This is a genomic window from Spiroplasma endosymbiont of Dromius quadrimaculatus, from assembly GCF_964031155.1.
GTDB lineage: Bacteria > Bacillota_I > Bacilli_A > Mycoplasmatales > Nriv7 > Nriv7.
The window spans coordinates 519,043-749,728 of the sequence record NZ_OZ035010.1 but is presented as its reverse complement, the minus strand read 5'-3'; the positions used below and the strand labels follow the sequence as shown (position 1 = coordinate 749,728).

The 230,686-nt window shown below is 26.8% G+C and carries 232 protein-coding genes, 1 tRNA gene, 2 other RNA genes, 4 pseudogenes and 2 riboswitches (2 of these 241 running past the window's edge); of the genes and pseudogenes, 148 read left to right on the top strand and 91 right to left on the bottom strand.

The features are described 5' to 3' along the window. Both AAHM88_RS04205 and rpoC read left to right on the top strand, forming a co-directional pair. Positions 1-2,989: pseudogene (locus AAHM88_RS04205) on the top strand (DNA-directed RNA polymerase subunit beta); its annotated part reaches 707 nt to the left of the window's first position; the annotation flags it as partial. Positions 2,990-3,021: 32 nt separating this feature from the next. Next, a complete protein-coding gene (gene rpoC, locus AAHM88_RS04200) occupies positions 3,022-6,786 on the top strand; it encodes a DNA-directed RNA polymerase subunit beta' (RefSeq protein ID WP_342262303.1) in 3,765 nt (1,254 codons plus the stop codon). 72 nt (positions 6,787-6,858) lie between these two features. Here the strand turns inward: rpoC and AAHM88_RS04195 are convergent, their stop codons facing one another. Further along, on the bottom strand, positions 6,859-7,509 hold the full coding sequence (locus AAHM88_RS04195; RefSeq protein WP_342262302.1) for a nitroreductase family protein: 651 nt from the start codon (positions 7,507-7,509) through the stop codon (positions 6,859-6,861). 202 nt (positions 7,510-7,711) lie between these two features. On the opposite strand from AAHM88_RS04195, the gene rpiB reads away from it, so the two are divergent. The 15 genes and pseudogenes from rpiB to AAHM88_RS04120 all read left to right on the top strand — a co-directional run bounded on the left by rpiB (position 7,712) and on the right by AAHM88_RS04120 (position 18,723). Beyond that, positions 7,712-8,164 carry a ribose 5-phosphate isomerase B gene (rpiB, locus tag AAHM88_RS04190; RefSeq protein WP_342262301.1) on the top strand — a complete coding sequence of 151 codons (453 nt, stop codon included), beginning with the start codon at positions 7,712-7,714 and terminating at the stop codon, positions 8,162-8,164. Then, positions 8,157-9,506 (top strand): serine hydroxymethyltransferase, encoded by a 1,350-nt coding sequence (gene glyA / locus AAHM88_RS04185; RefSeq protein ID WP_342262300.1) that lies wholly within the window; start codon positions 8,157-8,159, stop codon positions 9,504-9,506. Before rpiB ends, glyA begins: the two co-directional genes overlap by 8 nt. Before the next feature lie 61 nt (positions 9,507-9,567). Then, positions 9,568-10,095, top strand: coding sequence for a hypothetical protein (locus AAHM88_RS04180; protein ID WP_342262299.1), 528 nt, complete (start codon positions 9,568-9,570; stop codon positions 10,093-10,095). A gap of 147 nt (positions 10,096-10,242) precedes the next feature. Then, positions 10,243-10,972, top strand: a pseudogene (locus AAHM88_RS04175) (class I SAM-dependent methyltransferase). 77 nt (positions 10,973-11,049) lie between these two features. After that, the gene (gene upp / locus AAHM88_RS04170; protein WP_342262298.1) at positions 11,050-11,676 is read left to right on the top strand and encodes a uracil phosphoribosyltransferase; all 627 of its coding nucleotides are present in this window, start codon (positions 11,050-11,052) and stop codon (positions 11,674-11,676) included. Between the two features lie 9 nt (positions 11,677-11,685). Beyond that, positions 11,686-12,099 (top strand): MG406 family protein, encoded by a 414-nt coding sequence (locus AAHM88_RS04165; protein ID WP_342262297.1) that lies wholly within the window; start codon positions 11,686-11,688, stop codon positions 12,097-12,099. 1 nt (position 12,100) lies between these two features. Further along, the gene (locus tag AAHM88_RS04160; protein WP_342262296.1) at positions 12,101-12,835 is read left to right on the top strand and encodes a F0F1 ATP synthase subunit A; all 735 of its coding nucleotides are present in this window, start codon (positions 12,101-12,103) and stop codon (positions 12,833-12,835) included. Positions 12,836-12,891: 56 nt separating this feature from the next. Beyond that, the gene (gene atpE, locus AAHM88_RS04155) at positions 12,892-13,176 is read left to right on the top strand and encodes an ATP synthase F0 subunit C (RefSeq protein WP_342262295.1); all 285 of its coding nucleotides are present in this window, start codon (positions 12,892-12,894) and stop codon (positions 13,174-13,176) included. Positions 13,177-13,189: 13 nt separating this feature from the next. Further along, a complete protein-coding gene (gene atpF / locus AAHM88_RS04150; RefSeq protein ID WP_342262294.1) occupies positions 13,190-13,726 on the top strand; it encodes a F0F1 ATP synthase subunit B in 537 nt (178 codons plus the stop codon). A gap of 11 nt (positions 13,727-13,737) precedes the next feature. After that, the gene (locus AAHM88_RS04145; RefSeq protein ID WP_342262293.1) at positions 13,738-14,262 is read left to right on the top strand and encodes a F0F1 ATP synthase subunit delta; all 525 of its coding nucleotides are present in this window, start codon (positions 13,738-13,740) and stop codon (positions 14,260-14,262) included. A gap of 14 nt (positions 14,263-14,276) precedes the next feature. Further along, positions 14,277-15,887, top strand: coding sequence for a F0F1 ATP synthase subunit alpha (atpA, locus tag AAHM88_RS04140; RefSeq protein WP_342262292.1), 1,611 nt, complete (start codon positions 14,277-14,279; stop codon positions 15,885-15,887). A 5-nt stretch (positions 15,888-15,892) separates the two neighbouring features. Next, positions 15,893-16,729: an ATP synthase F1 subunit gamma gene (gene atpG, locus AAHM88_RS04135; protein WP_342262291.1), complete on the top strand. Its 837-nt coding sequence runs from the start codon at positions 15,893-15,895 to the stop codon at positions 16,727-16,729. Positions 16,730-16,743: 14 nt separating this feature from the next. Continuing rightward, positions 16,744-18,162 (top strand): F0F1 ATP synthase subunit beta, encoded by a 1,419-nt coding sequence (atpD, locus tag AAHM88_RS04130; RefSeq protein WP_342262290.1) that lies wholly within the window; start codon positions 16,744-16,746, stop codon positions 18,160-18,162. Between the two features lie 4 nt (positions 18,163-18,166). After that, positions 18,167-18,484, top strand: coding sequence for an ATP synthase F1 subunit epsilon (gene atpC, locus AAHM88_RS04125; protein WP_342262289.1), 318 nt, complete (start codon positions 18,167-18,169; stop codon positions 18,482-18,484). Between the two features lie 17 nt (positions 18,485-18,501). Then, positions 18,502-18,723, top strand: coding sequence for a hypothetical protein (locus tag AAHM88_RS04120; protein ID WP_342262288.1), 222 nt, complete (start codon positions 18,502-18,504; stop codon positions 18,721-18,723). A gap of 56 nt (positions 18,724-18,779) precedes the next feature. On the opposite strand, the gene hpt is transcribed toward AAHM88_RS04120, so the two are convergent. Both hpt and AAHM88_RS04110 read right to left on the bottom strand, forming a co-directional pair. After that, complete coding sequence (hpt, locus tag AAHM88_RS04115) at positions 18,780-19,343, bottom strand: hypoxanthine phosphoribosyltransferase (protein WP_342262287.1); 564 nt, start codon at positions 19,341-19,343, stop codon at positions 18,780-18,782. 67 nt (positions 19,344-19,410) lie between these two features. Next, positions 19,411-20,010, bottom strand: a complete 600-nt coding sequence (locus AAHM88_RS04110) for a YigZ family protein (RefSeq protein WP_342262286.1) — start codon at positions 20,008-20,010, stop codon at positions 19,411-19,413. Positions 20,011-20,100: 90 nt separating this feature from the next. On the opposite strand from AAHM88_RS04110, the gene AAHM88_RS04105 reads away from it, so the two are divergent. From AAHM88_RS04105 to uvrB, 4 genes are all read left to right on the top strand, one after another. After that, on the top strand, positions 20,101-21,069 hold the full coding sequence (locus tag AAHM88_RS04105; protein ID WP_342262285.1) for a phosphotransacetylase: 969 nt from the start codon (positions 20,101-20,103) through the stop codon (positions 21,067-21,069). Between the two features lie 7 nt (positions 21,070-21,076). Beyond that, the gene (locus AAHM88_RS04100) at positions 21,077-22,315 is read left to right on the top strand and encodes an acetate kinase (protein ID WP_342262284.1); all 1,239 of its coding nucleotides are present in this window, start codon (positions 21,077-21,079) and stop codon (positions 22,313-22,315) included. A 128-nt stretch (positions 22,316-22,443) separates the two neighbouring features. After that, positions 22,444-24,840, top strand: a complete 2,397-nt coding sequence (gene secA, locus AAHM88_RS04095) for a preprotein translocase subunit SecA (protein WP_342262283.1) — start codon at positions 22,444-22,446, stop codon at positions 24,838-24,840. Between the two features lie 11 nt (positions 24,841-24,851). After that, on the top strand, positions 24,852-26,816 hold the full coding sequence (gene uvrB, locus AAHM88_RS04090) for an excinuclease ABC subunit UvrB (RefSeq protein ID WP_342262282.1): 1,965 nt from the start codon (positions 24,852-24,854) through the stop codon (positions 26,814-26,816). A gap of 2 nt (positions 26,817-26,818) precedes the next feature. Here the strand turns inward: uvrB and coaE are convergent, their stop codons facing one another. Then, positions 26,819-27,406: a dephospho-CoA kinase gene (gene coaE / locus AAHM88_RS04085; RefSeq protein WP_342262281.1), complete on the bottom strand. Its 588-nt coding sequence runs from the start codon at positions 27,404-27,406 to the stop codon at positions 26,819-26,821. Between the two features lie 120 nt (positions 27,407-27,526). Then, a riboswitch (TPP riboswitch) is annotated at positions 27,527-27,616 on the top strand. A gap of 38 nt (positions 27,617-27,654) precedes the next feature. Here coaE and AAHM88_RS04080 point away from each other — a divergent pair. From AAHM88_RS04080 to AAHM88_RS03950, 27 genes are all read left to right on the top strand, one after another. Further along, on the top strand, positions 27,655-28,548 hold the full coding sequence (locus AAHM88_RS04080; RefSeq protein ID WP_342262280.1) for an energy-coupled thiamine transporter ThiT: 894 nt from the start codon (positions 27,655-27,657) through the stop codon (positions 28,546-28,548). A 31-nt stretch (positions 28,549-28,579) separates the two neighbouring features. Continuing rightward, complete coding sequence (uvrA, locus tag AAHM88_RS04075) at positions 28,580-31,450, top strand: excinuclease ABC subunit UvrA (RefSeq protein ID WP_342262279.1); 2,871 nt, start codon at positions 28,580-28,582, stop codon at positions 31,448-31,450. A 10-nt stretch (positions 31,451-31,460) separates the two neighbouring features. Next, entirely contained in the window at positions 31,461-33,860 is a 2,400-nt protein-coding gene (locus tag AAHM88_RS04070) for a hypothetical protein (protein WP_342262278.1), read from the top strand. A gap of 204 nt (positions 33,861-34,064) precedes the next feature. Further along, positions 34,065-34,997: an HPr(Ser) kinase/phosphatase gene (gene hprK / locus AAHM88_RS04065; protein WP_342262277.1), complete on the top strand. Its 933-nt coding sequence runs from the start codon at positions 34,065-34,067 to the stop codon at positions 34,995-34,997. A gap of 27 nt (positions 34,998-35,024) precedes the next feature. Continuing rightward, a complete protein-coding gene (locus tag AAHM88_RS04060; RefSeq protein ID WP_342262276.1) occupies positions 35,025-36,248 on the top strand; it encodes a prolipoprotein diacylglyceryl transferase in 1,224 nt (407 codons plus the stop codon). Beyond that, positions 36,232-37,176, top strand: a complete 945-nt coding sequence (trxB, locus tag AAHM88_RS04055) for a thioredoxin-disulfide reductase (protein WP_342262275.1) — start codon at positions 36,232-36,234, stop codon at positions 37,174-37,176. The genes AAHM88_RS04060 and trxB overlap by 17 nt, the downstream gene beginning before the upstream one ends. 30 nt (positions 37,177-37,206) lie before the next feature. Further along, positions 37,207-38,157 carry a DNA-binding protein WhiA gene (gene whiA / locus AAHM88_RS04050; protein ID WP_342262274.1) on the top strand — a complete coding sequence of 317 codons (951 nt, stop codon included), beginning with the start codon at positions 37,207-37,209 and terminating at the stop codon, positions 38,155-38,157. Positions 38,158-38,301: 144 nt separating this feature from the next. Further along, positions 38,302-39,696, top strand: coding sequence for an MATE family efflux transporter (locus AAHM88_RS04045; RefSeq protein ID WP_342262273.1), 1,395 nt, complete (start codon positions 38,302-38,304; stop codon positions 39,694-39,696). A gap of 47 nt (positions 39,697-39,743) precedes the next feature. Further along, entirely contained in the window at positions 39,744-39,977 is a 234-nt protein-coding gene (locus AAHM88_RS04040) for a helix-turn-helix transcriptional regulator (protein WP_342262272.1), read from the top strand. A 126-nt stretch (positions 39,978-40,103) separates the two neighbouring features. Then, positions 40,104-41,087, top strand: a complete 984-nt coding sequence (locus AAHM88_RS04035; RefSeq protein WP_342262271.1) for a hypothetical protein — start codon at positions 40,104-40,106, stop codon at positions 41,085-41,087. Between the two features lie 97 nt (positions 41,088-41,184). Continuing rightward, positions 41,185-41,439: a preprotein translocase subunit SecG gene (gene secG / locus AAHM88_RS04030; protein ID WP_342262270.1), complete on the top strand. Its 255-nt coding sequence runs from the start codon at positions 41,185-41,187 to the stop codon at positions 41,437-41,439. 60 nt (positions 41,440-41,499) lie between these two features. Further along, positions 41,500-43,647 (top strand): ribonuclease R, encoded by a 2,148-nt coding sequence (gene rnr, locus AAHM88_RS04025; protein WP_342262269.1) that lies wholly within the window; start codon positions 41,500-41,502, stop codon positions 43,645-43,647. Then, positions 43,638-44,075: an SsrA-binding protein SmpB gene (gene smpB / locus AAHM88_RS04020; RefSeq protein WP_342262268.1), complete on the top strand. Its 438-nt coding sequence runs from the start codon at positions 43,638-43,640 to the stop codon at positions 44,073-44,075. The genes rnr and smpB overlap by 10 nt, the downstream gene beginning before the upstream one ends. A gap of 20 nt (positions 44,076-44,095) precedes the next feature. Beyond that, positions 44,096-44,506: a transfer-messenger RNA gene (gene ssrA / locus AAHM88_RS04015) on the top strand. A gap of 590 nt (positions 44,507-45,096) precedes the next feature. Then, positions 45,097-45,423 carry a hypothetical protein gene (locus tag AAHM88_RS04010; protein ID WP_338967555.1) on the top strand — a complete coding sequence of 109 codons (327 nt, stop codon included), beginning with the start codon at positions 45,097-45,099 and terminating at the stop codon, positions 45,421-45,423. Between the two features lie 2 nt (positions 45,424-45,425). Then, entirely contained in the window at positions 45,426-45,647 is a 222-nt protein-coding gene (locus tag AAHM88_RS04005) for a hypothetical protein (RefSeq protein ID WP_342224501.1), read from the top strand. Beyond that, positions 45,647-45,808 carry a hypothetical protein gene (locus AAHM88_RS04000; RefSeq protein ID WP_339023857.1) on the top strand — a complete coding sequence of 54 codons (162 nt, stop codon included), beginning with the start codon at positions 45,647-45,649 and terminating at the stop codon, positions 45,806-45,808. The genes AAHM88_RS04005 and AAHM88_RS04000 overlap by 1 nt, the downstream gene beginning before the upstream one ends. A gap of 3 nt (positions 45,809-45,811) precedes the next feature. Beyond that, positions 45,812-46,042, top strand: a complete 231-nt coding sequence (locus AAHM88_RS03995; protein ID WP_338966797.1) for a hypothetical protein — start codon at positions 45,812-45,814, stop codon at positions 46,040-46,042. An 11-nt stretch (positions 46,043-46,053) separates the two neighbouring features. Continuing rightward, entirely contained in the window at positions 46,054-46,188 is a 135-nt protein-coding gene (locus tag AAHM88_RS03990) for a hypothetical protein (RefSeq protein WP_338966796.1), read from the top strand. Positions 46,189-46,207: 19 nt separating this feature from the next. Beyond that, entirely contained in the window at positions 46,208-46,450 is a 243-nt protein-coding gene (locus tag AAHM88_RS03985; protein WP_338967559.1) for a hypothetical protein, read from the top strand. Positions 46,451-46,474: 24 nt separating this feature from the next. Further along, positions 46,475-47,458 (top strand): hypothetical protein, encoded by a 984-nt coding sequence (locus AAHM88_RS03980; protein ID WP_342262267.1) that lies wholly within the window; start codon positions 46,475-46,477, stop codon positions 47,456-47,458. 6 nt (positions 47,459-47,464) lie between these two features. Then, a complete protein-coding gene (locus AAHM88_RS03975) occupies positions 47,465-47,749 on the top strand; it encodes a hypothetical protein (RefSeq protein ID WP_342223871.1) in 285 nt (94 codons plus the stop codon). Between the two features lie 2 nt (positions 47,750-47,751). Further along, positions 47,752-48,000 carry a hypothetical protein gene (locus AAHM88_RS03970; RefSeq protein ID WP_338968164.1) on the top strand — a complete coding sequence of 83 codons (249 nt, stop codon included), beginning with the start codon at positions 47,752-47,754 and terminating at the stop codon, positions 47,998-48,000. 22 nt (positions 48,001-48,022) lie between these two features. Further along, positions 48,023-48,415, top strand: a complete 393-nt coding sequence (locus tag AAHM88_RS03965; protein WP_342262266.1) for a hypothetical protein — start codon at positions 48,023-48,025, stop codon at positions 48,413-48,415. Between the two features lie 43 nt (positions 48,416-48,458). Continuing rightward, a complete protein-coding gene (locus tag AAHM88_RS03960; protein ID WP_342262265.1) occupies positions 48,459-48,665 on the top strand; it encodes a hypothetical protein in 207 nt (68 codons plus the stop codon). 15 nt (positions 48,666-48,680) lie between these two features. After that, positions 48,681-50,843, top strand: coding sequence for a hypothetical protein (locus AAHM88_RS03955; protein ID WP_342262264.1), 2,163 nt, complete (start codon positions 48,681-48,683; stop codon positions 50,841-50,843). Between the two features lie 46 nt (positions 50,844-50,889). Further along, positions 50,890-51,357 carry a hypothetical protein gene (locus AAHM88_RS03950; RefSeq protein WP_342262263.1) on the top strand — a complete coding sequence of 156 codons (468 nt, stop codon included), beginning with the start codon at positions 50,890-50,892 and terminating at the stop codon, positions 51,355-51,357. 49 nt (positions 51,358-51,406) lie between these two features. On the opposite strand, the gene AAHM88_RS03945 is transcribed toward AAHM88_RS03950, so the two are convergent. Beyond that, positions 51,407-53,935, bottom strand: coding sequence for a hypothetical protein (locus AAHM88_RS03945; protein WP_342262262.1), 2,529 nt, complete (start codon positions 53,933-53,935; stop codon positions 51,407-51,409). Positions 53,936-54,129: 194 nt separating this feature from the next. On the opposite strand from AAHM88_RS03945, the gene AAHM88_RS03940 reads away from it, so the two are divergent. From AAHM88_RS03940 to AAHM88_RS03880, 13 genes are all read left to right on the top strand, one after another. Next, positions 54,130-55,518 (top strand): Mbov_0401 family ICE element transposase-like protein, encoded by a 1,389-nt coding sequence (locus AAHM88_RS03940; RefSeq protein ID WP_342262261.1) that lies wholly within the window; start codon positions 54,130-54,132, stop codon positions 55,516-55,518. 259 nt (positions 55,519-55,777) lie between these two features. Then, positions 55,778-57,208, top strand: coding sequence for a magnesium transporter (mgtE, locus tag AAHM88_RS03935; protein ID WP_342262260.1), 1,431 nt, complete (start codon positions 55,778-55,780; stop codon positions 57,206-57,208). A 16-nt stretch (positions 57,209-57,224) separates the two neighbouring features. After that, positions 57,225-57,869, top strand: a complete 645-nt coding sequence (gene trmB, locus AAHM88_RS03930; protein WP_342262259.1) for a tRNA (guanosine(46)-N7)-methyltransferase TrmB — start codon at positions 57,225-57,227, stop codon at positions 57,867-57,869. A 67-nt stretch (positions 57,870-57,936) separates the two neighbouring features. Next, a complete protein-coding gene (locus tag AAHM88_RS03925) occupies positions 57,937-59,319 on the top strand; it encodes a biotin/lipoyl-containing protein (RefSeq protein WP_342262258.1) in 1,383 nt (460 codons plus the stop codon). Between the two features lie 33 nt (positions 59,320-59,352). Continuing rightward, entirely contained in the window at positions 59,353-60,012 is a 660-nt protein-coding gene (locus AAHM88_RS03920; protein ID WP_342262257.1) for a 2-oxo acid dehydrogenase subunit E2, read from the top strand. 525 nt (positions 60,013-60,537) lie between these two features. Then, positions 60,538-60,858: a hypothetical protein gene (locus AAHM88_RS03915; protein ID WP_342262256.1), complete on the top strand. Its 321-nt coding sequence runs from the start codon at positions 60,538-60,540 to the stop codon at positions 60,856-60,858. Between the two features lie 234 nt (positions 60,859-61,092). Then, positions 61,093-61,614, top strand: coding sequence for a hypothetical protein (locus AAHM88_RS03910; protein WP_342262255.1), 522 nt, complete (start codon positions 61,093-61,095; stop codon positions 61,612-61,614). 274 nt (positions 61,615-61,888) lie between these two features. After that, positions 61,889-61,964 (top strand) — tRNA-His (locus AAHM88_RS03905). A 328-nt stretch (positions 61,965-62,292) separates the two neighbouring features. After that, positions 62,293-62,598, top strand: coding sequence for a hypothetical protein (locus tag AAHM88_RS03900; protein WP_342262254.1), 306 nt, complete (start codon positions 62,293-62,295; stop codon positions 62,596-62,598). Between the two features lie 35 nt (positions 62,599-62,633). Continuing rightward, on the top strand, positions 62,634-62,975 hold the full coding sequence (locus AAHM88_RS03895) for an Mbov_0395 family pilin-like conjugal transfer protein (RefSeq protein WP_342262253.1): 342 nt from the start codon (positions 62,634-62,636) through the stop codon (positions 62,973-62,975). A gap of 356 nt (positions 62,976-63,331) precedes the next feature. After that, positions 63,332-64,483: an Mbov_0396 family ICE element transmembrane protein gene (locus tag AAHM88_RS03890; protein WP_342262252.1), complete on the top strand. Its 1,152-nt coding sequence runs from the start codon at positions 63,332-63,334 to the stop codon at positions 64,481-64,483. A gap of 14 nt (positions 64,484-64,497) precedes the next feature. Then, complete coding sequence (locus AAHM88_RS03885; RefSeq protein ID WP_342262251.1) at positions 64,498-64,929, top strand: hypothetical protein; 432 nt, start codon at positions 64,498-64,500, stop codon at positions 64,927-64,929. A gap of 217 nt (positions 64,930-65,146) precedes the next feature. Then, entirely contained in the window at positions 65,147-65,500 is a 354-nt protein-coding gene (locus tag AAHM88_RS03880; RefSeq protein WP_342262250.1) for a hypothetical protein, read from the top strand. 279 nt (positions 65,501-65,779) lie between these two features. Here AAHM88_RS03880 and AAHM88_RS03875 read toward each other — a convergent pair whose 3' ends face one another. Continuing rightward, the gene (locus AAHM88_RS03875; protein ID WP_342262249.1) at positions 65,780-67,168 is read right to left on the bottom strand and encodes an Mbov_0401 family ICE element transposase-like protein; all 1,389 of its coding nucleotides are present in this window, start codon (positions 67,166-67,168) and stop codon (positions 65,780-65,782) included. A 252-nt stretch (positions 67,169-67,420) separates the two neighbouring features. Between AAHM88_RS03875 and AAHM88_RS03870 the strand changes: the two genes are divergently transcribed. From AAHM88_RS03870 to AAHM88_RS03860, 3 genes are read left to right on the top strand one after another with little or no spacing between them, the layout of a single operon-like run. Further along, entirely contained in the window at positions 67,421-69,724 is a 2,304-nt protein-coding gene (locus tag AAHM88_RS03870) for a hypothetical protein (protein WP_342262248.1), read from the top strand. 12 nt (positions 69,725-69,736) lie between these two features. Further along, on the top strand, positions 69,737-69,904 hold the full coding sequence (locus AAHM88_RS03865; protein ID WP_342262247.1) for a hypothetical protein: 168 nt from the start codon (positions 69,737-69,739) through the stop codon (positions 69,902-69,904). Positions 69,905-69,922: 18 nt separating this feature from the next. Further along, on the top strand, positions 69,923-70,714 hold the full coding sequence (locus AAHM88_RS03860; RefSeq protein WP_342263325.1) for a ribosome-inactivating family protein: 792 nt from the start codon (positions 69,923-69,925) through the stop codon (positions 70,712-70,714). Positions 70,715-71,049: 335 nt separating this feature from the next. Here the strand turns inward: AAHM88_RS03860 and AAHM88_RS03855 are convergent, their stop codons facing one another. Genes AAHM88_RS03855 through AAHM88_RS03795 form a run of 13 tightly spaced genes read right to left on the bottom strand, consistent with a single transcriptional unit; the run spans position 71,050 to position 77,535 of the window. After that, entirely contained in the window at positions 71,050-71,496 is a 447-nt protein-coding gene (locus tag AAHM88_RS03855) for a hypothetical protein (protein WP_342262246.1), read from the bottom strand. 50 nt (positions 71,497-71,546) lie between these two features. Further along, positions 71,547-73,643: a hypothetical protein gene (locus AAHM88_RS03850; protein WP_342262245.1), complete on the bottom strand. Its 2,097-nt coding sequence runs from the start codon at positions 73,641-73,643 to the stop codon at positions 71,547-71,549. Between the two features lie 15 nt (positions 73,644-73,658). Continuing rightward, positions 73,659-73,865, bottom strand: a complete 207-nt coding sequence (locus tag AAHM88_RS03845; RefSeq protein ID WP_342262244.1) for a hypothetical protein — start codon at positions 73,863-73,865, stop codon at positions 73,659-73,661. Positions 73,866-73,908: 43 nt separating this feature from the next. Next, a complete protein-coding gene (locus AAHM88_RS03840; protein ID WP_342262243.1) occupies positions 73,909-74,529 on the bottom strand; it encodes a hypothetical protein in 621 nt (206 codons plus the stop codon). Between the two features lie 3 nt (positions 74,530-74,532). Beyond that, positions 74,533-74,781 (bottom strand): hypothetical protein, encoded by a 249-nt coding sequence (locus tag AAHM88_RS03835; RefSeq protein WP_215826579.1) that lies wholly within the window; start codon positions 74,779-74,781, stop codon positions 74,533-74,535. Between the two features lie 2 nt (positions 74,782-74,783). Beyond that, complete coding sequence (locus AAHM88_RS03830) at positions 74,784-75,167, bottom strand: hypothetical protein (RefSeq protein WP_342262242.1); 384 nt, start codon at positions 75,165-75,167, stop codon at positions 74,784-74,786. A 3-nt stretch (positions 75,168-75,170) separates the two neighbouring features. After that, the gene (locus AAHM88_RS03825; protein ID WP_342262241.1) at positions 75,171-76,157 is read right to left on the bottom strand and encodes a hypothetical protein; all 987 of its coding nucleotides are present in this window, start codon (positions 76,155-76,157) and stop codon (positions 75,171-75,173) included. A 24-nt stretch (positions 76,158-76,181) separates the two neighbouring features. Continuing rightward, positions 76,182-76,424 (bottom strand): hypothetical protein, encoded by a 243-nt coding sequence (locus AAHM88_RS03820; RefSeq protein ID WP_342262240.1) that lies wholly within the window; start codon positions 76,422-76,424, stop codon positions 76,182-76,184. Between the two features lie 19 nt (positions 76,425-76,443). Continuing rightward, positions 76,444-76,578 (bottom strand): hypothetical protein, encoded by a 135-nt coding sequence (locus AAHM88_RS03815; protein ID WP_338968593.1) that lies wholly within the window; start codon positions 76,576-76,578, stop codon positions 76,444-76,446. Between the two features lie 11 nt (positions 76,579-76,589). Beyond that, positions 76,590-76,820, bottom strand: coding sequence for a hypothetical protein (locus tag AAHM88_RS03810; RefSeq protein ID WP_339024456.1), 231 nt, complete (start codon positions 76,818-76,820; stop codon positions 76,590-76,592). Between the two features lie 3 nt (positions 76,821-76,823). Continuing rightward, positions 76,824-76,985 (bottom strand): hypothetical protein, encoded by a 162-nt coding sequence (locus AAHM88_RS03805; RefSeq protein ID WP_339024447.1) that lies wholly within the window; start codon positions 76,983-76,985, stop codon positions 76,824-76,826. Beyond that, the gene (locus AAHM88_RS03800; RefSeq protein ID WP_342262239.1) at positions 76,985-77,206 is read right to left on the bottom strand and encodes a hypothetical protein; all 222 of its coding nucleotides are present in this window, start codon (positions 77,204-77,206) and stop codon (positions 76,985-76,987) included. The genes AAHM88_RS03805 and AAHM88_RS03800 overlap by 1 nt, the downstream gene beginning before the upstream one ends. A 2-nt stretch (positions 77,207-77,208) precedes the next feature. Beyond that, complete coding sequence (locus AAHM88_RS03795) at positions 77,209-77,535, bottom strand: hypothetical protein (RefSeq protein WP_342262238.1); 327 nt, start codon at positions 77,533-77,535, stop codon at positions 77,209-77,211. 587 nt (positions 77,536-78,122) lie between these two features. On the opposite strand from AAHM88_RS03795, the gene AAHM88_RS03790 reads away from it, so the two are divergent. The 17 genes and pseudogenes from AAHM88_RS03790 to AAHM88_RS03715 all read left to right on the top strand — a co-directional run bounded on the left by AAHM88_RS03790 (position 78,123) and on the right by AAHM88_RS03715 (position 101,182). Next, the gene (locus AAHM88_RS03790; protein WP_342263317.1) at positions 78,123-78,338 is read left to right on the top strand and encodes a hypothetical protein; all 216 of its coding nucleotides are present in this window, start codon (positions 78,123-78,125) and stop codon (positions 78,336-78,338) included. A 25-nt stretch (positions 78,339-78,363) separates the two neighbouring features. Further along, a complete protein-coding gene (locus tag AAHM88_RS03785; RefSeq protein WP_342263316.1) occupies positions 78,364-78,600 on the top strand; it encodes a hypothetical protein in 237 nt (78 codons plus the stop codon). A gap of 128 nt (positions 78,601-78,728) precedes the next feature. Continuing rightward, a complete protein-coding gene (locus tag AAHM88_RS03780) occupies positions 78,729-80,300 on the top strand; it encodes a P-loop NTPase fold protein (RefSeq protein WP_342263315.1) in 1,572 nt (523 codons plus the stop codon). 117 nt (positions 80,301-80,417) lie between these two features. After that, entirely contained in the window at positions 80,418-82,928 is a 2,511-nt protein-coding gene (locus tag AAHM88_RS03775) for a P-loop NTPase fold protein (RefSeq protein ID WP_342263314.1), read from the top strand. Between the two features lie 112 nt (positions 82,929-83,040). After that, entirely contained in the window at positions 83,041-85,716 is a 2,676-nt protein-coding gene (locus tag AAHM88_RS03770; protein ID WP_342263313.1) for an Mbov_0397 family ICE element conjugal transfer ATPase, read from the top strand. 72 nt (positions 85,717-85,788) lie between these two features. Next, positions 85,789-87,810 carry a PTS transporter subunit EIIC gene (locus tag AAHM88_RS03765; RefSeq protein ID WP_342263312.1) on the top strand — a complete coding sequence of 674 codons (2,022 nt, stop codon included), beginning with the start codon at positions 85,789-85,791 and terminating at the stop codon, positions 87,808-87,810. A 76-nt stretch (positions 87,811-87,886) separates the two neighbouring features. Further along, on the top strand, positions 87,887-90,457 hold the full coding sequence (locus AAHM88_RS03760; protein ID WP_342263311.1) for a hypothetical protein: 2,571 nt from the start codon (positions 87,887-87,889) through the stop codon (positions 90,455-90,457). 204 nt (positions 90,458-90,661) lie between these two features. Then, on the top strand, positions 90,662-91,987 hold the full coding sequence (locus AAHM88_RS03755) for an Mbov_0401 family ICE element transposase-like protein (protein WP_342263310.1): 1,326 nt from the start codon (positions 90,662-90,664) through the stop codon (positions 91,985-91,987). Positions 91,988-92,292: 305 nt separating this feature from the next. Next, positions 92,293-92,826, top strand: coding sequence for a DUF402 domain-containing protein (locus AAHM88_RS03750; RefSeq protein ID WP_342263309.1), 534 nt, complete (start codon positions 92,293-92,295; stop codon positions 92,824-92,826). 158 nt (positions 92,827-92,984) lie between these two features. Beyond that, positions 92,985-93,341, top strand: coding sequence for a helix-turn-helix transcriptional regulator (locus AAHM88_RS03745; protein ID WP_342263308.1), 357 nt, complete (start codon positions 92,985-92,987; stop codon positions 93,339-93,341). A 127-nt stretch (positions 93,342-93,468) separates the two neighbouring features. Then, positions 93,469-94,755 carry a hypothetical protein gene (locus tag AAHM88_RS03740; protein ID WP_342263307.1) on the top strand — a complete coding sequence of 429 codons (1,287 nt, stop codon included), beginning with the start codon at positions 93,469-93,471 and terminating at the stop codon, positions 94,753-94,755. Between the two features lie 18 nt (positions 94,756-94,773). Further along, positions 94,774-95,109: pseudogene (locus AAHM88_RS07460) on the top strand (ATP-binding cassette domain-containing protein); the annotation flags it as partial. A gap of 309 nt (positions 95,110-95,418) precedes the next feature. Beyond that, positions 95,419-96,915, top strand: a complete 1,497-nt coding sequence (locus tag AAHM88_RS03735; protein ID WP_346350427.1) for an ABC transporter ATP-binding protein — start codon at positions 95,419-95,421, stop codon at positions 96,913-96,915. Then, complete coding sequence (locus tag AAHM88_RS03730; protein ID WP_342263305.1) at positions 96,908-98,593, top strand: ABC transporter permease subunit; 1,686 nt, start codon at positions 96,908-96,910, stop codon at positions 98,591-98,593. The genes AAHM88_RS03735 and AAHM88_RS03730 overlap by 8 nt, the downstream gene beginning before the upstream one ends. After that, positions 98,586-99,518, top strand: coding sequence for an ABC transporter permease (locus AAHM88_RS03725; protein WP_338966758.1), 933 nt, complete (start codon positions 98,586-98,588; stop codon positions 99,516-99,518). The genes AAHM88_RS03730 and AAHM88_RS03725 overlap by 8 nt, the downstream gene beginning before the upstream one ends. 72 nt (positions 99,519-99,590) lie before the next feature. After that, a complete protein-coding gene (gene deoD, locus AAHM88_RS03720) occupies positions 99,591-100,316 on the top strand; it encodes a purine-nucleoside phosphorylase (RefSeq protein WP_342263304.1) in 726 nt (241 codons plus the stop codon). A gap of 41 nt (positions 100,317-100,357) precedes the next feature. Next, positions 100,358-101,182 carry a hypothetical protein gene (locus AAHM88_RS03715; protein WP_342263303.1) on the top strand — a complete coding sequence of 275 codons (825 nt, stop codon included), beginning with the start codon at positions 100,358-100,360 and terminating at the stop codon, positions 101,180-101,182. 36 nt (positions 101,183-101,218) lie between these two features. Here the strand turns inward: AAHM88_RS03715 and tsaD are convergent, their stop codons facing one another. Both tsaD and AAHM88_RS03705 read right to left on the bottom strand, forming a co-directional pair. Beyond that, a complete protein-coding gene (gene tsaD, locus AAHM88_RS03710) occupies positions 101,219-102,187 on the bottom strand; it encodes a tRNA (adenosine(37)-N6)-threonylcarbamoyltransferase complex transferase subunit TsaD (RefSeq protein ID WP_342263302.1) in 969 nt (322 codons plus the stop codon). Positions 102,188-102,198: 11 nt separating this feature from the next. Continuing rightward, positions 102,199-102,762 (bottom strand): hypothetical protein, encoded by a 564-nt coding sequence (locus AAHM88_RS03705; RefSeq protein ID WP_342263301.1) that lies wholly within the window; start codon positions 102,760-102,762, stop codon positions 102,199-102,201. A gap of 291 nt (positions 102,763-103,053) precedes the next feature. Between AAHM88_RS03705 and AAHM88_RS03700 the strand changes: the two genes are divergently transcribed. The 12 genes from AAHM88_RS03700 (at position 103,054) to AAHM88_RS03645 (ending at position 110,212) form a co-directional block, all read left to right on the top strand. Beyond that, a complete protein-coding gene (locus AAHM88_RS03700; protein ID WP_342263300.1) occupies positions 103,054-103,377 on the top strand; it encodes a hypothetical protein in 324 nt (107 codons plus the stop codon). 57 nt (positions 103,378-103,434) lie between these two features. Further along, positions 103,435-103,776 (top strand): hypothetical protein, encoded by a 342-nt coding sequence (locus tag AAHM88_RS03695; protein ID WP_342262689.1) that lies wholly within the window; start codon positions 103,435-103,437, stop codon positions 103,774-103,776. Positions 103,777-103,789: 13 nt separating this feature from the next. Continuing rightward, positions 103,790-104,002, top strand: a complete 213-nt coding sequence (locus tag AAHM88_RS03690) for a hypothetical protein (RefSeq protein WP_215825617.1) — start codon at positions 103,790-103,792, stop codon at positions 104,000-104,002. A gap of 164 nt (positions 104,003-104,166) precedes the next feature. Next, positions 104,167-104,400, top strand: coding sequence for a hypothetical protein (locus AAHM88_RS03685; protein WP_342262699.1), 234 nt, complete (start codon positions 104,167-104,169; stop codon positions 104,398-104,400). A gap of 15 nt (positions 104,401-104,415) precedes the next feature. Continuing rightward, complete coding sequence (locus tag AAHM88_RS03680) at positions 104,416-104,649, top strand: hypothetical protein (RefSeq protein ID WP_342224170.1); 234 nt, start codon at positions 104,416-104,418, stop codon at positions 104,647-104,649. Positions 104,650-104,680: 31 nt separating this feature from the next. Further along, positions 104,681-105,670, top strand: a complete 990-nt coding sequence (locus AAHM88_RS03675) for a hypothetical protein (protein WP_342263299.1) — start codon at positions 104,681-104,683, stop codon at positions 105,668-105,670. Positions 105,671-105,683: 13 nt separating this feature from the next. Beyond that, positions 105,684-106,010, top strand: a complete 327-nt coding sequence (locus tag AAHM88_RS03670) for a hypothetical protein (RefSeq protein WP_342263298.1) — start codon at positions 105,684-105,686, stop codon at positions 106,008-106,010. A 9-nt stretch (positions 106,011-106,019) separates the two neighbouring features. Further along, positions 106,020-106,265, top strand: coding sequence for a hypothetical protein (locus AAHM88_RS03665; protein WP_338967003.1), 246 nt, complete (start codon positions 106,020-106,022; stop codon positions 106,263-106,265). A 3-nt stretch (positions 106,266-106,268) separates the two neighbouring features. Next, positions 106,269-106,652, top strand: a complete 384-nt coding sequence (locus tag AAHM88_RS03660) for a hypothetical protein (RefSeq protein WP_342262703.1) — start codon at positions 106,269-106,271, stop codon at positions 106,650-106,652. A gap of 87 nt (positions 106,653-106,739) precedes the next feature. Further along, on the top strand, positions 106,740-108,548 hold the full coding sequence (locus tag AAHM88_RS03655; protein WP_342263297.1) for a hypothetical protein: 1,809 nt from the start codon (positions 106,740-106,742) through the stop codon (positions 108,546-108,548). Positions 108,549-108,601: 53 nt separating this feature from the next. Continuing rightward, positions 108,602-109,063 (top strand): hypothetical protein, encoded by a 462-nt coding sequence (locus AAHM88_RS03650; RefSeq protein ID WP_342263296.1) that lies wholly within the window; start codon positions 108,602-108,604, stop codon positions 109,061-109,063. 69 nt (positions 109,064-109,132) lie between these two features. Further along, complete coding sequence (locus AAHM88_RS03645) at positions 109,133-110,212, top strand: integrase core domain-containing protein (protein ID WP_342262706.1); 1,080 nt, start codon at positions 109,133-109,135, stop codon at positions 110,210-110,212. 26 nt (positions 110,213-110,238) lie between these two features. Here AAHM88_RS03645 and AAHM88_RS03640 read toward each other — a convergent pair whose 3' ends face one another. Both AAHM88_RS03640 and AAHM88_RS03635 read right to left on the bottom strand, forming a co-directional pair. Beyond that, a complete protein-coding gene (locus tag AAHM88_RS03640) occupies positions 110,239-110,646 on the bottom strand; it encodes a hypothetical protein (protein WP_342263295.1) in 408 nt (135 codons plus the stop codon). 397 nt (positions 110,647-111,043) lie between these two features. Beyond that, the gene (locus AAHM88_RS03635) at positions 111,044-111,322 is read right to left on the bottom strand and encodes a DeoR family transcriptional regulator (protein WP_342263294.1); all 279 of its coding nucleotides are present in this window, start codon (positions 111,320-111,322) and stop codon (positions 111,044-111,046) included. A 193-nt stretch (positions 111,323-111,515) separates the two neighbouring features. Between AAHM88_RS03635 and asnS the strand changes: the two genes are divergently transcribed. Continuing rightward, positions 111,516-112,871, top strand: coding sequence for an asparagine--tRNA ligase (gene asnS / locus AAHM88_RS03630; RefSeq protein ID WP_342263293.1), 1,356 nt, complete (start codon positions 111,516-111,518; stop codon positions 112,869-112,871). Between the two features lie 32 nt (positions 112,872-112,903). On the opposite strand, the gene AAHM88_RS03625 is transcribed toward asnS, so the two are convergent. Further along, entirely contained in the window at positions 112,904-113,977 is a 1,074-nt protein-coding gene (locus tag AAHM88_RS03625) for an alpha/beta hydrolase (RefSeq protein ID WP_342263292.1), read from the bottom strand. 122 nt (positions 113,978-114,099) lie between these two features. Here AAHM88_RS03625 and AAHM88_RS03620 point away from each other — a divergent pair, with 122 nt between their 5' ends. The 13 genes from AAHM88_RS03620 to AAHM88_RS03560 all read left to right on the top strand — a co-directional run bounded on the left by AAHM88_RS03620 (position 114,100) and on the right by AAHM88_RS03560 (position 127,038). Further along, the gene (locus AAHM88_RS03620; RefSeq protein ID WP_342263291.1) at positions 114,100-115,047 is read left to right on the top strand and encodes a glycosyltransferase family 2 protein; all 948 of its coding nucleotides are present in this window, start codon (positions 114,100-114,102) and stop codon (positions 115,045-115,047) included. Next, entirely contained in the window at positions 115,047-115,796 is a 750-nt protein-coding gene (locus tag AAHM88_RS03615; protein ID WP_342263290.1) for an RDD family protein, read from the top strand. The genes AAHM88_RS03620 and AAHM88_RS03615 overlap by 1 nt, the downstream gene beginning before the upstream one ends. A 12-nt stretch (positions 115,797-115,808) precedes the next feature. After that, complete coding sequence (locus AAHM88_RS03610) at positions 115,809-117,950, top strand: ATP-dependent helicase (RefSeq protein ID WP_342263289.1); 2,142 nt, start codon at positions 115,809-115,811, stop codon at positions 117,948-117,950. Positions 117,951-118,042: 92 nt separating this feature from the next. Beyond that, complete coding sequence (locus AAHM88_RS03605) at positions 118,043-118,306, top strand: HPr family phosphocarrier protein (RefSeq protein ID WP_338968560.1); 264 nt, start codon at positions 118,043-118,045, stop codon at positions 118,304-118,306. Between the two features lie 129 nt (positions 118,307-118,435). Continuing rightward, complete coding sequence (ptsP, locus tag AAHM88_RS03600; RefSeq protein ID WP_342263288.1) at positions 118,436-120,160, top strand: phosphoenolpyruvate--protein phosphotransferase; 1,725 nt, start codon at positions 118,436-118,438, stop codon at positions 120,158-120,160. Then, entirely contained in the window at positions 120,160-120,414 is a 255-nt protein-coding gene (locus AAHM88_RS03595) for a hypothetical protein (RefSeq protein ID WP_342263287.1), read from the top strand. Before ptsP ends, AAHM88_RS03595 begins: the two co-directional genes overlap by 1 nt. A gap of 27 nt (positions 120,415-120,441) precedes the next feature. Then, on the top strand, positions 120,442-122,889 hold the full coding sequence (leuS, locus tag AAHM88_RS03590; protein WP_342263286.1) for a leucine--tRNA ligase: 2,448 nt from the start codon (positions 120,442-120,444) through the stop codon (positions 122,887-122,889). Beyond that, positions 122,882-123,586 carry an NTP transferase domain-containing protein gene (locus AAHM88_RS03585; protein WP_338967483.1) on the top strand — a complete coding sequence of 235 codons (705 nt, stop codon included), beginning with the start codon at positions 122,882-122,884 and terminating at the stop codon, positions 123,584-123,586. The genes leuS and AAHM88_RS03585 overlap by 8 nt, the downstream gene beginning before the upstream one ends. A 265-nt stretch (positions 123,587-123,851) precedes the next feature. Further along, positions 123,852-124,784 (top strand): PTS transporter subunit EIIC, encoded by a 933-nt coding sequence (locus AAHM88_RS03580; protein ID WP_342263285.1) that lies wholly within the window; start codon positions 123,852-123,854, stop codon positions 124,782-124,784. After that, complete coding sequence (locus AAHM88_RS03575) at positions 124,727-125,401, top strand: PTS transporter subunit EIIC (RefSeq protein WP_342263284.1); 675 nt, start codon at positions 124,727-124,729, stop codon at positions 125,399-125,401. The genes AAHM88_RS03580 and AAHM88_RS03575 overlap by 58 nt, the downstream gene beginning before the upstream one ends. Then, entirely contained in the window at positions 125,343-125,744 is a 402-nt protein-coding gene (locus AAHM88_RS03570) for a PTS glucose/sucrose transporter subunit IIB (RefSeq protein ID WP_342263324.1), read from the top strand. Before AAHM88_RS03575 ends, AAHM88_RS03570 begins: the two co-directional genes overlap by 59 nt. Before the next feature lie 131 nt (positions 125,745-125,875). Further along, complete coding sequence (locus tag AAHM88_RS03565; protein ID WP_342263283.1) at positions 125,876-126,445, top strand: hypothetical protein; 570 nt, start codon at positions 125,876-125,878, stop codon at positions 126,443-126,445. A gap of 107 nt (positions 126,446-126,552) precedes the next feature. Beyond that, complete coding sequence (locus AAHM88_RS03560; protein WP_338967416.1) at positions 126,553-127,038, top strand: PTS glucose transporter subunit IIA; 486 nt, start codon at positions 126,553-126,555, stop codon at positions 127,036-127,038. A gap of 56 nt (positions 127,039-127,094) precedes the next feature. Here AAHM88_RS03560 and AAHM88_RS03555 read toward each other — a convergent pair whose 3' ends face one another. Then, complete coding sequence (locus AAHM88_RS03555) at positions 127,095-127,718, bottom strand: superoxide dismutase (RefSeq protein ID WP_342263282.1); 624 nt, start codon at positions 127,716-127,718, stop codon at positions 127,095-127,097. 98 nt (positions 127,719-127,816) lie between these two features. On the opposite strand from AAHM88_RS03555, the gene AAHM88_RS03550 reads away from it, so the two are divergent. The 9 genes from AAHM88_RS03550 (at position 127,817) to gatB (ending at position 138,571) form a co-directional block, all read left to right on the top strand. After that, positions 127,817-128,809, top strand: a complete 993-nt coding sequence (locus AAHM88_RS03550; RefSeq protein ID WP_342263281.1) for a CPBP family glutamic-type intramembrane protease — start codon at positions 127,817-127,819, stop codon at positions 128,807-128,809. Between the two features lies 1 nt (position 128,810). Beyond that, positions 128,811-129,725 (top strand): RluA family pseudouridine synthase, encoded by a 915-nt coding sequence (locus AAHM88_RS03545; RefSeq protein ID WP_342263280.1) that lies wholly within the window; start codon positions 128,811-128,813, stop codon positions 129,723-129,725. Positions 129,726-129,764: 39 nt separating this feature from the next. Next, positions 129,765-131,642 (top strand): hypothetical protein, encoded by a 1,878-nt coding sequence (locus tag AAHM88_RS03540; protein WP_342263279.1) that lies wholly within the window; start codon positions 129,765-129,767, stop codon positions 131,640-131,642. A gap of 15 nt (positions 131,643-131,657) precedes the next feature. Continuing rightward, positions 131,658-132,812 carry an EamA family transporter gene (locus AAHM88_RS03535; RefSeq protein WP_342263278.1) on the top strand — a complete coding sequence of 385 codons (1,155 nt, stop codon included), beginning with the start codon at positions 131,658-131,660 and terminating at the stop codon, positions 132,810-132,812. A 94-nt stretch (positions 132,813-132,906) separates the two neighbouring features. Then, on the top strand, positions 132,907-133,215 hold the full coding sequence (locus tag AAHM88_RS03530; protein WP_342263277.1) for a hypothetical protein: 309 nt from the start codon (positions 132,907-132,909) through the stop codon (positions 133,213-133,215). 140 nt (positions 133,216-133,355) lie between these two features. Then, complete coding sequence (gene ligA, locus AAHM88_RS03525) at positions 133,356-135,362, top strand: NAD-dependent DNA ligase LigA (RefSeq protein ID WP_342263276.1); 2,007 nt, start codon at positions 133,356-133,358, stop codon at positions 135,360-135,362. Positions 135,363-135,368: 6 nt separating this feature from the next. Then, entirely contained in the window at positions 135,369-135,662 is a 294-nt protein-coding gene (locus AAHM88_RS03520; RefSeq protein WP_338967449.1) for an Asp-tRNA(Asn)/Glu-tRNA(Gln) amidotransferase subunit GatC, read from the top strand. Beyond that, positions 135,662-137,128 carry an amidase family protein gene (locus AAHM88_RS03515; protein WP_342263275.1) on the top strand — a complete coding sequence of 489 codons (1,467 nt, stop codon included), beginning with the start codon at positions 135,662-135,664 and terminating at the stop codon, positions 137,126-137,128. Before AAHM88_RS03520 ends, AAHM88_RS03515 begins: the two co-directional genes overlap by 1 nt. Next, the gene (gene gatB / locus AAHM88_RS03510; protein ID WP_425289538.1) at positions 137,129-138,571 is read left to right on the top strand and encodes an Asp-tRNA(Asn)/Glu-tRNA(Gln) amidotransferase subunit GatB; all 1,443 of its coding nucleotides are present in this window, start codon (positions 137,129-137,131) and stop codon (positions 138,569-138,571) included. A 37-nt stretch (positions 138,572-138,608) separates the two neighbouring features. Here the strand turns inward: gatB and AAHM88_RS03505 are convergent, their stop codons facing one another. Next, positions 138,609-139,298 carry a TrkA family potassium uptake protein gene (locus AAHM88_RS03505; RefSeq protein ID WP_342263273.1) on the bottom strand — a complete coding sequence of 230 codons (690 nt, stop codon included), beginning with the start codon at positions 139,296-139,298 and terminating at the stop codon, positions 138,609-138,611. A gap of 125 nt (positions 139,299-139,423) precedes the next feature. Between AAHM88_RS03505 and AAHM88_RS03500 the strand changes: the two genes are divergently transcribed. From AAHM88_RS03500 to AAHM88_RS03445, 12 genes are all read left to right on the top strand, one after another. Then, the gene (locus AAHM88_RS03500) at positions 139,424-141,175 is read left to right on the top strand and encodes a TrkH family potassium uptake protein (RefSeq protein WP_342189985.1); all 1,752 of its coding nucleotides are present in this window, start codon (positions 139,424-139,426) and stop codon (positions 141,173-141,175) included. 11 nt (positions 141,176-141,186) lie between these two features. Next, the gene (locus AAHM88_RS03495; protein WP_342263272.1) at positions 141,187-142,092 is read left to right on the top strand and encodes a bifunctional 5,10-methylenetetrahydrofolate dehydrogenase/5,10-methenyltetrahydrofolate cyclohydrolase; all 906 of its coding nucleotides are present in this window, start codon (positions 141,187-141,189) and stop codon (positions 142,090-142,092) included. 6 nt (positions 142,093-142,098) lie between these two features. After that, on the top strand, positions 142,099-142,788 hold the full coding sequence (locus AAHM88_RS03490) for a hypothetical protein (RefSeq protein ID WP_342263271.1): 690 nt from the start codon (positions 142,099-142,101) through the stop codon (positions 142,786-142,788). Positions 142,789-143,361: 573 nt separating this feature from the next. After that, entirely contained in the window at positions 143,362-143,688 is a 327-nt protein-coding gene (locus AAHM88_RS03485; protein ID WP_342263270.1) for a hypothetical protein, read from the top strand. A gap of 2 nt (positions 143,689-143,690) precedes the next feature. After that, positions 143,691-143,912 carry a hypothetical protein gene (locus tag AAHM88_RS03480; protein WP_342262239.1) on the top strand — a complete coding sequence of 74 codons (222 nt, stop codon included), beginning with the start codon at positions 143,691-143,693 and terminating at the stop codon, positions 143,910-143,912. Beyond that, the gene (locus AAHM88_RS03475) at positions 143,912-144,073 is read left to right on the top strand and encodes a hypothetical protein (RefSeq protein ID WP_338982040.1); all 162 of its coding nucleotides are present in this window, start codon (positions 143,912-143,914) and stop codon (positions 144,071-144,073) included. The genes AAHM88_RS03480 and AAHM88_RS03475 overlap by 1 nt, the downstream gene beginning before the upstream one ends. A 3-nt stretch (positions 144,074-144,076) precedes the next feature. Then, positions 144,077-144,307 (top strand): hypothetical protein, encoded by a 231-nt coding sequence (locus tag AAHM88_RS03470; RefSeq protein WP_342263269.1) that lies wholly within the window; start codon positions 144,077-144,079, stop codon positions 144,305-144,307. A gap of 11 nt (positions 144,308-144,318) precedes the next feature. Continuing rightward, positions 144,319-144,453, top strand: coding sequence for a hypothetical protein (locus AAHM88_RS03465; protein ID WP_338968593.1), 135 nt, complete (start codon positions 144,319-144,321; stop codon positions 144,451-144,453). A gap of 19 nt (positions 144,454-144,472) precedes the next feature. Further along, positions 144,473-144,634 carry a hypothetical protein gene (locus AAHM88_RS03460; protein WP_342263268.1) on the top strand — a complete coding sequence of 54 codons (162 nt, stop codon included), beginning with the start codon at positions 144,473-144,475 and terminating at the stop codon, positions 144,632-144,634. Between the two features lie 105 nt (positions 144,635-144,739). Next, positions 144,740-145,081, top strand: coding sequence for a hypothetical protein (locus tag AAHM88_RS03455; protein ID WP_342263267.1), 342 nt, complete (start codon positions 144,740-144,742; stop codon positions 145,079-145,081). Positions 145,082-145,107: 26 nt separating this feature from the next. Next, complete coding sequence (locus AAHM88_RS03450) at positions 145,108-145,416, top strand: hypothetical protein (protein WP_342263266.1); 309 nt, start codon at positions 145,108-145,110, stop codon at positions 145,414-145,416. Continuing rightward, the gene (locus tag AAHM88_RS03445) at positions 145,343-145,702 is read left to right on the top strand and encodes a hypothetical protein (RefSeq protein WP_342263265.1); all 360 of its coding nucleotides are present in this window, start codon (positions 145,343-145,345) and stop codon (positions 145,700-145,702) included. Before AAHM88_RS03450 ends, AAHM88_RS03445 begins: the two co-directional genes overlap by 74 nt. A gap of 385 nt (positions 145,703-146,087) precedes the next feature. Here the strand turns inward: AAHM88_RS03445 and AAHM88_RS03440 are convergent, their stop codons facing one another. From AAHM88_RS03440 to AAHM88_RS03380, 13 genes and pseudogenes are all read right to left on the bottom strand, one after another. Beyond that, positions 146,088-147,011, bottom strand: a complete 924-nt coding sequence (locus AAHM88_RS03440; protein ID WP_342263264.1) for an Mbov_0401 family ICE element transposase-like protein — start codon at positions 147,009-147,011, stop codon at positions 146,088-146,090. Then, on the bottom strand, positions 146,983-147,510 hold the full coding sequence (locus AAHM88_RS03435; protein ID WP_342263263.1) for a UPF0236 family transposase-like protein: 528 nt from the start codon (positions 147,508-147,510) through the stop codon (positions 146,983-146,985). Before AAHM88_RS03435 ends, AAHM88_RS03440 begins: the two co-directional genes overlap by 29 nt. A 370-nt stretch (positions 147,511-147,880) precedes the next feature. Further along, positions 147,881-149,670 (bottom strand): annotated as a pseudogene (locus AAHM88_RS03430) (VirD4-like conjugal transfer protein, CD1115 family). A gap of 273 nt (positions 149,671-149,943) precedes the next feature. Then, the gene (locus tag AAHM88_RS03425; protein WP_342263262.1) at positions 149,944-150,762 is read right to left on the bottom strand and encodes an Mbov_0401 family ICE element transposase-like protein; all 819 of its coding nucleotides are present in this window, start codon (positions 150,760-150,762) and stop codon (positions 149,944-149,946) included. A gap of 32 nt (positions 150,763-150,794) precedes the next feature. Continuing rightward, positions 150,795-151,328: a hypothetical protein gene (locus tag AAHM88_RS03420; RefSeq protein ID WP_342263011.1), complete on the bottom strand. Its 534-nt coding sequence runs from the start codon at positions 151,326-151,328 to the stop codon at positions 150,795-150,797. A 358-nt stretch (positions 151,329-151,686) separates the two neighbouring features. Then, positions 151,687-153,765, bottom strand: a complete 2,079-nt coding sequence (locus tag AAHM88_RS03415) for a VirD4-like conjugal transfer protein, CD1115 family (protein ID WP_342262812.1) — start codon at positions 153,763-153,765, stop codon at positions 151,687-151,689. A 4-nt stretch (positions 153,766-153,769) separates the two neighbouring features. Next, positions 153,770-154,951 (bottom strand): plasmid recombination protein, encoded by a 1,182-nt coding sequence (locus tag AAHM88_RS03410; RefSeq protein ID WP_342262813.1) that lies wholly within the window; start codon positions 154,949-154,951, stop codon positions 153,770-153,772. A 129-nt stretch (positions 154,952-155,080) separates the two neighbouring features. After that, positions 155,081-155,470 carry a hypothetical protein gene (locus AAHM88_RS03405; protein ID WP_342263012.1) on the bottom strand — a complete coding sequence of 130 codons (390 nt, stop codon included), beginning with the start codon at positions 155,468-155,470 and terminating at the stop codon, positions 155,081-155,083. Between the two features lie 17 nt (positions 155,471-155,487). After that, positions 155,488-155,991, bottom strand: a complete 504-nt coding sequence (locus AAHM88_RS03400) for an ECF transporter S component (protein ID WP_342262815.1) — start codon at positions 155,989-155,991, stop codon at positions 155,488-155,490. A gap of 3 nt (positions 155,992-155,994) precedes the next feature. After that, positions 155,995-156,732, bottom strand: a complete 738-nt coding sequence (locus AAHM88_RS03395) for a DNA-methyltransferase (RefSeq protein WP_342262816.1) — start codon at positions 156,730-156,732, stop codon at positions 155,995-155,997. Positions 156,733-156,879: 147 nt separating this feature from the next. Then, positions 156,880-158,130 carry a VirB4 family type IV secretion system protein gene (locus tag AAHM88_RS03390; protein WP_342263261.1) on the bottom strand — a complete coding sequence of 417 codons (1,251 nt, stop codon included), beginning with the start codon at positions 158,128-158,130 and terminating at the stop codon, positions 156,880-156,882. A gap of 31 nt (positions 158,131-158,161) precedes the next feature. Continuing rightward, a complete protein-coding gene (locus AAHM88_RS03385; RefSeq protein ID WP_342263260.1) occupies positions 158,162-159,541 on the bottom strand; it encodes a hypothetical protein in 1,380 nt (459 codons plus the stop codon). A gap of 179 nt (positions 159,542-159,720) precedes the next feature. Continuing rightward, on the bottom strand, positions 159,721-160,254 hold the full coding sequence (locus tag AAHM88_RS03380) for a hypothetical protein (protein ID WP_342263259.1): 534 nt from the start codon (positions 160,252-160,254) through the stop codon (positions 159,721-159,723). A 526-nt stretch (positions 160,255-160,780) separates the two neighbouring features. On the opposite strand from AAHM88_RS03380, the gene AAHM88_RS03375 reads away from it, so the two are divergent. Genes AAHM88_RS03375 through AAHM88_RS03315 form a run of 13 tightly spaced genes read left to right on the top strand, consistent with a single transcriptional unit; the run spans position 160,781 to position 167,051 of the window. After that, positions 160,781-161,107 carry a hypothetical protein gene (locus AAHM88_RS03375; protein WP_338967555.1) on the top strand — a complete coding sequence of 109 codons (327 nt, stop codon included), beginning with the start codon at positions 160,781-160,783 and terminating at the stop codon, positions 161,105-161,107. A 2-nt stretch (positions 161,108-161,109) separates the two neighbouring features. Then, a complete protein-coding gene (locus tag AAHM88_RS03370; protein ID WP_342224501.1) occupies positions 161,110-161,331 on the top strand; it encodes a hypothetical protein in 222 nt (73 codons plus the stop codon). Further along, a complete protein-coding gene (locus tag AAHM88_RS03365) occupies positions 161,331-161,492 on the top strand; it encodes a hypothetical protein (protein WP_339023857.1) in 162 nt (53 codons plus the stop codon). Before AAHM88_RS03370 ends, AAHM88_RS03365 begins: the two co-directional genes overlap by 1 nt. 3 nt (positions 161,493-161,495) lie before the next feature. Further along, positions 161,496-161,726, top strand: a complete 231-nt coding sequence (locus AAHM88_RS03360) for a hypothetical protein (protein WP_338966797.1) — start codon at positions 161,496-161,498, stop codon at positions 161,724-161,726. Between the two features lie 11 nt (positions 161,727-161,737). Continuing rightward, positions 161,738-161,872, top strand: coding sequence for a hypothetical protein (locus AAHM88_RS03355; RefSeq protein WP_338966796.1), 135 nt, complete (start codon positions 161,738-161,740; stop codon positions 161,870-161,872). 19 nt (positions 161,873-161,891) lie between these two features. After that, positions 161,892-162,134, top strand: a complete 243-nt coding sequence (locus AAHM88_RS03350; protein ID WP_338967559.1) for a hypothetical protein — start codon at positions 161,892-161,894, stop codon at positions 162,132-162,134. A gap of 24 nt (positions 162,135-162,158) precedes the next feature. Beyond that, positions 162,159-163,142: a hypothetical protein gene (locus tag AAHM88_RS03345; protein WP_342262267.1), complete on the top strand. Its 984-nt coding sequence runs from the start codon at positions 162,159-162,161 to the stop codon at positions 163,140-163,142. 6 nt (positions 163,143-163,148) lie between these two features. Then, positions 163,149-163,433, top strand: coding sequence for a hypothetical protein (locus tag AAHM88_RS03340; RefSeq protein ID WP_342223871.1), 285 nt, complete (start codon positions 163,149-163,151; stop codon positions 163,431-163,433). Between the two features lie 2 nt (positions 163,434-163,435). Continuing rightward, positions 163,436-163,684, top strand: a complete 249-nt coding sequence (locus AAHM88_RS03335) for a hypothetical protein (protein WP_338968164.1) — start codon at positions 163,436-163,438, stop codon at positions 163,682-163,684. A gap of 22 nt (positions 163,685-163,706) precedes the next feature. Further along, complete coding sequence (locus AAHM88_RS03330) at positions 163,707-164,099, top strand: hypothetical protein (protein WP_342262266.1); 393 nt, start codon at positions 163,707-163,709, stop codon at positions 164,097-164,099. 43 nt (positions 164,100-164,142) lie between these two features. After that, positions 164,143-164,349: a hypothetical protein gene (locus tag AAHM88_RS03325; protein WP_342262265.1), complete on the top strand. Its 207-nt coding sequence runs from the start codon at positions 164,143-164,145 to the stop codon at positions 164,347-164,349. A gap of 15 nt (positions 164,350-164,364) precedes the next feature. After that, positions 164,365-166,527, top strand: a complete 2,163-nt coding sequence (locus AAHM88_RS03320; protein WP_342262264.1) for a hypothetical protein — start codon at positions 164,365-164,367, stop codon at positions 166,525-166,527. Positions 166,528-166,583: 56 nt separating this feature from the next. Beyond that, positions 166,584-167,051 carry a hypothetical protein gene (locus AAHM88_RS03315; protein ID WP_342262263.1) on the top strand — a complete coding sequence of 156 codons (468 nt, stop codon included), beginning with the start codon at positions 166,584-166,586 and terminating at the stop codon, positions 167,049-167,051. Between the two features lie 49 nt (positions 167,052-167,100). On the opposite strand, the gene AAHM88_RS03310 is transcribed toward AAHM88_RS03315, so the two are convergent. After that, positions 167,101-169,872 (bottom strand): hypothetical protein, encoded by a 2,772-nt coding sequence (locus tag AAHM88_RS03310; protein ID WP_342263258.1) that lies wholly within the window; start codon positions 169,870-169,872, stop codon positions 167,101-167,103. A 194-nt stretch (positions 169,873-170,066) separates the two neighbouring features. On the opposite strand from AAHM88_RS03310, the gene AAHM88_RS03305 reads away from it, so the two are divergent. Next, a complete protein-coding gene (locus tag AAHM88_RS03305; protein WP_342262261.1) occupies positions 170,067-171,455 on the top strand; it encodes an Mbov_0401 family ICE element transposase-like protein in 1,389 nt (462 codons plus the stop codon). Positions 171,456-172,086: 631 nt separating this feature from the next. Here AAHM88_RS03305 and AAHM88_RS03300 read toward each other — a convergent pair. From AAHM88_RS03300 to AAHM88_RS03190, 23 genes are all read right to left on the bottom strand, one after another. Further along, positions 172,087-173,166: a lipoprotein gene (locus tag AAHM88_RS03300; protein ID WP_342263257.1), complete on the bottom strand. Its 1,080-nt coding sequence runs from the start codon at positions 173,164-173,166 to the stop codon at positions 172,087-172,089. Positions 173,167-173,591: 425 nt separating this feature from the next. Then, positions 173,592-174,440: a hypothetical protein gene (locus AAHM88_RS03295; protein WP_342262821.1), complete on the bottom strand. Its 849-nt coding sequence runs from the start codon at positions 174,438-174,440 to the stop codon at positions 173,592-173,594. Positions 174,441-175,140: 700 nt separating this feature from the next. Next, positions 175,141-176,337 carry an Mbov_0396 family ICE element transmembrane protein gene (locus AAHM88_RS03290; protein ID WP_342263256.1) on the bottom strand — a complete coding sequence of 399 codons (1,197 nt, stop codon included), beginning with the start codon at positions 176,335-176,337 and terminating at the stop codon, positions 175,141-175,143. Between the two features lie 42 nt (positions 176,338-176,379). After that, positions 176,380-176,670: an Mbov_0395 family pilin-like conjugal transfer protein gene (locus tag AAHM88_RS03285; protein ID WP_342262459.1), complete on the bottom strand. Its 291-nt coding sequence runs from the start codon at positions 176,668-176,670 to the stop codon at positions 176,380-176,382. 17 nt (positions 176,671-176,687) lie between these two features. Continuing rightward, a complete protein-coding gene (locus AAHM88_RS03280; protein ID WP_342262824.1) occupies positions 176,688-176,825 on the bottom strand; it encodes a hypothetical protein in 138 nt (45 codons plus the stop codon). 168 nt (positions 176,826-176,993) lie between these two features. Further along, complete coding sequence (gene dcm, locus AAHM88_RS03275; protein WP_342263255.1) at positions 176,994-178,256, bottom strand: DNA (cytosine-5-)-methyltransferase; 1,263 nt, start codon at positions 178,254-178,256, stop codon at positions 176,994-176,996. Between the two features lie 3 nt (positions 178,257-178,259). After that, positions 178,260-178,784: a hypothetical protein gene (locus AAHM88_RS03270; RefSeq protein ID WP_342262826.1), complete on the bottom strand. Its 525-nt coding sequence runs from the start codon at positions 178,782-178,784 to the stop codon at positions 178,260-178,262. Positions 178,785-178,805: 21 nt separating this feature from the next. Then, on the bottom strand, positions 178,806-179,339 hold the full coding sequence (locus tag AAHM88_RS03265; RefSeq protein WP_342262827.1) for a hypothetical protein: 534 nt from the start codon (positions 179,337-179,339) through the stop codon (positions 178,806-178,808). A gap of 26 nt (positions 179,340-179,365) precedes the next feature. Next, positions 179,366-179,794 carry a hypothetical protein gene (locus AAHM88_RS03260; RefSeq protein ID WP_342262828.1) on the bottom strand — a complete coding sequence of 143 codons (429 nt, stop codon included), beginning with the start codon at positions 179,792-179,794 and terminating at the stop codon, positions 179,366-179,368. Positions 179,795-180,053: 259 nt separating this feature from the next. Further along, on the bottom strand, positions 180,054-180,206 hold the full coding sequence (locus AAHM88_RS03255; protein WP_342262484.1) for a hypothetical protein: 153 nt from the start codon (positions 180,204-180,206) through the stop codon (positions 180,054-180,056). Between the two features lie 307 nt (positions 180,207-180,513). Beyond that, the gene (locus tag AAHM88_RS03250) at positions 180,514-180,816 is read right to left on the bottom strand and encodes a replication/maintenance protein RepL (RefSeq protein WP_342262483.1); all 303 of its coding nucleotides are present in this window, start codon (positions 180,814-180,816) and stop codon (positions 180,514-180,516) included. Between the two features lie 314 nt (positions 180,817-181,130). After that, positions 181,131-181,436 (bottom strand): replication/maintenance protein RepL, encoded by a 306-nt coding sequence (locus AAHM88_RS03245; RefSeq protein ID WP_342263254.1) that lies wholly within the window; start codon positions 181,434-181,436, stop codon positions 181,131-181,133. A 787-nt stretch (positions 181,437-182,223) separates the two neighbouring features. After that, complete coding sequence (locus tag AAHM88_RS03240; protein ID WP_342263253.1) at positions 182,224-184,449, bottom strand: RelA/SpoT family protein; 2,226 nt, start codon at positions 184,447-184,449, stop codon at positions 182,224-182,226. Between the two features lie 19 nt (positions 184,450-184,468). After that, positions 184,469-184,981 (bottom strand): adenine phosphoribosyltransferase, encoded by a 513-nt coding sequence (locus AAHM88_RS03235; RefSeq protein WP_342263252.1) that lies wholly within the window; start codon positions 184,979-184,981, stop codon positions 184,469-184,471. A gap of 25 nt (positions 184,982-185,006) precedes the next feature. Then, positions 185,007-187,838: a protein translocase subunit SecDF gene (gene secDF / locus AAHM88_RS03230; protein WP_342263251.1), complete on the bottom strand. Its 2,832-nt coding sequence runs from the start codon at positions 187,836-187,838 to the stop codon at positions 185,007-185,009. 12 nt (positions 187,839-187,850) lie between these two features. After that, the gene (locus AAHM88_RS03225; RefSeq protein WP_338968116.1) at positions 187,851-188,126 is read right to left on the bottom strand and encodes a hypothetical protein; all 276 of its coding nucleotides are present in this window, start codon (positions 188,124-188,126) and stop codon (positions 187,851-187,853) included. A gap of 124 nt (positions 188,127-188,250) precedes the next feature. Continuing rightward, entirely contained in the window at positions 188,251-188,985 is a 735-nt protein-coding gene (locus AAHM88_RS03220; protein ID WP_342263250.1) for a YebC/PmpR family DNA-binding transcriptional regulator, read from the bottom strand. A 68-nt stretch (positions 188,986-189,053) separates the two neighbouring features. After that, entirely contained in the window at positions 189,054-190,430 is a 1,377-nt protein-coding gene (lpdA, locus tag AAHM88_RS03215; RefSeq protein WP_342263249.1) for a dihydrolipoyl dehydrogenase, read from the bottom strand. Positions 190,431-190,441: 11 nt separating this feature from the next. Further along, a complete protein-coding gene (locus AAHM88_RS03210; RefSeq protein ID WP_342263248.1) occupies positions 190,442-191,701 on the bottom strand; it encodes a dihydrolipoamide acetyltransferase family protein in 1,260 nt (419 codons plus the stop codon). Between the two features lie 19 nt (positions 191,702-191,720). Then, entirely contained in the window at positions 191,721-192,722 is a 1,002-nt protein-coding gene (locus tag AAHM88_RS03205; protein WP_342263247.1) for an alpha-ketoacid dehydrogenase subunit beta, read from the bottom strand. Further along, entirely contained in the window at positions 192,722-193,810 is a 1,089-nt protein-coding gene (locus tag AAHM88_RS03200; RefSeq protein ID WP_338968126.1) for a thiamine pyrophosphate-dependent enzyme, read from the bottom strand. The genes AAHM88_RS03205 and AAHM88_RS03200 overlap by 1 nt, the downstream gene beginning before the upstream one ends. A gap of 16 nt (positions 193,811-193,826) precedes the next feature. Beyond that, complete coding sequence (locus AAHM88_RS03195) at positions 193,827-194,813, bottom strand: lipoate--protein ligase (protein WP_342263246.1); 987 nt, start codon at positions 194,811-194,813, stop codon at positions 193,827-193,829. A gap of 15 nt (positions 194,814-194,828) precedes the next feature. Next, positions 194,829-196,241 carry an FAD-dependent oxidoreductase gene (locus AAHM88_RS03190; protein WP_342263245.1) on the bottom strand — a complete coding sequence of 471 codons (1,413 nt, stop codon included), beginning with the start codon at positions 196,239-196,241 and terminating at the stop codon, positions 194,829-194,831. A 393-nt stretch (positions 196,242-196,634) separates the two neighbouring features. Here AAHM88_RS03190 and AAHM88_RS03185 point away from each other — a divergent pair, with 393 nt between their 5' ends. Further along, positions 196,635-197,168 carry a hypothetical protein gene (locus tag AAHM88_RS03185; RefSeq protein ID WP_342263244.1) on the top strand — a complete coding sequence of 178 codons (534 nt, stop codon included), beginning with the start codon at positions 196,635-196,637 and terminating at the stop codon, positions 197,166-197,168. 5 nt (positions 197,169-197,173) lie between these two features. On the opposite strand, the gene argS is transcribed toward AAHM88_RS03185, so the two are convergent. The 7 genes from argS to AAHM88_RS03150 all read right to left on the bottom strand — a co-directional run bounded on the left by argS (position 197,174) and on the right by AAHM88_RS03150 (position 205,013). After that, complete coding sequence (argS, locus tag AAHM88_RS03180; RefSeq protein WP_342263243.1) at positions 197,174-198,841, bottom strand: arginine--tRNA ligase; 1,668 nt, start codon at positions 198,839-198,841, stop codon at positions 197,174-197,176. 80 nt (positions 198,842-198,921) lie between these two features. After that, positions 198,922-200,733: a translation elongation factor 4 gene (lepA, locus tag AAHM88_RS03175; RefSeq protein ID WP_342263242.1), complete on the bottom strand. Its 1,812-nt coding sequence runs from the start codon at positions 200,731-200,733 to the stop codon at positions 198,922-198,924. Continuing rightward, complete coding sequence (locus AAHM88_RS03170) at positions 200,720-201,313, bottom strand: hypothetical protein (RefSeq protein ID WP_338968141.1); 594 nt, start codon at positions 201,311-201,313, stop codon at positions 200,720-200,722. The genes lepA and AAHM88_RS03170 overlap by 14 nt, the downstream gene beginning before the upstream one ends. A 20-nt stretch (positions 201,314-201,333) precedes the next feature. Then, positions 201,334-202,272: a methionyl-tRNA formyltransferase gene (gene fmt / locus AAHM88_RS03165; protein ID WP_342263241.1), complete on the bottom strand. Its 939-nt coding sequence runs from the start codon at positions 202,270-202,272 to the stop codon at positions 201,334-201,336. Beyond that, positions 202,266-204,056 (bottom strand): DUF2779 domain-containing protein, encoded by a 1,791-nt coding sequence (locus AAHM88_RS03160; protein ID WP_342263240.1) that lies wholly within the window; start codon positions 204,054-204,056, stop codon positions 202,266-202,268. Before AAHM88_RS03160 ends, fmt begins: the two co-directional genes overlap by 7 nt. A 37-nt stretch (positions 204,057-204,093) precedes the next feature. Further along, on the bottom strand, positions 204,094-204,729 hold the full coding sequence (locus tag AAHM88_RS03155; RefSeq protein WP_342263239.1) for a hypothetical protein: 636 nt from the start codon (positions 204,727-204,729) through the stop codon (positions 204,094-204,096). Continuing rightward, positions 204,729-205,013, bottom strand: coding sequence for a hypothetical protein (locus AAHM88_RS03150; RefSeq protein ID WP_342263238.1), 285 nt, complete (start codon positions 205,011-205,013; stop codon positions 204,729-204,731). The genes AAHM88_RS03155 and AAHM88_RS03150 overlap by 1 nt, the downstream gene beginning before the upstream one ends. A 146-nt stretch (positions 205,014-205,159) precedes the next feature. Here AAHM88_RS03150 and rpsT point away from each other — a divergent pair, with 146 nt between their 5' ends. Further along, positions 205,160-205,453 carry a 30S ribosomal protein S20 gene (rpsT, locus tag AAHM88_RS03145; protein ID WP_342263237.1) on the top strand — a complete coding sequence of 98 codons (294 nt, stop codon included), beginning with the start codon at positions 205,160-205,162 and terminating at the stop codon, positions 205,451-205,453. A 73-nt stretch (positions 205,454-205,526) separates the two neighbouring features. On the opposite strand, the gene AAHM88_RS03140 is transcribed toward rpsT, so the two are convergent. The 8 genes from AAHM88_RS03140 to yihA form a co-directional block, all read right to left on the bottom strand. Next, positions 205,527-206,870 carry a hypothetical protein gene (locus AAHM88_RS03140; RefSeq protein WP_342263236.1) on the bottom strand — a complete coding sequence of 448 codons (1,344 nt, stop codon included), beginning with the start codon at positions 206,868-206,870 and terminating at the stop codon, positions 205,527-205,529. A 16-nt stretch (positions 206,871-206,886) separates the two neighbouring features. Continuing rightward, entirely contained in the window at positions 206,887-207,834 is a 948-nt protein-coding gene (gene holA, locus AAHM88_RS03135; protein ID WP_338968181.1) for a DNA polymerase III subunit delta, read from the bottom strand. 28 nt (positions 207,835-207,862) lie between these two features. Then, entirely contained in the window at positions 207,863-208,465 is a 603-nt protein-coding gene (locus AAHM88_RS03130; protein ID WP_342263235.1) for a hypothetical protein, read from the bottom strand. Positions 208,466-208,518: 53 nt separating this feature from the next. Continuing rightward, positions 208,519-209,955 (bottom strand): ComEC/Rec2 family competence protein, encoded by a 1,437-nt coding sequence (locus AAHM88_RS03125; RefSeq protein WP_342263234.1) that lies wholly within the window; start codon positions 209,953-209,955, stop codon positions 208,519-208,521. After that, a complete protein-coding gene (locus AAHM88_RS03120; protein WP_342263233.1) occupies positions 209,946-210,515 on the bottom strand; it encodes a hypothetical protein in 570 nt (189 codons plus the stop codon). Before AAHM88_RS03120 ends, AAHM88_RS03125 begins: the two co-directional genes overlap by 10 nt. A 63-nt stretch (positions 210,516-210,578) precedes the next feature. Beyond that, positions 210,579-213,197 (bottom strand): valine--tRNA ligase, encoded by a 2,619-nt coding sequence (locus AAHM88_RS03115; RefSeq protein ID WP_346350431.1) that lies wholly within the window; start codon positions 213,195-213,197, stop codon positions 210,579-210,581. Positions 213,198-213,265: 68 nt separating this feature from the next. Next, positions 213,266-215,365, bottom strand: a complete 2,100-nt coding sequence (locus AAHM88_RS03110) for a cation-translocating P-type ATPase (protein ID WP_342263231.1) — start codon at positions 215,363-215,365, stop codon at positions 213,266-213,268. Between the two features lie 69 nt (positions 215,366-215,434). After that, the gene (yihA, locus tag AAHM88_RS03105; protein ID WP_342263230.1) at positions 215,435-216,019 is read right to left on the bottom strand and encodes a ribosome biogenesis GTP-binding protein YihA/YsxC; all 585 of its coding nucleotides are present in this window, start codon (positions 216,017-216,019) and stop codon (positions 215,435-215,437) included. Between the two features lie 105 nt (positions 216,020-216,124). Next, positions 216,125-216,313: riboswitch (cobalamin riboswitch) on the top strand. A 122-nt stretch (positions 216,314-216,435) separates the two neighbouring features. On the opposite strand from yihA, the gene AAHM88_RS03100 reads away from it, so the two are divergent. The 4 genes from AAHM88_RS03100 to AAHM88_RS03085 all read left to right on the top strand — a co-directional run bounded on the left by AAHM88_RS03100 (position 216,436) and on the right by AAHM88_RS03085 (position 218,667). Further along, complete coding sequence (locus AAHM88_RS03100; RefSeq protein WP_342263229.1) at positions 216,436-216,660, top strand: hypothetical protein; 225 nt, start codon at positions 216,436-216,438, stop codon at positions 216,658-216,660. 82 nt (positions 216,661-216,742) lie between these two features. Then, a complete protein-coding gene (locus AAHM88_RS03095) occupies positions 216,743-217,144 on the top strand; it encodes a hypothetical protein (RefSeq protein ID WP_342263228.1) in 402 nt (133 codons plus the stop codon). Beyond that, positions 217,144-217,707, top strand: a complete 564-nt coding sequence (locus tag AAHM88_RS03090; RefSeq protein ID WP_342263227.1) for a hypothetical protein — start codon at positions 217,144-217,146, stop codon at positions 217,705-217,707. Before AAHM88_RS03095 ends, AAHM88_RS03090 begins: the two co-directional genes overlap by 1 nt. A gap of 24 nt (positions 217,708-217,731) precedes the next feature. Continuing rightward, positions 217,732-218,667 (top strand): hypothetical protein, encoded by a 936-nt coding sequence (locus AAHM88_RS03085; RefSeq protein ID WP_342263226.1) that lies wholly within the window; start codon positions 217,732-217,734, stop codon positions 218,665-218,667. Between the two features lie 63 nt (positions 218,668-218,730). On the opposite strand, the gene ffh is transcribed toward AAHM88_RS03085, so the two are convergent. The 13 genes from ffh to AAHM88_RS03020 form a co-directional block, all read right to left on the bottom strand. Further along, positions 218,731-220,071: a signal recognition particle protein gene (gene ffh / locus AAHM88_RS03080; RefSeq protein ID WP_338968504.1), complete on the bottom strand. Its 1,341-nt coding sequence runs from the start codon at positions 220,069-220,071 to the stop codon at positions 218,731-218,733. Between the two features lie 119 nt (positions 220,072-220,190). Then, entirely contained in the window at positions 220,191-222,023 is a 1,833-nt protein-coding gene (locus tag AAHM88_RS03075; protein ID WP_342263225.1) for a hypothetical protein, read from the bottom strand. A gap of 216 nt (positions 222,024-222,239) precedes the next feature. Continuing rightward, entirely contained in the window at positions 222,240-223,775 is a 1,536-nt protein-coding gene (gene rny / locus AAHM88_RS03070) for a ribonuclease Y (protein WP_342263224.1), read from the bottom strand. A 234-nt stretch (positions 223,776-224,009) separates the two neighbouring features. Continuing rightward, a complete protein-coding gene (gene recA, locus AAHM88_RS03065; protein ID WP_342263223.1) occupies positions 224,010-225,002 on the bottom strand; it encodes a recombinase RecA in 993 nt (330 codons plus the stop codon). Positions 225,003-225,053: 51 nt separating this feature from the next. Further along, positions 225,054-225,509 (bottom strand): CinA family protein, encoded by a 456-nt coding sequence (locus AAHM88_RS03060; RefSeq protein ID WP_342189417.1) that lies wholly within the window; start codon positions 225,507-225,509, stop codon positions 225,054-225,056. Positions 225,510-225,532: 23 nt separating this feature from the next. Further along, positions 225,533-226,150 carry a CDP-diacylglycerol--glycerol-3-phosphate 3-phosphatidyltransferase gene (pgsA, locus tag AAHM88_RS03055; protein WP_342263222.1) on the bottom strand — a complete coding sequence of 206 codons (618 nt, stop codon included), beginning with the start codon at positions 226,148-226,150 and terminating at the stop codon, positions 225,533-225,535. A 56-nt stretch (positions 226,151-226,206) separates the two neighbouring features. Beyond that, an RNA gene (gene rnpB / locus AAHM88_RS03050) (RNase P RNA component class B) lies at positions 226,207-226,606 on the bottom strand. A gap of 21 nt (positions 226,607-226,627) precedes the next feature. Then, complete coding sequence (locus AAHM88_RS03045) at positions 226,628-226,960, bottom strand: DivIVA domain-containing protein (protein WP_338968539.1); 333 nt, start codon at positions 226,958-226,960, stop codon at positions 226,628-226,630. A gap of 4 nt (positions 226,961-226,964) precedes the next feature. Then, positions 226,965-227,531 (bottom strand): hypothetical protein, encoded by a 567-nt coding sequence (locus tag AAHM88_RS03040; RefSeq protein ID WP_342263221.1) that lies wholly within the window; start codon positions 227,529-227,531, stop codon positions 226,965-226,967. Between the two features lie 5 nt (positions 227,532-227,536). Beyond that, positions 227,537-228,535, bottom strand: coding sequence for an NAD(P)H-dependent glycerol-3-phosphate dehydrogenase (locus AAHM88_RS03035; protein WP_342263220.1), 999 nt, complete (start codon positions 228,533-228,535; stop codon positions 227,537-227,539). A gap of 21 nt (positions 228,536-228,556) precedes the next feature. Then, positions 228,557-229,876, bottom strand: coding sequence for a ribosome biogenesis GTPase Der (der, locus tag AAHM88_RS03030; protein ID WP_342263219.1), 1,320 nt, complete (start codon positions 229,874-229,876; stop codon positions 228,557-228,559). A gap of 11 nt (positions 229,877-229,887) precedes the next feature. Then, positions 229,888-230,580 (bottom strand): (d)CMP kinase, encoded by a 693-nt coding sequence (gene cmk, locus AAHM88_RS03025; protein WP_342263218.1) that lies wholly within the window; start codon positions 230,578-230,580, stop codon positions 229,888-229,890. A gap of 43 nt (positions 230,581-230,623) precedes the next feature. After that, positions 230,624-230,686, bottom strand: the end of a protein-coding gene (locus AAHM88_RS03020; protein WP_342263217.1) for a hypothetical protein. 651 nt of this gene lie beyond the right edge of the window; the window shows 63 of its 714 coding nt (coding positions 652-714); the start codon falls outside the window, past its right edge — the gene reads right to left on this strand; its stop codon occupies positions 230,624-230,626.

The following is a 230,686-nucleotide window of genomic DNA, read 5'->3' as shown; positions in this document are numbered from 1 at the left end:
GACATGATTAGAGTTTGAAAGTCATATTAAAAAGGTTAAAACTAAACAAAATAATTTATATAAACATATTTTTCAAGTAAAAATTGATAAGTCACGAAAAACTAATGCTACTGTTTTGTTTACAGCATTAGGTTTAAAAAAAGATGATTTATTAGCATTGTATAATGATGATCAGTTATTATTTGACACTTATGAAAGTGATTATATTAGTGGTTTAGAAAAAGACAGTTGAGAATTTGCAGTTCAAGAAATTTATAAAAAAATTCGATCAGGGGAAACAGCAACTGTTGATGGTGCTAGTAAGTTTCTTTTTGGATTATTATTTGATAAAAGAAAATATGATTTAACTAAAGCTGGCCGATTTAAATTGATTCAAAAGCTATCAATTGTTGAACGGTTATTAAATCGGATTTTGGCTGAAGATATTAAAGATGTTAAAGGTAATGTTGTTTTTAAAAAGGGATATTTAATTACTAAAAAAGATTTAGAAATGTTGCATACAATTTTAAATGCTGGAGCAATGTTGCAAGAAATTAATTTTCATCCGGATATTAAAAGTCATAATAAAATTCAAAGAGTTTTAGTTTATGCTAATAATGAAATGATTAATCCTGATGATAGTATTGCAATTTTAGGTGTTGATCCAAGTAATAAAATAGAACATATTACGATTCCAGATATTATTGCTTCTTTTTCATATTTATTAAATATTACTAAAGGTTTGGGAAATATTGATGATATTGATCATTTAGGTAATCGTCGTGTGCGAACAGTTGGTGAGTTATTACAAAATCAATTTCGGATTGGGATGGCAAGAATTGAAAAAAATGTTAAAGAAAAGATGTCAACTGCTGATAGTTCTGTTATTAAGCCATCAAATATTATTAATAATAAACCGTTAACAGCCGTTATTGGTGAGTTTTTTAACTTATCACAGTTATCACAGTTTATGGATCAAACTAATCCGTTATCAGAATTAACTAATAAAAGAAGAATTACTGCTTTAGGTCCGGGGGGATTATCTCGTGAACGAGCTGGTTTAGAAGTTCGTGATGTGCATTACTCGCATTATGGCAGAATTTGTCCGATTGAAACTCCTGAAGGACCAAATATTGGTTTAATTAATAATTTATCAACTTATGCTCATATTAATAAATATGGTTTTATTGAAACGCCATATCGGAAAGTAAATAATGGTATTGTATCTGAAATTAATCATTATTTAACGGCAGATCAAGAAAAAAATTATGTTATTAGTCAAGCAAATATTGCAATTGATGATCAAGGAAAGATTATTGAAAAGCAAGTTGCTGCTCGTTTTAGTGGTGAAAATATTATTGCTACTAGCAATGAAGTTGATTATATTGATGTTTCACCACGACAAATTGTTTCCATTGCGACATCTTGTATTCCTTTTTTAGAAAATGATGATGCTAACCGTGCTTTGATGGGTGCTAATATGCAACGCCAAGCAATCCCTTTAATTAAAGCACAATCACCGTTAGTAGGTACGGGTGTGGAGCATGCTGCTGCTAGAGATTCAGGATTAGCAATTATTTCTTTAGATGATGGAATTGTTGATTATGTTGATAGTAAAAAAATTACTGTTAAACATAAAGACCGAGTTAAAGTGTATGAATTAAATAGTTTTGATCGTAGTAATAGTGGTACGGCTTTAATTCATTCACCATTGATAAAACCAGGTGATACTGTTAGCAAAGGTCAAATTTTAGCTGATGGTGCTTCAATGGAAAAAGGTGAATTAGCGTTAGGTCAAAATGTTATGGTGGCATTTACAACTTGAAATGGTTATAACTATGAAGATGCGATTATTATTAGTGAACGCTTAGTATATGATGATGTTTTTACATCAATTCATATTGAAGAATATACTATTGAACGTCGCCAAACAAAACAAGGTGAAGAAGAAATAACTCGTGAAATTCCCAATATTCCAGATAGTATGCGTCGTTATTTAGATGTTGATGGGATTGTAATGGTTGGTGCGGAAGTTAAAGAAGGCGACATTCTTGTTGGGAAAGTAACTCCTAAAGGACAAACCCAATTGTCAGCAGAAGATAAATTATTGCAAGCTATTTTTGGTGAAAAATCTCGTAATGTTAAAGATAATTCTTTAATTGTTCCGAATGGCGGTGCGGGAATTATTCAAGCTGTGAAAAGATTTTCTCGTAAAGATGGACATGATTTACCAGTTTCGGTATTAGAAATTGTTAAAATCTATGTTGTTCAAAAACGAAAAATTCAAGAAGGTGATAAAATGGCGGGAAGACACGGTAATAAGGGTGTTATTTCTAAAGTTTTACCGATTGAAGATATGCCTCATCTTGTTGATGGTACGCCAGTAGATATTATGTTAAACCCTTTAGGAGTTCCTTCGCGAATGAATATTGGTCAAGTACTAGAATTACATTTGGGAATGGCTGCTAAAAAGTTAGGGTTAAAAGTAGCTACCCCAGTTTTTGAAGGCGTAAGTAATGAAGAATTAATTGCCATTATGACAGAAGCCAAGATGGATAATTTTGGAAAAGAAACTTTAATTGATGGTCAAACAGGTGAAACATTTGGTAATAAAATATCTGTTGGTGTAATGTATATGTTAAAACTATCACATATGGTGGAAGATAAAATTCATGCTCGTAATGTTGGGCCATATTCTTTAATCACTCAACAACCATTAGGTGGAAAAGCACAAAATGGTGGCCAAAGATTTGGGGAAATGGAAGTATGAGCTTTGGAAGCTTATGGGGCTGCTCATACTTTAAGAGAAATATTAACAATTAAATCTGATGATATTATTGGAAGAACGAAGTTATATACTAAAATTGCTAAAGGTGAAAAATTGCCATTGTCAGGAATTCCTGAGTCATTTAATGTTTTAATTAAAGAATTACAAGGTTTATCAATCAATGTTGTTTTAAAAACTAAAGATGGTAAAGAACATAAGATGTTAAATTATGAAGAAGATGAAGAAAGTAAATTCTAGAGAGGAAGAAATGATAAATGTTTAATGATCACAAAAACTTTAAAGAAATTAAAATTAGTTTAGCTTCTCCAGAAGATATTCGTTCTTGGTCGTATGGTGAAGTAACAAAACCAGAAACTATTAATTATAAATCATTAAAACCAGAAAAAGATGGTCTTTTTGATCAACGAATTTTTGGGCCGATTAAAAACTATGAATGTGAATGTGGAAAATATAAAAAAGAAAATAATCGTGGTAAAATCTGTGAACGCTGTGGGGTGCAATTAACAGAATCAATTGTTAGAAGAAAAAGAATGGGACATATTGAATTAGAAGATCCTGTATCACACATTTGAATGTTAAAGGCATCACCTTCCCAGATTGCTTTGGCATTAAATATGCGTACTAAGGATTTAGAGGAAGTGATTTATTTTGTTTCTTATATTGTTTTAGATGCTGGTGATGCTAAAAATTTAAGGAATAAAATGGTTTTAGATTTAGGTAATGCTAAAACTTCACAAGAAACTCGTGAACGATTAATTAAAACTTTAGAAAATATTAAAAAAGATTTAACTGTGGAATCAATTGCTTTTGAAAGAGCACAAGGAATGATTGAAGATTTAAAAACTACTAATATTCCTTTTTCAATGGATGAATGTGCTCAATTTATTAATAAATATACTAATGCTAAATTTGGTATTGGCGCTGAGGCAATTGAACATTTACTTAAAAATTTAGATTTAAAAGAAGAAATTAAGAAAATTAAAAGAAAAATTCAAGGTAAAAAATCGCAAACGGATAAATTAAAATTAATGCGTTCTTTGAAAACTTTAAATGATTTTTTGCGTTCAGGAAATAAGCCTGAGTGAATGATTTTACATGCTATTCCGGTGTTACCACCAGATATTAGACCAATTATTCAATTAGATGGGGGCAGATTTACAGCATCAGAATTGAATGATTTATATCGTAAGATTATTATTAGAAATGAACGATTAAAACGCGTTAAACAAATGGGAGCTCCTTCAATTATTATTAATAATGAAAAAAGGATGTTACAAGAAGCCGTTGATGCCTTAATTGATAATGATCGTAAAGCGCGTCCTGTAACCGGAAGAGATAAGCGACCGTTAAAATCATTAACAGCAATTTTAAAAGGAAAACAAGGGCGTTTTCGTCAAAACTTGTTAGGAAAACGAGTTGATTATTCTGGAAGAAGTGTTATTGCTGTTGGTCCAGAATTAAAAATGTATCAGTGTGGTTTACCACGCGATATGGCAATTGTTCTTTTTAAACCATTTATTATTGCTGAATTATTAAGAGATGCTAAAGAAAGTAATAGTAATTTAACTTATAAGATGGCAGAAAAGATGATTGATCAACGCGATGAACGCGTATGAGATTTTTTAGAAGTAGTTATTAAAGAGCGTCCAGTATTATTAAATCGGGCACCAACACTGCATCGTTTAGGAATTCAAGCTTTTGAACCGAAGTTAGTAAAAGGGAAAGCAATTCGTTTGCATCCATTAGTAACACCAGCATTTAATGCTGATTTTGATGGTGACCAAATGGCAGTTCATGTGCCGATAACAGCAGAAGCTGTTGCTGAAGCGCGATATTTAATGTTAGGTTCAAAAAATATTTTAGGACCGAAAGATGGAAAACCAATTGTAACGCCAACTCAGGATATGGTTTTAGGAAATTACTATTTAACTTTTGAAAGTAAAGGTAAAATTGGTGAAGGAAATATTTATCGGAATTTTGATGATGCTGTTTTAGCTTATGATAATAAACAACTACATTTACATGCGATAATTGCTATTCCGGTTAATGCTATGGATGATAAGATTAAGGTTAATGATAGTAAAAATAAGGTATTAATAACAACGGTTGGAAAATTAATTTTTAATAAAATTTTTCCTGTTGATTTTCCTTATTTTAATGAACCAACAGCAGAAAATCTTGATTATTTAGATGATCGTCATATTATTTTAATTACTGAAGATATCCGAAAATTTATTGCATCACGAGAAGCAATTTCTCCATTTAAGAAAAGTAGTTTATCAAATATTATTACTAAGTTTTTTAAGAAATATGGAACGCAAAAAACTGCTGAAATGTTGGATAATATGAAAAATTTAGGATTTAAATTTTCAACAATTTCTGGTATTACGATTTCGGCACAAGATATGAAAGCATATGAAGGTAAAAAAGAATACTTTATTGAAGCTGATAAATATATTGCTGAAGTTCAAGAATTTTATCGTTTAGGAATGATAACTGAACGCGAAAAACATAAATTAATTGTTGAAAAATGATCGGATGTTAAAGATTTAATTCAAAAGAAATTAGAAATAGTGTTAAAGCAAGATATTAATAATCCGATTACGATTATGACTGATTCGGGTGCGCGGAGTAATCTTTCTAACTTTACACAGTTAGTAGGGATGCGAGGATTAATGAATAATCCTAAGGGAGAAGTTATTGAATTGCCGATTCGTTCTTCTTTTATACAAGGAATAACGGTTCTTGAGTTCTATATAACTACGCATGGGGCGAGAAAAGGAATGGCTGATATGGCTTTAAAAACAGCTGATTCTGGTTATTTAACAAGAAGATTAGTAGATGTTGCTCAAGAAATTATTATTGTGATAGAAGATTGTCAAACAGAAAAAGGATTCTTAATTAAAGATATTGTTGATACTAAAAATTATATTATTATTGTGCCCTTACAAGATCGTGCTTTTGGACGATTTACAAAGTCAGCGATAATTAATAAAAATGGTAAGGAAATTGTTCCTGCTAATACTTTAATTACTGAAGATATTAATAATAAAATTGCCAAAAATAATATTATGGAATTTGAAATTCGTTCCGTTTTAACTTGTGATGCTTCTAAAGGAGTATGTAAAAAATGTTATGGACTTAATTTAGCAACGGGTGCAATTGTTGATATTGGTGAAACTGTTGGGATTGTCGCAGCCCAATCAATTGGTGAACCAGGGACACAATTAACAATGCGTACTTTCCATACAGGTGGTGTTGCTGGTGGTTTAGATATTACTCAGGGGTTACCAAGAATTAAAGAATTATTAGATAATACAATTCCTAAGGGAGCAGTTGCCATTATTTCTGAAATTGATGGTACCGTTCAAGAAATAAATGAAGAAAATGGTATTAATATTATTACTGTTGTATCTGAACATAATGAAAGAAAATATAAAACTCCTTATAACTCCAATATTCGTGTTAAAGTTGGTTCGCTAGTTAAAGCTGGTCAAAAATTAACTGAAGGAGCAATTAATGTTAAACATTTATTAGAAATTGCTGGGATTAAAGAAGTTCAAGAATATATTTTAAAAGAAGTTCAAAAAGTGTATCGTTTGCAAGGAATTCAAATTTCTGATAAATATATTGAAATTATTATTAAACAAATGTTAAATAAAATTCAAATTATTGATGGTGGCGATAGTGACTTATTAGTTGGGGAAACAGTTACGATTAAAGAATTTAAAGATATTGTTGGTAAGTTATTATCAGAAGATCGTCGTCCGCCTTATGGATTTCCAATTATGTTTGGTATTAAAAAAGCACCATTGGAATCTAATTCTTTCTTATCGGCAGCATCATTTCAAGATACTACACGCGTATTAACAAAAGCAATTATTAAAGGTAAAATTGATACTTTAGAAGGATTAAAAGAAAATGTTATTTTAGGTAATTTAATTCCTGCGGGAACAGGATTATTAGATTCCGAAGATATCATTGCTAGAGGAAAAATTGCTTATGAAGAGGAATATTAAAATTTAAATTATTAGATATTTTTTAAATATTAAAAGAAACGCCATTATTGTAAAGATAATGGCGTTTTTGTTTTATTCAATTTTAGTAACTAATTGTTCGTAAGTTAAGGATTGTGGTTTTATTGGTAATTCTTTATTTTTAGGTAAATATCCAGCAGCGAGAACAACGGCAACATTGTATTCGTTGGGAGCGATATATTTATTTGTTTCTAAATAATTAATGATGTCAGCACCATCAAACCCTTCCATTGGACTAGTACCAATGCCTTTAGCAAAAGCACAAAGAATAATGTTTTCTAATAAAATATATGCTTGTCGTTTAGCTCATTCTTCTGGGTCATTAATATATTTTTTTAAATAATTTATTAAGTTATTTTGTAATTGTTCAAATTTTTCATCAGAATTCTGATAACGCGTTTGATATCTTAAACGAAGAAAGGCACTATTTTTTGTAAAGGCATTTTTTTTATTAGTTAAAATTAAAAATAGATGTGAAGCGTTAAGGACTTGTTTTTGTTTTCATATTAAAGGATGTAATTCTTGTTTTACTTTGTTATTACTAACAACAATAAGATGTCATGGTTCTGATCCAAATGCTGATGGTGAATGACGGGCTACTTCTAAGATTTCATTAATATCTTGTTCATTAATTTTTTGGGAATCATATTCTCGTCAAGAATGACGTGCTAAGAGAATTTCTTTTAGGATATCAAATTTATTCATAAGTTTACCTACTTTCTTGTAGTTATAATTATAAAACATTTTTTTAGGAAGAGATAAATAAAATTAAAAATTTAACTAATAATAAAATTAATGAAGGGGTTGTTACTTTTAAAATAAATTAATATTTGTTCAAAATAATTAATTTCTTTCTTTCATACTATATAATTAAATAAAAGGATATTGGAAGGAGGGAATTATAAATATGAAAGATAAAATTGCTATTGGATGTGATCACGCTGGATATGTATTAAAAACTGCTCTTATTGAATATTTAAAAAATAATGAATATGAGGTTATTGATTTAGGAACTAATAGTGAAAAAGAACAAGTGGATTATCCTGATTATGCCAAATTGGTTGGTAAAGAAGTAGGAAATGGTAATGCTAAGTATGGAATTTTAATTTGTGGTACAGGTATTGGAATAAGTATTAGTGCTAATCGCATGCCGAAAATTAGAGCGGCATTATGTTATGAAACAAAGTTAGCGGCCTTAGCTCGCGAACATAATGATGCTAATATTTTAGTTTTAGGAGGAAGAATTATTGCGCCTCAAAAAGCGATTTGAATTTTAGAAGAATTTTTAAATACTAAATTTTCAAACCGTCATCAACAACGAGTTGAAAAAATTGAATTAGGAGATATTAAAGATGTTTAAAGATGATACGCAAATAAATGATGTTAGTTTAGAAGAAAAGGATATTGATTCATTAATAACTGATATTGATTCAGAAATACAAAATATTAATCGTAAAACAAATGATATTGATCCCGAACTAAAAGCAGTTGTTAAAGAAGAACTTATTAGACAACAACGCCATGTGGAATTAATTGCTTCGGAAAATTATGTTTCGCTTCCTGTATTAAGATTAGCAGGTTCAATATTAACTAATAAATATGCTGAAGGATATCCGGGAAGAAGATATTATGGTGGTTGTGAATTTGTTGATAAAAGTGAAAATTTAGCGATTGAAAGATTAAAGGCTTTATTTAATGCTGAGCATGCTAATGTACAACCGCATTCTGGTAGTCAAGCTAATGCTGCTGCATATCAAGCGATTTTAAAGCCGAATGATATTGTTTTGGCAATGAGTTTAGATGCAGGGGGTCATTTAACCCATGGACATAAATTGAATTTCTCAGGAATTGTTTATCAATTTCATGGTTATGGTGTTGATGAAAAGACTCAACAATTAGATTATGAAGCAATTAGACAACAAGCATTAGAACTTAAACCAAAATTAATTGTTGCGGGAGCTAGTGCATATTCAAGAACGATTGATTTTACTAAGTTTCGTGAAATTGCTGATGAAGTTGGAGCATTATTAATGGTTGATATGGCTCATATTGCTGGTTTAATTGCTGCTGGATTACATCCAAATCCTGTAGTAGTAGCAGATATTGTAACAACAACAACACATAAAACATTACGCGGTCCAAGAAGCGGTGCAATTTTATGTAAAAAAGAATTAGCAAAAGCGATTGATCGGGCAGTATTCCCAGGTCAACAAGGAGGCCCTTTAGAACATATTATTGCTGCTAAAGCACAAGCATTTTATGAAGCGGCAACACCAGAATTTAAAGCATATCAACAGCAAATTATGGCTAATTGTAAAGTTTTAGAAAATATTTTTAGAAAACATGATGTTAAATTGATTAGTGGTGGTACTGATAATCATTTAATGATTATTGATGTTAAAACATCATTTAATCGTACGGGGCAGGAATGTGAAAATATTTTGCATCAAATTGATGTTATTTGTAATAAAAATATGATTCCATTTGATAAAGAAAAACCAATGACTACTAGTGGCATTCGGATTGGAACAGCAGCGATGACCACTAGAGGCTGAAAAGAAAAGGAATTTGAACAATTAGCAAATATAATTATTAGTGTTCTTAAAGAAAATGGTAATACTGAAGAGAATGTTGCTAAGCATAAACACCAAATTGGTATTTTATTAAAAGATTTTCCAATATATGAAAATTACCAATTATAAGTTTAATTTATAATATTTAGTAATTTAAGAGGTGGTATGTATTTTTAGGGAATTTTTACTATTGTATTCAACAACTCTGTTAAGTGTTTCTAGTGTTGCTAGCATTACGATGTTAAACCAATCTTTGCAAGCAATTAATACTGATTTTAGTTGACGAGTTACTAATCGGAGTAAAAGTAATAATGGCTATTTACAAATTGAAGAAAGTTTTGTATTGCAAAATTGGCATAATTATGCACAATCACTACTTGAATTTAGTAATGATTACCCGCTAATTTCGTTTGGTAAAAGTTCATATATTAAGTTATGAACTTTTAATAATCAAAAAACTGTTCCGGCAATAGATTTACAGTGGCCAACTTCATTATGAGTTAAAACAACAAAAAATGAACCTAATAAAGTACATAATGAATATATTGGTTCTTATGATGACATTAGTAAATCAAAACAGTCCGTTGATTTATCATTTTGAGCGTGAGAAGAAGATTATATTTTAGGAATAAGTGTTAAAATTACTTGTGCTTCTTTTCATAATACGAGTTTTTTAGGATATTCAATATTTTTAAATGGATTAAGATTTTCGGTTTAATTTTAAAAAACCTAAAGTAAATTACTTTAGGTTTTTTAATTTGAAGATTTTTTTGTTATTGGAAAAAAATGATTGAGTGCTAAAATAAGTTTATATAATTATTAATGATATAATATATTGAAAAATTGACTTAGGAGTAGAAAAGTAATGAAACAAAATAAATATGATGATCCAATTTTTTTTTGATAAATATAAAAAAATGGCAAGAAGTGTTGATGGTTTGAAAGCAGCTGGGGAGTGACATATATTTCAAAAGTTGTTACCGAATTTAAATAATAAACGAGTTTTAGATTTAGGATGTGGGTTTGGTTGACATTGTCAATATGCTGTTGAGCAAGGGGCATCATCAGTAGTAGGAATTGATATCTCAGAAAAAATGCTAAATGTAGCAAGAGAAATGACGGCAATTGAAATTCAATATTTGCAAATGCCAATTGAGGATATTAGTTTTCTTGCAAATTCATTTGATGTTGTTATTAGTTCGTTAACATTTCATTATATTGCGTCTTTTAGTAATATTTGTGCTAAGGTTTATGAATGTTTAGCAAATGGTGGTGCTTTTGTTTTTTCTGTTGAGCATCCGATATTTACTGCTAATTCCAATCAACAATGATGTGTTGATAATAACGCTAAGCGGTTACATTGACCAATTGATAATTATTTTGATGAGGATATCCGAAAAACCAATTTCTTGGAAGTAGAAGTTTTGAAATATCATCGGACACTTACTACTTATATTAATACTTTAATTGAATGTGGTTTTAAAATAATAAGTGTTATTGAACCACAGCCTAATGATGAATTATTAAAAACTGTTCCTTTAATGCAAGATGAATTGCGAAGGCCAATGATGTTAATAATTTCTGTTAGTAAGTAATTTTTTTGCAATCATTATTATTTTTTATTACTAAAAATATAAGAAAGTAGTATAATTCTTAATAGGAGTGAAACAATATGGCACTATTTATTATTAAACATCCTTTAATTGATGATAAGTTAACAAGGTTACGAAAAAAAGATACCAATAGTAAGATTTTTAAAGAAAATGTTAATGAAATTACGCGGTTAATGGCTTATGAAGTTTTTCAGGATTTGAAGTTACAAGAAATTTCAATTGAAACACCAATGGTGGCCACTACTGGTAAAAAAGTTGCTCAAGATATTATTCTTGTTCCGGTTTTAAGGGCGGGTTTAGGAATGGTTGATGGAATCTTAGGATTGGTTCCTAATGCTAAAATTGGTCATATTGGTATTTATCGTGATGAAAAGTCTCTGCAACCTAAGAAGTATTTAGAAAAAAAACCTAATAATGTGAAAAATAGTTATACAGTAATTTTAGATCCAATGTTAGCAACTGGTGGCACGGCAATAGCTGCAATTGATATTGTTAAACAATGGAAAGTATCACATAATATTAAGTTTATTTGTTTATTAGCTGCCCCAGAAGGAATTGCAAAACTGGAAAAAGCCCATCCTGATATTAATATTTATACAGCAGCAGTTGATGAGAAGCTTAATGAAAATGGTTATATTGTTCCGGGTCTTGGTGATGCAGGAGATCGCTATTTTGATACACAGTAGATAGTTATAATGAAAAATATTAATTGGAAATATGAAAAACAAATAATGATTGTTTTTGGGTTGTTAATTTTTATTGGACTATTAGTAACAACAATTTTTACTATAATTAATTATTTGTCTTGAAATTTGATTATTGGTTTTGTTACAACAAGTATTTTTAGTTTATTAAATTATTTGTTATTAATTTTTTTAACTTCGTATACGATCCAAAGCGGTCAATCAATTAATAAATTAGGAATAAAGCTACTTTTTTTATTGCGAGTATTATTATATTTAATTCCTGTTTTGATTATTATGCTATTTAATGAATATTTTAATATTTTTAGTAGTATTTTTGGTTTAATACTTGCTTTTCTTGCAACTTTAATTGTTAATATGTATAATGTTTTGATAGAAAAGAGGAACTTGAAGGATGAATCTTAAGATGTATGCAAGTTTTGAATTATGAGATCCGTGAAAACTTGTTCCGCAAATAACAACGATTATTTTAACAACTTTAATAATTACTATGATTACTTTAATATACTTTTTTAAAGTAAAAAAACTTGATCCTAAAGATGAACCACTAGGATTAGTATTAATTGTGGAACTTTGTGTTAAAAGTGTTGAAAATTTAGTTATTAGTATTTTAGGACCAAGTTTTAAATGATTAACATTATATTTTTTATATTTGTTGTCATATATTATTGTTGGTAATTTGTTATCAATTGTTGGGTTTGAATCGCAGATGACATCATATACAACAACATTTGCGATGGGATTAGTAACATTTGTGGGGATTTATATTTTTGGCATTAAATTTCAAAGATTAGCTTTTTTTAAACGATATTTAAATCCATTAGAATTGTTAACGCAATTTGTGCCATTAGTTTCCATTTCATTTCGACTTTTTGGAAATATTTTAGGTGGCAGTATTATTATGGCGTTGTTGTATCAATTTAGTGATTTAATTTCCCGACAAGTCCCAATTATTGGTCAAGTGAATTTTTTAGCAGGATTTTTAGCACCATTTTTTCATTTTTACTTTGATATCTTTTTTGGTATTATTCAAGCGGTTATTTTTTCAATTTTAACATTAGTTTATTGAAAATTAGAAATTGGTGATGAAAAACCCGTTAGTAAAGAAGGTGCTATTAATACGCGTGAAGCTGATGGATAATTGTTTCATTTAGTTCACAAAATATTTAATATAATATCTAGAAGGAGGATAAATAGATGATGAGTGTGGAAATAATAAATAGTATTAATACTGTTGGAGCAATTTTGGCTAGTGGTGATGCTTCATGAGGCAAATTTATTGGAGCAGGGATTGCTGTTTTAGGTTGTTTTGGTGCGGGGATTGGTCAAGGTTATGCTGCAGGTAAAGCTGCTGAGGCGGTAGGAAGAAATCCAGAAGCTAATGGTAAGATTAGAACAATGTTAATTATTGGTTGTGCCATTGCAGAAACTGGTGCTATTTATAGTCTTGTTATTGCTTTAATTTTAATATTTGTTACGTAAGGAATAAGATTAGATGTTGTTAAGTAATTTAGCAATTTTTTATAAAATTGAACAAGAAAATATTATTAATCAATTATTTCCTAATGTGTGGGTATTCATTGCTCATATTTTAGCAACTGTTGTTTTATTAGTTGTTTTAGGTTTTTTTCTTTATAAACCTTTTAAACAATTAATGCGAAAACGAAGAAGTATTATTAAAGATTTAATTGATGATGCGATTAGGAAACAAACACAAGCAACAAAGTATGAAACAGAAGCTAATTCGTTATTAAAGGATTCTAAAATGCAATCACAACAAATTATTGATGATGCTAAAGTGGAAGCTTTAACGCAAAGACAAGAAATTATTAATCAAGCGAGCATTGAGGCGAAGTTAATAGATGAACAGTCGCAAAGAGATATTTTAAAAGAGCGGATTAAAGCGGAAGAAAACATTCGTCAAGAGATTATTGATGTTGCTTTTAATATGGCACAAAATATTTTGGAAAAAGAGATTGATCGTGAACAAAATGAAGTTTTGATTGATGATTTTATTAAACAATTAGATTAGGAGTTAGTTTAATGATTCAAAATTGAGCATTAGCACTACTAAAGCTAGGACAGGAAGAAAAACAACTTGACATTATGTTAAGGCAATCAATTCATTTAATTAAATTATTTTTTGAATATCCACGAATTATTGATATTTTGTCAACACATAATTTAGAAAAACAAAAACAAAAAAAGATTATTGATAAAATTTTTAAAGATAAAGCTAATGATATTTTTGTTAATTTTTTTAAATTACTAATTGATCGCAATAATTTTCGGCAAGTAAGATTAATTCTTAAAGTGTTTCGTAATCTGTGCAATGAAAGAGCAAATGTTTTTTATGGGATTGTTTTTTCAACGATAAAATTGCAAGAAGAAGTTATTGATAAAATTGAGAAGAAAATTGGAAAAATTTTACAACAAAAAGTGGAATTAATTAATAAAATTGATCTTAGTTTAATTGCGGGTATAAAAGTAAAAGTTCAAGATCAAATTTTTGATGGTTCAATAAAAGGACGATTATTAGCAATGAAACGAAATATTGAAAATAAGTAAGGCAGGTGATATTGATGTCATTTAAGGTAAATGAAATTGCTGATGTAATTAAAAGTCAAATTAAACATTATGGTAAAAAGATGGAATTAAGTGAAGAAGGGAGTGTTATTAGCGTCGGTGATGGAATTGCTGTGCTTCATGGTTTAGATAAAGCGATGCTCGGTGAATTATTACTTTTTGATAATGATGTTTATGGAATGGTTTTAAACTTAGAAGAAGATGCTGTCGGTGTTGTTTTAATGGGTGATGATACTTATATTAAGGAAGGCGATGCTGTTAAACGCACGAAACAAGTTGTTGAAACTGTTGTTGGTGATGAGTTACTAGGAAGAGTTGTTAATGCCTTAGGACAACCGATTGATGGTAAAGGAGCGATTAAAAGTAAAAAGAAACGCCCTGTTGAAAGAATTGCTCCGGGGGTTATGACGCGACAATCAGTTGATGAATCATTACAAACAGGTATTTTAGCAATTGATGCGATGATTCCTATTGGTAAAGGACAACGAGAATTAATTATTGGTGACCGCCAAACTGGTAAAACCGCCATTGCGATTGATACGATTTTGAATCAAAAAGGGAAAGATGTTAATTGTGTTTATGTTGCCATTGGTCAAAAATCTTCTACTGTTGCCCAAATTGTAGAACGATTAAAGCAAACGGGAGCAATGAGTTATACGACAATTGTTGCTGCTGGGGCCAGTGAATTAGCACCATTACAATATTTAGCACCGTATACGGGTGTTACTATTGCTGAGGAGTGAATGGAACAAGGGAAAGATGTTTTAATTGTTTATGATGATTTAAGTAAGCATGCGGTTGCATATCGGACAATGGCCTTGTTGTTACGAAGACCACCAGGACGAGAAGCATATCCGGGTGATGTTTTTTACTTGCATTCACGATTATTAGAACGAGCAGCAAGATTAAATAAAGATAATGGTAATGGTTCAATTACAGCGTTACCAATTATTGAAACGCAAGCTGGTGATATTTCCGCTTATATTCCGACAAATGTTATTTCTATTACGGATGGTCAAATTTTTTTAACTAGTCAATTATTTAATGCAGGGATTCGTCCCGCTGTTGACCTTGGACTTTCGGTTTCGCGAGTTGGTAGTGCTGCGCAAATTAAGGCCATTAAGCAGGTTGCGGGAACATTAAAGTTAGAATTAGCACAATATAATGAATTACAAGCTTTTGCCCAATTTGGTTCGGACTTAGATGAGATGACAAAAAGAGTTTTAGAACATGGACAACGAGCAATTGATATTTTAAAACAAACACAATATAGTCCATTATCACAAACTAATCAAGCAATTTTGTTATTAGCAATTAATTTACGAAGAATTCAATGGGTTCCTTTGGATAAGATTTTATTGTTTAAAGAAAATATTATTAATTATTTTAAAAATAATAAAGAAGCTCATAAGATATATCAAGAATTAAAAAAGGTTAAAGCCTTTTCTAAAGAGTTAAAAAGTAAAGTTGATACGGAAATTATTAAAGTAGTTTATCATTTAGTTAGTAAAATTGATAAATATGAAATTACTAGTTTTGGGACAAAAGAGCAATGAGAATTGTTATTGATTCAAGGTAAAATTAAAGTTAAAAAAGGTCGTCATTAATAGTTATGCCACAAGATTTTCGGATTAAAAATCGTATTCAAACAATTAATACGATTGGTAAAATTTCTCGTGCTTTACAATTAGTATCAACAGCAAAATTGAAAAAAGCTAGTAAAAGAATTCAAGAGATTAGACCTTATAGTGAAGAAATGTATGATGTTTTTCATCATATTATTAGCAATACTAATGATTCTATGTATTTACAAAAAGATGCTGATTCCCATTTTCGAACAGTATGAATTATTATTAATTCTAATATTGGTCTTTGTGCTGGTTATAACTATAATATTCATAAATTAGTCATCCAAGAAATTAAAAAAAGTGATTTATTAATTGTAATTGGTGTGAAAGGGATTAGTTATTATCAAAATCGTGGTTATAATGTCATTAGTAGTTATTCTAATTTAGATTTAAATTTTGAATATCATCAAGCACAAGAAATTGGCTTTCAAGTTTTAAGTATGTTTAATAATAAAGAAATTGAACGGATTAAATTAGTTTATACAAAATTTATTAATAATATTTTGTTTCAACCAACGACATTGCAATTGTTACCGATTGCTAAAATTAATACTCAGCAAAATTCATTGTTTGAGTTTGAACCGGATGCCCAAACGGTATTAGAAACAACAATTTTATTATATTTAAATACTATTATTTATAGTGCCATTAGTGAATCGCAAGTATCGGAACAAGCATCAAGAAGGTTAGCAATGGAAAATGCTACTAATAATGCTAATGAGTTGAAAGATAATTTAACATTGCAATATAATCGTTCTCGTCAAGCTAAAATAACGCAAGAGATTGCGGAAATTATTGCTGCGGCTGATAGTACAAATTAGGAAAGGAGACAATTATGAAAAAAGTTGAAAAACAAAAGCATAATGAAGGTAAAGTTATTCAAATTTTAGGACCAGTTATTGATATTCGTTTTTCGCATAACAATTTACCTAATTTGTATAATGCTGTGGAAATTGATAATAATGGTGAAAAGTTAGTTGTTGAAGTAATGCAAGCATTAGGCGATGATATTGTGAGAACAATTTCAATGGGACCAACAGAAGGATTAACTAGAGGTTTAAAAGCGGTGGATACTGGAAAAGCAATTATGGTTCCCGTAGGAAAAGAAACTTTAGGAAGAATTTTTAATGTTTTAGGTGAACCGTTAGATGGCTCAATAATTCCCAAAGGAACCCGAAGAATGCCGATTCATCGTATTGCTCCGAGTTATGAAGAACAAAGCACAACAGCAGAAATTTTAGAGACGGGAATAAAAGTGATTGATTTGTTAGTTCCATATGCTCGTGGTGGTAAGATTGGTCTTTTTGGTGGAGCTGGTGTTGGTAAAACGGTTTTGGTGCAAGAATTAATTAATAACATTGCTAAAGAACATGGTGGAATTTCTGTTTTTGCTGGTGTTGGTGAACGAACTCGTGAAGGGAATGATTTATATTATGAAATGATTGAAGCTAATGTTATTAATAAAACGGCATTAGTTTTTGGGCAAATGAATGAACCTCCGGGCGCAAGAATGCGAGTGGCATTAACAGGATTAACAATGGCTGAGTATTTTCGTGATGAGCAAAATCAAGATGTGTTATTGTTTATTGATAATATTTTTCGTTTTACGCAGGCTGGAAGTGAAGTTTCGGCTTTATTAGGAAGAATGCCTTCAGCAGTAGGCTATCAACCAACTTTAGCAACAGAAATGGGAGCTTTACAAGAAAGAATTACTTCAACAAAAAAAGGTTCAATTACATCGGTACAAGCAATTTATGTTCCCGCTGATGATTTAACCGATCCGGCGCCAGCAACTACTTTTAGTCATTTAGATGCTAGAACGGTATTAGATCGTAGTATTGCGGCTTTAGGGATTTATCCAGCGATTGACCCTTTAAGTTCTTCTTCGCGATTATTAGATCCAGAAGTTGTTGGACAAGAACATTATCAAGTTGCTAGAAAAGTGCAACAAATTTTACAAAGATTTAAAGAATTACAAGATATTATTGCAATTTTGGGAATGGAAGAATTATCAGATGAAGATAAATTGCTTGTTAATCGTGCTAGAAAGATTCGGAATTTTTTATCCCAGTCATTTTCGGTTGCTGAAAAATTTACGGGAATGAAAGGTAGTTATGTTCCAATAGCAAAAACGATTCAAGGTTTTAAAGAAATATTAGCTGGTAAACACGATAAATTACCAGAACAAGCGTTTTTGTTTGTTGGTAGCATTGAAGAGGCGATTGCTAAGGCTAAAGAATTAGCAGAGGGTTAAAATAATGGCGATAAAACTAAAAATTATAACACCATTAGGAATTTTCTTTGATGATGATGTTGAAATTGTAACTGTTAAAACTACTGAAGGTTATATTGGAATTTTAGAACAACATATTCCTATTGTTGCTAATTTAGAAATAGCACAAATGTTTGTTAAACAACATAAAAAAACTTATAAGTTACTTATTTCTTCGGGAATATTATATTCAACAAAGAAAGAAGTTAAAATTTTAACTGATTATATTGAATATGATGATAAAGCGAAAGATCATTTATTACAGTTAGCAAAAGATCGGCATACTAAGATGACTAATTTTTAGCAGAAGGGAGTTTATTTGTGGATACGGCGTTATCAATTCATTTAATTAAAATTGCGATTTATTTAATTACTTTTTTGTTTTCTAGTTTGGGAACTAGTGCTGTATTATGAAATAGCATTTTGAATCCTAAAAAACCTCGTGAGGCGTTGCTATTTTATTTTCTTGTTACTTTGGCGTTAACATATTTGGTAGGTAGTTTGTTTATTGCTTTTTTAGGGATTGAATTGTGAATAAAGTAATAATTTAATTAAAATACCTAACATTGTATAATGTTAGGTATTTTTGTTTAGAAAAATTATTGTTTTTCTAGGAGGGCTATTTTTTCCATATCAGCAATGGCAACATAAGGTAAGTTACGGAGTTTTTCTTGATAATCAAGACCATAACCAATAAGAAATTCTTGGGGGGCTTTAAAACCGGTTCAATCAGCGTTAAGTTCTACCTTTCTTCCTTTAGTTTTGTCTAGTAATGTTACCATTTTTACGGTTTTAGCTCCTTTTAGAAATAAATATTCTTTGATGGTTAGTAAACTGGCACCACTTTCAATGATATCTTCAATAATTAAAATATCACGATTAGTAATATCTTGGTTAATGTCCATAATAATTTGTGGTGTGCTACTAGCTTCGGTTCCACCGTGGAAAGAAGCAATCGCCATAAAATCAATTTCACATTCAATTGTTAAGTGACTAATAAATTCAGCTAAAAAGGGAATACATCCTTTAAGAATTCCTAAAAGAATAATTGTTGAGTCGTTAGCTTGATAGTATTTACTAATTTCTAATGCTAACGCTTTAGTTCGTTCAATTATTTGTTGATGGGTAAATAAAATTTCTTTAACCGCAGGATGTTTTTCCATTAATAAGCTCCTTATTTTTTAGGTATGCTAATATTTTACCGTTTTTTTGTTTATTTTAGTAGTTTTTTTAATCATTTTTTAATTTTCTTTTTTGAATAATTGTTTGTTTAACAAATTTTGTATTGTTAGGTAATAGGTGCTGTCAAGTATTTTTATTACTAGTAAAAGTAATCATAATTAGTTCACTATATAATTGTTTAATAATATTGCCTTGATGTTCTTTAATAATTTTATTAATTAGTTTTTGGTGTTTGTATGGGAAAGAAATTGTATATTCATAAATTATTTCTAGGGTATATAGTTTAAGGTTTAAAAATAAATTTTGTAATCCAAATTTATAGGCGTGAATTAATCGTGATTTTCCTAAAAGGATTTTTCCAAAATAGCGAATGTTTAAAACAACGATATTGGTAATATTTTGTTTTTGTAAATAAGTAAGCATTGCAAATCCTGCGGTTCTGATCGGTTCTTTATCGTCATCATATTTTTGGATTTCATTATTATTGGTAATATAGCAATAACAATTGTGTGTCGCTTTAGGGTCTAAATATTGATTAATGAATTGTTGAGCGTCTTTTTCGGTGGTAACATATTTAATAAGACAAATAAAACGCGAATTTTTAATTGTATATTCAATTTTGTGAAGGGCATCATCAATAACTTTCATTGTTTTTCACCGTTATTTCGTTTTAATTTTTATTTTGTTTAGTGTTATGATAGCATTAATAGTGGAAAATACATATAGAGGAGATTAGAGATGTTACAAGAATTATTAGAAAAAGCGAAAATCGAATTACAATCATTGGATAATAAACGCCGGTTAATTTTTCCTGAGGGTACCAATTCAAAAATTCAAGAAGTAGCACTCAAATTAAAAAGTGATAATTATATTGAACCAATTTTATGTTTTGAAAATAAGATAGATATTCCTAAAAGTTTGTTAGGAGCAGGTATTAAAACGATTGCGATTGATGATAGTTTAAGTGATGAATTAGCCCAACAGTTGTTTACAATGCGTAAAAATAAAATTACTTTAGAAAAAGCTCACGAATTAGTTCAAGAAACTAACTATTTTGCAACAATGCAATTAAAGAATAATAATGCTGATTGTTTGTTAGGGGGGATTGAGTATGCAACAAAAAATATTTTAGTCCCTGCATTACAAATTATTAAAACAACAAAAGATGTAACCATTGCATCAAGTGCTAATTTACTAGTTAAAGATAATCAACGGTATGTATTTACTGATATTTCTTTAAATATTGACCCAACTACTGAACAATTAGTAAGTATTACAAAATCAGCAATTAATTTAGCTCATAAATTGGGCATAACATCGCCACAAGTAGCAATGTTATCTTTTTCTACTGCTAATAGTGCTACTAGTGATTCGGTTATTAAAGTTCAAGAAGCGACAAAGATATTACAAAAAGAAAATTTAGATGCTTTAATTGAGGGTGAGATGCAGTTTGATAGTGCTTTGTTAGAAGAAGTACGAATGAAAAAAATGCCTTATTCAAAGATGAAAGGTAGTGCGGATATTTTTGTATTTCCTAATTTAGATGCTGGTAATATTGGTTATAAAATTGCTGAACGATTAGGGCAATATCATGCTGTTGGACCAATGATTTTAGGTTTAAATCAAGTTGTTAGTGATTTATCACGCGGGTCAACAGTGGAAGATATTTATTTGACAGCGATTTTAACAGCTTGAAGATCAATTTAAAATATTAATGAAAGGAAATAAAATGATGCTATCTAATTTAAAGAAAAAAATTTTAGTTATTAATGCTGGTTCAAGTTCAATTAAGTTTCAGTTATATGAAATAATAACAAATAAAGAATTTAATCCAATTTGTAAGGGATTAGCAGAAAGAATTTTTGTTGATGGTAAAACGACGATTAAATATAATAATAATGAATTTGTTAGCGATACCCCGTTATCAAATCATAATGTGGCCGCAGAAGTTATTTTAGAACTTTTAAAATCACAAAATGTGATTCAAAATTTTAATGAAATTATTGCTGTGGGGCATCGCATTGTTCATGGCGGTGAAAAAATCAAAGAAAGTGCCCTTGTTAATGATGACATTACAAAGATAATTGCCGAAAATATTAAGTTGGCACCGTTACATAATCCTGCGGGGTTAAGTGCTTTAAAAGCATTTCAAGCGGTTGCTAACTGTCCGCATATTGCTGTTTTTGATACAACATTTCATACCACAATGCCAAAAATAAACTATATTTATCCCGTACCATATAATTGATATACTGATTATAATGTTAGAAGATATGGATTTCATGGTATTAGTTATCATTATATTATTAATAAACTAAGTTTGATTATTAATAAACCTGTTAGTAATATTAATGCGATTGTTTGTCATTTAGGAAATGGTGCTAGTGTTTGTGCAATTAAAAATGGGAAATCATATAATACATCAATGGGATTTACACCCTTAGCAGGATTAATGATGGGTTCTCGTAGTGGTGATATTGATCCAGCGATTCATCAATATATTGCTGAACAATTAAATTTAGATATTGTTGGTGTTGTTAATAAACTAAATAATGAATCTGGTTTATTGGGAGTTAGTCAAATTTCTTCTGATACGAGAGAAGTTAGTCAGGCTGCTAAGGATGGTAATAGTCAAGCACAATTTACCTTGGAATTATATGCTAAAAGAGTTGTTGATTATATTACTCAGTATCAAAATGATTTGGATAATAAGGTTGATGCGATTGTTTTTACGGCTGGTGTTGGTGAAAATAGTGCTTTAATTCGCGAAATGATTATTAAAAATATTAAAACTATGGCGTTAGATTATAATCGTGGTAAGAATAACCAATCATATGATGATTATTTACAAATATCTAATGATTTGAGTTCGGTGGCGATTTATGCGATTCGAACTAATGAGGAATTAATGATTTGTGAAGAGACATATCGGTTATTAAATAATATTAATTAAATTAACATATTTTATAAAAAAACTGAAATTAATCAGTTTTTTTGTTTATTAAAGATTTTATTAGTATTTTAAAGTATGATAAAATTAATAATGTTATAGGCGAGAAATTAGAAACTGGAGCGATATATATGAAGTTTTTTAATAAATATAAAAGTGTTTTAAAAAGGATTAGAGCTGATGTTCAAGAAATTTTAAATCTAGATTTAGAAATGCAAGAATTATCTGCTGATAGTTTAAAAAATAAAACTAATGAATTTAAAAAGCGATTGGAAGCGGGTGCCACTATAGATGATATTTTAATTGAAGCTTTTGCTGTGGCGCGTGAAGCAACGAGAAGAGTTTCGGGATTACATGCTTTTGCTGTTCAGTTAGAAGGTGGTATTGTTTTACATAATGGTGATGTTGCGGAAATGCGAACTGGGGAAGGAAAAACTTTAACAGCGATTATGCCAATGTATTTGAATGCTTTACTTGGTAAGGGCGTTCATATTGTTACTGTTAATGAATATTTAGCACAGCGTGATGCTGAAATTAATGGAGCGGTGTTAGGATTTTTGGGTTTAACAGTTGGTGTTAATTTAAGAGATTTAAGTAATGACCAAAAGCGAAAAGCTTATTTGTGTGATGTTACATATACTACTAACTCGGAATTAGGATTTGATTATTTAAGAGATAATATGGTGCATACTTATGGTGAAAAAGTCCAACGCGGGTTGAATTTTGCAATTGTTGATGAGGCGGATTCAGTTTTAATTGATGAATCAAGAACACCGTTAATTATTTCTGGTGGTTCTAAAAGTCGTGAACCTTTATATGAAAATGCTGACCGGTTTGCTAAAAGTTTGGATAAAAAGGCAGATATTAAAATTGATTTAGAAACTAAGCAGGTGGCTTTGACAATATCTGGTGTTAAAAAGGCAGAAAAACATTTTGGTGTTAAAAACTTGTTTAGTTTGGAGCAATCAGAATTATTCCATCATATTTTAAATGCTTTAAAAGCTGTTCATGTTTTTACGAATGGGATTGAATATGTTGCTCAAAATGATGAAATAATTTTAGTTGATCAATTTACGGGGCGGTTAATGCCAGGAAGAGCTTATAGTGATGGTTTACAACAAGCATTACAAGCTAAAGAAGCAGTTACTATTGAACATGAAACAACAACGCTGGCAACGATTACTTATCAAAATTTCTTTCGCTTATATAATAAATTGAGTGGGATGACAGGAACAGCAAAAACGGAAGAAGAAGAGTTTATTAAGATTTATAATATGCGAGTAATGGAAATTCCTACTAATCTTCCGATTGTGAGAAAAGATGATACGGATTTAGTTTTTGCATCACAAAGTTCTAAATATAAGGCTTTACTTAAAGAAGTTAAAGAACGACATACCAAAGGACAACCAATATTAATTGGAACAGCATCAATTACAACATCTGAGGAAGTATCAAATATTTTAAAAGAAGCTAAAATAGCTCATAATGTTTTGAATGCGCGAAATCATGTTCAAGAAGCCGAAATTATTGCTGGTGCGGGACAAATTGGGGCTGTTACAATTGCTACCAATATGGCTGGAAGAGGTACTGATATTAAATTAGGTGATGGTGTTATTGCCTTAGGTGGTTTGGCTGTTTTAGGTACGGAACGAAATGAAGCGAGAAGAATTGATAATCAGTTACGAGGTAGATCGGGGCGTCAAGGAGATCCGGGTTATTCACGATTTTATCTTTCAGTAGAGGATGAATTAATGCTTCGTTTTGGTAGTAAAAAATTACAAGGATTATTTAGTCGTTTAGGCGATGACCATATTCAATCAAAATTGTTATCACGAAGTATTACTAATGCTCAGAAAAAAGTTGAAGGATTAAACTTTGATACTAGAAAGAATTTGTTGGATTATGATAATATTTTAGCTCAGCAAAGAGAAGTAATGTATGAACAACGCGATGCAATTTTACAAACTAAGGTTTATGCTCCATTAGTTGAAAGAATGATTTTTACTGTTAGTGGTGATTTATTGGATATTTTTACAAAAGAGATTAATAAAGAAATTATGATTGATTTTGTTAGTTTAGTAAAAAGTTTAGAAACAAAGTTAATTAATAGTAATCATGAATTAGATGCTAAAGAATTACGATCAATGACACGGCATGATGCTGTTTTAGCAATTGGTCGGGTAATTTTTAATCACTATGAGAAAACTATTGAAAATATTCCAGAAGCGATGTTATGAAAAATTGAAAATCAAATTATTTTACAAGCTTTTGATCATCATTGGACAGAACATATTGATGGTTCTAGTAAATTAAGAACAGGAATTTATTTACGAAGCTATGGACAGTCAAATCCATTACATGCATATATTGATGAATCAGCTCAATTATTTAATCGGATGCGAATTAATATTGCTCATCAAGTAGTTATTAGTTTGTGTAGTTTAGAAATTGGTTCTGATATTGACGATGGTATATCCGATGAGGTAATGGAGGCTATTGAGAGGACAAAGGCAAAGCAAGGTGGTTAGGAAAAATTTTTATGTTTAAATTAGTTGCTGATTTTAAGCCAGCAGGTGATCAACCAAAAGCAATTGCGAGTTTAATCCAAGGAATAAAAGAAAATCAACAATTTCAAGTATTATTAGGAGCAACGGGTACGGGAAAAACTTATACGATTGCTAATGTTATTGCTAAAATTAATAAACCAACTTTAATTTTGTCACATAATAAAACCTTGGCAATGCAATTATATGGTGAATTAAAAGGCATGTTTCCTGAAAATCGGGTAGAATATTTTGTTTCTAACTTTGATTTTTATCAACCAGAAGCATATATGCCAAAAACAGATACATATATTGATAAGACAGCAAAATCTAATAGTGATATTGAAATGATGCGGTTAAGTGCGATGAATGCTTTAGTTACTAGAAAGGATGTTATTGTTGTAGCATCAGTTGCTGCGATTTATGGTGCACAAGACCCTAACGAATATAAAAAATCTTTTTTTGAAATTCGTAATGGTCAAAAAGTTGAAAGAAAAGCATTATTATATTTTCTTGTTAATTCTGGTTACACTCGTAATGATTTAGAAATTCGTCCGGGAATGTTTACGGCAAAAGGTGATGTTATTAAATTAGCACCGGGTTGAACGGATGAATTTTATTTACGCATTGATTTATTTGATGATGATATTAATGAAATTGCTAAGATTGATGTTTTAACTGGTAAAGTAATTGAAAGATATCAATCTTTTACAATTTTTCCTGCTCAGGACTATATTACTTCTAAAGAAAGATTAGCAAAGGCAATTACTAGAATTGAAGCAGAATTAATAAAATATTTAGAAGTTTTAAAGGCTAATAATCAATTATTAGAGTATCAAAGGATTGAACAAAGAACTAATCATGATTTAGAAGCATTGCAAGAGTTTGGTATTTGTAGTGGTATTGAAAACTATTCACGACATTTAGATTTAAGAGATAAAGATGTGCCACCATATACTTTAATTGATTATTTTGGTGATGATTTTGTAACTATTATTGATGAATCCCATATTTCTTTACCACAAGTTAGAGGAATGTTTAATACTGATCGGAGTAGAAAACAAACATTAGTTAATTATGGTTTTCGCTTACCGAGTGCCTTAGATAATCGGCCATTAAATTTTACAGAATTTATGAATAAATTAAAAACGGTGATATATACATCAGCAACTCCGGGTGATTTTGAATTAAATCAAGTTAATTATCAAGTGACGGAACAAATTATTCGGCCGACAGGTTTAGTGGATCCAACGATTGTTGTTAAACCAACGATGAATCAGATTGATGATATTATTGAAAATATTTTAATGCGAAAAGAAAATTGTGAAAGAGTATTAATTACTACTTTAACAATTCGACAAGCCGAAGATTTAACTAGTTATTTGCAGGAACGAAATATTAAAGTAGCATACTTACATAGTGAATTAAAAACTCTGGATCGTTCAAAGATTTTATTAGAACTAAGAAAAGGGGTTTATGATGCTGTGGTGGGAATTAATTTATTACGCGAAGGATTAGATATTCCTGAGGTGTCGTTAATTTGTATTTTAGAGGCTAATAAGCAAGGATTTTTACGCGATGCGCGGTCATTAATTCAAACTATTGGTCGGGCAGCAAGAAATGTTAATGGTAATGTTATTATGTATGCTGATACAATATCGGATGCGATGCAAAAGGCGATGGCTGAAACGCTACGCCGAAGAAATGTGCAAATTGCTTATAATAAAGAACATAATATTATTCCTCAAACAATAAAGAAAAAGATTGATGATTCGTTATTTGCTAATAAATTATTGCAAGAATTTAATATTGTTAATAAAAGAAAGTCTAAAGATTATGTCGCAACAAAAACGCAAATCATTAATGATTTGCGAAAGGAAATGTTAGTGGCAGCAAAAGATTTACAGTTTGAACGAGCAGCACAGTTACGAGATTTAATTTTGGAATTGGAAACCGAATAAGATTAAATATTTCATTGTTCTTTTTCAAAGATTTCATCAATTTGACGATAAAGTTCTTTTGTGGAGTCATTATTGATGATTTGATAATCAATAACATCTTTATAAGTTTCGTAATCATCTTGTTGTTGACTAATCTTCATAATTTCTTCAACAGTGAGGTTATCGCGTTCAATAATTCGTTTAACACGGGTTTCTCAATCGCTATTAACAAAAATAATTTTATTAACGAGTTTGTTTCATTTGGCTTGTAAGATGACTGCGGCTTCAACAATAATTAGGGTTTTATCATTATGATTTTTAATTTGTTGTTGAAGACTTTTTTTTAGTAATGGTCACATAATGTTATTAAGTTTTAGGCGTTCTTTGGGGTCATTAAAAATGATTGCTCAGAGTTTTTTAGTGTCTAATTCATTATCAGTAAACGCAACACTTCCAAAGCGTTTTTTGATAGTTTTTATTACTTTGGGAAGGGTTCTTATTTCTTGACTTAGAATGTCCATATCAATACAATAGGCACCTTTTTTTTGCAAATATTTACTAACAATACTTTTTCCACTACCGATTTTTCCTGTGATGGCAATAATTAGCATTTTGTTCTCCTTAGTTTAATTTTTAACTTTACAATTTACATTATAATTGATTTTATGGAAATATAATAGTACTTTATATTTTATCGTAAATTCACTATAATATATATGGATATATCAATTGATATAAGACAGAGGTGGCATTTTGCCTGAGAGATACTCTTGGAACTTGAACTAGGTAATACTAGCGGAAGAAGTCTTGTATATTTCAAAATATATTAGATTTCTTGCTATCATTAAGGAGGCTAAAAATGGTGCAAGAAGTAAATAAGACTAATCAAATTTATCGTTGAATTTTAATGTTAATTAATGGAATTTTTTGTTTCTTAATTGTTGGAGTAATAATTTTGATAACAATAAGTTCGGAAGAAAAATTTTTAAGGATTTTTTCTTCTAATGTTAGGAATACACAATTAATTAATAATAAAATTGTCTTATTTATTAAAATTGCAGTTATTGTGATTTTATTATTATTTTTAGTTGCTAGTTTAATATTAATTTGGTTATTAAGTTGGCAAAAAATAATAAAATCTAATGTTGATTTTAAAGTGATTAAAAAACAATGCTTTAAAATTTATCATTGAAAAACATTTGATTTAGTATTAATCGCTTTTTTTGTTAGTTTATCATTAATTTTAGATTATCTAATGATATTTTTTCCTAAATTACCAATGGGGGGCAGTATTGGTTTAAAATATTGACCCGTATTTTTAATTGCTTTCGTTGTTAGTTTTTGACACGGAATTGTAACCGGTGGTATTAGTGCTTTAATTTCATTAATTATTATTCCCCAAGGAGCAATTATTAATCCTTGACAATATTTACTAGATTATTTTATTCCTATGATTATGCCTTCTTTAATAGGAATAGTGAATATTAATTTTAAAAAGCGGTTTAATGCTAACATTAAAATTTCCTTTATAATAACAGTTATTTGTATTATTATATATATGTGCAATGTATTATCGGGGGTATTATATTTTGGTAATTATGCGTGAGATGGTTTTAGTGTTTGAGGTTATGCATTAATATATAATTTAATTTATGTTTTTATTTTTGTGTATCCTTTAATGATATTATCATTGCCATTATTATTTAGAGTATTAATGCCGTGAAAAGAAAAATATAATGATCAAATTAATTAGCAAATGCTAATTAAATATTGGAGGTGATTTGATGGATGATGCAACAAAATATATTATTGTTAAAGGAGCTAGAGAACATAATTTAAAAAATGTTGATTTAACAATTCCTAAAAATAAATTAATTGTTTTTACTGGCGTTTCTGGTAGTGGAAAGTCATCATTAGCCTTTAATACGATTTATGCTGAAGGACAAAGAAGATATATGGAGTCATTGTCGGCGTATGCCCGACAATTTTTAGGTAATAGTGAAAAACCTGATGTTGATTCTATTGAAGGATTATCACCAGCAATTTCTATTGATCAAAAAACTACTAGTAATAATCCTCGTAGTACTGTGGGAACGGTGACGGAAATATATGATTATTTACGATTATTATATGCTCGTGTGGGACTACCATATTGTATTAATGGTCATGGTTTAATTAAAGCAATGACAATTAAGGAAATGATTAAACGATTAAAACAAGTAACAACGGAAGAACGCATTGAAATTTTGTCGCCAGTAGTTATTGATAAAAAGGGGACGCATTATGAGTTGTTTTTAACTTTGCGACATGAAGGATTTTTACGGGTTAAGGTTAATGACCACACTTATTCGTTAGATGATGATATTCAATTAGATAAAAATAAACGGCATAATATTGATATTGTTGTTGATCGCATTAAATTAAGTGATGATGATAATGTTTGATCTAATATTCATGATAGTTTAGAAAAATCATTAAAATATAGTAAAGGATTAGCAAAAGTTATTCTTGTTAATAGTAAAGAACAATTATTATTTTCGCAAAATCATGCGTGTAATCAGTGTAGTTTTACAATTCCGGAGTTAGAACCCCGTTTATTTTCTTTTAATGCGCCAATGGGAGCTTGTTCTGAATGTAAAGGTATTGGGATTCGCTTGGAAGTTGATGAAGATTTATTATTTCCTAATCGTAATCTTTCAATTAATCAAGGTGGGATTGAATTTTATAAAAATTTTATTGGTGGTGATACTTTAGAATGACAGAAATTAAAAATTATTTGTAAAGAATATGGTATTGACTTAGATCAACCGATTAAAAATCTTAGTGATGAACAAATTAATTATTTAATGTATGGTAGTGATGAACAATTAAATTATACTTTAGTATCTAATAGTAATAATACTTATAAAAGTTATGACTATATTGAAGGGGTTGCTAGTATTATTGAACGACGCTTTGTTGAAACTGTTAATGAAATGCGTCGTGAATATTATCGGAAATTTATGAGTGATAAAACTTGTTGGTCTTGTAAAGGGGCACGATTAAATCTTAAAGCATTATGTGTTAAAGTAGGAACGATAAATATTAATGAATTTACTAATTTAGATATTGATGAAAGTTTAGATTATATTCTTAGTTTGAAACTATCAGAACAACAACAAGAAATTGCTAAGTTAGTTATTAATGAATTAGTTAATCGTTTAAGTTTTTTAAATGATGTTGGTTTAAGATATTTAAATTTATCAAGAGCAGCTCAATCATTATCTGGTGGCGAAGCGCAACGAATTCGTTTAGCAACGCAAATTGGTTCAAAATTGACAGGAGTATTATATGTATTAGATGAACCTTCAATTGGTTTACATCAAAAAGATAATGACCGCTTAATTAAGACTTTAAAATCGTTACGAGATTTAGGAAATACCGTTATTGTTGTTGAACATGATGAAGATATGATGTATCAAGCTGATTGCCTTGTTGATATTGGACCTAAAGCTGGTAAGTTTGGTGGTGAAATTATTGCTGTGGGAACAATGGCTGATATTATCGCTAATGAAAGGTCAATTACAGGGAGATATTTATCACATCAAGAAACGATTACAATTCCAAGAAAGCGCCGAAGTGGCAATGGTAAGAAAATTACTATTATTGGAGCAAGAGAAAATAATTTAAAAAATATTGATGTTACTATTCCTTTAGGAAAACTTATTGTTGTTACAGGGGTTTCTGGCAGTGGAAAATCAACTTTAGTAAATGAAGTGTTATATAAAAATCTGTTACGAAATTTAGGACAAAAGGTTAATCGTCCGGGTAAACATCAAAATATTAAGGGAATGGATAATATTGATAAAGTTGTTAATATTTCGCAAGAACCGATTGGAAGGACACCGCATAGTAATCCAGCAACTTATACTTCAGTTTTTGATGATATTCGTGATTTATTTGCTGCGGCGCCATTAGCTAAAACTCAAGGTTATCTTAAAGGAAGGTTTTCTTTTAATGTTCGTGGTGGCAGATGTGAACGCTGTCAGGGAGCAGGAATTATTAAAATTGCGATGCATTTTTTACCAGATGTTTTTGTTACTTGTGAAATATGTGAAGGAATGCGGTATAATGATGAAACTTTACAAGTTAAATATAAAGGGAAAAATATTTATGATGTTTTAAATATGTCAGTTATTGAAGCGCAAGTGTTTTTTGCAAATATTCCAAAAATTAATGTTAAATTGCAAACCTTACTTGATGTTGGTATGGGATATATTAAGTTAGGACAACCAACAACTCAATTATCTGGTGGGGAAGCGCAAAGAGTTAAATTAGCGACTTACTTACAAAAAAGAGCAACTGGAAAAACACTATTTATTTTAGATGAACCAACAACGGGATTACATATTGATGATGTTAAAAGATTATTATCAGTTCTTAGTCGTATTGTTAATAATGGTGACACCGTTCTTGTTATTGAACATAATTTAGATGTTATTAAGTTAGGTGATTACATTATTGACTTAGGACCTAATGGTGGGAAGTATGGTGGGGAAGTAATTGTTACAGGAACACCAGAGCAAGTAATTAATAGTAATAAAAATTCATATACGGCTGAATATTTAAGAAAAGTTTATCAAATTAATGATAATATTAAATTAAATATAAAGTAGGTGACTATTAATGAAAATTCGTTTGAAAATAGCAATAATCATTTGTTTAACAATATCACCAATTGTAGTTATTGTTGCTTGTAATAGTGCTAGTAATGAAACTGGTGATGTTGCTGAAGCAACTAAAGCATTGGAAAATGTTGTTTTAAATGAGATTGATTTGGGGTTAGTTAAAGAAAATCAAGATATTAAAGAACAAGTCATTGATAATTTATTAATTGATAATGTCATTGAAGCTCCGCTTGATAAAGTAACTGATTTACGAATTATTTTAGATACTGATAAAATAATTAGTGATGATGTTTTTGTTGTTGAGAAAGATATTGAATTTAAAGAATTTTTTGTGCTTTTAATTGGTAAAACTATTGGAACAAAGCCACAACAAATTACTGTTAGTCGGAAAGTAAAATTTGTGTTTGAAATTGAAAATCCAGAGTTATTAGCAGCACAAAAAGCACTTAATGAGGTTTCATTAAAGGAGATTAGGATTTCGGAGTTAGTTATTCGTGGAAGTAATATTACGACTTTAATTGCATCAAAAGTTCAAGAATTAATTGCTTCAATTCAAAGTCCTGATTTTACAGATTTATCATTTGCTTTAAAAGATAAAGTCATTCCGGCGCCTAATGCTGGTTTACTTATTAATATTGGTGTTAGGTTAATTGCCAAAGCAAAAGATTCTGAACAAAGCCGAGTTAGAAGTGAGAAAACGGTAATGGTTAATTTTACTAATATTAAAACCCAAGCTGAGGATGATGCTGAGAAAATAATGGCAGCAAGAACGGCATTAGATAATATTGTGTTAAAAGAAATCGTTTTTAGTGAAAGTTTTATTATTGGGAAAAATATTACGGTGACATTAGCTAGGTTACAAGAAACAATTGCTGGTATGGTAAGTAGTGATTTTGCTAATTTAAAAATTGCTTTTAAAAGCGGGGGTTCAAGTTTTATTTATCAAGTTGCTGATTTGACGACGACCTCATTTATGATGGATGTTATTATTAGTGCTAATGCTAAAGATAGTAAGAAAACATTAGTAAGTAATCCTACTAAGAAAGTAAAAGTTAAATTTACACCGATACAACATCCTGCGCAAGTTGAAATTGATAATTTAGTTTTAGAAGCAATTACTGTTGCTGATTTAGTAATTCGTGGTGATGATATTAAGGCACTCATTAATGCTAAGTTGTTAGCGATGAGTACGACAATTAAAGGGAAAGAATTTAAACAATTACAAATAATATTAAAAGATAGTACACTTATTGTTCCTAGTAGTGGTAATAGTTTAAGTGTTAAAGTTATTCTGACAGCCAAAGCAAATTTAGATAATACAACAATTACTAATGATAAAAAAGCAGTAACCGTTAATTTTGCTGATATTAAAACAAGAGATGAAGATAATAAAGAAAAGATTAAACAAGCCCAAAATGCTTTAGATAGTCTATTATTAAAAGATATTAATGTTTCGGGTACTTTCTATATTGGTCAAGAAATAAAAATTAGTGGTACTAAATTGCAAGAAGCAATTGCGGGATTGACAAATATTAATTTTACTAATTTGACAATTGCTTTTAAAAATACTGATAGTTATCAAGTAGTAGATTTAACAACTAAGTTTTTCAATTTGGATGTTGTTCTTACTGCTAAGGCAAAAGATACTAATGTAACGGTTGTTACCAATACAACACAAAAAGTGAAAGTTAATTTTACAGCGATTGTTAATCCTGAACAAGCAAAAATTGATGCCGCGCAAAAGGCGTTAGATAAATTATTATTAAAAGACTTTTCATTGCAAACAAAAATTTTGACAGATGCTAATGTGATGAAGTTGATTAGTTTAGAGTTAAAAAGTGCTATTAGTGGTTTAGAAAGTAATGATTTTACTAATTTAACTATTGAATTGAAAGATAAGACAAAAATATTATCATATGCAGAAGCAAAAGAAAAATATGAAGCAGAGGGAACGAGTGTTCCTGTTGATGTAATTGTTAAGGCTCATGCTAAGGATAAAAATAAAATGGAAGTAACAAATGATAAATATACTGTTAAAGTTGATTTGGCGATTTTTATTGCACAAGAGGAACTTAATATTTCGTATCTTAAATTGGCTTTACAAATTTTAAATTTAAAAGCAATTACTTTAGCAGGTACTGTTGTTCGTGGTGAAGATGTTACTTTAAAAATTAAAGAAATTTTAAATGATGCGATTAAAGATGTTTATGATCCAGCGACTTCAAAAGTTATTGCTAATTTACAAATTGCTTTGAAAGATGCGACGATTGTTTTAAAAATTCCTTTGACTGGTAATAGTATGGAAATTGATGTAATTATTAGTGCTACTAATAAAAATGGTTCGGTTAATCGTGTGCCGATTGATGATAAAGTTATTGTTAATTTTACTGTTAAATAACTCAAAATTTTTATTTAACTTGTAATAAATGTTGTTAACGAATTTAATTTATAAAATATAAAATATGAATGCATCTTAAAGTGATGCATTTTTTAATTTAGGAGAATTTGATGTCGTAGTTATTTGGGTGTGTTCTTTATCAATTTTGTGATATTATATTTAATAGAAAACATTAAATTATATGAAATGATAGGTGATGTTATTATGAATAAAAAAGTATTAACTTTACGAGAAGTTGTGGAAAAATTTAATTTATCATTATTGTCTGGTGATGAACAAGTGCTGGAACGAGAAATTGAAATTGGGGGCATTAATCGTGCAGGATTAGAATTAGCAGGTTTTATTTCTGATGAAACTAGTCGTAAACATCGGATTGTTTTATTAGGTGGTAAAGAGAATGAATACATTAATAAGTTACCAGCATCAGAGCGCAAGGCTCGTTATGAGAAACTTATTAATCAAGATGTTCCAGCGATTTTTACTAGTATTCGTTTTAATGAGCCGGTATTAGTAGAATATGTTAAAGAAATAAATTTTCCTGTTATTGAGGCTAATTATTCTTCTAATGATTTTTATAATATTATTGTTAGTTATATTGATAATCGTTTAGCACCAATGGAAATGGTTCATGCATCGTTAATTAATATTTATGGTTTGGGAGTTTTAATTAAAGGTGATAGTGGAATTGGAAAATCAGAAAATACTTTAGAATTAGTTAAAAAAGGACATTTGTTTGTCGGCGATGATGCGATTGTTTTGCAAAGATATGTTAATAAAGTTATTGGTCGTAGTGATGAAAAGTTAAAGCATCATATTGAAATTAGAGGCATTGGGATTTTAAATTTAACGAAGATGTATGGTTCAAGAACAACTTTGGAAGTTACTGATATTGATATTATTGTTAATTTAAAATTGGCTGATAGTAAGTATTTTGCTAATTTAAATCGTGTGCAAACAGAAATTGATAGAGAAGAAATTTTTGGTATTAAAATTCCAGCGATTACGATTCCTGTAATTTTAGGAAGAAATATTTCGGAATTAATTGAAGCAGCTGTTATTAATATTAAGTTGCATAATGAAGGTATAAATAGTTCTGAGTTATTTATTAACCGAATTGATAGTGAACTTAAAACATAAGAGAAAGGTTTAAGTGTAAAAGTAAAAATGATGAATATATATTCAAATTGAGTACCTAATGAAATTCCAGGGACTAATGGTATTTTAAGATTTTATCCGCTTTTTATTCTTTTAGGAATAATTGTTTCGATTTTAACTTCTTGGATTAAATTAAAACGCCGCGAGATTCCAACTGAACCATTTGAATGAAGTATTTTTTTAACTGTTCCGAGTGCAATTTTTGGTTCTTCAATTATTGGGAAAATTAATAGCCCTATTATTGATCAGTATGGGTTTTGAGGTTATTTTATGATTTGAGAACCGGGATTAGCAGTTCATGGTGGTGTTATTGCTGGTGTTATTGTTGGTTATTTTTGATTTCGGCATTATTCTAAAAAATATGAAATATCGTTATGAATATTTGCTGATGCCATTATTCCAAATATTTTATTAGGGCAAGTTATTGGTCGTTGAGGTAATTTTTTTAATCATGAACTTTTAGGACAGATAACGACTTCATTAGATTGATTACCTGATTGATTATTAGAAAATTTAAGAAAAGCTAATGCGGATGGTAGTCCAGCTGAAGGAATTGGGATTGTTCGTCACCCTTTGTTTTTGTATGAATCATTAATTAATTTATTTTCTTGGGTACTAATTACTTTTGTTATTCCTAAAATTGGTATGTGAAATAGTGTTAAACCTTGAAAGAAATATCCTAAAAAATTTATTCCGCTTTGAGAAAAAGATGTGGAATTATTGGAAAGTGAAAAAAATTGGGCAACACCGTTTAAAAAAATTTATTATCGTCGTCTTTGAAAGTTAAATTGTTGAAATCAAGCTTATTTTGAACAAACTCCGAGTAAAACAAAAAAGTTAACGGTAGTAAGAAAATATCCAGAACCGCATTTAAAAGCTAATAATCCATTTTTTAGACTTATGGAACGATGATTTAAAAATCAATGAATAAGAATTAAACAATTATGAACTCAAGATGCTAAACCTTTAGAAAAAAATGCTAATCCGGATAAATATTGAATGACGCGAGTTGGTGTTCAAACTGGAAGTTATGTAGTTATGTATAGTATGGTGCGAATTATTTTGGAAATGTTTCGTGATGAAAGTGATATTTTATTTCCTTATGATTATGTGGGTACTTATATATTTTTAGGGCTAGGTGTTATTACTGGAATTATTTTGATAATTTTTGCACAAGTTATTAGCGTTCGTAAATGAAGACAAATTAGGTGATTATATGAAAAACAATATTAATACTGATTATGATTTAATTATTATTGGTGCGGGTCCGGGCGGATTTACTAGTGCGATTTATGCATGTCGGGCAGAGTTGAAAGTACTTCTTATTAATGAAGGTCCTCCCGGAGGGAAAATGGTAAAAACTTATGATATTGAAAATTATCCGGGTTTTGATAAAATATTAGGACCTGACTTGTCATTAGCAATGGATGGGCAAGTTAGAAAATTAGGCGCTGAATATGAAGCTGCTAAGGTAAAAAATATTGAAATTGCAACTGACGGTAATAATAAGATTATTACTGGTGAAAATGGTAAAATATGGCTTACTAAAGCGGTTATTATTGCTACGGGAACAGTTGAAAATGAGTTATTGGTGGATGGTGCTAAGAGATTATATGGTCACGGAGTTTCTTACTGTGCGGTTTGTGATGGGGCATTTTTTCGTAATAAGGATATTGTTGTTGTTGGCGGGGGTGATTCTGCTATTGAAGAAGCGGTATATTTAACTAAGTTTGCTAGAAAGTTATATTTAGTGCATCGCCGAAATGAATTTCGGGCTTCGAAAGGAGCATTAACAATTGCTCAAAATAATAATAAAATTGAATGATTGTTAAATTATGTTGTTAAAGAAGTTATTGGTAAAAATTCTCTTGAACAAGTTGTTATTGAACATACTGTGACAAAAGAGCAGCAAGTAATTGATGCTAGTGCAATTTTTCCTTATATTGGTTCAACACCGATTTCTAATTTTGTTAAAGACTTGAAAATTTGTGATGAAAATGGTTATATTATTACTAATGAAATAATGCATACTAGTGTTTTGGGAATATTTGCGATTGGTGATGTTCGTCAGACAGTTTTAAGACAAATTGCTACTGCTGTTGGTGATGGTGCGATTGCTGCTCAAGAAGCAATAAAATATTTAGATCAATTGAAATTGTAATTGATGCTTAATTAATTAGCAGTTTTATGAATGGAGTGATTAATAGTGATGTCTTTTTCTAAAATTGTTAAGCAAGAAATTATGAAAAAGGAATTTAGTCATCCAGCAAAGCAAGCTATTTTATTGGGATTAATAAAATCGTTAGCGATATTTAATAGTAAGCAATTAATTTTTGAATGTTCTAATAAAACTGTTGCTATTTTTGTTAAAAAATTAATTGCTGAAGTTTATAATTATTATCCAGAAATTTTGACAATGGGAATTAAAACTATTGTATATAAGTTAGATATTTCACATATTGTTTCTTTAATCATTAATGATAAAGATATTAGTTATGATATTAAACGAAATGAATTAGTTGTTAATTTTGAAAGATTAACTAGTGAAATATCAAAAAGAGCATTTATTGCGGGAGCATTTATTGCTACTGGTAGTGTTAATTCGCCAAGGATTAGTAATTATCATTTAGAAATTCAAGGAATTGATATTTTGTTTATTCGGAAGTTACAATTACTAATAAATAGTTTTGGTTTTAAATTTAAACGCATTTATCGTCGTAAAAAACCTTTAATTTATTTAAAAAAATCAACTGAAATTGCTGATTTTTTGAAATTAATTGATGCAAGTCTTTCACTATTATTGTTTGAAAATGAACGCATTTCACGCGATATGTATAATAGTATTAATCGTTTAACAAATATTGAGATTTCTAATCAGCAAAAAACTAATAAAGCGGCTATTCAACAAATTAAGATGATTAATTTTTTAAAAGCGAATGATTATTTTTTAAAGTTATCGTTAAAAACTCAACAAATTGCTAATTTACGGTTAGATAATCCTGAAGCTTCGTTGAATGAGCTTTGCGATTTATATGAAAATATTTATCACGATATGATTTCTAAATCAGGAATAAATCATATGATGCGCGGAATTAAAAATAGTTATTTATTGCTTAAAAGTATTGCTTCTGATGACAATTAAATATTTTATAAAATGTTTTGTATTAATATATATAAATTTGTGATATAAAGAAATTGTTATTAATTTAGTAGTAAAATTTGTTTTGCTATTAATTTTTTATATTTTAAGTGTTAATTAAGAAAATATTGTAATTGGGTGGAACTAATGAAATTAAAAATTAATTGAAAACAATATTGAGATTGAGAATTTAATAAAAAAGTTTTACGGATGATGTTACCTTTGATTTTGCAAAGTTTGATTGTTGCTTTTATTAATGTTTTAGATACAATTTTTATTTCAATTTTTAATCCTGAACAATTAACTGGTTTAGGTTTAACGAATGATATGTTTATTTTATTAATTTATAGTTTTTGAGCGATTTCGGGTGCTGGGGGTATTTATACAACACAATATTTAGGGAAAAAGAATTATGCTAAAGTTGCGGAAACCACAAGAATAAAATTAATTTTAGCACTTATTTTGGCAGTAGTTTATTTTACCTTAATATCAACATTAAGAACATCATTAATTAATATTATTGTAAATTTAGATAATCATTTGCCGGAAGATAAGAAAAGTTTGATTTCTCAATCTGCAAATGATTATTTGCAGATTATTAATTATACAACTTGGTTTTTAGGTATTTCGTTAGTTTTTTATAATACAATGTATGAGTGTGGTGATGCTTGAACGCCGTTGTATATTAACTTTTTGCCTTTAACAATTAATGCGATTTTAAATCCGATTTTTATTAAGCTTTTTGGTTGAAGTGTTGTTGGTGCTGCGTGGTCAACATTTATTGCTCGGGTTTGTGAATTTATTGTTGTCATTGCTTTTATAGTTTGAAAGAAGCCAGTTTATTATCCAGGATGAAAAATTTGAAAAACAACATTAGATTTGTGAAAAAAAATTATGAAAAACTTTGTGTTTATTTTTATGGCGAATGCCTTGTTTGCGCTTTTATCGTTTGTACAAAAGATGATTATTTTAAAAGAAGGATTTTTAGATAATTCTTATCAAGCGGCAATTTTAACATTTAGCATTATTGGCGTGTTTTATTCATTTTTTAATGGTTATTATGTGGCTGTTCCATATTTTGTTGGTCGGGAGTTAGGAGCTAATCATATTGCTAAAGCAAAAGTTAATTTTTATAAAATTTTAGGTTTTGGTTTAATTTTAAATGCGACAATTGCTTTATTAATCATATTTAGTTCGCCATTTATTCTTAATTTCTTTACGGGAAATCCAGCAGTTATTTATGTTGCTAAGTGGTATTTAGCTTTTCAAGGGATAGCGTTCTTTTTCTTGTCAACATCAATTATTTTCTTTAATATTTTAAGGATCGGTGGTAAAAATTTGTTATCAAGTTTAATTGATATTCTTTGCACTTGGGTTTTTATTGTGGGGTTAACTTGATTTGCATTTACAATTTTTAAACCTAATAAATTATGAAGTGTTTTCTGAGAATTGAGTAATGGTGACAATAATTGTATTTTTAATTGTTTCTTTAGCTGAAATTATTCAATTTTCAATATTAATTATTACTGTGCGAAAAGTTAATTGAGCTAATAATTTAGTAAAACAATAAAATAAAGGGATGTTTAAAAATGATTAAGGATGTTATGAATGTTAAAATTAAGTTTGGTCAACAAATTAGACAATTACGAATAAATTTGCATTTGTCACAAGAAGAATTAGCATACGAATGTGATTTAAATAAAAATTATGTTTCTGATATTGAACGCGGTGAAAGAAACATTTCTTTACAAAGTATTGCTAAACTTGCTAAGGGTTTAAAAGTGTCGTTATCGGAATTATTTGATTTTGACTATCAAATTTAAATACTACGATATTTTTAAATAGGGGGTGGAATTATTTCACAGTGATTATTTGGTTGAACAAAACCAGAATATTTATGGGTATTTTTTGTTATTTTTGCGAGTATTAATTTTTTTGCTTCTAGACGGATGATTAAATATTTGTCAGCATTAAAAATGCGAACAAAAATGTCAACGGCGGTTGTGGGAGCATTATTATTATCAATTATAACTTCATTGCCAGAACTTGTATCAGCGATAACAGCCGGTGCTTTGGGGAGTCCTGAAGTTAGTATGGGTGATGTTATGGGGGCAAATTTATTTTCAGGAGCAATGTTAGCTGTTGCTGATATTATTTTTATTCGTTATTTATTTTTTAAAAAAATAAATAACTCTAATCGCTTTATTATTTATTTAATGATCGGAATTAATATAATTTTAGTATTAGCTTTAATGCCAATTAAAGCATTTGATTTTATGCGATTAACAATTCCTTATATCAATGTTTCTTGACCATTTTTAGTTTTATTATTAGTTTATGGGGGATTTTTAATAATGATGTTTAAAGGATTTCATGATGAGGAAAAAGAACCTAAAACTAATAAAGATGTTGGTTTAAAAAAATTATCATTAAAGATGATTATAATTTTTTTCGTTATTTCGGTTATTGGTTTAGTTCTTTCTTCAATAATATTAGTTGCGGTTATTGATAACTTTGATAATGTTTATGGGATTAAAAAAGAATCGGCAGGAGCGATTTTTTTAGGAATGACAACAGCCTTACCAGAAGTAGTATCACTATTTTCTTTAGCAAGGATTGGTTATGGTAATGTTGCCATTGCTGGAATTGTTGGTAGCCATCTTTTTAATTCAATTATTTACTTTGTTGCTGATATTATTAATCATCCTGTCGGAAGTTTAGAATATTTAGCAAATGGTAATATGATGAATTTAATGCCATTATTTGTTATTGCGATTTTGCTATTGTTAACAATTATTATTTTTACTGTTAAAACAATTCCGCGTTGAAGTAGTAGTAAAATTTTTACAGTAATAACTTCTGGAGTAATTATAATATTTTATGGTTTTAATATTATTTTTCAAATTTTACAAAGTCAATATCATTTTTTCTAATTTAAGTTGTAAAATAATTGTCATAAAACATATATGATAGATTATGATATAATTTACAAGGTAATTATTAAAATTTATAAAAGTAGAGGTTTAATATATGAGTAAACAAAATATTTTATTAATCTTTGAGATTATTCTTTTAATTATTGGTTTTGCAATGATTGTTATTGGACTATTACAGCCAAAGAAAACGCAAGCAGGGTTAGGAGCATTAAGTGGTGGTAATCAAGAGCTTTTTGCACAAACTAAAGAGCGAGGACTTTCACGAACTTTATCATTTATGATGTTAGGTTGTGGATCTTGTTTATTTGTTCTTTCAATGATTATTAGAATTTTAGAAAATTCTTTATAATTTTTATTTAAACTATTAGTTCTTGAAAGTTCTAATAGTTTAATGACTGATGGAGAGTATATGAAGCAAAAAATTTTAAATATTTTAAAAAATGAAAAGCGAACCCTTTCAAAGTTAGAAATTAGTAATTATCTTGAAATTACTAATAAAGAACAATATGAATTAATGGTGTTGGAACTTAAGGAATTAATAATTAATGATGTTTTAAAAGTTAATAGTAATAATGAATATTCCTTAAATTTACAAAATCAATTACTTACTGGTATTATTCAACTGCATTCTAAGGGTTTTGGTTTTATTAAAACTAAAGATAATCAAGAGTATTTTGTTAAATCACAAGACTTAAATGGTTGTTTAGATATGGATGAGGTTTTATTTGCTACTAAAAATATTAAGCAAAATGATGCCCGACATTTTGAGGCTCGAGTAATTGAAGTATTAAAAAGGCCTTTAACGACGGTTGTCGCTACTGTTTGTTTTAATGAAGCAAATAAAACAAAATTTTTAAAAATTAATAATATTAAATTGCAACATTTAGTCCTTGTAGTTACTAATTTAAATATGGCAATTATTGATACAATTGTTATTGCTAAAATAGTGTCTGTTAGTAAAAATCAATTGGTATCATTGGAAATTCAGGATATTATTGGTAATATTAATACCCCGGGAATTGATGTCATCGCTGTTGTTCACGAGTTTTTTGTTAAGACAAAATTTGATGATGCGACATTAAATGAAGTAAAAAAAATCTCGCCATTGGTAATGGCTGAAGAATTAATTGGTCGGAGAGATTTACAAAATAATTTATTTATTACTATTGATGGTAGTGATGCTAAAGATTTAGATGATGCTATTAGTGTTGTTAAGTTGGATAATGGAAATTATAAATTATTTGTTGCGATTGCTGATGTGGCACATTATGTTGCTGAGAATAGTGCTTTAGATAAAGAAGCTTTTATTCGTGGGACTTCTGTTTATTTAGTTGATCGTGTTATTGCGATGTTACCACCACAATTATCAAATGGTATTTGTTCTTTAAATGAAAATGAGATGCGGTTAACGATAGTTTGTGAAATGGAAATTAATGCTGTTGGTGAAACTATTAGTAATGAAATATATCCAGCAGTTATTAAAACTAAGCGAAGAATGTCGTATGATGAAGTAAATTTAGCTTTTAGTAATCAAAATCCAGATTTTATTAAAACTCATCCTGAAATTTATCAAATGCTTTTAATTGCTCGTGATTTACATCATATTTTAAGAAAATATAAAGAGCAAGCTGGAGTTATTGATTTTAATTTAAATGAAGCTAAATTAATTATTAATCAAAATGGCAAAATTAGTGATATTACTTTGAGAAATCGGGCAACAGCAGAAATGTTAATTGAGGATTTTATGATTCGTGCTAATGAAACTGTTGCTAGCACTATTTATTGAATGAATTTGCCATTTATTTATCGCATTCATGATAAACCAAAAATTAAAAAATTAAGAGAAGTGTATAATGTATTAAAAATAATGGGTTATAACATTAAGGGTAAAGTTGAGAATGTTTATGCTAAAGATTTACAATTAACTTTGGAAAATATTAAAGATAAACCTTGATTTCAAGTTGTTGCTACTTTGTTTTTACGAAGTATGGAAAAAGCGCGTTATGATATTAATAATATTGGGCATTTTGGTTTAGCAAGTGACTATTATACTCATTTTACATCACCAATTCGTCGTTATCCAGATTTAATTGTTCATCGGATGTTAAGAAAATATCTTTTTGAAAAACAAATTAATAATGTTATTGTTGATAAGTATACAGCGATTTTACAAAATCAAGCCGAACAGTCTAGTATTTCTGAGTTGAAAGCATTAGAATGTGAAAGAGCAGTAGAACAAATGAAAAAAGCTGAGTATATGGAAACACAAATTGGAAAAAGATTTTCGGGAATTGTTAGTTCAGTTACTAATTTTGGGATTTTTGTAGAATTAGAAAATACTATTGAAGGATTGGTTCGTGTTAGTGATATGCGAAATGATTATTATAACTATAATGAGAAAACAATGCGTTTAGTTGGTGAAAGAACAAGAAAAGAATATTATCTTGGACAAATTGTTAATATTGAGGTTAAGCACGCTAGTAAGTTAGAAAGAAAAATTGATTTTATCCTTAAAGATTCTAAAAATGGTAATGGTAGAGTTAAACAATGAAAATAATTGCTTCAAATCGTAAAGCACGATTTAATTATGAATTAATAGATAGTTATGAAGCTGGAATTGCATTGCAAGGTTCTGAGGTTAAATCTTTAAGGGAATCTAATGTATCTTTACAAGAAAGTTATGTTTTGATTAGAAATCAAGAAGCACTAATTTTAAATTTACATATTAGTACTTATGCTTATGCATCAAGTGCTAAACCGGATCCTAATCGTTCAAGAAAGTTATTATTGCACAAAAAACAGATTTTAAAGTTGGAAGCGAAAATGAAATTGCAAAATTTACAATTAGTTCCTACTAAAATATATTTTAATAGTAAGGGTTTAGTTAAAATTGAAATTGCGTTAGCAAAAGCTAAAAAACTTTATGATAAAAGAGAGACTATTAAAAAACGCGATGTGGAACGAAAAATTCAAAAGATTTCATAAATTTGATATAATATACTTATGGGGGTGCACTGGATTCGACAGAAATAACAAACAATTAACTGCAGTGGTGTGGTAAACCTTATCTACTTCGAGGTGTTATAACCGGAAATAAAAAAGAACATCAAGCTATTCCAACATATATGTTAAATCATAACTTTGTTGGGGCAACATTAGTTGCTTAATTCAACCTTTTAAAGGATATAAATAGCACATTATTTTAGCCTAAGTTTATCTAGGCTAGTTTAATGTTGATACTTGATAAACTAGATATTGTGATGTTAATAAGCAATGTTGAAATTCTATTAACTAGTTAGAGATATTACTTGTTTATTCATATTTTTCTTTAATGAACTTTTCTTGAATAAAATAAACTGTAGATGTTAATTGGGACTTATTTTTGGACGTGGGTTCAATTCCCACCATCTCCACCATAAATGTAAATATAAAATAAAAAGTAAACAATAAGTTTACTTTTTATTTTATTGTTAAATAACAAAAGACTTTTATTGTTAGGACGCATAAAGTTTTGTTAGGTAGGAAAAGATTTGAATAAGTATTAAGACAGTCAGTAATGATTGTCTTTTTATTTTATAAGGTGTTAAAAATTTGTTCTTTGAAAATTAAATACAAGTGAGTTAATAATGTTGGTATGTATTAAAGCACGATAAATTGTGGGTGGTCGCCATAACCAAAAGAAGTTTACCAGTTAATAGATAACATCCTATTAGCTATAGCAATTTGTTTCGTTTTGCAATAAAAAAATGAATGGGTGGATTTCCTAAAAATATACACGCTATTAAATTAGTTCCAAGGGTAGGATGCGGATGTTAAAGTGTAGAAATTTCTATATAGGGGTATGCTAAGTTTAAAATTATTAAAATCTTTATCTAATTAAAAAACAAAATTAAATAACAAAGCTTGTTAAACACTTAAATCTGCGATATATAAGTGTTTAAAAAACTAAGTTAACTAACTTAGTTAATATAACTTAGTTTATAACAAATAAGAAAGGTAATTTACTATGAAAAACATTGAAAACATTTTCTTAAATACTAAAAAATATCTTTTAAAAGAAACACAAAACGCAATGCTTATTAAAGCACCAAAAATTCCGTGATTTAATGAACAAATCGGTATTTGGTTTCCAAAGCGATTTGTTTATAAAGGAAAATACGAAAATTCAATTTGCATTGGAATAATAAAAGATAGTAAATATCAAGTAATTTCAATTAATCAACAAGAGCAAGAAACCAAGTTAATTAAAGGCCAAGAATTATTAGGCTTCTTCATTGCCGAAAAAGAAAACAATAAAAAAGATATAAATTATAACTATTTTAAAGGAGTTTAAAAATGAATATTGCGATTGGATTAATATTTATTATCACTTGCATAATGCTATTGGCGTATTTTGCTTATAAAATTTATGCCAAAATAAAAATGCGAATTAAATTTAAAAATGCCATTAAAAATAATACTGGTAATTTCACAAAAGACGAAAAAGTATTTATTGCTCGCTTTGAAGAATGAGTTAAAGCTCCTAATTCAAAAGAAAATAATGAGAATAAAAAATAATGTTTTGAAAAATTATTATGGAATTTTTAGAACTGTTTGTTCCGATAGAAAAAATGCCTGCACAAGTTGCATTTATTGCCGGATTAATTATTATCATTACTTTTCTTTTCGCATTAATTTCAATTATGTATTTACCAATAAAAATGATTTTTGGGAGATAAAAAATGACAGTAAATTTAAAAGAATTTAATTGAGAACAAATTAAACAAACTTTCTGAGATTTGTTTATCCAAATTACAAATATTCCGGCTCATATTAGTGGTGGTAAAGAAATTGATTTAACCCAAGAAACACTTTGACTTTTAATGGCAAACATTGCTTTTTGATTCTTAACAGCGATTATGGTGTGATTTATTCTAATGCTACTTTGAAAAACCATATCAGTATTTAGATAGAAACAAAAGTAATGTCAAGAAGTTACATTGTAATGCATTCACAAAGAAATTCAAAATTAATTAGTAAAAAATACAGTCGTGTTAAGGTTAATCGTGGTTTTAATAAATTTAAGAAAAACTTTGAATATAAATGATGAATGTTTTAAAAAGAAAGGGGGTGATTATATGATTGGAACTTTCTTAACAGAAGCACCAGCAGTAACAAAGATAACAGCTAGTGACGCGATGACTAAATTATGAAATGCGATTATAACAGCGTTTACTAAAATGTGGGAAATTATTGCTGTTAATATGCCACAAGTCGGTAATTTCTTTGCTGACTACTGAATATTCATTTTTCCATTTATTTTGGCAATATTCTTTATTTGCTTTAAAATGTTTGAAAAATTACTTGGAGCTGTACGCTAACAAAAAAATAAAGTGAGGTGCAAGATGAAATTTTGCAAATGAATAATAGAAAAAAATAACCATTTTATTGAATTGAATCGCACCTCATTTTTAATTTTATGACATTGAGGAGCAATTTGATATATTTACAACGGTTATTTTAAAAACATTGTAAGTTATTTATTTTTAGCAGGTTGTATTTTAATTTTTATTTTTAAAATCAGTAATTTAACACAAATTAACAAAGTTATTAATTTCTTAAAAAATTCACCATTAAATATTGTTATTGGTTCATTAGGAACTGGAAAAACCGCCTTTCTAGTATACGCATCAAAATTATTAAAAAAGAAGAAATATCATATCGCATCAACATTTCCATTACTAGAAACCCAAAAATTAAGTTTAGGACATATGGGATTATTAAATTTTGATTATCCGGTATTGCCAGACAAAACCTTACTTTTATGAGATGAAACCAACTTATTTTTAGAAGGAACTGATTGAGAAAAAAATAATACCAAAAACGAAGAAACCGGTATTCAAGAATATTTCGCTCTGGCACGCCATTTCGGTCATATTGTGCTAGCTAGCGGTCAAAGAGATAAACATATTTGAGTTAAAGTTCGTGATATTGCCAATAATGTGATTGTGGGCATTCGTAAAAAACCCGTTAATATTTTTCGCCCCTACTTAAAAGTCATCTATGGCACCTTTACTAGTATTGAAGAATATGAACGCTGACGAAACACTTTAATTGATGCTAAAAATAGTAAAAAGGGTCGTCGCATTAAATACCGTGATATTCCTGAACTTGATATTTATTTTTTTAAACTAAAAATTCCTCTACCAATATTAAACACTTACAATTCTTTTTACCTAGCGTTTTTAAGAGATTACTTAAATTCAAAAGTAAATCCTGACTATGAAGATAAATACTATAATGACACAGCAATTGATTTAGAAGACTTAGAATACTTAAAAATGGATAAATTCAGCAAATTTTTAAGAAAAATGAAAGAAAAGGAATAATAAAAAATGGAAAATCTCGCAAAAATGGCCGACTTTCTCGCTCAAATGCTTTATAAAGTTTTTGACTTAATTTGAAGTTTAGAAGTGCCGGGAACGAATATTCAACTGATATTTCCTTTATTCTTAACACTGGCTGTAGAATTTCTTATGGCAATTATTCTTGGATTTGGTAGTCAACAAGTTAATTTAGAAAAACAACGCCAATATGCGGTTAAAAATAAAGGGCGTTTAAGTGCGTGAGGAAAAACTAAAAAACAAATAAAACCAATAAAAACAAAACAAGGTAACTAACAATGTTTAAACTAATTATTATTTTTATCTTAATAACTGTGCTTGGACTATTGGCTGGTAGTCATTTTGAAACTTTAACAAACTATATTAGCGAAGGCCTTGCCAATTTTAAAAAGTTTATTACTAGCAATTTAACAATTTTAGAATTATTTAAACCAATGGCACGAACATTTTCGCAACACCCAATCTTTACCATTCTTGGTGTTACTTGTGTACTGATTGCTTTATTTATTGTGATTAAAGGACGATAAAAAACATGAAAGGAGAATTAAAATGAAAAAACTTTTAGGAAAATTACTTAAAAAAGATAATTCAAAAGAAAAAACACCATTAAGATTAAAAATTAAAAATTCTTTTAAAAAGCAGTGGTTAAAAGTATCATTAAGTATCATTTTCATCTTTATAAGCTTATTAATTTGTGCATTAACAGCAATCGATACTAAATGAATAACCGGAACAAGTAACGAATTTAATGATTTTATGAATAAACAGATGGTTGATTTTTTTGGTAAGTTCAATACTAGTATTATGCTAGCAGGAATATTTGTTTTTTGATGAGGCGGAGCAATATATTTTGCAATTAAATTTGAAAAATTAGTCCGCTTTATTATTCAAAAAATTAAAGCAAAAAGAGCCTTGAAAAATGAAATGAAAAAAACTAATTAATTCTTTAAAAAAATATTGATGGAGAATTTTGCCTTACATTTTTATGATTATTATCTTTTTCATTCCATTTTTAAAATTGGAAATTAATGATTTGAAATTATTATATGAAAAATTTGAAGCATTAATTTCACTTATGATATTAGGATATTTAGATATATGCATTACAATAGCGGTAATTATAAATTGTAGCATTGAGTGACTTATTAAAAAAATTAAAGAAAAAAGAACAATGAAAAATAAAATATTTTAAAAAGGAGTGATAAAAATGTTTATGAAAATATTTACCGTATTAATTATTAGTTTCAATAACATTTTTACCATTCCCCAAAACATTAACAATGATGAAATAACAACACAATCACTAATTAGAAATAAAAAAGAAAGTAATAAAGTTTATAATTTTGAAATCAAAAACTTAGAAAAAGTAGAGTTTTGAATTTCAAATACAAAAATTGTGCGAGCCCAAATATATAAAAAAGATAATAGCAGTTTAAATGAAAAATTACCAGAATTAAAAAATTTAAACAACTTTACTTTTCTATTTACACAAAAATTTCAAAATAATCAGAGTAAACAAAAAGAAATTAGACAATTAATAACTACACACGGAACAAAAATAGAAAATGAAGATGATAAATGAGTAATTAACAAAAAAATAACAATTAAAGCACAAGGCACAGATTTAAATGTTTGAACCAATAATAATCTTACAAAAGATTACTTTTTAGAAAATATCAATGAATTTAAAATTGAAATTGAAAAAAATAGTACTGATATTGACTTGCCAACAACAACTATTAAATTTGATGGCAACCATAACTATAATGATGTTATCGAGAATCTTGATTATTTAATGATTCATCGCGGTGATTTTGACAAATTCAATTATTCTTATCTTTATTGAACACCAGTATTTAATTTCATTGATACCTTAGAAAAAGGTTATTACAAAGAATTTACGATTAAAAATCATGGTTTTAAAAACGAAAGCTATTTTTATCACAAGAATTCAACTACTTTATCAAACTCAGAAATAATCGACCCGACAAATGCAACCAAAATCGAAATTATAAAAAAAATTAAAAAAAGACTTAATGAAAAAATTAACAATCTTGCTGGCGTAAATAATGCAATTGAGGGCATCGACTATAATACTGAAATTAAAGATAATGACAACAATTACTTAGATGATAGGACTACTTTTGATTTAACAACAGACAATGTCGCTGACAGAACATTTACCGTTAAATTCACTGCAATTGAAACGAGTACACAATTGCAAGGAACAAATACGCTTAAAGTGGTCATTGCGAAACAAGAGGATACTAACGATAATTTCCTTAAAATTAAGGCATTTAACAAAACCCTAATTGCTGGAAATAACTATTTACAATTATTACACGGTGAAAATAAAATATGAAAATATGACACCAAAAGGGCTAACGATTATTACCTAATTAAGTACCTTTTTGGAACCTTAAATTACCTTAATGTTAAATTTAGTTTTCTACGCTATGACCCTGATTTACGAAATGACATTTACCTTTATTTTAAAAACAACATTCCTAGTATTAATAACAGCGATTATAAAAATATTTTTGATGAAATCTATGAAATTCTTGGTAACTTCTTTGCCAGTTTATTTTATGCTACTTTTGATATGGATGAAAAAACTCATACCGAAATTGATTTTAAGGGTGTAGATAATTACAACAAAGATTACTTTATTCAAATTGGTTTCTTTTATCGTTCGTTAATTACCTTTTATCCCAAAAAATATTTAATTAATGTTATTGGTAATTCGGAATTATTACTAAGAAGTTATTTTTTTACTTTTGATAAAAAAACGCACCAAGAAAAATTTAATGCTATTAACAACACCAATAGCATTTATCAAATTGATTTTAATGTCCTTAAATCTTATGATAATAAACTGATTACCTTGCCAACCAGCAAGACTGCTAACAGTATCAATTACCTCAATACCGACATTGATATTCGCTATGGCATTAATATTTTTACCTTAACTTTTCCTTTATACCATAAAACAAATACCTTTAATTATAATTTTAAAATTTATGACTTTAATGTATTAAATTCCACAGCCTTTATTCCCGATGGTTCCACCAACTCAGAATGAGACGACTTAATTCCGCCAACAAATTGTAAATATTCAGGGCGGTGGATACCCACATTTAACGATATTGGTTGTGCCATTCAGAATTCTGGCATCAAAATGTTAAACTGAATGCTGACCGCTTCACAAGTCATTACCATTTTACGACCATTAGCAATCATTGCGAAAGCAACAGTTAATTTTTCAACTGCTATTTTCCCAGTTTTTAAAACGGTACCTGCGTTTTACTATACCTTTCAGTTTTTAATTGGTTTTGCCATTTTTCTAATGATTTTACGAATTTTTGTATAATATATATATATATATTGAAAAATAAAATAATAAAGGAGTTAAAATAATGAAAATTTTAAACATAATAACTCTTTCAGGACTAACGGCATTGCCGATAGTTAGTTGTTCCAAAAAAGCGAATGAATCAGTAGAACAAAAAAATAAAGTTTATGATTTTAAAATCATAAACTTAGAAAAAGTAGAGTTTTGAATTTCAAATACAAAAATTGTACGAGTCCAAATATATAAAAAAGATAATAGCAGTTTAAATAAAAAATTACCAGAATTAAAAAATTTAAACAACTTTACTTTCCTATTTACACAAAAATTTCAAAATAATCAGAGTAAACAAGAAGAAATTAGACAATTAATAACTACACACGGAACAAAAATAGAGAATGAAGATGATAAATGAGTAATTAACAAAAAAATAACAATTAAAGCACAAGGTACAGAGTTAAATGTTTGAACCAATAATAATCTTACAAAAGATTACTTTTTAGAAAATATAAATGAATTTAAGTTAATTACTTAGAGACACAGTTAATTGTACAGTCCCTGTCCCAATTAAAGTTATTGCATATTTAAAGCTCATAATTTTTTATTTTATTTTTTTCAATATCAAAAGTAATACCAAATGTATCTGTTGAAAAAATTAAAGAATTACTTGATTGAAAATAATCATTTATTTCTATAAAATGACAAATTAAAAAAGAAATTAAAGTATTTCTATCTTGTTCATTATATTTTTCAAAAAGACTATAATCACTTATTGGAAATTTATTTATATCACTTACAATATTAATGATTGTTTCAATGTGTGGTTTAATTTCTTTTTCTCAAATTTCTTTGTTAAAACTAATTTTTAATTGATCAGGTTGTAAAAACTTGTATCATTTTTCAATACTGTTATTTTGTGCATTATTTATTAAAATATAATCAAAAAAATAACTATAATAAAAATCTGTCGATAAAAATGCTTTCAATCCACCACCTAGTTGTTTATCAATCGTTACATATTTAGTATTATCTAATTTAAAATAGTCATCTACAGTTTTATAATTATATACGACACCTCCAATTGTCATATTTCTATCTTGTTCATTATATTTTTCAAAAAGACTATAATCACTTATTGGAAATTTATTTATATCACTTACAATATTAATGATTGTTTCAATGTGTGGTTTAATTTCTTTTTCTCAAATTTCTTTTTTAAAAATAATTTTTAATTGATCAGGTTGTAAAAACCTGTATCGTTTTTCAATACTATTATTTAAATTATTATCATCGTCATCATCATTGTCATGTAATTTATATATTTGATTACTTTTTATTTTTTTTATATTATTAAAAGTTACATTGATATTTCCAAAATAATTATTATTTTGACTCGTAATTGTTGCTGAATTTGTAGTTACTCTTGTAACTACTAAATCATTAACTGTTAATCCAGAATTTGGATTTGCTCTTATTACTTCTGTAATAATTGTTTGAAATGAATTATTTGGTATATCACCCAAATCAGTATTAGTAATAACGGATGATAAATGTACAGTAAGTGAATCAAAAACAACATCAATTGTTCCAAAATAATTATTATTTTGACTCGTAATTGTTGCTGAATTTGTAGTTACTCTTGTAACTACTAAATCATTAACTGTTAATCCAGAATTTGGATTTGCTCTTATTACTTCTGTAATAATTGTTTGAAATGAATTATTTGGTATATCACCCAAATCAGTATTAGTAATAACGGATGATAAATGTACAGTAAGTGAATCAAAAACAACATCAATTGTTCCAAAATAATTATTATTTTGACTCGTAATTGTTGCTGAATTTGTAGTTACTCTTGTAACTACTAAATCATTAACTGTTAATCCAGAATTTGGATTTGCTCTTATTACTTCTGTAATAATTGTTTGAAATGAATTATTTGGTATATCACCCAAATCAGTATTAGTAATAACGGATGATAAATGTACAGTAAGTGAATCAAAAACAACATCAATTGTTCCAAAATAATTATTATTTTGACTCGTAATTGTTGCTGAATTTGTAGTTACTCTTGTAACTACTAAATCATTAACTGTTAATCCAGAATTTGGATTTGCTCTTATTACTTCTGTAATAATTGTTTGAAATGAATTATTTGGTATATCACCCAAATCAGTATTAGTAATAACGGATGATAAATCAATTTTTGTAATAGTAAAAGTTATTGTTATCGTATATTCGTAATCAAAATTTCCAGTACTATGAAAATCGTGTAATGAAGAACTGCTGTTAGTTGATTGATTAAATAAAATTTCAGCTGAATTTCTTGTAATATTTCTAACTTCTAGTCTTATATTTCTACCACGATAATTTAAATTGTTTATTTCATGTAATCTTTTAATAATGTTATCTTTTGAATTTGTTTCTAAATGACCTAAGTTAGTATTAGTAATAAATGTTCTTAAACTTAAATATCTGGGCATAAAAATTACATTTACTGAAAGTAAATAATTAATATTTGAACTTTCTATTAATGCCGACCCAGTTGTTATATTTGTAACTATTAAATCATCAACTGTTAATAAATGATCTAAATCATTTCTTTCTATAAATTGTCTTGCGATTGTTTCGGGTCTATTATTTAAAATATTATTTAAATTTAAAATAGCATTTTCATTTATTATACCTAAATTTCCATTAAGATTAACTATATCAGAATCAAAATTAATAGTAAAAGTTAAAGTTCTTGGAAATGGTGCAAATTCTCAATTTCTAAAATGAACAATAGCTAAGTTGGTTGTAATCTTTTCAAATTCAATATTTTCTAAAAAATCTTGTCTTGATAAAATTGGATGATTAATTTCACTTAATCTTTTTATAACACTGTTTATATTAACTTTTTTTATTTTACCAATATTAATTGTTGTAATTATATTTTTTAATGACGGCGGGGTTTGTCTTTTGTTTCTTTTTAAATTATTGGTTTGTAAAAAGTTGTTTTCAGTATTATTTTTTAATATTTTCTCTATTTTAGTTGAGACATTACTAAGAATACCTGGTATTCCACTACTTGCCATTGTTATTGTACTTAATAAACTAAGTAATTTTTTCATTTATTAAATCCTTTTTATGAATTTTTACTAATTAATAAAATTTACAACATCTTTTCCTTTCTCCAAATCTTAGTCTTGAATCTCCTTACTTTGGAATTTCATTATATATCAACAAACAAAAATTTCTACTTTTTAGATCATAAACTAACGAAATTTAACTTTGTTAAAATTACTAGTAAGAAAGGTAATTTATTATGTTAGAAATTAATAATAATGTAAAAACCTTAGAAAATAAGCATTGATTAAACTTATTTACAACCCACAAAAATATGTACACCAATAAATGCGAACAATTAGCTAATGAATATGAAAAATTAGATGAATACTTATATAAATATCATTTTCGCTTAAAACAAGGTTATAAAGTAGTTCATTTTGCTGTAAGAACAATTATTACAATTTTTGGTGATGTTACTTTTAAACGACGCCGATATAAATATTGAAATCAAAAATCAGGGAAATTTGAATATGTATGTTTGTTGGATAAAGAAATTGGTTTATTGCCCAAACAACGCATTTATTTTGATGTCCAATTTAAAGTTTTAAGTCTTCTGGGTGATGGCAAACGCTATCGCGATGTTTTAGATGCTCTAAATCATTGTTATATTTCAAAAGGTAGTATTTCAAATATTTTAAATAAATACGATATTGCTGAATATTTTCAACTAGCAGAAAAAGAAACTAAAAATAGAATTGATGTTAAAAATAAGGATTTATATATTCAACTAGATGAGACATTTTTAGCGACATTAGATAAGAAAGTTAAACAAGACCAAAGAATTCGTTTAGTTACTTTTCATACCGGACATAAAGAAAAAAATTACAAAAATGCTCGTAGAGAATTGGAAAACAAACGAGGTCATTTTCTAATGTTAAAAGTTGGTAAACGAATAAATACGATGGATTATCGTGATTTATTAATTAAAGAATTACAAAAACATTATGTAAATATTAATTATGACAGAATAATTGTTTGTGGCGATGGTGATACTTGAATTAGAGAAATTGCCAATAGTTTTGGCAATGTTAGATATATTTTAGACGGTTATCACGCTATTAAAAAATTAAAACAAACCGCATTTAATATTATTTTTGAAAATCGCAAAGTAGCATTAAATAGTTGAATTAAATTATATAAAGATGGAAATCATCAAGAATTAATCAAAAACATTCGTAATGTTGTTAAAAATGAATTAAATAAAGATATTAAAACAAGTTTAAGAAAAGCGAGTAATTATTTCAGTAATAATAAGCATGGTATTCATAATCAAAATTTAGAATGAAATATTGGTTGTAGCATTGAAAGTGATGTATCACATTTAATAAAACAACAATTAGGATATGGAGCAAAAATATATAATCATAAGAATTTAAATAACCTATTACATTTAAGAATGGCAAATTTAAACAAATTAAATGTATTACATTATATTAATGAAAATATTAATTCAGAAATAGAAATCAGAAAAGAAATATATAAAACTTCATTATGAAATAAATATAATAAGAAAAATGCTGATAGTTGAATTAATAAAGGTAGTATTGTATATACGAATAAATATAGAAAACATAAATTTAGATAATTAGTGAAAATTTAATAATAATTAATAATTTTTTAATTTTTTATTGTGTAAAAATTCAATAATATGATAAAATCATAACGAATAAAATGACAATAACAAGAAAGGCAGGGTTAGTTTAGTAATTAAATAATATAATTAGCTGATTGTTTTACTTCTTCAAAGCAATACCTAAGAAAACTAAACGCGACCTTATTGTTAAACAAGATATAATTAATATTACATAAATAGTAAAATAACATTGTTGTGAGGTAAAATGCTAGTGTCTATTAATAATAAGTCGTTATTGCAAATAAATATTAGCAATTTGCAAAAATTAGTTAATATTAATGATAAGAAAAGCTTAGAAAAAATTTTAAAAAATTTGCATAGTGCTGATTTAGCTGATGTAATTAATAAAATGGAAAATCTTAGTGAAGTTTTATATTTAGTACGGTTGTTAGATTCAAAAATAGCTAGTGAAGTTTTTATTAATCTTGATACGGAAATAAAAATAATGTTATTAAATGAGTTAAATAATACGGAAATAACGCAAATTGTTAATCAATTATATGCTGATGATATTGTTGAATTATTAGAACAAATACCTGAAGAAGTTGTTAAAAAGCTTATTATCAATGCATCGCGTGATAAAAGAAAAGAAATTAATATCTTATTAAATTATGAAGAAAATAGTGCTGGTTCAATTATGTCAGTTGATTTTGTGCAGTTGCTTCAACATGAGAAAGTTGGTCAAGCATTGGAAAAAGTGAAACAACTGGGTGAAAGAGCAGAAAATAGTGATAAGTATTATGTTACTGATAGTAAGAATAAGTTATTAGGAGTTATTAGTTTAAGAAATTTAGTTTTTGCTAATAGCAAAGAAGAAGTTAATAGTGTAATGGAAACTAATGTTGTTAGTGTTGATGCTCATAGTGATCAAGAATTAGTTGCTAATATTGTTCAAAAATATGATTTAAATGAAGTTGCTGTTGTTAATAAGCAAAATGTGTTAATTGGAATTATTACTGTTGATGATATTTTAGATGTTATGGAAGAAGAAGCAACAGAAGATATTGAAAAGTTAGCTGCGATTAAACCAACTGAGATGTTATATTTAAAAACTCCAGTTTGAAGAATTGTTCGTTCGCGAATATTTTGGTTGTTATTTTTATTAGTGTCAGCTACTTTTTCGGAATTAGTTATTGATGCTTTTTTACCTTTATTTGGTGCTAATAAAAATAGTAGTGATTTATCTAATAAGTTTTTAACTTTATTAGTACCGTTATTACCAATTATTGCTGATACGGGAGGAAATTCTGGAAGTCAAGCATCAACGACTATTGTGCGTGCATTATCATTAGGTGATGTTACAGTTAAAGATTATGGGCAAGTTGTTTGGAAAGAGTTAAGAATATCTTTTTTTGTTGGTTTAATTTTAATTTGCTTTAATTTTATTAGAATGATTATTATTAATCTTATTAAATATGATGGTGTTTTACATTGAGATCAGTGAGCTTCAATGATTACAATTTCATTATCTTTATGAATCGTTATTATTATTTCTAAAGTAGCGGGAGGAATTTTACCAATTATTGCAAAATTATTAAGAATGGATCCAGCTGTTATGGCTGCTCCTTTGGTAACAACGATTATTGACTGTGTATCAACAACAATCTTTTTTTCTATCGCTTTACTATTTTTTGTTACTTAATAGATAGGAGAATAATATGAGATTACGAAATAATCCGCAAGCAAAAATATTTTTAAAAAATAATTATCAAATTGTTATTCAAGAGCCCCAAACTTATCAAGGCAATTGAGCATCAAAAATTTTTAATAATACTCAACCTTGTCATTTAGAAATTGGATGTGGTAAAGGAGATTTTATTATTGCTATGGCACATAAATATCCAATGATAAATTTTATTGCCATTGAAAAATCGGAAGTAGTATTAATGGTAGCAGTAAAGAAAGTGGTAGCATTAGAAAAAATTCCTAATAACTTAAAATTTGTTCAAATTGATGCTAATAATATTTTAAATATATTTGCTATTAATGAAATTACTGAAATATATCTTAATTTTTCTGATCCGTGACCAAAGAAAAAACATTATAAAAGAAGGTTAACGCATCCTAAATTTTTATTAGCATATAAAAATATTCTTGTTAATGCTGGTAAAATTTTAATTCGTACTGATAATGCGATATTGTTTGACTTTACTATTAATAGTTTGAGGAGTGATTCTCATTGAAAATTATTAGTTCAAGAGCAAGATAGTTTATCTAGTATGTTTTTAACAGAGTATGAGAAGAAATTTATTAAACAAAATAAAGTAATATATTATTTAAAAGTAGTAAAAAATTCGTTTTAATAAAATTATTTGATATAATAAATAATAATAAATGTTAAAATAAGATAAAAGTTAAGAGGTGGCTTTAATGATTAAAATTAAGTTAAATGATTTACCAAGTAAATATGGTACTATTAAGCAAATTTTAGTTGAACAAGGAAGTCATGTTAAAGCCTTTCAAAATATTTTGCTTGTTGACTGTGAAGGTCAAGAGATTCCCGTTAGTACTTTATTTGATGGTAATATTGAAAAATTATTTGTTGCTGAGGGTGATAGTGTTAAACGCGGTGATGTTGTTGTTAAAATGAAGATTATGTTGAAAGAAATTGTCTCTGAAAAATCAGTAAAACCAATAAAATCGTCATCAAAAAAGCTATTTTCTAATTGAGAAGAACTAGAAAAACAAGAAGAACAAGAAGAACAAGAGAAAGAATTAAAATTTAATTTATCAGAAAATCAATCACCTTTAGAAAAGGGTTTTACAGCAGAATTTGAAAAAAAAGTTATTAATCAAAAATTATCGCCAACGCCAACGCCAAAACCTAAATCGCCAAATCAAGTAATTGAAAAAAACAAAAGTATTATTAATTCTAATAGTGTTATTAGTGATATGCAAGAAAAAAATGAATCTAGTATTTCTAAATTTCGTCAAAGAATTTTAAATAAATTAAATGATATTCAAGAAAAAACTCCATTGCCTGAAAATAATTTAAGTTCAAAAACAACTTCAGAAGAGTTAATAAAGAAAAATGAAAAACCGTTATCATTTCGGGAAATAATTATGAAGCGAATGAATAATTTGCAAGAACAAGTTGTTACAGTTAAAGAAAGTAAAACGCAATCAAGTGATGTAAATGCTTCTTTTGTTGATAATGCTCGGAATACTATTTATAAAAAAATTGATTTAATTCAAAAAGGTAAAATTAATAATGATAGTAATATTGAAGAAATTAATAAAATAATTTCTGAAGAAGTAGATGATAAACTAGAAACTAAGGAAACTATTAAAAGTCAATATCAACCATTAGGATATCAAGAAAAGAATACTGAGCAAGACAAAGTTGCTGTTTCTCAGTCAGAAGTAAATTTAAAAGAATTAATTGATGAAGTAACTGATGAAAATATAAATACTCAACAAAGTAATCAACAAAGTAATCAACAAAGTAATCAAGGAATAAATAATATGTTGGAAAATTCAGGTCATCAATATATACCTAGTTATTTTCAGCAACCAGTATTTATTCCACCAAAATATGTTCCAATTATTAATCCACAATTAATGGCTTCTTATCATAGTGATATGCAACAATCTTTTAATTCATTATCTCAAGAACAGTTAGAAAAGATTGCTAAACAAAATTTAATTATCCCATTAGAAAATAATTTAAAGAATGAAAATTTAATTAATGATAATGGTATGGTGTTAACATTGAAATTAATCATTCTGCTGAACAAAAGAGTGGTCATTTAGAAACTAGAAAAATGCTTTCAAAAGCAAGAAATAGTGCTGTGGAAGCGGTTGATATTAAGTAATAAATATGTTCCGCATTTAACATTAAATTGTGAAGTTGATATGAATAATGTCATTGCTCTTTGTGAAAGGATGTCTTTGCATAGTAACAATAGTAAGACACGGTTGAATTCAATGGTATTTATAATTAAAGCAATATCTTTAAGTTTAGAAGAATATCCAAAACTTAATGCTAGTTATGATGCTGATACTAATGAATTAGTTATTAAGAGATATCATAATATTGCTATTGCTCGACAATATGCTGATGGTTTACAAACTCCAGTTATTAGATTAGTTGATAAGTTATCAATAGCACAGTTAGCAACTGATATAGAGCAATCTGATCAAAGGATTCGGGCAAGGAAAACAAATGACCTTGAATTTGTTGGTAGTACCATTACTATTACTAATTTTGGAATGGTTGGCGCAAATTCAGGTATTTCACCAATTTTTTATCCTAATGTTGCGGTTATGGGGATTGGTAAGATTTTAAGAAAACCTGTTGTTTATGGTCAAAGTGTGACTATTAGACATATGATGAATATAACATTAACAGTTGATCAACGAGCTATTGATATTTATGATGCGGGACAATTTTTAGAAACTTTAAAAAATAATTTAGAAAAACCATATATTTTATCACTAAGTTAATCTTAGCGATTTTTTTACGGACGCATAAAGTTTTGTTAGGTGGGAAAAGATTTGAATAAGTATTAAGACAGTCAGCAATGATTGTCTTTTTATTTTATAAGATGTTAAAAATTTGTTCTTTGAAAATTAAATACAAGTGAATTAATAATGTTGGTATGTATTAAAGCACGATAAATTGTGGGTGGTCGCCATAACCAAAAGAAGTTTACCAGTTAATAGATAACATCCTATTAGCTATAGCAATTTGTTTCGTTTTGCAATAAAAAAATGAATGGGTGGATTTCCTAAAAATATACACGCTATTAAATTAGTTCCAAGGGTAGGATGCGGATATTAAAGTGTAGAAATTTCTATATAGGGATATATTAAGTTTAAAATTATTAAAATCTTTATCTAATTAAAAAAACAAAATTTACTAACAAAGCTTGTTAAACACTTAAATCTGCGATATATAAGTGTTTAAAAAACTAAGTTAACTAACTTAGTTAATATAACTTAGTTTATTCATAAGAAAGGTAATTTATTATGAAAAACATTGAAAACATTTTCTTAAATACTAAAAAATATCTTTTAAAAGAAACACAAAACGCAATTCTTATTAAAGCACCAGAAATTCCGTGATTTAATGGACAAATCGGTATTTGGTTTCCAAAGCGATTTGTTTATAAAGGAAAATACGAAAATTCAATTTGCATTGGAATAATAAAAGATAGTAAATATCAAGTAATTTCAATTAATCAAAAAGAAAAAGAAACCAAATTAATTAAGGGACAAGAATTATTAGGTTTTTTCATTGCCGAAAAAGCAAACAACAAAAAAGATATAAATTATAACGGTCGCATTTAGTTTTCTTAGGTATTTTTTAAAAAAGAAAAAATAATCATTTACTATAAATTATTTCAATATTCAAATTAAGTATATATATCCTATGTACGATTTTTGTTGTAAAAAATTATTTTAATATTGTTTTTGTAAGCATTTTACTTAGGTTTTATAACCTTTTATTAAGATTATGTTTGTTAATATTAAATATTTTGTTTTATTACTTATTTTTTAAATAAAAAGGTAATCAATTTTTAGTTGCTTTTCTTTCAAAATTATTTAAACCTTTTCCTACTTAACAAAACTTTATGCGTCCAATTAAGTTGAATTAAATTATATAAGGATGGAAATCATCAAGAATTAATCAAAACCATTCGTAATATTGCTAAAAATGAATTAAATAAAGATATTACAACAAATTTAAGAAAGGCGAGTAATTATTTCAGTAATAATAAGCATGGCATTCATCATCAAAATTTAGAATGAAATATCGGTTGTAGCATTGAAAGTGATGTGTCACATTTAGTAAAACAACAATTAGGATATGGAGCAAAAATATATAATCATAAGAATTTAAATAACTTATTACATTTAAGAATGGCAAATTTAAACAAATTAAATGTATTACATTACATTAATGAAAATATTAATTCAGAAATAGAAATCAGAAAAGAAATATATAAAAATTCATTATGAAATAAATATAATAATAAAAATGATGATAGTTGAATTAATTATAAAGGTAATACTGTAACAAATAAATATAATAAATTTAAGTAAGTAAAAATATTAGTTAAAATTTAATAAAATTAATAGGACGCATAAAGTTTTGTTGTGTAAAAATTCAATAATATGATAAAATAAAAAAGAATAAAAATGACAATAACAAGAAAGGCAGGGTTAGTTTAGTAATTAAATAATATAATTAGCTGATTGTTTTACTTCTTCAAAGCAATACCTAAGAAAACTAAACGCGACCTTTTTTTACGAATAAGTTTACATTCTTTTAAAATAGTTATATAATTTTATCGGTTAATAAAAACCATTATATATGGCGACTGTGGCGTAATGGTTATCGCATTGGTTTGTGGAACCAACATTCGTGGGTTCAATTCCCATCAGTCGCCCCATTTTTATTTAAATTAAAATATTCTCATAAATGTACTTTCCTTTATAGGTCGTATAAAGTTTTCAGGGGTCTAGATATAATCTAGATCTCTTTTTTTCTTTAACTAAAAATATGTTTCTAAAAGTATCTTTCATTAGAAATTCTTAATGAAATTTAATTAAATAGCAGTCTTGTTATTAGAAAGGAGCATAGCTAATAGAGGAGGATGTATAAAGTAAATTTATAAAATAATGCATTAAATAACAGTTAGTTTTAAGACTATTTTTAGAAATATAATATTTTAAGAATAGGCTTGCAATAAATTTTTTCTTATGAAAGAGGAATAAAATATGAGTTTAAAAGAGAGAATTAAAATAATATTAAATACTAAACAAAATAAACTAATTCAAATTCCTCGTGTTGGTCAAACTTGCCAATATAGTGTTTTGGTTGAAGAGAGTGACCCTGTACGAAGAAAAATGAATTGAAAATCACAATTCAATATGAAAACTTGTAATAAGAAAATTTACATTAATAAGATTAAATCTAAAGATCAACAAATATTTTTAGAAGGTGGTTGTGTTCATAATCATTTAGTTATTAGAAAAATTTTGAAAGAATATAAATATTGGAATGTGATTAATATTAAAAATTAAAAAGTAAAAAATTTGAAAGAAAAAGAGGAGCAAGTATGGGTGATAAAGTTAGTGAATTTATCACTAAACAATCGCAACAAGTTTTTAATATTTTATATACATTGTTAGGTATTACAGCAATAATCGCTGCTATAATTTGTGGTATTATGATTGCTTGGGCTAAAGATAAACCAGAGAAACGACGTACTTGATTAAAAGGTCTGTTATGAGTGTTTATTGGTGTAGTTGTGGCATATGCTTCTGTTGGTTTAATTAATGTAATTATTGAATTTAGTAAAAATAATGAGGATTTTAAACCAAAAACTCAAGTTATGGATTTAGTATTCACTAGATGGAAATATATTCTTTGAAATAGCCATTTAATATATTATGGATAGTATTTCTGTTTTAACATTAATTGTATCAATTAACTGTTATATGATAATGTTTTCTCTGTATAAATTAATAAAAAATAAAAATCATAATAAAAAAAATAAAAAACTATATTATCAAAATCAGTGATTTTGAATTTGTATTACTTCGTTTCTTTCTTTTACTGTTTCCTTAATATGAATAGTTGTTATCATTATTAATTTTAAAAAGTAGTTTTAAGATTGAATATAAATAATTATCAATTTGAAAGGAGAGAAAAATAATTAATATATCAGAATTACTAAAACCAATTACTGGTGCCTTTAAAGAAGTAACTAAGTTTCTTCTGGAAAATATCGGTGAATCAATAAATAAAGCTTTAATGTATCTTATTTATATTGTCTTTGTTCAATGACCTAAAGTTATTATGGGAGCTTTAGAAAAATTAGTAATGAGTTTTGTTGATCAAAGTTTATTGGATCATGTTTTTTCTGTTGGTGTAGCAAAAGAAAATGCTAGTTTTAAAATGGCACCGCTATTATTATTTTTTGCTATTGTTGCTGGTGTTGTTATTATTGTTTCATTAATTAGTAACTTTATTACTGCTCAATTATCTGTTGAACCAATTACAATGAAACAAAAAGTAGTTGATAGTATTAAAAATTCAGCAAAAGCAGCAGCGGTAATTGTAGCGATTCCGATTTTATTTTTTATCTTTAAATTTATTGTTGATATGTTTCAAGAAATATTAAATTTTGGTTTTAAAAATATTCAAGAGGATAGTTTATATCAAAACACAATGATAAATATAATTCATGATATGGGATGAATCAAAAATAAGATAACTGGTGAACCAGGGATTTTGGATGTTGGTGGTAATTATAATGTTATTTTGCCAATTGTTGGTTTTGTTGGTTTTGTTGGTTTTGCTGTTTGTATGGGAAAATTAGGTTTATTATTAATTACTCGTGTTTTTAGACTAGTTTTTCTTTATATGTTAGCACCATTTGCTGCTTCTAAAATGACAACTGATGGTGGTAGAACTTTTCATCTTTGAAAAGAAGAAGTAATTAATAATTTTATTCTTGTTTTAGGAATGTTTTTAGCAATAACAATTACAAGGTCAGGAATATTTCTTTTAATTGATTTTGTTGATGGTGGCAAGATGAAGTTTGGTGATGAAGAGGGTATTTATATTGCTAAGGCGGTAATTAAATTAATTATTATTATTGCGGGATTATCATTTATGTTATCATCACAAAAGTTAATTAATATTATTACTAAGGGAACAAAATCAAGTGATATTGGTAGTGTCATAAAAAATTTCCGTAATAAAGTAAAAGTTTTACGAAACGATGTTGTTGGTGATACGATGTTTAAAAAAGCTATGTTTGTTGTCAAAGCTAGTAATCCTGCTAATCATCCGAAAATGGCCATTGATATTGCTATGAAGTTAGAAAAAAAACGGAAACTAGAAAAAAATAAGAAATTACAAATAAATAAAAATATTAAAAAAATGAATAAAAAATTATAAGGAGGAAAAATAGGATGCTATCTCAGGAATTTTTAGGAAGCAAAGTAAAGCTAATAAAGAAACCGGCGTTTGTTAAAGTTATTGTTGCTAAACAATCAGGAAATTTACAAACTAGTTACGGATCTAATTTACAATATCAAGTAAATGATTTAATTATTAGTGATGTAACAGGAGAAATATGACCAGTTTCTCGTACTGTTTATGACAAGACATATATTGATGGTAGTAACTTTGATATTATTGGTTGCAAATTCATCCATAATTTAGCAAATGAAATTGAAGAGTTAAAAATTGATCAATTAATTGCAAAGCAACTATTTTTAGCAATGAAAGCTAATTGTAAAATGGAGTATCCTAATGGTTGCTTAATTGGTATAAAAAAGTTTATTATTAGTGATGCTATTGTTGCTAGTGAAGATGGGACTGTTATTACCAAAGAGGGCTAAGTAATATTTAAAAAAGGTGATTTTATTGTAACTGGTATTGAGGGTGAGCAATGACCAGTTAAAAGAGAAAAAATTGAACGGGAATACATTTATGATAATGATAGTTATCAAGCCTATTGAAAAATTAATTAATAGTTATTTAAGAATGCCGTAAACTAACAATTTAACGAAAAAATTAACAAATTAAAATTTAATAATTAAGAGAAAATGAGGATATATGATGACTAATGAGCAACAGAGAATTCTTGAAGAAGATAAAATTAGATTAGAAGAAGATACAATCCGATTAGAAGAAGATAAACGAAGATTACAAGAATATGAACGAAAAATTCAAGAAGATGAGTTACGAAGTAAAGAATATCAATGATGACAAGAAGTTTCTAATCGTTGAGTTAGAGAGGATCAACGCCGAAATCAAGAAATTGCAAGAATTCAAGAAGAAAATATTAGAAGAGAAATTGAAAATAAGCGCCGTTGAGAAGAAGACCAATGAAGAAAGTCTGCTTTTGAAGCGATAAAAGCATCAGCGATTGAAGAAACTGATAATTCTGAATCAATTTATGAAAATTAGGTTAGTGGATGATAGTTCTGGATTTAGTAGTGATTATGGAGTCAATGGTGAATTATAAACTAAAGCAATTGAAATTAGTTATTAAATAATGAAGCAAGGTCGCGTTTAGTTTTCTTAGGTATTGCTTTGAAGAAGTAAAACAATCAGCTAATTATATTATTTAATTACTAAACTAACCATACCTTTCTTGTTGTTGTCATTTTTATTCGTTTTCATTTTATCACATTATTGAATTTTTACACAATAAAAAATTATTAATTTTATTAAATTAACACTAACTTATCTAAATTTATGTTTTCTATATTTATTTGTATATACAATACTACCCTTATTAATTCAACTATCATCATTTTTATCATTATATTTATTTCATAATGAATTTTTATATATTTCTTTTCTGATTTCTATTTCTGAATTAATATTTTCATTAATGTAATGTAATACATTTAATTTGTTTAAATTTGCCATTCTTAAATGTAATAGGTTATTTAAATTCTTATGATTATATATTTTTGCTCCATATCCTAATTGTTGTTTTATTAAATGTGATACATCACTTTCAATGCTACAACCGATATTTCACTCCAAATTTTGATTATGAATACCGTGCTTATTGTTTTTGAAATAATTACTCGCCTTTCTTAAATTTGTTTTAATAACTTTATTTAATTCATTATTAGCAATATCACGAATGTTTTTCACTAATTTTTGATGATTTCCATTTTTATATAATTCAATTCAAATATTTAGTGTTACTTTACGATTTTCAAAAACAATATTAAATGCAGTTTGTTTTAATTTTTTAATAGTGTGATAACCATCTAAAATATATCTAACATTACCAAAACTATTAGCAATTTCTCTAATTCAAGTATCACCATCGCCACAAACAATTATTTTGTTATAATTAATATTTACATAATATTTTTGTAATTCCTTAATTAATAAATCACGATAATCCATCGTATTTATTCGTTTGCCAACTTTTAACATTAGAAAATGACCTCGTTTGTTTTTTAATTCTCTACGAGCATTTTTATAATTTTTTTCTTTATGTCCGGTATGAAAAGTAACTAAACGAATTCTTTGGTCTTGTTTAACTTTCTTATCTAATGTCGCTAAAAATGTCTCATCTAGTTGAATATATAAATCCTTATTTTTAACATCAATTCTAGTTTTAGTTTCTTTTTCTGCTAGTTGAAAATATTCAACAATATCATATTTATTTAAAATATTCGAAATACTAGCTTTTGAAATATAACAATGATTTAGAGCATCTAAAACATCACGATAGCGTTTGCCATCACCCAGAAGACTTAAAACTTTAAATTGGACATCAAAATAAATGCGTTGTTTAGGCAATAAACCAATTTCTTTATCTAATAAACATACATATTCAAATTTACCTGATTTTTGATTTCAATATTTATATCGGCGTCGCTTAAAAACAACTTCACCAAAAATTGTAATAATTGTTCTTGTTGCAAAATGAACTACTTTATAACCTTGTTTTAACCGATAATGATATTTATATAAGTATTCATCTAATTTTTCATATTCATTAGCTAATTGTTCACATTTGTTAGTGTACATATTTTTATGGGTTGCGAATAAACTGAATCAATGCTTGTTTTCTAAGGTTTTTACATTATTATTAATTTCTAACATAAAAATTCACCTTTCTTGGTAGAGTAATTTTAATAAAGTTAAATTTAGTTAACTTATTTTTCTTTTTTAAGGATAAATGATTTTCTAGAATTAGTATTCAATATTCTGAAAAAATGATAGAAATTCTTATTTGATGATATATAATCAAATTCCAAAGTGAAAAAATTGTAGACTAATATTTGGGGAAAGGATGTTAATTATTTAGTAAATTTTATTAATTTAGTAAAAATTTAAGAAGAGGATTTGATTAATATGAAAAAATTACTCGCTATGTTGACAACAATTACAAGCTTATCAAGCATAACACCAATAGTCTTGGCAAATGCTCCAGTGAAAATACAAGAAAATAAAAATTTAGTAACATCAATACGTACTAAAAGACAAGTATTATTAACAAATTATTACTCTAAACAAAAAATTACTGGGATAAGTGATATTGAATCATATTATGGTAGTACAACCGATAAAGAGGGCAATTTTTATTTTGCAACAAGAAATGGGTTTTATGTAATAAAAAGTGGTACAATAATCGCTGAAAAAGTTGTGGGTATAAATGATAGTACCATCGGTGGATTAATTATGGCTGATAAAAATAATAATGTTTATTTTGGAACAACACAGGGGGTATATAAATTAAAACCAGGGATGATAATACCAGTAAAAATCGATGGAATTAATAATGGAATGGTAGGAATTATTGATAGTAATGATAATGTTTATTTTGGGACAAATAATGGTAGCGGTGCTTATGTTTTAAAATATGGTGAAAGTAGAGCAAAACAAATATACGGGATGTCTAATAAAACATTTTTTACCGTTAATAACGATAAAGAAAATAATACTTATTTTGGAACAAGCGATGGAGCCTATATTTTGAAACCTAATCATACTACTGCCACAAAAATAGTTGGAGTATATGGCCATGTTTATTATTTTGTAGTTGATTCAAAAAATAATGTTTTTATTGGAACACAGAATGGTTTGTATATAAAAAATGGTGAAATGAGTGCTATAGCATTTGAGGGAATGTCACATAATATTCGTTCTGTTTTAATTGATGATAATGATAATTTTTATTTTGGGACAAATAATGGTTTTTACTTGCTAAAATGTGGTGAAACAAAATTTAAAAAAATTAATGGTGTAACTGGAGAAGTTCACTCGATTGTTTTGGGTCACAAAAATGTTTATTTTGGAACTAGTAGCGGTGCTTATGTGTTAAAGAACAATGAGTTGTCAGCAACCAAAATTAATGAAATAGGCAATAAAATTATTGGAGTTAATAGAATTATTTTTGATAAAAATAATTCTAATATGTATTTTTTAACTTATAACGATGGTATTTTTAAAATTAAAAATAAATATCAATTAAATGATGTTATTAAAATAAATAATTTAAAAATTGATAATAATTCTGATAAATCTATTTTAAATGAATTTAATTATTTAAATCCTAGTTTAGATATTTCACAATTAGAAATTAAAGAAAAAGATAACATATCAGCAACAATTAAAACTAAAGAAAATAGTGATAAATACTTTGGCGAAAAGAAAATATATTATTCAATAAATAATCAAACAAATAGAATAATTAATTTGGATGAATTAATTAAAAAAGGTATATTTTTGGGTTTTAGAGATAAAAATAAAGAAAATATTGTAAAAGAAATTAAAAATATTAATATAAATAATTTAATATATTCAAATGTAACAGTAACAAAAAATATTGAACCAATAATTAATAAAACTAATGAAAATATTTGTTCTGGTAAGACAATTTTAAAAAATGATTTACCAACAGAACAAAAATTAAGAACATCAAATTGTAAATATACAATTCAAGAAATAAAAAGTTTACAAATTACAATAGGTTTAAGTAAAACAACTGGATCACAAACAAATTCAGAAGTTAGTTCTGGTTTTGCTAATTCTAATAGTTCAACTAGTAGTTCACAAGTTGGACACAGTAAAATTGATTCATCCTCAAAGTCATGAGAAGCATCAGGTAATGCTGGTTTTAGTTTATTTGGTTTTAGTATAGGTGGTTCTGGTGGCGGAGGTGGTGGAACATCTTCTACAAGTGAAACAAGTTCATTGACATCATATAGCTCTACTCAAGATATTACTAAATCAATTCATAATTCTTTTTCAAATTCAATTTCATTATCAAATAGTTTTGACTTGGGAAATAGTCAAGAAATGCAAAATATAAAAATTTTTGAATTAGAATTACCTTTCCAAGAAATTAATGTTGAAGGTAATCAAACTATTGAAGTTAGTACTTTTTTAGATAAAGTATTAGCACAAATTATATTAAATTTAAAACAAAATATTAATGGTGAGATTAATGCAGAAATAATAAATGAAAATAACGAAAAAACTATATTTGAAATTTCAATTAAGGAAATTATGCAAAAATTAAAACAATATAATCTTTTGCCACAAGAAATTATTATAAATAACGACAACAATATAACTTTTAATGGAGAAGCTAATTTGTCTTATCAAGGTTCTACTATTGGAAAAACTAAATTAACAGAAATTGAAACATTTTAAAAGGAAGGAAGGATGTATATTATAAAAAAACTATTAAGAATACTTGGTTCAATAACATTCTTAAGTACTGTACCAATACCAATTATGGCTGTAAAAATAATATCTTTAAAAAATCAAAATAAGCAAACTGATTTAGATGTTAATTTAAATAATGATAAAAATTCAAAAAAAATCATCTAAGGAAGAGTTAAAAAACCAATTTCTAATATAACTAGAAGATCAAGCAGTTTAAAAAAAGTATTTGCTAAAATTAAAAAATCTAGTAATTTTTCTTCTAAAAATAGAACACACCCGGCTTCAAAATATGGAACTTATATAAACTTTTTAAGAGAAAGCACAAATTATTTTGAAATTACTAAAAATGTTGAAAAATTAGAAGGAGTTATTAATACAAATTACCCAAACAAAAAAGTATTTAAATTAAAAAATGGTATTGATAAACATAAAATTATTCCATTAAGTAATGAAAATCATGAAATTGAATTAGTTTTTGATACAAGTAATTTATATTTAGAGGGAATTATTAATATTGATAAAAATCATAATAAAACATATTGATATTTTTCTGATTCAAAAATAAAAAATTTAGATAATAACATTACTTCAGAATCTCTTCATTTTTCAGGAAATTATAGCAGTTTAGTAGGTGAAGATACAATAGAAATTAGTAGAAAAAATATTAATAACTCTATTAGTAATTTAAGTAATATCACCAAAGAAAATAGGCATACTATTAAAAATGATTTAGTACGAACTGTTTTTATAACATCAGAATCAATGCGGTTTTTTTCTGTTAGAGATAGTATTAAGAAAATTTTAATTGATGATAATAAAAAAGTTATTTGACAAGATCATAAAAATACTCTTAACGATTGGGGTAAATATAGCAAAAAATATTATGAAATGATAGAAACAGGAATTACTCCAGAAAACGAAGAAGAAAAAATAATTAATATTGCCGTTTTAGCTCCAAAAGATTACGAAAAATAAGAGACGGGTCAAAAGAATAATCAAAAAATGAAAAAGTTATTATTAATTTTAGGTCTAATTGGGGCAAAGGCAAAAGTATAATCAGTTTAATTTCTCGTGAAAAATAAGCAAACTATTCAAACCAGTAATTTCAATTAATTACCGGTTTTTATTTTGTCAAAATAGAAAAAATGAAAAAGTTGTTTAGTTGTTCAAAGGTGTTTTTATCGTAAAAAGCCATCTTTCTTTGGGTAGTTTACAGTTTTTAAAATATTGAACGATGCCAATTCAAAATTGGGGTAGTGTGATTTCACATTTAATGATAAAATTTGAGAACAGAGCAGAGTGAATTTAAGTTAATTACTTAGAGACACAGTTAATTGTACAGTCCCTTTAAAATTATGTTGAAAATTAAATTCTAATCAATTATAAAAATTCCGTGTTTTAATTATTTTACCTTTGATATTTGTTACTTTTAAGTCACCGTTTCTTCCAAGATTATCAGTTTTTAATGTGCTTATTCCTTCTTCATCTAAATAAATATAACTATTTTTCATAGCTAATGTATTTTTAAAATCAATTGGTAATTTATTTAATCCGCTTTCATTTTTATCAAATTCACTTAAGGCTATACTAAAATTTTGTCTAAATCCGTCTCACATTCAATTAATTTTTGCTTTTAATAAAGTAAATTCGTATGTTTCATTCTCAACTTGTAATATTGTTTTGTTTTCCTTTTTAGAACATCCACCTATTGACAATGTTGTTAGCCCCAAAAGAGCTATTGTATTTAAAAATTTCATAAATTTAACTCCTTTATTTTATTTTTTCAATATATATATATATATATATATTATACAAAAATTCTTAAAATCATTAGAAAGATGGCGAAACCGATTAAAAATTGAAAGGTATGGTAAAAAGCTGGTACCGTTTTAAAAACCGGAAAAATGGCGGTTGAAAAGTTAACTGTTGCTTTTGCAATAATTGCTAACGGGCGTAAAATTGTAATGATTTGTGACGCCGTCAGCATTCAGTTTAGCATTTTAATACCAGCATTTTGAATGGCACAACCAATATCATTAAATGTTGGTATTCATCGTCCAGAATATTTGCAATTTGCCGGCGGAATTAAGTCATCTCATTCTGAGTTGGTTGAACCGTCAGGAATAAAGACTGTGGAATTTAAGACATTAAAGTCATAAATTTTAAAATTGTAATTAGAGATATTGCCTTTGTGATAAAGTGGAAAAGTTAAGGTAAAAATATTAATACCATAACGAATATCAATGTCGGTGTTAAGATAATTAATACTATTAGCAGTTTTGGTGGTTGGTAAGGCAATGAGTTTATTATCATAGGATTTAAGGACATTAAAATCAATTTGATAAATGCTATTGGTATTATTGTTAATAGCATTGTAATTCTCTTGGTGCATTTTTTTGTCAAAAGTAAAAAAATAACTTCTTAGTAATAATTCCGAATTACCAGTAACATTGATTAAATATTTTTTAGGATAAAAGGTAATTAATGAGCGATAAAAAAAACCGATTTGAATAAAATAATCCTTCTTATAGTTTTCTACACTTTTAAAATCAATTTCGGTATAAGTTTTCTCGTCCATATCAAAAGTAGCATAAAATAAACTAGCAAAGAAATTTCCAAGAATTTCGTAAATTTCATCAAAAGTATTTTTATAATTATTACTGTTAATACTAGGAATGTTGTTTTTAAAATAAAGGTAAATGTCATTTTTTAATTCAGGGTCGTATCTCAAAAAACTAAATTTAACATTAAGATAATTTAAGGTACCAAAAAGATACTTAATTAGATAATAATCGTTAGCATTTGCAGTGTTATATTTTCAGATCTCGGTTTCATCGTGTAGCAATTGTAAATAGTTATTTCCAGCAATTAGGGTTTTATTAAATGCCTTAATTTTAAGGATATTATCGTTGGTATCCTCTTGTTTTGGAATGACAATTTTAATTGTATTTGTTCCTTGCAATTGTGTACTTGTTTCAGTTGCAATGACTTTAATGATAAATGTTCTGTCAGCGATATTGTTTGTTGTTAAATCAAAAGTAGCTCTATCATCTAAGTAATTGTTGTCATTGTCTTTAATTTCTGTATTATAGTCAATGCCTTCAATTGCATTATTTACGCCAGCAAGATTGTTAATTTTTTCATTAAGTATTTTTTTAATTATTTTGATAACTTCAATTTTGGTTGCATTTGTCGGATCAATTATTTCTGAGTTTGGTAAAATAGTTGAATTTTTGTGATAAAAATAGCTTTCATTTTTAAAACCATGATTTTTAATCGTAAATTCTTTGTAATAATCTTTTTCTAAGGTGTCAATAAAATTAAAAACTGGTGTTCAATAAAGATAAGAGTAATTGAATTTGTCAAAATCACCACGATGAACCATTAAATAATCAAGGTTATCAATAACATCACTGTATTTATGGTTACCGTCAAAATTAGTGGTTGTTGTAGGTAATTCAATATCGGTAGTTTTTTTATGTTGAAAATTAAATTCTAATCAATTATAAAAATTCCGTGTTTTAATTATTTTACCTTTGATATTTGTTACTTTTAAGTCACCGTTTCTTCCAAGATTATCAGTTTTTAATGTGCTTATTCCTTCTTCATCTAAATAAATATAACTATTTTTCATAGCTAATGTATTTTTAAAATCAATTGGTAATTTATTTAATCCGCTTTCATTTTTATCAAATTCACTTAAGGCTATACTAAAATTTTGTCTAAATCCGTCTCACATTCAATTAATTCTTGCTTTTGATAAAGTAAATTCGTATGTTTCATTACTTTGTCTTTTATTTCTAATTAGTGGTTGTGATGTTGCTTTGTCATTGTTAATGTTTTGGGGAATAGTAAAAATGTTATTGAAACTAATAATTAACACGGTAAATATTTTCATAAACATTTTTATCACTCCTTTTTAAAATATTTTATTTTTCATTGTTCTTTTTTCTTTAATTTTTTTAATAAGTCACTCAATACCACAATTTATAATTACCGCTATTGTAATGCATATATCTAAATATCCTAGTATCATAAGTGAAATTAATGCTTCAAATTTTTCATATAATAATTTCAAATCATTAATTTCCAATTTTAAAAATGGAATGAAAAAGATAATAATCATAAAAATGTAAGGTAAAATTCTCCATCAATATTTTTTTAAAGAATTAATTAGTTTGTTTGATTTCATTTTTCAAGACTCTTTTTGCTTTAATTTTCTGAATAATAAAGCGGATTAATTTTTCAAATTTAATTGCAAAATATATTGCTCCGCCTCATCAAAAAACAAATATTCCTGCTAACATAATACTACTATTGAACTTGCCAAAGAAATCAACCATTTCTTTATTCATAAAATCATTAAATTCGCCACTTGTTCCGGTTATTCATTTAGTATCGAATGCTGTTAATGCACAAATTAATAAGCTTATAAAGATGAAAATGATACTTAATACTATTTTTAATCACTGTTTTTTAAAAGAATTTTTAATTCTTAATTTTAATGGCATTTTTTCTTTTGAATTATCTTTTTTAAATAATTTTCCTAAAAGTTTTTTCATTTTTATTCTCCTTTTGTGTTTAAAAATTTTTAATTTTTGGTTTTCAATTATTAAGTCTAATTTTTGATTAATATGAATAGTATTTCACTTTTCTAGTTCTAAGATTTCTTTATTTTTTTCCATTATTATGTATTTAAGAGTATTAACACTATTTTCTAATATGACATTAGCAATTTTTAATTTGTCATTCTCTATTTCTAATTCTTGTTTTTTAGTTCATTTTTCCATTTTTTACCTACCTTTAATTACAATAAATAAGGCAATAAGTACACAAGTAACACCAAGAATGGTAAAAATTGGGTGTTGCGAAAATGTTCGTGCCATTGGTTTAAATAGTTCTAAAATTGTTAAATTGCTAGTAATAAACTTTTGGAAATTGGCAAGTCCTTCGCTAATATAGTTTGTTAAAGTTTCAAAATGACTACCAGCCAGAAGTCCAAGAACAGTTATTAAGATAAAAATAATAATTAGTTTGAACATATTTATTTACTCTTTTGATTTCACGATTTGAAATTTTTATTTTGTCTAACTGTGGTAATTTGACCGCTTTTTTTGTGGTGAAAATTACCGACTTGTTTCTCTTGTTTGTTAATTCTAGCGGATATATCTTGTTGGTGTTTTTTAACTTTTCCTCAGGCACTTAAACGGCCACTATTTTTAACGGCATATCGGCGTTCTTGTTCTAAATTAACTTGTTGACTACCAAAACCGAGAATAATTGCCATAAGAAATTCTACTGCAAGCATTAAGAATAAAGGAAATATTAGTTGAATTTTTGTTCCTGGTACTTCAAGACTTCAAATTAAATCAAAAACTTTATAAAGCATTTGGGCGAGAAAGTCGGCCATTTTTGCAAGATTTTCCATTTTTTATTGTTCCTTTTCTTTCATTTTTCTTAAAAAGTTGCTAAATTTATCCATTTTTAAGTATTCTAAGTCTTCTAAATCAATTGCCGTATCAGTATAGTATTTGTCTTCATAATCAGGATTTACTTTTGAATTTAAGTAATCTCTTAAAAATGCTAGATAAAAAGAATTGTAAGTGTTAAGTATTGGTAAAGGAATTTTTAGTTTAAAAAAATAAATATCAAGTTCAGGAATATCACGGTATTTAATGCGACGACCCTTTTTACTATTTTTAGCATCAATTAAGGTGTTTCGTCAGCGTTCATATTCTTCAATACTAGTAAAAGTACCATAGATGACTTTTAAGTAGGGACGAAAAATATTAACGGGTTTTTTGCGAATTCCCACAATCACATTATTGGCAATATCACGAACTTTAACTCAAATATGTTTATCTCTTTGACCGCTAGCGAGAACAATATGACCAAAATGCCGTGCTAAGGCGAAATATTCTTGGATACCGGTTTCTTCGTTTTTGGTATTATTTTTTTCTCAATCAGTTCCTTCTAAGAATAAATTGGTTTCATCTCACAAAAGTAAGGTTTTATCTGGTAATACCGGATAATCAAAGTCTAATAATCCCATATGTCCTAAACTTAATTTTTGGGTTTCTAGTAATGGAAAGGTTGAGGCGATGTGATATTTCTTCTTTTTTAGTAATTTTGATGCGTATACTAGAAAAGCAGTTTTGCCAGTCCCTAATGAACCAATCACAATATTTAATGGTGAGTTTTTTAAGAAATTAATAACTTTGTTAATTTGTGTTAAATTATCGATTTTAAAAAGGAAAATTAAAATGCAACCTGCTAAAAATAAATAGCTCACAATGTTTTTAAAATAACCGTTGTAAATATATCAAATTGCTCCTCAATGTCATAAAATTAAAAATGAGGTGCGATTCAATTCAATAAAATGGTTATTTTTTTCTATTATTCATTTGCAAAATTTCATCTTGCACCTCACTTTATTTTTTTGTTAGCGTACCGCTCCAAGTAATTTTTCAAACATTTTAAAGCAAATAAAGAATATTGCCAAAATAAATGGGAAAATGAAGATTCAGTAGTCAGCAAAGAAGTTACCGACTTGTGGCATATTAACAGCAATAATTTCTCACATTTTAGTAAACGCTGTTATAATTGCGTTTCACAATTTAGTCATCGCGTCACTAGCTGTTATCTTTGTTACTGCTGGTGCATCAACTAAGAAAGTTCCAAACATATAATCACCCCCTTTCTTTTTAAAACATTCATCATTTATATTCAAAGTTTTTCTTAAATTTGTTAAAACCACGATTAACCTTAACACGATTGTATTTTTTCCTAATTAATTTTGAATTTCTTTGGGAATGCATCACAATGTAACTTCTTGACATTAATTTTGCCTCTATCTAAATACTGATATGGTTTTTCAAAGTAACATTAGAATAAATCACACCATAATCGCTGTTAGAAGTCAAAAAGCAATGTTTGCTATTAAAAGTCAAAGTGGTGCTTCGGTTAATTTAATTTCTTTACTACCAGTAATGTGGGCCGGAATAGTTGTAATTTGAATAAATAAATCTCAGAAAGTTTGTTTAATTTGTTCTCAATTAAATTCTTTTAAGTTTATTGTCATTTTTTATCTCCCAAAAATCATTTTTATTGGTAAATACATAATTGAAATTAATGCGAAAAGAAAAGTAATAATAATAATTAATCCGGCAATAAACGCAACCTGTGCAGGCATTTTTTCTATCGGAATAAACAGTTTTAAGAATTCCATAATAATTTCTCAAAACATTATTTTTTATTCTCATTATTTTCTTTTGAATTAGGAGCTTTAACTCATTCTTCAAAGCGGGCAATAAACACTTTTTCATCTTTTGTAAAATTACCAGTATTATTTTTAATGGCATTTTTATATTTAATTCTAATTTTTATTTTGGCATAAATTTTATAAGCAAAATATGCTAATAGCATTATGCAAATGATAATAAATATTATTCCAATCGCAATATTCATTTTTAAACTCCTTTAAAATAGTTATAATTTATATCTTTTTTGTTGTTTTCTTTTTCTGCAATGAAGAAACCTAATAATTCTTGTCCATTAATTAATTTGGTTTCATTTTCTTTTTGATTAATTGAAATTATTTGATATTTACTATCTTTTATTATTCCGATGCAAATAGAATTTTCATATTTTCCTTTATAAACAAATCGCTTTGGAAATCAAATGCCGATTTGTTTATTAAATCACGGTATTTTTGGTGCTTTAATAAACATTGCGTTTTGTGTTTCTTTTAAGAGATATTTTTTAGTATTTAAGAAAATGTTTTCAATGTTTTTCATAATAAATTACCTTTCTTATAAATAAACTAAGTTATATTAACTAAGTTAGTTAACTTAGTTTTTTAAACACTTATATATCGTAGATTTAAGTGTTTAACAAGCTTTGTTATTAAATTTTGTTTTTTTAATTAGATAAAGATTTTAATAATTTTAAACTTAGCATACCCCTATATAGAAATTTCTACACTTTAATGTCCGCATCCTACCCTTGGAACTAATTTAATAGCGTGTATATTTTTAGGAAATCCACCCATTCATTTTTTTATTGCAAAACGAAACAAATTGCTATAGCTAATAGGATGTTATCTATTAACTGGTAAACTTCTTTTGGTTATGGCGACCACCCACAATTTATCGTGCTTTAATACATACCAACATTATTAACTCACTTGTATTTAATTTTCAAAGAACAAATTTTTAACACCTTATAAAATAAAAAGACAATCATTGCTGACTGTCTTAATACTTATTCAAATATTTTCCCACCTAACAAAACTTTATGCGTCCATGAAGCAAAACTGACTAAATATTAAATTAATTTTGGAATATTTGCTTATTATTTAGAAAATAGAAAAAGGAGATATAAAATGTCAAAAACTATTTTTATTGTTATTGGAATATTCATTTTATTATCAATATTTGGTACTTTTTTTGTTAATTGATTGTGAATAAAATTACGAAAATTAAAAAGTACTAACAATGAAAATTATTTGAAATTAAAAAAATGTTGATTTGCATTAGTAGTATTACAAATTTCATTTATAGTAATACTAGCAATAGTAACAATTTTAAAAACGCAGTAATAAAGTTAGAAAAGGAGGTAACGATATGACAACAAGTTTATTTGTAATATTTGCTACATATAGTACCTTAATAGTAGTATTTACATTTTTAATGTTTGCATATGGTGCGAAAAAAGGAAAAATAAAAAAATTATTAATAACTGATGACAGTTTAATTGGAAAATATGAACGATATAAAATAGTATTTGTGTCTAGTTTAATATTAGTAGTAGTTTTTAGTTCCATATTAGTGCCATTAATTGTTTTAAATCTTCGTAATTAAGATTAATAGTTAAGTATTTTATTAAGTTAATACTGAATTAGAAATGATTTTATTTGTACTAATTTTTAAGTTTTATTAGTAAAAATATTAAGATAATGAGATTGAGAGGAATTTTTTAAAATATGGATGTGAATATAAATAATAATATTTCTTTTATAGAAAAGAGAGAAAACTCAGAATATTATCAAAAAAGTCAATATAAAGTATTTTTAAGAAAATATATTAGTGATTCAAAATATGATGGATCAGTTTTAGGAGTTTTTTCACCAATGGGAACCGGCAAAACTTCTTTACTAAAATCTGTTCAAGAAAGTTTTATTGAAGATAAAGTTAATCAACCTTATTTTATTAATGTGAATGTTTGAAATATTATTGAAGATGAGGATAATAAGCAATTTTCTTTAAGGAAAAAAATTATTAAAGAAATGCATCGCTTAACTTTTAATAATTTTAAAGAAAAAATTAATTATGGCAGAAGAATAGATTATAGTATTAATAATGAACCTAGTGATGTTCATAAAAAACATTTTTTTAAAAAAAGAACTTGAATGGTTTTTGGAACATTAGCAATTTTAATAAGTTTTGCGATATTATTTATTTTAAATTTACATTATAAATGGTTACTTGTTTCTGATAGTTCATTTCTTCCTGTTGCTTGGATTTTTGCTTCAGTATTTCCATTTATGTGAAGTCAATATTTTTCTGGAAAAATAACAACTAAAAAATCTGATCAAGATTTATTAACATCAAATTATGATTATGAAGAACATTTAGAAGCCTTATTAAATAGAATGAATAAAATAACTTTATTAAATAAGATTAAAATGTTTTTTTTAAATAAAACTAAAATAGATAAAAAAATTGTTTTTATTTTTGATGGTTTAGATCAAATTACATCTAATGAAATTTATGAAGTTTTAAGAACAATTCGGATATTTTTAAATAAAAATAATGTTAAATATCTAATATTATTAGATGAGCAAAAAATGTTATCGGGTTTTAAAAACTTTATTTTAGAAAAAAAGCAATCAGATGATCAATTAATAAAATGTGTTAAAGAATATTTTCAATATTTTTTAAGATTAAGACCTATTAATAAGATAGATTTGAGTAATGCTTTTAATGAATATTATAAAAATAATATTCATTTAGTAGCGTTAACGAACCAGCACTGGAATGAAATATTACAAATTCAAAGTGAAGAAGAAAACATTAGGTTTAAGAATTTTGAATTTAAGAAAGCATTAATTAAGAAATTTTGTTTGTGAAACGATAACTTTGTTTATTCTGATGTTATTGATTTTTTAAATACATTCATTATGAATGTTAATGATGAAATAGAATATTTAAATAATTATGAAGATTTAATTGCTTTATTACTTTTAACTGTTTTTAAAAATAGTTTTGCAAATATCTATTTAGAAATATGTAAATATAAATCTTTAAATTTTAAAAATATTTTTTTAAAAATAAAACAAAATTATGATAACTCTATAAATGGTCAAAATTTAATAACTAATAAAGTGGAATTTGAAACTTTTCTCATTTATTTTGAAGAATATTTTAATAATCAAAAGTGTATGGAACAATTAACAAAAATAATATTTGGTAATAATAGTTTTCCAATAGTTAGTGAAAATTTATTGTCTTTAAAACAACAAAAAGCTAAAAATTTACTAATTGACTCAGGAAATCTATAATATAATGAGCGTTCAAATATATAAATTAAAATCTTGCTGAGCTTATAATTATAAAATAATTATAAAACGAAAAAAAAATAAAAATTACATAAAATTAGAAAGTAACAAATAAGAAATATGAATAAAAATAATAATAGTACTTCGCTACTACTAGGCGATAGCAGTAAGAAAAAACCCAAAATATTAAATGATTGCGATTTGCCTCATTTTATAAAGAGTAAAGAGAATGCTAAGGAATTTAATAAAATTAAAGATAAAATTTATTTAGAAGAATTTATTTTTTTAAAGCAATATATTGATAATAATGAATATGATAGTTCAGTTTTAGGAATTTTTGGCAAATGAGGAATTGGTAAAAGTTCTTTAGTAAAATTAGTACAGAATAATGAAGAAAAAAAGATTACTAGTAGTGATATTCAAAATAGAAAAAGTTTATTTATTTGGATTAATGTCTGAAATCTTAGTGATAAAAGTGATAATAAACAAATATCTTTGAAAAAGAAAGTTATTAAAGAAATGCATAACTTTCTTTTTGAAAAGGCTAATGAAAGATTGGCACATGGTAAGAGAATTGATTTTACATCTGATGATATTGAGTATAAACAGAAGAAGCGTCTTAAAAATGTAAGAATAGGTTTATTCTTGTTTACTGTTTTCTGAGCTTTTATCTTAGTTACAATGCTATCATTAATTCTTGTTTTTAAAGAATATAGTATTGTTTCCGGACTAGGATTATTTACAATTGCTTTTACTTCAATTTGAGGGCAATATTATAATGAACAAAGAAGTGCTAAAATAATGAAGATGAGTGTTTTAGATACAAATTATGATTATGAAAATCATATGTTGTTGCTATTACAAAAATTAGAAAAAAGTGACAAAGTTAAAAGAATAATTTTTGTTTTTCATGGTTTAGATCAATTAATATCTAGTGAGCTTTATGATGTATTAAACTCTATTAGAGTATTTTTAAATAAGAAAAATATCAAATATATTATTCTAATTGACGAAAGAAAGTTGTTATCTAGTGTTGGCGATGCAATAGAAAATAATAAGATTAGTAGTGATAATTCGGCAAGTTATATTAGTGAATACTTCAATTATACATTGCGATTACGACCGTTAACTTCTGTACAATTAAATATTGCTTTTGATGAATATTATGAAAAAATTGCTGATTTTGTTAGTGAAAAATGACAAACTGTATTAGGAAGATCTAAAAATATTCTTGTTAGTAATGAAACTAAAAAACGAGTAATCAAAGATTTTATATTATGAAAAAATGATTTGTCTTTTCGCGAAATAGTAAAAGGATTAAATATCTTTATTGCAAATTTTAGAACGCGGCGAAATTCTTTAACATATTATGAGCAATTAATACGAATTTTAATTATTAGTTGTATTGAATATAATTTTTCAGATATTTTTATTGAATTAGTTAAAGACCGTGATAGCTTTATTCGTACAAAAATATTACAATTAGTAAAAAATAAATCTGAATATGCAATTTTAAAATTAATTGATGATATTGAAAAGAATGCTAGTAGTAATGATACTAATTGAATTATTGAAAGTTATAATGTTAGTTCAGATATTAAAAGTAGTAGTAAAACAGAAATTAAAACTGAAAATAAAATTGAGAATAAAATTGAGGATAATACTGCTAATAGTGCTAATGTTAAAAAAACTGCAACAAGAATAGAAACGATAACAGAAGTTATGGCTCAGGCTAAAAATAAAATTGAAGAAGATAATGATATGCAAAAGAAATTGATAATTAATCAGTTTAAACTTTCACAAATTAAAATTGGTGTTTTTAATAATGTTCAGTTTATTAAGTTTTTATTTCATATTAAAAAATATCTTGTTATTACTAAAAAAGCATATTTTCATTGTCAAAATGAAGACTCTAAAACTCTTGAATTTGTAAAAGATGTTATAAACTATAAAGAACCTAATAGTTCAATTACACCATTAGAATTATTAACTAAAATTAAAACTTATTGTCAAACAAATAAAATTGTTTATTTAAAAGAATCATTCTCTGAACGGTTAATAACTAATTGAATGGGAAAAATCTTAAATGATTATTCAATTAATGATTCAATTATTCCAGCAAGTGATTTAGAGTTTATTTTAAAAAATTTAGGATTAAATTTTTTATCTCAAGAACATAAAGTTAAACTTATTGACTGAGCAATATTTTTTGTTAAAAATGATAATTATGATGAATATCGGAAAGTTTTAATTTTAACAATGGAGAAATTACAAACGCTTAATGATAGTAGTAACTTGATTATTGAAAAAGATGAAAAAGAAAAAATTCGTGCTTTATTCTTTCTTATTAATAATGATCCTAAAAAATATCATAATCTTAAAAGATTTCGTAATTTTTTAGAAACTTTAATTATAACTACTATAAAACACTTAGATACTGATAAAGGTGTGGAAAATAATCCATTAGAATTTAGTAAAAATCCTTGTTTATCAACTAGTAGTATTGATAGTGGCATATATACAGTACCTACTAGTCCTGTGGAGTTTACCAATAGTGAAACAGAAGAACAACAGCAAAGTAAATTTATTTTTTCAACTGGTAGCAAAACAGACACAAATACAAAACTTTAGATGAATGATATAAAGATTTATTAACAAAAAGTATTAATAAATTAATACTTTTAAAGTTAGCAATTCACTACAACTCCTTATTAATGCAGTGCAGTTTAGAAAGGAGAAGATAATGAATTTAGTTTTAAAAAATTTAAAACGAATTAAATTAGTAATTTATAAATGAGTAACTTTAATTGATTTCGTAGTATTATTATTTTATTGTAGTTTTATTACTTTGGTTTACTATACAATGAATTCGTTACCATTGTGAGTAAAGATTATTGTTATTATTATTTTAGGAATTTTCGGTTTATTGCTAGTACTTGAAGTTAAATATCGGCGTAAGGGTTATCAATTTTTATGACTAATTTTTAAATATTGGTTTTCTAATAAATCCTATAATAGTAAAGGAAAAAATAATCCTAAATTATTAGTTCCGTATCAAAAAATTAAGGGGCGGTATGTAACTGTTTCTAATAGTTTTAAAAGAGATAAAAAAGTTGTAAATCAAGTAGTTTTAGGGATTAAACTTGAAGGTTTTAATATTTCTTTATTAGAGGACCACATCCAATCAAAACATATGGAGGCATTTGCTAATGCTTTAAGAACATTAGAAAAAGATTGTTCATTGGTTAAGTTAGAAAAATCACTTAATTTAAAAAATCAACAAGTAGCACTTTTAAATTATGGCGAGAATGTTAAACAATTATATGAAAAAAAATTAATGACTTTTAAGGCATATAATGCTCGGGTACAACAGTTAGCAGATTATTATCAAACTAATAATTTATTAGAAACATTGCCAGAATTAAGTGAATCTAACTGATATTTACTTATTTATGGTTATGATGATGAGAATTTGATTAATCAAGCAAAATTGTTTATTAATCAAATTAATATTGCCAATATTAATTGTGAAATTCTTACTGGTATTGAATCAACTAAAGTACTTTATAACATTTACTATCCACAAGTGGATTTAGATGTTGCTAATATTAAAGAACATCAACAAATTTTATCAAAATTATTTGCTTATCATAAAGCAAAGTTTAATCGTAATAATTTACAAGTTAATGATAATGTCTTTTTGCATATTCATAATATTTTTGAATATCCTTTAGTAGTTAGTAATCGCTGGTTAGAACAGTTATCAATGTTAAAGAATAGTACTATTGTTTTAAATATTAATCGTATTGGTAAGTATAAACAAAAGAAACAATTAGAAAAGGCCCGAAATATTTTAGAAACTAATTTATTAGGAACTAGTAAGCAAATTTCCCAAAAAGAAATTTTAATTAATATTGATCAAATTAATAATTTGATGGATGCTGTTGCTAGTGGTGTGGAAGAGTTAATTGATACTAATCTATTAATTATGACTTATGGCAATAGTTATGAGCAATTAATTTCTGTTGACTATAATTTGCGAGACTTGTGTAAAGTTTTAGATTTTAAACTTGATAGTTTAATATATCAGCAGTTTGATGGTTTAGGAGCAATTGTTTTAAAACAACAAGACCCATTATTTAAAACTAATGGTGTGGAAATGCCAATATCAACATTAGGAGCATCATATCCTTTTGTAACTAATAATTTGAATGATAGTACGGGATTGTTTTTAGGAACAGGGGGATATGATAATCCCATATTTTTTGACCAATCAGTTCGTGATAAAAAACGGAAAAATTCTAATCAGTTAATTATTGGGACAAGTGGTAGTGGAAAATCATTTTTAGCTAAAAAAGAATTAAATTGACAAATTTCAACTGGTAAAAAAGTTATTATTATTGATCCCGAACGCGAATATCAACAATTAGCTAAATATCATGATGGTGTATGAATTGATGTTGGAAAATCAACAAAGGGAAAAATTAATCCCCTGCAAATATTTAATAATCTTGAAGATGATAATGAAGATCCCTTAACAGCTCACTTGCAATTTTTAGAAGAATTTTTAGAGTTAGCTTGTGGAGGTTTAAATCGTAATGAAAAAGTTCAATTAATGAAACTTATTTTTCAATTATATGAGAATGCTTCTATTACAAGAAGAACTGATTTTAATAGTTTAAAAGCAAATATGTTTCCAATAATGAATGACTTATATAATTTAGCACAAAAAGAATATGAGAAAACGCAACAATTAATATTTAAGGATTTATCATTAATCTTATCTCGTTTTGCAACAGGAGGAATTGATGCTAAATTATGGAATGGTTATTCAACGATTGAACATAATAATAATTTTTTACTAGTATTTGATTTGTATACTTTAACAGAAACTGGTAACAAACGGATTATTAATGCCCAAATATTTTTAATTTTAAAATATATTGAGTCACAAGTGCGAAAAAATAAAAACTGAAATGAAGCGCATCCTAATGAAAGTCCGCGATGAATTTCAGTTACTGTTGATGAAGCTCATTTGCTAATTGATAAAAAATATCCTAGTGCTTTATACTTTATGTTTTCAATGATAAAGCGAATTCGTAAATATAATGGCATGATGAATATTATTACGCAAAATATTAATGATTTTGTTGGTGATGATGAAATTAAAAGAGAAACTACAGCTATTATCAATGGGGTTCAATATTTAAAATGTTTGCAGTTATCACCGCATGATTTAACAGCATTAGAACAATTGTATAGTTCGTATGGTGGGATTTCTGAAATTGAGAAAAATAGTATTTCTCGTTTTAATGTTGGTGAATTATTGTTTTCTTTAGGTGGACATCACCGTATGGAATTAACAATTAATGTCTCAGAAGTAGAAAAGGAGGCGATTGTTGGTATTAAGAAATCTTAATAATTTATTAAAAGGAAAGGAATTTTGTATGCAAAAATATAATAAAAAATTAAATAATGGTGGTCAGAAAAAATGTTTATCAAGTTAAAGACAGGTTGAGAAGTAATTAAAAATTCTTTAAACAAAACTTCTAAATGTTTTCTTTTACCAGTAGCACTTTTACCAGTAGCAGGATTGCTTCGGGCTCTGGGAGCCATTATTTCTAATGCGGGTGGTAACTTAGAAGTTAGTAATATTTTTGATGGTTTGGGTAAAGTAGTATTTGATAATTTGTCACTTTTATTTGCTTTTTCAGTAGCGATTATTTTTACTAAAAGAAAAAATAAAGTTGAAACATCAATAACAGTCTTTATTGCTTATTTTACTTTTATTGTCTTACAAGGATTAATTATTAAAGAAACTAATAGTAAACAACATGCTCTTTGATTTCATGATATTTTGGATGCTGGTTTAGTAGTTTCCAATTTAGGATTTAAGCAATTAAATACAAGTATTATTTCTGGTCTTATTATTGGTGCCATTGTTGCTGTTATTCACAATAAATTAGGTGAAATCGAGATAAGTAGTAAATTTAAATTATTTAATGAAACTCGTTTAGTAAATGTAATAATTATTCCGCTAATCATCTTATTATCGTTAGGATTTCTATTATTATGACCGTATGTTTATAAAGGATTAATGGCATTAGGTAATGGCATTGGTAATGCTCCTTCTGGATTGGATTCTTTTAGTTATGGTTTTGTCGAAAAAGCAACAATGCCATTTGGATTCCATAATTTACTTAATGCTTTATTTTTTTGAACACCAGTTGGGGGTACTTTAAGTCCTGAATCAGTAATTACTTATACTTTTAAAGATCAACAATTTACGGGAACTTTAAAAGAATATTTTATAGCAACTGGTGGTAATATGGATTTTTTTAATACTATTTTTAAAGGTATTGAAACAATAACTGGTGACAGTAATATTGCAATAGCGCTCCGAAAATTAAACCTTGCTGAGAATATAACAAATAAGTATATTAATAATGAAATTTTGAGTTCTCATTTGAAGGCTACATTTACCATTTCGGGAGAAACATTTACGGGAACTTTAAAAGAATATTTTAAAAAGACTGCAAATATGGGACTTTTTAATAGTGTTTTTAAAGATGGTGAATCTGTTTTTGGAGATCAAAATATTTGATTAGCAATTCAAAAATTAAAATTACCGTTTAATGTTTTTAGTAATTTGGGAATTAATGCTGGAAAATATATGTTTGGTAGATTTCCCATTATGATGTTTTGTTTACCAGCTATTGCTGGTGCAATTATCTTAGCAACTAAAAGAGGTAATCGTTTAGGGAGTTTTTATAAGTTTGGCATTCCAGCAATCATCGCAGCGACTACTGGTGTAACCGAAGCGATTGAGTTACCAATTTTCTTTGCTGCTCCAGGATTATATTTTATTATTTATGTACCACTAACAGCTCTTGTTTGATTGGCAACTAACCTTTTAGGTGCTAATTTAGGTTCAACCTTTTCAGGTGGTTTTGTTGACTTTTTAATGTATGGTATTATTCCTGATGCCTTTGGAATGGGTACAAAATCTTGAGTTGCAGTAGCTGTTGGTCTTCCTTTTGGAGCAATATTTTTTGGATTATTTTATATTGGTATTAAAAGAAAATATGTAAATATTGTTGCAAAATCAGAAGATGAATTACAATTAGAAAAAAATCGTAATTTATGTAGTAAAGTACTTGAGAATCTTGGTGGTTATGAAAATATTAATAAAATTGATAATTATCAGTTAATCGCGAAGATTGTTCTTAAAGATAATAATTTATATAATTTTAAAAAAATGGAAAAAGTAGGTGAATTTGAATTAAAGGATAATTCATATTGAATTAGATTTTATGATTTAAAACCACAACACTTGAAAAATTATTATGAAATAATTGCGAAAACAGAAACTTCATCGGATAGTAGTGAGGTGGGGTTAAGTGTACCATCATATGACAGTATATCACTAAGCAGTGAAGAAGAAACACAACCAACAGTGAATGGCTCTCAAAAACCTTTACTAGAAGTTGAAGTTGAGGAAACAGAATTCTAAATAAATTAGTAATGATATTTAATAAGGGTGCTTGAAAATAGTACCCTTATATATTTTTATAAAAGGAGAGATAACTTTGAATAAATTTTTGCTTGGGGTTATTTTATATCAAAATTTAATGTCCCCATTAAGTGGCAATACTATGTTTGAAACTGATAAGTTAGATTCGTTAATAGTTGAGCATAATTATAGTCCAACTGGGTGACATCGGGGATTATCAGCAAACTTTATGCCAATTATTAATCGTTATAATTTTATTAATAAAGCTGAATTAATGTTTTCTGCTCAAATAAGTGATAGTTATGGTTGATGAAATCATAAATTTGAGTTAGAGAAATATTTAGTTGATGATATTAATAAAGCAATTAACTATTCTAACAGTAATCGGCCAGTAACTGTTTATTTTGGTGTTGATACTGAGTTTTATTTTTTTGCTAATAAATTTTATTTTTATATTTCAATAAACAATAAAAAGCAACATTTTTGACCTAATTGAGGAACTTGATATAAATGAAATAAACTAGGAGGCGTAGAATTAAAAATAAAATTTAGTGTTAGTAATGAATTAGAAAAGCATTGGAATCAGGTTTCTAATGCACTACATAATAAGCCATTAAAAACTATTATTACTCCTGATCCATTATCTGGTAATAATGAAAGTAATCAAAAACGAACTTTGCAATATATTGAGCAAGAAATTGGTAAAGATAAATATAAAAAACTAGTAACATCTAGATTTAATGAAAAATATGTGGAATTAATTTTTCAGGATTCATTAGATGGTTATACTGTTAATAAAAAAATTAATTTTTATTTTGAATATAAATTATGAAATAGTTATGAACAATTAGAAGCTAACATTAAAAATGTTAATAATATCTTAGAAATTAGCACTACTAATTATTCGTTAAAAGCAAATGAACAAAAAATCGTAACAGCAATTAATAATTTGTATCAAAATAAAGTCATCCCATCAAATTTAACTAAATCGTTTAATTTTATTCCTTCTAATTCAAGTAGTACCAATGATACTGTTGATGTTTATTTTGAATTACGGTTATTAAATAAATTTTGCTTTTCAAATTCAGAGTGTTATGCTGAAAAGTATAGGTCTAAAAAGACATTTCAAATTAAATACAAATTAGATGCAGATTATTATCAAAAAAATATGCAAGACCGGTTATCACTTGAATCGACAAGTAAACCAATAGACTATTGGGTTGGCAACACAAAGTATAAGGTTTATGGGGACGATGTGTATATAAAATTTCTTGCTAATGAACAAGAAACAGAAGCCTTGTATGTGAATGGTAATGCAGTTGGGGTTAGTGATAGAATATTTAATTATGTCCTAAAAGATGGTCGTCTTGACCCGAAAAATAATGATGATAATCCTGATAAAACATTAAAATTAAATTTTGATAATTTTACAAATAATAATGAAATTAAAGAAGAATTAAATATTTATAAGGTAGAGATATCTAAAGGTGGTCTTAAAGATGCTAAGGGTAACTTACAAAATGTTACATATACGGAAAATATTATGATTGTTAAGAAAGCCCCTAAATTAAATATGGATTTATGAGCTAAAAAAGATGAGCAAAATCCTAATGAAATGCAAGGAATAGTTATTTATGAACCAGCAATTGATGATAATTTTTCTTTGGAACAAAAGTGATTAAAAGATAATGAGTTCAAATTATTGCAAGGTGTTAATGGATTATCGGGTAGCTTAATGGCGATTGAACCGCCAACTGTTAATAAAGAAGATGACTTTATTGATACTGAGCAAACTACATGAGAATTTATGACAAAAGATTTTAATGAAAAACAAAAGGATAAATTTAAATTAAATTTTAAATCTGATAAAAATGGTTTGCTTATAAATGAAAATGAAAGAGAATATTTTTCTGATAAAGGTATTTTTCGGTTTAAAGTTCCTAATAAATTAGGAGCAATTGCTACTTATTATCATCTTAATTTGGGAATTTCTAGAGATGCTAACTTTATAACTGATGAGCATCGAAATATTCTTAGTAATATTAAAGATAATCTTTATTATTTTTGAGACAGTAAATTAGGCAGTGCCTTAATTAATTATTTAAGAGGACCGAGTTGATATTTTAATGAAACAACAAACCAAAAAATTTCTTGAGACCAATATAAGTCTTTAACAACTACTGAACAAAAACTATATGTTAAAGAGCGAATTAAAGATGGATATTATTACACTGCTGAACAATTATTAAATATGCCTTTAGATGTGGTACATTTTAATATTTCACGAATGATTCGTGATTTACAATATGATATTGGTGGTGTATTAGAAAAAGAGTTAAAAGAAACAAACGGCGGTAAAGATGAATTAGATAAAGAAGATAAAAGAAATAAGTGTGAAAAAGATGCGACAAAGTGTATTGCTGACCCTAAGGATGATAATGATAAAGTTATTAAACCACGCCCCGATTTAGATCAGGACAATAAAATTAAAGAATGAGATAAAGAAATTAAAAATATTGTTGTTCAAAATGAAACTGCTAATAAGAGATTTTTAAGCATTATTTTAGCAACAACATTAACTATTGGATTAACTATTTTATCATTAGGAACAATTATTTATTTTCGTAAACGAAAGAAAATAATATAATTATTTTCAGTTAAAAAAAGAAATTTATAAAATTAAATGAGATTTAAAAAATCGTCAAATTTTTGCTTAATAATATTAAAAATATTGTATAATTAGCAATATATAAAGCTTAAAAATTTGGTTTTTAATGGTATTAATTTATTATCTGTATAAAGTTATGAACTAGAATATTACATTGGTGGTTACACAAGAGGAATTGCATCCGTGATTAAATTAGTAAGTAGAAATAAAAACAATAATTTTTTGGATTCAAAAGTATTTAATCAATATAATTTTTTTGAAAACTATGAGCAAAGTCTTAACAAAGCGGTTATTCAAAATTTAAAACAAGAGATTGAGTCTAGAGATTATTATATAATGAAATCAGAGTGAAGAAAAATTAATGGTTATATTGTAAAAGATATTCAACAAAGAACTATTATAACTATATATGGTGCTGTTACATATTATCGCCGAAGATATAGTTATTTTGATAAGGAAAAAAATAAACAGTGTTATACATTTTTAGTTGATCGCGAGTTTCAAGTTGAAAGAAAACAAAGAATTTCTTTGCATTTAAAATTAAAAATTTTAGAAGAAATATCTAGTGGCTCTCGGCAAGTTGATATTTTGAAATTATATCGTGTTTCTGGAATATCACAAATGACAATTTCTAATGTTATCCGACAATTTAATTTTGCTAATTTATTAAATTGTAAAAATAAATCTTATGAAAAGATTAAAGTAGATAAATATTTATATGCTTGAATTGATGAAACATTTATTAAATTAAGAAATAATGGTCGTAAATTAACTAAGTATCGGTTTCGTTTAGTTACTTTTCATACGGGAAAGCGATTAACTAATTTAACAAGTACTAGAAATGAACTTATTAATAAAAGAGCATTTTGTCTTATTGTTCCTGAAAAAGAAGAAATTAATACCGAAACATTTGCTAAGCAAGTTTATAATATGGCTGATATGTTTTATGAAAATATTAAGCAAGCAAAAATTATTATTGGTGGTGATGGCGCTAAATGAATTGAAGATATTTCTAAGAGTTTAGACAATAGTGAATATGTTTTAGATTTATTTCATGGTACGAGACAATTGTATTGAAATTTAAAAAAGAAGCAGAATGTCTTATATAGTAGTATCTATAATCATGCAGCAAATTTATTACGAAAAGGTAGTTATTTGGAATTAATAAATTTTTTAAAAGTTAGTTCAACTTTTATGAGAACACAAGAACAAAAGCAAAAATTAAAAGCTCTGGTAAAATATTTTAAAATAAAAAAACAAGGTATTATTAATCAAGGAGCAAGTTGAAATGTTGGGGTTAATGCTGAAGGGCAAGTATCGCACATTATTAAATGATTATTAAGTTATGGTGCTAAATCTTTTAATGTTAAAACTTTTTCTAATATGCTTAATTCGCATCTGGCAAAAATAAATAATATTGATATTATGCAAACATTACGAAATAAGAAAGAATATGAATTAGTTCAAAAATATCAATATTTACGCTATAGTAACTGAATTTCTAATTAATTAATTAATCATTATTTTAGTTATTGTTAGAAAATTAATTTTAATTATGAATTATAAGTTGTGAAAATATTTTCACTTTATCGAAAAATAAAACATTTTAGTTTGAAAAAAATATTTTTATGTTATAATTAAACCAGTTAAGAAATAAGATAGAATATATTGTATTAGTATTTATAACCCCTAAAAATTTTAATCGTATTGAGTTTAATCTCATTAATGACCTTGTATTAATTAGGTTATTTTTTATGTTATAATTACTTTGTACTTTTGTATTAATTATAAGAACGACTTTGGAGGTGTAATAGATGAAAAACACACTTATAAAAGGTCAAAAAGTTTTAATTCATGCTTATAAACATAATGGTGAAATATATCGTTCTTGGGATCACGCTATTGTTTTAGAAGAAACTAAAAATTATTTAATTTTAGTAAATGAAGCCGTTATTGTTACTGAGGTTAATGGGCGTAAGTGGAAAACTCATGAACCAGCTATTTGGTTTTTTTCTAAGAACCGATGATATAATATTATTTCAATGTTAAAAGATAATGGGATTCATTATTATTGTAATATTGCTAGTCCTTTTACTTATGATGGTAAGGCAATAAAGTTTATTGATTATGATATTGATATTAAAGTATTTCCTGATGGATATACAAAAATATTAGATTTAAAAGAGTTTAGTCGTAACAGGATAAATTGAAATTATCCTGAAAATTTGCAAAATATTATTTGGAGTGAAATTGAAAGATTAAAAATCCAAATTAAAGATAAAGATGATTTATTTCATGAAAAAACAGTATTAAATCATTGAAACAATTATCAAATTAATTTTAAATAATTATTAAACTTAATTTTTTGTAGCAGCTAATAATCTAGCTGTTTTTTTTTGATTTTTAAAATATGTCAAGGGTATATGCAATAAAAGAATAGATTTTCATATTTAGAAAGTTATGACATTATAATGTTGCTTAAAAGAAGGGAGATAATAATAAATTAATGGAAACTTTAATTAAAAAAATGCGTTTAAGAAATGGTTTAACACAAACCCAATTGGCAAAAATGGTTGGGGTAAAACAGCCAACTATTAGTAGACTAGAGGCTGATGCTAGTCATATATCATGAGGCCTTATTTCTAAAGTTTTAATATATTTTAGTATTAAAAATGATGAAATTACTAGTCATTTAAAAATTAGTGAGGGTGATAATATGGAGTCATTTGTTAAATTAATTTATCGCAATCCTAAATTAAGAACAATGATTAATTATGATCCAGTAAAAACTGCTAATGATTTAATTAAAATTGTTAATCGGGTTGATAGTTATGATTTAACTAATTTTATTTGAAATAATTAATAAGTTTTTTATTATTAAGTTGAATTAATTTTCAATAATTTAAATAAATCTTGCTAAATTTTTATAAAGAAAGTAAAATGAAAAAAGGAGTTTAAGATAAGAAATATAGAAATGAGAGGAAAAACAAGTGATAAATAATTTAGGAAGGATTAAAGGACTGCGTTGATTATTGACAATGGTTTTGCCAGTTGTCTTTATTACTAGTTGTAGTAGTCGTTATAGTATGTCATCCTTTAAAATGATTGCTAATAATCCTTTAAAGGCTCAAGATGGTGGTTTTAATCAAGCGGCTTGAGAAGAAGGAATGTTAAAAGTAGATTCTAATTTAAATGAAGCATTAGATGTCTTATACCCTGATACACAAGATGATCCTAATATGATTACACCTGCAATTACAAAAACTATTGATGATGGTTATTTAGCTGTCGTGCTTCCGGGGTTTACATATGTTAAAACTGTTCTTCAACCTAATTTTTTTGATGTATACAATAACACATATTTTCTAACGGTTGATCTTACTGTTTATGAAATGATTAAATCATTAAATACTAAAGCGGTTGATAAATATTATGAAATTTCAGTTGATGAATCAAAACCAGGGTTTGCGGCGGCAATTGATGTAGCGGGACAAATTTTACAGCGGTTTAAAGTTGATAAAGATAATATGGGATTACCCGTTATTAAAAATGGTGATAACATTACTGTGAAAATGACTGGTATTGGAGGATTAAATATTCCCGCGATTAAAAACTATATGATTGGTTTTAATAAAGGTTTACGATGGTTTAGTGATAATATTTTGGCTAATGATATTGATGCTAAGGGTGACAAGTTACGATTTGAGTGATTTGCCGGAACTTTTAATGGTGGTTTTGGAACAAATGATGCTATTAAGGCTGCCCAAACTAATACTAATAATGCTATTAACAATAATGTTGGTGTTATTTTTAATATTTCTGTTCCTGAAGGAAATACAATTTTAAAACAAATAGCAGCGGCTAATGCTAATACTTGATTTGTTGGTGTTGATGTTGACCAAGCGAATGATAAGAATTTGGTAGGATATAAACATTTAATTAAGTCATCAGCTTTAAAAGATGTGTCTTTTGCTGTTAAAACTGTATTGGATGCGATTAATTATCGTATTAAAAATAATAATGCTATTGATGATAAAAATGAGTATTCCACTCCGGGAACTAAATCATTTATTTGAGAAGAAACTAAGCAGGTTTCTTTAGTACCAATGAATGGTAAAGATTTTGACAATTTTTATGGTGAAAGAGTTGGTAATGATAAATTAGTTGCTTTAAAAAAAGCATTGGCCATTAGTGTTGAAGATTTAAGGAAATGTAATGGAACAAATATGCTAGGAGATATTGCTAATGAAAGTGTTTGTGAAGAAACAAAGTGATAAGGTAGGATATATTAAATGATGCATAGTGAAATAAAGAACAAAAAAGCTGTGGAATTAATTAAAGTTTCAAAGATTTATTCTAATGGTATTGTTGCTAACAAAAATATCAATTTAGATCTTAAATATGGTGAAATTCATGCGATTTTAGGTGAAAATGGTGCTGGTAAGTCTACTTTGATGAAAACACTTTTTGGGTTGCATCAACCAACTTCTGGAGTTATTAAAATTGATGGTGAAGTGATGCAAATTACTTCCCCTAATATTGCTACTGATTTAGGTATTGGGATGGTACATCAACATTTTCAATTAATTAATAATTTTTCGGTTTTAGATAATATTATTCTTGGTTATGAGTTAAAAGATAAAGCAAAAATTAATCAATTAAATTATTTCTTCTCCATTTATATAAGTTATATTGATAAAATTGAATTAGCAAAAATTGCAAAAATTAAAGGTGATTTTTTTAATTATAAGAAACATAAATGTGAAGCAAAAATTTTCCATAAAGCTAAAAAAATAGATTTTAAAGTTGCAAAAAAAATAAAAAAAATTAATGATTGACATCATAAAGAACAAAATAAGAAACTTAATGCTCAGCAAGTTAAAGATTTAGAACATAAATATCAAGAACTTCTTGAAAAATTTAATTTATTTAATAAAACGATGGCTTATAAATTAGAAAAATTGGAATATAAATTAACTGATATTATTATTGCTTTAAAAAATAAATATAATAATCGTGTTGAAAATAATGCTGATACAGAAACAATTATTTGTAGTAAAATTAATCAACTTAAAAAAAGAATGAATTTTTATCGTAGCTTTTTACATCGGATGAAAAGAAAATGACAAACAAGATTTTGATTAAATTTTCGTGAAGCTAATAAAAGAATTGAACAAATTTGTGAGAAAATGAATTTTAAAATTAATTTAAAAGAAAAAGTTAATAATATTTCTATTTATGACCAACAAAAAGTAGAAATTTTAAAAGTGTTATATCGTGATGCCAAAATATTAATTTTAGATGAACCGACAGCAGTTTTAACACCTCAGGAAATAGATGATTTGATGAAAATGCTTTTAGAATTTAAATCGCAAGGTAAAGCGATTCTTATTATTACTCATAAATTAAATGAAATTAAAGCAATTGCTGATCGTTGTACAATAATTAGACAAGGTGAGTATATTGATACGGTTAATGTTAAAAAAACATCAGTTGATAAATTAGCTGAGAAAATGGTTGGAAGAAAAATAAGTTTTTCTTTAAAGAAAAAACCTCTTAAATTAGGGGAAAAGTTATTAGTTCTTAAAAATATTAATACTTTAAGTAAAACTAAGGTTAATATATTAAAAAATTTTAGTTTAACAATTAATCGTGGTGAAATTTTGGGTATTGCTGGGATTGAAGGCAATGGTCAAGAAGATATTGTTAATATTATTTGTCGTCATTTAAATCCGGTTAGTGGTGAAGTAATGTTATTTGATGAATTAGATGTTGTTAATAAGGTTACTAATAAGTTAAAACAAATTAAAGAAAAAGAAGCAATATTAAAAGATAGTAATATTAAAGTTGGTCAGAAAATACCATGAGAGTATAATTTATTACGATTAGATACTAAAGATACATATAATTTAGGAATTCATCATATTCCTGCTGATCGTCAAAAGCAAGGTTTAGTTTTAGATATGAGTTTATGAGAAAATATTTCGTTGCGTGATCAATTTAATCGTAAATATACTAATTATGGATTATTAAATCTTGCTAAAATTAAAGAGAAAACGCAAGAAATAATTAATAACTTTGATGTTCGTGGCGCTAAAAGTGTTCAAAATAGGGCTAAAGAGTTATCTGGTGGTAATCAACAAAAAGTAATTATTGGCCGAGAACTATCAGAAAGTCCGAAGTTAATTATTGCTGAACAGCCAACACGAGGATTAGATGTGGGTGCTATTGAATATATTTATGAATCGTTATTAAAACAAAGAGATCAAGGTAATGCTGTGCTTTTAATTTCATATGAATTAGATGAAGTAATAAATTTATCTGATCGGATTATTACTATTAATAATGGTAAAAATATGGGTGAAGTTAAAGCGAATAATGTTACCAAAGAGAAATTAGGTTTAATGATGGCGGGGGTGAATTTTAAAGATGAGTAAATATAAAAAAATATTTTTTCCCATATTATCAATTGTAGTAGCTTTTATTATTGGATTATTCCTTTTATTAATTAGTAATGATCCATTAGCAAAATATAAAATTGGTGATTTACTATGAGGTAATTTTCGTAGTAAAAATGCATTTTTAGATTTTTTAGGATATTTTTCTGTTTATGGCTTAGTAGGAATTGCTGTTGCAATTGGATTTAGAGGTGGAATATTTAATATTGGTGTTTCAGGACAAATGATGTTTGCTGGGGTGATGTCTTATATTGCTTTGAGTTGAGGGAATGCTGATGCTCTAAATCCTTTCTTTGTCTTTATAATTTGTATATTATCAGCAATGGCACTAGGATTACTTACGGCAGTATTAAAAGTTTATGCTAATATTCATGAAGTTGTTGCAACGATAATGCTAAATTGAGCGGCCTTATATTTTTATCAATTTGTTTTAGAAAGTGGGCCTGCTCTTGAAACTAATGGCGCATCAATTGGTTTTCCTAATCATTTATTAATAAATTTAAATTTAAAGGAAATTGTTACTTCGCCTTTTAATATAGGGATTTTTATTACAATAATTTTAATTGCTGGTTTTTGATTTATTTTTAAATTTACTAGTTTAGGATATAAAATTAAAATTAGTGGTAGTAATCCTTTGGCTACAAAGTATGCTGGCGTTAAGTATAATAAAATTGTAATTTATACAATGTTAATTTCTTCGTGTGTTGCTGGAATTGCTGGTTTTGTTTATTACTATGGGATGGTACGGTTTTTACCGGTACAATCTATTCCATTAAATATTGGTTTTGATGGTATTACTGTGGCATTATTAGCAAATAATAGTTTTATTGGTATTATTTTCTCAGCATTATTTGTTAGTGCTGTGTATGCTCAAAAAGTTGTTATGTCAGGTAATAAAGAAATTGTTGAGACGATTATTGCTATTGCCTTATTATCAATTGCTTTAGGAACATATTTTTTAGTTAAACCAAAAACAAAAATAACAAAGTGATATTTACAATTAATGGCTACAAGACAACTGAGATTGCCGTATAGTTATCATGGAATTAATAGGTGGTATTTAAAGTTTTTACGATTTAAAGATTTTATTCAACTTGAAATTTATTATCTTTTAAATAAAATTGATATTTATTATGAATATTTTGAAGCTCATACTAGAAATTGATTAAAACTTATTTTTATGAGAAATCATGCATTATATTTATCGCAAAAGTTATTAATTAATGTTAATAAAGAAATGAATATTATTGAATATTGAAAAGAATATGAAGAAATATCAGAACAAAAAATTAATTTTGCAAAGCAATTTTTTAAAGAAGACAAAATAAAAATTAAAAAGTTGAATAGTAAAGAAAATAAAATTATCGATTTAACAAAAAAAATTATTTTAATTAAACAAAAACTAATTTTAAAATTGCATAATAATAATATGACATTAGTAATTGATGAATATGAAAACAGTTATGAAGCAAAAGAAAAAAAGATCTTAGAGTTAAATAAAATAATTAATGATTCTAATCTTTCATTGTTTCAAAGATGATATTATAAATTACAATTGCAAAAACTGACAAAATCACAATTAAGAAATGCATCGCAATTTATTAGTAAGAAGACTTTAATTGAAGAAATAACGAAGGAGGTAAAGAAAGATGCTTAATTCAGTTTTTGGAACTTCTTTAATAAGTGGACTACCTTTAATTAGTATTTTTATGATTACTGCTATTGCTGCTTTAATTTCTGAGCGAGCAGGTGTAATTAATATTGGTTTGGAAGGACAGATGGTATTTGCTGGTTTTGGTTATTCATTAGTTACTTATCGTCATTATGATGTTAATAATTTAAATAATCATCATTTAGCAGTAATAGCAATTATTGTTGGCATTCTTTTTGGAATGATAATATCATTGCTTCATTCACTAATGGTATTAAAATTTAAAATTAATCATATTATTTCTGGGACAGTTGTTAATGTTGCTGGCTCTGCTATTGCCGCGATGGGAGCAACATTATTAAATAATCGTGCTAATATTTCAAGTAATATTCAATACATTCCTTGAAAAATAGATAGTTTAATTTTTTATCCGTTTATTATTTTAATTATTGTAATTGCTATTATTTGTTTATTAGTTTTTAGTAAATTTGGGTTGCGTTTAAAATCAGTTGGCGAAAATCCTTGAGCTAGTGAATCTGTTGGGATTAATGTTATTCGTTATAAATTTGTTGCGATTACAATTTCGGGAGCTTTAGCTGGATTAAGTGGTTCATTATATGTGATAACCCAAAATATTTTTATGCCAACAGCAGGGGGCTATGGTTTTATTGCTATTGCGATTATGATTTTGGCCCGCTGAAATGGATGGTTTATTATATTAAGTTCATTTATTTTAGGATATGTAATTCAGTTAACATATGAGGCTGCTGCTGTTCCTGATATTACTAAACATATTAATCCCCAATTGTTAAAATCATTAATTTACTTGTCACCATTAGTATCATTATTAATTTTTCGGTTTATTTATAATAAAAAAATTACGGGTGCACCAAGTGCTTTGGGAATAAATTATTCAGTGGATAGTTGTTAGTCTTTGATAAGTAATTATTAATATTAAAAAGTGGTATAATAACGATATTAAAATATAAAGAGGAGTAAAAGAATGACACCACATATTAGTGCTAAAAAAGAGGACATTGCCCCAATAGTTTTAATGCCCGGAGATCCAATTAGAGCAAAATATATTGCAACAAATTATTTGCAAGATGTGCAATTAGTAAATAGTGTTCGTAATATGTTAATGTATACAGGAATATATCAAGGGAAAAGAATAACTATTGCTGGTAGTGGTATGGGTTGTCCTTCAATTGGCATTTACTCATATGAATTATTTAAATTTTATGATGTTGATGTAATTATTAGAATTGGAAGTGCAGGTGCATATGACGAAAAGTTAAAACTGTATGATGTTATTAATGTAAGTTCGGTGTATGGTGAAAATAATTATGCTAAAATTGTTGGTGCAACAAATGGTGATATTATTGAAGCCAATCCTAATATTTATGAATTAATTAAAAAAACAGCAAGTGATAAAAACATTAACATCATATCTGGAAGGGTACATTGTTCTGATGTTTTTTATCGTAAAAATTTTGAAGAATATAAAAGATTTTTAAGTGAAAAACAAACTATTGCTGTAGAAATGGAAACTTTTGCGTTATTTGCTAATGCAAAAGTATTAAATAAGCAAGCAGGATGTATTTTAACTGTATCTGATTCGTTAGTAACAAAAGAGGCTACTACGAGTGAAGAGCGCGAACAATCATTTGATAAGATGATGATGTTAGCTTTAAAAACAGCAGTTAATTTTTATAAACAAGATGTTTAAAGAAAAAGGGAAATTTTTATAAAGAGGGGTTTCTCAAACTAATGGATAAAAATAGTATTGATAGTTTTTTAATTTTAGTTAAAACCAATGTTTCTATTGATCAAGTTGTTAAGCCTTTTGTTAAAACAATAGATAAACAAACTTTGCATAAAATTAAATGACTTTATATTTCAGAACATAAAATTAATGATGAATCTTATTTAACTATTGCTTTAAATGAGTTTACTTTTAATATTATTAAAAAGTTAAAAAAGTGTGATTGAATTTTAGTTCATAAATATATTTTAAAAGATAAATTTCATAATGAAAATTATAAGGTTGTTAGTTGTGAAATGGGATTTTATAAATATAAATTAATTAATACGGTATATCATTGTCATCGTATCGATGAACAAACTTCAATTGATAGTAATTTATGAAAAGTATTAAGTGAAAAAAAGCAACAAATTTTGCTTGAATTTTTAGTTGCTTTACGAAAAAAAAGAAAAATAGATTTTTTAATTTTAAATGATATTTTTAGTAGTACAACAGAAAAGGAAATTGCTAATCAAGTTTGTGAACAGGCTAATAGTTATAAGAAGCATTATCAGTTATTACGAATTGGGCAAGATATTATTGCTTGCTTAGGGCGATTAAAAAATATTATTGATTTTTATATTGAGGATGGTAGTATTAATTTTGCTTTGAAAGATAATGAAATTATTAATCAAAAAGTATTAAATGAATTAGAAATTGTTAAAAAAACAAAAACTAGTGCTAAAAATCTTACAAGTCTTTTTATAAATCATGATATGGAAGCGCTTTATCAAATAATGAAAAAGATTATTCGTGATAATCCGTGTTCGTTGTATGTAAGTTCAGGTTAATAGATAACAAAAATCATTCTCATATGAGAATGATTTTTATTTTTTCTTTTTAGAAGTTTCTTTTAAGCGATTATTAATTATTTGTCAAGTTAATCTTGCAATCATCGCAGCATTATCAGTACAGTATTTATTATTAGGAATAATAACTGTGGTATTTTTTGTTGCTAAGTTTTCAGCCTTAGTTCGTAAAACACTGTTAGCAGCAACGCCACCGACTACTGTTATCATTTTTGGATGATATTTTTTCATTGCCATTGTTAATTTTTTAATTAAAATATTAGTTGCTTGTTCTTGAAAAGAACAAGCAATATCTTCTTTTCTAAATTCTAATTGGCGAACATTTAATTTTTTAATTAAATTTGCTACTGCAGATTTTAAACCACTAAATGAAAAGTCAAAACTGTTATCATTTTTCCCTAATGGCAGTTCAAAAATATTTTGTCCTTTTTTTGCTATTTTATCAATTATTGGTCCACCTGGATATTCAAGTTCTAATAATCTTGCTACTTTATCATAAGCTTCACCGACAGCATCATCATAAGTTTCTCCTAAAATATGAAAATCAAGATGTTTTTTCATTAAAACTAATTGCGTGTGGCCACCGGATACTACCAAGGTTATTAAGGGAAACTTAAATTCATTATTAATGGCAGCGCTATAAATATGACCTTCAATATGATTACAAGCAATAAGTGGTTTTTTTAACATTAATGATATTGTTTGAGCGCAAACTTTACCGATATGAAGCGAACCACTTAATCCCGGATGGTCAGTATAACCGATATAGTCAATATCATGATATTGGATTTGTGCTTGTTTAATGGCTTCTTTTAAAACATAACTAATTTTAGAAATATGAAGTCTTGAAGCAATTTCAGGAACAACCCCACCATATTGTTGATGATTAGCTATTTGTGAAAAAATAATATTGCTTTTAACTTTTTTATCTTTATATATTGCTATTGCTGTTTCATCACAACTTGTTTCAATAGCTAAGATGGTCATATTTTTTCTCCTTAATTAATAACAATAATTGAATTACCTATTTCATTAATATTGGGTAATGATTTATTGTTTGTAATAAATATATCACATTCCTTTAAATTGGCGTATTTAATAAAACCAATTGTGTTAATACTATCATTTTCAGCAATAATAATTTTAGTATTAGAAGCACTTAATACTTTTTGTTTCAGTTGTGCTTCTTCTTCATTCTTAGCATATAAATCATAAGTATTAGAAATATTCTTAATATTAAGAATGCATTTACTGAATTTAACATTTTCTAAATTTGCTAAGCTATGGCTTCCTACTAAAACTTTACTTTCAGCTAAATAGCGACCACCAATTAAAATAGTATCTAAAATATTTTTATTATTAATTGCTTGTTTAAAAATTTCAATACTGTTTGTAAATAAATAAACTGGTTTATTTATTAAACTGATTAAATATTCATTGGTAATTCCTGAATTAATAAACAAAATGTCATTATTATTAATTAGTTCATTAGTTTTTGTTGCTAGAAATATTTTATTGTTGTCAATATCTAATAATTTAATTTGTGTAGAAACCATATACATATGACAAGATTTTGGTTTCTACAAACTTGCTTTTAATTAATAAATAAATACGAGCTCATTTATTTATTACAAGAAATATAAGGTTAAATTAATATTTATTATTTTTAGTTATGCCTTGTATTTTTTTGTGCCTTGATAGTAATAAACTAAGTTAATTAGTAAACAAAGTTTACTAACAAATTTTGTTAAACATAAATGTTTAAAAAAATAAATATTTAACTTAGTTAGATAACTAAGTTAAATATAACTTAGTTTAATATAACTAAATATATTTGTAAGGAAGGTATGTATGTGAGAAATATTGAAAATATTTTTTTAAATACTAAAAAATATCTTTTAAAAGAAACACAAAACGCAATTCTTATTAAAGCACCAGAAATTCCGTGATTTAGTAATCCTATTGGTATTTGATTTTCAAAACGATTTGTTTATAAAGGCAAATATGAAAATTCTATTTGTATTGGAATAATTAGAAATGGTGAGTATCAGTTGGTTTCAGTTAACAAAAAAGAGCAGAAGTCTAATTTGATTATAGGACAAGAATTGTTAAATTTTTTTATTGCTGAAAAAGAGAACGATAAAAAGGATGTAAGTTTTAATTATTTTAAAAATTAATTTTAAAGGTGTTTTAAGGTGCCTTAAGAATAAAGGTAAAAAAAAACATCTTGGTTGATGTTTATAGTGGCGAAGCGGTGCGGAAAGCGTATGCTCCGCCCGCTAGTTATGGATGAGTTGAGTTATTTAACTAAGTTATTGCAATTTATTTGATTTGGTGTAGTAAAAAATAGTTTTGGAGTTTTAGAAATGAAAATGTGAGTTAGTGTGGATGAGCCTGGTAAAGATTATTGTCAAGAGTTTATATATTCTATTAATAAAAAAACTGGATTAGAACAAAAAATTTGAGCGTCTAAATCTGCAGTTGATTCTGTTAGAACTGATTTAGTTGGTGATAATTGACTTTGTGTTGATTTTGTTGAACATAATTGTTTAAAAAAATATGAATTAGAAAATTAAGGAGAAAAGAAAGATGAGTATATTTGGATTAGTATTTTTTACGATTTTAACATTATTACTAGCATATTATATTGCAGTTAATATTTATCGGTTTTTTAAAGATAAAAAGAAATATGGTAGTGAAGCAAAACAGCTACCAAAAGATTTTACTTATTCACAACGAATATTTATTGCAAAGTTTAAACGAAATTTGTTAGAACAAGATGAAAAAGAAATTAAAAAGTAGGTTTAGAAAATGTTTAAAAAAATAATTATTGAGTTAATTGAATTAATTTATCCAACTGCCGATTTACCACCTCAAGTTGTATTTTTGTTTTCAATTTTAATAATTGTAATGCTCTTCTCAGCAATTATTTTTCTACTCTTTTGACCTTTTAAGCGGTAATTATTATGTTTTTAGTTGCTTGAAAAGATTTAGATTGAGAACAAATAAAAGTGTATTTTTGGGATTTATTTATTCAAATTACAACTATTCCAGCTCGTATTACTGGTGGCAAAGAAATTGATTTAACCAAAGAACTACTTTGACTTTTAATAGCAAATATTGCGTTTTGAATGGTATTAGTATTCATCGTCTTATTTATGGTTATTTTATTTTATAAGGTTAAATCATATTTTGTTTAGAAAGGGGGTGATTATATGTTCGGAACTTTCTTAGTAGATGCACCAGCTGTTACTGGCGAACAAGCGGTTACTAATTTATGAAAAGCATTAATTAAAGCATTTGGTAATATTTGAACTGATATTATTGGTGGTAATATGCCGAATGTCGTTAATTTCTTTGCTACATATTGAGTTTTCTTGCTTGGTGTGATTATTGGTTTATTTTTAATCGCTTTCAAAATGTTTGAAAAATTAATGCCCGGCAGATAGTAATAAAAATAAAGAAAGTGTGATTTAACTGATGCTATTGTTTAAGAAAATAAATTTAAGATTATATGATTTTGTCGCTTTAAATCGCACTTTATTTATTATTGCGTGATTTTATGGTGCGATTTTGCATTATTATAATCCCCAAAGTTGACGAATGTTATTTGATATTATTTATTTATTAATTGCTTTGTATATTTTATATACTAAAATTTCTCATTTCTTTGCTCGTCGTAGTTTTATTAATTTCTTATTAAATTCACCTTTAAATTTAGTAATTGGTGCTTTAGGGACCGGAAAAACCGCTTTAATGGTTTTAGCTTCTTACTTATTAAGTGGTTGGAAAACGATTTCTACTTTTCCGATTACTGATAAACAAATGCTTTCATTAGGGCATATGTCTTTATTAGATTATAATTATCCGATATTAGAAGAAAAGCATTTGCTGTTATGAGATGAAACTAACTTATTTTTAGAAGGAACTGACTATAAAGAAAATGATAGGGTAACCCAAGGTTTACAAGAATATTTTGCTTCAGCTCGGCAATTTACCCATATCGTACTAGCGAGCGGACAACGAGCCGAACATATATGAGTTAAAGTTCGTGATATTGCGAATTCAATAATTGTTGGTATTAGAAAAAAACCAGTTAGTATCTTTCGACCCTATTTGCAAGTTATTTATGGTACTTTTAAATCCGTAAGCGAATACGAACAATGACGATTAACTCTAATTAATGCAAAAAATGATAAAAAAGGTCGCAAAATCAAGTATCGTAGCATTCCGGAATTAGATATTTATTTCTTTAAATTGAAAATTCCGATGTCAATTTTAAACCTTTACGATAATAAATATTTATCATTCTTGCGTGAATTAAGTAATCGTGCTTTGAATGATAATTATCAGCATAAATTTTGAAATGATAATGTAATGGATATTGAAGCATTAGAATATTTGAAAATGGAGAAATTTAGCAAGATACTTACTAAGTTAAAAAATAATCTAAAGAAGAAAAATAAGTAAAGGAGTTTAAAAAATGGAAAACTTAGAAAAAATGGCTAGTTTGATTGGCGATATGTTTTATAAAGTTTTTGATTTAATTTGAACTTTAACGATTCCGGGAACAGATATTCGTATTATTATTTTTCCGCTAATTATGCTTGTTATCAATCTTGTAATCGGTGGCATTTTAGGTATTCATATTGAACGACCAAAAGTTGGCTTTCGTAAAAAATATCGAAAATCAGTTGCTAATTGAGGAACTAAGAAACAATCATCTAGTGGTCCAATTAAGAAATTTAGTGGTAATAGTCCTAAAAATAGACCGTGAGTTGACCAACATGGACGGCGAATAAAAAGGTAGGTATTTAAAATGTTTAAATTAATAATTTTATTTATTCTTGTTGCTGTTTTTTCTATTTTTGCTTTAAATGACTTTTTAGGTTTATGAGCCTATGTGCGTGAGGGTTTAGAATATTTTAATAAAGTTCTATCAAATAATATTAAAATTTTAGATTTGTTTAAACCAATGATTAGGTTATTTTCTCAACATCCGATTTTCCAAATCTTAGGAACGATTTGTATTTTATCAACAATATATTTAATTTTAAGGAGTTAAAAAATGAAAAAGTTAAAGAAAATATTAGGTATTAAATGATTTAAAAGTGTTTTAGGTTTTATACATTTTTTTATTATATTTCATAGTTTTATTACTCTAATTTGAATATTTTTAACAAAAATTCGAACTAACACAGATGAGTTTTTTAAAGATTTTATATTGTTTGATTTTCAAAATGTAGTTCTTAAAGTGTATTTTTGATTATTAATCGTTTATTTGTTAATAACTGGTATTAAGTTAATTATTAGGGGTTATTACTTTAATAAAGTTTTTAGACAGCATCAAATGCAAGTTTTGAATTGTGAATGTCCGCAACATAATCAATATAAATTTTCTGATGCTTTTAAAGCGATAAAAAAGAGTTTTAAGGCGTGATGAGATGCATAAGATTATTTCTTGATTTATTATAATGTTTATTAGTTTGGTACCGTTAGGGGCATTCTTTGATACAAAACAACCACCAAAACCTCTAATATGGAACAATTTTTTATGAAACGAGAAAAACGAGCTACAAACCCCAGTCAATGTGGTGAAAGTTGTGAATTAGAGTTTTCCAAGATTGGTAAAAGTGCTTGAGTAATTAGTGGTTATGGCCAGGGTTCATATCATTTAGAAATTGATGCTACTGATTTAAAGCTTTCTAGTGATTTTGATATTCAAATAGGTAATGGCGATTTTGTTCAAAGACCCGCCCTTCAATTATTTGTTGACAAAGATAGTGCTGGTTATAATCAAATTAATAACTTTTATCGTTCTAATGGTTCTTATAAGTCCAAGCCTTTTAAAGAATTTTATTTTATTGATAATTTAATTAATTTTAAAGTATTTCTTAATAAGAAAGTTCCACAAGGTCTTAACACGAAAATGTTTCATATCACTTCATTCTCGGCGGAAATGCCTCCTTTACCAGAAAAAGATAACGAACAACCATTACCTACGGAAATAACTAAAAATGATGGCGAATATCAATATACTCAGTTTCAAGATAAGTTAGACTATTTGATGATACAACGACGAGATTTTGATAAATTTAATTATAGTTATTTATATTGAGTCCCTGTTTTTAATTTCTTTGATGATAATTTTAAATATATGAATGAAATATCAATTAAATTAAATGGTTTTAAACAAAATAGTAAATTTAATTTAAGTCGCAAAAATTCATATCCACCCGGTTTTATTGAAAAAGTTATTTTTAGAGAACTTTCCTTTTCTAGTTTTGGTGATGTTATTACTATAAAAACTGAGCATGGTAGCATTGTGGGTTATAATGAGTTTTTAGAAAATGGTAAATTGCTTTGAAAATCTGCCTCGCAAACAAGTTTTGGAGGAGATTTTATTAATACCTTTTTTGGACAAGTTAATTATTATGGTAATACTTTCCGTTTTTTACGCTATGATGACAAATTAAAGACTGATTTTAAAGATTTTATGCTCCATTATCAAAAAGATTTAACTGTTGATTTTATTAATGGTTTATTTAATAAAATTTATAAAGTTTTATGTGAATTTTTTGTACAATTCTTTTATGCGAGTTTTGATACAGATGCCTCTACTTATGTAGAATTAGATTACAAAGGGATGCAACAAATTCCTAAAAATGTTTTACAAATGGGTTTTTTCTATCGTTCCTTAATTACTTTTTATCCCAAACAGTATTTGATTAACTTTGGTTCAACAATCGAAAATAGTAAGAATATGATTTTTCGTTCTTATTTCTTTGTTAAAGATAAACAAATTAACAATGGTTTTAATACTGGTAAAAGTTCTTATCAAATAGATTTTAATGTGTTAAAAGCATATGATAACCAATTATGGAATGTTACTAGTAATAAACTTTATTTTTACAATGCCAAAGTTGATGTGATGTATGGAATTAATATTTTTACGCTAACTTTTCCACTATATAAAAAGAAAAATGAAAGTACTGAATATCATTATTCTTTATACGATTTTAACATTTTGAATTCAACGGCTTTTATTGGTGGTGGAATAAGTGGTAATATGGATGATTTAATCCCTACGCCCAACTGTTCTTATTGAGGTTTATTTAGTGCAATATCATGTGGCACTCAACACGCTTCTGTTAGTGTGTTGAATTGATTACTTGGTCTTTCTGGAATTAATCTTTTAATTCGCCCTCTTGCTGATATTGCCAAAACAACAATTAATTTTACCAAAACTGCTTTTCCGGTGTTTGAAGTTATCCCGGCGTTTCAGATGTTATTTGAATTTGTAGTACCCTTAGCAATCTTATTAATGATATTAAAAAAGTTCTCTTAAATATTGCCATTATTTTTTATAATATAATTCCTTTGAAAGGAGGATTTTTCTTTATGCGAAAATTTTTATCAGCTTTAAATTTAGTATGTATACTGTTTATTTTTGGATGTAGTAAAAATAGCAATGATTTAAAAACATATAAATTACAATTTTCTAAAATTGGTAAAAGTGCTTGAGTAATTAGTGGTTATGGCCAGGGTTCATATCATTTAGAAATTGATGCTACTGATTTAAAGCTTTCTAGTGATTTTGATATTCAAATAGGTAATGGCGATTTTGTTCAAAGACCCGCCCTTCAATTATTTGTTGACAAAGATAGTGCTGGTTATAATCAAATTAATAACTTTTATCGTTCTAATGGTTCTTATAAGTCCAAGCCTTTTAAAGAATTTTATTTTATTGATAATTTAATTAATTTTAAAGTATTTCTTAATAAGAAAGTTCCACAAGGTCTTAACACGAAAATGTTTCATATCACTTCATTCTCGGCGGAAATACCTAATAAAAAAAATTAGTAATTTAATAAATATTTTTGAAAATCGTATTTTTTGTAATGCGGTTTTCTTAATTTAAGGAGTTTTAAAATGAAATATATTATTTCCCAAACTGATTTAGCTGATTTAAAAGCAAAAGCACAAAGTTGATTAAGTGCTAATTGCCGTAATCCTTATTACTATAAAACTAAAAAACGCATTACTGCCTATTTAAATTTATGTACTTATTTTTATATGGAAGAAACTACTTTAACAAAACTTATTAAAAAATATTTTAAGGGTGCAACAAAAACTTTTTATCGTTGGGCACAAAAAATTATGACCGCTTATTATTCTGACAATTTAGATTTGTTGTTGTTTAAAACTACAAAACCACAAAATCTTAATTATCAATATAGTTTAAATTCTCGTGAAAAAGTATGCGATTTATATTTTAATTACAAAAATATCAAAGCCGGCGGAATGTGGTCTTTATTTAACAATTTAAAAATCGGTTTTCACGATGTTAAAAATTCAGAAGTTCCTAAAAATATCAAAACTTTTTATCGCTGAATTAAATCTGACCCTCGTTGAAAAGAATTAAAACAACAAATTAAACAAACCAAACGCCATTTTAAGCGTTATGAAGTTTCCGAGATTGGTCTTTTACAAATGGATGCTAAAATTATTACCACATCAAATTTTCCGGTTGATAAAAAATATTACATTTATGATTTCATTGACGAAATAACACGCATAGTATTTGGATATGTTTATGATAGTTTAGGAACTAATAACGCAATTAATGCCGTGCAAAGAGCAATGAAAGATTTTAGTGAACTTGGCATAACCATTAAACGCCTTCGTACTGATAATGCTCCGGAATTTACCACTACTAATTGAAGCAATAAAAAAGCATATAAAGTAAAAGAAAGGCCTTTTACAACCTTTCTTTCAAAAAGCGGAATCGTTCACGAAACAACACCAATTCGTTCGCCTCAATCCAATGGGAAGATTGAACGATTCCACCAACATTATAACAAATTATTTTATTCCAAGGATAAAAAATTAAATCAAAATGAACTTCAACATTATTTAAACAAATATTATTACTTTTATAACTTTGAACGCTGTCATTCGTCATTAAACACTAAAACGCCATTTCAAACATTACAAAAATTAATAAATTAATTTCTCCTTTTAAGTGTTTACTATTTCTATTTAATATTCGAAGAATTCATATTAGATTCAGGACTTGCTAATACTAAAGATTTAAATTTACCACAAAGAACTAAAATGCCACCAATAATAAAACCAAAAAAAATTCCAAAAATACCTGCCAAAATATAATTTTGACTCTTTTTACTTAATACTAAACTATTAGTTATTATCGCCATCACTGCCAAAATTACTAAAATAATATTGATAATTCAAAATACACCAAATATAAATCCAATAACTCCGGCTCCAATTAAAGTAAACGGCAATAAAATTAGAGCAAGAAATAAAATAATTCCCGAACTAACAATCGTTATAATTAGTCCTGCTCGGATTAATCCATCAGGGCCAATATTAGTTGGATTTATATTTTTAGTTTCTTTTTTTAAATTAGAATTATTAATCATTCTTAAAACATCCCTTCTTTTTTAATTTTATTATCTATACATTATATTCAATAAATAATATATTGCAATTGCAATAATAACAAAACTTTATGCGTCCTTTAAAAAGGACGCATAAAGTTTTGTTAGGTAGGAAAAGGTTTAAATAATTTTGAAAGAAAAGCAACTAAAAATTGATTACCTTTTTATTTAAAAAATAAGTAATAAAACAAAATATTTAATATTAACAAACATAATCTTAATAAAAGGTTATAAAAACTAAGTAAAATGCTTACAAAAACAATATTAAAATAATTTTTTACAACAAAAATCGTACATAGGATATATATACTTAATTTGCATATTGAAATAATTTATAGTAAATGATTATTTTTTCTTTTTTTAAAAATACCTAAGAAAACTAAACGCGACCCTTTTTAAAAACCCTCTTGTGCTTGTCATAAGTCTGTGGTATATTACATAATAATTTAATTTGTGATTGGGTTTTTTTTATATATTTAATTCCACCGTGTAATAATTTAATGTGACCTTCTTTAGCAATTTCTTTTAGATCTCTTCTAACGGTAATTGCTGTAAAGCTATAAGTATTTTGTACAAAGGTAATTAAATCGTTAATGGGAGTAAATTCTTTTTCTTGAATTTTCTTTAATAAGATTTTTTGACGACTGAATTTATGCATAGGCCTCACTTTCTTTCTATATCTTGATTTATTTTGATTTTATCATAAAATAATAAAATATTTGATTAAAAAAGAAAAAATATATAGTTTATTTGTAGATTTTATGTTTTAATTATCAACATATATTATATAAAATTATATGTGTTATAATTAAAAAAAAATCTTATTCATTTTGAAAAGAGGGAAAATATTAATGTTAATTAAAAAACTTTATGAAACATATAAAGCCATTGTTGGTCAAGAAATTACTTTAAAAGGTTGAGTACGAACTAATCGTGATTCTGGTAAAGTAGGTTTTATTAGTTTAAATGATGGTAGTTATTTGGATAGTATTCAAGTTGTTTATAATCAAGAAATTAAAACTTTTAATGAAATTAAAAGTTTGCGAACAGGTTCTTCAATTGCAGTAACAGGAGTATTAGTTTTGCCAGATAAAGGTAAGGAATTGTTTGAAATTAAAGCAACAAATATAAAAATATATAATAATGCTGTGGAACAATATCCATTACAAAAAAAAGAACATTCTAATGAATATTTACGAGAAATTGCTCATTTACGAGCTCGAACTAATAAGTTTTGAGCTATTTTTAAGATTAGAAGTAGTGTTAGTTATGCGATTCATTGCTTTTTTCAAAGAAATGACTTTTTATATTTGCATTCACCAATTATTACTAGTAATGATGCTGAAGGTGCAGGTGAAGCATTTATTGTGACAACTCGTGAAGATAATAATTATCAACAAGATTTCTTTTCTAAAAAGGCTAATTTAACTGTTTCTGGACAGTTAAATGCTGAAGCATATACACAAGCATTTAATCGTGTTTATACTTTTGGACCAACTTTTCGAGCCGAGAAGTCTCATACTTCTCGGCATGTAGCTGAATTTTGAATGGTAGAACCAGAGGTGGCATATAGTTCGTTAGAAGAAAATATCAAATTAGGAGAAGAATTAATTAAATATATTATTAATTATATTTTAGAAAATAATAAAAAAGAATTAAAGTTTCTAAATGACAATGTTGATAATAATTTATTAGATAAACTAAAGACAGTAGTAACTGTTAAATTTGTAGTTATGACTTATGATGATGCGATTATGGAATTAATTAAAGTTAAAGACCGTTTTGAAAATCAAGATATTCATTGAGGAATGGATTTACAAACTGAACATGAAAGATATTTATGTGAACAATTAACTAATAAACCAACATTTATTACTAATTATCCACAAGTTATTAAAGCATTTTATATGAAAACTAATGAGGATAATAAAACTGTTCAAGCAATGGATTTATTAGTCCCTGGAATTGGCGAATTAATTGGTGGTAGTCAAAGGGAAGATAATTATGAAAAGTTATTAGCAAAAATGCAAATGGCTAATTTAGATATTAAGGATTTTCAATGATATTTAAATTTAAGACAGTATGGGTATGCTCCAAGTGGTGGTTTTGGTTTAGGATTAGAACGATTAATTATGTATTTGACAGGGATGACAAATATTCGTGATGTTTTACCATTCCCACGAGTACCTAATAGTTTAGAATTTTAAAAAAAGATAAACTTTTAACAAACTTTATCTTTTTAATTAGTAATTTCTTCATGTGTTTTAGCAAATAATAAAGTTTTACTTGTATAGAGGTCATAATCAGTTGTAATTGATTGTACATGCCCAGCATCTTTTATAACTAGTAATTCACTAATTTGTTTTTCTTCATCACGAATTTTATGATGATAAATATCATAAGCCATATATAATGGAACAAAATTATCTTTTTCACCATGAATAATTAGTAATGGGATAGTAGCACATTTTTTTAAATTATTTTTAGGAACTAATTTTTTAACTTTTAGTTCATTAACTAATCGTAATGATAATCGCATTACTGATATTGTTCAAAATCAATGTTTTTTAAAAATTGTCATACTCATCCATCGTAGTTGCTCAATAAAACTACTATAAGCACAATCACTAATTGCTCAAGATACTTTTAATTCTTTAATTTTTTCACTGTATTCTTTAATGAATTCAATAATGGTACTTCCACCCATTGAATTACCAATTAAACCAATTGATTGGACAATAAAGTTCTTATGTAAATATTTTATTACCATTGCTAGATCATGTTTTTCAAAAAAACCAAATCCAATAGTTTTAGCACTAGATTTGCCGTGGTTGCGTGCATCAAATGATACAATATTGTATCCTTCATTATAAAAATGTCTTGTCATTCTTAAAGCTAAAAATTTGTTTTCTGTTCATCCGTGCATAGCAATAACTCATTTGTTATTTTTATTATTAGGATTAATTAAAATTAAACTGCTAAGAATAGTATTACCATTAATAATTTCATGTTCTTGAAATTTGAGATTATTTTTTTCTTTTGTGCTGAAAGCAATTAAAGAATTGTTTTTAATAATACTATCAGTAGTTAAAACAGCTAAACTATATTTTTCAGTACCATGATATAAGGGGTCATATTTACCAAATCGATGAAATGTATTGGTGAAACGAGGCGTAACATAAAAATTTTTACAACATATATATAATAGATATCATATTAAAATAGGGAAAGTTAAAATAATGATAATTAAACTAAAAAATGATAGTCGTTTAAACTTTCTTGGTAGGGGATTTTTAATTTGCGTAATTTCCATAATTTTAACCTCATGTTTTAGTAATATATTTATTTTATCATTTTATTAATATTATATGATAATAAATTAATTAGGTAATATATAAAGGCAAATGTTATAATTACTATATTGAGGGAGTGGTAATGGTGACAATCAGTTTTATTTTAACTAGTTCTAATGATAATAATAAGTTAGAAGTAACATTAAATAGTATTTTAAAACAAAAGGGTAAAGATTATGAAATTATTATTGTGGATGATAAAACAAAAGATGATACTCTAGAATATATTACTAAATTCTTTCAAGAACATAGTGATACTATTAAAGTTATTAGTAGTTGAAAGGAAATTGAAACCGCTAATGCTTGAAATTTAGCATTAAGTAATGCTAAAGGAAGTTATGTTTTATTTTTACAACCAGGATATAAATTAATAAATAATTTTATGGAAAATATTATCCAAGAAATTAATAATAATGATGAACCTGATTTAATTGAATTTATGGTTCAATATTCTAATGTTTATCATCATATTTCTTCACGAAGATTAAAAAATAATAATTTGTATCATCCTCTTTTAAATCGAGAAGTCTTTGCTTTAATTCATCATTCACTATTTAATAAATTATTTAAAAGAAAGATTATTACTAGTCATAAAATTACTTTTCGTCGCTCTAATCGTTTTGATTTATTATTTATTTATAAAATATTACCGTGAATTGAAACTTTATATACAAGCACTAAAATATTAGTAGATATTGAAATTGAGCCGTTCTTGAATTTTAATAGTTTTGATTTTTTAAAGCAATGAGTTCATATTTATAACTATTATAAGCAAATAAACTTAGCACGAGAGTTAATTGAAGAATTAGAATATGCATTTGTTCGCTTTCATTACTATACATTTTTAAAAGTTATTGCTCCAACAGGAAATAAAGTATTAGTTAAAAAAGCTATTCAAGAAGTTACAAATAAAGTTACGAAAAGATTTCCTCACTGAGAAAAAAATCAATATCTTAATTTAGTACCAGAGGATTTGTTCAATAAAGATGTTGCTAAAGATTGAAAAAAATATTTAAAGAATTTTGTTTAATGGATATTATGAAAATTAAAACTATTAGTAGTGATAGTGACACTATAAGAAAAAAAACGCCATATTTTTTAGTAAAACTTTGAAAAGTAATTTTTGCTAGAGTGATTGATTATGTAATTATCAGTATGATCATTTTTATTATTAGTTGGGGAATTTATCAAAATCAATATCTTAATGACTGACAAAAAGCAATTATTAATCATTTCAGTGCATTGTCATTATTAATGTCTTATTTTGTTATGATGCCATATTTTTGTCAAGGTAGAACAATAGCAAAATTTATTTTTTGTTTTAAATTAATCAAAGAAGGTCAAAATAAGATTCGGATTTGAAATTTATTATATCGGGAATTGTTTATTACAATTATTCCGTGAGTAATTTTGATTATTAGTAATTTATTTGTTAGCTTAGTTTTTAAATATCCAATTTTTATTTTTAATTATCAAAACATTTTTGTAATTACTAAACCACAACATTCTTTACCGTTAGCTGTAACAATTACATTAAGATTAATGGGATTATTTTATTTATTATGATATGGTTCATTAATGTTACTTTATAAGTTTGATGTTAAAAATCAATTATTCTTTGATCGCTATTTACACATTTATATTGTTAATGTTCGTTATCATCAAGAGAAAAAGCAAGAAAAAGAAAAATTACAAGATAATAAAATTCATATTCATTTACAAGAGTCTTTACCGGGAACTATTGATAGTAAAGAATTAAAAGCAATTGAAGAGTTATAAAAGGAGTAGAAGATGAATATAAACCATTTAAATGAAGAACAAAAGTTAGCAGTTTTAAGTAGTGAAGGTGCTAATAGAATTATAGCTGGTGCGGGAAGTGGCAAAACAAGAGTTATTATTTATAAAATTGCTCATTTGATTCATAATTTGGCCATTAGTAGTAATCAAATTTTAGCCGTAACTTTTACTAATAAAGCAGCTAATGAAATGAAAAGTCGATTAAATGAATTGGTTGGCGATCAATCTAAATATACATGAGTTCATACATATCATGCCTTTTGTGTTCGGGTTTTAAGAAATGATATTGTGGTTTTGGGATATACAAAAGATTTTATTATTATTGATACTGTTGATAAAATTAATATTTTAAAAGATATTATTAAAAATAAGCAATATAATTTTGATAGTAATGAAATTAAGAAAGTTAGTAGTATGATTTCTTATTGAAAAAATCATCAATTATCGTATCGTGATGTTATTAATAGTGATTTTTATCATGAACATAAGCAACAATGATTAGAAATTTATAAGATTTATTTACAATATTTGCCTAAGAATAATATGCTTGATTTTGATGATTTATTAACTTTAACTTTAGAATTATTTTCGCATCATACAGAAGTATTACAAAAGTGACAAAAGCGATTTTCGTATGTTTTAGTTGATGAATTTCAAGATACTAATGAATTACAGTTTGAATTAATTAATTATTTAGTAAAAATCCATCAAAATATTACTGTTGTTGGTGATCCAGATCAAACAATTTATTCTTTTCGCGGGGCAAAAGCAAGATTAATTTTAGATTTTGATAATTATTTTCCTAATGGGAAGACTTTTATTCTTAATCAAAATTATCGTTCAACACAAAATATTTTAGATGTGGCAAATATTCTTATTAGTTATAATCATTCACGAATTGCTAAAGATTTATTTACGATGAATGACCGTGGTAGTAAGACAAAATTATATCATGGCAATACTAGTATTCGTGAAACTAACTGGGTGGCAAAAGAAATTAAAAAGTTAGTTGAGAAAAAAATTTTATTAAATAATATTTTAATTCTTTATCGTGCTAATTATCTTTCTCGTGATTTAGAAGAAGCATTAATTAATAATCATATTAATTATCGTATTTATGGTGGTTTTAAGTTTTTTGAAAGAAAAGAAATTAAGGATGTTTTAGCTTACTTAAAAACTTTAGTTTATGGTGATCAATTATCAACAGTAAGAGTTTTAAATTTGATTAAAGGTGTGGGGATGACAACAATTAATAATTTAATTGAACAATCACAAAATAATCACCAATCGCTTTTAGAATATTTAATGCTAAATGTTGCTAGTTTAAAACCATCAATAATTGAATTAGTTACATATTTAAAAGTTTGAAAAGAGAAACTAAAATCATATGAAAAGATGACTTTATTCAGTCAAGATTTTTTAAATAACGGTAATTACTTACAGCAATTAGCAGATGGTTTTGAGGAAGAACGTTTAGAAAATGTTAAAGAATTATTTAATCATATGGAAAATTATGATTTGCAAAATGTGGATTCATTACAAGGAATGGAATTATTACAACATTATTTACAAGAAGTTAGTTTATATGTTGATCAAGATGAAAATTCTGCTAATCAAGATAGAGTTAGTTTGATGACGATTCATAATGCTAAAGGTTTGGAATATGATTTTGTATTGATTATTGGTTTAAATGAAGGCATTTTTCCTAATACTTTAAGTATTGAAGAAGGAATTTCTGCTATTGAAGAAGAACGAAGAGTTTTATATGTTGCGATTACAAGAGCAAGAAAAGGATTATTTTTAAGTTATAGTGAAGGGTTTTCTTATGTAACTAATAATTACCGCTTACCTTCAAGATTTGTTATTGAAATTAATCCTAGTTTATTAGAACTTAAAAGCGATGAACAATTAGAAGATACTAAGCGGTCATTAAGTTGAACAATACCGAAAAATATTTCTTTAACACCAGCAAAAAAATCGCAATGAAAAACTGGTGATATTATTCAACATTCTACTTTTGGTAAAGGGATTGTAACTAATATTTTAAATTCTAATGTTGAAGTCGCTTTTAATAGTGGGATTAAAGTTTTACGATCTAATCACCCGTTATTAAAGAAGGTTTTGAGTGAAGATTAAATATCTAGTTTTTAATTGCTGTTTATGTTAGTATTAACTTACATTTATTAATTATTATTTATTGATGTAAAAAAATTAAAGGAGAAATAAAAATGTCATCATTTAAAGCTAAAATTACTGATCCAATAGGGATGCATGCGCGACCTGCTGCGATTGTTGTTAAAGAGGCTTCAAAATATAGTTCTACTATTAAAATTAAAGTTAATGGTCGTGAAGGAAATTTAAAGTCAATTATGAATATTATGGCTTTAGGAGTTAAAACCGGAACAGAAGTAGAAATTGAAGCAATTGGTAAAGATGCTGATGTTGCAATTGCTGGCATTAAAAAAGCAATGAAAGATAATAAATTGGTTTAATATAAAATTTAAAAATACGAGTAATTTCGTATTTTTATTTTGTTTTTTTAAGATTGCAATTGTTATTGGAAAAACTGAACTTTTTTATATATAATTACTATTAAACATATATAGAAACGAGGACATATTATGGAGTTGAAAGCTATTGGTGCTTCAAACGGAATTGCCATTGCTAAAGTATATAAGTTAATTGAACAACGAATTGAAGTTGAAAAAGAACAAGTTACTAATATTGAAGAGCAATTACGAAATTTAGAACAAGCATTGGATGTATCGCTTACTGAAATTCGGAAATTGTATACTGAAACTCTTAAAAAGCTTGGTGAAGATAAAGCTAAAATTTTTATGGCTCATGAGCAAATTATTAGTGATCCCACTATTATTGATGAAATAAAACAGATGATTACTAGTGAACAAGTTACTAGTTCGTATGCGAGTTTTGTTGTTGCTAATAAATATATTGCAATGTTTAAAGCGATGGATGACGCTTATATGCGCGAAAGAGCAAGCGATATTGAAGATGTTACTAATCGTTTAATTAAGCATTTATTGGGAATAAAAATTCAAGATTTAGCAATTATTGATGAAGAAGTAATTATTGTTAGTTCTGATTTAACACCATCGCAAACAGTACAATTAAATCCGGAATTTGTGAAAGGATTTCTTTGTGATATTGGTGGTAGAACTTCGCATGCGGCGATTATGGCGCGTAGTTTAGAAATTCCGGCGATTGTAGGATTAAAAGATATTACTAGTAAAGTAGAAAATGATGAACTAATTATTATGGATGGAAAAAGTGGTGTTGTCATAACTAATCCTACTAGTGCTCAACAAGGTGAATGAAAAGAATTGCAAACGCAATGAAAAATTAAGCAACAACAATTGCAAAAATATAAGGATGAACCAACGATAACTTTAGATGGGCATAAAGTTACTTTAGAAGGAAATATTGGTTCTTTTCACGATGTTGATAGTGTTATTGATAATGGTGGTAATGGAGTGGGATTATTTCGTTCAGAATTTTCATATATGAATAGTAATCAATGACCAACAGAGGAAGAACAATTCCAAGCATATAAAGCTGTCTTAGAGAAAATACCTAATGATATGGTTGTTATTCGGACACTTGATATTGGTGGTGATAAGCATTTATCGTATTATCAGTTTGAATCGGAAATGAATCCTTTTTTAGGTTATCGCGCAATTCGTTTGTGTTTAGATCAGATTGATGTTTTTAAAACGCAATTGCGAGCATTACTAAGAGCATCGGTTTATGGTAAATTAGCAATTATGTTTCCTATGATTGCTACTGTGAATGAGTTTAAAGAAGCTAAAGCCATAACTTTACAATGTAAAGAAGAATTAAAGCAAGAAAATATTGTTGTTAGTGATGATATTCAAATTGGAATGATGGTTGAAATTCCTGTTGCTGCGGTAATGAGTGATATTTTTTCTCAATATGCTGATTTTGTTTCGATTGGAACTAATGATTTAATTCAATATGGAATTGCTGTTGATCGAATGTCACCGAAGGTATCATATTTATATCAACCTTATCATCCAGGAATATTAAGACTAATTAAAATGACAATTGATGGTGCTCATTTAAATAAGAAATGAGTTGGAATGTGTGGCGAAATGGCAGGAGAAATTTTGGCATTACCATTATTATTAGGAATGGGATTAGATTACTTTTCAATGTCATCAACATCAATATTAGAAGCAAGAAAAATTATTAATAGTTTAACTAAAAAAGAGACAGGTGTTCTTGTGAATGAGGCTTTAAAATGTCATAATGAAAATGAAGTAATTACTCTTGTTACTAAATTTTTACAAGAAAAGAAATTAATTTAATGTTTTTAAATATGATATTGGCAACGACAACAATAAATAAGAATATGGGTATTGCTTTAACTGTTAGTTGTCTTATTTTGACAATTTTATGTTTTGTTATTCATTGACTGTTAGTAACAAAATATTTTTCAAAAGTTGTTTATAAGGATACATTGTGATTTTTTATTAAGAAAAATATTTTCTTTTTATGTGGATGTATGTTTACTCTTGGGTTTATCGCTTCCTTAATTTCTATATTGAGAATATTTAGTTAAAACATATATGATAAGAAAGGATACATTATGATTTATTCACATCGTGCTTTAGAAAAAAAGTGACAAGAGTATTGAAAAAATCAGCAAATATTTAAGACGCCTAGTAATATTGCAACTAAAAAAACTTATATTCTTGATATGTTTCCATATCCATCTGGTGCTGGATTACATGTTGGTCATTTAAAAGGTTATATTGCTACTGATGTAATGGCACGATTTCGTAAGATGCAAGGTTATGCTGTTTTGCATCCTATTGGTTGGGATGCGTTTGGTTTACCAGCTGAACAGTATGCTTTAAAAACAAAAAATAATCCTGTAAGTTTTACTTTGGAAAATATTAATAATTTTCGTCATCAATTGCAACGCTTAGGTTTTTCTTATGATTATAATAAAGAAATAAATACTACTGACCCTAATTATTATCAATGAACACAATGAATATTTTCACAAATTTATAAAAAAGGTTTAGTTCAATTAAAATGAAGTGATGTTAATTGATGTGAAAAATTAGGAACAGTTTTAGCTAATGAAGAGGTTTTAGTTATTGAAGGAAAAATGGTTTCTGAAAGAGGTCATTATCCGGTTATTAAAAAACCAATGCAACAATGAGTTTTAAAAATAACTAATTATGCTTCAAGACTATTAAAAGGATTAGATGATTTAGATTGACCTAATTCCGTTAAAGAATTACAAAGAAATTGAATTGGTGAACGATTAGGGGCATTAGTGGATTTTAAAATTCAAAATTCATTAGAAAAAATTTCAGTTTTTACTACAAGGTTGGATACGATTTTTGGTGTTAGTGCTATTATTTTAGCACCAGAGCATCCATTAGTAGTTTCGCTTACTATTAAGAATAATGAGCAACAAATGAATGAGTATTTATCAGAAGTTAAAATGAAAACTGATTTAGAACGCCAAGAGTTAAATAATGATAAACAAGGGGTATTTACGGGTAGTTATGCGTTGCATCCGTTAACAAATGAATTACTTCCGATTTGAGTTGCTGATTATGTGTTATATCATTATGGAACAGGAGCAATAATGTGTGTTCCCGCACATAGTGCTGAAGATTATCATTTAGCATTAAAATATAATTTACCAATAAAGATTGTTATTGAAAATGATAATATGAAAATGCCAATAACTGGTGATGGTATTCATATTAATTCTCAGTTTTTGAATGGACTAAATAATGAACAAGCCATTAGTAAAATTATTAATGTTTTGGAAGCAAAAGCAATCGCTAAAAAACATACAACTTATAAATTACGCGATTGATTGTTTTCGCGCCAAAGATATTGAGGTGAACCGTTTCCAATTATTTTTTGAGATGATGGTACCACTGGTTTAGTTGATGAGTTAGATTTACCGGTAATGTTACCATTAACAGATAATATTGTTTCAACAGTTAATGGTCAGTCGCCATTGGCAAATATGGTTGATTTTGTTAATGTTACTAGAAATGATGGTGTTAAAGGGAAAAGAGATACAAATACAATGCCACAATGAGCAGGTAGTTGTTGATATTATTTAGCATATATTTTGAAACAAGATGATGGTAGTTTTATTCCCTTAAATAGTAAAACCGCGTTTAAATTATTGGAACAATGATTACCAGTTGATTTGTATGTTGGTGGTCAAGAACATGCGGTGTTGCATTTACTATATGCTCGATTTTGACATCAAGTATTGTATGATTTAAAAGTTGTTCCGACACCTGAACCTTTTATGAAACTTGTTAACCAAGGAATGATTTTAGGTGTTGATGGTGAAAAGATGTCAAAATCAAAAGATAATGGTGTTAATCCTGATGATATCATTATGACGCATGGCGCTGATGCTTTACGCGTTTATGAGATGTTTATGGGACCATTAACAGCATCAATGCCATGAAATATTCAAGGTATTGATGGTACAAGGAGATGATTAGATCGGATTTATCGTTTAGTAACTGAACATCTTGCTTGAATTATTAAAAATAATGATGGTCAAATGGATAAAATTTATCATCAAACAGTGTTTAAAGTAACTACTGATTTGGAAAATTTAGCTTTTAATACGGCGTTATCATCATTAATGGTTTTTGTTAATGCTTGTTATAAAACAAAGCAAATTTATTTACCTTATTTTTTAGGATTTATCAAAATGTTAAGTTTATTTGCTGTGCATTTAGCAGAAGAATTATGATTAATATTAGCCCAAGAAAGTAGTGTTGCTGTTCAAAAATGACCTGAATATGATGCTAAGTATTTAGTGAAAGATGAAGTTGTTGTTATTATTCAGGTTAATGGTAAATTACGAGGAAAATTAAATGTTGTGCCGAATTTATCACAAGAAGAAATTTTAAAAATTATTCAAAATGATGACTATTTACAAAAAATTTTATATCAATATGAAATTAAACAAACAATATTTGTAATGAATAAAATTATTAACTTTGTTACTAAAGTAGTGGATAAACACGATGATTAAGCGAGCGATTATTTTTGCGGCCGGAGTTGGCAGAAGATTAAAATTAAATCATCAACATAAATCATTATTAAATATTAATGGTGAAATTTTAATTGAAAAAATAATAACTAATTTATTAGTGGCTAAAGTTAATGAAATTATTGTTATTACTGGTTATCGTCATCAAGATTTTTTATATTTAGTTGATAAGTATGTGCAAGTTAAGCTTGTTCATAATGCGCAATATGAAAATGGTTCTAGTGCCTATGCTGGTTATTTAGTTAAAGATTACTTACAAGATAATACAATTATTATTAGTGGTGATATGGTAATGGGGCGAAATTTTTTTATGAATTTAACAGCAAAACCAATTATGTGTGCCGTTAAACGAGTAACTAAAAAGATTGATTGAGTGTATAATATAGGTAATGACAATAATATTATTGGTTATGAAAAAAGTAATAATATGCATAAGCTATTATTAGGTGAATGGTCATTGTTAGATGAACGATGAGCAAAGGCGATTAGAGAACAATTGCAAATTAAGTTTGCTAAAAATGAGATTTCTCAATATCAAATGGTGGATATTCTTATTGCTAGTGCTTTAAAAAATAAAATTGTTATTGCTCCTTATATATTAAGTGAAGATGACCAATGAGATATTGATACACCAGAAGATTTAGAAATTTCAGTTGCTAAAACGATAAAAATTTCATAGTTATTATTGATATATTTAGTTTAAAGAGATTGTAATAATTTCTTAGATTAACTAAATAATATTTGATTTAGTTATTAAAAATAGAGTGGAGGTTATTGCTTGAATTTTAAAATAAAAAAATTTTTAGAATTTATTTTTAAATTTAAATAGAAAAGGAACGGTTTATATATCGTCAAAGCTTGGATTTAAACAGTCTTTAGGTAGTTTTTGGAGTAACTTTAAAGAAAAAAGTCAAGGTGTTCTTCAAAAATTATCTAAAGCATTTATGTTGCCGATTGCGTTGTTACCAATTGCGGGATTATTTTTAGGAATTGGAGCAACAATTGAAACACTTGCTAAAAATGCTGATGCAGAAGCTTGAGAAACTTTTGGAACATTTTTAAAAATGATGGGCGATGTCCCATTTGCTAATTTACCAGTATTATTTGCAATTTCAGTTGCAATTGCTTTTACTAATGATGCGGGAGTTGCAGGTTTAACCGCATTAATTGGTTTTCTAATTTTTATTGTTGTAATTGCTGTCTTTATGAATCAAGGGGTAATAAACTATAACTATGTTTTAGCATATGTTGATGATGCTGGTAAAGATCAGAAGATTGTAGTTTCATTAAAGGAATTATATACGGGAAAAGATTTAATACCAAAATTAACTGCTGAATTTAGTAAATTATTAGGAGGAACATTGGGCGGAAAACCAATTGATGATACTTTTTATCAAGTAATATCATCAAGTGAAACGCCGATTAACTATAATTTATGATTTTGAAAAGGTGATTTAGCAGTTGATAATAAATTAACGACATCAATTTTAGGTATTGGACCAACACTAAATTCAGGAGTATTTGGAGGAATTATTGTTGGGGCGTTAGTTGCTTTTCTTTACAATCGCTTTTATCTAACAGAATTACCTTCTTACATTAGTTTTTTTAGTGGCGTAAAATTTGTCCCAATTGTGGTATTCTTTGCTGTTATTCCCTTGGCGTTTATTTTTATTTTAATATGACCGCCAGTTGGGGCAGCATTTAATTGATTTGGGCGTTCATCAGGAACATTACCTGTGGGATTAGATTCATTATTTTTTGGATTAATTGAACGGTCATTAATTCCTTTTGGATTGCATCATGTGTTTTATAAGCACCATTGTGATGATCTGGTGCTGGTGGAGCGATTAGTGACTTTGCTAGTACTGGGGATGTAGCTAATCCATTAACTTTAACAGCTGTTGGTGACCAAACAGGATTTATGGCAGTTATTGCTGATGGAAAATTAACATTGCAAGATATGTGAGGTCGGGGATTACGACTAGGACGATTCCAAGCAGGTAAGTTTCCCTTTATGATGTTTGGATTGCCAGCCGCTGCCGCTGCTATGGCATTGACGGTACCTAAGGAAAATCGAAATACAGCATTAGGAGTATATGCTTCTGCTGGATTAACCAGTTTCTTAACAGGAATTACTGAACCGTTAGAATTTAGTTTCTTATTTGTGGCCCCGTGGTTATTTTATGGGATTCATGTGCCATTAGCGGGAATATCATTTATGTTAATGAATGTTTTACAAGTAAAAATTGGAATGACTTTCTCTGGTGGAGTATTAGACTGAATTATTTATGAAATTGTTCCAAGTTTTAGTGGTCAAACAACTAATTGATGAGTTGTACCAATTGTTGGTGCAGCCTATGCAGCGATTTATTTCTTCTTATTTTATTTCTTGATTTTACGATTTAATATTAAAATTCCGGGAAGAGAAGCTGTTGATGGGCAGATTCATTTATTTACAAAAAAAAGATTATCAAGCAGCAAAAAGTCAATCTAAGAATATGTCGCCAATAGAAGATAATATTATTAATGATGAAAAAGAAAAACTTAAAGATAAGAAATCTGGAAAAGGAATTGTTACAGCAGAAAAAATATTAGCTGCTTTGGGTGGAGCAGAAAATATTGAAAATATTGATGCTTGTGCTTCAAGATTGCGAGTGCAAGTCGTTGATATGAATAAAGTTGATGCTGGCGAATTAGAAATTTTAAGTATTAAGCCTATTAAAAAGAGTGGTAAGAAGCAAGTGGCTGTAGTTTTTGGTGGTCAATCAGATATTTGAAAAAATAAAATTAAGGAAATTTTGTATCGCTCTTCTTCCGCAGAAAATAGTAAAAAGTAATAAATATTTAGTAGTAAATAGTAATTAATTAAGAGTGAATTTAAAAAAAATTAAATTCACTCTTTTTTCAGTTGAATTTAAAAATTAATATGTTTTAATAAAAGAAAGAAGCTGAAAGGATTGATTATTAAATGATGAATGATAAGTTAACTAAGTTATTAATTATTTCGAGTTTATCAATAGGAGCTACAAGCAATTTAGGTACTATTAATAATATTAAAAGTAAAGAAGAAAAATCTGTTGATGTTTTAAATCTTATTACCAATAAAACAGTTGATGAAGAACAATGAGAACAGAATATTAAAATTATCTTAGAAGATTTTATTTTTTCAAAATCGTTGATTTTTAATTGAACTGTTAATACTTTTAAAAAAGATTTTAATATTTCTGAACAACAAAAACAACCATATAATTTTTCTTTAACGGATGCTAAATATTATTATTACAAAATTCTTAATGATGTTAGAAGATTTATTGATAGTCAATTAAATATCCGGTGAAGGGTTGATCTTGAAGTTAAGAAAATTAAATGAAGAGCTAGTAATGCGGATTTAACAGCAGCTTTAATTAGTTCATTTGATTTATATGTTGATCGGCCCTTAACTAGTTATTTAGATGTGTATTTGTGAAGTAATAAAATGCAAAAGCATTATTTAGCAACAGGTCTTAGTTATAATGTTGGATTTAATATTATAAAATAAATTATTAAGGTAAGATGATGGGATATATCACTTTTGTTTTAATGACAAAAGTGATTTTTTCACATATAATTAAAGATATATATAATATATGAAAGGAAAATAATTAAATGTTTAGTTTTGGTAATTTTTTTAAAAAAAAGCAAATTGAAATTTTATCACCAGTAGATGGTGAAGTAATTAATATTACTGATGTTGATGATGAGGTGTTTAATGAAAAGATGTTAGGTGATGGTGTCGCATTAATTCCTGCTGCTAATGAGTTTTATGCACCGTTTGCAGGTACGATAACTTCAATATTTCCTACGAATCATGCTTATGGAATTCAACATCGAACAAAAGTAGAATGTTTACTACACATTGGTTTAGATACGGTTAATTTAAAAGGTAGGGGGTTTGAACCAAAAGTTAAACAAGGTCAAAAAGTAAAGGCTAATGAATTATTAGCAGTTGTTAATTGAAGTGAAATTGCTGGTGAGATTAAATCAAATCAATCGCCGTTAATTTTTTTACCTGATAGTTTAAAAGGTAAAAAAATTACTAATATTAAATTAGGTGCTGTTAAAGCTGGTGAAGTTATTGCAATAATTCAATAAATTATTTAATAAAAAAGATGAGTTCATTGAATTCATCTTTTTTATTAAAATTAGTATTATTTAGAATTATTTTTTAAATAAGTGTCATATAGTTTTTCAACTTCTTCTCAGTTAATAATGTCAAAAAATTTAGTTACATAAGTTTTACGGTCGTTACGATAGTCAATATAATAGGCATGTTCTCAAACATCAATACCGATTAAAGGATAGGATTTTAAAAATCAAGGATTATCTTGGTTAAAGGTGTTAAAAATTTTTAATTTGCCATTACGATCAATTAATAATCATGTTCAACCACTACCAAAGACTTGTAAGGCGGCGTCACGCATTTTTTCTTGTCATTTTTCCATTGACCCGTAGGTTTCTTCAATGAGAGTTTTTAATTTACCATTACTAATTGGTTTGTCTTTGGCTAGGATACTAAAAAAGAAATTGTGGTTAATTAATCCGCCACCAAATTGGCGAATACCAACATGGCATTCATTTGGTAAGGTTAAATAGTCGCGCATTAATTGATTTAGATCGGTAGGTTGATTGTTATTTTCTAATTTTGCAAGAGTATTATTTAAACCATCTTCATATGCTTTGTGATGTTTGTTGTAATGATAATCCATGGTTTCTTTAGATATAATTGGTTCTAGAGCATCTAACGAATAATTTAATTCTTTTCTTTGAAACATTTATAATTTCCTCCTTTTAATAAATTAATTATATACACATATACTATATAAATGTATAATAATTGTATAAGAAAGTAAAAATGGAGTAAGGTTTAAAGATGAGTTCTGAAAGTTTTTCGCATTCCCAACAATTAAAGTCGTGCAAATGATATCGTCCACAGTATCAAATTCCAAAAACTTTTGTTGATGATTTACAGGTTTATAATTATAAACTGTTTTCTAAAGTTAGTACTTGTTTATTTCTCATAACAGTTTTTGCTCTTCCAATAATTTTTGATTTACTTCGGATTTATGTTTTAAATAATAATAATTATATTTTTTTATTTTTAATTCTTAATTTAGTTTCGTATGGTTTTAGTTTTGGATGATTAATGGTTGAAGATGCAAAAAAATTTATTAATAGTGGTGCTTGAGCAATTTATTTATTTGTAGCTTCCCAAACAGTTAGTACGATTTTATTTGCTATTTTTATTAAAACATCGCCATTATTTTATGAGCAAGTTGGTAATAAAATTGAACTTACGAATGCTGGTTATTATGCTCTTAGTTCTTTTATACAAAGCATTACTGGATTAGTAACAATTTTTATAATTTTGTTTTTTAGTAAGCAGTTAGCAAGTAAGATTGGTAATACATTACTTTATAATGTGCTATTAGTTGCTATTGTGATTATTATTTCTTTGTTAATTATTTTTCAAGTTACTACTGTTTTTAAGTTTATTAATGATGCTATTGGTACTAAGAAATCTGCTAATCAAACTGAAATTGAAAAATCTTTAAGTACTATTAGTGGCAAGATTAGTTTATTTATTATGGTTGTTATTACAGCACCATTATTGGAAGAATTAGCAACTAGGCATAGTATTTTTATGCTATCAAGATATCGTTGATTGGGATTTTTTATTTCTTCTTTTTACTTTGCTTGAATGCATGTCCGCTTGGCTGGCGATATTCAAAATATTTTTAGTTATTTAGGTTTTTCTTTGTCGTTGTCATTACTATTTATTTTTAGTCGTGAGAATGTAACATATTCATTTGTAATTCATTTAATAAATAACTTGATTAGTTATACAGTTTTGGTTGCAACTTAGGATGGTACAATTTGTTATTGAAGAAAATGATGCTCATCAAACAATTATTAAATTTATGCGTAAAACTTTTAATACTGTTCCTTTACGACTAATTTATAAGTTATTTCGTTTAAAAAAGATAAAATTAAATGGTGAAGTTATTACTGATTTGAAGTATTATTTAAAACCTAATGATACGATTATTGTTTTAGATAATTTAACTTTCAAAGATGAAGTAAAAAAGCAATTTGCTAGTCAAATTGCTTTAACAATTATTTATGAAGACGAATATATTTTAATTGTTGATAAACCCCATAATGTTTTAATTCACCATCCTGTGGGTGATTGTTTAGATTTAGCAGTTCGTAAGTATTTGCAAATTAATAACAGTTATTCTTTTACTATTAGTCATGTACATCGTTTAGATAAATTAACAAGAGGTTTAGTAATTTATGCGAAAAAGAAAATTGCTTTAAATATTTTTCATCAATTTTGAAATCAAAATAATATTACTAAAAAATATTTAGCGTTATTAGCTACTAATAAGGAATTACCATTAGTTGTTAAAGGTTATATATTTCAAGATATTATGCAAGGAAAAATGGTGTTTAGTCCTAAATTAGAATTGCCAAATTGTAAAGTAGCAGTAACGAAGTTTAAAATGTTTAAAAAAGTATTAAAGTTTAGTTGATATGAGATCCAACTGATTACGGGAAGAAAACATCAAATTAGAGCATCTTGTGAGTATTTAAAAACACCGATTGTGGGTGACATTAAATATGGTTCTAAATATAATTTAAATGATCGTATTATGCTTTTTGCTTATAAGTTAGAGTTTAAAAATTTACCGGTTCCTTTGGATTATTTAAATAATAAACAATTTGTTTTACCAGATATTGATAAGATATTAGAAATAAATAGCAGAGAAATTAATTAAGTTTGTGATAAAATGATTTAAATTGAAGGGGAATGGCCAATGTATTCAACAAGCAAAAGTTTTTTTAATACACTGTTAGGAATTATTGGAACATTTTTAGGTTCAGTTTTTCAGTTTGTTCTTATTTATTTAATAATTAAATATTATGGGGCGAAGATGAATGGATTAGTACGAACTATTATGGCAATTTCATTTACTATTGGTTTGGCTGAGAGTAGTTTAGGAATTATGGGAATTTTTTATTTGTATCATCCCTTAGCAAAGAAAGATTGAATTACTGTTAATGATATTGTGGGTACGATTAAAAATAATTATATTAAAACGGGGATAATTTATTTATCATTAGTTATTTTTTTAGGTTTAGGGTTTTCTTTGTATGCCTATTGAAATAATGTTAGTGAAATTATTACTGATGATGTTATTCAAGTGATGCCGTTTTGACAATTATGAATTATTATCATATCGTTGTCATTAAAAAATTTAATTTCATTTTTCATTGTTGGTGCTTATGAAAATTTAATTCAAGCAGATAATGGTAATTATTTTAATCGGATTGTGCATTTAACTTGTGATTTATTAGTTTTTACAGGTGTTATTTTGTGAATGTGGATTAGTGCTAGAAATGGTAATCCCAATGCTTATTTACCATTTTTAGTTTATATTTTTCATGGAATTATTAAGTCAATTTTAATTTATATTTATGTGAAATTAAAGTATCCATGATTGCAAACTAAAGAGTGAACTAAAAATGATAAATTATTGCAAGAGAGTAACTATGTTGCGGTTAAAAGTTATGCGGTAGCAATTTTTAATAATATTGATTTTGTTTTAATTGCTTTATTTATTGGTTTTCGTACAGCGTCGGCGTATTCCATATATATGACGGTGGCGATAAATATGAGAGTAATTATGTTATTATTTATTACTTCGTTTAAAGACTTTTTTGGTACATGAATTTCTTATCAAGGAAGAATTCGTTGGAATACATTTGTTAAATTTGAATTGTTTGCTTATATGGTGGCTGCTTTTATGTTTGTTGTGCAATTTATTATGTCACCATATTTTGTTAATGGCTTATATGGTGAATTGAAGGTTCAAATGTTAGCAACTGTTAGAAGTTCTAGTAATCCAGAGTTTGAGAATATTGCGATTAAGACTATTTTTGATACCCCACATTTATCGTTAATTTTTGCTATTAATTCAGCATTATTAATGATAAGTGAACCGGCGAGTATTTTAATTTATGGTGCGGGAAGACATCGTGAAACTACGAAGCATGCTTATATACAAGTGGTTATTAGTTTGATTATTAGTTTAATTTTAGGGTCAGTTTTTACATATTATTTAAAAGATGCACAGTTAACAATTTATGCTTTAGTATTATCAACAACTTTTGGGTTATTTTATCGTTGAATTTATAGTAGTAGTTATACTTGGAAGTATTTAACATATAATAGTAATGCTCGGTTTTGATGAAAGAATTTGGCAATTATTATTATTCCAATGATTTTTTCAATTGTTATTGCTTATAAATTAATTTTTTCTAATCCTTATTATCAATTTGCTAACTATGAACAATTGTCGTCACAATTAGGAATTAAAGGAATTATAAAATTATTTATGTTAATTCTTGTTATTTCTGTTCCGGGGATTATGTTATTAGCAGCGATTACTGAACCTTTGCAGTTAATGGCGATATTATCACGAAGTTCATTAACTAATTGGATTATTGTTCGTTTAAAAAAACAATTGAAAAATAAAGATGATTTTTATACAAAAGATGAATTGATCGCTTTTAATGATCCCGATAAAATTAAAGTTCATAGTATTGAAGCCGAAGATAAATGAAAAGATAATCAGCGAACAAATAGTAAAAATGAGCAACAAGCAGTTTATACATTAACAGGTAAAAATTAATTTAAGGAGAAAAAAATGAGTTTACAAAAACTTAATGTTCATTTTACGAAGCAAGAGTTACTCACGGGTACAGGAATTGGTGTTATTTCAGCTTTTATGTATTCATTAGCACCATTATTAATTATTTTTTTAGATACGCGAGCATTAAATAGTTTTATTTTAGCAACAGTGCAAGAATTTGTTTCTTGAATTTTAGTTGTTTGTCTTACTAATAAACCATTAAAGTTTTTAAAACAAATTTGGAAAAATACTAAAAGTATGTTAGGAATGATTGTAATTATTGCTGGTATTTTTGGTGGTCCGATTGCGCAAGTATTGTATATCTTATCAATTCAATTGGCAGCGCAAATGAGTGCTACGGCAACAGTGTTAGTAAATATTGCTCCAATTTTTACGGCTTTATTATCAAGGTTATTATTAGAGGAAAGATTATCTTTTATTGCTTGGGCTGGATTACTTTTAACATCTTTAGCGGTTATTGGTTTGGTTATTTGACAAATTATTACTGAGTTTAATAAAACAATATTAAGTCCTGACCCTAGTGATATTCAACCGTGAGTAAAAGCTACTTGGGCAATAATTTTGTCATTGTTAACGGCGATTTTATATGCTATTGAATCAACAATTCTTCATTTTGCAATGAGTAAGTCTAAAAATAAAATTAATGAGAAGGATGCATTAATTTTAAAAGCGTTTAGTTCATCGTGGATAATGTTAATTTTTGTTTTACCAATAGTTTCGGTAATAGGTGGGGGTTATGGTTATGAAGGCTGAGTTCAATTTAGAATTTTTGGTGAATTGAAGGGGCTAACATTTTTATTTATTATCATTTCTAGTTTTGCGATTGCAATTGGGCGAATTTTATTTTTTCGCAGTATTAAAATTTTAAATGGTTCTTATGGAATTGCTGCTCAATTGGCGATGTTGTTATGAACGCCATTGCTTTCTTTAGCAATTTTTGGTTTATATAAAGTTACTAATTGTGATTTTGGTATTATTCAATCTAATATTTTAGATATGCAAATTAAAGATTTGTATTTGGGTGCGACGCAATGAGAATATTATGTCTTTTTAGTTCCAGTGCTTATTGGGTTAATATTGTTGCTGTTTAATGAAAAATTTTTAAAAAAAGATAAGGATGTTTGAACACCTCCAATGGAGTTGAAATAATATATAATTAGTTTAAAGTTTTACTTTTTTATATTTTTTTGTTGTTATTAAATATTGATGCGTATATACTTATATAAAAAGGGAGATATATAATATGGATTTATTAGGTGCTTGAGGTATTATCGGTTTTATTGCGATGATTTTATTAGGAATAGAATTAGTGTTTGTGGTGATATGAAGTCTTGATCGTTTACTTGTAAAGCGTAAAAAAGCAGTTAAAGCAACTAGCATAGAAGAACAAGATAATACTATTGAAGAAGATAAGGTTGAAGAAGTTAAGGTTGAAGAAGTTAAGTTAGATGGAAATCCAGTTCCAAATACTACTACTGTAGAAATTCATCAAGATAACCAAGGAGTGCTATTAGATGAACAACAAGAAACGGTTCAAGAAACAAAGTTATAATATGTTAAAAAGTCAATCAATAAATAATTGATTGACTTTTTATTTATTACTAGTTAGAGTTTAATTTATTAAATTATGAACTAATTAGTCATAATTAATATATGTTATAATTTAATGGTGAAATATTATGGGGTGCTCGAATGAATGAAAAATTAGCAAAAAAGGAAATTTTGCGGTTAAGAAAGTTAATTGAGCAGTGAAATAATGAGTATTATTTAGAAAATAAACCATCAGTTAGTGATGAATACTATGATGCGAAGATGGGGAGTTTACAACAATTAGAAAATGATTTTCCGCAGTTTTTAAGCAAAAATTCACCAACACAATCTGTTAGTGGCAAAGTAGCTTATGGTTTTAATAAAGTTCAGCATAATTATCCAATGTTAAGTTTAAATAATGCTTTTACCGAAGAAGATTTAATTAATTTTGATAATCAGATAAAATCTTTAACTGGTCAAGAAAGTATTGAATATCTTTGTGAATTAAAAATTGATGGTTTGTCGGTTTCGTTGCAGTATGATAATGGTTTTTTAATATCAGCAGCTACTAGAGGTGATGGTATTACTGGTGAAAATGTTACTGATAATGTTAAAACAATTGCTAATATCCCACAAAAAATTAAATTAGTAAATAAGTTGTTAGTGCGGGGTGAAGTATTTTTAGCTAAAAGTGATTTTAATGATTTAAATGAATTGCGTTCTAAAGAAAAAATGCCAGTATTTGCTAATCCGCGTAATGCTGCTGCTGGTAGTTTACGCCAATTAGATGCAAACATTACGGCAAGTCGTAATTTAAAAGTTTTTTTATATTATTATGTTAATGGTCAAGAAAATGGGATGAAAACCCAAGAGGAAGTTTTAGTGACATTAAAAAATTTAGGTTTTCCAATTAATAATGAATATCGTTTATGCAATAGTATTACTGAAGTATGAGAATATATAAAAGAATATGACCTTAAAAGAAAACAATTAGATTATGATACTGATGGCATTGTAATTAAAATTAATGATTTATCATTATATAATATTATTGGACAAACAAGTAAAAGTCCTAAATGAGCAATAGCATACAAATATGCTGGTATTGTGGTAACGACTAAATTACTAGATATCTTTGCATCAATTGGAAGAACGGGTAAAGTAACATATAATGCTAAACTAGAACCAGTAAATTTACAAGGAACAGTTGTTAAGGCGGCGACATTGCATAATGCTGATTATATTATTAATCGTGATATTCGGATTGGTGATGTTGTATTAATTAAAAAAGCTGGTGATATTATTCCTGAAGTTATTAATCCTGTTTTAAAGTTAAGAAAAGAAGGAAATGAACCTTGAAAATTAATTGAATATTGTCCAAATTGTAATAGTAAATTAGAAAATGCTGTTTTAGAAGTTGATCAGTATTGTATTAATATTAATTGTTCGCAAAGAATTGTTCGGTCATTAATACATTATTGTTCAAGAAGAGCAATGGATATTAGTGGTGTTAGTGAGAAAATAATTATTCGGTTGTATCAATTAGGTTGATTAAAAAAAGTTAGTGATTTATATTTATTGGAAAATCGAAAACAAGATATTATTGCTTTAGATAATTTTGGTGAAAAATCATTTAATAATATGATTAAGGCAATTAATCGTTCAAAGATGAAGTCATTGCAACATTTGTTATTTGGTTTAGGAATTCGTCATATTGGTGAGAAAACTGCTTTACAGTTAGCAAAACATTATGAAGATATTGATAATTTACTTAAAGCTAAAAGTGAGCAGTTAGAAATGATCTATGATATTGGCGCGGTCATTATTGAAAGTGTGATTGATTGATTTTCACATCAAGAAAATTTACAATTAATTAATGATTTAAAAATTTATGGTGTTAATATGAAATATTTTCCAATAGCAAATGATAATAAAAATAATCCTTTTTTTAATAAAACGGTTGTGATTACGGGAACATTCACAAAACCAAGAAGTTATTATGTTGAAGAATTACAAGGATTAAATGCTAATATTACTAATACAGTTAGTAAAAATACTGATTATTTATTAGTTGGTAGTAATGCTGGCAGTAAATTAGAAAGTGCTAAAAAATTTAATATTAAAATTTTAACATTAGCAGAGTATGAGCAATTAAAAGAAGGAGTGTAAGTAGTAGTGGAAAATATTACTTCGGAATTATTACGGGAAATTACTAATAATTTAATGCTAGAGTTGGAAGAAGAAGAGTATAAGTTATTAGCAGAAGAGTTTTATATTGTTTTAGAACAAATGAAGTTAGTACAGACAATTGATGTGGAAGGTTATGAACCAATGCATTATCCATTTTTAAATTCGCAACATTTATTACGCGAAGATGATAATGTAATGATTAATGAACAATCACTTGTTTTGCAAAATGCGTGAGAAGTAAAAGATGATTATATTGTTATTAATAGGGTGGTTGAATAATGATGAAAATGACAATTGAATTATTGCATCAGCAATTATTACAGAAGAAAACATCACCGATTAAAATTGTTCGTGATGCGATTGCTAAGGCAAAAAAATATGAACATTATAATGGTGTTGTTAAATTATTAGAAGAAGAAGCGATGGTCATTGCTAAGCATTTGGAATCAATGCCAATTCCTGAAGATAATTATTTATTTGCTATACCTTATGCGGTTAAAGATAATTTAGCAACTAAGAACATTGTAACTAGTGGAGGAACAAAAATTTTAGAAAATTTTGTGCCGACATTTGATAGTAAAGTAGTTAAAGATATTAATGATTATCAAGCTGTTAATATTGCTAAAGCAACGCTTGATGAATTAGGAATGGGTGGTACTGGTTTGGATAGTTTTACGGGTTTTGTTTATAATCCGTGAAATAAAAATCATATTACGGGGGGTAGTTCATCAGGAAGCGCGGCGTTGGTTGCTTTGGGTGTTGTTCCGTTTGCCTTGGCAAGTGATACGGGTGATTCGATTAGAAAACCAGCATCGTATACAGGGATTGTTGGTATTAAACCGACTTATGGACTTATTTCTCGCTATGGGTTATTTCCCTATGCACCGTCTTTAGATACTGTTGGTGTGCTTGCTAATACTGTTCGTGATTGTGCAATTATTATGGATGCGACGGTTAAGTTTGATGCGAATGATTTGACTAGTCAGCAAGCAAAGGAAAAAGATTATTTGCAAAATCTTAGTCCTGATATTAAAAAATATCGTTTGGCGACTATTAAGTCGGTTAATGATGGTTTGCGACCGTTAACGGGAGTTTTGTGGTCTTCGGTAATTAGTAAATTAAAAGAGCAAGGTTTACTTATTGAGGATATTGATTTTCCCCTTGATTTATTAAAGGCATTATTACCAGTTTATATGGTTATTTCGTTTGCGGAAGCTACTAGTTCGCAAAGTAATTTAACAGCAATTAATTTTGGGAAACGAATTAGTAAAGATGATGATTCTTATCAAAATATTATGATTAAAAGTCGTAGTGTATTGGGAAAGACAGTTAAAAGAAGATATGTTATTGGGGCATATGCTTTGGCACAAGCAAATCAACAGAAATTATTTTTGCAAGCAAAAAAGGTGCGACGAAAAATTGTTGATCATTTTGAAAAAATTTTTACTGATTATGATGGACTGTTATTGCCAGCATCTGGTGGTGATGCTCCGACAATTGAGAAAACTATTAATCATAAATTAGAGTTAAGTGATGTTAATAACTTAACAAATGATGCTTTATTATTAGCTAATTTTTCGGGTGCGCCTTCAATCACAATTCCTATTGGTTTAGTAAATGAATTGCCATTTGGAATGACAATTAATTGTTTACCATTTGCTGATCAAAAGGCGTTAAATATTGCTTATGGAATTGAAAAAATTATTAACTTTGAAAATTCTTGTCATCATCGAAAGGAAAAATAAATAATGAAATTACAACCTGTTATTGGAATTGAAATTCATATTGAGTTAAAAACAAAAACAAAAATGTTTTCTAATAGTCCGGTGACATTTGCTAGTATTCCTAATAGTCAAGTAAATGAAATTGATTTGGGCTATCCGGGAAGTTTACCTTCTATTAATAAACAAGCAGTAGTATTAGCTATTAGAGCGTGTCAAGCGTTAAATATGACAATTAATCCAGTATTATCATTTGATCGTAAGAATTATTTTTATCCGGATTTACCTAAAGGATATCAAATAACCCAACAAAATAATCCGATTGGTAGTAATGGTAAATTAACGATTACTACTAACAATGTGCAACAAGATATTTTGATTACGCGGTTGCATTTAGAAGAAGATACGGCTAAACAAATTCATTTAGATAATATTACTTTGTTAGATTATAATCGGGCGGGAATTGGTTTAATTGAGATTGTTAGTGAACCTGTTATTTATGATGTTGAGACGGCAATTAATTATATTGAAACATTGCGTAAGACAGTATTACATTTAGGGGTTAGTAATGCTAAAATGAGTGAAGGTTCATTTCGTTGTGATATTAATATTTCTTTACGACCGATAGAAAGTAAGGATTTTTTTAAACGCGTGGAAGTTAAAAATTTAAATTCTTTAAATAATGTTAAAAGAGCGATTGAATTTGAAATTAAACGACAAACTAATTTAATTAATCAAGGAACGCCTTTAAAGAGTAATGAAACACGCAGATTTGATGAAAAAACAAAAACAACAATTTTAATGCGTTCTAAAGAGTCAACGGTTGATTATAAGTATTTTCCCGAACCAAATATAGTTCCGATTATTTTAGAACAGCATTGAATTGAAGAGATTATTAATACTAGTCCAGAATCGTATCCCCAAAAACAAATTCGTTATGTAGAAACATATGGTTTGCATATTAATGAAGTTAATGTTTTGTTACAAGATATTGAATTAACTAATTTTTTTGAAAAGACAATTGAACATACTAAATATTATCGTTTGGTGTTAAATATGTTTATTGGTGATATTAGTGCTTATTTGAAACAAAAAGATGCTTCTTTATTAGATACTCAGTTAACACCGATTAATTTGGCCCAGATGGTTAATATTTTACAACGAAAGGAAATATCGCAAAGACAAGCCAAGACATTGTTATTACATTTACTAGAAAATAATGTGAGTGTTGAGCAGAGTATTAAGCAACTTAACTTACAACAAATAAATGATGAAAAGATAATTAGGAGTTTAATTAAACCGTTTATTTTGGAAAACTTACAAATATTGAAAGATTATCCTTCTCGTCCTGAGAGAGTGTTAAAGTTTTATATGGGACACTTAATGAAAGTTACTAAGGGACAAGTTAATCCTGAAATAGGACAAAGGATTATTGAAGAAATAATTTCTGAAAATATTAGTAAATAATTAAGTTTACAAAAAAACAGCACAATGTGCTGTTTTTTTAAATATCTTCGGTTTCTTTTGCTCCCGTAATGTATTCGTGAATTTCTTGGATGTATTTGTTTTTAGCAATGAATAGAACTTCGTCGCCGTAGCTAAGAATGGTATCGGCATCGGGCAAGATAATTTTTTTGTTGTGTTTAATGTGAATAATGTTAACTCTTTTATTGTTAATTAGTTTGATTTCTTCAAGGGGTTTTCCTAAGATAATTTTATTTGTGGCTTCAACTAAACTAATGCTAAATTCACCATCAACATCTTTAATGTCAACTTCTAGACCTCATAGGGCTTTTAGGGCAGTTTGTCTTCCTGAGGAAATATCGGGTTTGACAATTTGATTAATCCCAATTGCTCGTAAAATCTTTTCATGAGGATTGTTAATAGCTTTAGCAATGATATTGGTGGTTTCTAATTCTTTTAGGTTAACAGCTACTAGAACTGATGATTGAATATTGCTACCGATAGCAATAATAATGTCATTAATATTTTTAATTCCAATACTTTCTAATGCTTCTAAGTCAGTGGCATCTAATTCGTAGCCGTTAATGTTAGCAAAATTTCCCGTAATTTTTCTGATTTTACTATTATCTTGATCAATAACAATGACATTGTGGTTCATTGATGCTAATGTTTCTGCAACTGCTGTGCCGAAATTACCTAAACCAATTATACAAAATTCTTTTGCTGCCATTATTTAACACCTCTTATATATTTGAAACTATTACCACAAAATTATACTATATTTTATCTTAAAATAATAATCTAAGTATAGTATAATTGGGTAATAAACAAGTAATCGGCATCGCGAGGGTCAGAATGAAAGATATTGATAAATTTTCTAATAATAAAAAATATCTTACTTGATTTAAAAAACTTGGTCAAGTTTTTAAAAATATTTTTATTGGTAATACTGTTAATAAGAAAATTTTGCGAAATTATTTATATGCTGTTTTGGTGGGAACAATTTTATTAATGACACCTTGAGCTGTTAGTAAGACTTATCAATGAGATTTTTTAACAGCATTGTTTACTGCTTCAAGTGCATTTTCTGATACTGGATTAAGTTTAATATCGCCAGCTAAAGACTTAACTTTTTTTGGTCAAATTGTTTTATTGTTGCTAATTCAAATTGGTGGTATTGGAATTATGACTTTAAAGATTATTTTGTTTATTGTAATTGGAAAAAACATTAGTATTGAAGAAAGAATGCTTTTGCAATCAGAAAGAGGTAATACTAAACTTGGGGGCACTGTCCAGTTAATTAAAAATGCTTTTTATGTTTTAGCAATTGTGGAAATTACTGGTGGCGTGATGTTATTTTTTTATTTTTATTTTACACCGATTGATTATTTAGATTCTTTAAAATCACAATCAATTAATTCAATTATTGAATTATTAGGAAAATCGTTTAACACGCCAGATAAATTTAAAGAAATGTTAATTACTAAGGTTTCTGATTGAGAAAATTTTGTTACTGCGGGCAAGGAATTTCCTAATGAATTAGCACGAATTATTAATGGTGTTACTAATAAATATAATAATAATGTTGTAGGGTTTTTACAAATAATTGATAATGATTATTTGCAACAATTAATTACTAAGAATTTTAATGTTACCTATCGAAATTTTGGTAGTAGTTTTTGATCAGGGATTTTTCATTCGGTTTCAGCTACTAATAATGCTGGTTTTGATATTATTGGTCCTAATTCTTTAAGTCCCTATCGGACACAATATTTTGTTCAAGTAGTTTTTTTAGTTCAATTGATTATTGGTGGTATTGGTTATCCTGTTTTTTATGATTTAAAGCAAAAGTCAGTGGCGCGTTATCGTGGTATTAAAGTTAATTTTTCATTATTTACTAAAATAAGTGTGATATACTATTTTTCAATTTCTTTTATTGGTATTTTAGCAGTAATTTTGGTTGAATATTTTGTGCCAACAAAGCTTAGTAATACTTTTATTAATGGTGGTATTAGAAATGTTACTAATACTAATGCTGAAACTTTAATGGCGATTATTTTTAATACTTTTTCAACAAGAAGTGCTGGATATAGTACGATTGATATTAGTTATTTTAAATCGCCCTCAAAGTTTATTTTTTCGATTTTGATGTGAATTGGAGCGTCACCTAGTTCTACTGGTGGTGGAATTAGAACGACAACGCTAGCATTAGTTATGGTGAGTATTATTGCTAGTGCGACACGAAAAAATAATATTAATATGTTTAAAGCTAAAGTTCCTAATGAGACAGCAAAACGCGCAACAGCAGTTTTTATTATGGCGATTTTAATTGTCTTTTTGGCGTCTTTAATTATTATTAGCGAAAATGTGCAGGTGCCGATTGTTGAGGCTTTGTTTATATCTTCATCGGCATTTGGAACGGCAGGTTTAACAATGATTCCTGATTTTGGCCTAAGTTTTTCTGATTATGGTGTTATCAGTAAATTATTTTTAATTAGTTTAATGTTTATTGGTCAATTAGGAGTATCAAATACTTTATTATTAGCAGCAAGAAAAAATGAAATTGAACGATTTGCATATTTAGAACAAGATGTGCCTATTGGTTAGGAGAAAATATAATGGCAGTTATAATGGATGGAAAAGCGATTGCTAATGAGATTCAAAATAATTTGAAAAACAATATTAGTAATTATTTAGAAAAAAATTTACGAAAACCGCATTTAGTAGTATTTTTGGTGGGAACAGAAGAAGCATCAAAAGTATATGTTAATCACAAAATAAAAGTTTGTGAAAAGTTAGAAATTCAAGTTAGTTTAAAAACTTTTAATGAAAATGTTAGTGAGCAGGATTTATTAACAGTAATTAATAAAGTAAATAATGATGATACGGTTGATGCGATTTTGGTGCAGTTACCATTACCTAAACATCTTAATAAAAATCGGATTTTAGATCATATTAATGCTCGTAAAGATGCTGATGGTTTACATTATATTAATGCAGGTAAGTTATTTCAAGGGTTAAAAACGATTGCTCCTTGTACCCCATTAGGAATAATTAAACTGTTAGAAGCATATAATATTGATGTTTTTAAAAAAACGGTTACAATGGTGGGGACAAGTAATCTTGTTGGTAAACCTTTGGCTATTATGTTGCATCATTTAGGGGCAACAGTTACATTATGTAATGAAAATACTGTTGATTTAAAAAAGCATACGATTGGTAGTGATATTGTTATTAGTGCTGTTGGTGTTGCTAATTTAATTGATGAAACAATGGTTAAAGCTAATGCGATTGTAGTTGATGTGGCTATTGTTCGTGATTTGGAAACAAATCGGATTTGTGGTGATATTAAGTTTGATACGGTTAAAGAAAAAGTTAGTTATATTACTCCAGTTCCTGGTGGTATTGGGCCAATGACAATTGCAATGTTAGTAACTAATGTTTATGACTTGTATGTTATTAATATGAATAAGAAAAATTTGAATGTTGTTAATATGAATAATAAAAGTTTAATTGTGGAGTAGTAATTTATGTGAAATCATTTAGAAATTGTTAATCAAGCTTTATTTATTCTTATTAGTTTTTTATTAGGGATTATTTTTGTTGCTTATCTGGTTTTATCTTTATTGTGATTGATATTTTCTTTTATTAAAAAAGGTAATAGTAAAAATCGTGATGGTGGTGAATATTTAGAAGCTATTTTTCGTCAAGAAAAATATCATTTTAAAATTAAAATAACTAAAGTAACGATGCGTTATTTTAATGTTAAATATTATAAACAAGAAGTTAATATTAAAACTAGTGATTATTATAACGATAGTATTTTTCATATTTATAATTGTTTAACTTATGTTGCAAAAATAAAATGAAAACAAAATGGTAAAAGGTATGTATTTTTTATTCATCTAGCAAATTTTATGTTTATTTTTGCATTGTTATGTTATTTTGGAATGATAATTTTATTTTTGCAGTTTTATTCACAAGATTTAATTAGTATTACAAATCTTAATTTAATTAGTAGTACGATTGGATATACTAGTTTAGTGGTGCTAATTTTAGGATGAACTTTATGAGTTTATTTTTATGAGTTAATGCGAAAAGATATTTTACTGTTAGCAGAAGATTATTTAAATGAGCAAGAATATGAACGCATTAGAAAAATTACTCTTATAAAAACTATAATTGTAGGTAGTGATTCATTGTTTATATTTACATTTTAAAGAAAGTCCCTTCTTTTTTTAAGAAGGGACTTTCTTTAAGAAGGAATTAATTTCTAATATGGGACGCATAAAGTTTTGTTAGGTAGGAAAAGGTTTGAATAAGTATTAAGACAGTCAGCAATGATTGTCTTTTTATTTTATAAGATGTTAAAAATTTGTTCTTTGAAAATTAAATACAAGTGAATTAATAATGTTGGTATGTATTAAAGCACGATAAATTGTGGGTGGTCGCCATAACCAAAAGAAGTTTACCAGTTAATAGATAACATCCTATTAGCTATAGCAATTTGTTTCGTTTTGCAATAAAAAAATGAATGGGTGGATTTCCTAAAAATATACACGCTATTAAATTAGTTCCAAGGGTAGGATGCGGATGTTAAAGTGTAGAAATTTCTATGAATAGGGGTATGCTAAGTTTAAAATTATTAAAATCTTTATCTAATTAAAAAAACAAAATTTACTAACAAAGCTTGTTAAACACTTAAATCTGCGATATATAAGTGTTTAAAAAACTAAGTTAACTAACTTAGTTAATATAACTTAGTTTATAACAAATAAGAAAGGTAATTTATTATGAAAAACATTGAAAACATTTTCTTAAATACTAAAAAATATCTCTTAAAAGAAACGCAAAACGCAATGCTTATTAAAGCACCAAAAATTCCGTGATTTAATGAACAAATCGGCATTTGGTTTCCAAAGCGATTTGTTTATAAAGGAAAATATGAAAATTCCATCTGCATCGGAGTAATAAAAGATAGTAAATATCAAGTAATCTCAATTAATCAAAAAGAAAAAGAAACCAAGTTAATTAAAGGACAAGAATTATTAGGTTTTTTTGTTGCCGAAAAAGAAAACAACAAAAAAGATATAAATTATAACTATTTTAAAGGAGCTTAAAAATGAATATTGCGATTGGAATAATATTTATTATCATTTGCATAATGCTATTGGCATATTTTGCTTATAAAATTTATGCCAAAATAAAAATTAGAATTAAATATAAAAATGCCATTAAAAATAATACTGGTAATTTTACAAAAGACGAAAAAGTATTTATTGCTCGCTTTGAAGAATGAGTTAAAGCTCCTAATTCAAAAGAAAATAATGAGAATAAAAAATAATGTTTTGAGAAATTATTATGGAATTCTTAAAACTGTTTGTTCCAATAGAAAAAATGCCTGCACAAGTTGCGTTTATTGCCGGATTAATTATTATCATTACTTTTCTTTTCGCATTAATTTCAATTATGTATTTACCAATAAAAATGATTTTTGGGAGATAAAAAATGACAATAAATTTAAAGGAATTTAATTGAGAACAAATTAAACAAACTTTCTGAGATTTATTTATTCAAATTACAACTATTCCGGCCCATATTAGTGGTGGCAAAGAAATTGATTTAACCCAAGAAACACTTTGACTTTTAATAGCAAACATTGCCTTTTGGTTACTAACGGCGATTATGGTGTGATTTATTCTAATGCTACTTTGAAAAACCATATCAGTATTTAGATAAAAGCAAAAGTAATGTCAAGAAGTTACATTGTGATGCATTCACAAAGAAATTCAAAATTAATTAGAAAAAAATATAACCGAGTTAAGGTTAATCGTGGTTTTAACAAATTTAAGAAAAACTTTGAATATAAATGATGAATGTTTTAAAAAGAAAGGGGGTGATTATATGATTGGAACTTTCTTAGTTGATGCACCAGCAGTAACAAAAATAACAGCTAGTGATGCGATGACTAAATTATGAAATGCAATTATAACGGCGTTTACTAAAATGTGAGAAATTATTGCTGTTAATATGCCACAAGTTGGTAACTTCTTTGCTGATTACTAAATATTCATTTTTCCATTTATTTTGGCAATATTCTTTATTTGCTTTAAAATGTTTGAAAAATTACTTGGAGCAGTACGCTAACAAAAAAATAAAGTGAGGTGCAAGATGAAATTTTGCAAATGAATAATAGAAAAAAATAATCATTTTATTGAATTGAATCGCACCTCATTTTTAATTTTATGACATTGAGGAGCAATTTGATACGTTTATAACGGTTATTTTAAAAACATTGTGAGCTACTTATTTTTAGCAGGTTGTATTTTAATTTTCCTTTTCAAAATTGGTAATTTAACACAAATTAACAAAGTTATTAACTTCTTAAAAAACTCACCATTAAATATTGTGATTGGTTCATTAGGAACTGGTAAAACCGCTTTTCTAGTATACGCATCAAAATTACTAAAAAAGAAGAAATATCACATCGCCTCAACCTTTCCATTACTCTAGAAACCCAAAAATTAAGTTTAGGTCATATGGGGTTATTAGACTTTGATTATCCGGTATTGCCAGACAAAACTTTACTTTTGTGAGATGAAACTAATTTATTTTTAGAAGGAACTGATTGAGAAAAAAATAATACCAAAAACGAAGAAACTGGTATTCAAGAATATTTCGCTTTGGCACGGCATTTTGGTCACATTGTTCTCGCTAGCGGTCAAAGAGATAAACATATATGAGTTAAGGTTCGTGATATTGCTAATAATGTAATTGTGGGAATTCGCAAAAAACCCGTTAAATATTTTTCGCCCTTATTTAAAAGTCATCTATGGTACCTTTACTAGCATTGAAGAATATGAACGCTGACGAAACACCTTAATTGATGCTAAAAATAGTAAAAAGGGTCGTCGCATTAAATATCGTGATATTCCTGAACTTGATATTTATTTTTTTAAACTAAAAATTCCTCTACCAATACTTAACACTTACAATTCTTTTTACCTAGCGTTTTGATGGAATAAAATATTCGTTTGGTGATGTCTTATTTTAACAAATATTTTATCTATTAAAATAAAACTAACTAAGGAAAAGACAAATTTATCTTTTTTAACCATCTTGATAATAACATAAAATCACAAAATTACAAAACAAAAATATAATTGGTCGCATTTAGTTTTCTTAGGTATTTTTTAAAAAAGAAAAAATAATCATTTACTATAAATTATTTCAATATTCAAATTAAGTATATATATCCTATGTACGATTTTTGTTGTAAAAAATTATTTTAATATTGTTTTTGTAAGCATTTTACTTAGGTTTTATAACCTTTTATTAAGATTATGTTTGTTAATATTAAATATTTTGTTTTATTACTTATTTTTTAAATAAAAAGGTAATCAATTTTTAGTTGCTTTTCTTTCAAAATTATTTAAACCTTTTCCTACCTAACAAAACTTTATGCGTCCTAATAATTTATAAAATTATTTAATAAATATTTATTGAATTGTTTTATATTTTAAATAAACACGCTTGCTTGTTGAGAAACATTTTTATTTATTAAAAATTGGTGATTAGCGTTATTTTTGAAATAATAATTATGTTCTTTTTGTAGGTGATTAGCATCATTTTTAAAATAATAATTATGTTCTCTTTGCAATTTTTTATTTAACTTATTAAGATAAAACTCAATTAAATTAACCCCGTTTTCTTTCGCCATTTTCATTGCAATCATATTTTTGAAAACTTTTTCACTATATGATTTAGAGCCATATCCTTTTAATCATTTGACATTATGTGAAATTTGTGATTCAGTGCAAGACCCTTTATATCAATCTTCTTTATAAACCTTAATCCCATCTTTTCTTTTATTAATATAATTAATAAATTTTTTTATATCTTCTTTTTTATCTTTCAAAAATGGATGTTCTTTAATGTTCTTGATTTTTATTAAATTTTTTAAATATTTTATCGCTTCATCAGGGTCGCCACTTTTCAATAATTTATTCATATCTAAATAAATTTGTTTTCTTATTTTTTCGTTATCAGTTAAATTTTTGGTAAGTTTTCTTCTTCGATAAGGAACTATTGTTTTTAATTCTTTCATTAAGTGAAATTCATCTAAAATATAAATTGCACCAATTTCATTAGCGAATTTTTGAATTCATGTTGCTCCATCACCTGCCAGCGTTAACTTACAATTTTCAATATTAAAATTTTGATTTAAAAAATGTAAAAATTCTTTTTTATATTTTTTAATAAGATAATATTTATTTTTTACTGATTTCATAACAATAAAAATCTTTTTATCTCTTAAAACATTTTTGTTTTTAGTACTTTTTATTTCATCATATCCAGTATGGAAATATGCTACTCTAAACATGTTTTTTTCTATTTTTTTATATTTTGTTAAATTACCTAAAAGAATCGTCAACTCCAGCATATAAATATGGTGTTTGAACATTTATTTTTTCTGTCTTTGTTTTTAATTGTTCTTTAAATAATTTATCAAAATTAACCTCTTTATTAATATTTGTGATTGTCATATTGGATATGTTTAATTTTGGATACATATCCTTAATATCTCTTTGTCTTTTAGCACTATCCATTTCTTTTCAAATTGCTATTTTAATAAAAATGCTAATTCTACTTCATTTTTTTCTCCCAATTTTTTTATCAAATAAAAAAACAAATTCATATTTATTAGTATCTTTATTGTAAAAACGAAATAATGTTCTATAAAAAGTAATATCGCCATACTCTGTTTTTTCTGTAAAAGGTCTTTTCCCTCACATAATATAACCATTTTGACCATTGCAATTTTGTTTTCTTAATTCTTGATCAGTGCTTTCTCATTCTTCTAATATTAATCTTTTTCCTACTTCATTAACATCAATATTTACTTTTTCTCTAAAATCAATAGTGTTAAAAACATTCAACATATAATTTTCTCCTATAAATCATCATTTAATGATAGTGAAATCATATACTGCTTAAAATAATTTGTCAGCAATCGTAATCATATTTTTTATTAATAGAAAGAGAAAAATTTATTAATCTTACTATCTTTCTTTTTTTTCACTAGTTATTTGTTAAATAACTTTGTTGCTTATCCTCTTTTAGGCATAGTTTCCCTTAGGTATGGTTTAGTTAATCACTTGCGACTACGCTTCTGCCCCATGTAGTACTAATTAAATTAGTTGATTAACCTTATCAGATTTCCTCCCACTTCGTTTATTTTTTAGTGTTCCAGCTTGACCACTTTGTGAAATCTTACTATTTATAAAAAATAATTATTCCTTTTCAGAATAATTATTGGTTTTCTTGTCTTTTGATTAACTCTGTTTCAAGGTTTTTAATTTTTTGTAAAAGTAAATTTATCATTGTTTTATTTTGAATAGATTTATAGTTTGTTTTTTCATATTCTGTTAATTGTATTTTTAAATTATTAATATTTGTTGTAATTTCTTCTGTTGTTAAATTGGCAAATTCATTAGTTTCATTTTCTTTCATTTCTTTTTTATTATTTTTAATATCATAAAAATATTCTTTATTGAAATTGATATATTCAATTTCTTTTAATTTAAATGGGTTTGTTTTTTCTGATAACTTTAAATCTTTTCATAGTTTTAAAGTTATTTTCATTGGGTTATAGCGTGATATTTTAACAATTCCTTGTCTTTGTTTTAAATTTGCTAACTCACTAGTTAACATTAGCGGATGGCTTTTTAAATTTTTTGAAACACTAATATTGCTTTTATTTTCATTGATACTAATTTGTTCGATTGTTTTTGTACCAAATAATTCGCTATAATATTTAATTGTTTCTAAATCGTTGGTGTGTAAGAAAATATGCATTCCACAATTATTTAAAATAATTTTTGCTATTGTATCACCATAATTTAATTTTAATTGGTTGATATCTTGTAATATTAATTGAAAAAAGATGTTTCTATCGCGTGAAATGCTAACTCATCTTTCAAAATTATTTATTTTTGTTAAATTAGCAAATTCATCTAATATAAAATATACTGGTTTTTCTAATTTTCGTTGTGTTGTTTTACTTGCGTGATTTGTTAAAAATTGATAAATTTGACTAATTAATATTGCTATTAATTTATAGTAATTATCATTTTCATCGCTAATATAATGTATAAAACTGTTGGATATTCGATAAAATCATTGTAATTAATATCATTTTGGGATGTTAAATTACGAATAAAATCATTGTTAAATATTTCTAAACTTTCATAAATAGTACTCAAAATACTATCTAGTGTCCGATTTTCTTTACTATCAACCAAAGCCTGGCTCGCAGTGATTTTGGCAATGCTGGTATTTTTTCGATTATTTAGTCATTCAACTAAATCTTTTTTAAAACTAGCGATTGCTGCCACTGATGCCATATTAAATTTGTTAAAAAATAGTTCTTGGTTTAAAATTTCTTCGATTTCTGTTGTTAAATTATTTTTGTTTATTTTATCTTCATAATCTTCTAATATTGCCAAAATAATTCCTTGAATAATCATTCTTGCTGAATTATTTCAAAATTTATTTTCAATATTTTTATTCACAATTAACATATGACTAAATGTTCTAATTTTATCTTGGTATTTTATTTTTCATTTTATTTTATCTTTTTCATTATCTGTTATTATCATTTTAATAAAGTCATCATAAATTATTTTTAATGGATTTCAAGTATTTCCTTTCTCTAAATTACGAAAATCAACAACTTTTATTTTATAACCATTTTCCTCTAAAAACCCACTGGTTAAATTATATAATTCCCCCTTAGGGTCGGTTATGATCATAGTTGGTTTAGCGGTTGATTTTCCGTTTAAATAAATTGTTGGTAATACTATTCCTTGTGTTTTTCTGCTTGCTGTTGAGCCAACAACAACACTATGAATATTGTTTTTTAAATTAAACAATAAATATTTTTTGTTTTTATTACAATTAAAAACAAAGCCTGTATTTTTATAATTATCTTTGATATTAACTTTTTCACTAATATCATCAATTTCTTTTATACTTAATCATTTACTATCTCCAAAATCTATTTTATTGGTTGTTTTAATTGCAGTTTCTTTATTCTTCACTTTACTAAATAAAACAAAATAAAAAAATCAGCAATAAAACGCTAAACTTAATCCAACTGTTATTAATAATCCGTATTTACTGAGGGCATAAATTATTCGGTGGGTGATGTTTTATTTAAATAAATATTTATCTATTAAAATAAAACTAACTAAGAAAAAGACAAACTTATCTTTTTTAACCATTTTTATCATAACACAAAATTACAAAATTGCAAACGAAAAATAATAATCCCAAAAATTATTTAATAAATATTTATTGAATTTTTTTAAATTTTAAATAAATGCTTGTGCTTGTCGAGAAATATTATTATTTATTAAAAATTGGTAATTATCATTATTTTTAAAATAATAACTATGTTCTTTTTGCAGTTTTTTATTTAACTTATTAAGATAAAACTCAATTAAATTAACCCCGTTTTCTTTCGCCATTTTCATTGCAATCATATTTTTGAAAACTTTTTCACTATATGATTTAGAGCCATATCCTTTTAATCATTTTACATTATGCGAAATTTGTGATTCAGTGCATGACCCTTTATATCAATCTTCTTTATAAACCTTAATTCCATCTTTTCTTTTATTAATATAATTAATAAATTTTTTTATATCTTCTTTTTTATCTTTCAAAAATGGATGTTCTTTAATGTTCTTAATTTTTATTAAATTTTTTAAATATTTTATCGCTTCATCAGGGTTGCCACTTTTAAATAATTTATTCATATCTCAATAAATTTGTTTTCTTATTTTTTCGTTATCAGTTAAATTTTTAGTAAGTTTTCTTCTTCGATAAGGAACTATTGTTTTTAATTCTTTCATTAGGTGAAATTCATCTAAAATATAAATTGCACCAATTTCATTAGCGAATTTTTGAATTCATGTTGCCCCATCTCCTGCAAGAGTTAATTTACAATTTTCAATATTATAATTTTTATGTAAAAAATGTAAAAATTCTTTTTTATATTTTTTAATAAGATAATATTTATTTTTTACTGATTTCATTACGATAAAAATCTTTTTATCTCTTAAAACATTTTTATTTTTAGTGCTTTTTATTTCATCATATCCAGTGTGGAAATACGCTACTCTAAACATGTTTTTTTCTATTTTTTTTATATTTTGTTAAATTACCTAAAAGAATCATCAACACCAGCATATAAATATGGTGTTTGAACATTGATTTTTTCTGTCTTTGTTTTTAATTGTTCTTTAAATAATTTAGCAAAATCAACTTCTTTATTAATATTTGTAATTGACATCTTAGATATCTTTAACTTCGGAAACATATCCTTAATATCTCTTTGTCTTTTAGCACTATCCATTTCTTTTCAAATTGATATTTTAACACTTAAAATAATTGTTTGATTATTTTTTAATCCAATTGATTTATTTAATAAAGTTGTTGTTCTAAATTTATTTTTTTCATCATCATAATAACGGAATCTAGAAACTTTAATTATAATATTACCAAAAGGAGTTTTCATAGTTTTATCTTTTTTTCCTCATAAAATAAAACCATTTTTACCATTACAATTTTGTTCTCTTAATTCTTGATCAAGGTTTTCATATTTCTCTTTTAATTTTTGTTTTTCTATGAAATTAACATCAATATTTACTTCTTCAACAAAGTTTATATCTTTTATCAAACTATTTAAAAACATATATTTTTCTCCTATAAATCATCATTGCATGATAGTAAAATTTTATACTGCTTCAAATAATTTGTCAGCAGTCATAGTCATATTTTTATTGAGAGAAAGAGAGAAATTAATTAACCTTCTTATTCTATTTTCTTTTTGTTTATTATTAGTTATTTGTTAAATAAATTCATTGCTTGTCTTCTTTTAGGCATAGTTTCCCTTAGGAATTGGTTTAATTAATCACTTGCGACTACTCTTCTGCCCCATGTAGTACTAATTTAATTAGTTGATTAACCTTATCAGATATCCTCCCACTTCGTTTATTTTTTAGTGTTCCAGCTTGACCACTTTGTGAAATCTTACTATTTATAAAAAATAATTATTCCTTTTCAGAATAATTATTGGTTTCTTGTCTTTTGATTAATTCTATTTCAAGGTTTTTGATTTTTTGTAAAAGTAAATTTATCATTGTTTTATTTTGAATAGATTTGTAATTTGTATTTTCATACTCTCTTAATTGCATTTTTAAATTATTAATATTTATTGTAATTTTTTCTGTTGTTAAATTAGCAAATTCATTAATGTAATTTTCTTTTATTTCTTTTTTGTTATTTTTAATATCATAAAAATATTCTTGATTGAAATTGATATATTCAATTTCTTTTAATTTAAATGTGTTTGTTTTTTCTACTAACTTTAAATCTTTTCATAGTTTTAAAGTTATTTTCATTGGATTATAGCGTGCTATTTTAACAATTCCTTGACCTTGTTTTAAATTTGCTAATTCACTAGTTAACATTAGGGGGTGACTTTTTAAATTTTTTGAAACACTAATATTGCTTTTATTTTCATTAATACTAATTTGTTCGATTGTTTTTGTTCCAAATAATTCACTATAATATTTTATTGTTTCTAAATCGTTGGTATGTAAGAAAATATGCATCCCACAGTTATTTAAAATAATTTTTGCTATTGTATCACCATAATTTAATTTTAATTGGTTAATATCTTGTAAAATAAATTGAAAAAATATGTTTCTGCTGCGCGAAATACTAACTCATTTTTCAATGTTATTTATTTTTGTTAAATTAGCAAATTCATCTAAAATAAAATATACTCGTTTTTCTAGTTTTTGTTCGATTGTTTCACTTGCTTTATTTGTTAAAAATTGATAAATTTGACTAATTAATATTGCTATTAATTTATAGTAATTATCATTTTCGTCACTAAATATGATGTATAAAACTGTTGGATATTCGATAAAATCATTGTAATTAATATCATTTTGGGATGTTAAATTACGAATAAAATCATTGTTAAATATTTCTAAACTTTTTGCAACAGTCATTAAAATAGCATCTAGTGTCCGATTTTCTTTACTATCAACCAAAACTTGGCTTGCGGTTATTTTGGCAATGCTGGTATTTTTTCGATTATTAAGTCATTTAACTAGATCTTTTTTAAAACTAGCGATTGCTGCCACTGACGCCATATTAAATTTGTTGAAAAATAATTCTTTTTTTAAAATTTCTTCTATTTCTGTTATTAAATTATTTTTGCTTATTTTATCTTCATAATCTTCTAATAATGCCAAAATAATTCCTTGAATAATCATACTTGCTGAATTATTTCAAAATTCATCTTCAATATTTTTGTCAATTAACATACGACTAAGTGATCTAATTTTATCTTGATATTTTATTTTTCATCTCGTTTTTTCTTTTTCGTTATTTGTCATTATCATTTTAATAAAGTCGTCATAAATTAGTTTTAGTGGATTTCAAGTATTTCCTTTTTCTAAATTACGAAAATCAATAACTTTTATTTTATAACTATTTTCTGCTAAAAACCCACTAGTTAAATTATATAATTCTCCCTTGGGATCGGTTATGATCATAGTTGGTTTAGCAGTTGATTTTCCATTTAAATAAATTGTTGGTAATACTATGCCTTGTGTTTTTCCGCTTGCTGTTGAACCAACAATAACACTATGAATATTGTTTTTTAAATTAAACAATAAATCTTTTTTGTTTTTATTACAATTAAAAACAAAGCCTGTATTTTTATAATTATCTTTGATATTAACTCTATCACTAATATCATCAATTTCTTTTATACTTAATCATTTACTATCACCAAAATCTATTTTATCAGTTGTTTTAATTGCAGTTTCTTTACTCTTCACTTTACTAAATAAAACAAAATAAAAAAACCAGCAATAAAACGCTAAACTTAATCCAACTGTTATTAATAATCCGTATTTATTTTTAATTACATAATTTCATCAGGATAATATTTTAAATTGCTTAATTTCATTGATAAATATTGTAATTTCTTTTCAATTAATAAAAATTGAATAACCTATTCCAAATAATGTTAAACAAAAAATAAAAATAATTGGAACAAAACATAGACCAATTAATAAACTTGTTTTTTTCTTTTTTATTTTATTTCACATATTTTTATAACTCTCTTTCTAAACTGCTCACTAAATCATAACCTTTTTGCATAATAGGATTAATTTTAAAAACCATTTCATTAAATTCTTGTTCAATTAAACTCATATTTTTAAAATCTGATTCTTTTGCTCCAGGAATGGTGGTGATAATTTTGTAGTATTTGATTTTTTCTGCTAAATCTAAATATTTAGTTAATTGGTTTATTTCATAATCTGTAAAATTATTTTCATATTTTAAATATTGTTTAATTTCATAAATTAAACTATCATAATCATCACTGATGCTTTTAATTTTGTTAAATTCTTTAACATTGTCTTTGGTAGACTTGTATTGATCAAATAGATTATTAATTTCATTTTCTAATTTATTTCGTTCAAATTCCTTAACTTGCCGAAAATTCATAGCATTATAACTACCTTTACTTCCAATTTCGCCAGGTTCGATTTCATAACCTGCTTTTGTTAAATAATTAGCATGATAATTATTGAATTTTTGTAGTTGTTTTTTACCCCCAAAAATCCGATTATTACTAATTATGTATCTTTTTTCATTAAGTTTTTTTGAAAAAATTTCACTAATTGGAATAAAACCGAAATGAATATGAGGTGTTGTTTCGTCCATATGAACTGCTGAATACAAATATCCCATATCTGTTTTAAGATTATTTTTCATTCATTGTTTCATAAAATTTATTTCAATATTAACTCATTCATTTAATTTATTCCAATTGATACTTTCAGGAATTAATTGTCCCATTTTCCGCGTATCTGTTTTTTTATCTCATACTTGAATATCTGTAAATTGACATATTCCCATTTTTTCAAATCATTCTTGCCTCGTTGCTGGCAAAACAATTTCTATGTAAGTATTATGTTTATTACAAAACTCTTTAAAAGTTGATTTTTGTGCTTCACTATATTTTTGTTGTTGCTTATTTCAATCTTCTTCTATATTTTTTAATAATTTAAATCTTTTATTATTTGCTAACTCAAAACCTTTATCATTGCTAATTTTTTCTTTTATGCCATTAACATAGTAAAAATTATATTTTGTAAATTCAGGGTTAACATTTTCAGGTACCTTAATTCTAAAATTATGTCGTATTAATTTATCAACTGTACCACTTTTATATTTTTTAAAAGTTGCAATGGGTGGTGATGACTTAAATTTATATTCTTTTTCCATATTTTATTCCTCCTTGTTGGAAATTTTTACCTTTTAAAATTTGTTAAATTTAAAAAGCCAAAATTACTACTCATCATACATTTTGGCTTTGCCAAAAAATATCAAAAATTTCATTTTTATTTTGTCTAATTAATTGTCTTTTTTCGGAAATTTATTACCATTAAAATATTTTAAATTTTCTTGGTGTATTTGTTTTTTCTCGGCTTTTTTAATTAAACATTGTTTATCCATCGCCAACAAAAAAGGGTGCAGTTTTTCTCAATTAACCTCGCCCTCAATTTTCCCATCTTTATTTTTGATATAAAAGTTTTGATTTTTAAAAATTATAATAAAACAATATTCCTTATTATATTGTAATTTACAATATTTATTATTTATATTAATACTTGCATAAGGATACAATAAATCTTTTATCCTTAACTCAATTCATTTACTACCTTTATTATCATAATAAGGTTTTGTTAAAATTAAATTACTTGTCATAATTTGATAACTTATATATTTTTCTGTTTCTTTCATTTTGATAGTTCCTTTCTCTATAAAATTATTTTTACTCTTTTTATAATTTTTAATGTTAATAAATAAAATATTGGCAAGAATATTGTATTTGTAATTAATATTCCGATAATTATTTGTTCTATATTTAAAACACCTAAATTTAATCAAAAAAGCACAAAATCAATCGGAAGATAAATAATTATGTTTGCTAATAAAATTAGAATAATTTTAATAATATGATTTATTTTGATTCAATTAATTAGTTTAATTGAAATTGCCAATAAGCCTGTGCCGATATTTCAACATAATGATCCCACAGTAAAACCTCATAATGTTAAATCAGATAGAAAATGGCCCATAAATCCGACTAATAAACATCAATATCAATTTAAAATAAATCCGCTTAGAAAAATAGGCATTAAAAATAATGGAATTGTTGTTCTTGGAATAATTTGGATTCGCATAGTTTGCGATAATACAACCATCATGGCAATTAAAACTGCCACATAATTTATTTTTTTAATTAATTGAAAGTTATTCATTTTTTAAAAACTAAATTTAAGTTGTATTTTCTTTAATCGCTTTTGTATCATTGCAAAGTAATTATTATTCATTTCACAACCTAGTCATTTTCGGTTTAACTGTTCACAAGCATACGCAGTTGTACCACTGCCTAAAAAACAATCTAAAATTAAATCATTTTCTTTGCTATATTTTTGAATTAAATCGCCAAATATATTTAATGGTTTTTCTGTTGGATGTTCTGTTATTTTATAAGCTGAACCTATTGGGTTTTTAAATATTGTTTTTTTATTTTCATAGTTATTTTGATAATTTGGAATTGGATGCTTTTTAGAATAAATAATCATGCAATATTCTTTATCTTGCAAAATAAAACTATTAGTTGGCATTGGGTTTGTTTTTTCTCATAAATAAAAATCAAAATTCATATTATTTTTATAAACTCAATCTAAGTAATCTTTAATTTGTCTTCTATTCATTCAAATTAACATAAATTTAGTTTTTGAAATTCGATAAAATTCATCTAAATAGGTATTTATATCAAATGAATTATGTAAATTATTATCATAGATAGCATTAATATATTTATTTATACTTTTTGATATCCTATTTTCATTTCTTTGCTCGTTTTTTCTTTTTGGCAAATTATATAAATAAGGTGGATCAGTTAATATTAAATCAACGCTATCATTTTCTAAACTTTTAATAAAAACTAATGCATCACCATTTATTAATTTTCCTAAATTTGTCTTAAATATCATTAACACCACCACCTTTCTAAAATAAAAAAATGTTTTCTTTGCTATTTTTAAAAAATAGACAAAAATAAACATTTTCTTTATTTTTTATTAAAATTATGTAAAAAAATAACTAAATTTAATCATTTTTTAAGTTATTTTTGCATTATTTTAATTATCTTTTTTTCCAAATCCGGCTTTTTCTTTTTTGTTTGCTTGGATTTCAATCCGATATCTTTCAAATCCTGAAACAAAAAATAGCCCTTGTCCTTTTACACTACGAGCAATATAATCTTGTTCTGCTGATGTTAATCCGCCATAACTTTTATATAAATTAATTACTTTTTCTAGGTCGTTAGGTTTTAACCCCATAATAAACGAATATTGACTATTATTAATAATTGCTGTTGTTTTCTTTAAAACGGTTTCATTTTCTACAAAATCAGCGATGTTTTGTGTTGCCACAACCAAAGCACCATTATATTTGCGAATCCTTTTTGTCATTTGGTACATAAAATTTAAAGCAACTGGGTTATCTTTATCGATTGCTAAATGAGCCTCATCAACAATTATCACTATTTCATTATCATCTTTGAAACGATTTTCTTTTACTTCTTTTTTGATAATATTTAGCATTAAAATTAATTGTGCTGCGTTTGTTTTTTTGTCATCTAAGTCAAACAAATTATAAACATCATAAACAACAAAATTATTTTTAAATTTTATCGTTGTATGTCCATTTCAAAGTGCTTGATATTTTCCATCATTTAAAAAATCGGTTGCTATTAAATCCATAAATTCTTTTAAAAGTTGATTTTCATTATTAATATATTCTTTTTCTAATAAGTCATAAAAATCAATCATAATTGGAAAATCATTGTTATTAATTTTGTTAATATCGCTATTATTTGTAATGTTAAATTGGTGATATAATAATTTCAAATATTTTGTTAATAAATTAATTTCTCGCCCGTTAAAATCAGGATAAAGTGTTTTGAATCACTGCTCTAAAAATCTTAAATGATTTGATAGGGGTGATGAATTGGTATTTTCTAATTCATCAATAAAGTTATTATCTAAAATTTGTAGGGGGTTTATTTTTCCTATCGAAGCATCTCCTGCGTCAATTCAATTTCCATCATAATAAACACATAATGGTTTGTATTCTCGTTCAGCATCAATAACAACCACTTTACGACTCATCATGATATGATGATTTATTATTTTTTTTAACAAATATGTTTTTCCCATTCCTGTTGTACCGAGAATAAACATGTTGTGGTTTGTTCTTTTGCTCGTAATTTTAAATTGATCTCACAACACAACATTCCCCATATTATTTGTTCCTAAGTACATTCCTTGTTTATCATGTAAACCACTATCAATAAATGGAAATGATGCTGCTAGGGTACTTGTTGGCATTTCTCGACCATATTTTTTTATTATGACCTTATTAGTTATAGGGTATAAAACCTTTTAAGCCACTAAATTGTTGATATCACAATGGATTAAGTTTAATATCCATTTCTTTTAATGCTTTTGTTAATCGTGTTTGTGCCTGTAATAATGTTTTTTTATTTGTTCCATAATTTAAAAATAAAATATTAACATTTTTTAATAATTCACCACCACCATTAACCTCATCAATTAAATGGTAGTATGTTTCTAATTCATAGTTATTTTCATTTGTATTAACATATGATTTTGTCATTACTTGTCGTGTTTGGGTTGTTTGAATGGCACTGTTGATTGCTTTTTTTGTTTCATCATAATTTAAAGGATTTATATTTCAAATAATAGTTTGCTCATTTGAAAATAAACAAGCCCCTCATAAATCGTTAATAAATAAAGGATAGTCCTGAATTGTATTAATTGAATAATATAAATCATTTGCTATAAAATAATTTTTTTTAATATTTAGGTAGTTAAATTGCAATAATCTTACTAAATTATCTTTATTTTTATTAAAATCTGTTTTATTTAATGGTTTTTCATATGGATTTCACATTAATTTTAAGATTTTTGTTATTTCGTAATTAGATAAAATATTACAATTAATTTTTCCTTTATATAATTTATCTTCTAAAAATAATATTTTTTCATTTAAATCTTGTTGACTATTTCCGTACACAAAAATAAAAAAACATTTTTCGGTTTTTATTTCATCGTTTATTTTAATTAATTCTTTTTTTAAAAAAGCAATATTATTTTTAATTTGTTTTGTAATTTTTACAAATTGATTAAAACTAATTTCTTTGTCTTTATAACGGATTTGCGTTTTATTAATTTGTTTTTGTAAATATTTAATGTTGTCATCAAAATTTAATGGTAATTCTAACTTTAAAAAAGTTATTGGAAAATTAGCAAATTTAAAAACATCTTGCAAATCTCGTAATCTTAATATTTGCTCTTCACCGCTTAATAAAGTAATGTCAAATCCTTTTATTTGAATTGCTCCAATTAGCGTCTTTTTTAAAGTACCTTTTAAAATTCCGTGAGTTGTAATAAAGTTATTACCAATAACTTTATTATATGGCACCAGTAAACTTGTTTTGTTATTACTATATTTCTTACAACTAAATAGATAATTTATTTTATAATATAAGCATTGTCATCCTTTTAAATTAGTTTTTTTATTTGTAATAATTAGTGGTAAACTAATTAAAATCATTATTGATGATAATAATTTTATTCATAGTTTTCATTGAAAACCAAATATAAACATAATTGTTAATCCAACCCAAACGGCAATTATTAAAATATCCGTTATTGTTATATTGCGTCAAAAACGATATTTGGCATCTTTTAGTTTTTTTGGTATTACATTTTTCATATTCTGCACCTCTTTCTTTTAAATTAAAAACGACATTTAAAATGCCGGTTTAAAAACTATTTTCATATTTATAATATATATATATATAATTTCCTATAATAAAATAACTTTCATTGCTAATTTGCCCCTTAAAATGCGTAATAAGGGTATTAAATAAAGGGGTAATAAATATATATTATTTATTGTTTTTTTATTTTCTTTTTGTTTTTACTTTTTTTATCTATTTTGCCCCCAATTTTTTTATTTAATTGATTTTTAATGATAATTCAAGTTATAAACCCACCAACTATCCCACAACTAATCAAAGTCATAAAAAATAAATTAACTGGTTTTTTAAAAAACTTTTTTCAACCACTTTCATTATTTTCATTATGATTGGGATTCATTGGTTTGTTTGGTTTTTCTGGTTTATTTGGATTATTATTATCTCCATTCCCATTATTTCCATTGGGATTATTGGGATTCATTGGTTTATTGGGGATGTTAGGTATAATTCCCTCTGTTGGGGGAATTTCATTCGGTTTGCTAGGAGCATTTTCTGTTATTGGGTTGTTTATTAATTTATATGAAATATTCCCAATCACTTTTAAACTATCATCCAAAGCATAAATAGTAATTTTTAGTTCACTATATTTATTTTCTTGAATTTTTTTCATAAATTCCTGTAATTCATTATCATTAATATTAATTTTTCCCCCATTTACTCCTTGCAATGATATTTGATAATCAAGGACGCATAAAGTTTTGTTAGGTAGGAAAAGATTTGAATAAGTATTAAGACAGTCAGTAATGATTGTCTTTTTATTTTATAAGGTGTTAAAAATTTGTTCTTTGAAAATTAAATACAAGTGAGTTAATAATGTTGGTATGTATTAAAGCACGATAAATTGTGGGTGGTCGCCATAACCAAAAGAAGTTTACCAGTTAATAGATAACATCCTATTAGCTATAGCAATTTGTTTCGTTTTGCAATAAAAAAATGAATGGGTGGATTTCCTAAAAATATACACGCTATTAAATTAGTTCCAAGGGTAGGATGCGGATGTTAAAGTGTAGAAATTTCTATATAGGGGTATGCTAAGTTTAAAATTATTAAAATCTTTATCTAATTAAAAAACAAAATTAAATAACAAAGCTTGTTAAACACTTAAATCTGCGATATATAAGTGTTTAAAAAACTAAGTTAACTAACTTAGTTAATATAACTTAGTTTATAACAAATAAGAAAGGTAATTTACTATGAAAAACATTGAAAACATTTTCTTAAATACTAAAAAATATCTTTTAAAAGAAACACAAAACGCAATGCTTATTAAAGCACCAAAAATTCCGTGATTTAATGAACAAATCGGTATTTGGTTTCCAAAGCGATTTGTTTATAAAGGAAAATACGAAAATTCAATTTGCATTGGAATAATAAAAGATAGTAAATATCAAGTAATTTCAATTAATCAACAAGAGCAAGAAACCAAGTTAATTAAAGGCCAAGAATTATTAGGCTTCTTCATTGCCGAAAAAGAAAACAATAAAAAAGATATAAATTATAACTATTTTAAAGGAGTTTAAAAATGAATATTGCGATTGGATTAATATTTATTATCACTTGCATAATGCTATTGGCGTATTTTGCTTATAAAATTTATGCCAAAATAAAAATGCGAATTAAATTTAAAAATGCCATTAAAAATAATACTGGTAATTTCACAAAAGACGAAAAAGTATTTATTGCTCGCTTTGAAGAATGAGTTAAAGCTCCTAATTCAAAAGAAAATAATGAGAATAAAAAATAATGTTTTGAAAAATTATTATGGAATTTTTAGAACTGTTTGTTCCGATAGAAAAAATGCCTGCACAAGTTGCATTTATTGCCGGATTAATTATTATCATTACTTTTCTTTTCGCATTAATTTCAATTATGTATTTACCAATAAAAATGATTTTTGGGAGATAAAAAATGACAGTAAATTTAAAAGAATTTAATTGAGAACAAATTAAACAAACTTTCTGAGATTTGTTTATCCAAATTACAAATATTCCGGCTCATATTAGTGGTGGTAAAGAAATTGATTTAACCCAAGAAACACTTTGACTTTTAATGGCAAACATTGCTTTTTGATTCTTAACAGCGATTATGGTGTGATTTATTCTAATGCTACTTTGAAAAACCATATCAGTATTTAGATAGAAACAAAAGTAATGTCAAGAAGTTACATTGTAATGCATTCACAAAGAAATTCAAAATTAATTAGTAAAAAATACAGTCGTGTTAAGGTTAATCGTGGTTTTAATAAATTTAAGAAAAACTTTGAATATAAATGATGAATGTTTTAAAAAGAAAGGGGGTGATTATATGATTGGAACTTTCTTAACAGAAGCACCAGCAGTAACAAAGATAACAGCTAGTGACGCGATGACTAAATTATGAAATGCGATTATAACAGCGTTTACTAAAATGTGGGAAATTATTGCTGTTAATATGCCACAAGTCGGTAATTTCTTTGCTGACTACTGAATATTCATTTTTCCATTTATTTTGGCAATATTCTTTATTTGCTTTAAAATGTTTGAAAAATTACTTGGAGCTGTACGCTAACAAAAAAATAAAGTGAGGTGCAAGATGAAATTTTGCAAATGAATAATAGAAAAAAATAACCATTTTATTGAATTGAATCGCACCTCATTTTTAATTTTATGACATTGAGGAGCAATTTGATATATTTACAACGGTTATTTTAAAAACATTGTAAGTTATTTATTTTTAGCAGGTTGTATTTTAATTTTTATTTTTAAAATCAGTAATTTAACACAAATTAACAAAGTTATTAATTTCTTAAAAAATTCACCATTAAATATTGTTATTGGTTCATTAGGAACTGGAAAAACCGCCTTTCTAGTATACGCATCAAAATTATTAAAAAAGAAGAAATATCATATCGCATCAACATTTCCATTACTAGAAACCCAAAAATTAAGTTTAGGACATATGGGATTATTAAATTTTGATTATCCGGTATTGCCAGACAAAACCTTACTTTTATGAGATGAAACCAACTTATTTTTAGAAGGAACTGATTGAGAAAAAAATAATACCAAAAACGAAGAAACCGGTATTCAAGAATATTTCGCTCTGGCACGCCATTTCGGTCATATTGTGCTAGCTAGCGGTCAAAGAGATAAACATATTTGAGTTAAAGTTCGTGATATTGCCAATAATGTGATTGTGGGCATTCGTAAAAAACCCGTTAATATTTTTCGCCCCTACTTAAAAGTCATCTATGGCACCTTTACTAGTATTGAAGAATATGAACGCTGACGAAACACTTTAATTGATGCTAAAAATAGTAAAAAGGGTCGTCGCATTAAATACCGTGATATTCCTGAACTTGATATTTATTTTTTTAAACTAAAAATTCCTCTACCAATATTAAACACTTACAATTCTTTTTACCTAGCGTTTTTAAGAGATTACTTAAATTCAAAAGTAAATCCTGACTATGAAGATAAATACTATAATGACACAGCAATTGATTTAGAAGACTTAGAATACTTAAAAATGGATAAATTCAGCAAATTTTTAAGAAAAATGAAAGAAAAGGAATAATAAAAAATGGAAAATCTCGCAAAAATGGCCGACTTTCTCGCTCAAATGCTTTATAAAGTTTTTGACTTAATTTGAAGTTTAGAAGTGCCGGGAACGAATATTCAACTGATATTTCCTTTATTCTTAACACTGGCTGTAGAATTTCTTATGGCAATTATTCTTGGATTTGGTAGTCAACAAGTTAATTTAGAAAAACAACGCCAATATGCGGTTAAAAATAAAGGGCGTTTAAGTGCGTGAGGAAAAACTAAAAAACAAATAAAACCAATAAAAACAAAACAAGGTAACTAACAATGTTTAAACTAATTATTATTTTTATCTTAATAACTGTGCTTGGACTATTGGCTGGTAGTCATTTTGAAACTTTAACAAACTATATTAGCGAAGGCCTTGCCAATTTTAAAAAGTTTATTACTAGCAATTTAACAATTTTAGAATTATTTAAACCAATGGCACGAACATTTTCGCAACACCCAATCTTTACCATTCTTGGTGTTACTTGTGTACTGATTGCTTTATTTATTGTGATTAAAGGACGATAAAAAACATGAAAGGAGAATTAAAATGAAAAAACTTTTAGGAAAATTACTTAAAAAAGATAATTCAAAAGAAAAAACACCATTAAGATTAAAAATTAAAAATTCTTTTAAAAAGCAGTGGTTAAAAGTATCATTAAGTATCATTTTCATCTTTATAAGCTTATTAATTTGTGCATTAACAGCAATCGATACTAAATGAATAACCGGAACAAGTAACGAATTTAATGATTTTATGAATAAACAGATGGTTGATTTTTTTGGTAAGTTCAATACTAGTATTATGCTAGCAGGAATATTTGTTTTTTGATGAGGCGGAGCAATATATTTTGCAATTAAATTTGAAAAATTAGTCCGCTTTATTATTCAAAAAATTAAAGCAAAAAGAGCCTTGAAAAATGAAATGAAAAAAACTAATTAATTCTTTAAAAAAATATTGATGGAGAATTTTGCCTTACATTTTTATGATTATTATCTTTTTCATTCCATTTTTAAAATTGGAAATTAATGATTTGAAATTATTATATGAAAAATTTGAAGCATTAATTTCACTTATGATATTAGGATATTTAGATATATGCATTACAATAGCGGTAATTATAAATTGTAGCATTGAGTGACTTATTAAAAAAATTAAAGAAAAAAGAACAATGAAAAATAAAATATTTTAAAAAGGAGTGATAAAAATGTTTATGAAAATATTTACCGTATTAATTATTAGTTTCAATAACATTTTTACCATTCCCCAAAACATTAACAATGATGAAATAACAACACAATCACTAATTAGAAATAAAAAAGAAAGTAATAAAGTTTATAATTTTGAAATCAAAAACTTAGAAAAAGTAGAGTTTTGAATTTCAAATACAAAAATTGTGCGAGCCCAAATATATAAAAAAGATAATAGCAGTTTAAATGAAAAATTACCAGAATTAAAAAATTTAAACAACTTTACTTTTCTATTTACACAAAAATTTCAAAATAATCAGAGTAAACAAAAAGAAATTAGACAATTAATAACTACACACGGAACAAAAATAGAAAATGAAGATGATAAATGAGTAATTAACAAAAAAATAACAATTAAAGCACAAGGCACAGATTTAAATGTTTGAACCAATAATAATCTTACAAAAGATTACTTTTTAGAAAATATCAATGAATTTAAAATTGAAATTGAAAAAAATAGTACTGATATTGACTTGCCAACAACAACTATTAAATTTGATGGCAACCATAACTATAATGATGTTATCGAGAATCTTGATTATTTAATGATTCATCGCGGTGATTTTGACAAATTCAATTATTCTTATCTTTATTGAACACCAGTATTTAATTTCATTGATACCTTAGAAAAAGGTTATTACAAAGAATTTACGATTAAAAATCATGGTTTTAAAAACGAAAGCTATTTTTATCACAAGAATTCAACTACTTTATCAAACTCAGAAATAATCGACCCGACAAATGCAACCAAAATCGAAATTATAAAAAAAATTAAAAAAAGACTTAATGAAAAAATTAACAATCTTGCTGGCGTAAATAATGCAATTGAGGGCATCGACTATAATACTGAAATTAAAGATAATGACAACAATTACTTAGATGATAGGACTACTTTTGATTTAACAACAGACAATGTCGCTGACAGAACATTTACCGTTAAATTCACTGCAATTGAAACGAGTACACAATTGCAAGGAACAAATACGCTTAAAGTGGTCATTGCGAAACAAGAGGATACTAACGATAATTTCCTTAAAATTAAGGCATTTAACAAAACCCTAATTGCTGGAAATAACTATTTACAATTATTACACGGTGAAAATAAAATATGAAAATATGACACCAAAAGGGCTAACGATTATTACCTAATTAAGTACCTTTTTGGAACCTTAAATTACCTTAATGTTAAATTTAGTTTTCTACGCTATGACCCTGATTTACGAAATGACATTTACCTTTATTTTAAAAACAACATTCCTAGTATTAATAACAGCGATTATAAAAATATTTTTGATGAAATCTATGAAATTCTTGGTAACTTCTTTGCCAGTTTATTTTATGCTACTTTTGATATGGATGAAAAAACTCATACCGAAATTGATTTTAAGGGTGTAGATAATTACAACAAAGATTACTTTATTCAAATTGGTTTCTTTTATCGTTCGTTAATTACCTTTTATCCCAAAAAATATTTAATTAATGTTATTGGTAATTCGGAATTATTACTAAGAAGTTATTTTTTTACTTTTGATAAAAAAACGCACCAAGAAAAATTTAATGCTATTAACAACACCAATAGCATTTATCAAATTGATTTTAATGTCCTTAAATCTTATGATAATAAACTGATTACCTTGCCAACCAGCAAGACTGCTAACAGTATCAATTACCTCAATACCGACATTGATATTCGCTATGGCATTAATATTTTTACCTTAACTTTTCCTTTATACCATAAAACAAATACCTTTAATTATAATTTTAAAATTTATGACTTTAATGTATTAAATTCCACAGCCTTTATTCCCGATGGTTCCACCAACTCAGAATGAGACGACTTAATTCCGCCAACAAATTGTAAATATTCAGGGCGGTGGATACCCACATTTAACGATATTGGTTGTGCCATTCAGAATTCTGGCATCAAAATGTTAAACTGAATGCTGACCGCTTCACAAGTCATTACCATTTTACGACCATTAGCAATCATTGCGAAAGCAACAGTTAATTTTTCAACTGCTATTTTCCCAGTTTTTAAAACGGTACCTGCGTTTTACTATACCTTTCAGTTTTTAATTGGTTTTGCCATTTTTCTAATGATTTTACGAATTTTTGTATAATATATATATATATATATATATATATTGAAAAATAAAATAATAAAGGAGTTAAAATAATGAAAATTTTAAACATAATAACTCTTTCAGGACTAACGGCATTGCCGATAGTTAGTTGTTCCAAAAAAGCGAATGAATCAGTAGAACAAAAAAATAAAGTTTATGATTTTAAAATCATAAACTTAGAAAAAGTAGAGTTTTGAATTTCAAATACAAAAATTGTACGAGTCCAAATATATAAAAAAGATAATAGCAGTTTAAATAAAAAATTACCAGAATTAAAAAATTTAAACAACTTTACTTTCCTATTTACACAAAAATTTCAAAATAATCAGAGTAAACAAGAAGAAATTAGACAATTAATAACTACACACGGAACAAAAATAGAGAATGAAGATGATAAATGAGTAATTAACAAAAAAATAACAATTAAAGCACAAGGTACAGAGTTAAATGTTTGAACCAATAATAATCTTACAAAAGATTACTTTTTAGAAAATATAAATGAATTTAAGTTAATTACTTAGAGACACAGTTAATTGTACAGTCCCTGTCCCAATTAAAGTTATTGCATATTTAAAGCTCATAATTTTTTATTTTATTTTTTTCAATATCAAAAGTAATACCAAATGTATCTGTTGAAAAAATTAAAGAATTACTTGATTGAAAATAATCATTTATTTCTATAAAATGACAAATTAAAAAAGAAATTAAAGTATTTCTATCTTGTTCATTATATTTTTCAAAAAGACTATAATCACTTATTGGAAATTTATTTATATCACTTACAATATTAATGATTGTTTCAATGTGTGGTTTAATTTCTTTTTCTCAAATTTCTTTGTTAAAACTAATTTTTAATTGATCAGGTTGTAAAAACTTGTATCATTTTTCAATACTGTTATTTTGTGCATTATTTATTAAAATATAATCAAAAAAATAACTATAATAAAAATCTGTCGATAAAAATGCTTTCAATCCACCACCTAGTTGTTTATCAATCGTTACATATTTAGTATTATCTAATTTAAAATAGTCATCTACAGTTTTATAATTATATACGACACCTCCAATTGTCATATTTCTATCTTGTTCATTATATTTTTCAAAAAGACTATAATCACTTATTGGAAATTTATTTATATCACTTACAATATTAATGATTGTTTCAATGTGTGGTTTAATTTCTTTTTCTCAAATTTCTTTTTTAAAAATAATTTTTAATTGATCAGGTTGTAAAAACCTGTATCGTTTTTCAATACTATTATTTAAATTATTATCATCGTCATCATCATTGTCATGTAATTTATATATTTGATTACTTTTTATTTTTTTTATATTATTAAAAGTTACATTGATATTTCCAAAATAATTATTATTTTGACTCGTAATTGTTGCTGAATTTGTAGTTACTCTTGTAACTACTAAATCATTAACTGTTAATCCAGAATTTGGATTTGCTCTTATTACTTCTGTAATAATTGTTTGAAATGAATTATTTGGTATATCACCCAAATCAGTATTAGTAATAACGGATGATAAATGTACAGTAAGTGAATCAAAAACAACATCAATTGTTCCAAAATAATTATTATTTTGACTCGTAATTGTTGCTGAATTTGTAGTTACTCTTGTAACTACTAAATCATTAACTGTTAATCCAGAATTTGGATTTGCTCTTATTACTTCTGTAATAATTGTTTGAAATGAATTATTTGGTATATCACCCAAATCAGTATTAGTAATAACGGATGATAAATGTACAGTAAGTGAATCAAAAACAACATCAATTGTTCCAAAATAATTATTATTTTGACTCGTAATTGTTGCTGAATTTGTAGTTACTCTTGTAACTACTAAATCATTAACTGTTAATCCAGAATTTGGATTTGCTCTTATTACTTCTGTAATAATTGTTTGAAATGAATTATTTGGTATATCACCCAAATCAGTATTAGTAATAACGGATGATAAATGTACAGTAAGTGAATCAAAAACAACATCAATTGTTCCAAAATAATTATTATTTTGACTCGTAATTGTTGCTGAATTTGTAGTTACTCTTGTAACTACTAAATCATTAACTGTTAATCCAGAATTTGGATTTCTTCTTAAAATTTCTTCTATAATTGTTTCAGGTCTATTATCTGATATTGCTTTTAAATTAGTATTTTCAATAACAGATGATAAATAAGGTAAACTAAAATGTAAAAAAACTTGATGTCCAGAAAAATTAATTCCAGGATTAATTCCAAATCTAAAACTGTTAATATCAGTAGAATAAATAAGTTTAATTTCGTCAGAAATTAAGTTTCTTAAATCATTATTTGTTAGTCCAGAGTTTGGATTTATATTTAATATAGCTTTAATGATTGTTTCTATTGACGAATCATTTATTGTGCCTAAATCAGTATTAACAATAACGGTTGATAAATCAATTTTTGTAATAGTAAAAGTTATTGTTATCGTATATTCGTAATCAAAATTTCCAGTACTATGAAAATCGTGTAATGAAGAACTGCTGTTAGTTGATTGATTAAATAAAATTTCAGCTGAATTTCTTGTAATATTTCTAACTTCTAGTCTTATATTTCTACCACGATAATTTAAATTGTTTATTTCATGTAATCTTTTAATAATGTTATCTTTTGAATTTGTTTCTAAATGACCTAAGTTAGTATTAGTAATAAATGTTCTTAAACTTAAATATCTGGGCATAAAAATTACATTTACTGAAAGTAAATAATTAATATTTGAACTTTCTATTAATGCCGACCCAGTTGTTATATTTGTAACTATTAAATCATCAACTGTTAATAAATGATCTAAATCATTTCTTTCTATAAATTGTCTTGCGATTGTTTCGGGTCTATTATTTAAAATATTATTTAAATTTAAAATAGCATTTTCATTTATTATACCTAAATTTCCATTAAGATTAACTATATCAGAATCAAAATTAATAGTAAAAGTTAAAGTTCTTGGAAATGGTGCAAATTCTCAATTTCTAAAATGAACAATAGCTAAGTTGGTTGTAATCTTTTCAAATTCAATATTTTCTAAAAAATCTTGTCTTGATAAAATTGGATGATTAATTTCACTTAATCTTTTTATAACACTGTTTATATTAACTTTTTTTATTTTACCAATATTAATTGTTGTAATTATATTTTTTAATCACGGCGGGGTTTGTCTTTTGTTTCTTTTTAAATTATTGGTTTGTAAAAAGTTGTTTTCAGTATTATTTTTTAATATTTTCTCTATTTTAGTTGAGACATTACTAAGAATACCTGGTATTCCACTACTTGCCATTGTTATTGTACTTAATAAACTAAGTAATTTTTTCATTTATTAAATCCTTTTTATGAATTTTTACTAATTAATAAAATTTACAACATCTTTTCCTTTCTCCAAATCTTAGTCTTGAATCTCCTTACTTTGGAATTTCATTATATATCAACAAACAAAAATTTCTACTTTTTAGATCATAAACTAACGAAATTTAACTTTGTTAAAATTACTAGTAAGAAAGGTAATTTATTATGTTAGAAATTAATAATAATGTAAAAACCTTAGAAAATAAGCATTGATTAAACTTATTTACAACCCACAAAAATATGTACACCAATAAATGCGAACAATTAGCTAATGAATATGAAAAATTAGATGAATACTTATATAAATATCATTTTCGCTTAAAACAAGGTTATAAAGTAGTTCATTTTGCTGTAAGAACAATTATTACAATTTTTGGTGATGTTACTTTTAAACGACGCCGATATAAATATTGAAATCAAAAATCAGGGAAATTTGAATATGTATGTTTGTTGGATAAAGAAATTGGTTTATTGCCCAAACAACGCATTTATTTTGATGTCCAATTTAAAGTTTTAAGTCTTCTGGGTGATGGCAAACGCTATCGCGATGTTTTAGATGCTCTAAATCATTGTTATATTTCAAAAGGTAGTATTTCAAATATTTTAAATAAATACGATATTGCTGAATATTTTCAACTAGCAGAAAAAGAAACTAAAAATAGAATTGATGTTAAAAATAAGGATTTATATATTCAACTAGATGAGACATTTTTAGCGACATTAGATAAGAAAGTTAAACAAGACCAAAGAATTCGTTTAGTTACTTTTCATACCGGACATAAAGAAAAAAATTACAAAAATGCTCGTAGAGAATTGGAAAACAAACGAGGTCATTTTCTAATGTTAAAAGTTGGTAAACGAATAAATACGATGGATTATCGTGATTTATTAATTAAAGAATTACAAAAACATTATGTAAATATTAATTATGACAGAATAATTGTTTGTGGCGATGGTGATACTTGAATTAGAGAAATTGCCAATAGTTTTGGCAATGTTAGATATATTTTAGACGGTTATCACGCTATTAAAAAATTAAAACAAACCGCATTTAATATTATTTTTGAAAATCGCAAAGTAGCATTAAATAGTTGAATTAAATTATATAAAGATGGAAATCATCAAGAATTAATCAAAAACATTCGTAATGTTGTTAAAAATGAATTAAATAAAGATATTAAAACAAGTTTAAGAAAAGCGAGTAATTATTTCAGTAATAATAAGCATGGTATTCATAATCAAAATTTAGAATGAAATATTGGTTGTAGCATTGAAAGTGATGTATCACATTTAATAAAACAACAATTAGGATATGGAGCAAAAATATATAATCATAAGAATTTAAATAACCTATTACATTTAAGAATGGCAAATTTAAACAAATTAAATGTATTACATTATATTAATGAAAATATTAATTCAGAAATAGAAATCAGAAAAGAAATATATAAAACTTCATTATGAAATAAATATAATAAGAAAAATGCTGATAGTTGAATTAATAAAGGTAGTATTGTATATACGAATAAATATAGAAAACATAAATTTAGATAATTAGTGAAAATTTAATAATAATTAATAATTTTTTAATTTTTTATTGTGTAAAAATTCAATAATATGATAAAATCATAACGAATAAAATGACAATAACAAGAAAGGCAGGGTTAGTTTAGTAATTAAATAATATAATTAGCTGATTGTTTTACTTCTTCAAAGCAATACCTAAGAAAACTAAACGCGACCGACCCCTTAAAACTGCTTGTGTTTGTCATAAGTCTGTGGTATATTACAAGATTGCTAATTTTTTGTAGAAACCACAGATGTTTTGCACAATTAGAATTTGGTTTTTACAAGCTTGCTGTTAATTAATAGACTTCTTGCATAACCTAGTTAATTGTTATCAAAATTATTTTAGATTTTATAAAAATGTTTATTTTAAAGTGGTTAAATTTAAAATTTTTATTATTTTTATAGGTTATGCAAGAAGTCTAATGAAAATAATTTGTTAAATATAAAATAACCACTTTCTAAATTAATTTTTGATAGATGTTAATATTTGAAATATTACATTTTCTAGAACATTTATTTTTCATATCTTTTATTTCCTTTCTATTTCGACAAAACAAAAAACAACAATTTTAATTGTTGTTTAGTAAATATGTTTTTAATTTTTATTAAGTATTTTTTACATTTTAAATCAATTAATCTTACTACTATTCTTACTATCCTGTGATGTTTCAGTTTCACCAATATAGATAGCATCATTAATAACCACTAAACCATAAACAACGCCATTAAAAGTTTTATTAATTTTTGTTATTTTATTGTTGTCTTTAAGATCAACACTGTAAAGTTCACCATCATAAGTATAATTATGACGATCAGTAATACCAGTTTTAATTTTTATTGAAGCATAAAGCTTATTATTTTCAATAATTAATCTAACAACAGCTCCGTCAATTTCGGTAATTTTTGTTATTTTATTGTTGTCTTTAAGATCAACACTGTAAATTCCGCCATTAAAAGAACTTAATATTGTTCCAAAATAAATGTAATTATTATTGACACTTTTACTAAATGAAAAAATTGTTCCCTTAATAAAAGAAGTTGTAGAAATTTCTGTTATTTTATTGTTGTCTTTAAGATCAACACAATAAAATTTACCAATATCAGAAATATAATCAGTCACTGTTCCAACATAAAGTTTATTATCAAAAGCAATTAAAGCATCAACTTCTCCGTTAATTCCGGTAATTTCTGTTACTTCATTCTTGTTTTCAAGATCAACACTGTAAAGCTTTCCTTTATTATTATTAATTTTTGTTCCAACATAAAGATTATCCTCTCAAATAGATAAATTATGAATTTCTCCTTTAATTTCGGTTTTGGTAATTTCTGTTACTTCATTGTTGTCTTTAATATCAACACTGTAAAGCTTTCCTTTATCATTAATTTTTGTTCCAACATAAAGTTTATCCTTTCAAATAGATAAATTATAAACCGCACCTTCAATTCCGGTAATTTCTGTTACTTCATTGTTGTTTTTAAGATCAACACTGTAAAGCTTTCCTTTATCATTAATTTTTGTTCCAACATAAAGCTTATTTTTTTCATTAATTATTCTATGAATTTCTCCATTGAATCCATTAATTATGCCAAACTTAGAATTTTTATTATTTTCTTCTTTTTTATTACATGCAACAACCGAACTTAGTACTGTTGCAGTTAAACTAATTGCTCCTAATAAACTTAAAAGTTTTTTCATTTTGTATAACTTCCTTTCTTTTTGTTATTGCATTAAATTGCAAACGATATGTAATCATATTATATTCAAAATAATAAATGTCTTTTATTTCCACAAACATAGAAAATTGTTAGGATTGTTTGATATAATTGCCTGTGGAAATATTATGCTTTATCAAAGTTAAACATTTCTTTTTAATTTAACTCATAACAACCTAAACATTATCTATTTAGTAAGTTAATACTATCATAAAAGATAAAATATGATAAATGTTGCATATTTTATCTTTCTTTATTTGCGTCTTTTAATTTTAGTTCCATTTCTAAGATTTCTTTTTTTAAGCGTAAATTTTCATTTTCAAGTGATAAATCGCTATTTTTTACTTCTATTTAGGGTTTATAAATTATTTGTTTGATTATTTCCTAAAACAATTTCCATACTTATATTTATTTATTTTTAATTTCTCAAATGTTTTTTCATTTTTCATATTCGCTTTGATCTTTATATAATTCTTTTTCGATAAGTTCATCTTTTAAATCTAAATTGCTTTTAGTTGCTTCGCTAAATACTTTTTTGTCTTGGTTGCAACTTATTTCTGGTTTTAAACCTTTTAGTTTTAATTCCATTTCTAAAATTTCTTTTTTTAAGCGTAAATTTTCATTTTCAAGAGATAAATCATTATTATTTATATTAATATGTTTTTCCGCTTCAATTAATTTAGTTATTTTTTGTGTTATTTCATCAACCTTTCTTGAATCAAACATTTTATTTTGAATTGCTTCTTTAATTTCTCGTGTTGGAACACCATAATGTGTTGCTTTTTCTTGTAAATCTAATAGTTGATTTTTTTGTTCTTCTTGTTTTTTTAATGGTTCCAATAACTTTTTTAATTTATCAAGTTCTTTTTGCCAATATGCATCAGGATAACGAACTAAGTCTTTTTCTCTAATCTTAATCCGATATTCGAGAAAAGGAATTGCTCCTTTTTTATATTCGTCGTATCATTCTCATGCTTGATCTCAATCTTTTTGATTATATTTAGCATCTCGTAAATTACCAAGACCATCAACTTGTTTTAGTCATGGGTATTTAGTGGTTGTTGGGACATTTCGTCCAAACTTTTCTAACACTCACATGACATTATTTTTGTCATCATCATTTGATCTGTCAATTGATAAACCACCACCAAAAGCATGAATAATAGCATCAAGAATTTCGTTTAACTGTTCTCTGTTTTGCATTTTGGCAACGCGTTCTCAGTTGACTTCGCCACCTAATAATCGTCATAATCCCATGTTTATCACTCCTTTTTATTTACATTATACCTTATTTAAAAAATTTGTCAGGTGGTTTTTGACTGCAACTATTTTTTGTTTTTTGTTTTTGATTTAAAGTCTTTTTTCGCATTTTTTAAATCATTTTTGAAATTATGAATATTAACTCTATTTGCTATATTTTTTGTTTTACTTAAATCTTTGATATTGGTTTTTATATCTTGTTTTTTATTAAGATACTTTTGTTTTTCACCAAAATTATCAATTTTATTTGTAATCTTAGTTTCAAAATTCTTTTGTTTGGTTTGATAATTTACTGATTTCTTAATATTTTTATTATGTTCTTGTTGCATTTTGTTTTGCGGATTAATAAAAACAAAACCATTATCATTGTTGTTTTCGTTGATACTAATTTTCTTGTTTAATCTTATTTCTTTTTTAGTTTGTGGATTTGTAATTGGTTTAACATTTAAATTACCTCTTACTTTCTCTAGTTTTTTGTTTAAAGATTTTTTTCTTAATTTAGTAGATTTAATTGTATTCCTTTTGTTTTCTTGGTTTCCTTTGCTTGCTAGTTGTGGATTGATTTTTTTATAAGTTGCTACAAATGGTGTGGCAATGCCAGTTCCAAATTGTTTTCAGAATCCTTTTGCTCCACCTCCGCGAGCTGCCCCCACTAGTTTACTTGTTGCTAGGGTTGCAACCCCAAGTCCAAATCCTGCTAAACCAGTAATACCAGCACGCGAACTCATTCCCTCGGTGGCGTGTCAGAAATGGCGAAAGTCAAGGGGTTTTTCTTGGCGAGATTGATTGTCCGATGTTTCGCCATCACCATCATCGCCTGCCATTGAACCCATCGCGTTCATGGTTTTTTCACCCATGCTAGAACCACCCATTGCCATTGCTCTTTTCGCTCGTTTACTTTTGGCAAATCCAAATGCTTTTCCTGCCATTTTAGCAGCACCAAGTGCCATCATTCCGCCGGCCCCACAGTTGATCGCATTGAATTCATTCCTTCGCGAATTCCAGCTGCTTCACCAATTAAGTTGGCAACAACATCCGAAAATGCCAGCACTGCCAATCCACCACCACACATCATCAGAATAATAAACAATGATTTACCATATCCTTCAATACCTAAACCTGCTAAATTAGTACTTAAAATCGTTTGAATTGTGGTCATAAATATAAAGTATCCTGTTAAAGTAGCGGTCGATGCTAGAAATTTCGCAATTACCATATCTTTTCAAATAAATGCTCCTTTACCATTGTCAATGGTCATCGCGACCATTACTCATGGTGAAATAATAAATAAGAAAAACAATTCAATTATTTTTTGCACCAAAGCAATTCCAATCATAAACATTGCAAACAACATAAATCACACCCCAAAAACTTCGGCAATCATATTAAAATCACCAATATTATCAGGATACGCATAATTGCTTGGTATATTATCACCACTTCCATCTCAATATTTGTTTCCAATATTGTATAGGTAATTTGCAATATTTCCGTTTTCGCCGCCAAATCCTGATGTAATCATTTTGGCAATGTTAGCAATTGCAAAATTTGCCAAAAAGAAAAAGATTGGAATTAAAAAGATAAAAACAAACGCTTTACTACCATTTTGTAAGGCAACAATAAATTTTGTTTTTGCTTCGGTGGCATCTTGAAACAAAATTTTAATCATGGTAATTGTAAAAATTAAGGAAAATAAGCACAGAGCCGTAATAACGAAATATCAGAATGCCATTGGGATATTTTGAAAACTAAATTCTTGCTTTGATCCAAACATTAAATCGCCAACAACCCCGCCTGTTAAATAATTTAATACGTTGTTAAATGATCCAATTAATTGTAATGGCCCTTGTACAAAAATCGATCATATTAACCTATATAATGCATTCATTATCATATATATTCACCTCCTTTTTTAGTTTTTATATAAACTATAAAACTATCCACCGATTGCGGGATTATATCCTTTATAAGCTTGCAGAAAAACATTAATTACGGCAATTACTACCAACGTTCCAATAATTACTATAATTGGTCATTTCAAAGCGCCTAGATCATTTGCTCTTGCCTCTGGATTATCGGCATTTCGCATAATTGAGATTAAAATAATAATTAATTTTCAACCTGCAAATATAACCTCCAATGTTAGAATAACTCCTAAAACAATATTAGTTCACATTATGGCAACATCAATTATTCCACTTAAATCGACTGTGTTATTTGCTTTCATATTTTCTTCCTCCTTTGTTATTTTAAAAATTTGCTTTTGTTAAATTTGTTTCTTTTTTGATAATAAATATTTTTCTTTTTTTGATAGTATTGTTGTTTATTATTAAAGTAATTTTTAATATTGTTTTTCTTAGCCATTGCTATCTTTCCTTTCAAAAGGCAGGCAAAATAAATGCAATAATAAATTACCAATCATAAAATCACAATCAATTCCAAGCGAGATTAAAAGCAAAATAGGGGAAATTACTAGCAACAAAATTCCACTAATAATTGTTAACGGATATAAAAGTCATTTTCATCAAACTTTTCTCTTATTTTGCATCTTTAATTTTTCCTTTCTATTTGAAACATTGCTGTAAAAATTCTTTCTAGCACATCAACAACAATACTATTGCCAGCTTGTTTATAAAGTTGGGTTTCTGAAACAACTTTTCGTGCTTTATCAAAGTCTTTATTTCTAAATCCCATTAATAATCAACATTCTCTTGGAGTTAATACTCGTAAAAAGTATTTTTTTTCATCAATTAAAAAAGATAGTATTTTAATACTATCTTGTTGTTGTAATTTATGGTTATCAACGATGATTTTATTGACATTACTTGCTGCGATTGTTCCCATATGGTTATTTTCTGTTTTTCAAAACCGATTATATGAACCGTTAACTAGTAAACCGTCTTTTGCTGGTGGCAAAACAATAAAATTTCTATAATTTTTAATTGGAATTGCTATTTTTGCTGATTTTGAATTTATAGTTAATGTATCTAGATATATATTTTCATTACTAGCATCATATACTCTATTTTCTTGTTTATAAGAATTAAAGTCTATTTCCGTTTTGCCACGAACATTAAATTTTATATCATTTGGAATTGCAATAATTCCAGCATTTCCTCATCGCATTTGTTTTGTTGTAATTGTATAAGCACATTGTTGAATGATTTTAAGTTTATTGTTTTCAATTGCTTTTTTCATTGATTCTTGTCTAATAAAATATTTTTCATTTATATTATTTTCTAAAATATCCTTTACCAAAAATTTTAAATTACAAGGTTGGGGATATTGAAATTTAAAATCTTGCTTTAATGTTGAAATCATAAACAATCTTTTCCGATTTTGGGGAATTCCATAATCCTTGGCATTCATTGTAAAATATTGGTTATAATAATATCCTAATTCACTAAGTTGATTTTGGAGATTTTGAAATCCGACAAAAAACTTTTTACTTAATAAATTTGGTACATTTTCCATTAAAAGATATTTTGGTTTTGTTGGCATTGTGCTTATTAAATCAACAACTTTGTACGCTAAACCACTTCGCTTGCCATTTAATCCTTGCCCATTATTATTGGCATTTGATATGTCTTGGCATGGAAATGATCAAGTTATTAAATCAGCATACGGTAAAGTTTCTAGTTTAGAAATATCACCTAAATTTGGTGTGTCATAATCATTAAATATTGCTCGATATGATTTTTCAGCGTATTTATCGTTATCACAAAATGCAACTACTTTATGGTTAATTCCAATCTTTTCTAATGCTTTTCTTTGACTTCCAATCCCAGCAAATAATTCAATTATTTTAAGCATATTTTAATAACACTCTTTTAATTCTCTATAAATAATTTGTTTGGGTAAAATATTGTGACATATATATGCTGTTTCACTTGGAGGATTTTTACAAACTATACCATTATAAGCAATAAACTTTATTCTTTTATTAAAAACTAATAATTCACACTGATCTATTTTTTCTCTAATTGGTTTTAATGCAATACTTACTAATGGCATTAACATTGCAAATGGTTTTCCTAAAATAAATAAATGTTCTATTACTTGTTTTCTTTTACTAAATGGAGGGTTAGAAATAATATAATCATATCTACCCACATCACTTCTAATGTAATTAAAGAAATCAATTCCATCATCAATATGACTATTTCAAACTTTATGTCCATTTCTTTTTAAAACACGGACAAATTCACTATCAATATTATCAAAAGGGCATAAAATAGTGCTATTAGGTTTTAAAAATTCTAAAATTGGTTTAATCGCATATTCCTGTGTATATCATTCATCATTAACATTAATTTTATTTAATAAATTAGAATTTAACATAATTAACTACCAATTCCTTTCTTAATTGTTTTTAATTTCATCTAAAATAATTTTTGTATTTTTAATCTTTGTTTTAATTTTTTCTAAATCTTTCTGATCAAAATCACTATTTTTAATTTCACTTAGTAAATTTAAAGCACTATTTAAGTTGTTTATTTGTTTTTCTAATAACTTAATTGCTTGTTGTTTTTGTTCGTCTGTAAACTCATTTTCTTTTTGACATAGTAAAATTTGATATTCACAATTATTTAGTTCAGATATTTTGATAAATTTTTCTGCTTGTGTTTGTTTTAGTTCTGTTTGATAGTCTTCTTCGTTTTCATAATCATTTTTACTATTTTCAATTTCTTTAATTGCTTCGTCATATTCTTTTATTTCTGCTGTAATTTCTTGTTTTAATTTTTCATAGTAAAAAAAATCTTTGGTTATTGGTTTTTTTGGTTTTGATGGTGGCAAGTGTGGTTTGTTATTTGCAATATTGCCACAACCAATTAATGGCATTGTACTTCCACACGATAACGAAAATATTGACAACAAACTAAGTATTTTTTTCATATTTGTTGTATCCTAAATAAAAACCATTATTTCAATAAATTGGGATTATCAATATTTTCTAAATATTCTAGTAATTGTTTTAGTTCTGTTGCTGTTAATTTTCGTTGTGTTGTTTTGTTATCATAATGATTATTGTATTCATTTAGTAAATCATTATTAGCAGCATGATTTTTGTTTTGCAAAGTAAACTGCTTTTTGTTTTCTTGCTTTAATTTTTCAAAATATAAAATTAAATTTTTTCCCATAATATTACCACTTTTATTATTAACGCTACTATGGATTACATATTTTTTATTTTCATCAATTTTTAAACTAAAATAATTTTGATAACTTGATAAACCTAAGTAATTTTTATTTCAAACAACACAGTCTTTTTTCTTATTTATTAAAATGTGCGTTTTATTATTTATTTCTTGTGAAATTAAATTTTGGTTTAAATAAATTTTTTTTATCATATTTAACACCTCACTTTATTTTTTACATTTTTGGCATTTATAAAATTTATTAAGCGTTAATCATTCTGAATTTGAAATTGTGAACTCTTGTTCGCATCTAATACAATCAATAATTATTTTTCCATTAAATCTTGCTTTTGGTTTTGAATAATCTTTTTTTATGATAATTACCTCCCTTTATTTTTATCTCCATTATTTTTTATTTCTGATAAATAAAAAACCAACTAATTTTAATAAATAGTTGGTTTAATTTATTTTTTTATCTTATTTGATTTAAAATATTTTCAATATTGTTAACTTTGTCAATTAAAGCTTCCATAATTTGTTCTAAATTATTTAAATTGTTTTCTGTTGTTGTTTTAATTTCGTTAATTAAATCGCTAATCGTATTTTTGATATTATTTTCAACCATATATATTTTCCTTTCCTCATTTGTTTTTTTATTGATAGAAGGAGAGAGATTAATTAATCTTCTTATCTTTTTTCCTTTTTGTTTATTATTAGTTATTTGTTAGATAACTTTGTTGCTTGTTATCTTTTAGACATAGTTTCCCTTAGGAATTGGTTTAATTAATCACTTGCGACTACTCTTCTGCCCCATGTAGTACTAATTTAATTAGTTGATTAACCTTATCAGATATCCTCCCACTTCGTTTATTTTTTAGTGTTCCAGCTTGACCACTTTGTGAAATTTCTTACATTTATCTATACCTATTATTCTAATTTTTGATATTAATAATTTTTCATTTATTTTGTTCAAAAACTAATTTTTTAATAATTAAATGATTATTTTGGCATTGCAAAGTTAAAAGCCAAAGGTTAGCATTTATTTTTTGTTTATTAATAAATTCTAACCTTGCCAAACAATGCCGAGCATATTTTTTATAATATCAACCGTCTTTTTTATTTTTGGTTAATTTTGTAAAGTACTCATTGATATAACACTGACATTTGTTAATTAGTGTTGATTTATTTTTTACTTTACTTTTAAACTCTTTTTGACAGAGTTCTTTTAAAGACACTCGTAAAACCTCCTTATAAATAGTAAGATTTCTAAAATTTTTTTATTGTGGAACACTCACCCTTTAACCATTGCAGGTTAAAGATTTATCCCTAAACCACGATAACTCTTTTATATTGCCTAAAAGAATTGCCTACATTGTGTCGTAGCGGTACGGCCACCCCTATATTGTTTATCCTCGCTTGCTTGGTTTAACGACATTCCAAGTAGGAGAGTTTTATTTAGTTGGTCTTGCTATTATTTTTTTAAACTAAGCAAGGTTAACGACAATTTTAACCTAATTAAAAAAGATAGAATTTTATTTCTATCTTTTTCTTAGTTTTTGGAAATTTTATACCAACCGAATATTTTACGCGGTCAAATTAATTTTTTAATAATTTGATGATTATTTTGGCATTGCAAATTTAAAAATCAAAGTTTAGCATTTATTTTTTGTTTATTGATAAATTCTAATCTTGCTAAACAATGCCGAGCATACTTTTTACAATACCAACCACCTTTTCTGTTTTTAGTTAATTTTGTAAAGTACTCATTGATATAACACTGACATTTGTTAATTAGTGTTGATTTATTTTTTACTTTAATTTTTAATTGTTTTCAACAGAGTTCTTTTAAAGACACTCGCAGAACCTCCTTATAAAATAGTAAGATTTCTAAAATTTTTTTATTGTGGAACACTCACCCTTTAACTATTGCAAGTTAAAGATTTATCCCCAAACCACGATAACTCTTTTATATTGCCCAAAAGAATTGCCTTCATTGTGTCGTAGCGGTACGGCCACCCCTATCTTGTTTATCCTCGCTTGCTTGGTTTAACGACATTCCAAGTAGGAGAGTTTTATTTAGTTGGTTTTGCTGTTATTTTGTTAAACTAAGCAAGATTAACGACAATTTTAACCTAATTAAAAAAAACTGATTTTATTTCAGTCTTTTTCTTAGTAGTTTTTTTAAAATTCTCACCAAACGATTTCTTTATGCGGTCAAAATTAAATAATAAATAAAAATTACAACATTTATGAATATCTTAGACTGAAAAATTTAGCAACAATAAAATAATCATTTCAAAAACTCTTATATAAAATTTTCAAATAAAAAATAACAAAATGTGAACAATTTAGCGTTATAATACTTGTAGAAACTTAGACTGAAAAATATAACCACAAAAAGCGAGCAATAATTTTATCATTGATATAAGTTATTTTTCATCTAACTATTCTACATAAGAAGAAAGGAGGCAATAAAATGAACAAGTGTAAAGACTGCAAATGTTCTTGTTCTGAGGGACATAATTGCAAAGACTGTAAGAAAGATAGTACTAGTAAACATAGTTGCTAACAAATTAAGACAATAAAATAAAAAATAAGTCTCTAACTAAATTCCTTTGTTAGAGACTTATTTTACTATATATCTAGTTTTTCATTACAACGACATCGTACACATGGGGTATTTGTCGTAATGATGACAACAATTGTTGAAGCAGAACTTTGTTGGCAATTTTAATAACAAGATTAATACTGTATTTATTATCCGAACTTGTTTCAATATGAATTTGTTGAATCGAGGCATTTAAATTAGCAAGAATATTGGTAATATTAGCCATTAAACCATCACGGTCATAACAAATTACTTTAATATTACTATAATATTGATGGCGCTTAACGACATTTTCATTCCACCACACTTCCAAAAGTCGTCCTTGGCGTTCTTCTGGAAGAATATTATGGCAATTAACACGATGCACGCGAATCCCACCAAGTTTACTAACATATCCCGTAATTGGTTCTAACGGTACTGGCATACAACAATGAGCTAAAGTTGCTTTAATATTATCAGCACCTTTAACAATAATGTCATCTTTTAAGTTAATTTTTTCAACTTTTTTTTCTTGAAGATGATTTAAATAAGTATTAGGACTAGTTTTATTACTTGCTAATAAAAGATTAATCGCATCATCAAGTTGATATTTCTTATTAGCAACATCTAAATAAAAATCTTCTAAAGTATGATATTTTAATTGCTTTAAGCGATGCATCAGTTCTTTTTGGGAAACTACCTTTCATTTTAATTTTCGCTGTGTTAAAGTATCATCAATCACTTTTTTAACATTTTTAATTTTTTTAAGATTTTTAGATTCACTATCTTTATGAGTTTCATCAAATTCTTGTTCTTGTTTTTTTAAAAATCTTTTAATTTTATGCAATGCATAACTAGTTTTAGCAATAACTAGTCAGTCACGGGATGGTCGCATATTTTTACTAGTTTTAATTTCCACAACATCACCAGATTTTAAAACAGTACTAACAGAAACATAGTTACCATTAATCTTACCACCCATAGTTTTCTCACCAATATCAGTATGAACTTTATATGCAAAATCTAAAATTGTTGACCCAAAAGGCAAAGTAATAACTTTACCATTAGGAGTTAAAACATAAATTAAAGAAGTAAAAATATCACTCTTAACGGCTAACTCCATATTTGGTTTTTCATTATTTTCTAACTCTTCATTGTTAATATTTTCTAAATCTAAAATCCGATTAAAAATATCTAAGCGCTCATCAATATCAGCTTGGCGTTTTTTAGTATTATAGATTTCGCCCTCTTTGTATTTTCAATGCGATGCTGCTCCATAAGTTGCTTTTTCATCCATATCAACAGTTCGAATTTGAATCTCATAAATTGTTGCATCTTGAATAACTGTTGTATGTAATGACTGATATAAATTATATTTAGGTGTTGCAATATAGTCCTTAAATCTTCCTGGTAAAGGTGGAAATTGCTGATGCAAATAACCTAAAATCGTATAACATTCATCAATCGTATTAGTAATAATTCTTATCGCTAATAAATCATGAATATCTTCAAATTTACGCCCAAAATAATACATCTTGCGATAAATTGAATAAATACTTTTGCTACGACCAGAAATTGTTGCTTTAATATTCTTACTATCTAATAATGACTTAATATTGTTAATCATTACGGCCATTAATGATTCTAAATGTTCTTTTTCCAAATCAACATTGCGAGAAATTCTTTTATATTCAACAGGATTTAAAATTGCGAAAGACAAGTCTTCTAAAAGACTTTTTACTTGTCGCATCCCTAACCGGTGCGCAATTGAAGAATAAACTTCTAAAGTTTCTTTCGCAATAACTTTTTGTTTTTCTGGTTCCAAATATTCAATTGTTTGGATATTATGCAAACGATCTGCTAACTTAATAACAATAACACGAATATCGTGCGCCATACTTAAATATAACTTTCGCAAATAATTAGATTTAATTTCACTACGATTCATTTTAGCAAAATAAGATACTTTCGTGACCGCTTCAACTAAAGTTGATATCTCAATACCAAACTCTTTATTCAAGTCTTCAAAAGTTGTCGGCGTGTCTTCTAACACATCGTGTAATAAACCAGAAATTAATGTTGCTAAATCCATATGCCATGTTGCCAAATAATAAGTTGTTCATAAAGGATGATTAATATAAGGTTCACCACTTCTTCTTAACTGCTGATCATGTTTATTATAAGCATAGGCATATGCGCGTTTTATTTCCTCAATATCTTTTTCATTACTAATGTAGGTTTTAACTTTATCTAAAACTTGTTTAAATGTTATCGATTTCATAATATCAAACTCACTTATTTTAATACTGAATTAAGCTTTCAATTTTTAAATTAGGAAATTGTTCGCGGGCTTTAAAACTAGTCAATTCAATAACAAATACCGCGGCAATAACCTCGCCCTGTAATTCTTCAATTAAATTAATAATGGCATCAATCGTACCACCGCTGGCTAACAAATCATCAACAATAACAACTTTCATTCCGGGGACAATCGCATCCTTATGAATTGCTAAAGTACTTTTATTATATTCTAATTCATAACTTTTATGAATAACTGCTCGTGGTAATTTATCTGACTTACGAATGGGAACAAATCCCAATCCCAATTCACTAGCAACCGGAGTTGCAAAAATAAATCCTCGGGCTTCGGGTGCCACAATAACATCCGGTTTAAATGATTTAACAATTTCTTCTAATTGCTTAACAACTTGTTTAAATGCTACACCATTAGCCAATAATGGTGTTATATCCTTAAATTGAATTCCTGGTTTTGGAAAATTAGGAACATCAATTATTAATTTTTTTAAATCCATTAACTAACTCATCCTTCCAACATTATTAATCATTAACACCGATAACAATTTGCTCATCAGGTCCAGTTAATGATTTATAAATTTTTTGCTTTTTATTTCGTAAAAGTTTTCCTTTAATGTTAGCAAAATATACTCATAATCATCGCAATAAAATTGTTGAAGAATAAATACCAATAACACTACCTAATAAAAGACCAAATGCTGCTCCAATATTTTGACCAATAACAAATAACGCCATTGACAATAACAAGACTAACGATAAAACAATTAAACTACTTTTTAAAGTCATTGTAAATCCCGTATCTACCAAATCCGATAAATTACTCTTATTCATTTTCGTACTATCCAAACCAATTTTATTTTCCCGAACACGGTCAAAGATAATTATTTTATGAATAATAGCAAAGATAACTACTGCTAAAATAGCTGTAACAACTTCAATCGTTACTTCAAAACGACAAATAACTATCAAAGAACAAGTTAATAAAACATCATGAATAATTGTTAATATTAATGGTAGAATAAAACTTCAATCAAAACGAATAATTAAATAAATTAGAATAATCACCATAATAACTGCTAACACAATAACCCCATTAATGACAACGCTACCACTAGTTTCATTTCATAAAGAACCATAACTAACATCATTAATTCTAATTTCAGATTGGAAATTATTTTCTGATAACCAAGTTTGTAAGGAGTTAACATATTTATTATCAATTAAGGAAGTTTTAATAAAAATATTATATCCACGATCTTCCATCCGCCTAAATACTGCTAGCGAATAACTATCTGCTGAATAATCGGTTTTAAATTTACTAATAATTTCATTTTTAGTTTCCTCAATTGTTTTTAGAAACGCGTCATCGTCAGCACCATCATCACTCGTAATACTATGTCCAGAAGTTTGCACTTGAAAAATTGTTGCCCGCGTAAATTCTAAACTAGTACCCGGTCCCGCAGTTGTAACAACAATAACACCACACGAAATAATAATCGTAGAAAGTAAAACTAATCATTTAAAACTTTTTTGATAACTAAATTTCTTAGAAAACTGTGTTATCCGATTAAAACCAAGCTTTTTAATAAGATGATGAATTTTTTGTTTTATAATTACAGAATTAGTCATTACTAAATCTTGACGGTTATTAATCCAGTTTAACGATAATAACGAATAATAAATTCCTCGGATTAAAACAATACCAAAAATAAAAGCTCCTAAAATACTAATAATTAGCATAATCGCAAACGATTTAATAATACCGGTTCCAAATCAATAAATAAAGAAACTAATTATCAATGGCAAAACAGTCGTATCAAAAACTGTTGATATTGATTTTCGATTAGCATCTAAAAAAGATTGAATTAAAGATTTACCCCCATTAAACTCAGTTTTCATTCGTTCTAATAAAATAATACTACTACTTAAAGCAACCATCATACCTATCAGCATGGCAATAAACACTTCTCAGCCATAAATCCCTAATAAAACATTAAACACAACCATTGTAACAACGACCATTGTTGCTAAAATAAGACCCAAAATAAGACCCAAAACACGATAAAATACTGCCAAAATAACTAATATTATTAACAAAATAACACTAACAGTAATAATCATCATCACCTTTGTGGCATTACTAATTACGGTATCGGATACTGAATATGACTCAACTTGGTAGGCAATTCCTTTAATGCCGGCACTAAAAATTTTAGCTAAACCAGCGGCTGCCTCTTCACCACTAATTTCAATAAAAACAATATCACTTACTTTATCACTATTATTAGGTTTAAGCTGTAATGATGAAGATGTAATTAAATACTTATTTTTATATTTGTTATTCATAACATCTTTAAATTCAGTATTAACAAGTTCTACTAAAAAAGGACGAAACGGATTTAAATAGTTTTGCTTATCATAAGTATCATCTTCATTATTAATATCAATTGTTAAATCACTATTTGGCGAATTCTTATTATAGCTAAGAACCTCATTAAAAGTAACATCAGCGTTTTGAAAATAGTTATAAATATCAGAATCCGTATTAACACTTTGATCAGCTAAATTTACTTCTTTAACATCACCATTTTCACGATTACGAACACTAGCCGTTAAGAGACTTCGCAGAGCATTTCTTAATTCTTGCGCTTCACCACCTTGTAAAGCTACCGCTTTAGCATTAATAAATTTTCTAAGTTTTATCAAATCGTTATAATTGCTCCGCATCTCATCTAACATTTGCCCAAAATCTTGTCAAACATAAACTGACTTTTTATCTTGATATTTTAAAATCGCATTATATAACTCTAAATTTTTAATTTTGAATTCAATTGATGGCTTATTTATTCCCGAAATTAAAGAATGTTTGATTGAACTACTATCAATAAAATCTTTTAAAACAATTCTTTTACCATCCTTCTTTGCTGGTTTGTAAGTTTCACCTGTCCCTGTACCAACAAGTAAATCATCACCTTTATCATCTAAAAAGAAAATTGATCCGCTGCGTTCAACATCCCGTAAAAAATCAGCAATATTACCATAATTAGCTTGCGGAACGATAACATTTAAACGACTTCCCCCAATATTACTAGCAAAACGACTAATATCCATTCGTTTTTTTCTTAAAGGATCAATTTTATCTTGCAAAGTATTAACAGCCTCATGACGATTTTTCGCATTTTCATAACTAACAATTGTTTGATATGCCCCACCAACTAACATTCCTGAACGAAAATTATTATCAACAAAAAAACTACCCGTAATTAAACCAGCAATAGTACTTAAAATTAAAATAATAAATAAACCGAATTGAATTCAAAGGTTTCGTTGCGTTCCTTTAATATTATTTTTCATATCTATACCTCATTATTTCTTTTCAAACATTTCTTTAAAATCATCTAACGATATTGTTTTATCAGTAATTAATTTATTATTAATATATTCAATAACAATATTTGGTTTAATATTAAATATATCATATGTTGCTTGTTGCAAACTAGTAGCTTGCCGTTTATGCAAAATTACTTCCAAATAATAAGTTGCCACATCAACGATTGACAGCGAAGAAATTTCTAATTTCAATTCCATAGTTTTTAATTCTAATAATTTAAGAACATAACTATACAAATAAGACTTTTCCATTACTTTTTCCAACCTTATTGTCAAATCATTTATAATTATACAATATAATTTTTAAAAGTGAAAAAATAATTGTCGCTAACAACTATCGGCAATGTTCTTCCGTATTAGTAATATAATTTCCTTTTTAATTATCATCTTCCACAAAGTTATAATAAATATTTTGCACATCATCATCAGCTTCTAAGGAATTAATTAACTGTCAAAACTGTTCAATCGCAATTTTATTTTCTAAGGATACTGTTTTGTTCGGTTGAAAAATAATTTCACTAACATCAAAGGCAGTAACACCCTTAGATTCTAAAAAGGTTTTGGTTATTCAAAACCTATCAACAGTTGTCGTAATAATAAATGTTCCTTCATCGTTATTAACATCAATAGCCGCAATTTCTAAAGCTCATTCAAAAACTTCATCCACACTAACCATCTTATTAGTAAAAACTAATAATCCTACCCGAGTAAAAAGATAACGAACACTGCCAGTAACGCCTAATGTTCCTTTAGCTTTATTAAAAATACTCCGAACATTAGTCGCTGTACGATTACGGTTATCAGTTAAACATTCAACCATAACAGCAATATGTCCCGCAACAAAACCTTCATAAATAATTTCTTCATAATTAAGATTACTATTATCTTGACTAAATTTCTTTAAAGCACGGTCAATATTTTCTTTAGGCATATTAACTGTTTTTGCTTTTTCAATGAGCAATCGCAATTGATTGTTAGTTTCAACATTAACCCCACCGTTTCTTACCGCAGTATTTAATTGGCGCAAAATTTTTTGAAAAATTTTACCACGAATTTTATCTTGGGCTGCTTTACGATGCTTAATATTTGCTCATTTTGAATGTCCTGCCATAATAATTCTCCTTTTCATTAAAATTTTAAATTAAAAAAAGATAACAGTGTTATCTTTTTTTAATTTAATTAACCATGAATTGGTTTATCAATAATTCCGTGCGCCGCTTCCATCACAACTTCTGATAAAGTTGGATGAGGATGAATTGTTTTTGCCAACTCATAAATTGTTCCTTCACTAACCATTGTTGTTGTCACTTCCGTAATCATATCCGTTGCTGTTCCCGAAATAATATGAGCCCCATAAATCTCACCAGTTTGTTTATTGGCTAAAATTTTAGCAAATCCCGTTATTTCACCATCAGCTAATGCTTTACCATTACCCGATAAAGGAAACTTAAAACTACTAAACGATAATTGTTTATCTTGACATTGTTGCTCTGTTAAACCAACACTAGCAATTTCTGGAAACGAATAAATACAACTCGCAATATAATCCATATCCATTTTACTATTTTTACCTAAAATATTTTCCACCGCAACAATTCCTTGTGCTGATGCCACATGAGCTAACATCTTATCAGCAGCGACATCACCAATAGCATAAATATTTTCCACATTAGTTTGACAACGGTCATTAATTTTAATATTTTTTCTAGGTCCTAATTCAAGATTTAATGCTTCTAACCCATTAATTACAGGAATTCTACCAACAGAAATTAATATAAAATCACTAGTAAGTTGCTTTTCTTGTCCCGCTTGCATAAACACTAATGTTTTATCTTTAATCGCTGTTATTTTAGCATTAAGTTCAAGCTTAACGCCCATTGATTTTAATACTTTTGTCATTTCTAAACTAATATCATTATCTAATAATTCTAAAATCTTATCCACTCCTTGAACAATGGTAACTTCTGTTCCTAAAGTACTAAATAAACAAGCAAACTCAATGCCAATAACACCGCCACCAATAATTGTTAACTTTTTAGGAATTTCTTTTAATGATAAAATTTGCCGACTAGTAATTAAAAAATTATTTTCTTTCGCTTCTTTAAAACCAGGTAAATCTAAAACTCGTGATACCGAACCAGTAGCAATAATTAAATTATTACCAGCATATCTTTTACCATTAACTTCCACAGTATTTTTATCAATAATCTTAGCTTCACCAAATACTTTTTCAACTTGATTTTTTTTCAATAAATGTTCAACACCTTGGGTTAATTTTTTAACAACCCCAGATTTTCTAATTTGCATTTCATCTCAATTAGGTTTAATTGTTGTCGCATTAACATCAACACCATAACTTTTAGCATGCTTAAAATAATTTAAAACTTTAGCACTTTTTAATAATGCTTTTGTTGGAATACAACCAATATTTAAACAAACACCACCTCATCATTGTTTTTCAATAATAAGGGTTTTTAAACCAACTTGGGCTGCTTTAATGGCAGCCACATAGCCACCAGGACCACCGCCAATAATAATTACATCAAATTTATCCATTTATTTTCTCCTTAATATGAAATTAGCAATGAAGTTGGTGCTTCTAATAATTTCTTTAAATGCAACATAAATCTTCCAGCATCAGCACCATCAATTATACGATGGTCAATTGATATTGATAACGGTAATAAATCATTAACAACAATATTGCCACTGTCATCAACAACTGGTGTTTTTTTAATTGCCCCAATACCCAAAATCGCTGCTTCGGGATAATTAATAACTGGCGTTCCAAAATCTAAACCAACAGAACCATAATTAGTAATCGTAAAAGTTCCATCTTTCATTTCCGAAGGAATTAATTTCTTATTTCTAACTCTGGCAACTAAGTCATTGTAAACAACAGCTAAATTAAAAATATCTTGTTGATCAGCATCTTTAATAACAGGAACAATTAATCCCGCATCAGTATCAGCAGCAATGCCAATATTATAATAATTATGATAAACAATTTCTTCTGTTACTTCATCTAATCGGGCATTAATTATTGGAAATTCTTTTAAAGCCATCGTAACTGCCTTAATAAAAAATGGCATATAAGTTAATTTAAAATCAGGTTTAATAACTGTCGTTTTTAATTGTGTTCGTAATTGCACTAAAGCAGTAACATTTACTTGTGTCATTAAACTAGTATGCGGAATTGTAAATACTGAATTTTTCATTGCTTTAGAAATTGCTTTTCTGGTTGGTGTCATTTTTACCCGCTGTTCTGCTTGTGATGCTGGCTTTGAAGAAAAATCATCACCACGAGATTGCATTGGTGGAACAACCGCTAACGGTTTTTCTGTTACTAATTTTGATGATTTAGCTTCACTAGATAAAGAATGCCCACCGACTAAATCTTGTTTTAATACTCTGCCGTTAGGTCCTGTCCCCTTAATAGTTGTAATATCAATCCCTAATTCACGAGCCATTCTTCGCGCTAATGGTGTTGCTAATACTTTCTTATTTGATTTTTCAGGATTAGTTTCCATCACATTTGATAAAACTTGTTTATTAATAATTTCTTCTGACTTATTAGATGAAGGAACATTATTACTAGGATTACTACTAGCAAAGACATCACCGGCCTTAATAATATCGCCAATTGCAAAATTAATTTGACCAATTTTACCATCAAATTCAGCAACTATTGGTTGAGAAAGTTTATCTGCTTCTAACTCAAATAAATCTTGACCTTTTTTAATATCATCGCCAACCTTAACATAAATTTGTGTTATTTGACCTTCATTAATATCACCATCAAGACCTAAAAATTTAAATTCTATCATATCTCTACTCCTTTCTCACTTAAGCTAAATATGTCATCATTGTTTTTACTTTATCAATAATTCTTTTTTCAGTAATTTTAAATCAATGTTCACCTTGATATAAAGGAACAGTCACATCATAACCTGTTAATCTCGCTGGCGGACATTGTAAATATTCAAAACATTTTTCATTAATTGTCGTAATAATTTCTGAAGATACTGAAAAAGATTTAACTGCTTCATGCACTACTAATATTCTTCCTGTCTTTTTAACAGAAGCAACAACTGTTGCCTCATCTCACGGATGAATTGTCATTAAATCAATTAATTCAATTTTCATTCCTTCTTGTTGCAATTTAGCAACAGCAGCTTCACAATCATAAACTAACGGTCCATAAGTAACAATTGTTAAATCAGGATTATCACTAGTTTCTCATTTAGTAATTTGTTTTGCCTTACCAATTTCAATTGTATAATGCCCATCAGCAACTTCTTCTTTGGGCGTATAATAATTTCTTAACGGTTCTAAAAATATTACGGGATCATCACATTCCACTGCAGCTAACATTAATCCTTTAACATCACTAGGTTTAGCGGGAATAACAACTTTAAAACCAGGCACATGTGCAAACATTGCTTCAATCGCTTCAGAATGATGTTCCAAACCTTTTAAACCTCACAAATTAACTGGCATCCGGATAACCATTGGACAAGTAAATCTTCCTCTTGTACGATTACGAAACCGAGCTATATGACAAAATAATTGTTGAAACGCCGGATAAGCAAACCCTTGAAACTGTAATTCTACAATCGGACGAAGTCCATTAAAAGCCATCCCAGCAGCAATTCCTACTAAACTAGCTTCAGCAATTGGTGCATCAAAACAACGATTTTCACCATATTTCTTTTGTAAACCTCTCGTTGCGCGAAATACGCCACCAGCAAAACCAACATCTTCACCATAAGTAACTATTGTCTTATCGCGTTCCATTGCAATGTCTAATGCATTAGTTAATGCTTGAATATTACTATATAGTGCCATTAGTTATTACCTTCCTTTGCAAAATATGCTTGTGCTTCTGCTAATTGTTCTTCTAATTGTGGTGTCATTTTTGCATATGTATATTGAAAAATATCTGCCAATTTTGTATCTTTTTTATTCATTGCACTATTAATTTCATTACGAATTAATACTTCATTTTCAACATCTAATTGTTTTTGTTTGGTTTCATCTCATTTTTTATTGGCAATTAAATAATTTCTTAACCGGTCAAGCGGATCTTTTTTTAATCATTCAGCTTCTAATTGCGGATCATAATAATCTTTTTTAATATCCGATGCTGAATGAGCAAAACGCCGATAAGTAATTGCTTCAATAAAGGTTGGCCCTTCACCAGCTTTTGCACGAGCAATTGCTTTTTCAACCATTGCATAAACTGCAAAAAAATCATTGCCATCAACTTGCGCACTAGCAATCCCAACACCCACACCTCTAATTGCTAAAGATGCCGTTGCTGATGCCTTTTTTCGTGGCGTGGTTAATGACCACTGATTATTTTCCACCATAAAAATTACGGGTAATTTATGAATCGCAGCAAAGTTCATTGCTTCATAAACTTCACCTTCACTCGTTCCCCCATCACCAATCGTAGTAATAACAATACCATCACTTTGTTTAAACTTTTCAGCAAACGCAATTCCGGTTGCGTGGGAATATTGGGTCCCAATTGGAATATTAACTGGTAAGACATTAATATCTTCGGGAACCTTACTTCCTGCTTCATTTCCTAATCAATACAAGTAAATATTTTCAATCGGAAAACCAGCTGTAATTCAAGCAGCATTATTACGATATGCCGGAACTAATCAATCAATTCCTTTTCGTAAATGAATCGCATACCCCACTTCGGTTGCTTCTTGTCCTGCTGATGCTAAAAAATTAAGATTTTTACCACCCTCACTAATTTCAGTTTGAATTTCTTCTTGTTTTCTTGATAAACACATAAAACGATACGCTTTTAGTAATAATTCATCACTAATTTTTGGCATCAAATCAGGCTTAACAATTTCACTTTTTTCATTCATAATTTGAAATACTTCAAACTTCAAATCACTATAATCATTAAACATTTAAATAATTCCTTTCTTAAATTATTAAATCAATAATTTCCGAAGCAATAAAATTAACTCCAAAAATTTCTTCAATATTTATATTTTGCAATTGCCCAGCAATATGCTCATAATCATACTTACAACCAACTAACTGTTGTTCAATAATCTCAGTACCATAATAACCCATAAAATCACCAGAAATTTTAATATCAGTAATAATACCAGCATTAACATTTAAACCAACAGTAACAGTTCCTTTATGCTCATAAAGTTTCTTATTTTGAATTTGAAATTTAGGAGCAATACCATAATTCCATTCTCATGATGCATACTTCGCTATTGCTAATTTATTAATTTCCTCCAATTGTTCAGAAGATAAAATAACCTTTTTATTTTCCCCTTTTAATAACTCAGTAATAATCAAAGCTTTAAATTCCATAATCGTAATTTTATCTTTTAATAGCGGTAAAATATTAGTAACCCGTGCTTGCACAGACTTAATCGCCTTAGACTGCATCTTTAATGGATCAACATTAAGGTATGCCCCTAACTTTAATAAATCCACATTAAAAAGAATTGTTCCATGATGTAATATTTTATTACTATTTGCATACTGAGCATTACCAGAAATCTTTTTACCAGCAATTAAAATATCATTTTTACCAGAAAATTCAGCATATATTCCTAATTTTTGCAAAACACTAATTATTGGTTGCAAAAAATGATAATAGTTATTAACAACATTTGAACTTCGTTTTTTTATAAAAGAAAAATTTAAATTCCCTTCATCATGATACACAGTACCACCACCAGATAATCGGCGAACTACTTTGACATTATCCGCTTTTACTTGCTTAACATTAATTTCTTCATACGCATTTTGATTACCACCAATAACAATTGTATTATCATTTTGTCAAAGTAATAAAATATCATCATCATTCGGATAATTTTTCATTAAATATTCTTCAAGAGCTAAATTAAAATAAGGATTTTTACTATTATTTTCAATATAAATCATAACTAAAATTTATTCTTAATTATTATTATTTTCATCAACTGATTGATGAAAATAATCCATCCCTAATGCTTTTAAACCTGCTAAAGTTACAAAATTATATGGTTTATTAAAATGCGGTAAAAAGAAAATATCTACTAACGGTAACTCATCAATCGTTAAACCTTTCATAATTGCCAAAGAAAACATATAAATAACTTCCGTATGATTTGCTTTTGAAGCAATTTGTGCCCCAATAATTTTTCTAGATGCTTTTTCTCAAACAATTTTAATTTTTACCTTAACATGCGGTTCTAAAAACTCAGGACGATCATTATCTTCAAAAAATACTGTTTCAACATCCATCTGACTCATTTTTGCTACTGTTTCGCTAACACCAACACCAGCCATTTTTCAGCCAAATACTGAAATCGCATTCGCAGCTTGAAATCCCGGACTTGTTAATGAATTATCCCTAACGATATTAAAAGCAGTCACTAAACCCGTTCGTACCGCAGTTGTTGCTAATGCAATATTAGCATTTTCTTTTGTAGCATTATTATGAACCGCAACGCAATCACCAATGGCATAAATATCAGGGTCACTAGTTTGAAAATAACTATTAGTTTTAATCGCTCCCCTTGCTCCTAATTCAACAACATCTTTTAAAATCTTTGTTTCGGTATTAAAACCTACGGCTCAAAGTACCATATCAACAACATATTCATTTTTATCAGTAATTACTTTAGTAACAATACCATTTTCTTTAATAAACTCTTTAACAGCTTCACCTGTACGAATAATAACACCTGCTTTTTCCATACTTTGTTGAACAGGTGTTGTAAACTCTTCATCATAATATCGTGGCATAATCCGATCTTCAATATCAATTAAAGTTACCTTTTTATTATTACGACTAAAAGCTTCAACTAATTCAATCCCAATATATCCAGCACCAACAACAACAACATTTTTAATTGCTGAATTATCAATTATTGCTTTAATTTGTTTTGCATGTTGAAACAATTTAACAATATTAACACCAGCACTAACAGTACCATCATCATTTTTAAGCCCCGGAACTGAAGGAATAATTGGTCAAGTACCAACACCAATAACTAACTTATCATAAGTGTCAAAAAACTCTTCATTTGTTTCTAAGTTTTTGATTAAAACTTTCTTTTCTTTATTATTAATAGCCAAAAGTTCATGTTTCATATGAACTTCAATGCCTTCTGATTGTAACAATTCTGGCGTTGCATAAAATAGGCCATCAGGTTTACTAATTTCACCACCAACTCATAAAGCAATTCCACACCCTAAAAAAGAAATATTGTCATTACGATCGTATGCTACAATTTTAATATCCTTTTTATCTTGCTTACTTAAATGACTTAAGGTTCTAACTAAGGTAGTCCCTGAATGGTTAATACCAATAGCAATAACTTTCATCGTCTTTTGACTCCTTCTATAATTTTATTTGTTTCTAAGTTTCTAGTTATTTTTCATGATAATTATTAAAATAAGAAAAAACTTAATTTACACAGTAATTATATACGAATTTTTGACTATTATTCAATTATTACCACAGAATAAATAAAATTTTCAAATAATGATTAAAAATTTCATTCAATATCTTAATTATCTTAAAAATAAAAACTAGAAAGATTAATTCTAGTTCTAAACTATTTATTTTAATTGCTATCATCTTACATTAATTTATAAAATTATTTGTTTAATCATTAATTTACACTCCTTTTTATCATTTCAATAGAAAAATTTATAAATTATAATTTATAAATTAAAGAGTATAATTTATTTATTATTAATTTTAAAGGAGAAACTATGCGTATTATTCCCTATGAACTTATTTGCTATGCTAACAATATGAGTCTATCAGCTTTAAGAAAAGAAATTTCAATGTATGATTATTGTCTTAATAAAAATAAAACCAATATCGCAATGAATCCTTTTTTAAAATTAAAACGACCTTATTTTAATCTTGTAATTTATACTTGAATAACTGAAATGAACAAAAGAAATTTATATGTGGGAACATTGGCCCAGTATTATGCTAAAAACAATCCCCCAAGTTTAATAATAGACACCAATATTTTTCTCATTATTGAATGTTGTTTACAATGAGATTTAAAACAATTTAATTGTTATGAAGAAAACCTTTCATGATTTGCTGTTATTAATAAATTTCTGACTAAACAAAACATTTCTCTCACTAAATGAAATTTAACAACTTATAATGAAATAAAACAATGATACGAAAAAAAATTTATGCGAAAAAATAATCGTGGGAAAATGAAACCTTATAAGTTAAATATGACAATAGTAATTAATTTCTTAAAAGCAACACTAACTGAATAAGCAAATTACATTTGATCCTTAAAATCAACAGCAATTAAGTTTAAAGCATTTTTAAAGACATACTGTGTGCTAATAATTAAATGCAATCTTTGTTCTGATAAAGTAATATTAGTTTCATCCAAAATTTTACATTCTGAATAATATGAATGAAATCCCTGTGCTAATTCCTGAATATAATCACAAATAATATTCGGTTGACAAAATTTAGCAGCACTTTGTACTACTTTACTAAAATAATCTAATACTTTAATTAACTCTCGCTCCTTGGGATGTGTTAATAAATGATAACTAGCAATTGTCTTTGTTAAATCAATATTATGAGGCACATTTCGTAAAATACTCGCACAACGCGCTGTAGCATATTGAAAGTAATAAACCGGATTATTATTACTTTGAGATGTTAAAAGACTCAAATCTAAATCCATATGACTAGAAGATGCTTTTGAACATAACATATAACGAACAACATCAATACCTAATTCCATAACTAAATCAATTAACCATACGGCTGTCCCTTTTCTTTTTGACATTTTATATTCTTGACCATCTTTAATTAATCGCACCATTTGAATAATAACAATTTTTAAAATATTAGCATCATAACCTAAAATTTGTAAACCCGCCTGCATTCGTGTTAAATAACTATGATGATCTGCACCTCAAAAATTAACTAAATAATTAGCTTTTGCTCGTTTAATTCGTAAATTATGACAAGCTAAATCCGGTAAAATATAAGCATAAGATTTATCTTGTTTAACAAGAACTCGGTTCTTATCATCACCATAATCTGTTGTTTTCAACCACAAAGCACCATCTTTTTCAAAAACTTTATTAGTTGCTTGCAATTCCTTTACTAACTTATCAATTTCTTTTGTTGTATACATTTCTAGTTCACTCGACCAATAATCAATATTAATCCGAAAATCCTTTAATTGCGTTTTAATTAATTGTAAAAAGAAAGCAACTGACTCTTGTTTAAATATTGCTAATACTTGTTCATCATTAATGACACCATTAACAATTCGTATGGCAATAAATTTATCTTGATATTTATTCACAAAATTAGTTGCTAATATTTCTTGATAAACACCCTGATATGATTGTTCTGGTATTTCAACATTAACCCCTAATTTTTGTAAATAATACGAAAAAATTGTATTTGCTAACACATTAATCTGATTACCAGCATCATTAAGATAATATTCTGTTTCAACAATATTTCCTGCAAATTTTAAAATTCTTGCAACCGCATCACCAATAGCACCATTACGAGCATGACCAATATGTAAAATTCCTGTTGGATTAGCAGAAACAATTTCTAAATTATATTTAATATTAGTCGCTTCTCCACTACCAAACTTAGTTTTTAATTTTAAAATTTCCGTAATAACAGCACTAAGTCCATTTTGATTAACTGTTAAATTAATGAACCCAGGAAAAACAAAATCTATTTTAGTAAAAAAATCATTTGACTTAATAATAGCAATAATCTTTTTAGCAATGACTTCCGGTTTTTGCTTTAAAATTGGTGCTAACACCATCGCAATATTAGTAGCATAATCACCATATGCAATATTACGAGTTTTCTCAATAACAATATCATCAACAAAAGGAGTAAGATTATTTACTGCCTCTTTAATTATTTTTTGAATTTGATTTAAAATTAACGACATTAATATTTCTCCTTTTTCGTTTCATAATTTTATTACTAATAATAAAATAACCGATTAATTAACATTTCAATATAATATGCTTATTTATCATCAATAGATAAAACTGCCATAAAAGCTTCTTGTGGTAATTCAACATTTCCAAAAGCCTTCATCCGCTTTTTACCCTTCTTTTGTTTTTCTAATAACTTTTTCTTGCGATTAATATCGCCACCATAACATTTAGCAGTAACATTTTTCCTTAACGCCTTAATAGTTTCTCGCGCAATGATTTTATTACCAATGGAAGCTTGTACAGGAATTTCAAAGTTTTGTTGCGGAATAATATCTTTTAATTTAGCACATAAATTTCTTCCACGAGCATACGCAAAATCTTTATGTACAATCATTGATAAAGCATCAACAACCGCACCATTTAATAAAATATCCATCTTTACTAATTTACTTGGTCGATAACCTAATAATTCGTAATCTAATGAAGCATAGCCCTTAGACACAGATTTTAAACGATCAAAAAAATCAAAAATAATCTCATTTAACGGCATTTCATAAGTCAAAATCCTTCTTGTATCATCAACATAAACAAGATTTTGATAAATACCGCGTTTTTGCTGACATAACTCCATTAAACCACCTAAATAAGTTTCAGGAGTCATCATCGTTACTTTAACAAAAGGCTCATTAATACTACGAATTTTTTGCACTTCCGGTAATTTACTCGGATTATCCACAGTAATAATTTGTTGATCAGTTAAATGCACTTCATAAATAACACTTGGCGCCGTAGCAATTAAATCTAAATTATATTCTCTCTCAAGTCGTTCTTGGATAACATCCATATGTAATAAACCTAAAAACCCACAACGAAACCCAAATCCTAATGCTTGTGAATTTTCTGGTTCATATACCAAAGCAGCATCTGATAATTGCAATTTTGATAATGCATCTTTTAAATCTTCATAACGCGAACTATCAACGGAATATAATCCACAATAAACCATTGAATTAATTTTTCGATAACCTGATAATGGCACTAATGTTGGAAAATCAGCATGTGTCATTGTATCTCCTACTTGAACATCTTTAATATTCTTAATAGCCGCCGCTACTCAACCAACCTGACCAGCATAGATTGCATCCTGCTGAACTTCCAACGGTGTCTTAATACCAACACTAATAACTTCATATTCACCCCTTGTTGCCATAAAACGAATCTTATCATTAATCTTAACAGTTCCTTGAAAAACACGAATAAAAATCATTACACCACGATATTGATCATAATAAGAATCAAAAATCAATGCCTGCAAAGGAGCATCATCTTGGGATTTTATTGGAGCAGGAATATCTCTAACAATAGTTTCTAACACTTCATCAACATTTAAACCAGTCTTGGCAGAAATTAACGGTATATGCGAATACACAATTCCTGTCAATTCTCTAATTTGTTGTTTAATTCTTTCGGGGTCCGCATTAGGCAAATCAACTTTATTAATAACAGGAATAATTGTTAAATCATTATCAATCGCTAAATAAACATTAGCTAATGTCTGCGCTTGAATCCCTTGTGTAGCATCAACTACTAATAATGCTCCCTCACAAGCCGCTAAACTACGCGAAACTTCATAAGTAAAATCTACATGTCCCGGCGTATCAATTAAATTAAAACAATATTGTTGATGATCCTTAGCAACATACTGCAACTGCACAGCATTTAACTTAATAGTAATTCCTCTTTCTCGCTCTAAATCCATTGAATCTAATAATTGATCTTTTAATTCTCTTTTACTAACCGTACCCGTTAATTCTAAAAGCCGATCCGCCAAAGTAGACTTACCATGATCAATATGAGCAATAATACTAAAATTACGAATTAAATTTTTATTTGTTGCCATTATTTTTAATTTCCTTACTTTGTTCTAAATTACTATTTTCTAACGCTGTCGCTCGTAAATAATCAAAATCATTATCACTTCAAAGATGACCATAACTGACACTATTAATTCTAATTAAAAACCAAGTAATAAACAAGGAAAAAATATATGTTGATATCGCTTGCACAGCATCATTAATTAATGCTGTAATCGCATAACTATAATCAAAATTAGAAATAAAGTAAGTATATGGTGGATAAATAATTAAAACTGGTAAAACCGCAAAAAAATGACTGATAATAAAATGAAAATATGGTTCTAATATCCGAATAATAACAAACATTAAAATCCTAACAACAATCGTAATGGGAACAAAAACAAAATATCCCCCCATAATATCAGCAAATGCCATCGCAATCGGATTAGCAAATAAAATCATTGGTCCCGAAATAAAGGTAATTAAAGGTAAAGCAATAATATCAGCTAATTGCAAATAACCAACGCCAATTTTAATAAAACTAGAAGCATAACCACAAACCATTAAAAGACCTGTGATTACACCTGTTGTTGCTAAATATTTCAATGAACGAAAACGATACATTTTTCTTTCAAATCCTTTCCTTAAATAAATTTTGTTCCAACCCGCAAAGGATGTTGTCCTTGATAAAAATTTTTAACCAAGATTGCTTTTTTACCCTCAGGTTGTAATCTTTGAATTAAAACACTTCCTTTACTCGTTTGAACTTCAATACCATCTTGTTGAAATGATAAAATTGTTCCCGCTGCCTTTTCCTGTTTATTAATATCATAAACGATCGCCTGATGAATTTTATAAATCTTATTTTCATAAGTCGTATAAGCTAAAGGGATTTCAAAAAGACCACGAATTTGACAAGTTACTTTTCTCGCATCAACATTTCAAATAATCTTTTCATTATTTCGTTTAATATTTAAACCAAACGATACAAGTCGTTCATTTTGGATTTCTGGAGTAATTTTACCACTAATTATTAAGAATAAATATTTTTCTAACATCATATTTGCTAACAAAATTAAACGGTAATGCAAACTACTTGCCGTTTCATTTGCTACCAACCTAATTTTCTCTTGAACAAATACTGGCCCCGCATCCATTTGTGATGTCATTTTCATTAAACTAATACCAGTTTCCTTTTCATCATTAATTACCGCTCAATGAATTGGCGCTCCACCTCGTAATTTAGGTAATAACGAAGCATGAATATTTAAGCAACCTTTCGGCACCAATTGTAAAATCCTTGTTCCCAAAAATTGACCATAAGCACAAGTAATTATTAAATCAGCATTTAAATTATCTAGTTCTAAAACAATATCGTTAATATTATCTGGTTGAAAAATCTTTAATTTTGATGCTAATGCTACTTGTTTAACAACACCAATCTTCATTTCTTGCTTTCTCCCAACCTTCCGATCAGGTTGACAAACAACAGCTACAACTTCAATAAAATCCATTGTTAATAATTTTAATAATACTTCTTTAGCAAAAATCGGTGTCCCCATAAAAATAACTTTCGTTACCATTCAATTCACCCCTGTTCTCGCAATAATTCAGAAATTTTAGTAAATAAAACTATCATTCCATAAGTATCGCGTTCACAATATAATAACAAATTTTTAACATAATTGTCTTGTCATTGTTGCCAACTAATAGTTTTTCAAGCATCATTTAATTTCAAGAAAAACAAATGATTATTATCTTTTTGTAATTCATTATACAACCGTTTACGAAATAAACTGGAAGCATCGGTTCCCTTTTGCACTTCTAAATCATCATAAGAAAATTCCGAATTAAAAGCCGGCAATGTTTTCTTAATTGAAAGACTACCATTAAATTCTGCTTTATAAATTGCAAAATTTTTAAAGAAATTCATTAAATCAACAGTCCGATCAGAAATTTGCATTAATATTTCTTCATAAATCGGATATAATAATGCCATTTTTTTTAAAACTTGCTTCTCAAAACTTTTATTATATGCAACATAAGTACCTATGCCATATCGTGTTAAATCTTTAATTAAATTTTCAATTAAAACTAAACGATGATCACCAACACCGTCACTTAAATAACGATAATGTTTAATATTATGTTTCTCTTCATTAAACTTATTATCCAATAAAACATGAATTGAATACTGAAACGGAATTTGCTCATATGGTGTACTATTTTCATATTTCGGAATGGCACTTTTAACAGTTTCAAAATCATACATATAAATCGGATACACATATTCCTTATATATACTTTGTAAATATCTTCGTTCTGACAATGCAACAACACCTTCTAAATTTTGAACAACTTTAATTTGGCGATATTGATTAGCTGTTAAATTAAGATCAAAAAAATTAGATGTATAAAGCGACAAAAAATTATTTTCATAATATAATCTTGCTTTTTTAGTTTTTACTAACCGATAAAGATTAAATATTGTATGCTCTTTGGGTAATTTAGCATAAACATGAATACAATAATCATATTTACCCCGATTATGACATTGACTAGTCTTTAACCACGCTAATGCTTCAGCAACTGGCATTTGAAAAATATCTTTAATGCGCTGAATATCTTGATTAAAATCTCGCTTTGCTAAATCTTTTTTTACACCAACCATAATATTTTCTTGCTTTGAACCAGTAGTTGTTAAATTATATTTACTTGCTAAAATAAACAAATTATCATATTCTAAATCACCTTGATGAAAATAAAAACCATTTAAATGCATTAAATAAATATTTTTAATCTCAATATTGCAATTAGTCAAAATATAATATTGATAAAGAACATCATATAAATGTTCGCGATGAACCTTAGTTGTTGCCTTAACTTCAATTAAGTCTCAACCTGTACCATTTCGTTTTAAAACATCAACCTTTGTAACACAACCATTATATTCAAATCGTGGTTCAAACAACACTTCAAGATTAGCATCAAGAATTTTTTCTACCGTTTTATTTGCCACAAGATGTTTTTCATAAGTATCTAAATCAAAACAACGATAATTTCGTAAAAAATATTGCTTAGCATGATAACCTACTTCTAAACCATCAAGAATAGTTTCACTATCAATTACCTCTAAATCGCTAAAACTATAATCATCGTTCGCTAATAATTCTAAACTAGGCGCAGAAATATTCGTCAAGTCATCTTTTTGCTTTTCATCACCAAATTCAGGCAAACTAAAAAAATAAGTTAACTCCCTATCGTGCCATTGAATTGTCTTTTGATGATTTTCTTTTCGTAAAAGAAATGATAATTTAGCACATTCCCGATAATTTTTATAATCTTCTTTATATATTTTATGAAGCATTTTATCATTTCCTCAGATTATGAATTAATTAAACTATTTATTTTTTAGCACCAAACTTCTCATTAGGTTGTCGCTTAATAAGAACCTCATTTTTATTTTGAACAACTTTTTTAGTTTCTTTGATTTTTTTCTCTTGCTTAATTTTTTTAATTTCTGCTTTTTCTATTATTTTTGCTTCCTTGCGCTCTAATCTAACTTGTGCTCGCTCAGCCTTAGTCATCTTTCAATAACTTTTCTTTTGTTCTTTTTGCAAACGAATTAAAGTAGCTTCTAATTCTAATTCATGATTAACTTTTCAAGTTGTTTCATATTCTTTTTTACTTAATTGTTTTGTTAAACCTTCAACTTCAAAAGCTTTAGTAGCATATAACGCATTTGATTTTGAGTCATATAATTTGATAACAACATCAAAAACATCACGATATTTATAATCTTTACCTGCTCTAGCAATTACTTTATCATATTCAATTCTTTTATGAGCAATATTATCATTAATCTTTAAATACTGCTTAATTTTATCTCTAACTTCTTTTTGACGCTTTTCTTTTTCAATTTTATCTTGTTTTCGTTTACGAATTGAAGAAACTATCATTACAACTACAATAATAATAATTAAACCTAACATTACCCAAGTAGTTTGTCCATTTTGTAAATCACCTGTTACTAAAAACATTACTCATTTCCTCCTTTAATAATACTTAATAAACGCTCTTGACTTATTGGCGTTATTGTTTTAACCAAATTAGATTTTTTATCAATAACAAAATATAAATCACTATCATTAATTTGCACATAAATATCATCTTTTATATCTACAACATAAAATGCCTCATTAATTAATTGTAAACAATGCATTTTTAATTCAATATCATTTAAATGTTTCAAATTTAATCGCTGTTTAACACGAAGAATAACATGATGTGAAAACTGATATTTTGATTGTAAATAATAACTCACTTTTTCTACCCACACTTTTTTTAAATGTATATAAGTAATTATACATCTTTTTTACTACTTTTTTAAGTAACTAGTTTACTAAAAAACAATTATTTGCTATAATTACTTTTGGTTTTATAATAATAAAATAAACTAAGGAGACAATGATGGCAAATATCAAATCACAAATTAAACGCGCAATAACAAATGAAAAAGCAAGACAAAGAAATGTTCATATCAAATCAGCAACAAGAACAGCAATTAAAAAAGCTAAAATCGCAATTACCAGTAATGAAACTAATATGCAACAAACATTAAATCACGCTATTTCAATGCTTGACCGTGCAGAAAGTAAAAATATTTTTCACAAAAATAAAGTTGCCCGAATAAAATCTAAACTAACTATTAAAGCTAATAATATTGCTAATAATATTGCTAATAATATTAAAGAAACTAATTAACTAATTAACAAAAAAGAGTGCTAACTAACACTCTTTTTTGTTGCCTTACTTGTTTTCTGACTAGCAATAAAAACTATAAATCATGCTTTTTATTATTTTCATCCTGCTTTTCAGCTTCTAAAATTAAATCTTGGTCAAATAATGATGCATCAATAACATACGATTCACCTTTTAATGTTGCCTGCAATGCTTTTTGATATTCCAAATCCGCTTGCATTAACTTATCACGATCCAAACGAGGATTAATGGAAAATACAATAAAAATTAGTAATATCGGAATAATAGCAATACCAGCACCCACAATTTTTAAAACCCGATAAACTTGAAAACTAGAACTACTTCAAATTTCCTCTAAGACACTATCAACATTATGAACTTGATCAAAAGCATTTTTAAAAAACTGAACAAACGAATTATAAGATAAAAATCCAAACACACCATAAATAGAATTAAAAAGAATAGCAATAATGGCAAATATTAACATCATTGGTTGCATCCGATATTTATCTCTTAAAAATTGTGGTTTTTTAAAGAAAGAATAAGTTAACATTGCATAAGTTAAAATTTCTAAAATTATACTTCACATTGACAAATTTCAAGCAATAGACGCTGGCCGAAAATTAAAACTTTTTGGCTCACCTAAATTATCTTTTAAAATAACATCAGTTAACTTAATTTCAGCAATAAAACCATAAACATTAATACCAATAACAATAGCCAACAAAAACATAAAAACATAACTTAAAACTCTTTTAAAAAACGGCATTGCTTTAGGTTTACCAGTATATGGATAAAAACCTTGATTATTTGCCGGATGAGTTGGCAATTTTAAACCTTGCAAATTAAGTTGTAAATTTTGCAAATTAATTAATTGTTCATTAACTTTTTTTTGCGAATCAGCCTCAGTTGCTTTTTCGCCACTATCTTTTAAAATTTGAGAATTATTATTAGAAATTTGTTCAGAATTATTATTCTGACTAGTTACTAAAACATTATCATTTTTTAATAATTGCTTTTGTAAATTTGAATCAATATTTGATAATTCTTTAACAATATCAAGAGAAATCACTGTTGGTGTAACCAATTCTTGTTTTGATATTTGAAAAATATTAAGAATATAAGTTTGTAAAAAATTACAATCATTCTCAATAGTTTCTAAGGTTAAATTATCATCTTTAACAATTTTTATTTCTTCATCTCTTAAATCAGCTAATACTTGCACAAAACTTCTCGCATAGCGTTGTCCTTCATAATTAGCGTGATGCTCTTGTTCTAAAAATAAAAGACTATTAACTAATCGTAAAAAATAAGTATAAAATTCATCATCCTTAATCACTTTAAGTTTCAATTTAGAACTTTGTAAAATATTAACTAATAAATTAACAATATTTTCATAAGTATTTTTGCTATTATTCATTAATAAACTCACCCTCTTACAATTGCAATAAAAACATCTCAAAGCCAATATTTTTATTAACATGACTTCTTTTTATATTATAATCTAAATTACTTAAACTACCTAATAAATAATGAATTTGTTGATCATCAATTTTTAAAAGATACTTTCAAAGAATTTTTAACCGAAAAGGATTAATAGTCATTTTTTGACAAATAGTATTAAAATCATAATTCCTTTGTTGATAAATTTTAATATCACGAATCGTCCTCAGTTGATTAGCCAACAAACCAATAATTGCCAAAACATCTTGATTACTATTTTTAAAATCATAGTATCGTTGCCATATTTGTGAAATATCACGAACAATAAAAGCATTAGCTAAATCAAAAATATTACTATCTAAATAACGACTAACCAAAACATCAACATCTTCCAATATTAATGAATTACTATAATTAACAAGTTTATTTAATTCATTAGCAATAATTTGCAAACTATTAGGTAATCTTTCTAATAATAAATTTAAACCCTCATTAGTAATTTCAGTATTATGCTTAACAAAATAATTTTGAACAAACATTTTTAACTGACTATCATTTAATTCTTTAACAACTAAAACTTTACCTGTTTTTTCAATAACTTTAATAATTTTTTTTCGTTGATCAATATTAGAACTGTTAACAACAAAAAATATCTCAGTAAATGGTGCGGGATTTTCACAATATTTAAGTAAATTTTTAAATTGTAAACTACTTAATTGATGCTCACGAGAAGAAGTTAAAAACCAACAATCTTCAATAATAACAATTTGTTTATTGTTAAATAATGGTGGCATTGAAATAACTTGTAGTATTTCATCAATATTAGTATTTATCATACTATACTTTAAAATATTCATTTGTTGATCTTTATTAATAACATTAATTACTTTTTGAATTTGTTTATTAATAAGAAATTTATCACTACCGTAAATTAGAAACATTTTATTCACCTTTTAGAATTATATAATATTATTTTATTAATGTTGATATAAAATGTTGATAATTTTTCACATTATAAATTATTGTTTGATTATTATTTGTTGTATAAATATTATCACAGTTTTGTTCCAATCTTTGCATTACTAGTGGATGTGGCAAATTGCGATTATTAGTTTTTTTAGTAGAAATAATACAAGTTTCAGGATTAATAATTTTTAAAAATTCATCACTTGTTGAACTATTACTGCCATGATGTGCAACCTGAAACAAATTAATTTTTTGTGGCAAAATATAATTTAATAATTTTTTTTCACCACTTTTTTCTAAATCACCTGTAAGCAAAAATTTATGGTGCTGATACTCCCAAAACAAGACTAACGAGCGATTATTTTCATCTTGCTCTTTAATCTGTTCATAATAATTAAAAGCTCAATTATCAAATTTAAATCCATTAATATTATATGTTTTTTGCATTAATTTATTAGTATATATATTTCTAATATATAAATTTTGCTGTAAATATTGCAAATTATTATTATGATCTTGATGATTATGACTAATAAACACAGCATCAAGAGTATTAATACCTTCTCGTTTTAAATAATCTAAAATTAATGAATTATTTTTATTCAAACTATCAATTTCCGCATCAAAAAGAATATTTCCTTGATTATGAGGTAATTTTATTAAAAAATACTCAAAGCATTACCAACATTTAACATTTGTACGGATAATGATGAATTTAAATATGGGGCCAGCATTCAATATCCCCATACACAAACATATCCCAAAAATGCCATTATTTTTCCAACATAATTATTTCACCCATAATAAAGCAAAATAACAATAACATAATATATAAAATAAAATCACATTGGCATTTCTGTTAAATGGAAAAATATCGTTGTTGAAACTAAAAAATAACTAAATATTAAAATTCCTTGATAAAGATAATGTAAAAAAAGTAATAACGGTTTAATTCAAATAATAACAAGAAAGAAATAATAAAAAATTTGAACTAAACTACTAAAAATAATTTGATGAACTAAAAATAATAAATTAATATGACCTTGCATATATATCGTTATTGGCAAAATAATAATACTAATAGTTAATTGCGTAAATAATAACTTCATAATTTTATTAAAATTTCAACAAATTTGATTAACATAAATTATTATTAAACTAATTAAAAATGAAAATTGCCAATTAGTTTGATAAAGTACCAAGGGATTCATTATCAGAAAAAAACAACAAACTACTGCTCATAAATCTAATAATGAAATATTTAATTTAAAAATTTTATTAATATATGAACCTGTTCAATATAGCAATGCTCTTAATGCTGATAATTGTCAATTTAATAAATAAACATAAAAACTTAATCAAGCAAAAATAATACTATTTCGCAAAATACTTTTTTTAATTAACTTACATAAAACGCAACGCAATAATGTTATTTGTAAATTAATATGAAAACCACTAACTACTAATAAATGACTTACATTTAATTTTTGTCACATTGCTAATAACTCAGAATGATTATCAGAATAATTTTGCAAAAGAAAAAAATCTAACAAATTATTATAATCATACTGTTGTAATCATTTTCAAATATAATTTCGTAATGTAAACGCTTCATAATGAAAATACTGCTTATTAGTTAATTTAATTTCACCAACAATATGCTTACCATAATAATCTCAACCCCAATTATATTGATGAAAATTATTAATTGCTTGATGCTTAAATATTATGCCTTTAATTTTAACTTGATCAGCAATATTTAAACTAATATTAAAAAAATATTTTTTTATCATTAAATAATTTTTTTGATATTCAACAACATAATAATTACGATATTTTTGGACAACCTTAACAGTTATTCATTGCTCAGAACTATTATTTTCAAAAACAACAGTTTTAATTACTAGTAAAAAAATTAACACAATAAATAAAAAAATAACAATAAAAAAGAAATATTTTCAATAAAATTTCATATTATAAAACACAAATCCTAATGTTGCTACGCCTGTTAATAATAACGAATAATAACTAACATTTGTTATTAACAACAACCAGCAAATAATCAAAATGATTGTCGGAAATATTTTTAAACTCATATTAACTGCAAAATAATTTCATAATATTTATTTAATTTACTATCCTGTAAATATTTCTCTAAAATTTGTCACCGAACTTCAATGGGTAAAGAAGATAACAAAATATTCACAATGTCATTAATAATGCGTCGTTCTAACTTTAAAATACCTTGCAAAAAAGACACAGTAACATCTTCAATATAAACTTTAGCAATGTCTTGCGAAAATGGTTCTAATTCAATAGTAATATCATTGTAAATAACTTGTAATAATTTTTTTGCTACCAAGGGCTGAAAATAATACAACGGCACTTGATAATAAAAAATAATGTCCACTAAGCGCTGTTTATTAATTTTTTGTTCATTTTTACTAATACTAATCTTTTTTGGCAAAATATTTCTTAGCAACGGCAAGTTATTTTTGACTAAAAAATTAATCTCAATACTTGATTTAGTAACAATATTTGGTTGTGGTTTTATGATATTAATATCAGCATTAATAAAAAAATGCGATAATAAAAATCCCATTAAAATAAGAATACTTATTATAATAGCAAAAATAATAATTTTAGTTTTCTTCATTTTTTCACCCGTAATTAAATTACTTATAAAATAATGAATTTCCTTTAAAATATTTATTAATAACTAAGATAAAATGTCTTGTAATTTTTTTTGCAATTGTTTATATAATTCTTCATACTGTTCATATTTATGCTTTTCAGCATTAACTTTTGCAATTGGTGCCTTATTTAAAAACTGTTCATTATTTAATATTGTTTTACTTCGTTCTAACTCATAATGAATATCTTGTAACTGTTTTTGAATAAATAATTCTTGTTCTTTTTTATTAATTGTCATATCTAAAAAAACATCAATTGTTCCATCAATTAAAGGAAGCGCGATTGTTTGTCCTAAATGAGATATTTTCTCATTAATAGTTGTCATTTGACTATTAGTTAACTTTTGCAAAAAACCATTAATTTCCTGAGCATACTTCTGATAATCTTGATTATCAGAATTTAAATTAAAATTCAAAGCAATGTGATGTTTAATATTTCTTGTTGCCCGTAATTCTCTAATAACTGTTGTAATATTAATAACATTAACTAAATAATTTACGGGAGCAATATTTTCTAAAACTATCGGATATTTTTCTTCCATAATTGATTTTTCATTATTAAACATCTTTTGATAAATTTCTTCAGTTACAAAAGGAATTAAAGGATGCAATAAAATAATAATTTGCTTTAAAAGATAAAATAAGACTTGAATTGATGCCACTTTAGTTTTAGGATTTTGTAAATTACTTTTTGATAACTCAATATATCAAGAGCAAAAATCATCTCAAACAAAATTAAAAAGATATTTACCGCTAACAACAAATTCATATTTCTCCATATTTGCTTGCACTTTTTCAAGAACAAAATTAAAATTATTTAAAATTCAATAATCAACAGCTTCTAATTGCAAATCTAAAATATTATTCACTGGCTTAAAATCATCGGCTAAATTTAAAAGCACATATCGGCTCGCATTTCAAAGTTTATTAATAAAATTTCACGAAGAACGAACTTTAGTAATACTAAATCGTAAATCTTGCCCCGGAGTACTATTAGTTAATAAAAAAAATCGTAAACTATCAGCACCATACTCAGTAATAATATCCATTGGATCAATCCCATTACCTAAAGATTTTGACATTTTTCTTCCTTGTTCATCACGAATTAAACCATGAATTAATACCGCTTTGAAAGGTTTTTTATTAACTAAATATAATGATTCAAAAATCATCCGACTAATTCAAAAGAAAATAATATCATAACCAGTAACTAACAAGGAATTTGGCAAATATTTTTCAAAAAATAATTTATCATTATTTTGTTGTGCAAATATTAAAGGTCACAAAGCACTAGAAAATCAAGTATCTAAAACATCACTATCTTGTACTCATTCTTCTTTATTAGGTGGCATTATGGCCACAATAATTTCCTTAGTATCTTGATGATATCATACTGGCAATTGATGACCCCATCACAATTGTCGGGAGATACATCAATCCTGAATATTTTCCAACCATTGATCTAAAATATTTGCAAATCTTGATGGATAAAACAAAATCGCATCAGCACTATTTTGTAATTTTAAAGCTCTATTTACTAATGGCTGCATTTTAACAAACCATTGTTCTGATAAATATGGTTCAATAATAACATCACTGCGTTCTGAATATCCTACTTGATGAACAAAATCAGCAATTTTAACAACTAAATTTTGTTTTTCTAAATCGCCTATTAACTGTTGTCGACAAACAAAACGGTCTAATCCCTCATATTGTAAAGCTGTGGCATTCATTATGCCACCAGAATCCATACAAATAATTAAATCCAAATTATGTCTTTTAGCAATTTGATAATCATTAAAATCATGAGCAGGCGTACATTTCATTATTCCTGTTCCAAATTCCATTACAATGTATTCATCAGCAATTATCGGGATTCTTTGTTTATTAACCGGATTAATAACTTCTTTATGAAGATACTTTTGATAACGAACATCATTAGGATGAAAAACTAAGGCTTGATCGGCAAACATCGTTTCTGGTCTTGTTGTGGCAATTGTAATCATTTCATCACTATCTACTAAGGGATAATTAAGATAATACATTTTACCTTGAACTTCTTTATAAGTTACTTCCATATTCGATAACGCTGTTTTTAATTGTGGGTCTCAATTAATAATTTTTTTGCCACGATAAATTAAACCATCATTATATAATTTAACAAATGTTTCATTAACTAATTGATTAACATCACTATCTAAAGTAAACTTCTCATAACGATAATCTAATGCTAATCCTAATTTTGCTCATTGCTCACGAATTATCTTAGCATATTCATCCTTTCACGAATTAACTTTAGTAATAAACTGATCACGAGAAAAACTAGTAATCCGTTTTTTCTCTTCATCTCATATTCTTTCAGCAACTTTTACTTGGGTAGCAATCCCCGCATGATCCATTCCTGGAAATCAAGTAACACCATAACCAGTTAAAATTTTATAACGCGCCATAACATCTTGTAAAGTATTATTCCAAGCATGACCCAAATGTAATTTACCAGTAATATTAGGTGGAGGCAAAATCATACTAAAAACAGGTTTATTATTAATATTATCAGCACTAAATAATCGTTTTTCTAGTCAATAATCATACTTACCATTTTCTACTTCAAAATGCTCATATTTTTTACTTAATGATTTCATTAATTCTCTCCTACTTATTTTCAATAATTATATCAAACATTAAGAAATATAAAAAATGATACTTAATTAATCTAATATTTAATCTTTTTTCAACGATAATATAATGAATTTAAAACAACAGTAAGATCAGAAAATGCCATCGCCGCGGCTGCAAAAATTGCAAATTCAAAATTAGGAATTGATATTCAAAATCAACCAGATAACATTGCTACTGGTAAGGCAATAAGGTTATAACCAAATGCTCACATAAAATTAGTTCAAATAACCCTTCTTATTTGCTTCGTTAACACAATCGCTTTATAAATATTTAAAACATCAGGTTTAATGATAATAATATCACTAAGATTAACTGCGATTTCCGCTCCTGTTCCCATCGCAATTGATAAATCAGCTTGTTGTAAAGCAACACTATCATTAACACCATCACCAACAAATGCCACTTTTTTACCTTGTTTTTGCAATTTCTTAATGATATTAGCTTTATCTAATGGTTGAATATTAGCAAAGTAATGCTCAATACCAATAGCAGTAGCAACTCCTCTAGTAATAACTTCATTATCACCACTAATCATATAAACTTCAATACCTTCTTGCTTCAACTTAGCAACCGTTTTAATCGCATTTAACTTAATCTGATCCTCTAACACAAATAAAGTTACAATAACTTTATCAATTGCTAGCCCCAATACCAATTGATTAATTTCTTTGCTTTTTTCAACAATTCTTTGTAAAGGAACCGCTAAAACAAATTTTTTTTCTAATAATTTAGTAACCGAAGAAATCGTAACTCGCTGTTTATTACATAACCCTTGAATGCCAAAACCAATAGTTTCTTTCACATCCGTCAAGGATACTTTACTAATATTATATGCTTCTTGGTATGCTTTAAAAGCAGTAGCAATTGGATGCGCTGACATATTTTCTAAACTCACAGCAAAAGTAATATGCTTTTCTTCGCCATAAATAGCCTTAATACTTAATTTGCCATCAGTAACAGTTCCGGTTTTATCAAAAGCAACAATATCAATTTGATTAATTTTTTCAAAAGCATGAACTTTATTAAAAATAATTCCTTCTTGGGTTGACTTTGCAATTCCCACAGTTATTGCTAAAGGTGTTGCTAATCCCAAAGCACAAGGACAAGCAATAATTAATGTTGAAATTGCAGTTTTAATAGCAATACCATAAGGATCAGACATAATAAATGATAAATCAAATAACGGTAAAATAAAAGCATAAACTAAAAAAACTAATAATGCTAACCCTAAAACAAAAGGAACAAAAATCGCCGCAATCTTATCAGCAATCTTTTGTAAATTGGTTTTTTGTTGTTGCAATTGTTCTACTTTATTAATAATACTTGCTAATATCGTTTCATTACCAATTTTTGTTGCTCGCATTATAAAAGCTTCACCTGCATTAGCAGAACCACCAATTAATAATTCACCAGTCATTTTTTTTACAATTTGACTTTCACCTGTAATTAATGAATCATTAATATATGCTAACTCGCCCATTAAAATACCATCAGTAGGAATTTTATCACCCTTTTTAACTAATAACTGATCATCAATTTTAATATCAATAGCAGCAATTGTTACATATTTATTATTTTCTTTAAAAATAGTCGCCTCTTTTACTTGCAACGACATTAAATCTTGTAAGCCATCAATCGCACGATTACGAACTATTTGCGATATTGTATCACCGACTAAAACAAAAGCTATAATTGAAGCCCCAATCTCAAAATACATATGTTGAAATTTATTATCAATCATCATATAATTCATTAATTGTTGATGACTAATTCCTTGAAATAAACCAATAATATGTTCCTTACCATATGGTGAATATTGCAACATCAAAACAATTAAATAAATACTATAGATAAATGCCACCAAAGACGACAAAATGATTAATGAATACATGCCGACTCGTCGTTGTTGAAACAATTCTTGATATCAGGCTTTATAAAAATTAAATCCTAAAATAAACTGAACAATACTCGCAAGCATTAATTGAATAATTGGATTCCCAAAATATACTGCCAATGGATTTACTTTACCCATTGATATTCACATCGGAATAACTAATAAAATAGCAAAAACTGAGCGTAAAATTTCTTTGATTTCAAATCAACGATGTTGTTTATCAGTATGTGTTAAATGCATCTGATGACAAAGATTACTTTGACTTGATCTTTCTTAATTTCATTATAACTCTACCTCTAAACTTAGTTTTTAAATATATTCAGTAATTTTTTCAAGAACAGCATCATAACCGATTTTACTAATACTTGATGTTTTAATAATGTCAATATCATTAATAATCAGCAATGTTTCTTTAATTATTTTTTCTTGCTTGCTAATATCATTTTTCTTTAGTTTATCTAACTTCGTAGTAACAATGAGAATATTAATATTTCGTTCTCGTAAAAAATTAAACATTAATAAATCATCCGCATTAGGAGTTCGTCTTAAATCTAATAATAAGATTGCTAACTTTAAATTTTTTCGCTCTAATAAATAAGTATCCATCATTTTAACAAATTGTTTTTTAATACTCTTACTTATTTTTGCAAAACCATAACCGGGGCAATCAACAAAACGAAATTCATTATCATTAATAGCAAAAAAATTAAGCATTTGTGTTTTACCAGGCGAACTAGACACCTTTGCTAATTGTTTATTGTTACATAAAGAATTAATAAATGTTGATTTTCCAACATTACTTCGTCCTAATAACAATACTTCACTAATCTCATCATCAATTCATTGTTCCTTATTAATAGCACCTTTAAGAAACACACTCTTAGTAATTTTCATTGTTTTCACCACTTTTATTTTCTAAAACTAAAAATGAAATAATTTTTAATTTTATTAAAATTTTACCTTGTGCTTAAAATTTTATCGTATAGAATAAAAATATGCAACTATTTAGTTTGTAAGGTTAATTACTTAATTGTAATTATGAAAAGGGAATTTAGTATTATTCTAAAGCTGTCCCAGCAACTGTGATACGGACAATAATTATATTCGCCATTAAAAATTGGTTTTTTGAGAAGGCATAATTATTGGTTGATGTTAAGCCAGGAGACCTGCCTTATCTTGCTTAAATTTTTGAGTTCTCCTGGGAATGAGACTAAATTATGCTTAATGTTTTAATAACATTAACATCTTTTACTTATTCTTTCTTAGAGAAAATAAGTATTTTTATTGTAAGGAGGTAATTAACAATTTATTTGAAATATTTAAAAGTAATCATTGCATTAACAGTAATCAATATCAATATTATTGGGTTAACAAGTTGCAATCAATTAACTAATAATGCCGAACTACAATTTAAAAAATGATATCAATCTTATGTTAATGAACAAGGGTTATTAAAACCAGAAATTATCAAAAAATATCAAAAGAAAATTAATAATGATGATGATGCACTTTTAGCAGTAATTTTAAAAAAATAACATCTTAATAGCAACAATAAATAATTTAGGAACAAATTTAAGTTGAAGTCGGATTTCCAATCCCAGTGAACCATTACAAGATATGTTAAATAACAATCAAACCTTTTATTTTCGTGAGGTACAATCAATGAGTCAAAATCAATATGGTAACTTTATTGGTGATATTCTCGTTAAAAACGGAAATACAAGCCAAGTCTTAAATAAACCACGAGGTTATCTTAAAACTAACAATGCCTCAATAAGTATCATTAATAGTTGCCCTTTCATTTTTAATAATGATAAATTAACTGCCACTAGTATTAATAATTCACAAGCAAAAATTTTTCAATTATCATATGTTTATCAATTCAACAAAAATTCTCATCCGCTTAAACGAGGCTGTTGATATGAAGCAACTAATAATGATAATAAAATTCCTTCATACAACGAACACGAATTATTAACTTATAACGAAAATGGCGACATTATTCAAAGGAAGAGATAATGACATCATACCTTAAAAAACTAACTAGTAGTAGTATTTGATTTTCATTAGTTTTAAATATATATGGATGTAATAAAATTAAGGAAAATCAAATTTACAATTTTAAAGAACAAGAACAATATCAAGCTAATATGCAAAGAGCGTTAAATAAATATACCACAGCACAAGAAATTATTGGGAGTATTGAACTTAATCTCGGAAGTTTAAGCAAAACTGCTACTGATTTAAAACCACTTATTAATAAACAATTCAATAATATTATTAAACAACAAGTTGGTTCTTTAAAAATTAAGTCTTTAAAACTTAGTAATTATCACAAGGCATTAGTACAAGACAATGACTTCACTGGTAACATTAAATATGAACATCAAGAAATGTGAAAACCAGAATTTTCTCATCGAGAAATGTTATTCGTATTTTACAGTGACATTACCTTACAATCAACAATATTTCCTAACTTAACTTTTAAAAGACAACCTTCTGGTATTAATAGTATTTGTCAGATAATTACTACACATTATAGTTGCGACTATAACTGATACTTTCATATTAAATATCAGTAATCCAAACTGAAAGCAGGAATTAAAATGAAACAAGCAATGTTTTTAATACCAATATTAGCAATAACCCCCAATCTATGAAACAATTTAAATAATAACAACTATTCACAAATTCAAGAACCTATCCTTACAAAAGATGATGTTAAAGTATATTATCAAAATAAAGAATTATCTCCTAATAGCGAATATTGAGATACTAAAGGATGATTAAACAATGAAGAAAGTAATCAATTAACTTTTAAATTTAAGAAACACTTAAATATTAATTTGGAGCAAGCAGCCAAATATATTAAACCAATTGATAGCGCCCAAGCATCATTTAATGAATGATCACCCGTAACAAAAACTACAGAAACAATCCGATTAGATTATCAAAAAGGTAATGCTTTTTGCTCTAATCATTACTTAACTTTTAATAGCACCGTAGATAAATATCCCATATTAAATAAAGAAAAAAGTGATTTTCTATATTATACTAATGGCAATGAAATGATACCAAGATTTCGTAATAACTCCATAACAAAACAACTATGATGAAACGAAATAAAATTTTTATTTATTACCAAGTTAGTTTTCACACCTTACCTAGAAAGTAAAAGCGATTGAACACAACAACAAGCTGATAAATGAATAGCAATGTATAAAGAATACGCTCAATATATTTTTGCTGGTAAACCTGTAATGAATTCACCAATGGATTTAGTTAACCCTTGTGCCTTTAAATTAGATAAAACAAATCAAAATAATGAATTTATCTTAACAATAAATCCTAAAACATATAACCCATGAGGTAATGAAAAAAAATCGACAACACTACCGCATTGAGGATTTAGTTTTGGGATTACATCCAAATATAATGGTTCAATGACCGATTTAATTTATCAAGGACGCACCATACTAACTAATATTAGTGATGCTAATTTATCTTCGGAAATTTTAAAATACTTACTTTCAAAAAGATAATCGTGACATAAAATAAATAAAAATAAAAGAATTTCTAATCCTTAGTTAAGAATTAGAAATTCTTTATCTTTTAAACTTACTAAAATCTGGCATTCTTCCTGATTTAATTTGTTTTGCCATTGCATCAACACTTTTTTTAGCTTTTTCAAATTGATTTATTAAATTATTAAATTCTTTTTCATTTCGTCCCGAACCTTTAATAATCCGATTTTTTCTTTTTAAATGTTTTAAAAGTCGTGGATCTCTTCGTTCTTTTTTAGTCATTGAATCTAATAATGCTCTTGTAACTAATAGTTTACTTTCAGCACCTTCAATTTTGGCATCACTAAGATTATTAACCCCCGGCATCATTTTAATTATTCCTGAAAGTTTACCCATCTTTGACATTTGTTTCATTTGATTAGCTAAATCATCTAAATCAAATTGTCCCATCATCATTCGATTCATTGTTTTCTGAATTGATCTTTCATCAACAACATCTTGAGCTTTTTCAAATAAACTTTGAACATCGCCCATCCCTAAAATTCGGTCAGCCATTCTTTCAGGATAAAAAATATCTAATGCTTCAACCTTTTCTCCTGTACCAGCAAACATAATCGGAATTTTAGTTAAATGACTAATAGAAAGTGCCGCTCCACCACGAGCATCACCATCTAATTTAGAAAGAATTGTTCCTGTTAAATTAAGATATTGATGAAATCGTTCAGTAACATTAATTATTTCTTGTCCTGTCATCGCATCAACAACAATAAGAATTTCTTGGGGATTAATATTTTGTTTTAAATTAGATAATTCATCCATTAATACGCTATCAATATGCAATCTTCCTGCTGTATCAACAATAACAACATCAAACTTATTTTCCATTGCATAATTAAGAGCATTGTTAGCAATTTTAACAACATCTTTTTCATTATCCAATGAAAATACAGGAATGTCTAATTGCTTACCTAACGATTTTAACTGCTCAATGGCGGCTGGCCGATACACATCACAAGCAACTAACAAAGAATTCTTATGATACTTTTTTCGTAATAAATTTGCTAACTTAGCTGTTGTGGTTGTTTTTCCACTTCCTTGTAACCCCACCATCATAATAACTGTTGGTCGTTTATTAAGATTCAATAAATGTTCTTTATGTCCCATAATACGAATTAACTCATTATGAACAATTTTAATTAACATTTGTTCAGGTTTTAAACCTTCAAGAATAAACTCTCCCTTTGCAAGATCACGAACATTATTAACAAATTCTTTTACCACATTAAAATTAACATCAGCCTCTAATAAAGCAAGTTTAATTTCACTTAAAGTAGCTTCCATATTTTGTTCTGTTAAAGTTGATGTCTTAATATTCTTCTTAATAGCTTTAGTAATACGATTCGCCAAAAAATCAGTAAACATTTTTATACCCCATTTATTTATAAATTTTAACTTCGCTAATAATTATATCATATGTAATAAGAAATTTATAGATATCATACAAAGAGAGAATATAAATTCTCTCTTTTCTGCTCTTTAAATTATGAATTGTTTCTAGGTTTTGTTTTAACTAAAAAATTAATCTTTTTATCACTATCAGAAATAATATCACGAGAATTTTTTTCTCTTAATTGAAATAATACCGTAACTTGCCCAAAATTTTTACCATCAGCAGGTATTACTTTATCATTTCAATCGATTTCATTAGGAACGATTAATAATTCATAATTGCCTTTATAAATATCTTTTGTTTTATTTTGTAAATAATTTATAAACTCAGCCATAGTTGCAAGAGGTTCATTAATCATTGTTTTATTTTCAGGAAATATCCTTCCAAGTTCTGAATGAATATAATCTTTTATTTCTTCACCTGTTGAAGCCAAGACCTTAACAGTAATAGTTTTTGTTTCTAAAATTTCACAATTATGAATTGCTTGAATTTTAACTTGGACATCATAATCACTAATATAAACTTTTTTTCAATCTAAAACTTCATATTTTATCTTAACACCAACTGGTGGCATTTCCGTAACTAAATTTTTAACTGCTTGTTCAATATCTTGCTCATTTTTATAAGCACGAGCTTCAACAATACTATTAAACTTATTTAAATAGTTACTTACTTCATTTTTAATTTTTTCACTACAAGTAATCGCCTTAACTTTAAGCTTAACTTCACTAACCTCAGTAGTATTATTCATTGCTTTAACAACAACTTCTAAGTCAACATTTGATAATTCACTAGTAGCAACTAAATCTCAATGCAAAACTTTACTAACAATTGTAATTCCTTTTGGCGGTGAAACATCAACTAATTCTTTAATGGCTTGCATAACTTCATCTTCACTATGATAATATTTAGGCACATTAATATTTTTAAACTTACTTAAATAAGATTTAATCGCACTTTTTAATTCCTTAACTTTCACATTAACTTGAATAGTATTAATTTCTTTACCATCCTTTATTGCTTTAACAATAACTACAGCATCAAAAGTTCCAGATACATAGGGGTCTTTTCAATTTAACACTTCATATTCTATCGTAATATTATTAGGAACTACAGCAACAACGGAATTTTTTACAGCTTCAATGACTTCTTCTTTACTAAAATAACAATTTTCTTCAAGAATATCTTTAAAATTATCCAAATAATTACTAATTGGTTCAAATAAACCCCATACCTTAACAACAATATCCTTTGTTTTAATTAAAACTGTATGATGTAATATTGATATTTTTACTTTCAGCGCATAAAAAACCGTTGGTTCTGTTTGCATCACTTGCTCTCAATCATTATTATCAATTTCAATATTAACCATTAAATCATTTTCTTTATTATTAGGTATCTGTTGCTGTAATGCATATGTCATTTCTTTAATTGAATGATAATGAAAGGCATTCTCAATAGTTTCAAACTTATTTAAAATATTACTAGCTTCGTTATCTAAAACCCGACGATGCTTTTCATTAATAGTAATTTTCCTTTCAATTTTAACTTCGGTTTTATTTTTATCAACCGCTTTTCCTTTTAAAATAACATTAACATTAATGACATCAACATCCTTCAAAACCATAATATTATTATCTTTTAATTCAATCGTAACATCACTAACATATACAAATAATAATCCCGCAATACAATCTGATAACTTTTTGGTAATTAAATTAACAATATTATCGCCAACAAAAGTTTGTTCTAAAAACAAAGGGTTAAGTTCTTTACTTGTTAATTCATTAGTTGCTGCCGCAAGCTTCGCATTTTTTATTTTAAAATTGTCATCATTAAAACTACCTGTATTACAACCAATTATTGTGCTTATTGGTGTAATAATAAAAGTAAAAGTTAGTAACTGCTTTAAAATTCTATTCATTTAAATCAACACATTCCCTTCATATAACAAATAAAAAGTAATTAAAATTATACTATTGCTAATATTAATAATAATACTTTTATAGATAATTTAATAATTACTTTTACTTGCTATTATTTTAATCACTTTAAAATAAAAATACAAGCATTTAACCACTTAATATCAAAAAGGAACAACATCATCATAAATTGTTCCTAATTATTTTATTATTTAATTTTAACGAGCAACCTCATTAGCTCTTAATTCTCTAATAACAGTGATATGAATATCGCCAGGAATGGTAATTTCTTTTTCAATTTTAATTTTCACATCATGAGCAATTTTATAAACCTTAGCATCACTAATCTTACCAGGATCAACAATAATTCTAATTTGTCTTCCAGCTTGAACAGCATAAGATTTTTGCACCCCAGGAATTGATTGACAAATTTCTTCAATTTGTTGCATTCTTTGAATAAACTCTTCTAAAGAGTTATTTCTTGCTCCCGGTCTAGCTGCCGATAAAGTATCCGCTGCCATTACTAAAACCGCATAAATACTTTGCGGACTAACCTCACCATGGTGCGCATGAATAGCATTAATAATTAGCGGGTGTTCACCATATTTTTTTGCTAATTGCACCCCCAAATTAACATGCGAACCATCCATTTCATAATCAATTGCTTTACCAATATCATGTAATAAACCCGCTCTTCTTGCTAATTTTTCATCCAATCCTAACTCAGCAGCCATTGTTCCTGCCAATTTTGCTACTTCAATACAATGCTGTAAAGCATTTTGACCAAAACTAGTACGATATCGTAATCTTCCAAGATAATAAACCAATCCAAGCTTCATATTAGTAATTCCTAAGTCATTAAGTACTTTTTGTCCAGTTTCTTGAATTAAAGCTTCCAACTCATCTTGGGTTTTCTTTAAAACTTCTTCAATTCTTATTGGTTGAATTCGCCCATCGCGCATTAATGAATTTAAAGTTCGAACCGCAATCTCTCGTCTAATCGGATTAAAAGATGCCACTTGAATCACTTCTGGAGTATCATCAATAATAATATCAACACCTGCCGCTTGTTCAAAAGCCTTAATATTTCTACCTTCTTTACCAATAATTCGTCCCTTCATTTCATCATTAGGTAACTTAACAAATGCTGTTGTTTTTTCAGCAACAACATCATGGGCATACTTTTCAATAGCAACAGCAATAATATTGTCAGCAATATTTTTTGCTTTAATTTTAGCATCATTTTCACGATTTTTAATTAATTGCCCTAACTCTAAATCAAGCTTCTCCTCTAATTCCTTAAACAAAACTACTTTTGCTTCTTCTTGACTAAGTCCCGCAACTTTTTCTAATTCCAAAACAATTTTGTCTAACTTATCATAATAGTTTTCTTCAATTTTTTTAATATTATCTTTTTTTTGAAGAATTTCACGATATTGAGATTCCAACACTTCTTCGCGTTCAATAATATTTTTTTCGCGTTTCATTAATAAGGCTTCATAATTATTACTTTGACTTCTTCTTTGTTCTAAATCCATTGCTACTTCTTTTTTCATTTGCGCAATTTCTACTTTGATATCTGCCTTTGCTGATTGAATAATATTTTTTGCTTCTCGTTCTGCTTGTTCCAATTTTATTTGACTCTTTTTATCATTACTAGTACGAACAAAATATTTAATTAACAGACCAACGCCAATGCCAATCACCAATGCTAAAAAAATTCCAACCAAAAGACCGAATTCTAATTTACTCATAAATTTTCCTTTCTGAATAGTTAATTTTCTTTTCAAATTATTAATAAAATTTAATTTTTTTTTAAAATAATAGATAATTAGTTTAAAACATTACTTTAATGTTTACCTATTAATAATATCATTTTTTAATAACTAATTAAATACCAATATCAAGATTAAAAAACAAAAAGCAAGTCATTTGTTAAAAGACTTGCAATTAAACATTACTTAACAGTCTGTAATCACTCAGCAACATTACAAATGCAACTGTTCTTGTAAATCAACATTAGCAATAAAAAATTCTCTAACCTTATCACGACCTAAACCAAGTTTCTGCTCACCATAATTATATCAAGAACCATTTTTTTGCAAAATATTAGCCTTTAAACCTAATGAAATCAATTCTTCTAACTTACATATTCCCCGATCAAAGTAAATATCTAAAACTGTCATTTGAAAAGGAGCAGCAACTTTATTTTTAACAATTTTAACTTTAGTTTTATAACCAACCAATTGACTATTAAGCAGAATTTGTTCACTTCTTCTTAATTCAACTCGTAATGATGAATAAAATCTTAGTGCTCTCCCTCCTGGGGTTATTTCTGGATTACCAAAAATAATTCCTACTTTTTCTCTAATTTGATTAATAAAAAAAACCAAACAATTAGTTTTAGCAATATATGAATTTAACTTGCGTAATGCCTTTGACATTAATCGCGCTTGCGCACCAATTGTTTGATCAGACATTTCACCATCTAATTCAACTTGGGGAGTTAATGCTGCCACAGAATCAATTACAATCAAATCAATAGCATTTGATTTAACAAAAACTTCTAATATCCCTAACGCTTGCTCACCTGAATCTGGTTGAACAATTATTAATTGTTCTAAAATAACACCAATTTTTTGAGCATAATTTGGGTCTAACGCATGTTCTACATCAATAAAAGCCGCTTTACCATTACTCTTTTGAACTTCACTAATGGCATGATGTAATGCCAAAGTGGTTTTTCCTGAAGATTCAGCACCATAAACTTCAATAACTCGGCCCCGAGGATACCCACCAATCCCAATTGCCATATCCAATAATAAACTTCCCGAACTAATAACATTATCTTTGGATGGCAGTTTTTTATTCATATCTACAACCGCATCCCGACCATATTCTTTAATAATTGTTTGTAATGCTTGTTGTAAAAGTTCTTCGCGATTAATAATTTCGGTAGTATTTGTTTTATTTTTTGACATTTTCTTACCTCCACTAAATAAATTAACAAAAAAAAATAAACTTTTCCTAGTTTATTTTAAATTTTCTTTAATTAATTCTTTAGTTAATTTAACACATTTATTAATAATTTGTTTGCGATTTCCCGATAATTGATATTCATAAACTAAACATTTGTTATTATAAGCCAATGCAATATATACTAAACCTAATGGCTTATTTTCATGATTTTCAGGACCAGCATTACCAGTAAAACTAATTGCCATATCACTATCAAATAAATTTTTTGCGTTTTGTGCCATTTCAATAGCTGTTTCAACACTAACAGCACCAAATGATTGTAAAGTTGTTAACTGAACTCTTGCTAAATGAACTTTAGAATGAGCACTATAAGCTATTAACCCACCACGAAATACTTTGCTAGCTCCTTCCGTCTTAACTAATGCTTCACTAAAAGCTCCTCCTGTAATACTTTCACAACTACTAATGGTTAAATTTTTCTTTTCTAATAATTTAACTAAATCGTGCAACTTTTTTTCCTCCTAATTAATATTTATTTTTGCTTGCTTTGTTTAATTCCAAGAATATAAGTAATTGCACTCCAAATTGAAAGCAATAATGATAAATACATTGGTATTAAAATAATATGATACTTTCATGAACCTCAACCACTATCTCATCCAAATCAAATATGATTAATAAAAAATAATAATGTTAACCCCACCATTTGCATTAGCGTTTTTAATTTACCATAATAATTAGCAGCAATAACAACTTTCTTAGTTGCTAAAAACATTCTTATCCCATCAAGCAAAATATCGCGAGAAATCAAAATTAATGTTACTCAAACCGGAATAATTTGCGGAATTGTCATAATAATTAAAACACCACTAGTCAACATCTTATCAGCAATCGGATCAGCAATCTTACCAAAGTTTGTTACTTGATTATTTTTTCTAGCAAGATAACCATCTAATCAATCACTAAAACAAGCAATAATAAAAAGGAACCCTGCAATAATTCAAAGAATATTAATTTTAACATTACTATCAATACTAATACTACCACTAACAAAATTATAGTTATCAAATGGTCCGCCTAACAACATTAAAATTAAAATTATTGGTACTAAAATAATTCGTACTAATGTTATTTTATTTGGTAAATTCATTAGCAACCCTCCTATATAAATAATTATAACCTAAAAATAAAAAACGAGATTAAAAATCTCATAAGCCACATTCTGTTCTTAAAGACATCAATGCTTTAAGTGCTAATCATTTATCTATATTAATTAACCTTTAAAGTTAACAAATATCCATTAATTACTTATCATTCGTAATTAATAGTTCCCCTACCATAATTTGGGTTTCTCACTTATGGGGTTTACCGCGTTCCACTCTAATAATTTCTCATTAGCATCGTCACTATGGCACTTTTATAAACTACTAAACCATATTAAATAATTAACTTAGGTTATTAATTAGCCATCTAAGAAACAGCAGATGCTATTTCTTATCCTTGGATTATTTTTTCTCCAAGCATAAACATTACTAGCATCACAGCTAGTGTGAGTGTGGACTTTCCTCTATTAAAAATAAATTTCTAACAGCGATTAGCACGGATTTTTAATCTCATATCCATTTTACTATTTATTAACTTTACTTTCAAGTTTACTTAACCGATTTATGATATCAACATTTCGTAAACCTTTTTCTTCTAACTTATCTCGTTGTTGCATAACAATTTCATAATTACTTTTTAACTTTTCATGTTCTTCAATTATTTCTTTAAGTTTTTCTTTTAAACGCGAAATTTCATCAATATGAGTTTCCATAATTTTATTAAAAGCATCATAATCTTTTTGAACAATATCTAAAAACCGATCAACTTCTTGGGCATCATAACCTTTAAAATTAATTTGAAATTCTTTTTCTAAAATATCCTCTTTTGCCAATTTAAAACTATTATCATTTTTCATAAAATTATTCCTCCTTTTTTATGGCCTCAATCATATCAGTAATTAATCAATTAAATTGTGATAAACCTTTTTTATTACTAGAATTTAAAATCAATTGTTGTAATTTAATAAAATTAGTTTTTTTATTATTACTTTTTAACGATTGTACCTTATTAATTAAATTTTCATCATTCAAATGTTGCTCAATAAATAATTTTTGTTCAAAAGATAACGGTGTTACTAAAACACTATTAATATCAACAAACTTATCTTCAATAATTACATTATCATCTTGCAACATCTGAAAAATCCTATTAAATAATGGCGTTAATGACATTGTTAACTTATCATTAAAATTACTAATTTGTAAATAATCTTTTTCTAATAATTGAACTAATAATTTATCAATTTTGTTAACATCAAAATTAGAAAAATTTTCTAATTCCCGCGGAGTTATAAATTGATATTCTTCCGATAATAAATGCATTAGTAATAATAAAATAATTAATTCATCTTCAGTAATTAAAAGAAGCTTATAAAACTGTAATAAAAGTCTTCACTTATGAAAAATATTTAACGAATTTATGTTCATTATTTTTATTCAATTGGAAAATGTTTTAAAAAGTTGTTAATTACAATTTGCGGATTTTCATATAAATAAAGAATTTTATATAATAATGCAAATAAAGGGAGGTTTAACTTTAATTTTGGCATTTGCTCATTAACCAACCGACAAGTACCAAAACCTTCAACAGTTTTTTGCAATTGCTTATTAATAACAGTTTCTGGATCATTAGTTTTTCCAATTTCATAACCAAATTGATAATTACGAGATTTCGGTGACATTGCTGTTAAAATTAAATCACCAATTCCGGCTGGCGTTAAAAATGTTTCTGACTTTCCCCCCATTTTATTACTAAATTTAATTGCTTCATTTAAACCAATAGTAATAAAAGATGCGACAGTATTATCACTAGCATTTTGCCCTTTTAACATTCCCGAAATAATCGCAACAACATTTTTTAATGCACTAGCACATTCAACACCAATAAAATCATTAGTAATCATCACCGAAAAATTTTCACTATTAAAATATTGTTGAACTTTTTTTGCATATAATAAATTCTCACTAACCGCTGTTACTTGTGTGGGAAATCTTTGAACAATTTCAATCGCAATACTAGGACCATATAGTCCTGACAAATCTTCAATAATATCAGGATTTAAATTTTTGCGAATTGTTAATGATAACCTTTCACCACTATTAGGGTCAAAACCTTTAGCAATATTAATAAAATGCACTTGATAAGTTACTAACTCATTAATTTGCTGACAAACACTAGGTAAAACCAGCGAAGGAACCGCAAAAACAATAACTTTAGCATCACATAAAGCTTGTTTTAAATCATTAGTCGCCACAATATTTTCATTTAAACGAATTTCTTGAAAATATTTACTATTTTGATGATTATTATTAATATCATCAACTTCACTTTTTTCAATGCCATACATTAATACTTCATTTTTATTATCTGCTAAAACTTGTGCCAAAGCACTAGCAAATGCACCAGTTCCTAAAATAATAATTTTTTGCATTCTTTTACCTTCCTTAAATATTTATTTTCTTTGACGAAAAATCAATGGTAAAGGAATTCCTTGAAAGTCAAAATATTCTCGTAACTGATTTTCCAAAAATCTTGCATATGAAAAATGTAAATGCTTCGGGTTATTAACAAATAAAACAAAAGTAATCGGTTGCTTACTTACTTGCGTAGCATAATATATCTTTAATCGTTCACCTTGAAAAATAGGGGGTTGATGTAATAATTGAGCCTTACTAAGAATTTCATTAACAACACTAGTTTGAATTCGTAAATTTTGTTTTTCTTGAATCTTATTAATATTTTGAAAAATCTTTCCGAGATGGACATTTTTTAATGCCGAAACAAAAATTACAAAAGCATAATGAAGATATTTAAAATGAACTTGAATTTCTTTACGAAAATCATCTAAGGTTTTTTTTGTTTTTTCCATTTCATCATATTTGTTAACAACAATAATTACCGGTTTATAACCCTCTTTCGCAATGGCACCAATTTTAGCATCTTGTTCTCTAATACCTTCTTTACCATCTAATACTAATAAAACAATATCACTTCGTTCCACAGCTTTTAAAGCCCGCAAAACACTATACTTTTCTAAATTTGTTTGAACTTTTCCTCGTTTTCTAATTCCCGCCGTATCAATAACAACAAATTTTTGCCCATTTCTAACAAATGAACTATCAACCGCATCGGTTGTCGTGCCCGGAAGATTAGAAACCACAACCCGCGATTCATTTAATAATGCGTTTGTTAAACTAGACTTACCAACATTTGGTCGGCCAATAATAGCCATTTTAGTTTCATTTTCAAGATCTGGTTTTATTTCTAAATTTAATTGATTTAAACTAAAAATAATTTTATCTAACAAATCACCAATCCCAATCCCATGCGTTGATGAAACAGCAATTGGTTCACCAAATCCTAATTGAATAAACTCATATAGTTCATTATTAACTTGTTGATTATCATATTTATTAACAACCAAAATAACCGGTTTATTAATTCCATAAAGCATTTTAGCAATTTGTTTTTCTTCATCTTGCAAGCGTTCTTGATAGTTAGTAGTAAAAATAATAACATCCGCTTGTTCAATCGCAATTTGTGCTTGTAACAAAATTTGTTCTTGTAATTCATCATTACCAAAACCAAGACCACCTGTATCTACTAATCAAAATTCACGATTAAGTCATTGTGCCTTTTGATAAATCCGATCTCGCGTAACTCCTGCTGTATCATCAACAATTGATAAACGATTTTTAATCAAGCGATTAAATAATGTTGACTTACCAACATTAGGTCGCCCAATAATAGCGACAATTGCAGAATTTTTCATTTTATTTTTTCCTAACTATGCATTTGCAAAAGGCATTGATTTTTTTTAATTTCATAAGCCATTGTTGCAATTAAATCAACAATTTGATCTAAAGATAAATTACTATTATCAATTTCAATCGCATCATTTGCTTTCTTTAAGGGACCAACTTTACGATCGGAATCTTGACGATCACGATCTTGTAAATTATTTTGAACACTAGACAATTCTAAAACTATTCCTTGTTGTCGTGCTTGTTCCACTCTTCTTTGTGCTCGTTTACTAACTGTTGCTGTTAAAAATACTTTTAACTGCGCATTAGGTAAAACAACTGTCCCAATATCTCTGCCAGCAAGAATATAACCAAAACCTTGAACAATTGCTCTTTGACTTTTAACCATAAATGTTCTTACTGCTTTGATAGCACTAATAGGACTAACATACTCAACAACCTTTTTACTACTTAAATCATAAGAATTTTGTTTTACCCCATTCACATAAATATTGCCATTAGCATCATAACTAAATCTAATATTAGTCAACACCTTAATAACTGCTCGATTATCATCAATATCAATTTTATTTACTAAACAATAAAGTGTTAAAGCCCGATACATTAAGCCAGTGTCAATAAAAATATAATGTAACCGTTTAGCGACTAATTTAGCAGTTGTTGACTTACCACTTCCAGCTGGTCCATCAATAGCAATATTTATCTGTTTCATTTTTATTCCACCTCTAATAAATTATACATCTAATATAATGATATTATTGAATTAATAAAAGTAAAAGAACAATTAATAATGCGATAATCAAGATAATACTACCAAT